152 protein-coding genes, 1 tRNA gene, 1 pseudogene and 1 riboswitch (1 of these 155 only partly in view) are annotated in these 167,059 nt (G+C 40.5%); of the genes and pseudogenes, 83 read left to right on the top strand and 71 right to left on the bottom strand.

Features of this window, described 5'->3' with window-relative positions; genetic code table 11:
- Together ACXAH9_RS07320 and ACXAH9_RS07315 are read right to left on the bottom strand one after the other, a co-directional pair.
- Positions 1 to 945: hypothetical protein (locus ACXAH9_RS07320; protein ID WP_474894200.1), on the bottom strand; the 945-nt coding region annotated here is incomplete at its 3' end.
- A gap of 206 nt (positions 946 to 1,151) precedes the next feature.
- On the bottom strand, positions 1,152 to 2,726 hold the full coding sequence (locus tag ACXAH9_RS07315; RefSeq protein ID WP_474894199.1) for an NAD(P)/FAD-dependent oxidoreductase: 1,575 nt from the start codon (positions 2,724 to 2,726) through the stop codon (positions 1,152 to 1,154).
- A 55-nt stretch (positions 2,727 to 2,781) separates the two neighbouring features.
- On the opposite strand from ACXAH9_RS07315, the gene ACXAH9_RS07310 reads away from it, so the two are divergent.
- The 3 genes from ACXAH9_RS07310 to ACXAH9_RS07300 all read left to right on the top strand — a co-directional run bounded on the left by ACXAH9_RS07310 (position 2,782) and on the right by ACXAH9_RS07300 (position 4,331).
- Positions 2,782 to 3,141, top strand: a complete 360-nt coding sequence (locus ACXAH9_RS07310) for a cupin domain-containing protein (protein ID WP_474894198.1) — start codon at positions 2,782 to 2,784, stop codon at positions 3,139 to 3,141.
- 118 nt (positions 3,142 to 3,259) lie between these two features.
- Positions 3,260 to 3,769, top strand: coding sequence for an RNA polymerase sigma factor (locus ACXAH9_RS07305; protein WP_474894197.1), 510 nt, complete (start codon positions 3,260 to 3,262; stop codon positions 3,767 to 3,769).
- Complete coding sequence (locus ACXAH9_RS07300; protein WP_474894196.1) at positions 3,759 to 4,331, top strand: hypothetical protein; 573 nt, start codon at positions 3,759 to 3,761, stop codon at positions 4,329 to 4,331. Before ACXAH9_RS07305 ends, ACXAH9_RS07300 begins: the two co-directional genes overlap by 11 nt.
- 79 nt (positions 4,332 to 4,410) lie before the next feature.
- On the opposite strand, the gene sppA is transcribed toward ACXAH9_RS07300, so the two are convergent.
- Positions 4,411 to 6,144, bottom strand: a complete 1,734-nt coding sequence (gene sppA, locus ACXAH9_RS07295; protein WP_474894195.1) for a signal peptide peptidase SppA — start codon at positions 6,142 to 6,144, stop codon at positions 4,411 to 4,413.
- Positions 6,145 to 6,261: 117 nt separating this feature from the next.
- Between sppA and folK the strand changes: the two genes are divergently transcribed.
- From folK to ACXAH9_RS07270, 5 genes are read left to right on the top strand one after another with little or no spacing between them, the layout of a single operon-like run.
- The gene (gene folK, locus ACXAH9_RS07290) at positions 6,262 to 6,753 is read left to right on the top strand and encodes a 2-amino-4-hydroxy-6-hydroxymethyldihydropteridine diphosphokinase (protein ID WP_474894194.1); all 492 of its coding nucleotides are present in this window, start codon (positions 6,262 to 6,264) and stop codon (positions 6,751 to 6,753) included.
- Positions 6,754 to 7,500: a sulfite exporter TauE/SafE family protein gene (locus ACXAH9_RS07285; RefSeq protein WP_474894193.1), complete on the top strand. Its 747-nt coding sequence runs from the start codon at positions 6,754 to 6,756 to the stop codon at positions 7,498 to 7,500.
- Between the two features lie 9 nt (positions 7,501 to 7,509).
- Complete coding sequence (locus ACXAH9_RS07280) at positions 7,510 to 9,003, top strand: lipopolysaccharide biosynthesis protein (protein WP_474894192.1); 1,494 nt, start codon at positions 7,510 to 7,512, stop codon at positions 9,001 to 9,003.
- A complete protein-coding gene (locus ACXAH9_RS07275; protein WP_474894191.1) occupies positions 9,000 to 11,429 on the top strand; it encodes a YfhO family protein in 2,430 nt (809 codons plus the stop codon). The genes ACXAH9_RS07280 and ACXAH9_RS07275 overlap by 4 nt, the downstream gene beginning before the upstream one ends.
- Positions 11,430 to 11,435: 6 nt before the next feature.
- Positions 11,436 to 12,923, top strand: a complete 1,488-nt coding sequence (locus ACXAH9_RS07270) for a lipopolysaccharide biosynthesis protein (protein ID WP_474894190.1) — start codon at positions 11,436 to 11,438, stop codon at positions 12,921 to 12,923.
- On the opposite strand, the gene ACXAH9_RS07265 is transcribed toward ACXAH9_RS07270, so the two are convergent.
- A complete protein-coding gene (locus tag ACXAH9_RS07265) occupies positions 12,918 to 14,111 on the bottom strand; it encodes a glycosyltransferase family 4 protein (protein ID WP_474894189.1) in 1,194 nt (397 codons plus the stop codon). The two genes, ACXAH9_RS07270 and ACXAH9_RS07265, sit on opposite strands and share 6 nt — an antisense overlap.
- Before the next feature lie 84 nt (positions 14,112 to 14,195).
- Between ACXAH9_RS07265 and ACXAH9_RS07260 the strand changes: the two genes are divergently transcribed.
- Genes ACXAH9_RS07260 through ACXAH9_RS07230 form a run of 7 tightly spaced genes read left to right on the top strand, consistent with a single transcriptional unit; the run spans position 14,196 to position 20,725 of the window.
- Positions 14,196 to 15,557, top strand: coding sequence for a polysaccharide deacetylase family protein (locus tag ACXAH9_RS07260; RefSeq protein ID WP_474894188.1), 1,362 nt, complete (start codon positions 14,196 to 14,198; stop codon positions 15,555 to 15,557).
- Positions 15,554 to 16,411 (top strand): sulfotransferase, encoded by an 858-nt coding sequence (locus ACXAH9_RS07255; RefSeq protein ID WP_474894187.1) that lies wholly within the window; start codon positions 15,554 to 15,556, stop codon positions 16,409 to 16,411. Before ACXAH9_RS07260 ends, ACXAH9_RS07255 begins: the two co-directional genes overlap by 4 nt.
- Entirely contained in the window at positions 16,408 to 17,583 is a 1,176-nt protein-coding gene (locus ACXAH9_RS07250) for a glycoside hydrolase family protein (RefSeq protein ID WP_474894186.1), read from the top strand. The genes ACXAH9_RS07255 and ACXAH9_RS07250 overlap by 4 nt, the downstream gene beginning before the upstream one ends.
- A 5-nt stretch (positions 17,584 to 17,588) precedes the next feature.
- On the top strand, positions 17,589 to 18,434 hold the full coding sequence (locus ACXAH9_RS07245) for an FkbM family methyltransferase (RefSeq protein WP_474894185.1): 846 nt from the start codon (positions 17,589 to 17,591) through the stop codon (positions 18,432 to 18,434).
- Positions 18,435 to 18,440: 6 nt separating this feature from the next.
- Positions 18,441 to 19,133, top strand: coding sequence for an SGNH/GDSL hydrolase family protein (locus ACXAH9_RS07240; RefSeq protein WP_474894184.1), 693 nt, complete (start codon positions 18,441 to 18,443; stop codon positions 19,131 to 19,133).
- A gap of 42 nt (positions 19,134 to 19,175) precedes the next feature.
- On the top strand, positions 19,176 to 19,751 hold the full coding sequence (locus ACXAH9_RS07235) for an acyltransferase (protein ID WP_474894183.1): 576 nt from the start codon (positions 19,176 to 19,178) through the stop codon (positions 19,749 to 19,751).
- Positions 19,748 to 20,725 carry a Gfo/Idh/MocA family oxidoreductase gene (locus ACXAH9_RS07230; protein WP_474894182.1) on the top strand — a complete coding sequence of 326 codons (978 nt, stop codon included), beginning with the start codon at positions 19,748 to 19,750 and terminating at the stop codon, positions 20,723 to 20,725. Before ACXAH9_RS07235 ends, ACXAH9_RS07230 begins: the two co-directional genes overlap by 4 nt.
- Here the strand turns inward: ACXAH9_RS07230 and ACXAH9_RS07225 are convergent.
- From ACXAH9_RS07225 to ACXAH9_RS07180, 10 genes and pseudogenes are all read right to left on the bottom strand, one after another.
- Positions 20,712 to 21,800, bottom strand: a complete 1,089-nt coding sequence (locus tag ACXAH9_RS07225; protein WP_474894181.1) for a DegT/DnrJ/EryC1/StrS family aminotransferase — start codon at positions 21,798 to 21,800, stop codon at positions 20,712 to 20,714. The two genes, ACXAH9_RS07230 and ACXAH9_RS07225, sit on opposite strands and share 14 nt — an antisense overlap.
- Positions 21,801 to 21,804: 4 nt before the next feature.
- Positions 21,805 to 22,698 carry a sulfotransferase family protein gene (locus ACXAH9_RS07220; RefSeq protein ID WP_474894180.1) on the bottom strand — a complete coding sequence of 298 codons (894 nt, stop codon included), beginning with the start codon at positions 22,696 to 22,698 and terminating at the stop codon, positions 21,805 to 21,807.
- Between the two features lie 110 nt (positions 22,699 to 22,808).
- On the bottom strand, positions 22,809 to 24,242 hold the full coding sequence (locus tag ACXAH9_RS07215) for a LamG domain-containing protein (protein WP_474894179.1): 1,434 nt from the start codon (positions 24,240 to 24,242) through the stop codon (positions 22,809 to 22,811).
- A 200-nt stretch (positions 24,243 to 24,442) separates the two neighbouring features.
- Positions 24,443 to 25,174, bottom strand: coding sequence for a LytR/AlgR family response regulator transcription factor (locus ACXAH9_RS07210; RefSeq protein WP_474894178.1), 732 nt, complete (start codon positions 25,172 to 25,174; stop codon positions 24,443 to 24,445).
- The gene (locus tag ACXAH9_RS07205; RefSeq protein WP_474894205.1) at positions 25,171 to 27,726 is read right to left on the bottom strand and encodes a sensor histidine kinase; all 2,556 of its coding nucleotides are present in this window, start codon (positions 27,724 to 27,726) and stop codon (positions 25,171 to 25,173) included. Before ACXAH9_RS07205 ends, ACXAH9_RS07210 begins: the two co-directional genes overlap by 4 nt.
- 138 nt (positions 27,727 to 27,864) lie before the next feature.
- Positions 27,865 to 28,023: pseudogene (locus tag ACXAH9_RS07200) on the bottom strand (two-component regulator propeller domain-containing protein); the annotation flags it as partial.
- Between the two features lie 17 nt (positions 28,024 to 28,040).
- Positions 28,041 to 28,499, bottom strand: coding sequence for an acyltransferase (locus tag ACXAH9_RS07195; RefSeq protein ID WP_474894177.1), 459 nt, complete (start codon positions 28,497 to 28,499; stop codon positions 28,041 to 28,043).
- Positions 28,496 to 28,720, bottom strand: a complete 225-nt coding sequence (locus ACXAH9_RS07190) for a cytochrome b5 domain-containing protein (protein WP_474894176.1) — start codon at positions 28,718 to 28,720, stop codon at positions 28,496 to 28,498. Before ACXAH9_RS07190 ends, ACXAH9_RS07195 begins: the two co-directional genes overlap by 4 nt.
- Entirely contained in the window at positions 28,720 to 31,080 is a 2,361-nt protein-coding gene (locus tag ACXAH9_RS07185) for an endonuclease MutS2 (protein WP_474894175.1), read from the bottom strand. The genes ACXAH9_RS07190 and ACXAH9_RS07185 overlap by 1 nt, the downstream gene beginning before the upstream one ends.
- A complete protein-coding gene (locus tag ACXAH9_RS07180; protein ID WP_474894174.1) occupies positions 31,080 to 31,412 on the bottom strand; it encodes a DUF4296 domain-containing protein in 333 nt (110 codons plus the stop codon). Before ACXAH9_RS07180 ends, ACXAH9_RS07185 begins: the two co-directional genes overlap by 1 nt.
- A gap of 133 nt (positions 31,413 to 31,545) precedes the next feature.
- On the opposite strand from ACXAH9_RS07180, the gene ACXAH9_RS07175 reads away from it, so the two are divergent.
- The 13 genes from ACXAH9_RS07175 (at position 31,546) to ACXAH9_RS07115 (ending at position 39,530) form a co-directional block, all read left to right on the top strand.
- On the top strand, positions 31,546 to 32,433 hold the full coding sequence (locus ACXAH9_RS07175; RefSeq protein ID WP_474894173.1) for a DUF58 domain-containing protein: 888 nt from the start codon (positions 31,546 to 31,548) through the stop codon (positions 32,431 to 32,433).
- Complete coding sequence (locus tag ACXAH9_RS07170) at positions 32,414 to 33,316, top strand: hypothetical protein (RefSeq protein ID WP_474894172.1); 903 nt, start codon at positions 32,414 to 32,416, stop codon at positions 33,314 to 33,316. The genes ACXAH9_RS07175 and ACXAH9_RS07170 overlap by 20 nt, the downstream gene beginning before the upstream one ends.
- Complete coding sequence (locus tag ACXAH9_RS07165; RefSeq protein WP_474894171.1) at positions 33,306 to 34,349, top strand: VWA domain-containing protein; 1,044 nt, start codon at positions 33,306 to 33,308, stop codon at positions 34,347 to 34,349. The genes ACXAH9_RS07170 and ACXAH9_RS07165 overlap by 11 nt, the downstream gene beginning before the upstream one ends.
- Before the next feature lie 41 nt (positions 34,350 to 34,390).
- The gene (locus ACXAH9_RS07160) at positions 34,391 to 34,537 is read left to right on the top strand and encodes a hypothetical protein (RefSeq protein WP_474894170.1); all 147 of its coding nucleotides are present in this window, start codon (positions 34,391 to 34,393) and stop codon (positions 34,535 to 34,537) included.
- Positions 34,538 to 34,564: 27 nt separating this feature from the next.
- Complete coding sequence (locus tag ACXAH9_RS07155; RefSeq protein ID WP_474894169.1) at positions 34,565 to 34,855, top strand: hypothetical protein; 291 nt, start codon at positions 34,565 to 34,567, stop codon at positions 34,853 to 34,855.
- Positions 34,836 to 35,246 (top strand): type II toxin-antitoxin system VapC family toxin, encoded by a 411-nt coding sequence (locus tag ACXAH9_RS07150; RefSeq protein WP_474894168.1) that lies wholly within the window; start codon positions 34,836 to 34,838, stop codon positions 35,244 to 35,246. The genes ACXAH9_RS07155 and ACXAH9_RS07150 overlap by 20 nt, the downstream gene beginning before the upstream one ends.
- 60 nt (positions 35,247 to 35,306) lie before the next feature.
- Entirely contained in the window at positions 35,307 to 35,816 is a 510-nt protein-coding gene (locus ACXAH9_RS07145) for an RNA polymerase sigma factor (RefSeq protein ID WP_474894167.1), read from the top strand.
- A complete protein-coding gene (locus ACXAH9_RS07140) occupies positions 35,800 to 36,216 on the top strand; it encodes a hypothetical protein (protein WP_474894166.1) in 417 nt (138 codons plus the stop codon). Before ACXAH9_RS07145 ends, ACXAH9_RS07140 begins: the two co-directional genes overlap by 17 nt.
- 63 nt (positions 36,217 to 36,279) lie before the next feature.
- The gene (locus ACXAH9_RS07135; RefSeq protein ID WP_474894165.1) at positions 36,280 to 36,801 is read left to right on the top strand and encodes a DUF4252 domain-containing protein; all 522 of its coding nucleotides are present in this window, start codon (positions 36,280 to 36,282) and stop codon (positions 36,799 to 36,801) included.
- Between the two features lie 62 nt (positions 36,802 to 36,863).
- A complete protein-coding gene (locus tag ACXAH9_RS07130) occupies positions 36,864 to 37,352 on the top strand; it encodes a hypothetical protein (protein WP_474894164.1) in 489 nt (162 codons plus the stop codon).
- Positions 37,349 to 38,242, top strand: coding sequence for an ABC transporter ATP-binding protein (locus tag ACXAH9_RS07125; protein ID WP_474894163.1), 894 nt, complete (start codon positions 37,349 to 37,351; stop codon positions 38,240 to 38,242). The genes ACXAH9_RS07130 and ACXAH9_RS07125 overlap by 4 nt, the downstream gene beginning before the upstream one ends.
- Positions 38,235 to 39,074 (top strand): ABC transporter permease, encoded by an 840-nt coding sequence (locus tag ACXAH9_RS07120; RefSeq protein ID WP_474894162.1) that lies wholly within the window; start codon positions 38,235 to 38,237, stop codon positions 39,072 to 39,074. Before ACXAH9_RS07125 ends, ACXAH9_RS07120 begins: the two co-directional genes overlap by 8 nt.
- A 114-nt stretch (positions 39,075 to 39,188) precedes the next feature.
- Positions 39,189 to 39,530: a hypothetical protein gene (locus ACXAH9_RS07115; RefSeq protein ID WP_474894161.1), complete on the top strand. Its 342-nt coding sequence runs from the start codon at positions 39,189 to 39,191 to the stop codon at positions 39,528 to 39,530.
- A 54-nt stretch (positions 39,531 to 39,584) separates the two neighbouring features.
- Here ACXAH9_RS07115 and ACXAH9_RS07110 read toward each other — a convergent pair whose 3' ends face one another.
- Together ACXAH9_RS07110 and ACXAH9_RS07105 are read right to left on the bottom strand one after the other, a co-directional pair.
- Positions 39,585 to 40,202, bottom strand: coding sequence for a LysE family translocator (locus tag ACXAH9_RS07110; protein ID WP_474894160.1), 618 nt, complete (start codon positions 40,200 to 40,202; stop codon positions 39,585 to 39,587).
- The gene (locus ACXAH9_RS07105) at positions 40,203 to 41,756 is read right to left on the bottom strand and encodes a GH3 family acyl-acid amido synthetase (RefSeq protein ID WP_474894159.1); all 1,554 of its coding nucleotides are present in this window, start codon (positions 41,754 to 41,756) and stop codon (positions 40,203 to 40,205) included.
- A gap of 60 nt (positions 41,757 to 41,816) precedes the next feature.
- On the opposite strand from ACXAH9_RS07105, the gene ACXAH9_RS07100 reads away from it, so the two are divergent.
- Positions 41,817 to 42,482: a YggS family pyridoxal phosphate-dependent enzyme gene (locus ACXAH9_RS07100; RefSeq protein ID WP_474894158.1), complete on the top strand. Its 666-nt coding sequence runs from the start codon at positions 41,817 to 41,819 to the stop codon at positions 42,480 to 42,482.
- A 1-nt stretch (position 42,483) separates the two neighbouring features.
- Here ACXAH9_RS07100 and ACXAH9_RS07095 read toward each other — a convergent pair whose 3' ends face one another.
- A complete protein-coding gene (locus ACXAH9_RS07095; RefSeq protein ID WP_474894157.1) occupies positions 42,484 to 42,885 on the bottom strand; it encodes a DUF1573 domain-containing protein in 402 nt (133 codons plus the stop codon).
- A 53-nt stretch (positions 42,886 to 42,938) separates the two neighbouring features.
- Here ACXAH9_RS07095 and ACXAH9_RS07090 point away from each other — a divergent pair, with 53 nt between their 5' ends.
- The 4 genes from ACXAH9_RS07090 (at position 42,939) to coaD (ending at position 45,505) form a co-directional block, all read left to right on the top strand.
- Positions 42,939 to 43,430, top strand: a complete 492-nt coding sequence (locus ACXAH9_RS07090) for an NUDIX domain-containing protein (protein ID WP_474894156.1) — start codon at positions 42,939 to 42,941, stop codon at positions 43,428 to 43,430.
- Between the two features lie 74 nt (positions 43,431 to 43,504).
- Positions 43,505 to 44,098, top strand: coding sequence for a hypothetical protein (locus ACXAH9_RS07085; protein WP_474894155.1), 594 nt, complete (start codon positions 43,505 to 43,507; stop codon positions 44,096 to 44,098).
- 6 nt (positions 44,099 to 44,104) lie between these two features.
- Positions 44,105 to 44,995, top strand: a complete 891-nt coding sequence (locus ACXAH9_RS07080; protein ID WP_474894154.1) for a DUF3822 family protein — start codon at positions 44,105 to 44,107, stop codon at positions 44,993 to 44,995.
- Positions 44,996 to 45,049: 54 nt separating this feature from the next.
- On the top strand, positions 45,050 to 45,505 hold the full coding sequence (coaD, locus tag ACXAH9_RS07075; protein ID WP_349564163.1) for a pantetheine-phosphate adenylyltransferase: 456 nt from the start codon (positions 45,050 to 45,052) through the stop codon (positions 45,503 to 45,505).
- Positions 45,506 to 45,528: 23 nt separating this feature from the next.
- Here coaD and ACXAH9_RS07070 read toward each other — a convergent pair whose 3' ends face one another.
- Positions 45,529 to 46,203 carry an NUDIX hydrolase gene (locus tag ACXAH9_RS07070; protein WP_474894153.1) on the bottom strand — a complete coding sequence of 225 codons (675 nt, stop codon included), beginning with the start codon at positions 46,201 to 46,203 and terminating at the stop codon, positions 45,529 to 45,531.
- Between the two features lie 104 nt (positions 46,204 to 46,307).
- Between ACXAH9_RS07070 and pyrE the strand changes: the two genes are divergently transcribed.
- Together pyrE and ACXAH9_RS07060 are read left to right on the top strand one after the other, a co-directional pair.
- On the top strand, positions 46,308 to 46,949 hold the full coding sequence (pyrE, locus tag ACXAH9_RS07065; RefSeq protein ID WP_474894204.1) for an orotate phosphoribosyltransferase: 642 nt from the start codon (positions 46,308 to 46,310) through the stop codon (positions 46,947 to 46,949).
- A gap of 42 nt (positions 46,950 to 46,991) precedes the next feature.
- Positions 46,992 to 47,564, top strand: a complete 573-nt coding sequence (locus tag ACXAH9_RS07060; protein ID WP_474894152.1) for a hypothetical protein — start codon at positions 46,992 to 46,994, stop codon at positions 47,562 to 47,564.
- Positions 47,565 to 47,683: 119 nt separating this feature from the next.
- On the opposite strand, the gene ACXAH9_RS07055 is transcribed toward ACXAH9_RS07060, so the two are convergent.
- The 3 genes from ACXAH9_RS07055 to ACXAH9_RS07045 are packed head-to-tail and all read right to left on the bottom strand — an operon-like array spanning position 47,684 to position 50,074.
- Positions 47,684 to 48,454, bottom strand: coding sequence for a TIGR02757 family protein (locus ACXAH9_RS07055; protein WP_474894151.1), 771 nt, complete (start codon positions 48,452 to 48,454; stop codon positions 47,684 to 47,686).
- The gene (locus ACXAH9_RS07050) at positions 48,451 to 49,491 is read right to left on the bottom strand and encodes a LysM peptidoglycan-binding domain-containing protein (protein WP_474894150.1); all 1,041 of its coding nucleotides are present in this window, start codon (positions 49,489 to 49,491) and stop codon (positions 48,451 to 48,453) included. Before ACXAH9_RS07050 ends, ACXAH9_RS07055 begins: the two co-directional genes overlap by 4 nt.
- Positions 49,466 to 50,074 carry a DUF4905 domain-containing protein gene (locus tag ACXAH9_RS07045; protein ID WP_474894149.1) on the bottom strand — a complete coding sequence of 203 codons (609 nt, stop codon included), beginning with the start codon at positions 50,072 to 50,074 and terminating at the stop codon, positions 49,466 to 49,468. Before ACXAH9_RS07045 ends, ACXAH9_RS07050 begins: the two co-directional genes overlap by 26 nt.
- A 126-nt stretch (positions 50,075 to 50,200) precedes the next feature.
- Between ACXAH9_RS07045 and ACXAH9_RS07040 the strand changes: the two genes are divergently transcribed.
- Positions 50,201 to 51,541 carry an NfeD family protein gene (locus ACXAH9_RS07040; protein WP_474894148.1) on the top strand — a complete coding sequence of 447 codons (1,341 nt, stop codon included), beginning with the start codon at positions 50,201 to 50,203 and terminating at the stop codon, positions 51,539 to 51,541.
- Positions 51,542 to 51,812: 271 nt separating this feature from the next.
- On the top strand, positions 51,813 to 52,784 hold the full coding sequence (locus tag ACXAH9_RS07035) for a DUF3667 domain-containing protein (protein WP_474894147.1): 972 nt from the start codon (positions 51,813 to 51,815) through the stop codon (positions 52,782 to 52,784).
- Here ACXAH9_RS07035 and hemL read toward each other — a convergent pair.
- From hemL to guaA, 3 genes are read right to left on the bottom strand one after another with little or no spacing between them, the layout of a single operon-like run.
- A complete protein-coding gene (gene hemL / locus ACXAH9_RS07030) occupies positions 52,764 to 54,056 on the bottom strand; it encodes a glutamate-1-semialdehyde 2,1-aminomutase (protein ID WP_474894146.1) in 1,293 nt (430 codons plus the stop codon). The genes ACXAH9_RS07035 and hemL overlap by 21 nt on opposite strands.
- On the bottom strand, positions 54,037 to 55,881 hold the full coding sequence (locus ACXAH9_RS07025) for a hypothetical protein (protein ID WP_474894145.1): 1,845 nt from the start codon (positions 55,879 to 55,881) through the stop codon (positions 54,037 to 54,039). Before ACXAH9_RS07025 ends, hemL begins: the two co-directional genes overlap by 20 nt.
- A 28-nt stretch (positions 55,882 to 55,909) precedes the next feature.
- Complete coding sequence (gene guaA, locus ACXAH9_RS07020) at positions 55,910 to 57,433, bottom strand: glutamine-hydrolyzing GMP synthase (protein WP_474894144.1); 1,524 nt, start codon at positions 57,431 to 57,433, stop codon at positions 55,910 to 55,912.
- A gap of 134 nt (positions 57,434 to 57,567) precedes the next feature.
- Between guaA and pafA the strand changes: the two genes are divergently transcribed.
- Complete coding sequence (pafA, locus tag ACXAH9_RS07015; protein ID WP_474894143.1) at positions 57,568 to 59,178, top strand: alkaline phosphatase PafA; 1,611 nt, start codon at positions 57,568 to 57,570, stop codon at positions 59,176 to 59,178.
- Between the two features lie 33 nt (positions 59,179 to 59,211).
- Complete coding sequence (locus tag ACXAH9_RS07010; RefSeq protein WP_474894142.1) at positions 59,212 to 59,862, top strand: DUF4159 domain-containing protein; 651 nt, start codon at positions 59,212 to 59,214, stop codon at positions 59,860 to 59,862.
- A 68-nt stretch (positions 59,863 to 59,930) separates the two neighbouring features.
- On the opposite strand, the gene ACXAH9_RS07005 is transcribed toward ACXAH9_RS07010, so the two are convergent.
- Positions 59,931 to 60,767 carry a hypothetical protein gene (locus ACXAH9_RS07005; RefSeq protein WP_474894141.1) on the bottom strand — a complete coding sequence of 279 codons (837 nt, stop codon included), beginning with the start codon at positions 60,765 to 60,767 and terminating at the stop codon, positions 59,931 to 59,933.
- A 207-nt stretch (positions 60,768 to 60,974) separates the two neighbouring features.
- Here ACXAH9_RS07005 and ACXAH9_RS07000 point away from each other — a divergent pair, with 207 nt between their 5' ends.
- The 4 genes from ACXAH9_RS07000 to ACXAH9_RS06985 all read left to right on the top strand — a co-directional run bounded on the left by ACXAH9_RS07000 (position 60,975) and on the right by ACXAH9_RS06985 (position 65,486).
- Positions 60,975 to 61,925 carry a hypothetical protein gene (locus ACXAH9_RS07000; RefSeq protein WP_474894140.1) on the top strand — a complete coding sequence of 317 codons (951 nt, stop codon included), beginning with the start codon at positions 60,975 to 60,977 and terminating at the stop codon, positions 61,923 to 61,925.
- A gap of 4 nt (positions 61,926 to 61,929) precedes the next feature.
- On the top strand, positions 61,930 to 64,608 hold the full coding sequence (locus tag ACXAH9_RS06995) for a CHAT domain-containing tetratricopeptide repeat protein (RefSeq protein ID WP_474894139.1): 2,679 nt from the start codon (positions 61,930 to 61,932) through the stop codon (positions 64,606 to 64,608).
- A 30-nt stretch (positions 64,609 to 64,638) separates the two neighbouring features.
- A complete protein-coding gene (locus tag ACXAH9_RS06990) occupies positions 64,639 to 65,217 on the top strand; it encodes a hypothetical protein (RefSeq protein ID WP_474894138.1) in 579 nt (192 codons plus the stop codon).
- A gap of 86 nt (positions 65,218 to 65,303) precedes the next feature.
- Complete coding sequence (locus ACXAH9_RS06985) at positions 65,304 to 65,486, top strand: hypothetical protein (protein ID WP_474894137.1); 183 nt, start codon at positions 65,304 to 65,306, stop codon at positions 65,484 to 65,486.
- An 18-nt stretch (positions 65,487 to 65,504) separates the two neighbouring features.
- Here the strand turns inward: ACXAH9_RS06985 and ACXAH9_RS06980 are convergent, their stop codons facing one another.
- The gene (locus ACXAH9_RS06980) at positions 65,505 to 66,707 is read right to left on the bottom strand and encodes a TlpA disulfide reductase family protein (RefSeq protein ID WP_474894136.1); all 1,203 of its coding nucleotides are present in this window, start codon (positions 66,705 to 66,707) and stop codon (positions 65,505 to 65,507) included.
- A 73-nt stretch (positions 66,708 to 66,780) separates the two neighbouring features.
- Here ACXAH9_RS06980 and ACXAH9_RS06975 point away from each other — a divergent pair, with 73 nt between their 5' ends.
- The gene (locus ACXAH9_RS06975) at positions 66,781 to 67,215 is read left to right on the top strand and encodes a hypothetical protein (protein ID WP_474894135.1); all 435 of its coding nucleotides are present in this window, start codon (positions 66,781 to 66,783) and stop codon (positions 67,213 to 67,215) included.
- 95 nt (positions 67,216 to 67,310) lie between these two features.
- On the top strand, positions 67,311 to 68,441 hold the full coding sequence (locus ACXAH9_RS06970; RefSeq protein WP_474894134.1) for a DEAD/DEAH box helicase: 1,131 nt from the start codon (positions 67,311 to 67,313) through the stop codon (positions 68,439 to 68,441).
- Positions 68,442 to 68,530: 89 nt separating this feature from the next.
- Here ACXAH9_RS06970 and ACXAH9_RS06965 read toward each other — a convergent pair whose 3' ends face one another.
- The 3 genes from ACXAH9_RS06965 to ACXAH9_RS06955 all read right to left on the bottom strand — a co-directional run bounded on the left by ACXAH9_RS06965 (position 68,531) and on the right by ACXAH9_RS06955 (position 73,083).
- Positions 68,531 to 69,574 (bottom strand): PKD domain-containing protein, encoded by a 1,044-nt coding sequence (locus ACXAH9_RS06965; protein WP_474894133.1) that lies wholly within the window; start codon positions 69,572 to 69,574, stop codon positions 68,531 to 68,533.
- 227 nt (positions 69,575 to 69,801) lie between these two features.
- The gene (locus ACXAH9_RS06960) at positions 69,802 to 72,357 is read right to left on the bottom strand and encodes an ABC transporter permease (RefSeq protein ID WP_474894132.1); all 2,556 of its coding nucleotides are present in this window, start codon (positions 72,355 to 72,357) and stop codon (positions 69,802 to 69,804) included.
- A gap of 3 nt (positions 72,358 to 72,360) precedes the next feature.
- A complete protein-coding gene (locus tag ACXAH9_RS06955; protein ID WP_474894131.1) occupies positions 72,361 to 73,083 on the bottom strand; it encodes an ABC transporter ATP-binding protein in 723 nt (240 codons plus the stop codon).
- Between the two features lie 100 nt (positions 73,084 to 73,183).
- Here ACXAH9_RS06955 and ACXAH9_RS06950 point away from each other — a divergent pair, with 100 nt between their 5' ends.
- Complete coding sequence (locus tag ACXAH9_RS06950; RefSeq protein ID WP_474894130.1) at positions 73,184 to 73,864, top strand: arylesterase; 681 nt, start codon at positions 73,184 to 73,186, stop codon at positions 73,862 to 73,864.
- Here ACXAH9_RS06950 and ACXAH9_RS06945 read toward each other — a convergent pair whose 3' ends face one another.
- Complete coding sequence (locus ACXAH9_RS06945; protein ID WP_474894129.1) at positions 73,865 to 74,626, bottom strand: helix-turn-helix transcriptional regulator; 762 nt, start codon at positions 74,624 to 74,626, stop codon at positions 73,865 to 73,867.
- Positions 74,627 to 74,775: 149 nt separating this feature from the next.
- Between ACXAH9_RS06945 and mtaB the strand changes: the two genes are divergently transcribed.
- The 4 genes from mtaB (at position 74,776) to bcp (ending at position 79,069) form a co-directional block, all read left to right on the top strand.
- Complete coding sequence (gene mtaB / locus ACXAH9_RS06940) at positions 74,776 to 76,083, top strand: tRNA (N(6)-L-threonylcarbamoyladenosine(37)-C(2))-methylthiotransferase MtaB (RefSeq protein ID WP_474894128.1); 1,308 nt, start codon at positions 74,776 to 74,778, stop codon at positions 76,081 to 76,083.
- A gap of 99 nt (positions 76,084 to 76,182) precedes the next feature.
- Positions 76,183 to 76,791, top strand: coding sequence for a fumarylacetoacetate hydrolase family protein (locus ACXAH9_RS06935; protein ID WP_474894127.1), 609 nt, complete (start codon positions 76,183 to 76,185; stop codon positions 76,789 to 76,791).
- Positions 76,788 to 78,620, top strand: a complete 1,833-nt coding sequence (locus ACXAH9_RS06930) for a M23 family metallopeptidase (RefSeq protein ID WP_474894126.1) — start codon at positions 76,788 to 76,790, stop codon at positions 78,618 to 78,620. Before ACXAH9_RS06935 ends, ACXAH9_RS06930 begins: the two co-directional genes overlap by 4 nt.
- A complete protein-coding gene (gene bcp, locus ACXAH9_RS06925) occupies positions 78,617 to 79,069 on the top strand; it encodes a thioredoxin-dependent thiol peroxidase (RefSeq protein ID WP_474894125.1) in 453 nt (150 codons plus the stop codon). The genes ACXAH9_RS06930 and bcp overlap by 4 nt, the downstream gene beginning before the upstream one ends.
- A gap of 45 nt (positions 79,070 to 79,114) precedes the next feature.
- Here bcp and ACXAH9_RS06920 read toward each other — a convergent pair whose 3' ends face one another.
- The 5 genes from ACXAH9_RS06920 to ACXAH9_RS06900 form a co-directional block, all read right to left on the bottom strand.
- Entirely contained in the window at positions 79,115 to 80,443 is a 1,329-nt protein-coding gene (locus tag ACXAH9_RS06920) for a M28 family peptidase (protein ID WP_474894124.1), read from the bottom strand.
- A gap of 11 nt (positions 80,444 to 80,454) precedes the next feature.
- A complete protein-coding gene (locus ACXAH9_RS06915; protein ID WP_474894123.1) occupies positions 80,455 to 83,769 on the bottom strand; it encodes a VCBS repeat-containing protein in 3,315 nt (1,104 codons plus the stop codon).
- 110 nt (positions 83,770 to 83,879) lie between these two features.
- Positions 83,880 to 85,037, bottom strand: a complete 1,158-nt coding sequence (locus tag ACXAH9_RS06910) for a hypothetical protein (protein ID WP_474894122.1) — start codon at positions 85,035 to 85,037, stop codon at positions 83,880 to 83,882.
- Between the two features lie 27 nt (positions 85,038 to 85,064).
- A complete protein-coding gene (locus ACXAH9_RS06905) occupies positions 85,065 to 86,351 on the bottom strand; it encodes a SusD/RagB family nutrient-binding outer membrane lipoprotein (RefSeq protein WP_474894121.1) in 1,287 nt (428 codons plus the stop codon).
- A gap of 18 nt (positions 86,352 to 86,369) precedes the next feature.
- Entirely contained in the window at positions 86,370 to 89,597 is a 3,228-nt protein-coding gene (locus ACXAH9_RS06900; RefSeq protein ID WP_474894120.1) for a SusC/RagA family TonB-linked outer membrane protein, read from the bottom strand.
- 249 nt (positions 89,598 to 89,846) lie between these two features.
- On the opposite strand from ACXAH9_RS06900, the gene ACXAH9_RS06895 reads away from it, so the two are divergent.
- Positions 89,847 to 90,698 (top strand): transketolase, encoded by an 852-nt coding sequence (locus tag ACXAH9_RS06895; protein WP_474894119.1) that lies wholly within the window; start codon positions 89,847 to 89,849, stop codon positions 90,696 to 90,698.
- A gap of 16 nt (positions 90,699 to 90,714) precedes the next feature.
- Positions 90,715 to 91,671 (top strand): transketolase family protein, encoded by a 957-nt coding sequence (locus tag ACXAH9_RS06890; RefSeq protein ID WP_474894118.1) that lies wholly within the window; start codon positions 90,715 to 90,717, stop codon positions 91,669 to 91,671.
- Here ACXAH9_RS06890 and ACXAH9_RS06885 read toward each other — a convergent pair whose 3' ends face one another.
- Positions 91,672 to 95,994 carry a PDC sensor domain-containing protein gene (locus ACXAH9_RS06885; protein WP_474894117.1) on the bottom strand — a complete coding sequence of 1,441 codons (4,323 nt, stop codon included), beginning with the start codon at positions 95,992 to 95,994 and terminating at the stop codon, positions 91,672 to 91,674. It abuts the gene before it with no gap.
- A 133-nt stretch (positions 95,995 to 96,127) separates the two neighbouring features.
- Here ACXAH9_RS06885 and ACXAH9_RS06880 point away from each other — a divergent pair, with 133 nt between their 5' ends.
- Positions 96,128 to 97,321 (top strand): aspartate aminotransferase family protein, encoded by a 1,194-nt coding sequence (locus ACXAH9_RS06880; protein ID WP_474894116.1) that lies wholly within the window; start codon positions 96,128 to 96,130, stop codon positions 97,319 to 97,321.
- On the opposite strand, the gene ACXAH9_RS06875 is transcribed toward ACXAH9_RS06880, so the two are convergent.
- A complete protein-coding gene (locus ACXAH9_RS06875; protein WP_474894115.1) occupies positions 97,318 to 98,496 on the bottom strand; it encodes a retropepsin-like aspartic protease in 1,179 nt (392 codons plus the stop codon). The two genes, ACXAH9_RS06880 and ACXAH9_RS06875, sit on opposite strands and share 4 nt — an antisense overlap.
- Before the next feature lie 81 nt (positions 98,497 to 98,577).
- On the opposite strand from ACXAH9_RS06875, the gene ACXAH9_RS06870 reads away from it, so the two are divergent.
- Complete coding sequence (locus ACXAH9_RS06870; protein ID WP_474894114.1) at positions 98,578 to 99,396, top strand: purine-nucleoside phosphorylase; 819 nt, start codon at positions 98,578 to 98,580, stop codon at positions 99,394 to 99,396.
- Positions 99,397 to 99,402: 6 nt separating this feature from the next.
- On the opposite strand, the gene ACXAH9_RS06865 is transcribed toward ACXAH9_RS06870, so the two are convergent.
- Complete coding sequence (locus ACXAH9_RS06865; RefSeq protein ID WP_474894113.1) at positions 99,403 to 99,624, bottom strand: hypothetical protein; 222 nt, start codon at positions 99,622 to 99,624, stop codon at positions 99,403 to 99,405.
- Positions 99,625 to 100,025: 401 nt separating this feature from the next.
- Between ACXAH9_RS06865 and ACXAH9_RS06860 the strand changes: the two genes are divergently transcribed.
- Positions 100,026 to 100,478, top strand: coding sequence for a DUF2214 family protein (locus ACXAH9_RS06860; RefSeq protein WP_474894112.1), 453 nt, complete (start codon positions 100,026 to 100,028; stop codon positions 100,476 to 100,478).
- 251 nt (positions 100,479 to 100,729) lie between these two features.
- A complete protein-coding gene (locus ACXAH9_RS06855) occupies positions 100,730 to 100,966 on the top strand; it encodes a hypothetical protein (RefSeq protein WP_474894111.1) in 237 nt (78 codons plus the stop codon).
- Between the two features lie 73 nt (positions 100,967 to 101,039).
- Here the strand turns inward: ACXAH9_RS06855 and ACXAH9_RS06850 are convergent, their stop codons facing one another.
- Positions 101,040 to 102,236, bottom strand: coding sequence for an acyl-CoA dehydrogenase family protein (locus tag ACXAH9_RS06850; RefSeq protein WP_474894110.1), 1,197 nt, complete (start codon positions 102,234 to 102,236; stop codon positions 101,040 to 101,042).
- 77 nt (positions 102,237 to 102,313) lie between these two features.
- Between ACXAH9_RS06850 and ACXAH9_RS06845 the strand changes: the two genes are divergently transcribed.
- Genes ACXAH9_RS06845 through ACXAH9_RS06835 form a run of 3 tightly spaced genes read left to right on the top strand, consistent with a single transcriptional unit; the run spans position 102,314 to position 105,475 of the window.
- Positions 102,314 to 103,273, top strand: a complete 960-nt coding sequence (locus ACXAH9_RS06845; protein WP_474894109.1) for a tryptophan 2,3-dioxygenase family protein — start codon at positions 102,314 to 102,316, stop codon at positions 103,271 to 103,273.
- Positions 103,266 to 105,110 (top strand): toxin-antitoxin system YwqK family antitoxin, encoded by a 1,845-nt coding sequence (locus ACXAH9_RS06840; RefSeq protein WP_474894108.1) that lies wholly within the window; start codon positions 103,266 to 103,268, stop codon positions 105,108 to 105,110. The genes ACXAH9_RS06845 and ACXAH9_RS06840 overlap by 8 nt, the downstream gene beginning before the upstream one ends.
- The gene (locus tag ACXAH9_RS06835) at positions 105,107 to 105,475 is read left to right on the top strand and encodes a CoA-binding protein (protein ID WP_474894107.1); all 369 of its coding nucleotides are present in this window, start codon (positions 105,107 to 105,109) and stop codon (positions 105,473 to 105,475) included. The genes ACXAH9_RS06840 and ACXAH9_RS06835 overlap by 4 nt, the downstream gene beginning before the upstream one ends.
- Here ACXAH9_RS06835 and ACXAH9_RS06830 read toward each other — a convergent pair.
- Complete coding sequence (locus ACXAH9_RS06830) at positions 105,472 to 106,260, bottom strand: DUF2490 domain-containing protein (protein WP_474894106.1); 789 nt, start codon at positions 106,258 to 106,260, stop codon at positions 105,472 to 105,474. The two genes, ACXAH9_RS06835 and ACXAH9_RS06830, sit on opposite strands and share 4 nt — an antisense overlap.
- 72 nt (positions 106,261 to 106,332) lie before the next feature.
- On the bottom strand, positions 106,333 to 107,751 hold the full coding sequence (locus ACXAH9_RS06825; protein WP_474894105.1) for a leucine-rich repeat domain-containing protein: 1,419 nt from the start codon (positions 107,749 to 107,751) through the stop codon (positions 106,333 to 106,335).
- A 186-nt stretch (positions 107,752 to 107,937) separates the two neighbouring features.
- On the opposite strand from ACXAH9_RS06825, the gene gyrB reads away from it, so the two are divergent.
- Both gyrB and ACXAH9_RS06815 read left to right on the top strand, forming a co-directional pair.
- The gene (gene gyrB, locus ACXAH9_RS06820) at positions 107,938 to 109,896 is read left to right on the top strand and encodes a DNA topoisomerase (ATP-hydrolyzing) subunit B (RefSeq protein WP_474894104.1); all 1,959 of its coding nucleotides are present in this window, start codon (positions 107,938 to 107,940) and stop codon (positions 109,894 to 109,896) included.
- A 203-nt stretch (positions 109,897 to 110,099) separates the two neighbouring features.
- The gene (locus tag ACXAH9_RS06815; RefSeq protein ID WP_474894103.1) at positions 110,100 to 111,932 is read left to right on the top strand and encodes a M1 family metallopeptidase; all 1,833 of its coding nucleotides are present in this window, start codon (positions 110,100 to 110,102) and stop codon (positions 111,930 to 111,932) included.
- 7 nt (positions 111,933 to 111,939) lie between these two features.
- Here the strand turns inward: ACXAH9_RS06815 and ACXAH9_RS06810 are convergent, their stop codons facing one another.
- The gene (locus ACXAH9_RS06810; protein WP_474894102.1) at positions 111,940 to 113,007 is read right to left on the bottom strand and encodes a DUF1573 domain-containing protein; all 1,068 of its coding nucleotides are present in this window, start codon (positions 113,005 to 113,007) and stop codon (positions 111,940 to 111,942) included.
- Positions 113,008 to 113,084: 77 nt separating this feature from the next.
- Here ACXAH9_RS06810 and trpS point away from each other — a divergent pair, with 77 nt between their 5' ends.
- The 4 genes from trpS (at position 113,085) to pgi (ending at position 118,500) form a co-directional block, all read left to right on the top strand.
- Positions 113,085 to 114,056 carry a tryptophan--tRNA ligase gene (gene trpS, locus ACXAH9_RS06805; protein ID WP_474894101.1) on the top strand — a complete coding sequence of 324 codons (972 nt, stop codon included), beginning with the start codon at positions 113,085 to 113,087 and terminating at the stop codon, positions 114,054 to 114,056.
- Positions 114,049 to 115,773 carry a phospho-sugar mutase gene (locus tag ACXAH9_RS06800; protein WP_474894100.1) on the top strand — a complete coding sequence of 575 codons (1,725 nt, stop codon included), beginning with the start codon at positions 114,049 to 114,051 and terminating at the stop codon, positions 115,771 to 115,773. The genes trpS and ACXAH9_RS06800 overlap by 8 nt, the downstream gene beginning before the upstream one ends.
- A gap of 114 nt (positions 115,774 to 115,887) precedes the next feature.
- A complete protein-coding gene (locus ACXAH9_RS06795; protein WP_474894099.1) occupies positions 115,888 to 116,898 on the top strand; it encodes a calcium/sodium antiporter in 1,011 nt (336 codons plus the stop codon).
- A gap of 12 nt (positions 116,899 to 116,910) precedes the next feature.
- The gene (gene pgi / locus ACXAH9_RS06790) at positions 116,911 to 118,500 is read left to right on the top strand and encodes a glucose-6-phosphate isomerase (RefSeq protein ID WP_474894098.1); all 1,590 of its coding nucleotides are present in this window, start codon (positions 116,911 to 116,913) and stop codon (positions 118,498 to 118,500) included.
- Here the strand turns inward: pgi and ACXAH9_RS06785 are convergent.
- Complete coding sequence (locus ACXAH9_RS06785) at positions 118,479 to 119,213, bottom strand: TrmH family RNA methyltransferase (RefSeq protein ID WP_474894097.1); 735 nt, start codon at positions 119,211 to 119,213, stop codon at positions 118,479 to 118,481. The genes pgi and ACXAH9_RS06785 overlap by 22 nt on opposite strands.
- 5 nt (positions 119,214 to 119,218) lie before the next feature.
- Between ACXAH9_RS06785 and tamL the strand changes: the two genes are divergently transcribed.
- Together tamL and hemF are read left to right on the top strand one after the other, a co-directional pair.
- A complete protein-coding gene (gene tamL / locus ACXAH9_RS06780) occupies positions 119,219 to 121,741 on the top strand; it encodes a translocation and assembly module lipoprotein TamL (protein WP_474894096.1) in 2,523 nt (840 codons plus the stop codon).
- Positions 121,742 to 122,638, top strand: a complete 897-nt coding sequence (gene hemF, locus ACXAH9_RS06775; RefSeq protein ID WP_474894095.1) for an oxygen-dependent coproporphyrinogen oxidase — start codon at positions 121,742 to 121,744, stop codon at positions 122,636 to 122,638. It begins immediately after the preceding gene.
- 8 nt (positions 122,639 to 122,646) lie between these two features.
- Here the strand turns inward: hemF and ACXAH9_RS06770 are convergent, their stop codons facing one another.
- The gene (locus ACXAH9_RS06770) at positions 122,647 to 123,351 is read right to left on the bottom strand and encodes a LytR/AlgR family response regulator transcription factor (protein WP_349563290.1); all 705 of its coding nucleotides are present in this window, start codon (positions 123,349 to 123,351) and stop codon (positions 122,647 to 122,649) included.
- Complete coding sequence (locus ACXAH9_RS06765) at positions 123,352 to 123,933, bottom strand: riboflavin synthase (protein ID WP_474894094.1); 582 nt, start codon at positions 123,931 to 123,933, stop codon at positions 123,352 to 123,354.
- A 23-nt stretch (positions 123,934 to 123,956) separates the two neighbouring features.
- On the opposite strand from ACXAH9_RS06765, the gene ACXAH9_RS06760 reads away from it, so the two are divergent.
- The 3 genes from ACXAH9_RS06760 (at position 123,957) to ACXAH9_RS06750 (ending at position 125,858) form a co-directional block, all read left to right on the top strand.
- The gene (locus tag ACXAH9_RS06760; protein ID WP_474894203.1) at positions 123,957 to 124,622 is read left to right on the top strand and encodes a protein-L-isoaspartate(D-aspartate) O-methyltransferase; all 666 of its coding nucleotides are present in this window, start codon (positions 123,957 to 123,959) and stop codon (positions 124,620 to 124,622) included.
- A gap of 12 nt (positions 124,623 to 124,634) precedes the next feature.
- Positions 124,635 to 125,156, top strand: coding sequence for an acyl-CoA thioesterase (locus ACXAH9_RS06755; RefSeq protein ID WP_474894093.1), 522 nt, complete (start codon positions 124,635 to 124,637; stop codon positions 125,154 to 125,156).
- A 135-nt stretch (positions 125,157 to 125,291) separates the two neighbouring features.
- Positions 125,292 to 125,858 carry a hypothetical protein gene (locus ACXAH9_RS06750; protein WP_474894092.1) on the top strand — a complete coding sequence of 189 codons (567 nt, stop codon included), beginning with the start codon at positions 125,292 to 125,294 and terminating at the stop codon, positions 125,856 to 125,858.
- 184 nt (positions 125,859 to 126,042) lie between these two features.
- Here ACXAH9_RS06750 and ACXAH9_RS06745 read toward each other — a convergent pair whose 3' ends face one another.
- The 3 genes from ACXAH9_RS06745 to alaS are packed head-to-tail and all read right to left on the bottom strand — an operon-like array spanning position 126,043 to position 131,228.
- Positions 126,043 to 127,149 carry a TlpA family protein disulfide reductase gene (locus ACXAH9_RS06745; RefSeq protein WP_474894091.1) on the bottom strand — a complete coding sequence of 369 codons (1,107 nt, stop codon included), beginning with the start codon at positions 127,147 to 127,149 and terminating at the stop codon, positions 126,043 to 126,045.
- Positions 127,150 to 127,158: 9 nt separating this feature from the next.
- Entirely contained in the window at positions 127,159 to 128,613 is a 1,455-nt protein-coding gene (gene gatB, locus ACXAH9_RS06740) for an Asp-tRNA(Asn)/Glu-tRNA(Gln) amidotransferase subunit GatB (RefSeq protein ID WP_474894090.1), read from the bottom strand.
- Positions 128,613 to 131,228: an alanine--tRNA ligase gene (alaS, locus tag ACXAH9_RS06735; RefSeq protein WP_474894089.1), complete on the bottom strand. Its 2,616-nt coding sequence runs from the start codon at positions 131,226 to 131,228 to the stop codon at positions 128,613 to 128,615. Before alaS ends, gatB begins: the two co-directional genes overlap by 1 nt.
- A gap of 139 nt (positions 131,229 to 131,367) precedes the next feature.
- Here alaS and ACXAH9_RS06730 point away from each other — a divergent pair, with 139 nt between their 5' ends.
- The 4 genes from ACXAH9_RS06730 (at position 131,368) to dprA (ending at position 135,052) form a co-directional block, all read left to right on the top strand.
- Positions 131,368 to 132,351 (top strand): M23 family metallopeptidase, encoded by a 984-nt coding sequence (locus tag ACXAH9_RS06730; protein ID WP_349563301.1) that lies wholly within the window; start codon positions 131,368 to 131,370, stop codon positions 132,349 to 132,351.
- Between the two features lie 65 nt (positions 132,352 to 132,416).
- Positions 132,417 to 133,601: a CapA family protein gene (locus ACXAH9_RS06725; protein WP_474894088.1), complete on the top strand. Its 1,185-nt coding sequence runs from the start codon at positions 132,417 to 132,419 to the stop codon at positions 133,599 to 133,601.
- Positions 133,602 to 133,618: 17 nt separating this feature from the next.
- Positions 133,619 to 133,954 (top strand): MerR family transcriptional regulator, encoded by a 336-nt coding sequence (locus ACXAH9_RS06720; RefSeq protein ID WP_474894087.1) that lies wholly within the window; start codon positions 133,619 to 133,621, stop codon positions 133,952 to 133,954.
- Positions 133,955 to 133,957: 3 nt separating this feature from the next.
- On the top strand, positions 133,958 to 135,052 hold the full coding sequence (dprA, locus tag ACXAH9_RS06715) for a DNA-processing protein DprA (protein ID WP_474894086.1): 1,095 nt from the start codon (positions 133,958 to 133,960) through the stop codon (positions 135,050 to 135,052).
- Here dprA and ACXAH9_RS06710 read toward each other — a convergent pair.
- From ACXAH9_RS06710 to ACXAH9_RS06695, 4 genes are read right to left on the bottom strand one after another with little or no spacing between them, the layout of a single operon-like run.
- Positions 135,049 to 135,894, bottom strand: a complete 846-nt coding sequence (locus ACXAH9_RS06710; protein WP_474894085.1) for a hydroxymethylglutaryl-CoA lyase — start codon at positions 135,892 to 135,894, stop codon at positions 135,049 to 135,051. The two genes, dprA and ACXAH9_RS06710, sit on opposite strands and share 4 nt — an antisense overlap.
- A 35-nt stretch (positions 135,895 to 135,929) precedes the next feature.
- Positions 135,930 to 136,883 carry a methylenetetrahydrofolate reductase [NAD(P)H] gene (gene metF, locus ACXAH9_RS06705; protein WP_474894084.1) on the bottom strand — a complete coding sequence of 318 codons (954 nt, stop codon included), beginning with the start codon at positions 136,881 to 136,883 and terminating at the stop codon, positions 135,930 to 135,932.
- Positions 136,884 to 139,520 carry a methionine synthase gene (gene metH, locus ACXAH9_RS06700; RefSeq protein WP_474894083.1) on the bottom strand — a complete coding sequence of 879 codons (2,637 nt, stop codon included), beginning with the start codon at positions 139,518 to 139,520 and terminating at the stop codon, positions 136,884 to 136,886.
- Positions 139,517 to 140,518 (bottom strand): homocysteine S-methyltransferase family protein, encoded by a 1,002-nt coding sequence (locus ACXAH9_RS06695; protein WP_474894082.1) that lies wholly within the window; start codon positions 140,516 to 140,518, stop codon positions 139,517 to 139,519. Before ACXAH9_RS06695 ends, metH begins: the two co-directional genes overlap by 4 nt.
- 45 nt (positions 140,519 to 140,563) lie before the next feature.
- A riboswitch (SAM riboswitch) is annotated at positions 140,564 to 140,676 on the bottom strand.
- 59 nt (positions 140,677 to 140,735) lie between these two features.
- Here ACXAH9_RS06695 and ACXAH9_RS06690 point away from each other — a divergent pair.
- Positions 140,736 to 141,641, top strand: a complete 906-nt coding sequence (locus ACXAH9_RS06690) for a Ppx/GppA phosphatase family protein (protein WP_474894081.1) — start codon at positions 140,736 to 140,738, stop codon at positions 141,639 to 141,641.
- A gap of 219 nt (positions 141,642 to 141,860) precedes the next feature.
- On the opposite strand, the gene ACXAH9_RS06685 is transcribed toward ACXAH9_RS06690, so the two are convergent.
- The 6 genes from ACXAH9_RS06685 to ACXAH9_RS06660 form a co-directional block, all read right to left on the bottom strand.
- Complete coding sequence (locus tag ACXAH9_RS06685; protein WP_474894080.1) at positions 141,861 to 142,592, bottom strand: hypothetical protein; 732 nt, start codon at positions 142,590 to 142,592, stop codon at positions 141,861 to 141,863.
- Between the two features lie 150 nt (positions 142,593 to 142,742).
- Positions 142,743 to 142,967 carry a hypothetical protein gene (locus tag ACXAH9_RS06680; protein ID WP_474894079.1) on the bottom strand — a complete coding sequence of 75 codons (225 nt, stop codon included), beginning with the start codon at positions 142,965 to 142,967 and terminating at the stop codon, positions 142,743 to 142,745.
- Positions 142,964 to 143,674 carry an N-formylglutamate amidohydrolase gene (locus tag ACXAH9_RS06675; RefSeq protein ID WP_474894078.1) on the bottom strand — a complete coding sequence of 237 codons (711 nt, stop codon included), beginning with the start codon at positions 143,672 to 143,674 and terminating at the stop codon, positions 142,964 to 142,966. Before ACXAH9_RS06675 ends, ACXAH9_RS06680 begins: the two co-directional genes overlap by 4 nt.
- Positions 143,650 to 144,909, bottom strand: coding sequence for a carboxylate-amine ligase (locus tag ACXAH9_RS06670; RefSeq protein WP_474894077.1), 1,260 nt, complete (start codon positions 144,907 to 144,909; stop codon positions 143,650 to 143,652). Before ACXAH9_RS06670 ends, ACXAH9_RS06675 begins: the two co-directional genes overlap by 25 nt.
- A 3-nt stretch (positions 144,910 to 144,912) precedes the next feature.
- Positions 144,913 to 146,358 carry a RimK family protein gene (locus ACXAH9_RS06665; RefSeq protein ID WP_474894076.1) on the bottom strand — a complete coding sequence of 482 codons (1,446 nt, stop codon included), beginning with the start codon at positions 146,356 to 146,358 and terminating at the stop codon, positions 144,913 to 144,915.
- Positions 146,336 to 147,067: a C39 family peptidase gene (locus ACXAH9_RS06660; protein ID WP_474894075.1), complete on the bottom strand. Its 732-nt coding sequence runs from the start codon at positions 147,065 to 147,067 to the stop codon at positions 146,336 to 146,338. The genes ACXAH9_RS06665 and ACXAH9_RS06660 overlap by 23 nt, the downstream gene beginning before the upstream one ends.
- 56 nt (positions 147,068 to 147,123) lie before the next feature.
- Here ACXAH9_RS06660 and ACXAH9_RS06655 point away from each other — a divergent pair, with 56 nt between their 5' ends.
- Both ACXAH9_RS06655 and ACXAH9_RS06650 read left to right on the top strand, forming a co-directional pair.
- Entirely contained in the window at positions 147,124 to 147,693 is a 570-nt protein-coding gene (locus tag ACXAH9_RS06655) for an RNA polymerase sigma factor (protein WP_474894074.1), read from the top strand.
- A gap of 53 nt (positions 147,694 to 147,746) precedes the next feature.
- Positions 147,747 to 147,953 carry a hypothetical protein gene (locus ACXAH9_RS06650; RefSeq protein ID WP_474894073.1) on the top strand — a complete coding sequence of 69 codons (207 nt, stop codon included), beginning with the start codon at positions 147,747 to 147,749 and terminating at the stop codon, positions 147,951 to 147,953.
- Positions 147,954 to 148,055: 102 nt separating this feature from the next.
- On the opposite strand, the gene ACXAH9_RS06645 is transcribed toward ACXAH9_RS06650, so the two are convergent.
- From ACXAH9_RS06645 to ACXAH9_RS06615, 7 genes are all read right to left on the bottom strand, one after another.
- On the bottom strand, positions 148,056 to 148,850 hold the full coding sequence (locus ACXAH9_RS06645) for an RMD1 family protein (RefSeq protein ID WP_474894072.1): 795 nt from the start codon (positions 148,848 to 148,850) through the stop codon (positions 148,056 to 148,058).
- Positions 148,851 to 148,939: 89 nt separating this feature from the next.
- Positions 148,940 to 149,293: a SiaC family regulatory phosphoprotein gene (locus tag ACXAH9_RS06640; protein WP_474894071.1), complete on the bottom strand. Its 354-nt coding sequence runs from the start codon at positions 149,291 to 149,293 to the stop codon at positions 148,940 to 148,942.
- A 257-nt stretch (positions 149,294 to 149,550) separates the two neighbouring features.
- The gene (locus ACXAH9_RS06635; protein ID WP_474894070.1) at positions 149,551 to 149,904 is read right to left on the bottom strand and encodes a hypothetical protein; all 354 of its coding nucleotides are present in this window, start codon (positions 149,902 to 149,904) and stop codon (positions 149,551 to 149,553) included.
- A gap of 283 nt (positions 149,905 to 150,187) precedes the next feature.
- Positions 150,188 to 152,656, bottom strand: a complete 2,469-nt coding sequence (locus ACXAH9_RS06630; protein ID WP_474894069.1) for a YbcC family protein — start codon at positions 152,654 to 152,656, stop codon at positions 150,188 to 150,190.
- 4 nt (positions 152,657 to 152,660) lie between these two features.
- A complete protein-coding gene (locus ACXAH9_RS06625; RefSeq protein ID WP_474894068.1) occupies positions 152,661 to 154,334 on the bottom strand; it encodes a proton-conducting transporter transmembrane domain-containing protein in 1,674 nt (557 codons plus the stop codon).
- A gap of 30 nt (positions 154,335 to 154,364) precedes the next feature.
- Entirely contained in the window at positions 154,365 to 154,613 is a 249-nt protein-coding gene (locus tag ACXAH9_RS06620; protein ID WP_474894067.1) for a hypothetical protein, read from the bottom strand.
- Positions 154,614 to 154,633: 20 nt separating this feature from the next.
- Positions 154,634 to 155,008, bottom strand: a complete 375-nt coding sequence (locus ACXAH9_RS06615; protein ID WP_474894066.1) for a hypothetical protein — start codon at positions 155,006 to 155,008, stop codon at positions 154,634 to 154,636.
- 100 nt (positions 155,009 to 155,108) lie between these two features.
- On the opposite strand from ACXAH9_RS06615, the gene ACXAH9_RS06610 reads away from it, so the two are divergent.
- Positions 155,109 to 156,020, top strand: a complete 912-nt coding sequence (locus ACXAH9_RS06610; protein ID WP_474894065.1) for a LysR family transcriptional regulator — start codon at positions 155,109 to 155,111, stop codon at positions 156,018 to 156,020.
- 8 nt (positions 156,021 to 156,028) lie between these two features.
- On the opposite strand, the gene ACXAH9_RS06605 is transcribed toward ACXAH9_RS06610, so the two are convergent.
- The 3 genes from ACXAH9_RS06605 to ACXAH9_RS06595 all read right to left on the bottom strand — a co-directional run bounded on the left by ACXAH9_RS06605 (position 156,029) and on the right by ACXAH9_RS06595 (position 157,281).
- Positions 156,029 to 156,556, bottom strand: coding sequence for a CIA30 family protein (locus ACXAH9_RS06605; protein WP_474894064.1), 528 nt, complete (start codon positions 156,554 to 156,556; stop codon positions 156,029 to 156,031).
- A gap of 162 nt (positions 156,557 to 156,718) precedes the next feature.
- Positions 156,719 to 156,791, bottom strand: a tRNA-Met gene (locus tag ACXAH9_RS06600).
- Between the two features lie 46 nt (positions 156,792 to 156,837).
- Positions 156,838 to 157,281 carry a YybH family protein gene (locus ACXAH9_RS06595; protein ID WP_474894063.1) on the bottom strand — a complete coding sequence of 148 codons (444 nt, stop codon included), beginning with the start codon at positions 157,279 to 157,281 and terminating at the stop codon, positions 156,838 to 156,840.
- A gap of 53 nt (positions 157,282 to 157,334) precedes the next feature.
- Between ACXAH9_RS06595 and era the strand changes: the two genes are divergently transcribed.
- The 5 genes from era (at position 157,335) to ACXAH9_RS06570 (ending at position 163,019) form a co-directional block, all read left to right on the top strand.
- Positions 157,335 to 158,219 (top strand): GTPase Era, encoded by an 885-nt coding sequence (era, locus tag ACXAH9_RS06590; RefSeq protein ID WP_474894062.1) that lies wholly within the window; start codon positions 157,335 to 157,337, stop codon positions 158,217 to 158,219.
- 16 nt (positions 158,220 to 158,235) lie between these two features.
- Positions 158,236 to 160,092: a S41 family peptidase gene (locus tag ACXAH9_RS06585; RefSeq protein WP_474894061.1), complete on the top strand. Its 1,857-nt coding sequence runs from the start codon at positions 158,236 to 158,238 to the stop codon at positions 160,090 to 160,092.
- A gap of 111 nt (positions 160,093 to 160,203) precedes the next feature.
- The gene (der, locus tag ACXAH9_RS06580; RefSeq protein ID WP_474894060.1) at positions 160,204 to 161,508 is read left to right on the top strand and encodes a ribosome biogenesis GTPase Der; all 1,305 of its coding nucleotides are present in this window, start codon (positions 160,204 to 160,206) and stop codon (positions 161,506 to 161,508) included.
- The gene (locus tag ACXAH9_RS06575; protein WP_474894059.1) at positions 161,505 to 162,113 is read left to right on the top strand and encodes a SprT-like domain-containing protein; all 609 of its coding nucleotides are present in this window, start codon (positions 161,505 to 161,507) and stop codon (positions 162,111 to 162,113) included. The genes der and ACXAH9_RS06575 overlap by 4 nt, the downstream gene beginning before the upstream one ends.
- Before the next feature lie 93 nt (positions 162,114 to 162,206).
- Complete coding sequence (locus tag ACXAH9_RS06570) at positions 162,207 to 163,019, top strand: ParA family protein (protein ID WP_474894058.1); 813 nt, start codon at positions 162,207 to 162,209, stop codon at positions 163,017 to 163,019.
- Here the strand turns inward: ACXAH9_RS06570 and ACXAH9_RS06565 are convergent.
- From ACXAH9_RS06565 to murQ, 3 genes are all read right to left on the bottom strand, one after another.
- Complete coding sequence (locus ACXAH9_RS06565) at positions 163,012 to 163,581, bottom strand: hypothetical protein (protein ID WP_474894057.1); 570 nt, start codon at positions 163,579 to 163,581, stop codon at positions 163,012 to 163,014. The genes ACXAH9_RS06570 and ACXAH9_RS06565 overlap by 8 nt on opposite strands.
- Before the next feature lie 84 nt (positions 163,582 to 163,665).
- On the bottom strand, positions 163,666 to 166,455 hold the full coding sequence (locus ACXAH9_RS06560) for a TonB-dependent receptor (protein ID WP_474894056.1): 2,790 nt from the start codon (positions 166,453 to 166,455) through the stop codon (positions 163,666 to 163,668).
- Between the two features lie 187 nt (positions 166,456 to 166,642).
- On the bottom strand, positions 166,643 to 167,059 hold the 3' portion of the coding sequence (gene murQ / locus ACXAH9_RS06555) for an N-acetylmuramic acid 6-phosphate etherase (protein ID WP_474894055.1). 396 nt of this gene lie beyond the right edge of the window; 417 of the gene's 813 nt are visible here — the last part of the coding sequence; the start codon falls outside the window, past its right edge; it ends in the stop codon at positions 166,643 to 166,645.

Here is a 167,059-nt window from a genome sequence, read left to right as displayed (position 1 = left end):
TACATTATCGGTGATCGTTGTGCCTGTAAATGTTCCAAGATCCGTCGTTCCTGCAGCAACACCCGATAAAGTTTGAAGTGCATCCTGATTCGTGCCATCTACTCCCACATCCCTGCCATCTACAGTACCTGTAGCGATAATGTTAGCGCCAGATATATTTCCTGTAGTTGTAATAGCCTGTGCTCCAAAATTTGGATTGATCTTCGTTCCGGCTATCGCTGCTGCAGCGCTGACATCTACATTTGTAATTGTTCCATCTGTAATATTAGCACTGGTCACTGTTGTTAGCCCTACATCATCCGTCCCATCTGCAAAGCCCGCAGGAACTCCAGTAAGCTTAGTCCATGCCACATCATTAATTTTCGCATTGGTAACAGCTAGATTCGCGATATCGACAGTAGCTATTGTTCCATCGGTAATATCGGCACTCGTTACTACAGTCAAACCATTGTCAACACCATCTGCGAAACCTGCTGGTACAGCTGTCAATTTCGCCCAGGCTAAGTCACTGATATCAATATCTGATACCGATCCATCAGTGATCTCTGCTCCTGTCACTATTGTCAAACCATCATCCGTACCATCAGCGAATCCGGCTGGGATTCCAGTTAGTTCTGTCCAATCGATACCGTCTGCAATATTGGCAGGAACGTTCAAAGCCACCCAGGCTGCACCATCCCAGAAATAAAAAACATCATCGTCTGAATCAAATACCAATAACCCCTTATCAGCCACTGCCAAGCCCATGGCACCTCTTTGGGCATTGCTTAGTGCGGGTATCATCAATCCCTGGTCTCCATTGGGTGATACCAGATGTAGAACCGCATTGGGGTTAGGGGTTTCCGTGTTGATTCCTGCTGTGAACTCCTGTGCACTGAGCGAACAGATCGATAAGAGAAATACTAATAAGGAAGTAACTAGGTAAGGTCTCTTTAATGGTTTCATGACAAAGGTCTTTTACTAAATGGATTACCTCCAAAAATACACTATTCGATAAATGAAAATCTGATCTGAAAAATCAATTCGATGTAGTGATGATTTTATAGGATAGGTACCCTGTTATCCATGAACAAACTCAAGTAAGAAAATGACAAAATCGATTAAAAACAGTCTTTAAAAGAAGATAGCATTGTACTTTACAAGCAACGAGACTACTGTTCAGAAAACTGATTTTTATACAGTAGTAATACTCCCTCCATACATCGCTCACCATCCATAGCAGCAGAAACGATTCCTCCGGCATAGCCTGCACCCTCAGCACAAGGGAATAGTCTTTTTATCTCTATATGCTCACAACTTTCTCTATTTCGAGGAATCCTAACAGGAGACGAGGTTCGACTTTCTACACCTATTATTTGTGCTTCATTCGTGAGGTAGCCATGCATTTTTTTCCCAAAATATTGAAAGCCTTGACGTAAACGCCTGGCAATAAATGATGGTAAGACCTCTGTCATGTCAACCGATTGAAGTCCCGGCTGATAGGATGTCTCCAATAATGATTCAGAAACTTTCCCATTGACAAAATCCACCATCTTTTGTGCAGGAGCTACCTGGGTTTGCCCGCCCATTTTCCACGCTTGTTTTTCTACAGAAGCCTGAAACTCCATGGCTGCAAGTGCTCCATGATTTTGGTATGATGGGATATCTTCCAGCTCCACTGCCACGACCATTCCTGAGTTGGCGTATTTGCTGTCCCTTCTCGATGGACTCATACCATTAACAACCAGCTCACCTGGCGCTGTGGCTGCAGGTACGATAAACCCTCCCGGGCACATACAAAAAGAAAAAACACCACGTTCTTTACTTTTTAAAGTGGTTTGAGAAACCAAAGAATAAGCCGAAGCAGGGAGATAGTCTCCCCGATCTTCACATTTGTATTGGATTCGATCAATCAGTTGTTGTGGATGCTCAATTCTGACTCCCAAAGCAAATGGCTTGGCTTCAATTTTTACTTTCCAGGATTGACAAAGGTGGAAAATATCCCGTGCAGAATGACCGGTAGCAAGTACCACTCCAAGGCCTTTTACTACTCCCTGCTCTGTAACCACGCCCTTCATTTCCCCATTTTCGATAATGAAGTTTGTGACCTTGGTATTGAAGTGCACCTCCCCTCCAGCGGCTTCAATGGTTTCGCGTAGGGCAGTTACCAACTTTGGAAGCTTGTTTGTTCCAATATGTGGATGTGCTTCGAATAGAATTTCAGGTGTGGCTCCATGAGCTACCAATATTTCAAACACCCGACGGATGCTTCCTCGTTTCTTGGAACGAGTGTATAGCTTACCATCTGAGTATGTACCTGCCCCTCCTTCTCCGAAACAGTAATTGCTTTCAGGGTTGACGATATGTTCTTTGTTAATAGCTGCCAGGTCTCTTCGTCGGGACCTTACATCCTTACCACGTTCCAGTATTATGGGTTTAAGACCACCTTCAATCGCTTTGATTGCAGCAAATAGTCCGGCCGGTCCGGCTCCTACAATGATGACAGGGTCAGCATTGCGAACATTATGTTCCTTTTTGAAATATTCAACGTATTTAACCTCAGGCGGAGTGTCTCTTACTTCAACCCGGAGATTGATTTTGATTTGTTTTTGTCTGGCATCTACTGACCGACGAAGGATATCTACATACTTACCATTATCCAGGTGACCAAGCTGCTTCAGGTGTACTTCAAGATTGGCAGAATCAAATCCTATTTCAGGTGTAACAATCAGGTCATGTATCGGCATGATGCAAAAGTAGTCTTCGACAAGCTCAGACTGACATTCGCTGTATATTTATACTATGAATATTGAAGATTATTTATCCAAAGTATCCGGATACTTTTCCCCAAAAGTGATTGGTGAGGTAAATGACGTTTACGTGAAAGTAGCAAAGATCAAAGGTGAGGATATTCCCTGGCACAATCATAAATACGAAGATGAGGCCTTTTTCATCCTGAAAGGAGAACTGTTGTTTGAAGAAGAGGGTAAGGACTCCTTTAAAATGAGTGAAGGTGATTTTTACGTGGTGAAGAGAGGTGTTAATCATCGTGTTTCATCAAAGGATGAATGCCAGATCATGCTGATTGAAAATAAAACCACTGCTCATACCGGAGACGTAAAGTCTTCTGTTACCAAAAGTATTGAGGAGCAGCTGGGCTAACATCCCCCTGCTCCAACACATAGCCAACACACCCCCCTTCAAAGGGGGAATTAATAAAAATTAAAATTCTTTGTAATAAATCTCCTTATCCTCGGACTAGTGTAGTAACGATTCGGAAATGAAAGAAAGCGAACAACGACAAATCTTTACTGAATGGCTTGGGGGATACCGGGCACTATTATTCAAAGTGATACGTGCCTATGCGTTTAATTCAGATGATCAAAACGATCTGTTTCAGGATGTGTGCCTGCAAATGTATCGTTCGGTCCCCAACTTCAAAGGGACATCTGCTGTTTCTACCTGGCTCTATCGTATCGCACTGAATACAGCGATTAAATGGAGCACCAAGGAAAAAAAGCATCTGGATGGACATCAAGAAGTAGACAAAGTAGGTCATATTCTTGAAGCTAAAGAAGAACCTGTGGACGAACGAATTGGCTGGCTTTATGATCAAATCAAGCAATTCAATGAGATCGATCGATCGCTTACGCTTTTACTCCTGGATGGCTATAGCTACAAAGAGATGTCTCATATGATGGGGATCTCCGAGAGCAACATCGGAGTGAAAATTCACCGGATCAAAAAACAATTGGTAAACAACTCTAAACAATACGAATATGGAGTTTGAGGAAATGCAAAAAATCTGGAACGAACAAAAAGGAGAAACCATGTATGCGATCAACGAAAGCGCCTTACATAAAAGCATAAGCCGAAAGAAGGCGGCAGCAAGTAAACGAATCAACCTGGTGGAAATCATGCTAATGATCATCAACAGTACAGTCTCAATTATCTTATTTGCTGATGCGATACTAGACAAGGAAGGTCCATGGGATTACGCGGGAGCAACGATCATGGCCCTGACCGTGGTTTTTCTAATCTATTTTCGAAACAAAAGAAAGGCTAAAGAAAATACATTTGACCGTACGATGATGGGTGAGTTGGATCATGCGATAGCCAACAGTGATTCGATGGTCCAAATAGCTACAATTATGATCTATTACTACCTGGTTCCTGTAGGGATATATACACTAAGCAAAATGCTTTACTTCGGTGCGGACATTGAAAAATGGTTACTCATCATCGGGATGTTTGCCCTGGCATTCTTCCTAGTACGCTGGGAAAAGAAAGCCATGCACATTCCTCGCAGGAGAAATTTAATGGCATTGAAAAAGCGGTTGATGGAGGAGTGAAAAGGTTGAGGTTCATAAGTAGTTATGAACCTCAGCTTAGATACTATTATAAAAGAATGAAAAATCAGTGAAAAGAATCCTATCTCACCTCCAGATCACCTGGCACTCTCGCCTGTAGCCCTTTATGCTGATTTAGCTCTTTCACCGCTTTTGATACCGGATCGGCATCCAGACCAAACAAGGTAAATTGAATTTTTGCATTCATTTTTTCTAATACCTCCTCAATGAAAGGCTTTTGCTTGGGATAATGAGATACGGAGTAGTCATCTTCGATTCCTGCTAGTTTTGCAGCTAATTCAATGGCATCTTTATAGCTTCCCAGCTGATCAACTAATCCATTTTCAAGTGCCTGCTCACCACTCCACACACGGCCACTGGCAATTTTCTTTACATCATCTTGTATCATGCCCCGGGCATCAGCTACTTTCTGCGTAAAAACTTCATATCCCTCATTTACTCCTCTCTGGATGATTGCACGCTCTGAATCCCTCAGTGGTCGAGTCACTGTATAGATATCGGAATATTCTCCTGTTTTCACCACATCATGCGTGATACCAATCTTATTTTCGAGGAACTCCCCGAAATTGAACCACATACCAAAAATCCCAATTGAGCCTGTAATGGTATTAGGTTGGGCAATAATTGTATCTGCTGGCATAGCAATATAGTATCCACCAGAAGCAGCTGCTCCTCCCATGGATGCAATGATCGGTTTCTTTCCTTTCGTCAGCATCAGCTCTCTCCAGATCATATCGGAAGCAGTCATACTTCCTCCTCCGGAATTAACTCGCATAACGATAGCCTTGACTCGGTCATTGTTTCGTGCTTTTCTAATCTCCTCAGCGTATGTCTCACCAACAATCCCTTCGTCACCTCCCATCATGATATCACCCTCAGCCACGATCACAGCAATTCTGTTGCTGGAGTAATTGTCCATCGCCTCGGTAGCCTGTATGTATTTGTTCATCTTCATGGTTCGAAGCTTCTTGTCTTCAGCCAATCCAAGTTTTTCCTTCATCACGCTTTTCAACTCATCCTCATATCCCAGCTTGTGAATCAACCCAACATCCACTGCATCCTGAGGAAGGTTTACCTTCATCTGATCAGATATCTCTTGGAGTTTCTCAACAGGAATACGAACCGAATTGGAAACATTGGTTAGATAGGTTTTATACATGGATGAAAGTAATTCACTATACTGAAGCCTGTTTTCAGGACTTAAATCTTTTCGGATGTAGGGTTCCACATAGCTTTTAAATTCACCTACTCTGAAAACCTCCGGCTGAATGTCCAGTTTATCGAACATTCCTTTCCAGAAAGTAATATTCACATCCAGGCCATTAAATTCAATTGCTCCGGTAGGATTTAAAAACAAACTATCGGCCACTGAGGCAACATAATAGTCCGACTCACTAATATACTCTCCGTATGCATAGACAAACTTCCCAGACTCTTTGAAATCCAGCAACGCATCTCTTATTTCTTTTAGCCCTGCGTAGCTACCACCTAAGTACATCGGTTCGATATAAATCCCTTTGATTCGGTCATCTGTCTTCGCACGATCTATAGCAGTGATAATATCCAGAAGGCTTAGAACCGGCGGGGCATCAGCAAATACAGTGAGAAAAGGATCATCTACCGCTTTTTCCTGCAAAATACCGGTCATTGGAAAGTACAACACCGAATTGGTTTTTACAGATGGTACCTCGTCAGCTGAAGCTGAGGCCACAATACCGACTAAAAGGAAGAAGCCAAGAATCGAAAAAATTATAAGGCCGACGATGGTAGCAAGAAGATTTCTTAAAAATGCCATGTATATGTATTTGGTATGTTTAGTTTATCTCTAAATCAAGAGACAAAGCTTATTTTGTCATTGTTGATAATTCGCAAAAGTAAGACGAGGTTTGCAAACAATAGATCAAGAAACTAGATGAACGGAATTTACCTGCTACTGGGCAGTAATATGGGCAACCGGTTGGAATACCTGAAAGAGGCTGAGAAGCTTCTTATTGCAGAGAGTATTCAGGTGATTGATGAATCCTCTATCTACGAAACTGAGCCGTGGGGGAAGGAAAATCAAGATTGGTTTTTGAATGTAGTGCTCCAGATTGAAACTTCAAAAGACCCCAGTGAGCTTCTGGAAACAATCCTAGCTATTGAAAAATCTCTGGGAAGAATCCGCAAAGAAAAATTCGGTGAACGTTGTATAGATATAGACATACTCTATTATCACAACAAAATGGTGAACCTGGAAAATTTATCGATCCCCCACCCTGGAATTCCTGACAGGCGGTTTACCCTTGTGCCATTAGCTGAGATGTGTCCCCTGGAAGTTCATCCATCATTATCAAAAAATCACATGGAATTACTCGCTGATTGTCAGGATGAATTAGATTGTAAACTCACAGATTATAAGCTTTAAATGTCTTTAGTTGAAGGAATTCTCTTGGTTCTGGCAGGAGCTTTTGCCGGATTTGTAAATAGCATTGCCGGTGGAGGATCATTGCTTATCATGCCGCTTCTTATTTTCATGGGCTTGCCTTCTGCAGAGGCCAACGGCACCAATAGAGTAGCTATTTTCATTCAAAATATCTTTTCAGTGGCTGGTTACCGCAGCAAGGGAGTTTACGTTTTCCCATTCGCCATTTATGTGGCGATTCCGGCCATTATCGGAGCTATTATTGGATCGAACATTGCTGTTGATATTGGTGATAAAGTTTTCAATCGGATTCTAGCGGTAGTTATGCTGGTGGTGATGGCCATTTCAATTTTCAGACCTTCTATTAACATTGACCCAAGTGAAATAATCAATAAGAAGAAAACGTGGATGAGTGTGATTGTTTTTTTCTTTTTAGGCATTTATGGAGGCTTCATTCAGGCAGGTATTGGCTTTTTGATTATCGCTACTCTCACCAGCATACATGGTTTCAATATGGCCAAGACGAATAGCATCAAAGTGTTCGTTATTCTTTGCTATACAATCGCTGCTGTTATCGTTTTTTATTTGGAGGATAAAATCCGATGGGAATATGGACTTACACTGGCAGCTGGCAATTCAGTCGGAGCATGGATTGGTAGCAGATGGTCAGTTGGCAAAAGCGATCGACTGATACGGATGATACTGCTAGTGATGGTCATAGCCCTTTCCATTAAATTGTGGTTTTTCTAAGTCTAGCACGTGGGAGTAGTCATCAAACAAAGTTTTTGGAGCACAACAATTGCCTATTTAGGGGTAACCATTGGCTATGTGAATGCACTCTATGTTCGTGCTGAGTATTTGGATTTATCTCAAATTGGTCTTTTTACACTTATCACAGCAAATGCCATGATAGTGTCACCTATTTCATCATTTGGAATGGGTAGCTCCTACCTTAAATACTTCCCAAACTTTGATGAGGCAAATAAAAACAGATTCTTTTCATACCTTTTTTTAATAACGATTTTGGGTAATGTGCTCATATTATTTGTGGGATTTCTCATGAAAGATGTCATCGCTGAGAGATACATTGACACGGCACCTACTTACATCAACTACCTTTCAATTACGGCGATCATTATCGTTTCCAATAGCCTGTTTGACTTGTTTTTTAGCTACAGCAGAACAGTAATGAAAGTTTTGTTTCCCTCATTTTTGAGGGATATCTATTTAAGGGTAGCATCGTTATTTCTTGTGTTTGGCTATGCTATTAGTTGGTGGGATTTTGATGCTGCGGTTTTAGGGCTTGGCATTGTATACGCTGGTGCTTTTATGCTACTCTTTATACAGCTGGTACTGGAGCATGGCTTTCGATTTGATTTTAGCTTTGGAATAATCACCAGTAAATGGAAATGGAGACTTCTAAAATTTGGTACCTACAGTATGCTCCTTGCCGGAAGTTTCGCATTAATCAATAACGTTACTTATGACCAGGTCACTACAATCCTGGGCCCAGAAATGAATGGCATTTTTACAACTTGTTTTTTTATAGCCCTAATCGTGGAAATGCCTCGTAGAAATATGCTGAAAGTATTAGGTCCAATCATTTCCGCTGAAATGGAAAGAAAAAATATGGTCGAGGTTGACAAGCTTTATAAAAGAAGCTCCATTACAATGTCAGTCATCGGTATGTTGCTATTCATAGGAATTGTAACCAACCTGCAGGATCTTTTTGATTTTATCCCAAAAGGAGACGCATTTCAGATGGGCTTTTGGGTAGTTGTTGGAGTATGCATCGCAAAGCTATTTTTAATGACCTCAAGTTTCGCAGGAGAGATTATAAACTTCTCACATCTGTACAGATACAACTTGATTTTCCAACTGATTGCTGCCTTTACTCTTATTATACTGAATCACTTTTTCATCAACAGCTGGGGTTTAAACGGGGCAGTGTTTAGTTACTTGACTGCCATCACCTTACATATCTTTCTGAAAGTAATCTTTGTCAAACATCATTTTGGCATTGTGCCTTTTGTGAATGCCCATCTACCTTTGTTTCTAATAGGGTTGATTATAATTATATCAGCTTATTTTTTTCAAACTGGACTTCACCCAGTTATAAATATTATCATTCGGTCAATTGTAACAAGCATTGCATTTATATTTTTGATTTATAGGTTCCGAATATCCAAAGACATCAATACAATCATTCATTCTACCTTTGAGAGATTTCTAAAAATTAACCTTCCAAAATGAACGCTGACCTTAAGAAAAACATACTTACACATGGCCTAATTATCCTTGGGTTTCTTTTTGTTACCATTCTGGTCCACTACCCTTCCATTTTGGGTGATAAGCAGATAGACCAGCATGACATATTACAAGGTCAGGGGGGGAATAATCAACTAAAAATGCATCGGGATGGAACCGGTGAGGAAGCACTCTGGAATCCATATATGTTTAGTGGAATGCCTGCGTACTTAACCGGAGTTCAATACTCAGGCGATATACTCAAACATGTTTATAAAGTCTATCTTTTAGGATTAGGTCATCCGGAGGGTATACTCTTCGCCAGCTTTGTGAGTTTCTACATCCTTTTGCTGTGTTTTAAAGTGAGACCATTGATTGCGGCGGCAGGAGCACTTGCTTTTGGCCTAAATGGCTTCAACATGATTGGTATCATGGCAGGACACAATGCTAAAATTGCTGCAGTGGCTTTAATGCCACTGGTTCTAGCGGGTATCCATTTAACTTTCACTGGTAAAAGGTGGCTTGGTTTTGGATTAACAGCGTTGGCACTCGGGCTACAAATCAGAACGAACCACCCTCAAATCACATACTACCTTGCCATAATTGTGGCAGCTTATGGAATCAATGTGCTGATTAATGCAATTAGAGAAAAAGATTTTAAACCATTTGGCATTAATGCCTCATTGATGATTTTGGCGGCAATTCTTGCTGTTGGAGCGAATTATGGACGCCTTGCAACAACCCTGGAGTATAGTAAATATACTATCCGTGGAAAATCAGAATTACAAAACGATCAGAAGAACTCTTCTGGTCTGGATAAAGAGTACGCGTTTCGCTATAGCAATGGAATAGCAGAGCCATTATTTCTCTTCGTTCCAAACATTTTTGGTGGTTCTTCTCAGCAAGAGCTTACCACCAAATCGGCAGTTGCTGATGCACTAAGGAATGCGGGCTACAATCGGTCTCAAATTGCACAACAGGTTCAGGCTATTCCTACCTACTGGGGTGAACAACCATTAACTGCTCCTTACTATGCGGGGACTTTTACCGTACTGCTCTTCATTCTTGGAATTCTGATTTTACCTAAAAAACAAAAGGTATGGTTGATTTCGCTTGCAGTGCTTGGAATCATGATGAGTTGGGGTAAAAATTTTGAAGGCTTCAATAATTTCCTTTTTGACTACCTGCCGGGGTACAATAAATTCCGATCAGTGACCTTCACCATCATCATTACCATTTTCGCAATGAACTTACTGGGTTTTACCGCCCTTGAAAAGCTGGTGAGCGCTGAGTGGACGCCCGAGTTAAAGAAAAAAATCTTTATGCTTTTTGGTATTGGCGGTGGCTTTCTAGTAGCGCTACTATTATTCTCCGGCGCTCTAGGTTACCGAGGAGCCATAGATTCCCAATTACCTGACTGGTTTCTCAACGCAATCAGGGAGGATCGTCAGTCACTACTCGTAAAGGATACCTTAAGAGCACTGATGTTCGTGGTATCATTGGCAGTACTTATTTGGGCCTTGATTAAAAAGAAAGTAAAAGTTAAGCAGGTGATGCTTGGCTTACTGGTTATTGTTTTTGTGGATAGCTTTTCATTAACCAAGCGCTTCCTTGGGGAGGAAAAATTTGTAAAAGACCCTTCACGAGAATTCTTTGCTATGACGGAAGCTGATAAGGCCATTGCATCCCAGGCAAGCTATGGTGAGCGGGTTTTAAACTTACAAAACCCATTCAATGAAAACAGAACCTCCTTCTACCACGAATCCATCGGGGGATACCATGGAGCCAAGGTCAGGCGATATCAGGATCTGATCGATTATTGTCTCCAGTCTGAATTACAAAGTGCTTATCAGTCACTGCAAAATCAGTCATTGGACTTTTCTGGCCTGCAGGCATTAAACATGCTTAACACCAGATTTTTGTATGCAGGAACCCAGCAAAATGCAGTGTTTCCAAACCGATATGCAAATGGCAATGCATGGACAGTAAATGAAGTTATCCCTGTCAGTTCTCCGGATGAAGAAATTGCCAGGGTTTGTTCAATCAATACGAAAAGTCAGGCTTTGATAGATCAAAGCAAATTTGATATTCCACAGATTTCTGGCTCTGGAACGATTATTTTGACTAATAAAACTCCCAATAAAATCACCTATCAGGCGGATATTTCAAATGGGGCAGCCCTGGGTGTTTTCTCTGAGATCTACTACCCTGAAGGATGGGAGGCGACCATTAATGGTGAGAATGCTGAGATTATGCGAGCAAATTACGTTTTAAGAGCCCTTGAAATCCCACAAGGAAGTCATGAGATTATCTTTGAATTCAAACCTAAAACTTACTTTACTGGTAATACTGTCACTTTGATTTCGAGTGTGCTTGTTTTGCTTGTTTTTCTAGTGGTAGTAGGAGTTGAATCTAAAAAAAGCATTAGCTAAAAGCTGGTGGGGGTTGTTATCCGTCAAAGCTTTTGGTCTTCTGTTGCCGGATACTTAGGAGTGGGCATTGGCTACCTTAATGTGGTAGTCTTGATGCCAAAATTTTTGAGCCCTGAGGAAATTGGGTTGTATCGAACCATCTTGAGTTCGGCTGCTCTTTTTGCTCCTATTCCATTGTTTGGACTAAGGAGTGCCTTTATTCGCTTTTTTCCTCGCAACGATAATAGGCAGAATGCTACGCTTGCAATGCTTGGCCTGATAGTTTTCCTGGCTCTTTTTACCTTATTTGCCATCACCACCTACCTACTGAAGCCAGGCCTAATACCATTCTTCGCAGAGAAAGCAAATGCAATAAATGATTACCTCTGGTTGATTTTGATTTTAATTGGTTTGATGGGCTTCTATGGTTTTTTCGAATCAATTCTTAAAGCACAAAAAGACATTGCAACACCAAGTTTTGTTAGAGAAACATTGTACAAATTCCTACAGTCGATTGCTGTCATATTGGTTGGCTATGCTGTCATATCTGTACCGCAATTTCTGCATCTCCAGTATCTCATATATGTTACAATTAGCTTCATAATTCTTTTCATTGTAGTTAAAAAATTTTCGTTTAAGACCTCCCTTTCAAGAGTTGCTATTCAGGAAGCTGATAGCAAAAATTTCTTTACATATGCTCGATATGCACTTTTAAGTGGCTTAGGGACTGTTGCCGTGCTGCAAATTGATCAGATCATGGTTTCTAAATACATTGGCTTGGAGGCCAATGCCATTTATACTACGGCCATATTTATGGCGGTAGTGATTGAAATGCCTAGAAAATTCATAGCGCAAATATCACAACCTATTGTAACAGAAGATTTGCAAGCAGGGCGTATGGATAAAATCCATAAATATTATAAAGCCGCATCAATCAATCAATTATTAATTGGCGCATATATTTTTCTTGGGATCGTCATAAACTTACCTAATATCTATGCTTTGATGCCTAGCGGTCAGGTTTACAGTGAAGGGCTTTCTATTGTATATATCATAGGATTTGCGAAGCTGGTAAATATGGTCTTTAGCATAAATGGAGAAATCATTGTGATGTCTAAGCATTACCGCATCAACATTCTGTTGGTTGCACTTTTAGGAATCATGACGGTATGCCTTAATCTTTTGCTGATTCCAATTTACGGCATAGAAGGGGCGGCTTACGCCTCTTTGCTCACCTTCTTTTTATTCAATCTGATAAAGTTCATTTATATCAAGGTAAAGTTTGATTTTTCTCCCTTCTCTAAGTGGACCCTACCATCCATATTGCTCATCCCTTTGTTTCTTTATTTGAATAACTTGGCGGGTTATTCGGATTCGATCTTTCTTGATATAGTTCTAAGAAGCATTCTTCTTTCCATTGGATTTATAAGCTATGTATTGTTTTTAAAGCCATCAGTGGAACTATTAAATATCTGGAAATTAGTGCTTGTAAAGGTAGGAATAAGAAATTCATGAAGATAGGCCTTCATAAAGTGATTTGAGAGAAGCTTGAAAAGCATTCTGATGGAAATGTTTTATTAAGGTTTCATGAGCTCGTTCCCCCATTTCATTACACAGTTGCACATTATCAACTAATTCACTTAGGATTGAAGTAAGCTCTTTATCAGTCGTAAATACTTTTCCAATATGGTATTTTTCAATTAGTTCCCGTTGAGGTTTGCAATTGGAAGCAACTATTGGAAGCTTGCCGTACATGTATTGAAAAATCTTATTAGCAATTCCTGATTCATGTTGTGGATTCTTATCAAAAGGTGCAAGTGCAATGTCACATGCATGCAGGTATGATGGTAACTCATTCAGATCAATCCATGGAATATAGATTATGTGATTTTGGAAAATGGGTTTTTCGAGTTCGGCAAAAAAGGCATCCTTGTCTCCCCCATCAACCGGTCCAATAATTACCAGGCTAAACTTTTTACCTTGATTGATAAGTTCTTCACATGATCGAAGTGCTCTGAAAATACCTCTTCTCTCGGCAACAATACCAAAATATAGCAATCGTGGTGTCCCGGGCAATTTGTCATCAACAGGTTTTATTTCATACTCATCAAACTCCTCCGTATCAACAACATTTGGAAAAACAGTAATATGATTACTGGTAAGAAAGTCATACTTATCTAACAGTGATTGTTTGAAATCTTCACTCAGAACAACCAATCGATCAGCATAGCGAAGGTATTTGCCCTCCTTTCTCATCCAGAGCTTCGGCCTTACCAAAATCGATCTAAGCACACCCTGCGTCCATTTGTAGCTTTGAATGGCATGAGAATAGTTTTCATGTAGATCCAGGATTATGGGTATCTCTTTCTTTGAAGCGTCAACTCCATTCCTCACACATTTGGCCATATACAAGTCGTGAGTATGAACGACATCAAGCTTAAAATCATCCACAAACCTCTTGATTTTTTTCTTCCACCACCATTCATAAAGAGGGACGGTATTCATAAAAAAGTAGAGCGAATCCTTGATTTTTCTTGGCAAATAGTGTGCACGGATGGTGGAGTCACTATCAAGGTCAATTTGCCTGGCAAAAGAAAGACACAGCACAAACACTTCATACCCAAAATTCTCAAGTAGACGAACTTCCCGTTTTACTCTTACATCTGATTGATATTCGTTATCGACGATGACACCTACTCTCATATGATACGCTTGGCTATTTTTGTGCTGCTGCAAGTTTCACATTTTTTTCCATTGATTTCAAAGGCAGGTTACGAATACCGCATAATGAAAAGGCCCCTTACTGAACATGAACTATCCTATATTCTTTATCATCTTAACCTGGTGATAGATATTAGCGATCTGAAAGATCATATTCAATACACGGAATCTATAACTGGAGAAAATGGAATAATATTTATTGCTCATTCGGGATCTTTATCAGTTAAATCAATAGCAGAACTTCCAATTCTATTCGCGTCTAATCAGAATTCTTTTTACTCGATTGATTCCAATGGAAATCTGGTTTTCCATCATGACTTATTGAAATCAGCTTTTTATCTTCTGAGTGGATATGATGAACTATTTGTAAACACGCGAAGGGACCATTGGGGGCGAGTACCTTATGAAGGATCCATTCAGCAACGGTTAAATATCATTGATCGGCCGTTGGTTAATGAATATTTCGATATCATAACTGAGGGACTCAATGAATATATATCCTATCACGGTAAGAATCCTCTCTCAAAAAGAAAGCTATTTGACTCATTTGGCTTTCTGCTTTCGCATGATATTGACATCATTGATAAGTATGGCTGGCCGCATTTAGGATTTAAGCTAAAAGAACTGGCTGGTATTGTCAAAACGGAGCATTCCAAAAAGCAAATACTAAACGCAACATTCCAGTCTACACTTCAATTCATTAATCCATGGCGATCAAATCCATACTGGAATTTTGAATATCTATTGGAAACGGAGAAAAAACATGGTTTTAAAGCTGCATATTATTTTCTGGATAAAGATCTTGATGGAGGCTCAAGGTATGAATTTTCTAATTCCAGATTACGAAATTTGTTCAACCAGCTCGCCGAACTAGGTCATGAAATTGGCCTTCATGGCACAGCAAAAACAATTGATAATGAGCAGGCTTTACATGGCCAGAAAGAAAAACTAGAAAATGCCGCCAATTGTAAGGTATACGGAGGTCGCCAGCATCGATTGTTACTGGATATTCCCAGAACATATCGTAATCATGAATCTGTAGGTTTACAGTATGATTCAACCTTTGGTTTTGCAGCGCATGAAGGATTTAGAACTTCCTTTTGCCTCCCTTTCAAACCCTATGATTTCGAGAATGAAAAAGCCATTGAAGTATGGCAATTTCCATTGATGGCAATGGATGTGACCTTATTCAGCTATCGAAAGCTATCAAACCCGATGATACTGGAAACCATTGATCAGTTGGTGAAACAGGCAGCCAAACACCACGGTATTTTTACGCTCTTGTGGCACAATTCATTTTTTGACGAAACACTGTATCCTGGTGTAACTAAAACCTATGAAAGTATCTTAGATTTAATTTCCGCTCTTCGAGCAGAAGGAGTAACCGGCATGGAATTGGTAAATAAACTGGAAGGGATGAAGCTATGAAAGTATCTGAATTAATCAATCATTTATATTGGATCTACCTGTTTGGCAGACCTAAAAGAAAGATCACCTCAGAATTACTATTTGCTCACCCGGAAAGCATAGAAAATCCAATTTTCTTTCTTTCTACCGGAAGATGTGGAACAGAGTGGTTTACTCATGTAATCAAGAAGCACAAGAGCACTATAGTTTTACATGATCCAAAACCGAATTTATCTGTTCAGAATAAATTCATCCACAACCTTATTCAAAAGGATATAGATAAGGAGCTACGCAATGAGGTTAGTAAACAAATACTCTTTGCAGCCAGAGAACAACATTTTCGATATGCTTTCAAAGCGGATAAAAGATATGTTGAGACAAACAATCATATCACTTTTTTCGCAGACACTCTAGCCACTATTTTTCCTTCTGCTAAATTCATACATCTATACCGTCACCCTGGGGGGTTTGTGACATCAGGTTTAAATCGTGGTTGGTTTGATGAAAATTCGTCGGCTACTGAAAAATTGATTACTCCACTGGATCAAAATACATGGAATGGGTTCAGTAAAGTTGAAAAAATCAGCTGGGTTTGGAACGAAACCAATGTGTTTATAGAAGCTATTAAGAATAAGTATCCAGACAGGGTATACTCTTACGATTTTAGCAAAAGAAATGTGGATTTATTGATGGGATTGTTTCAATTTCTCGGTATAGCGACTAACAAAGCGTACCTGGACAAATCCCTTAATATCCGAAGAAACGTACAGCAAAAAACACACTTCCCTTCATATGAAAATTGGAACGAGGAAGACAAGAAATCTCTTAAAAAAATCTGTGGTGACTTATGCAAGAAATATAACTATGAGTTATGAATGAATCATTCAAAAAAATTCTTGAAGAGCAGCTTGTCCACTTCAAAAAGAACGATTTCAAAAGTTTTGATTTGTGTGATATAACATCCCAGCCCTACTTTCTCAAAATGAATCAATGGTGTCATGGAAAGCGGCTGGGTAAATACATTAAATATCCTCACAATATTTTATTAGATCACTTCACGCCCCTCCTAAGAAAGACATATAAGGTAAAAAAAAATGACTTTGCCCAATCGAATGCATTTATAGTTCGGGGATTGGTAAATGCTTATTCTTCCACTGGTGATGAGGGCTTATTACAGGAAGCCGAACAGCTTATCAATCGAGTGCTAGAACAACAGAGCAAAGGATTCAAACATGCCTGCTGGGGGCAGCCATATGACTGGTTCTCCAAACAAATTATACCTGCCTACACCCCTAGAACTACAGTAACATCTCAGGTAGGCCGGATGTTTCTGGATGCTTTTTTGGCAACCAAAAATTCGGATTACTTGGATTGTGCGAAGGATATTGGAGACTTTTTTCTAGAAGAAATGCCTCTCTCATTCAATCAGGAGGATAAAACCTGCTTTTCCTACACGTCAATTGACCAACATCAAGTACATAATCCAAATATGATGGCGGCAGGGTTTTTATCAATGCTTGGGTATTTAACGAAGGAGCCAAAATACAATTATCGAGCGATAACAGCAGCAAACTTCACCTTCTCATCCATTCGTGATGATGGTTCCTGGTATTATGCCAAATTATCAAACGATAAGCCAAGCAAAATCGATAATTACCATACCGGATACAATATCGAAGGAGGGATATTATTGAGTAAATATCTTGGCGATCAATTCATCCATGATGAAGCTTTAGATAAGAGCATTGAATACTATCTCAAGCATCTTTTTAGTCCGAAAGGAATTCCATACTTAACTAACAAAAAAAAGTATCCGATCGATATTCAATGTTGTGCTCAAAGCATCATAACACTATGCTACTTAAGCGAAATAAGCAAGAAATATAAAGATCAAGCAAAAGAACTCTTTAAATGGACTGTTGATAACATGTATGAGGATGGATCTTATTATTATCGCATTTTTAAAAATGGATCAATAGACAAAACGGATTATATCAGATGGGGAGATGCCTGGATGTTTTATGCATGCTCACTCTTCCTTGATTAAGCATCATGATTAAACTACTTCGATACCTATATCAGAAAATTATTGTCACTGCTAAAATCAATAAACTTCCAATAGCAAATACTGGAGTTGATGATGAGGGACATGCATTTATTACTCTGATAGATGGGCTTACATTTTATGGTCCCAAACCCCAGAAAAAGGAACTTAAATTCTACAAATTTCTACTTGGCAGAAAAATCAAAAAAAATCTGCCTTTCGAATGCTATCAGGTAGCAATTGATATTATTATTAGGTACATGGAAGGCAATTTAAAGTGGGGCGGGCCAGCTAAAGAAGCTTTTTATAAAACGAAAAATGGAGATTTTATAGCAGAAATGGGTGCCTTTAGAGGTTATTACACAATGTACCTCTCACAAAAAATAGGTCCAAAAGGTAAAATCATTGCTATAGAGCCAATACCATCCAACGTTACATATCTCAGAAAAAACATTGAATCTAACAAATTGCATAACGTGGTAATTGTGCCAAAAGGGGTGTGGAATGCTAATGATAATAAAGTTTTCCAACGTAAACCGACGGACTATCAATCCGGAAGTATTGATATTGCCTACCAGGATCAAGAGTCTTTGGCAATTGAAGTGAATACGCTAGATAAAATTTTAGCAGATAATCAACTGGATTCTATTGATTTCATGCTTATTCAATTAAATGGTGCCGAGTATGAAGCACTGGAGGGTCTGACAATGGTTAATCCCAAAAACCTATCAATAGCAGCAAGATATAATAAAGGCGCGCGTAACATTGCCAGAGAAATTATAGAATCTTTAAAGAAGAGGGGCTATTCAGTGAAGACATTAAAAGAAAAATTTATCTACGCTCATCTAAATTGATTACTTATGAAGGTAACGATCATTGGTAATTCAGTTGCTCTTCGGGTCAGACCTCCACTTCCGCACCCCAACAATATGAACTATACCTACCAGTTGAGAAGTTTGTTGAAGAAGGACGATGAGGTGGAGAATATTGCCATTGGAGCTACCACTATAAACAACTGGATTAAAATGACAGATTCAGTAATTAATCGATTTGCCAATATCTATATCATCCACATAGGTGTAGTTGACGCAACTATAAGAGAGGTTCCTCTTTGGTTTTACCGACTTGCTACAAAAAAGAATGAAAACTTTATTACCCGACTTATTAGAGCCATCTATCGAGGACCAATCGCCAAAGCCCGTCCATTTTTAAGCAAAATTCGAGGGGTTCGTTCTTGGGTATCTGAAAAGCAATTTGAAAAAAAATACGAAAAGATCGTCTCGACCATTTTGAAAGATACCAACGCCAAGGTTATTGCTATTCCAATTAACCCTGCAGATGATCGAATTGAAAAACAACTGCCTGGCTCTCATAAGAATCACAAAAAATACAATCAGCTAATCAAGAAGGTAATAGAAAAATATGATCAGGTTTTGGTGGATATTAACGATCTGAAAAGTAAGGATCACTATCCTGATGGAGTACATTATAATTCGGAAGGACATAGGATCATTGCCAAAAGGTTGGCCGAAAGTATCAATAAAATAATGTGACGCTTTTAAGAAAATGCACCACATTTGAAATTTGATAGCATTATGAACGAAAACATATTTGTGCATCCATCGGCTGTGTTGGATGAAGGTTGTAAAATAGGTGATGGAACCAAAATCTGGCATTTTTCCCACATTATGCCCAATACCGAAATTGGAGAAAATTGCAATCTCGGACAGAATGTGTTTATTATGTCTGGTGTTAAGATAGGAAATGGAGTCAAGATCCAGAATAATGTTTCTATCTATGATGGTGTGGTTTGTGAAGACGATGTTTTCATAGGCCCATCAGCTGTATTTACCAACGTAAATAATCCACGAAGCTCAGTAAACAGAAAGAACGAATTTCTTAAAACCATAATTCGAAAAGGTGCTTCTATTGGAGCAAATGCAACAATCATCTGTGGAAATGAAATCGGTTCATACGCTTTTATTGGAGCGGGAACTGTAATTACGAAAGCAGTAAAACCGTATGCTTTGGTGATAGGAAATCCGGGTCGTCAGGTTGGATGGATGAGCGAAACCGGACTCAAGCTGGAATTCAGCAAAGATGATACGTATTTTTGCCAAGAGGAAGATGCAACATATCAACTAAAAGAGGGTCAGGTAATAAAATTATGAACAAACGATTTGCATTAGTAGGAGCAGCTGGATACATCGCTCCGAGACATATGAAAGCAATCAAGGACACCAATAATGACCTGGTAGCGGCTCTGGATCCTAATGATAGTGTAGGCATAATAGACAGTTACTTTCCTCAAGCTGATTTTTTTACCGAATTTGAACGCTTTGATAGACATCTTGATAAACTGAGAAGGAAGGGGAAAGGGGCTGATTATGTAAGTATTTGCTCACCTAACTATCTGCATGATGCCCATATGCGATTCGCACTTCGAAGTGGAGCTCATGCCATCTGTGAAAAACCACTTGTTCTTAACCCCTGGAATGTTGATTCTTTGTTAGAGATCGAGAAAGAAGCCGGAAAAAATATTTATACTATTCTGCAGCTGAGATTACACCCTGCTGTCATTGCTCTCAAGAAAAAAATCAAATCTAATCCGGAAAAAGTTTGGGACATTGACTTAACCTACCTGACCAGTAGAGGGCATTGGTATTTTACAAGCTGGAAAGGTGACAATAGTAAAAGTGGTGGTATTAGCACTAACATTGGAATTCATTTTTTTGATATGCTTACCTGGATTTTTGGTGAGGTTAAAAGCAATACCATTCACCTAAACTCACATGATCGATCTTCGGGGTACCTTGAGCTGGAACGTGCAAATGTCAGATGGTTTCTGAGTATAAATTCAGAACTATTACCTGATAAAATCAAAAATGAGGGTAAAACCACCTATCGATCCCTTCAAATTGGAGGTGAGGAATTTGAATTTAGCGGTGGCTTCACAGACTTACATACTTTAAGTTATCAGCAAATTCTCGATGGAAATGGCTTCTGTATTAATGAGGCCAAAACGGCAATAGAAATTGTTCATCAAATCAGAAATCAGAAACCGATTGGGTGTAAGGGAATCTATCATCCGCTGGCAAAAGAACCTCAAAGTCCGCACCCTTTCCAGGGCTCTATAATGAATTGATCACCATGGCAACTTCTTCCACTTGCTCATTGGTCATCTCTGCAAACATCGGGATACTCAGTATTTCTTGACATAGCTTTTCCGCAACAGGAAAATCGCCTGTTTTGTGACCTTTGTAAGCATATGAAGGTACAAGAGGGAGAGGGTTAGGATAATGAACGGTGTTCCCAATTTCAGCATTATCTAATGCTATTTTCAACCGATCCCTGTTCTCTGACTGAATCGCGAACACATGAAATACATGTTTATAGTTTTCAGGTGTTATTGGAGTCTTTACGCTTTTTAGTAAAGAATTATATCGATGTGCTATTGATATTCTTTTTTCAGTCCATTCAGACAAATAAGGTAGCTTGACTTTCAGAATAGCAGCCTGAATGGTGTCCAGACGACTGTTTCTTCCTATGATCCAATGCTCATGCTTTACCATTTGACCATGATTTGTGATCATTTTGCATGTTTTAGCCAGTTCCTCATCATTCGTGGTGATTCCTCCAGCATCTCCGTATGCACCCAGATTTTTTCCTGGATAAAAACTATAAGTAGCGACATGACCGAAAGAACCTATTTTCTTTCCTCCGATCTCAGCACCATGAGCTTGAGCGCTATCTTCGATTACTTTCAAACTATGCCTTTCGGCGATGCTCATTATCTCGTTCATTCTTGCTGGCATGCCATATAAATGAACGGGGATGATTGCTTTCGTTCTGCTGGTGATTTTAGTCTCAATTAGACTGGGATCAATCGTACGTTCTTCCTCAAGCACATCAACGAAGACAGGCTCAGCACCAATATTATTTACCGCACCAGCAGTACTTATCCATGTGAGTGCGGGTACCAGCACCTCATCGCCTGGTCCAATACCAAGAGCTTTAAGGGCAATTTCAATGGCATCTGTTCCATTGGCGCATCCTACACAATAATGGGCTCCAGTAAAATTGGCAAAAGCGTCTTCAAACTCTTTTATAACAGTTCCACCAATGAAAGCTGTCTTGTTAATACAATCCGTTATTGCATTATCGATTTCTGATTTTACGGAAAGATATTGAGCTTTTAAATCTGCGTATGGTACACTCATATAGTTAGTTTTCTGTTATAGCGACACCCCACTTATCCTTTAGCCGATCGTTTGATTCAGCATAAAAATCAGACAGGGATTGAACAAGTTGATATTTCTCCACATATGATCTCTTTTTAGAAAGGAATCGAAACAAATATGGATCCAAAATGACTACAAATATCTTCCATATTGGTCGATTAGAAATTTTTTTGGAGATTAAATGAAAGGGCCGGATACTACTAAAAGTAAAATGATTGATGAAACGTAAAAGCGTTATGGAAACATTAGAAAGTGACTCATTAGCTCGCCTATTAGCGGTGGACTTTTCAAGAGTTGAATGCGTAAAGGAGGCAATCTTTCTGATGAACATTTCGGGATCACTTTTCAAACCCTCTTGTGATAGAACCAATAGATTTTCCTTTCCAAATACCTCTTCGTAAACACTGATTAGCTTATCGTACTTCAAATAGCCCATTCGAAAGTACTTCTGAGGTATGGGTCTCTTATCTTCTAGATCGAGCCAATTGCGAAAACTCAAAGTTCCTCCCTGCACCACATACTGCCGATAGTAGGAGTCAATGGCTTTTGCTTGGGCTCTAATGGTAATTATTACTTTATTAAAACCAAGTTGTTTCAACGCTATTGGGATGTTTGATCTTCCTATTCCTTTATAGTAAAATGGTGAACCGGCCAATGATTCAAATGAGTATAGGGTCGATTCCTTTGCTATAATGAATTGTTCTCTATTTTGTTCTATGGAATAATCTAGCGGATCCGAATAAACAATCGGCTGAAATAATTGACGACAAGACTGATAATCAACATAGCGAATGCCTTTTAAATGCGGAAATACATTCCATTGCAAAAAAGTTGTTGCAGTCTTCGGAAATCCCACATGAATAATCTGGTTAGGCATCAGTACTAATTCTTCTTAGTTTAATTGTTTCAAGGCTTTGATAGAAAATGAAACAAAAAAGACCTTCAAAACTAATTGAAGGTCTTTAGTCTTAGCTATTAAATTTGATATTATTCAAATAGCAGTTGAATTTCATTTTCATTTAAAACACGATCATAAATTCGAATGTCATCAATTAATCCTTCGAAATTTAAGTTCTCTGAAATTCCATTTCTATGCGTTGCTCCAATTTCGAAATCCACACCTGACTCACCAGAATGTATTGGAAAAGTCGTATTTAAAGAATCCACCATCACTCCATTAACTCTTAGCTCTAAGATATTAGCTGAATAAGTGACCAATAAATGACTCCAACCGGTAGGCATATCTGTAGATACGCGATTGAAATCACTCAATGTCCCAGCTTCATAGGTTGTAAAACCTACTTTATCACTTGGTATATAACTCATTGAAAAACTTCTTCGGTCTTGAAAGGAGTCATATTTACCCAATATTGTCTCCCCAACACTAATGGTGTCTTGATGAGCATTAATCCACACCGAAATAGTGAATTCATCATAAAAGCCTAAGTCTAATACAGAAGATGTACCAAGATTGATATAATCATCTGTTCCATCAAATTCATAGGCCGAATTTGCGTTTCCGAATCTATCAGTAGTCAAAACAGGCCCAACAACTATACCATTATTATTATTTAGACTCTCATCATTGGCATTTCCATTAAATGGATAATATGCAATTAAACCTGCAGATATATCTATTTTCTGTTCCAGAATAATTTCTAGTGGACCATATGGATTCGTACCATCGTGTTGCATTAAGGAGTCGATGGTAAAAGTATTTTCAAATGCATTATAGCCTGCCTTATCAACTATCAGCTTTAAGTTTTCGTATCGTTTAGAAAGAACAACTTTATTAGTTACATCAAACAATTCACTTCTTAGTACCGTGTCCTCTTCATTCGTAATCGTCAGATTTGCTTCTGTAAGCTCGTAATGTTTGGAGGTATAATCATAAACTAATACACCAATCAATAAATCAAATGTCTCTACAACATTGAAGTTGAAGGTAGTGTATCCAAAATCCACACTAGATCCTTCATCTGTACTAATTACTTCAGGCTCAATATGAGTCACATCATCTCTATTTACAACAAAGTGTATTGGAAGTGGATGATTGACCAAATGAGCTAGTTCGGAACCTTCAACTGGAGTGGCGTAACGAACAATACTATCTGAATCCAAGACAAAAAAGGCTGTAAGTCGGTAAGATCCCAGGTTTAGAGAGATGGGGTCACTTTCATATGCCTCGTCAAATTGGTTCAAAATTATTTTATCATTATAAACGATTTCACCAATTTCGTTCTCTATTGTTACATGTAATTGAGTCAATTCAAATTCTTCAGTTATTCTTCCAGAGATTGATGAGTTTGAAAAACCAAAAATGACTTTATTGGAAGGTATTGCACCCCTATCATCATCCTTACAAGAGATAAGTGAAATAGTGATGAGTACATACAGCGTAAGGCTAAATTTTTTATACATCTTGTTACTAATTGAGCATAAATAATATGACTAATAGGAGACTGAATTTTAATACAAACTTCAAACGGCTATCAATCTTAACTGATTTTTTCATTGGTCTAAGCTAGATAAAATGACACTCAGTTACGTCAACTTCAATACTCAATGAACAAACGGTTAATCTGGAAGTATAAAGTGTAGCTTTTATTGAACGAATGGAACTATAAGTTCTGCAGCTTTTCAATTAAGTAATCCTTTTTCGTTCTAGAGACTTCTACATTGTCACCATTTTCAAGTATTACTCTCCCATGCTTTTTATCAAACTCAATCACTTTCTCCAGATTTACAAGGTGGGATCTGTGTACGCGTATAAATTTATTCTTGTCAAATAATTTCTCATATTCACCAAGAGGCTTAGACGCTATCATAATTGAATCCTCTAAATGAAACTTTGTATAGTTTTTTTCAGAGGATAAAAAATTGACATCTGCAAACTTTATTATGTGAATCCCATCTATGGTACTTATTGAAAATCTCTCAGACTTTTTCTGATTCAAAATTTCCGAAAGAATGTCAACCTGATCTTGTATTTGCGAGACATTTTTGAATCTCTCCACCGCTTCAACCAGTTCATCCTTATCTACAGGCTTTAGTAGATAATCTATTGCGGACAGTCGAATGGCTGTTATGGCAAATTCATCATATGCTGTAGTAAATATGACTTTGGTCTGGTTTGTTTTATTAATTCTTCTGAGCAATTCTATACCAGAACCATTAGGCATATTGATATCAAGAAAAATTAAGTCTGGCTTTTCTTTAGTAATTAGTTTATGGCCTTCATTAATATTATTGGCAGAGCCTATCAATAATATCTCAGGACAATTTTTCTCAATTAAAAGTTGAAGCCCACGAACGGCCCTCGGCTCATCATCTACAATTAACGATCTAATCATATTTCTAAGCTTGAATATGCTGGATAGCTAAAGATAACCTTTGTTCCCGAAGCATTTGAACTTATCTCAAACTTCGACTCGACATTTTGAAGCTTATTGATCAAGTTGATTCTTTCTCTTATTAATTGAATGCCATGAGGATTATTATTATTCTGACTTTCCCCATTGATAAGCCCTACACCATTATCTTCTACAATTACTTGTATCTGCATAGACTTCATTATAAATTTCAAATGAATTCGACCATCCATATTATTCGGCTGAATACCATGCCAAATGGAATTTTCAATAACAGGCTGGATGATCATTGAGGGTATCTTTTCAGTATAAATGTCAATATCATCATCAATTGAAATCTTAAATTCCAAAGGCTTGGAAAGCCTTAACTTTTCCAATTCGACATACAGTTCCATTGCCTCAACCTCCTCATATATCGGTACTGTTAGAGAGTCAGAGTGGTTAAGAATTGTACGAATAAGCTTAGCATATTTGATAAGGTAGGTTTCGGCTACTTCATTATCTCCTTCTAAAAAAATTGACTGAATTGAATTGATTGAATTGAACAGAAAATGAGGATTTATTTGAGCTTTGAGAGCTTTCAGATCTGATTCGATCTTTTCTCGCAAAAGCATTTGCCTGTTTCTTTTCGATCTTGAGATTGACACATAAATAAAATAAATGGCTGCTAATAATAAGCCTGAAACAATTGTGATAAACCACATTGATCGCCAAAAAACGTTTTCTATCTGAAAAGTGAGAGTTTTAGGAGTAGACCATTCACTGTTGATTGATCTTACCCTCACCTGAAAGGTGTAAATGCCCGGAGATAACTTAGAAAATATAAACGTGTTATTTGGACTTGCAGTCCATGATGGATCAGCTTCTCCTTTCTCGAATAACCTGAATTGATACGAAAGGTTCTCATGATCTTTGAAGTAAATTGTTTTCGTATTCAACTGGATAGGCCCAATATCATATGGAAATGAGAGGGCATTGTCTGACTTTGAATATACCGCATCACCTGCAATCACCTCATCGATAATGACAGTAAAGTCTATGTATTCTTCAAAGTTTCTACTATGATCAAAGCTAAATAATCCATTATCCTGTGCAATGTATATTCTACCATGAAAGAATTGTAGGTCATTTATACGTGAAGGGTGAAGCCCATTAGACTCTGTAATATGAGAAACCTGTACAATACCTGAGGAATTAAAATAGAGTTTTCCAATCCCTTTTGGGCATGAGGCATAAAGAATTGAGTCAACTAGCAACGTTTTTCCATATACATCTGAGTATTCAGAAACCCTATAGTTTTCTAATTGGTCACTCTTCAACTCATTAATTATATCAGCTTTTATCCTCAATAAACTATATCCATTTGTTGCAAACCAGATATACCCATATTTATCTAGCGACATACCTGTTATCTGTAGCCTACTAAAGGAATCATAACTGGAAACAACTCTTTTGTCTAAATCAATTAAGAAAAGGCCTCTTGCACTGGCAACAAGGATTATATTTTCATCCAGAAACACAAAGTCCCATATCTTACCAAAATTTTGATAAGGTAAATCCACTTCATTATCTTCAAATAAATCCACATACTTGAGCATTCCCGGAATCTGGTAAATAAGTGAATTTCTCTTTAAGTAACTCGTATTTGTCGCCCTATAATTCTTATCGGAAAAAGCATCATTCTTAATTAAACCCGTGGAAGTCAAAGCCCACACATTTCTAAATGTGTCAACGTACATTGTCTTTAAAGAAAATTGTGGGAGGTCAAAAAGATTTATAAACTCATCCTGAGCAAAATATCCAAACTTATAATCGGAATGAACCAAGTAAAGAACCGAATCCCGTGAAGACAGGCTATTAACACTTACATCTTTGAAATGTAGGATAACTTCGTTTTTAGGAAAGAAAAAAACTCCGTTATCCAAGGTAGTCACCCATCGATTTCCTTCGCTATCCAAGATGGAATAAGTTGTTTCTTTAATGTTTATATAATCAGTGGCTTGTAAATTTTTCTCGTCTAACTTCTTTACCCCATCATCTGTAAAAAGAAATACCACTCCATCAACTTCGTCAAGATTATATACCTTATAATCTAATGATTGCCTCTTTATGAGATTCTTTGCTGGGTTAATCCTATAAAGATGACTATTTAAAGAATATGAAGATGTATAGATATTACTGTCTAAAGACACTGCGTAGGAGAATAAAACCCCTCCCTGTATAAGTTCTTTAGGAAGTTCTTGACCAATCAAGTCATCAACTTTTAAACAAGAAAATTGTAATTCATTATAATCATCTATTGTGACCCAGTAGCAATAATTATTTAATTCAATAAGATAATATTTGAGTCCATCGCCCCTTAAGGATTCTACATTTCCAGAGTCATTTATTACTTTGATTCCATCTTGAAGTGATGAAATATAGATTCTGTTGTTACTTTCAACAATGCTAATGATGCGAGAATTGAAATTAGCGTTTTTTAGGATTGGGCTGTTGCTTGAATTGTAGATTTTTCCATTTTTCAAAAATCCCACTCTACCGTTAAAAGTATAAAACCAAATACGCTCTTGAGAATCTGTGTAAAAGTTGAGAATATCCATGTCTGGCAATCCTTCCTGCAATCCATAATTCTTAAACTCAACTCCATCAAAACGACTTAGCCCTGCCTCGGTACCAAACCAAACAAACCCTTGATCATCCTGAACTACACAGTATATAGTATTTGATGGGAGTCCATCCTTGATGGTATATCTAATTGAATTAGACTGTTGTGAAAACGCTGACCAGGCTAAAAATGCAAGTAATATTTGTGTGAAAAAATTTGGTGGCACTTTTTGAAGTTACATCATTACAAAAAATCTCTCAATTTCTTTGCGGGATTACCTGCATAAATTCCCGACTCAATAATATTTTTCGTTACTACCGATCCCGCACCAATAACCACGTTATCACAAATTTCCACAGGCATAATGGTGGCGTTTGACCCGATGGAAACCTTGTTCCCAATAGTGGTTGACTTCCATTTTGTCGCATCTCCGCCTGCTGGACCTCCAGCAGAAAAAACATCGTTGATAAACATCACTCCATGTCCGATGAAGCAGTCCTCTCCTATTGTGACAAGCTCACAAACAAATGCGTGGGATTGTACCTTCGTTCGAGCGCCAATTTTCACATTTTTCTGAATCTCTACAAATGGACCAACAAAGACGTCTTCAGCAAGCTCACAACCATATAGGTTGCTTGGCATCACCACTTTTACGCTTTCATGCGCATTTACATCCTTGATTCCTGATTCGATTATCTTCATACGAGTCTACCTACTACCTGTAATTTCTCAAAAACTTTTGTATCGTGCGGGGCATCCTGCAATTCATCTGTAAGATCCTGCCCAGCCCAGTGCTCATAATGTTTTCCATTTCGCCAAAGCTTAGAATGAGTCACATCATAAATCACTCCTTTATAGGCAATCCAGATTTCCTCTTTCTCGTTTCCGTTTCGTAGAGCGAGCTGATGCCTGTTAAATTCCATCACTGTAACTTAATTACCGAAATTCCTGCTCCTCCTCGATCCGCATGTTCATCTTCTACGCTGGCAATGCTGGGATGTCCCTTGGTTACATTTCTCACGATTTCTCTCAGCACACCATGTCCTTTTCCATGAACTATTCTTACTTCATCTGCTCCTACCAGCAGCGCCTCATCAATAAATGACTCCACCGTATTCATTGCTTCATCTGCACGCATTCCACGGATACTGATCTCATGATTAAAATTGGCCATCTTACTACTGAGATCGATACCCATTTTCTTAACCTTCTTCTGATAACTAACCTGAGGAGAGTTATTTGCTTTTTGGAGCTTGTCCACAGAGACGATCGACTTCAAAGAACCAAAAAGTACTTCTGCCTGCTTACCTTTTAGTTTTTGGATTGTACCTGTAGTATCCTGACCGATCATTTTTACCACATCTCCAGCCTTCAAGTCAGCGCTCTTTTTCTTCGATTTATCCTCAAAACGTTCCTTTTTCTGCTCCAGCTTTTCGCGAGCAGCTTTCGTTCGCTCCTTAGAAGCTTTGCTTTCCTTTATTTCACGAATTGTACGCTCCACATCTTTATTGGCATTCTCCAGAATCTGTTTTGCTTCAAGTTTAGCAGCTTTGATGATCCGCTTCTTATCCTCTTCCAACATAGACCGTAAGTCCTCATAGTCTTTACGGACCTTATTAATATCTGCCTGATCCTTTTCCAGCTTCTTCGTCAACTTCTCAAATCGGGCTTTTTCTTTTTCCAGCTGATTCAATAACTGATCATAGGCTACATGCGAGCTTCCAATATTCTTTCGTGCTTTTTCGATAATGTCTTGAGGTAACCCAATCTTTCCAGCAATTTCGAATGCAAACGAACTACCCGGTTTACCAACCTCCAACTCAAAAAGTGGCTCCAATGCATCCAAATCATATTTCATTGCCCCATTGACCAACCCCGGCGTTTCGTCACCGATCTTTTTCAGATTTTGGTAATGAGTAGTAACAATTCCGTGAGCACGCTTTTTATTGAGCTCATGTAGCACAGACTCAGCAATGGCTCCACCAAATTGCGGTTCGGTTCCTTTACCAAACTCATCAATCAGAAACATGGATTTTTTATCTGTCTGCTCCAGGAAAAACTTCATCGAGGTAAGATGAGAGCTATATGTACTCAAATCATCCTCTATGGATTGTGTATCACCAATATCAATGAAAATAGACGAAAATACCCCTATTTTACTTTCCTCATTAATAGATACAGGCAGTCCCGTTTGAAGCATGTATTGAAGCAATCCGACTGTTTTTAGTGCAACGGATTTACCACCTGCATTTGGCCCGGATATAATTAGAATTCGTTTCTCATGATCCAGAGATAAATTGAGTGGGATAACAGGCTTGCCACTTTCTTTGTGAGATAAAAAAAGTAATGGATGAATCGCATTGATCAATGAAAATTGAGTGGTCTTTTCTGTAGACGGAATTACTCCTTGGATAAGATCAGCAAGCAGGGCTTTAGCGTGTATAAAGTCTAATTTTTCCAGTAATGATGCGCCGTTCTTCAGGTCTTTCAGATTGGCCCGGACATGATCAGAAAGTGCAACCAGAATTCGTATAACCTCGCGCTTTTCGGCATATTTTAGCTCTCTTACCTGATTATTCAAATCCAGTACTTCTCCAGGCTCCAGATAAACTGTTTGCCCCGTTGCTGATTCATCATGCACAAACCCCTGAATACGTTTTTTATGTTCCGCTTTCACAGGAATCACTAACCTCCCGTCACGAACGGTCAGCGTGCTATCCTCCTCTGTAAACTCATCTTCTTTGGCTTTTTTTAGCACTTTTTGAATGGCCGACCTGACAGCACGTTCAGACTTTGCGATTTTTGATCGTATCTCTGAAAGCTCTCTGGATGCAGAATCTTTCACCTCCCCCCTATCATCAATGGTTTTATCAATGTGAATCGAAAGATTCGGATCTATCTCAATATGACTAGATAGTGCCAACAATTCCGGATATTCACTCCCCTTCTTTTGAAAGAACTGAACCCAGGAGGTTAGTGTATTCACCCCCCTTTTCAGTTCATGAAAGTCTTCCGGATCAAGGAAAGATCCCGGTACTTTTACTTTGGTCAGATAATCATCAATATCAGGAAATTCAAAGGAAACTTTATCTTCCGAACTACCCTTCAGTCGAATCATTTCCTTGGCCTGATTCAGCCATTTGACCAGCACCTCATATTTATCTGTAGGTTTTGCTTTTCGGGCAAGCTCTTCTCCACGATTACTTTGACAAAAGCGAATGAGGTGATCTCTAATCTGATCAAAGCCCAACTTCTCTTCTATATCCTGCGGATAAACCTTCACTACTTATATCGTTTCTCTCTTTCCATCAAAGAATCTACAACTGCACTGTAGATTTTTTCAAATTCATTGGGATTGTCTACATAATGGTTGAAGCTGCGTTCATACTGATCCTGAGTGATGCCCAAATCTTTAAACAACAACTTCTCATAATGATCGTAAACAGCCTGTGTGCTATCATATGGATCAATGGGCACATTATTAATCTTGGCCTCAAGCAGATGAACTTCCATCATTACCTTGACCATTTTTTCTTTACCAATCAGGTCTTCAGGCACTTCCGGACCCGAACAGTAGCAAAGTATTACAAGAGCGGTTAAAAAAATGTTTCTCAAATCGGTCTAAGAATTCGTGAAAATATAATTTTGAAGGTCAAAGAATTGTTTGATCAAATACAAAGATCATACAATGCGTTGCAATTATCAATGATGCCATATTAATGCCAAACTTGATGAAGCAAATAACTCAATGAATAGGGACATCCTCAAACGGCTCAGAAGATACGAAATTCGCATTCGCAAAGCGATCAATTCGCAAATGCAGGGAGATTTTCATTCTATTTTTAAAGGCTCAGGTCTTGAGTTCGACGATGTGCGCCCATACCAATGGGGAGATGATGTAAGAAACATCGACTGGCGTGTGACCGCCAAAGGACATGGCACCTTCATGAAAACCTTCATTGAGGAAAAAGAACAGACTGTTTTCTTTCTTCTTGATGTATCTGCCTCACAAGAGATTGGTAAAGACAAACGTCAAAAAATCGATCTGGCTAAAGAAATGGCTGGTTTGCTCGCTCTCTCAGCCATTCGGGAAGGAAGCAAAGTCGGCTTGCTTGCCTATTCAGATCAGGTTGAAGACTATGTAAAGCCAAGCAAAACCATGAAGCATGCATATGAAATAATCAACCGCATGTTCTCACTCAAACCTAAATCAAGAAAAACCGATCTGGATGGAGGAATTAAATACACGCTAAACCTACTCAACAAAAAAGCTATCGTATTTATCATTTCAGATTTCATAGATGAAAACTTCACCCACTCTATGCGTGGACTTGCAAGAAAGCATGATTTAGTTGTGGTACATATTTCTGACAAAAGAGAGTCGGCTATTCCACACCTGGGTATTGTACCACTATATGAAAAGGAATCCGGTAAGACCGTATGGCTAAATACTTCGTCAAGTGAATTCAAGAATGCGGTGGAAAAGACGCATGGAAAGAATAAAGAATCTTTGGCAGACTTCTGTCGTAGAAATGATGTAAACTACATTTCCATTGGTACAGAAGATGACTATGTACCAAAGCTCATTAAACTTTTCAGACACAGAAATCGAAGCAATGCGAGACGGACAAGGTAAACGTTGGTTATTGATCATTGCCTTTTTGTGCACCATAAACTTAAGTGCACAGGAAATCACCGTTAAGGGAGGTTTTGTTGAGGATAGCCTGCTCATTGGTCAGGATGTAAATTTCTGGATGGCTGCTACCTATCCTCCTGAATTAGAAATGGTTTTTCCCGATAGTCTTTACACGTTCACTCCGTTTGAGTTCAGCGACAAAACTTACTTTCCCACTCGCGTTGTTGATGGGCTTGCATACGACACCACTGTTTATACCATCCAGTCATTTGAGATTGATAAAGTTCAATACCTCAAACTACCTGCAGTGATACTGAACGGGCCAGACTCCACCGTTATTGAAACACCACTGGATTCCATTTTCCTAACAGAACTGGCACCTGTAGTTTCAGATTCTACTAAACTGAAAACCAACCTTGACTACCAGGCAGTCGATCGCCAGTTTAATTTTCCATTGATGTATTACATCATTGGTGGATTTATTATTCTGATTGTTATCCTACTTTTAATTTTCGGTAAACGAATAATGAGGTGGATGAAGTTGAGAAGGTTGCGAACACAATACGAGCAGTTTTCTGAGGTTTTCAATGAGTATATAAAGAAACTGAAAGTAGATCCTGAACCTGAACAGGCCGAAAAAGCATTGATCTTTTGGAAAAACTACCAACAGCGACTGGACAAAGTGCCATTTTCTGTCATGACCACCAAAGAGATTCTGAATCAGGATTTTGCTACTGAACTAAAAGAACCACTTAAATCAATTGATCGTGTAGTGTATGGTAAAAGATTCCAGGAGAATATTTTTCAGGATTTTCAACAGATAGAGGACTTTACTCAGGATAGATATTCAAAAAAAGTAGCAGAGATCAGAGATGGAAAGTAAGGTAGCACATTGGTTTTCTCTCGAATGGTTTACCCCCGAGAAACTTCAGAGTTTCGATTGGGCCAATCCGCTTTGGTTTTATGCCATATTTGCCATCCCTTTCATATTTATTCTTAGATGGTTGATCATTAATCGATTCGGTCAACACCTTCCTGTGGCATTAACCAAGAAAGATTTAAAAAGTGATCCAATCACTTATTTGCGATTTATTCCACCCGTTTTCTTTATCATCAGTCTTTTACTGATTATGACTAGTTTGGCTCGTCCGCAAACGACCAACGAACAGGTAGAACAATGGAGTGAAGGAATTGATATCGTCCTGAATATTGACATTTCCGAATCCATGCAAATCATGGATTTTCTTCCCAACCGATTAGAGGCGGCTAAGGAAGTAGCGAGAAACTTCGTTGCGGGAAGATTTCAGGACAGAATTGGATTGGTAATCTTTTCTGGAGATGCACTGCCCTCCTGTCCATTAACCACTGATTATGGTCTTCTTTATGAATTGATAGAGGATATTGACTTTGATAAAATTGAAAGTAGAGGTACTGCTATCGGCAATGCCATTACCTCAGGAATCAACTTTTTAAGAGAATCAGCTTCCGAATCGAAAGTGATGATCCTATTGAGCGATGGTGACAATACCGCCGGAAATGTGGATCCAATCACAGCCGCCAATCTGGCCAACGCATACAACATTAAGATGTACGTCATTGCTATTGGCCGTGAAGGAAAAGTACCTTTTGGTACCGACTTCTTTGGGCGGCCAAGAATGGTAGAAAATACCTTTGATGAATCTACCCTTCGTGAAATAGCCAAGATCGGAAATGGAAAATTCTATCGTGTTTCAGATAAAGAAGCACTTGTACAAGTGTTTGATGAAATTGATCGATTGGAAAAGGCCGAGATCAAAGAAACGCGATACAAAGACACGACAGATTTCTATTATGTCTACCTGAAGTGGGCTGCTGTTTTTCTTCTATTATGGCTTCTCACCAAGTCAACCTTTATCACAAATGTCTTGACAGACTAGCTCCATTTGGCTTAAATACACCTAATGCATAACTTGGTGTAATGATTAAGATTCAACTCATACTTATTGCACTTTTGTTTGATCCGGAACCGCTAGAGTATCAATTCAACTGGAAAGGCTGGTACCTAATTCCAATTTTAATTGTTCTTCTCCTGATTGGGTATTGGGTAAGAAAAAAAAGAGGTTGAAATAAGCGCATTTTGATTTTGACCAAAATGTATTACATTTGTAATACAATGGATGGTAAGAAAGAAAATATGCTGAATGTTCGGTTGGATAATGACACCAATCAAAAGCTGGCTGAGTACAGCGAGCAGCATGGTTCTTCCAAATCCGCTATTGTAAAAGAAGCACTAGCCATGTATTTCAATAAAGAACAATCAAAGCAACTTCCTTTTGCTCTAGGCAGTGATCTATTCGGCACAGCCAAAAGTGGAAAAGCAGACCTCTCTGCTACCTATAAAAGCAAATTAAAATCCAAGCTTGGTGAGAAACACACTCATTGATGCAGGCCCGATCATTGCACTCTTTGATCGATCGGATCAATATCACTTAAAGGCCGTTCGTTTTCTGGAAAACTACCAGGGGTATTTGTGGACTACCTGGCCTGTCATTACGGAAGCCTCTCACATGTTGGACTTTAGCATTAAAGCTCAATCTGCGTTGTTGGAATGGATCGATCGAGGTGGGCTAAGAATTTTTGACTTAAAAGACGCACATATAGGACGCATCAACCAACTTACTGATAAATTCAGTGATGTTCCGATGGACCTGGCTGATGCATCATTAGTTGTGGTTTCTGAACTTTCGGGATATAATGAAATCATCTCGATAGATTCAGATTTCTACATTTATCGAGACGTTAGAAATAAGTACCTGACCAACATTTTTAAGTAATCAAATTTTTATTTCATTTCTTCTGTAACTTTTCATTCGGCTTCCACATCATCTTGCTGAATGTCACACAATCTATACCATAATGAAATCCTACCCGCCAGTGACGGCATGTACAGATACGCGTTATCAATTGTACGTGAACCGGAAACGGCGAAGGATATCGTGCAAGACTGCCTCACGAAAATCTGGAGTATTCGCAAGGATCTGGACAAAGTAGAAAAAGTCAACGCGTGGGCTTTTCGTATCGTCCGAAATCGATGCATCGAGATCATGCGAAGAAACCGATATGCAGACCTGGATGAGAAAGTGGTGAATATGAGACATTCTGATCCGGTAGAAAATCAGGCCATCACCAACGACTTCATGTCGCTGATGAAGCAGGTTTTAAAAGAGCTACCGGTAAAGCAGCAGGAGGTTTTCCACCTTCGTGAAGTGGAAGACATGAGCTATCAGGATATAGCTGAAACGTGTGGGCTGACTGAGAGTGATGTAAAAGTCAACATTCACAGAGCTCGAAAGAAAGTGAAAGAAGCAATGCAAAAAATAGATGCTTATGGGATCGCAAATTGATAAACTACTGGAAAAGTACTGGAATGGAGAGACCAGTCTGGATGAAGAGAAGGTGATTAAAGCTCACTTCAAATCCAATCCGGCCCTCACCAATGAAAGTCACTATTTCCGATACCTGGCCACAGAAAAGCAAATGAAATACGGTGGCTCCAGGGGAGTCAATAAAAAGCGAACTTGGTTGTCTGCTGCAGCGACAATTACTGTTGGGCTTATCACGGCAGTGTTGGTTTTCAATGATGCCAATAAAGACCCGTTTGCTATAGAAGACCCTGAAAAAGCTTTTGAAGCAACTAAAAATGCATTGATGATGATAAGTGGGGAGCTTAAAGAGGGAAAAAATCATACCCTGGAGCTTTCCAAATTCAATAAGGCACAAGAAGAACTTCAGGAGGATTCCTGATTGAACTTTTAAAAAAACTGGAAACCCAAAACCTTCGATTTAAGACCATAAAAAATAATAACCATGAAAAAGTTTGTATTAACAATAATGATTTTATCCGTCACCAGCGTGGCATTTAGCCAGCAGGTAGTAAGCAAGTACATGGATAAGTATGAAAATGACGAGACTTTTACCAAGGTGTCTGTCAGCAGTAAAATGTTCTCACTATTTTCCGAAATGGAGGGAAGCGAGGAAGATGAGCAGCTTTTCTACGATATTACCAGCAAGCTGAAAGGCATGAAAGTGATCGCAAGTGAAAAGGTGTCAAGTCCGAAAGCCATGTATGATGGGGCGGTTGCAGATGTCGAAAAGGCTGGTTTCGAAGAACTGATGACAGTAAAAGATGCCGAGGAAAATGTAAAGATTTCCATCCGTGAAAAAGGAGGCATTATCGAAGAGCTGATCCTTGTAGCTGGAGGCAAAGAGAAGTTTGCTATGGTAAGTATCTATGGAGAAATAGACCTGAAACAAATCTCGAAGCTCGCAAGTCTGATGCGAGTAAATCAGCTCAAGTATTTAGAAAATATCGATAAGGCAATCGATTAAAAACAGTTAGTTGACAAGGTGGGTGTAGGGAATTCCTCACCCGCCTTTTATTTTACACCTACATGAAAAAACCATTAATACTACTTATCCTTCTAGCCTCGCTAAACATCAAAGGTTTTTCTCAGGAATCGATTATAAAAGAATTTGCTGAACCACGGAGATCCACCCGTTGGATGAACCCATTGTGCTTCTACCCAAGTACTTTGCGGATGATTAATATCTCTCAAGATCCGAAATTTAACGAGCTGGTCAACGACATTGAAAAAGTGTTAATCTACACGCTAGATTCTGCTACTATTGCTTCAAAGTCATATGGCGATTTTTTGAGCGATTATGAAAATAAGGGGTATGAAGAATACATCAGCTTATATGGAAAGCAAAAAGTTAAAGTCATTGGAAAAGAAGATGAATATGTAGGGGTGATAGCAGCTGAAGACAATGCAATGTGCTTCTACCTGCGTGGTTCGATTCCGTTCGCCAAAATTCCGGAACTGATGCAAAGCTTCCAAAGCGATAATTTGTTACCCATGATAACTGACCAATTCAAATGAGCGTCTTAAAAATCAATAAACTCACCAAGAAATTTGGCAGGCTTACAGCTGTAGATCAGCTTGATCTCACAATTAAAGAGGGACAGGTATACGGTATACTCGGTCCAAATGGCAGTGGTAAAACAACCACACTAGGAATGATCCTTGAAGTGGTGGCGCCAACCAGCGGTAGCTTTGAATGGTTTGGTGGAATGAACAATGTAGAAGCTCGTCAGAAGATAGGATCTATCCTGGAGACGCCTTGTTTTTACAGTTACTTATCTGCAGTCCAGAATCTTCGAATAGTCGCTCATATCAAAAAATGTGGTATAGATCGGATTGATGATATACTCAAGCAAGTGAATCTCTATGATCGGAGAAATGATAAATTCAAAGAATATAGCCTGGGCATGAAACAACGACTTTCTCTGGCTGCCGCTCTCCTATCAGATCCTCCTGTACTTATGTTAGATGAGCCAACAAATGGTTTGGACCCGGAAGGTATTGCCGAGGTTCGTCAACTCATACGTGACATAGCTGCTCAGGGCAAAACCATCATCATGGCCAGCCATTTGCTGGATGAGGTTCAGAAAGTATGTACAGATTTCTGTATCCTAAGGAAAGGTGTAAAACTCTATGAAGGATCGGTTCATGAAATATTAGGTGAGACCAATGTAGTAGAAATTTCTGCCTCTGACCTTGATGCACTTTCAGCTACTGTTGAAAAGTTTGAGGGCATTGAAAAACTTGAAAAAGAAAATGGTTCCCTTTTGGCTTTTTTGAAAGAAGGACAATCTTCAGATCACCTAAACAGATTCTGTTTTGATCAGGGCATAGCTTTGAAAAAACTCATCCCTCAGTCTAAATCACTGGAGCAGGAATTTTTAAAAATATTGAAAGAAAATGATTAGAGCATTTACACTTGAATGGCTAAAACTGAAGCACTACAGGGTATTCTGGATCCTGTTTGGTCTTTACCTCCTTGCCCAATTGATTATCACTAATGGGGGAATTTTCTTCCTGGAATGGCTTGAAAGCAAGGGAGCAGATATTGAAGGAATCAAACCTTCCATTTTACCAATTTATGACTTTCCGGATATCTGGCACAATGCTACCTGGTTGGGATCTTACGTTAAGATACTCATCTCATTTATCATTATCGTTTCGGTAAACAATGAGCTTTCCTATAACACATTACGTCAAAATATTATTGATGGAATCAGTAAACGGGAGTTTTTACTTTCCAAACTTTCACTGATAATTTTCCTGGCTGCAGTATGTACCATCGTTCTTTTCATATCGGGTTTAATTGCCGGTCTTCAGTACTCCCATGTACTGGATTTAAAGTATATATTTTCAGATCTGGAACATCTGGCAGCATACTTTCTACAGCTTGTCATATTTGGTCTTTTTGCATTTAGTGTGGCCATGGTGATTAAGAAAGCTGGGTTCGCGATTGTGCTAATTTTCCTCTATAGTATTGTCTTCGAACCGATCATTGCAGGCATACTGGAGTTTGCACCATTCACGAAAGATTACACGGCAGGAATTGTGAAGTTCTTCCCTATTTACTCCATCGAAAAGCTTTGTGGTAAATTTTATGAAAGTCCTTTTGCCAGGTATATTTTCCAGGAAATCAAGGAAGGACCACTGTGGTTTGAGTGGATTATTCCGATTATTTGGGGTTTCATTTACATGACTTTTATCACCTGGATTCTCAATAAAAGAGACTTAAAAGCCTAAACGATTTATTCGCACAGTTCACCTAAGATTTTTATTATCTTAACTAAAACCCTCATAATTAGTGAGGGTTTTTTGCGTTGTTTGTGTTAGAATAATGAATAAGGAAAGCAGGTTATGATAAAATTTGTATCAATTCTCGTTTCGGTGGTCTCCTTCAACTTTGTTGTATCATACAGTACCACCAAGGCTGAAACTCTACCTCAGGAAGTAGGTATCGAATTCAGCGATTCTGCCATCGCAATTGAAAGCGGGCAACCCGTTTTCAGTAAAGGAACCAAAATTTGGTTATCTAATCCCCTAAAAGAAAATATCAAGCTTTACCTGAACGAAGAAGAAAAAGAAATTAACTCAGAAAAAATTGAATTATCTGAGATAGCAAATTTGAAAGAAGGTACTTACACGTTGGTATTGAACACCACATCCGACGAAAAAGTATTTGGGTTCACGATTCAGTAAAAAGTTAGTTAGGTTGTTAAAAGGTTAGCGCATTCCTCTTAGGGTGCGCTTTTTTTATACATAATTAGTTAGCAGGAAATAGACGATCTGAAGTGAAAATAAGATCAATATCACAGCGACTGTTCGATTCATGTTCCTTACGAATTTGACAGTGATTAAATGCTTCAGTCTATGAGCAATAAAGGCTTTTCCTAAATCCATGCTAAAGATCATGATGAGCATACCAGAAAAAAATTGGACTTGCTCATTAAATCCATATTCAAAGTTGATCACACTCACACTCACCCAGGTGGCCCAGGTAACGATAATAAAAGGATTCAGTCCATTCAACAACAGTCCCTTCGCAAACTGCTTGGCAACATTGGAATCACTGGCAATGTTTTCTCGTTGAATTTTTGGCGTTTTGAACCACGAATAAACACCGTAAGCACTCAACATCACTACACCGAAAATGCCTATCCAAAATTTGAAATTGTCTGTCTCCAGGGCTTTGGTCATACCAAATAACACAATTAGCACATAAAAAACATCACTAATAGAGATTCCGATGGCAAGAAAGATCGCCTTTTTAAATCCTTGCTGAATACTGGTCTGAATGAGCGCAAAGAAGGCTGGCCCCAGCGCAAAAATGAAAATGAGACCAAAAATCAGTCCGTTTATAATAGGTGGCATTTAGCTGGCTTGGAAATTTTGTTCTGCGAGAAAATTTTTCCAAAGTTGGGCCTTTTCTTTCTTAAGTACACGCGGAAATTTGTTTTGACTGCCAACTTTGCCTTGAGCTTCCATCCACTGATAGAAAACACTTGTAGGAAAAACGCTGATTCTCAGCTCCTTGAGTGCCGAACTTCTCTCCACTTTATAATCATCATTTAAAGACATTAGGTAATGATCAATGCGTTCTTTCAACCGCTCCTGATCTAGCTCATCGTCTGTTCCTATATACCAATGATGCGCAAATAAGCTATCGGCTCGTTCGCCCAACAACGTAAACTCTCTTATATCTATTTTCATCTCATCTTCTACCAACTCTATGGCTTTATTCATATTATCCAGGCTAAGATGCTCCCCACAAAGACTCATAAAGAGCTTGGTCCTTCCAGTAATTACAATTTCGGTTTCTTCTATGGACGTGAACTTGATCACATCTCCAATCATGTACCTCCAGGCACCCGCATTTGTAGTAATAAGCAAAGCATATTCTTTATTTTCCTCTACCTCATCTATCTTCAGCGTTTCCGCTTCTGGTTTTATTTTCCCGTCTTCGTCAAAGTTTCGCTCAGTAAAAGGCACAAATTCGTAAAATATCCCATTATTCAGCACCAGTCGCATGGATTTACGATTAGGATATGCCTGAAAGGCAATGAATCCCTCCGAAGCAAGGTACGTCTCCATGTAGTAGAGCGGCTTAGCCAACAGCTTCTCAAACCCTCGTTTGTAAGGCTCAAAAGAAACACCTCCATGAACAAATATTTTAAGGTTAGGCCAAATATCATGGATGGTCTGGAGGTTGTTCTTTTCAATTATTTTTTCCATCATGATCTGGAGCCATGCCGGAACGCCAACAATAACACCAATATCCCAGTCGGGTGCTTTCTTTACGATCTCTTCCAACTTGTCATGCCAGTCCTTGGTTTTGGCAATCTTTTTTCCGGGCTTGTAAAAATGCTGAAACCAAAAAGGGATTTGAGCCGCAGTGATACCCGAAAGATCACCTTCAAAATAATGACTGCTTTTTTTCAAATCTGTGCTCCCTCCAAGCATTAATATTCCTTTAGAAAAAAGTGATGCAGGTAGATCGTATTTGCTCATGGTTAGTATCTGCCGCATAGAAGTTTTGCGGATAGATTTTACCATATCGCGTGTAATCGGAATATATTTTGATGGTGCTCCGGACGTACCAGAACTCAAAGCAAAGTATTTGATTTTACCAGGCCAACACACGTCTTTTTGTCCTTCCTTCGCCAGGCGCCACCACTCCTCGAATATTTTATCATAATCAAATACCGGAACGTGGGACTTAAAGGTCTGATAAAATTGATCTTTGTCTTCCTTAAATGATCTCAGGAGTTCATCGAAGGAGTGAGCCTGCCCAAACTTCGTAGATTGGCAGTGAATGAGTAAGTTTCTTAGCTCTTGCTTCTGTAAATCAAGTGGGGAAGTGTACAACTGCTCCAAACTTTCCCTCAACATGATTCCCTTCTTGAGTAATGTCCCTAAAATTGCCATTCAATACGATTGAAACTTATTCTTGAGATTTCAAATTTAAGGGATGTAAAAGAGATAAAAATGAGCGAAATATCAAGCCATCTAAAAGATTTAAAAGAAAGCTTACCTCAAAATTGCACCCTGGTGGCCGTAAGTAAGACCAAGCCAGCAGCAGATGTGATGGAGGCTTATGAAGCCGGTCATCGGGATTTTGGTGAAAACAAGGTACAAGAGCTCACACAAAAGGCCGAAGAACTACCTAAAGACATTCGCTGGCACATGATCGGTCACCTGCAGAGAAACAAAGTGAAGTACATTGTGGATTTTATCCACCTCATTCATGGTGTAGATTCATTGAAGCTACTAAAAGAAATCAATAAACAAGGTGAAAAAGTAGATCGAGTGATTGATTGTCTGCTTCAGATGCACATCGCGGAAGAAGACACCAAGTATGGGTTGGATCTGGACGAGCTAAATGAAATTCTTAATGGCGAACAACTCAAAGAAATGACTCATGTGAGAATAGTTGGACTGATGGGGATGGCTACCTTCACTGAGGATCAGGAACAGGTAAAAAGAGAATTTAGAAGTCTAAAATCGATATTCGATGAAATAAAAGATTCTGACCATACCCATGTTCAGATGAACATTCTATCCATTGGGATGAGTGGAGATTACACCATCGCCCTGGAAGAGGGAAGCAATATGGTCAGAATCGGTAGCGCGATTTTTGGCGCAAGAAAATAATTTAGTTATTCGGATCCGGAGGCATCACATTGGTTACAATCTTCACGCGCTCAGGATTGTTTACCGCGTTGGACATCACCGTAATCACCTTGTTTTGCATACCCATTTTTCCTGCACTGTTAAAGACAACCTTGATTTTTGCGGTTTTCCCGGGTGCAATGGGCTCTCTTGGCCACTCCGGTGCGGTGCAGCCGCAAGTCGTTCGCACATCTGAAAGAATCAATGGCTCATTACCCACATTCTCAAACTCGAATATGTGTTCTACTTTTTCGCCCTGCGTTATTTCTCCAAAATCATGTGATTTCTCAGTAAATGAAATCTTTGGGCCAGTCATTGGCTCTTCTTCCTGTGCTGTCGCAAACAATGCAAATCCTACCAACAGCAATGACGCTAAATATTTCATAGTATTTTTAATTATGTAATTATTCAATCAAAATTAACGAAGATCTTTTTTATATGTTAGAGCAAAAGCAGATAGGGAACCCATTCGAAGGAAAAGTGAGGGTTCGCGTTTGTGGTCTTTTGATTGAAAATAATAAGGTACTGTTACTCAAACATGATAATATTGGTCCGGGAGGGCACTTATGGTCTCCACCGGGCGGTGGCGTTGAGTTTGGTGAAAGCATGGAAGAAACATTGAAAAAAGAGTTTAATGAAGAAACAAATCTTAAAATTGAGGTGGGAGACTATCTCTTTACCAATGAATTCATCAGTAACAAGTATCACGCAATTGAGTTATTCTTTAAAGTCCGCCGTATCAGCGGCCAGTTAAAACTGGGTAGTGACCCAGAATTAAGCCCTAAGGAACAAATTTTATCTGATTTGCGGTTTTTCTCATGGGAGGCACTGCAAGAGCTGCCGGCAGTCACCATTCATAATGCGTTTAGTGCCGCTGGTGCAAGAGATAAAATTGCCGAACTTAGGGGTTTGATTACTTTTAAGCATTAATAGTATTCTGGTGCTTCAAGAATCACCATTAAATATTTATAATTGCAAAAACCTAGCGAAAAAGAAATTTAGCAATGAGTAAAACAAAGATTGTTTCTGTGGTCATGCTCGTAGTATGGGTGTCATTGGCCGTATTTTTAGTATACAGTATCAAATCATCCATCGATGAAGCCGAGCGAATCGAGAAAGCAGAGGCTCGAATCATAGAACAACTGAAAATGATCCGGGAGGCTGAGATTGCCTATATGCAGGTAAATGGACAATATACCAGCGATTGGGACAAGCTTTTAGCATTTATAGACACAGGGAATTTTTACCTGACTGAGAAAACGGAGACTATCATTCCTCAGCCATATGGTAAAGACAGTATCTATGTAGAAATTGATACCCTTGGTACCAAACCTGTGATGGACTCCCTTTTCAGCAAAGAAAGGTGGCCTAAATTTGATTTAGCCAATTTGCCTTACGTGCCAGGTTCTAATCCACCTGTAAAATTTGACATTTGGGCAGACAAGATTCTGAAGGCAGGGCTTTACGTAAATGCCATTGAGGTGAAAAACCCTAGACCTGTTGATCCAACAAGAGACGAAGAAAGTGAATACAATACCCGGAAGCCACTACGGTTTGGTTCGCGCACGAGTGTGACCACTGCTGGTAACTGGGAGTAATATATTTTGATCGCACAAGAAACATCGACATATAAGCTTGTTAAGCGAGTAAAGGATACCAAGTTCACCATCGACGAACTTGACCACTACTCGCTTATCATGCAGGTCGGGATCAACGACCTGCAATTTGCTGTTGTTGACTCTCAAGACAATGTGGTGATGGGATTGGAGGATTACCGCCTCCAGGGAATCAGGACGGTAAATGGTCGCCTGAGACTGATCAAGGAGATCCTAGATAATCACGAATATCTAACTGCGGGTTTCTGGAAGGATGTGAAGCTGTGCCTAAAATCACACAAGTTTTCACTTGTTCCAGCCAATATGTTTGTGCAAGAGGCAGCAGCTGACTACCTGGCTCTGAATAGTGAGATAAAAACTGCTTTCGAGGAGGTAAACTACTACAAGCAATTAGCTGTAGACACGGTGAATGTCTTTGCCGCAGAAACAAAATTGTGCCGATGGATTGAATCCATTTACAAACGAAAGAAAGTACACGTCATCCATCAGGGTAGCGCCCTTATAGAAGGGGTTTTTAAGCATGCAGACCATATTGAGGAGAAAAGCATGTATGCCTATGTGGATCGTGGCATCCTACACCTCATTGTTACAGAGGGACAAAAGCTACTTTACTACAACCAATTTGCCGCTCGCAAAAAAGAAGACTACCTCAAGTACATAATGCTGGTATTCAATGAACTGGGCATGAGTGGCAAAGAAAGCCATGTATTTATATGGGGCTTTATAAAGCCAAGCTCTGAAGAGATGGGGTTGCTTAAGCGCTACATCCGTAATATCTCCTTTGGCTCCAAGCCATCTTTCCTTCGATTTAGCTACCTCTATGATGAAGTGGAAGATCACCAGTACTTTGACGTGCTGAGTGGGTATCTTTGTGTGTAAGCTTTAGCCTGCCTTTGTCAGCAGAAAGAGTCAAACCCAATTATCGATAAACCAATTATGAAAACAGCCATTTTCCCCGGATCTTTTGACCCCTTCACCAAAGGCCATTTTGATATTGTGATGAGAAGCCTGGATTTATTTGACCGGGTGATCATAGCGATTGGTCACAATACTAAAAAGAATAAACGCTACTTTGAGCTGGAATGGATGGTAGATAAGATCAATGAGGCATTTGCTAATGAAAGCCGTGTGGAGGTGGAAGTGTATGATGAACTTACGGCCTCTCTGGCAAAAAAATACGATGCAAACTTCATGGTGCGTGGATTGCGAAATACCACCGATTTTGAATATGAGAACAGTATCTCTCAAATCAACAGGTACCTAAATGAAGACTTGGAAACCATCTTTTTGATTACCTCTCCGGAGCTGGCTCCTATCAGCTCGAGTATCATCAGGGAAGTACACCGTTATGGCGGGGACGTAAATCCATTTTTGCCTTATGAGGTTTAAACTCGCTCACTGAGGTAGTCTGGCTAAACCTCCTTTATCATCTTGGTGTATTCCTGCATCACATACCGGATGGATCGATATGAATCATGCAATGCTCTTCTGACCTCTTCCAATGTCATCCATTCCACCTGTTTGATCCCCTCTCCTGTCTGAGGAGCCATATTGGTATCATCAATGCAATGCATAGCAAACCAGTGAGTTTTCTTTAGCACATATTTTTTCTTGGTAACATAGGTATGCCATACTGCATCGATCTTCTTATCGATTGCTACTTTCACTCCTGTCTCCTCTTCTACCTCTCTCACTGCACAATCCTCTATTGTTTCTCCTTTGTCTAGCTTTCCTTTGGGTATGTCCCATACCTTTCTACGGAAGATCATAAGGAGCTTCCCCTCTTTTTCCACGATTCCTCCGCCTGCCTCTATCACTTTGAATTTACTTTTCAAGTAGTCAATCAGCTCTCTTTTTTTTCTGGAGGAAATGAAAATGGAATGCACTTTTTTGAGCTTTTTATCTGTCATGAGCTTTAGTAGCCCGTCTACCTGATCAAAAGACGCATTCATGATCAGTACATCATCCACCAGTACTTCCGGTACGATATCCTCAAACTCCCGAATTACCAACCCGTATGCACGCTTCATGTTGATTTTCTTCTCAGAGAGGATATAGACCGGAATGTCGTTAATAAAAATCTTCATTAAATGAATTTGAAGCAGCAATTAAATGATAAAATAAAAATCAAACAAGCAGATGATATTATGGATCGGTAATTCCGGCGTTTTATTTTTGCAGCCTCATGAGCATCAAAATCTACAACCCTAAGCTGGCCGCAGAAGTAGCCGCAGACTTATTAAAAATTGGAGCCATCAAACTCAGTCCTGAAAAACCATTCACCTGGGCCTCCGGATGGAAATCTCCGATCTACTGTGACAATCGATTGAGCCTTTCTTACCCTGATGTTCGCTCCAAGATCAAAACAGCATTGTCTCTCGCGATTTCTAACTCTTTTGATGGGATAGATGTGATTGCAGGGGTGGCAACAGCGGGTATCCCCCAAGGAGCACTGGTAGCAGAAGAGCTGGGGCTTCCTTTCATTTACGTTCGGTCCAAATCAAAAGGACATGGACTGCAAAACATGATCGAAGGTAAAATCGAGGAAGGTCAGAAGGTACTCTTGGTAGAGGACCTGATTTCTACAGGGGGTAGCTCACTGGCTGCAGCTGATGCACTGAGAGAAGCAGGTGCAGAGGTGGTGGGAATGGTGGCCATCTTCACGTACGGCTTCCAGGTATCTGTTGATAACTTCAATAAAAAGGGGGTAAACCTGATCGTGCTCAGTGATTACCACCATTTGCTGGATCATGCGCAGGATGAGCGTATGTTTGAAAACGAGGTATTGAAGACACTAAAAGAATGGCGTGAGAATCCCGGGAATTGGGGGTAATTACGTCAACTTGAAATTGATTTTCATCAATTAACAGTCAAAATGAAAGAGGGCCTAATAAAGGATGCATACGAAATAATTATTAAGGAAATACAAACAGTAATAACTGCTTCGTACCTAATCGCTGTGGGAATAGGTATGCTTTTTAACTTCCAGAAATACTCTGAATTTGGAATAAATATATTCGATTATTCAGATGTCTTTGACTTTCTGATCGCACCTTTTTCTGACTTTCATATCCTAATATTTGCTACGGCTTCTATTTTAATTGTTTCCTTTTTAATCAAACTGGACACTATATGGAAAACCAAATGGCCAAAATCATACTCAAAAGCGAACTTTGGTCGTGATAAAAAAACATGGTTCAAGACCTATAGAAACGTCCTGTTCATAATAAGCTTTCTTCTTTACTTGTATCTGTCCGCAGATCTTTATGGAGAATACGCAAAGGACAAAATCATCAACCAAAATGACATTTCTATAAAATTGGCCGACAATGAAGTAAGATCAGGAAAGCTAATAGGCAAGACAAAAGACGTGATTTTCTTGCAGGATAAACAAGGGGTTTATGCAATTCCTATTTCATCTTTAGTGAAGGAAATCAGAATTAAATAAGGATTCTGCGACAATCAAAAACTCATTGATTCTATCCCTGCTCATCTGCCGCAAAGAAATATTCGTGCCGTACCATCCCTCAGTTTGTGGCTAGGGTTAGCACCACCCATTTCAAGAAACTAATACTTCTCTTCCACGCCCAATCCAAACAATGCAAAATCATATTTCACCGGATCAGTGGGGTCAAGTTGTTTGAGATTTTCAGTGAGATCAACAGCTGTTTGCCAGTTTGTTTGTTTTCTTTTTATAAGACCAAGTTTCCGTACCACTCTATCTACATGCAAGTCACATGGGCATATTAATTCATTCGGCTTGATTGACTGCCAAATGCCAAAATCGACCCCCTTATCATCCTGCCGAACCATCCATCTTAAGAACATATTAATTCTCTTACATGCTGATTTTCTAGCCGGATTAGGGATGTGCTTGTATGTCCGAATCGGGTGGTCAGGAAGCGAGAAAAATAACTCAAAAAAATGAGTGAGTCTCTCCTCCATCGATGAGGATTCTTCCGAATTACCAATGAAGGCCTCCTCCAATGACTCATGGCGCTCATAAAACCATCTAAAGAAGTGCAGAAAGTACAAAGCATCGGTGCTATTGAATGTCCGATGCTTAAAGTCAAGAAACGGTTTTAAATCATCCTCCTTATACTGAAGTACAAACTGATGTGGTTCATTGCCCATCAATCGCAAAAACTCATGGCTTTTATTGATGATGGTTTTACGCTGACCCCAGGCAAACACAGCCGCAATAAAGCCAGCTATCTCAATATCTTGCTTTTTGGCATACTCATGCGGAATACATACAGGATCATTGGGGATAAACCCAGGCTGATTGTATGCTTCAACCTTAGCGTCTAAAAAAGCCTTTAGCTCCTGTTTGTTCACTGCTTGTTGTATGAAACCTCCACCCGTGATTTGGAGTCGAGAATGCCCAATTGATCATAAGCGGGCTGAGATAGACGCAAAAGCAGGTTTTTATTAAGCCCTGTATTCGGCAGCTTACCTACCACCTTCACATACACCACCTGATTATTCATCAGATTCCGTACCTCAAGATTCGTACCTATAGGTAATGACCGATGCAACGCTAAAAAACGGCTCGTATTCATCGATTGGATTACTGAGGCCACACCCTCTTCATAGATTCGCTCAAAGCCTCTATCATCAATTTGTGTTCTGGTTTTCTTTGTTGGCTCATTGATTCCGGACTCAGATGCATCTTCTTTTTGCTTAAAAAACAGCTTCTGTCCTATTTTTAGATAATCACCATTAAGGCCATTCCAGACCTTTAAACTGTCGATGCTTACACCTATTTTTCGGGCAATGGTTGATAGCGTTTCACCTGTTTGAACCAGGTATTTTTCAAAATCAGCAAACGGATCTGTCGCCTCTTCTGCCACACTATCATCCTCCCGAATCCCCTGTATTACAGAGGTATCGGATGCATCCACACTATCAGGTTGCGCTTCCGCTTTTGGGATTTCCGCATCACTACTCAATTTCAATTGCATCCCCGGAGAAATATTATTATCTGGCAGGTTATTCCATCTTCTCAGCTCTTTTAATTTCACGTCATACTTCCTTGAAATACTATAAAGCGTTTCCCCCAATTGCACCACGTGAATATCATCAGCCACTGGACTTTCGCTCACCACTACCACTTTTACCGGCTTTTCTTCTTCCACCAACACATAGATAATCTGTCCGATTTCAATTCTATTGTCAACGATCTGATTGTGCTTGATGATACCAATTACCGATCCTCCATAGCGTTTAGCAATGGAGTAAATGGTTTCTTCCTCCTCTACCTCATGTACAATAAAAAGTCCTTCAGCCCTGCGTTCTGCACGTATGCTATCAAGGGGGTTTGCCAAAGACCCCATCGTTATCAACAGACTAACCAGTGTAAACACAAACTTCATTTCGGTCTTTTATGAAAATTAATTGGTTGTCAAACACAAAAAATGCGCCAGAAGAGAAGCCCCTCATCTCCTCATCCTGTTTCACCTTCCATTTCTTCTCTCCGTTTTCCAGGAGAAGCAAATATCGATCAAATCCGTTAGCAGAACGAAGATAGTAGCTGATTATGATTTTATTCTGCCACTCTAAATATTCACAGGAAACCGGAAGCTCCAATGATAAAAATTTAGAAACGGTATCAAAGTAGTCCGATCCATGCTCATAAACCTCGGGATGCCTGGCAGGTGAGGAGAATTCAGGTAAATGCTCCCATTCAACCTTCAAGCCACTTTCAAAATCTAAACTGAAAAATGATTGCTGTGTTGGATCACTTTGATCCAAATATTTTACAAAATACAGTTGATTTGATTTCACTCCCACCAATTTATCCCACCATGAAATATCCGCTTTTCGACTTTCCATGTCAAGGTTATTAAGATTCAGCCTGACAATAAAAATAATCTGATCTTCCTCATTTCTAGACTCTATGTATAAGCATTCATGTTCCTCATCCAGAGCAGTGCCCCACGCTGATCCCTTTAGCAAAATTTGTTTAATTGATTTTGGAAACATGATAAGAGTAGCGCTATGTTCTAGATTAAATTAGGATAACTTTATGCACGGATCAACAGTTTCAAAGTTGGAGCTTTGTTGTGATTTTAGCATCCGATTATGAGAAAACTATTTGCAATACTTTCTGTCTTTTTGGTCTTTATATCCTTGGCTCAGGAAAAGGAGAAGCCATTGGTTTTACATCTCACTATCGATGATGTGATAGATCCAAGAACTAACCGATACTCTGAACTTGGTTTGGAAAAAGCTGATGAGATTGATGCTGACTATGTGATACTGGAGCTGGACACCTATGGCGGTGCGCTAAATGATGCGGATGATATCCGCACCCGGATTCTGAATTTTGATCGACCCATTTACACATTTATCAATAAGGATGCGGCTTCTGCAGGCGCCTTGATCTCTATCGCATGTGACAGTATCTACATGGCAAAAGGTTCCAGCATTGGAGCTGCCACAGTAGTAACTCAGGATGGTGCAGCAGCACCGGATAAGTATCAGTCCTACATGCGATCCATCATGCGATCTACTGCTGAGGCAAAAGGAAGAAATCCCAGAATGGCTGAGGCAATGGTAGATGAGGACATTGATCTGGACAGCATCGCCACAGAGGGTAAAATTCTGACGCTCTCTACTTCTGAAGCAATCAAATATGGATTTTGTGAAGCGGAAGTCAGCAACATAGATGAAATCATGAAGCGTTCCGGAGTGGAAGATTATGAGCTACAGGAATTTAAGCTTGGTACGACAGAGAAAATCATTTCTTTATTCCTGAATCCATTTGTTAGTGGAATTCTAATCCTCATCATCATTGGAGGGATCTATTTCGAACTGCAAACACCGGGAGTAGGTTTCCCTATCCTAGCATCCATTGTGGCTATCATCTTGTACTTCGTTCCCAACTATCTCAACGGGCTGGCTGCAAACTGGGAGATAGTTATGTTTATTGTGGGAATCATTCTTATCGCAGTAGAGGTTTTTGTTATTCCGGGGTTTGGGGTAGCAGGAGTGCTGGGACTTATCTGTACCGTCGGCGCACTGATTCTTGTGATGCTCAATAACGACATGTTTGACTTTTCTTTTGTAGGTGCAGATGAAATTTTCATTTCAGTCGCCACAGTCCTTGCAGGGATGCTGGGAGCCATAGTCATCATGTTTTTCGGGGGAGCCCGGCTGCTGAACAGCAACGTATTCAAGCGCATTGCTTTGCAAGAGGTGCAGGAAGGCTCACAGGGTTATACTTCTACCTTTTACAAGGAGAAATCACTTGTGGGTAAAAAAGGTAAAACCTATACTCGCCTGCGTCCAAGCGGACGCATTGAGATCGACGGAGAAATCTATGATGCTTTCACACGGGGCAATTTCATTGATGAAGGCGTAGAAGTCGTGGTGATTTCGGATGAAGGCACCAGCCTTAAGGTGAAAGAAACTAAAGGGTAAAACTCAATAGACAAATACCAAATACTCGTCAGGCAACTAGCCCGATATTATAAGTATTAGCCTACATGATTTGAATTTTATTTGTGATTTGTGATTTGATACTTGTTATTTGAGCAAATGAAATTATACCCCACACTCATATGGACATTTACGATCTTGGCATTTGTCTTTCTTTTCTTTTCACTGAGGACGGAAACCAACCAATTAATTTATAGTTTAGTAGCGCTAGGAATGTGGGGGGTGGCCTTTTTGCTCAATAAGTTCAAACCAGGTGAAAAAGAGAAGGAAACATAAGGCCTGCCTCAATTGTGGCGAGCTACTCCAACAAAAACATAATTATTGTCCTAATTGCGGGCAGGAAAACACAGACAACCAGGTAAGCATTGGGCTACTCTTACGAGAGTTTCTATCCAACTTTTTCTCGCTGGATTCACGCTTCGGACGATCTTTCAAGCCCTTTTTATTCAGTCCAGGAAAGCTGACAGTTGCGTTTAATGAAGGGAGAAGAGTACTGTATGCCAACCCAATTCGCTGGTATCTTGTAATCAGTATTTTTCATTTTTTCTTCCTGGCCAAAATGTTTGAGCCAACTGTGAAGGACAAAAAGCTTAGAGGTTTTTTGGATAAAATGGAAACCTTAACCCCTGCTGAGTATGATAGCATTTCCCAACGAGCAGATACCGCGAAAAGAGTGGACTGGCCTATTTCCAATAATCACATGAAATTGGTGAGGCATCTCAACGAAGCTGCTGTACTGACCCCAGAAGAAATCATGGACACCCTTAAGCTTAATGATCAACCCTTTTTTCAAAGACTGGCATCCAGGCAAATAATTAAGATTAATCAGGAAACAACCGCCTCTCTCAATATTTATATCATGCGGCAAATCCCGATCATTATCTTTTTCATCTTGCCGATTTATGCGTTTCTCTTAAAAGCTTTCTTTTGGCGAAAAGGATTGTATATCAAACATTTGATCCACTCCATCCACATCCATTCGTTCTTTTTCTTTCTACTTGGATGGGTTTGGGTATTTGCTTTAATGTTTGAGAATTTTGAGGATTTTGGTATTGGATTCACGTTGCTATTGACATGTGTTTACATTGTCATTAGCTTTCATCGAGTCTATGGTGTGAAATACATTTGGAGCTCTTTCAGACTGCTAGTCATAGGCTTCATTTACTCCATAGTACTAATCTTTAGTTTGGTAGTAGGAGTAATTCTATCCCTGGCGTTCCTTTAAAAAATCTTCAAATACCTGAATGATCTTCTTCACTTCCTCATCACCGATGCTGTAAGAAATAAACCAGGATTCAAATTGAGCCGGAGGCAAATAAACGCCGTGTTCCAGGTTGTATCGAAAATATTTACCAAATAGCTCGGTATCGCAGGTGTTAGCCGTTTCAAAATCAATGACTTTCTTATCCGTGAAAAACAGACTGATCATACTACCAATTTGATTCATGGTATAATTCAGTTTGTGCTTTTTCAACTCCTTTTGATATCCTGCCAATATCTTTTTCGTTGCTTTTTCGATTTGCTCGTAAACTTCAGGGTGCTCGTTAAGATAGCTAAGTTGTGCATAACCTGCAGCCATAGCCACCGGATTACCGGAAAGGGTTCCAGCCTGGTAAACAGGACCCTGGGGAGAAACAAAATCCATGATGTCCTTTCGTCCTCCGTAAGCTCCTACTGGCATGCCAGCACCTATAATCTTACCTAGCGTAGTTAAGTCGGGTTTGACACCAAACACTTCCTGTGCTCCGCCTTTAGAAAGTCTGAATCCGGTCATCACCTCATCAAAAATTAGTATGATATCTTCTTCATCGCAAAGGGTTCTGAGCCCTTCTAAAAACCCAGGTTCAGGCAGCACACAACCCATATTGCCGGCTACTGGCTCAATAATGATAGCTGCGACCTGATCTTTGTTCGCAGCTACTACCTCTTTTACTTTTTCCAGATCATTGAATGGAGCCAATAATGTGTCTTTAGCTGTTCCTTCTGTCACACCGGGGCTATTAGGTGTGCCCATGGTAGCAGCACCACTTCCAGCAGCGATCAGGAAAGAATCTCCATGACCGTGATAGCAGCCTTCAAATTTGATAACCTTGTCTTTTTTGGTAAATCCTCTTGCCAAACGGATGGCAGACATGGTGGCTTCCGTGCCTGAGTTGACCATTCGAACCTTCTCAATGGATGGCACCATTTCTGTAATCAGCTCCGCAAGTTCTACCTCCATTCTGCTAGGAGCTCCGAATGAAGGTGACCCAATGACTGCCTTGAAAATAGCTTCCTCGATCTTTTTATTCGCATGACCCAGAATCATCGGGCCCCAACTATTGATAAGATCGATGTACCGATTACCATCTTCATCGTACATGTAAGCTCCTTCAGCTTTAGCAAAAAAAATGGGGTCGCCCCCCACTGCTTTAAAAGCTCTGACGGGTGAGTTTACCCCACCCGGAATATAGTCTTGTGCTCGCTCAAAAAGTTCTTTACTCGTCGTTATATTCATTTGATCCTTCAACTTTCTGTTCTGCGTTTCTGTTTTGTAATTCCAGCCCTTTCAACGTGGTAATTGGAACAACCTGATTGTCTTTGAATGGGCCGTATTTTAGCCCCTCCATAATATAGCCTGGATAGAAATCGCCATTTACTAACCCTCGCTGAAAATACTTTCCATGCTCTTTCATTAAATAACCCAAATGCTTAATAAGTTCGTATCCGTAGAGGTGGTATTCACTAGGCATTTGACCGATTTTTTCAATGAATTTATTTCTTAGACGCTCATACTCCAAACTTTCATCATCGTAGTAGGAAGGACTCAAAAAATCCACCTGCAGACGTTCTAATTGCGAATAAGATACCAGTGAAAAATCTAACCAGTCCTCATACCCAATGATGCCTATGCTGTCACTCCGTACTTCAACCATACTAATGAAGTTATTCGCTAATACATTGCTGGAAGTAGCCGCAAAAATATGTCCAATACTATCCGGCTGAATCGTGAACTTCACTTCATACGATTCTATAACATCATTTCCCTCTCTGTCGCGAATAATACGTCCGGTCCGTTCATTTCTTAGGCTTCTTGTGCGTACAATTCTGCCTGGCAGCAACGCAATAGAGTCAATTTCCGATTGCGAGTACATGGTATCCAACCGAACCTCGTATTGCTCTGTAAAGTCTTTCTGGATCTGCTGAGCATCTTCATTGGAAAGCCGTGCAAACTGAACCACGAAAAAACTATCCTTTTCTATCGTCTCGCGATACGCATTTGCAACAATGCTGTCTCGTTCGGTCTCATAAAAGATAAAGAGCTTTTTATTGTTAGTAAACTTCTTAGCAGCGTATTTAGCCGCCTCTCTCCCTTGGGTACTATACGCTGGCTTAAAAAGGTATGAGTAAGGATTGTTTCCGACTATTGCCTCATTGGATGAAACAGGGTTAACCATCGTAATCTTATTTTCTTTCGAAAACTGACTGATAAAGTTTGATGGTCCGGAGTAAAGCGGCCCGATGATTACGTCTGCATTATCGAGCTTTTTGTCTTCAATCAAATCATAGGTTACAGAGCCTTTCTTCTGCGTGTCGAACGGAAATAAGTTGAGTTTGATATCTTCTTTTTCCAGCTCAGCTTGAGCAAGCTCCATTCCCTGATATAAATCAAAAATGATGGAGTTTCGAATGACTGTTTGTGGGCTTTTCAGTGATTCGTACATGAATGGAAGCACTACTGCTACGGCATACTCATCTTTTTTGACCAGTGGTAAACTTTCGTCTGATCCCAGCTCCACATCAAACTTTTCTGCCAGTTCCTGCAGCATAAACTGATCTCGATCTTCGTACGGCTGGGCTTTGATTGCTCTGGCATAGTATTCACCAATGTATTTATTCTTTGGATTAAGTGCGTAGGCTGAATCCAGGCTTTCGATTGACATTTTGCTTAGGAATGCGTCAATCAGATTGTTTCTCCAAACATCTGGGAGCTGCTCAGCTTTTCGAAATGCCTCCCACATCTTACCCTGATCAAAAGCTACGTAAGCCAACCAAAAATCTACCTCTTGCTGCTTGTCCCAGTCCGGATACCTGACCTGGATTTGCTTCCACATATCTTCTGCTACTTTCGGCTGATTGGACTTCAATGCAGATAATGCATAGTAGAATGAAGCATACTCACCGAAAGTTGCATCATTTGTCAATGACTGAAATGCCTGCATAGCAACCTGATAGTTGCCCAGAGAAAACTGACGCTTGGCTTCCAGATATTCTCCCTGATTGGATTGAGTGAATCCAACAAGAAACGATGTGATGAGTAAGCTGAAAATGGTTATCCTCACTGGTCTTTTTTTATTTCAAAGCTAATGATTATTCCCACTCGATGGTTGCAGGTGGCTTAGAGCTGATATCGTAAACGACCCTGTTCACCCCTTTCACCTGATTAATGATCTTATTAGATATCCTACCTAGAAAATCGTACGGTAATTGCACCCAATCTGCAGTCATCCCATCGAGGCTAGTCACCGCTCTGAGCGCAACCACGCTTTCATACGTTCGCTCGTCACCCATTACTCCTACTGACTGAACAGGTAGTAACATCGCTCCAGCTTGCCATACTTCATCGTATAAGCCCTCCTCTTTCAGCCCATTGATGAATATTGCATCAACCTCTTGCAAGATGCGTACCTTCTCTGCGGTAATGTCTCCCAATATTCTGATGCCAAGCCCCGGTCCCGGGAACGGATGGCGACCTAAAATGAAATCGGGTATCTCTAGTGTTTTTCCCACATTCCGTACCTCATCTTTAAAAAGGGTGTTGAGCGGTTCAACCACTTTTAAGTTCATTTTTGCGGGTAGTCCACCCACATTGTGGTGAGATTTGATGGTAACCGAAGGTCCGTTTACTGATACCGATTCGATCACATCCGGGTAAATGGTGCCCTGTCCCAGCCATTTCACATCCTTTATGCTTTTCGCCTCCTGATCAAATACTTCGATAAACACACGGCCAATGATCTTTCGTTTTTTCTCCGGATCGGTTTCGTTTTTTAGTTCATCATAAAACCTGGACTTAGCATCCACACCTTTAACATTTAGTCCCAGGCCCTCATATGATTTCAGCACTCCTTCAAATTCATTTTTTCGCAAGAGTCCATTATCCACGAAAATGCAATACAGATTTTTACCTATTGCCTGGTGGATAAGCATTGCTGCTACCGAAGAATCAACACCTCCTGATAATCCAAGCACCACTTTATCATTTCCTAGTTGCTTTTTCAGCGATGCAACCGTTTCCTCAACAAATATATCTGGTGTCCAATCCTGAGATGCACCACAAATGTGAACTACAAAGTTTCTAAGAACTACTTTTCCCTGGGTGCTGTGGGTTACTTCGGGGTGGAATTGAATACCATAGACTTGCTTGTCCTTGATTTTGTAGGCAGCTACAGGGATTGACTCTGTGGCTGAAATTTTTTGAAAGTTGTCTGGTAAATCGGTGATTGTATCTCCATGAGACATCCATACCTGACTGCCAATCTCAACCTCTTTCAGCAAATCAAAATGTGAATCAACCGTTTTGAGATTTGCTCTTCCGTATTCTCGATGATCTGATTTTGCAACCTTTCCTCCATTTTTTTGAACCAAAAGCTGAGCACCGTAACATATTCCTAAGACCGGTAAATCACCCAAATCATCCATATTCATATCCGGAGAACCAGGATCCAGTACAGAACATGGACCTCCTGACAATATCACACCTTTTATATCCGGAGTGATCTCAAATTTGCTAAATGGATGAATTTCACAATAAACATTTAGCTCACGTACTCTTCTTGCAATTAGCTGTGTGTATTGTGAACCAAAATCGAGGATCAGGATTTTATCTTGCATGGCCGCAAAATTACAGGCTTAATACCATACAATTAGCCCTTCTCTTTATCGAAAATTCATATAATCGATCTAACAATTTAACTCTGGAATAATTTTGGTTTAATACCTTCACATTTTGTTTGAATCTATTGTATATGAGAAAAGTATTTTCCACGCTTCTAATCTTGGTATTGATCAGTTCTGCAGCCCAGGACAAGCCTCGTCTGATTGTTGGGATTGTAGTAGATCAAATGAGGTATGATTATATCTCTCGATTTTACAATGACTTTGAGAATGGTGGATTTAAGCGACTGATCGATGATGGATTTCTTTTCCGCAACGCTCATTATGATTACATGCCTACCAAAACCGGTCCCGGACATGCCTCTATCTACACTGGAACTACACCCGCCAGGCATGGAATCATTGGGAATGATTGGTATGCCACTTCCATCGATAAAAAAATCAATTGTGTTTATGATAGCACAGCATCCGTAGTGGGAGGAGTTTCTAACGGTGAAGTCTCTCCTCGAAATGTAAAAACAACCACCATTACGGATGAATTAAGACTGTTTTACAATTTCAATTCAAAAGTGGTGGGCGTTTCACTAAAAGATAGAGGTGCAGCAATTCCTGCTGGTCACAATCCTTCCGGTGCTTATTGGTACGATTTGGAAAGTGGAAACATGATTACCAGTACCTATTACCGAAATGACCTTCCATCATGGATTAAAAAATACAATGAACGTAACCGACCGAGTGAATTCCTTTCAGGAAAATGGGAGCCTTTGAAAGCGATAGAAACCTATAATGAGAGTATTGAAGATGAAAATCCTTATGAGCAAGAATTGAGAAAGGGTATGGGAGTTTCCTTCCCTCATGATTTGTCAAAGCACAAAAAAGACATGTCATTACTTAAATACACGCCGTTTACGAACACTTTGATAAAGGAAGTTTCAATGGAAGCGGTCATTGGAGAAAGTCTTGGCATGGATTCAATTCCTGATTTTTTGACGATGAGTTTTTCTGCCACAGATGATGTTGGTCATCGGTTTGGCCCACGTTCGAAAGAAATCCAGGACACATACCTGAGACTGGATCGTGAAATCAGTGAATTTCTAAGCTTCCTTGACGATAAGATTGGAGAAGGGAATTACCTGGTTTTCCTCTCTGCCGATCATGGTGCCACGGATGTACCCGCCTATTTATATAAAAATAAAATGCCGGCAGGGTATCACAACAATGGATTCATTAGGTCTTTGATTAATGATAAGTTAAATGAACGATTTGGAGAAGGGAAATGGGTCAGCTACATCATAAACGAGCAAGTCTATTTAAACAAAGATCTTGTCGCTGATAAGCAATTGGATCTGAGAGAAGTCAAAGAAGAGGTGATCAAGACACTGATGGCTGAAGACTACATTGTAGATGCATTAGATGCTGATTTGGTAGCCATGCGAATGTTTACAGACCCCATGCTGATACGCTTACAAAATGGTTATGACAACAAGAGATCAGGGGATATTCTCTACATCCTGAAGCCCAGCACACTAAACGATGCGTGGGGAAGGAAAGGAACGGACCACCGAACACCATATACTTACGATACTCATATTCCAATCATCTTTTATGGAAAAGGCGTCAGGAAAGGCAACAGTGTGAGACAGGTGGCTATAACAGACATTGCGCCGACCCTATCAATGCTTTTGAATATTTCTTTGCCAAGCGGAGCTGATGGGGAACCATTAAAAGAACTGTTTGAATAAAACTATTTGAGCCAAGACGAGTATAACTGACCTATGAGAAATCTTTGGATTTTGCTTTCCTTCATCAACATGATGGCACTGGCCCAACCGGTAAAAATTGCAAAACTAAAGTATGATGGTGGCGGTGACTGGTATGCGAACAAAACAGCCCTGCCAAACCTGATTGAGTTTTGCAATGATCAAATAAATACCAATCTGGCACTATCAGAAGATGTAGTAGAGGTAGGGAGTCCTGATCTTTTTCTTTATCCATACGTCTACATGACCGGCCATGGTAATGTGGTTTTCAATGATGCCCAGGCAGAAAATCTAAGAAACTACCTAACTTCAGGAGGTTTCCTGCATATTGATGATAACTATGGGTTGGATCAGTTTGTGCAAATTGAAATGAAGAAGATTTTTCCAGAGCTTGAGTTTGTGGAGATACCTTTTGATCATCCAATCTATCATCAAAAGTTTGACTTTGATGATGGCCTACCCAAGATTCACCAGCACGATGGAAAACCACCAAAAGGATATGGAATCATCTATCAAGGGCGATTGGTTTGCTTCTACTCCTATGAATCAGATCTAGGCAATGGGTGGGAAGATCAATCGGTATACAATGACCCCCAAGAGGTGAGACTAGAGGCGCTGAAAATGGGAGCAAACATTATTTCTTATGTTTTTACCTCTGCGCTTTAAACAAGGAAAACCCCACTCTTCCGAAGAATCATGGGGCCGTTCCTACCTGAAAACTTACCAACCTTAGACTATCTTAATCTTCTTCTTGGTCTTAATGTGATTTCGAATGGTTCTCCATCATTGACAGTGACGGTAGCGAGGTAATCACACTCTCCATCTCCGTAATCTACAATTGCAACATTATCACCAGAAGTAAACTGTTTCACGCCTGATACCGGAACATATACCCCGCGTGCCCAGCAAGCTCTTTTGTATATCAATCGTTCAATGATTTCCATGGAATAAGTAACTCCATCTCTTCTGGATCCACTGGCATTTCCTTCCACTTGTGCTTCATCGTCAATCGGATTATTGGCCCTGATCCATGTACGAGTCCTTGCAGCTTCTCTGGTCACCGTTGTTTCATCTTCGAACGTCAGTTTGCCACCTGTAAGTGTAATACTAAAAGTAGGATGATCATCAGTGCCCTCAGAAATATTCTCAACCCTTCGTGTACCTTCTACAAGCACCCCGTCAATGCTAAAATCCACGAATGTAGCTTCTCTAAACGCACCGGGAACCAACCTGTGATCATTATAAGTAATCAGAATTTTACCGGCTCTAATGCGTCCACCTGGTCCCTCACACCCTTCACCATAGTCAATGGTAACTGTATTGTTTTCTCTGTCATGGGTCACAGTAGCACAATCTAGAATATCATCTTGTTCAATTCGACCGCCGGTATCAACGGTTTCCATACTTGCCTCTACGATTAAGTCTACATCTTCATAACTAGACTCAAGTGCAGCTTCAGACTCGATATCCATTGACTCAACGATATCTTGTGAACTCACTTCATTATCATCACTACACGATGTAAAGAATGACACTGCTGCAATTGCGGTAATAAATAATAGCTTTTTCATGATTTTCATATTTCGGTTTTGTTTTAATCAATTTTGGTGCTTGGACACTATACCTGAATAGAGGTTTAATTGACTATTAAAAAAAATTGAAAAAAGAAGCTATTCCAGTAAGCAATTGGTAGACAACCGATGAAATAATGTCCGAAATGGGATGTTAAGGAAAGCAAATCATTAATATTGTAAGTGGCGTAATCCAACAAATTCATTATGCGGTACCTAATCACACTCACGATACTCACTACACTTTGCTACTCATCCTATTCGCAGGGCTGTAGTGATGCTGGCTTTTGCACAATGGGAGCTATGAAGCCAGATCAGAACTATAGCAAAAGAATTGCTATCAAACTCCGATCAATTGAATTCAATTATTATGAAGGTACCAGCCTTCTTACTCCCATTATTCGTGCTACAACGATTGATTTCACTTTAGGAATTAATGATTTCAGTTCTTTTCAAATCAAATTACCCTATCAATGGATCAAGGGAAGCCTGGGCGAAAATGCAGGACTTGGTGACATATCACTTTGTTACACCCGTTTATTAAAAGCGACGAATAATTGGAACATCAATGGCACACTAGGAGCAAAAATTCCTACGAATGATTCCAACGCCAAAGTGAATAATGAAAATACAGGTGGAATGGACTCCCCTCTACACATGTATTATCAGACCAGTTTGGGCTCTTATGATGCCATAGCAGGTATCTCTTTGATTAGTAACGAGTGGCTTTTTGCTACCGGCATTCAAATAGCATTAACAGAAAACAACAATCAATTTACCTGGGGTGGTTTTCCTACTTATCCCAGCCCAGAATACGTAGAAGACTATAATCGAGGAATAGAACTTAAAAGGGGAATAGATGTGATGCTAAGAGTTGAGCGAAATTGGAGATTTACCAATTTCAATTTTTCACTTGGCGCACTACCTATTTGGCGAATCACTAAAGATGAAGCTATCATTCCTGGTACCAATGAACGGGGAAAATTAGACGGAACAACGGGGATGGCCCTTTCCATGCTTGCTAGCTTTGGATACAACTTCGACGTAAATAATAGTGTAAAAATCATTAAAGGATACAAGCTCACAGATAGAGATTTTAATCCGGACGGCCTAACCCGAAATGAAGTGTTGAGTATAAGCTACATATATAAATTCTAGCCTAATGAAGCGACTTTTTATACTTCTGTTCTTTTCACAATATGTCTTTGGCCAAGACATTCAGTTAAAGCAGGCAGAATCTTTTTATGCTAAAGGGAACTATGAGACTGCCTATGCTCAGTTTAAAGAAGCAGGTGACATCTATTTCGCTAATGCAGCATTTACAGAATATGCAAGCACTCACCTTAGAATGGTTGATTGTCAAATCCAAGCTGGTAATCCCTTTCATGCCAAAAGCCTTGCAGAAAACACGCTGACATTCATTGAAAATGAAACACCAAACGAAAATATATTAAAAGCCAGGGCACTCACATTGTTAGGACTCAGTCATCTCAATCTGGGTCGCAATGAGGAAGCTCTGGAGGTTTTGCTAGAAGCAGAACAACTATTTGGTGAAGAAGACACAGAAGCAAAGGCAAATTGTCTGGATGCTTTAGGCCTTGTTTACACCACCAATGAGAATAATCAGCTTGCAACACAGTATCATGAGCAAGCTTTTGTGATTAGAAGAAAGCTTTTCGGTCCACAATCAATCGAAGCTGCAAACTCTTACAATAATCTGGGGCGTGTGTTTCTTACCAGTGATCCACTTCAAGCACTGATTTATTTCAACCGTGCCAAAGGCATCTATGAGGAAAAATTGGGTAACAGCAGTCGAAGAGCACTTAGAGCTAGCTTAAATATTGCCTTTGCTAACATGGAGCAGGAGAATTATGATGATGCGTTGGCCCAGCTCAATGAGGTAAAACTCATCTATGATGCTTCTTACGATGAGGAGCATCCGAACAAGGCATATATCCAATCAATAATTGGTAGGGTACACCTCGAAAAAGAAGAATACGAAAAAGCCCTGCTCAATCAAAAAGAAGCATTGCAGATGTATATCAGTCTTTTCGGAGAGAAGCACCCGGACGTAGCGAACACCTATTACCTCATTGGCGAAATCCATAAGGCTAAATCTGAATTTAAGACTTCTGTAGAATTCTATCAACGTGCTATTTATGCGAACCTTCCCGATCAGTCTTATTCCAGCCTTTATGACCTTCCTGAACTCAGCAATTATTTTAATGCAGATATTCTTCTCAGAACTATGCAAGCAAAAGCTATTGCACTTGAAGCCTTGCACTTTGAAAAATCACTAAATGTAAGAGATATTGTTGGAGCCATTAAAGCATATCAAAAGTGTGACGACCTCATCACTATCATTAGAAGAAAGCGATTGAATGAGCAAGACAAACTGCGTCTCGGTCAAATTGCGAAAGAGGTCTATGAAAACGGTATTCAGCTTTCTCTCATCCTGAGTGAGCAAAGCTTTAATCGCAAAAAACACCTTCAAACGGCTTTTGATTTTTGCGAGCGAAGTAAATCATCCGTACTGCTTGAGGCCATCACCGAATCAAAAGCAAAGAAATTTGCAGGTATTCCTGACGAGCAGATTCTTTTGGAAGACAGCCTGAGGGATGAAATCTCTTACCTGGAGCAACAGCTTGCACAACAGGAAAATGCAGACAATCAGGAAATGAAAGACCTGCTCTTTAGTTATCAAAATGCCTATCGCACGTTCATTTCTAATTTAGAAAATCAGTATCCGGAGTACTATAAACTCAAATACGATCACTCAATAGCCACAATTGCTTCCGTCCAGAAACACTTGCATGAAAATGCAGCGCTTTTATCCTATTTCCTTGGTGAAGAAGACATCTACATCTTTATTATCACACAGAAGAAGGTTGAAGCCATTAGAAAACAGAAAGGAGACGATTTCAATAAATACACCACTGGGTTGAGGAACGCAATCAAATACAATAGTAAAAGCACCTTTTTTAAAGCTGCCAAAAATCTGCATGCAATCCTGATCCCTAAATTGAAATCAGATATTCGTGAATTGGTAATTCTTCCTGACGGAATACTTGGCACTCTGCCATTCGAGGCTTTTGTTAATCCTGATAATGAAACGGAGACTTTTAGTGATGCCAGCTTTTTGATTCGCGATTATCACATTTCCTACGATTACTCTGCGACGCTCTTCAATGAGAGAAAAGCAGACGATGAGCAGGTTGATCCTGAGATTTTACTCATCGCGCCGGTAAACTTCGATGAAAATGAAGTACGAATGTCAGCACTCCCCGGGTCGGAAAAGGAGATCGATGAAATTCGCTACCTATTCATGGGTAGCAATTGTGAAACAAAGGTTTGCATTGGTACGGAGGCTAGCGAATCCAATTTTAAGAAAGAAGACCTTGGGAAATTTCGCTACTTACACTTTGCCACTCATGGAATTGTGAATGAATCAGAACCTGCGCTTTCAAGAATATTCCTAAAACCCGGAAATGAAGAAGACGGCAGTCTTTATACAGGGGAAATTTATAACCTGAACATTGATGCAGATTTAGTTACACTATCTGCCTGCGAAACAGGCCTGGGGAAAGTAGCTAAAGGAGAAGGCATTGTAGGTTTAAGCAGGGCCTTGCAATATGCCGGAGCAAACAACATCATTGTATCGCTTTGGCAAGTAGCCGACGCTTCAACAGCTCAGATGATGATTGAGTTTTACAGATATAATCTACACAATGAGCACCATGGTTATAATGCTGCATTAAGACAAGCCAAACTTTCATTGCTTGAATCTGAGCAATTCTCCAGACCGTACTATTGGGCTCCTTTTATTCTGGTAGGAATGTAGGTGTTTGCCGCTTTTAGTTGTTTATACACTATGAAAAAGGTAACCTACCTGCTCACTCTTTTATTCTCCATGTGCCTTTTCGCGCAATACGACTATGCGTCATCCGCTGAAAATCCCTTTGGGAAATTAAACCCTGAAGCTCCCAAACAAACCGCAGATTTTGCACCGTTAATCGGGACGTGTGTGTGCAAGTCCGTCAGACGGATAAATCAAAACACCTGGGCGGATACTGTCATGATGAATTGGATCTTTAAATACATTATGAATGGCATGGCCGTCCAAGATGAAACATTGAAAGAGGATGGAGTACATTCCGGTAGTATCCGCCAATACAATGCAGACAGTGCAAAATGGTACGTTCACTATTATTCTTCTTCCAGTGCTACTCCGATACTATCCAGCTGGGAAGGAAACAAAACAGAAAATGGCAACATCGTACTCTACAGAGATCAGCCAGCACCCAATGGAATGCCCGGATTTTACCGACTCACTTTCTCAAACATATCGAAAAGTGGTTTTGACTGGGCTGGTGAATGGGTGAATAAGACAGAGACATTTACCTATCCAACCTGGAGAATTTTCTGTCGAAAAAAGAGTATTAAATCATAATTCTTAACAAGTAATCTTGCTTTCCTCAGAAATCTCTCAGAATTATTTATCACCTTACTAGTCCTAATATCCTGTAATCGATAAGTATGAAGAGAGCAAAAATCGGTGACATGGTGGAAAGTGATTATGGCAAAGGACGTATACTAGCAGAGACGAAGGAGTGGATTATCCACGACAATTCAGCCAATGACAGTGACACAGAATTTGCCATTTTGAAGTCTGACGATTATTACAAAATAGTAAATGAATTGGAGCTTCAAACTTCCTAAATGTCCAAGAAACTAAGTCTATTCAACGAGTAGTAAATCGATGATTTCTTTGAATCGTTCATCAAAAGTCCGATAGTATTCACCTGTTGCCGGACCATTGAAATAGCTGTGTACATACCTTACATATCCTGATTTATCCAGGATGACTAAGGTAGGAAAGGCTTCTATGCGTTCCATGAATGGAAAAGGCATAGCTGCTCCAGTTTTACTCAATCGTCCCCCCAGCACCATGTCGTATGGAATATTGTTCACTTCCCGGTATTTCTCAAGACGTTCCAAACCGTATTCTTGTGAATAATTAGCTTCAAATGATGCCGCTAGTATTTCCACATCCTTTTCCTGATTCTCCTTATACCATTCAACCAGGTATTTTGTCTGATCGTGACTATTGGGGCACCAGGTGCCAAATAATTGAATGATTAGCACCTTCCCTTCATACTTTGAGGGGTCAATGGCGTCACGCCCCTCTCCTGCGCCGAGAAGGTCATAATATGGTTTTTGAGATCCTGGCTCCACATCCACTATTTCGAATGGGTTCGTTAACTCAGCTTCTGAATCATATACTGCCTCCCACGGTTCACTGTACCCGTCATCATAAATCATCTCACCACTCCATCCTTCTGCTGATTTCTTGCCAAGAAAAGCAAACGCATGCGCTCCATCAAAACAGGATAGCTTGATAGAATCACCATCTAAAATACCTTCAAAGTAGCGGTAATCGCTCACCTTGGTCATGATCGTACCTGTGACAATATGACCTCTTTGGGTGAAGAGCCCTACACCTTTAGACAAGCTGGATGTTTCCGGAGAAAAGGTGATATCCCAGCGCTTTTCGATCGGTGGTGACGAGCGTACGCTGTTTTTCATCATTCTTGGTTTCCCAAATTCAGCAGAAAATGGAATAGTGAGGTCACGATAGTACTTTTTATAAACGCCTGTGATACTCATCGCTGAAAATCGTGCTCTGATCTCCACATCGAAAGGATCCAGCGGAATGAAAATGCTGTCACCATCTAGGATCGCATTCCTCACTGTTCTTCGTTCGCTTCCATTGATGAAAGTGATTTCAGGTACTTCTCCATTGAGATATCCGATCTCAAAAGTAAGAGGTATATCTACTTCAGCGTAGTGGATATCACCACGCCACTGGCCGGGTTTGATAATCTGTGACAGTACATTTATTGAATAAAAAACAAGAGCAAAGGCAAGTATTCGTTTCATAAATGGAAGATAGAAACTATTGGTCTTGAAATGAAATCAGTATATTTAAATGATTAACCAACCTAATTTAACTATGACAAACGAATCTGTAAAGCCGCCTACCTGGTTTTGGGTGGTAGCTGCTATCGCTCTGCTTTGGAACTTGGCAGGAGTTGTGGCTTATCTTGGACAAGCGTTTATGACAGATGCAATGCGTGAGGCCATGCCCGCAGATCAGCTGCAGGCGATAGATGGAAGACCTGTTTGGGCAACAGCTGCTTTCGCCATTGCTACCTGGGGTGGACTTTTGGGTAGCATCCTATTGCTTGCTAGAAAAGGTCTTGCCTATATAATTTTCATTATCTCATTAGCTGGGGTGATTGTACAAATGATTTACGAAGTATTTATGATCGAAACACCTGTTAGCTATGGTCCAGCAGAAATAGTTATGTCGCTACTAATTCCAATCTTTGGAATTGCATTGATACTCATCTCCAAGAAAGGAAAAGCAGCAGGATGGCTTAAATAGGGTCATTCGTTAATAAGCGAATCAAAGCATCACCTAACTGCGTGGTGCTTTTTTAGTTTATCATTTTTGCCCCGATTAATGCATCTTTGCCGCACATGACATTTAATGAATTTAACCTTGACGATCAGCTTACGGAAGCAATCGATCACATGGGCTTCTCGGAGGCCACTCCCATTCAGGAAGAAGCCATCCCAGCCATACTAGAAGGAAAAGACCTGATCGCCTGTGCGCAGACAGGAACTGGAAAAACAGCCGCATTTGTAATTCCTACATTGAACTATCTGGCACAGAACCCCAGTGATGACGTGAAGGTCCTGGTGGTGGTACCAACCCGAGAACTGGCTATTCAGATCGATCAACAATTTGAGGGTTTTTCCTATTACCTACCTGTTCATTCCATTGCCATTTATGGTGGTGGAGATGGCTCTGATTTTGCCCAGCAGAAAAAAGCTTTAACACAGGGTAGTAATATTGTGGTGGCCACACCGGGGAAGCTGATCTCCCATCTTAATCTAGGATATGTAAAATTTGATCAGGTCACTCATTTGATTCTGGACGAAGCAGACCGCATGCTCGACATGAACTTCTATGATGACATTAAGAAGATCATCACCTACCTGCCAAACCTCAAGCAAACTTCTATGTTCAGCGCTACTATGGCGCCTAAAATTGAAAAACTGGCCAGGGAAATTTTAAAAGAGCCAAAAAAGATTGAGCTAGAGTTGGCCAAACCTGCCGAAAATATCAGCCAGGAAGTGTACCGGGTAGAAGAAGGCTACAAAACGGAGCTTATCAGCAAACTCATTGGCCGATACGATGCTTTTGAGAGTATTTTGATCTTTAGTTCCACAAAGAAGAAGGTTTCAGAGATTGTACAGAGCCTGAAAAAAGCGGGACTGGAAGCAAAGGGTATCTCTTCCATGCTAGAGCAGGATGAGCGGGAACGAATCCTATTGAAATTCAGAGCTAAGAAGTTGCGCATCCTGGTAGCTACAGATGTCTTATCCCGAGGTATCGATATCAAAGACATTAATCTGGTGGTAAACTACGATGTACCAAATGATGCGGCAGATTACGTACACCGAATCGGACGGACAGCCCGAGCCAAAACCAGTGGTGTAGCAATCACGCTTGTCAGCAAGGATGATAACTACAAAATGAAGCGCATCGAAAAACTGATCGAAAGACAGCTTGAAAAAGTGGATTATCCGATGCGGAGGAGGTGATTAGTTCCTGACCATTCAAAAAACAAAAGCCTGCTAAACGCAGGCTTTATTTTTGTCCCTCTTTAAGAGTTTGATTATAACCAATAATTTTATTCGCATGACTGATCAAAAGTCAAGAGTATCGTTTCTTCAATTCCGCTTTGTGAAAAAGTATGCTCTACAGAAGTAATCTCATCCCCTGACTTGCTGACTTCAAAAGTCCCTGAGAAATCCACTGAACTGCCCCCATCGTAAGAGACCGAAATGGATGTAGGAATCATTTTGTTGAAAAGTACAGGGGGCTCATCCTGATCAAATAAGATGGCCATATCTACTCTCCATTCATCCGTTCCATAGGTAACAGTGCCTCTTTCCTCCTCCACAACATTTTGTTGGTCATCCGTTCGGTACTCAGTAAATGCGGTAACGTTCCCATTAATGACGGTGTATTCTATAAATGATCCTGTTGCCTCAAATTCACCAGAAGCAGATTTTTCAAACTCGTGAGAAGTTACAATAGTCTCTCCACCTGCTCCCTCTTCGTAACTAAGTTCATACTTACGAAAGCGGTCTGGTTGATCAATCTCCACGCGTATCACTTGTCCATCATTGTCATAAAAGAAAGTTCTTTCCTTTGAAATATTGTCTCCTTCAAAAAAATCAATTCCAGTCATGTGACCTGCTTCATCGTAACTAATCTCCGCTCGAATAGCAGTGAAATCCAACAGCACTATTCTTCCTTGATCATCATATCCGTAAACTCCATTTCTTTCTTCTCCCCCTTCAGTTTTGGTAAAGGTATCTTCACATACAGAGATGTAGTTCTCAATGATTAGGGTGTCTTTTTCTGCTCCTTTTTCGACAATTAATGTTACACTATAAGATCCTTTTTCACTATACTCGATCACAGGGTTTTGTTCGGTAGAAGTAGATGGTGTCCCTCCTGCAAAAATCCAATTCCATGCATCTGGTGTCCCCTCAGAGTTGTCTGTAAAAGATACTTCTCCCCCAACAAGCACCTGTTCTTTATCTGATGTGAAGCTTGCCTTGATAAGTGCTTCCTCCGAGCTAAGTCCATCGTCCTGAGAACAGGATAATGCAGTTATTAATAATACTACTAATGCAGCACACGATTTGAAAGATTTAAAATTCATATTTATTATTCGTATTTCGGGTAAACATAACTGATGTCAAAGAACACTTGACAATCATTCGATCGACTTTAGTGAATGGTCGATTTACCTAAAAAATTCATGGAGAAAGTTTTTTATAAGATGTTCGAATAACCAATTAGAAGATTCCAGCACAAGGTCAGAATGACGTTTCAAATGTTAATTTCTAAAGCGAAAAAATCTTCAAATCAAGAAATCTTCAAATCGAATCATCCCTCCCTCCTCAGCACCTCCATCGGTGACTCTCGCACCACACTACGACTGTTGAGTAAGCCAATGAGAATGCTCATGCCTGTTACAAGTATGAATACAATTCCGATCTGAACAACATTCGGGACGAAGGTGAACTCAAAAACAAACTGTCCCAACAACGTAGTGAAAAGACCTGCCAGCAATATCCCGCTAAGCGCCCCAAGCGCACCTAAAAAGAAATACTCAGCAATCGTAATCGTCCAGAGTTGCTTTTTGGAAGCCCCCAATGTTCGTAATAATACGTTCTCTTGCACCCTTTGAAACTTGCTGAGTATGATCGAACTGATCATCACAATGATACCGGTCCCTATACTAAAGAAGGCCATGAACTGGATCACAAAAGCTACTTTCCCCAGCACATCTTCTAATGTCTTTAGGATCAGCTCCAGGTCAATGATCGATACATTAGGAAACTTACTCACCACCTCCTGCTGATACCGAACCGACTTCATCATGTCATCTACACGGGTCACTAGCACATGAAATTGTGGGGCTCGCTCCAATGCACCTTTTGGAAACAATACGAGAAAGTTGGTTTGCACCCTTCGCCAGTCAATCTCTCGGAAGCTACCTACATACGTCTTCAGGATCGCCCCTTGTACATTGAAGACCAACTCATCTCCCAGCTCAATATCTAGGTTGTCTTTAAATCCTTCAGAGATACTTATATAAATACTGTCATTTCGTACCTCTCCGATCCACTCACCCTCCACAATTTTCTCCGAATCAATCAATGAATCCCTGTAGGTCACGCGATACTCCCGGCTATAGGCCCAGTCAGAGATCGAAACCGTGGTATCATTAAACGCCTCATCTTTCGTATATCCCTTCACTTCCAGCAATCGCATAGTGACCACTGGAACATCTTGAGAGATGGGCAAGTCATATGCTCGAGTCAATTCTTTGATCAGTTCATGTTGCTCAGACTGAATATCAAACAAGACCGTATTCGGGCGGTCATTCGCTGCTGACAAAGACACCCGCTGCACCAACAAATCCTGCATAAAATAAAGGGTCGCTAAAAAAGCTGTACCCAACCCCAGAGCAGTGATCAAAATAACTGTTTGATTGTTTGGACGATAGAGGTTGGAAAATCCCTGTCGCCAGACATATTTCATGGATTGTGGCACCAGTTTTCGTGTAAGCCAACTCACGCCTTTTCCAATACCGCCCAACAAAGCAATCGCTCCAATTAAAATACCTGAAAATGTAAGCGACTCTCCGAGCTCCTGTATCTGCCAAAAGACCGACAAAAAGATAAAAAGAATGATCGCTCCCACGATTGGAATCAATGCTTTATCCAAATGAAATTTGCTTTCATCAAATCCAAGTCGGATAGCAGACAGTGGGCTGATCTTTCGAAGACCTATTAAAGACAAAAGTCCAAACAAAAGAGATATAACTATTCCTATCAGCACTCCAACAACCAGTGCGGGCCAATAGGGTTGCGGTACCAGGTCAATCGGAAGAAAATCTTGCACAACTACCGGCAAATACAGATGTATGGCCAATCCGAGTAAGCTGCCTATAATCGATCCAATAAACCCAAACAAGGTGACCTGAATCAAGTAAACCCTGACTGCTTGCTTCGCCTTCATTCCCAGGCACCTGAGCACAGCCACCGCTTGTACTTTACTTTTGGCATACACATAAATAGCACTGGCTACACCCAAACATCCCAGCAATAATGCCGTAAAAGCAACCAATTCCAGGAAGTTGGATAAATTTTCAAAGTCCTCACCGGTTTCACGCTTTTCTTCCTCCACCGTTTCTACATCATACCCTTTACTTTCGGTTTGGGAAGCCAATTTCTTCCAGCGTCTGATAGTATCAATCTCTTCAGAAAATTGAAAATAATGCACATAGTTAATCCTGCTCCCCTTTTGAATCAGGCCAGTCGACTCAAGGTATCGGTATGGAATGTAAACAACAGGTGAAACTGAGGATGAAACATCCGTCTGACCGGGAATCTGTGTGATTGCCCCTATGATCTCAAAAGTGAGTGCACCCACATTCAGGCTATCTCCAACCTGCGCATCATACTGGATCATCATCTTCTCGTCGACCAAAGCAAACCGACCATCTCTGAATTTTTGTGAGGCTTTTTCCGGTTTTGTCTCAATTGCACCATAGTATGGATAATCACCCTCCAATGCCCGAACCTGCACCAGACGAGTGCCTTTGGACTCGGTGAACATCACCATGGATGCGAAGTAGCTTTCTTTTGAATGATCGACGGTAAGCGATTTGAATTGCTGTAGCAAACTATCCGGCAAATCCCTTCTTCCTTGTACGCGAACATCCGAACCGACCAGTCCTTTCGCTTGATTGTCTATTTCCTGCAAAAGATTTTCCCGGAAAGAGGTAATTCCGACCATGGCCGCAATTCCTAACGAAATGGAAGCAATGAACAGCAGAAGCTTTCCCCGACTTTTGCGACTGTCCCTCCAGGCCATTTTCCATGGCCAGGATTTGCTGTACTTAGCAGGTTCTATGGTTATTTTTCTGTCCATTAATTAAGAAGCGGTGGATCTAAGGCGTGAGGTATTTGTTCCCTTTCGCTGATCGACAATGTGACCCCCCTTCAACTGAATGATCTTTTCTGTTTTTTCTGCCAATTCCAGATCATGAGTCACGAGAATGAGAGTAGTTCCTAATTCCTGATTGATTTCAAAAAGCAATTCCTCTACAGATTGCCCGGTTTCTTCATCCAAATTCCCGGTAGGCTCATCTGCAAATAATACTTTAGGCTCGTTTGAAAACGCACGCGCTATTGCTACTCGCTGTTGCTCTCCTCCAGAAAGCTGCGAAGGGTAATGATGCATACGCTCACCCAACCCCACTCTTTCAAGCAATTCAGATGAACGCTTACTCGCATTTTTCACGCCCCGAAGCTCCAGTGGAATCATCACGTTCTCCAACGCAGTAAGCGTTTGTATCAATTGAAAATTCTGAAAAACAAATCCTACATACTGATTACGAAGCTGAGCCATCTCATCTTCACTCAATCGGTCTAATAAAATATGATTGAGGGTGATGGAGCCTTCAGTGGGACGATCCAGCCCGGCACAAAGTCCCAAGAGGGTAGTCTTGCCACTTCCGGAAGGACCTACTACTGCTACAGATGCCCCCTCCTCAACCGAGAAGTTGATATCTTCCAGCACATGTACTTCCCTGGAGCCGGATCGGAAGGTTTTTGAAAGGTTTGAAACCTCTAAAATGGATGATTCGTTGGCCATGTAGAATTATTAAAAAGTAAACGTTAAGTGAGCTCAGATGTTAACTTAGCTTATGATCTGAATTCGTTAGACCATTTCACTCACGATAATACAACTATCAATGTTTCCCAGAGTTCAAATTATATTATTATCTGCACTTCTCTTTAGCTGCAGTACCTCCAAAAATTCAGAAAGTGGACAAACCTCAAAAAAGGAGCCGTCTGCTTTTGAAACGTCCGATCCTAAAGAGGAAGAAAAAATCATACTATTCTTTGGAAACAGTATTACTGCAGGATACCAATTGGATATGGATCAGGCATTTCCAGCCTTGATTCAGGAAAAAATTGACTCCTTGGACTTAAACTATAAGGCCATCAATGCAGGGCTCAGTGGGGAAACTTCTGCCGGAGGAAAAAGCCGGATCGAGTGGGTACTGAAAACTACTCCTGACATATTCTTTTTGGAGTTGGGAGCTAATGATGGATTGCGTGGATTGCCACTTGATGAAACCTATAAAAACCTTCAGGATATTATTGATGCAGTAAAAAAGGAAAATCCGGAAGTGAAAATTATCATTGCTGGTATGATGGTCCCTCCTAACCTGGGAGATGACTATACCACTGAATTTAAAGACCTCTTTCCAACACTAGCCGAAAAAAATGATGCGATCTATATTCCATTCCTATTGGAAGGAGTGGCGGGAAACCCAGATTTAAACCTTCGGGATGGTATTCATCCCACTCCTGAGGGACATGAAATTGTAGCTGAAACTGTATGGAAGTATATCAAGCCTATGCTATAATCATTCAAAGTATAACTGGAATGCATCCACATATTTTTTGGCTTCCATCACGGAGGTGATTTCTAATTTTTGATTTATTGCTTTTCTGTGTGTCCTCACTGTGTGAACCGACAAGAACAAAATTGAAGCAATCTCTTTTGAGGTCAGGCCTCTTGCCATCATTATCAAAACCTGTTTCTCTCTTGGTGTAAGTAATAAGTATTGCTTCATGTGACGTTTGACAAATTCACCTTCTTCCGATAAGTATTTGAATGACTTTAAGGCACTTATTACACTATCTGAAGGAGTCTTTACAATGAAAACAGAGTCTCCGGATTCATCCTCACCCTTGAAGGTAATCTTTGTCTTTCCTTGGGCATTGATCTCCTGACGATCCAGATCAAGCCACCTACGTGCACGCTTTTCTGAGGCAAAATGGCGCACCTCACTTTCAATAGGGTTATCATCAAAATGATCCATGACCATAAGATGAACCATTGCATCCTCTCCTACCACAAAAGCCACCTTTACCGCACTCTTCGAGCAAGGCTCATTGACATGTTGCTGAACCCATCCTAACTGCTGATCAGTCAATGGCAAATTGTAATTCTTATGAAGCCACAAAGCTTGTTCAATTCTATTCTCAACAAAGAGCTTAGCATATGTTTGCATTTCACATTTAAACTCCTCAAAAGAAATTGGTGGATGATGCCAAAACATGACATAGCGGTGAGCTTCCTTTTCGTGCGTTATGGTAAGATGGTCTCCTTTGTGAATGATCATTTGATATACTCAATTCACAATTATAAACAGATAGTATCGATCAGTTTAACAATTCACAAGAAGTTGACAAACTCGTAAGGGGATAAATCTCTAGAAAGAAAGATAACATTCTCAATTCCAACATATTGTATCTAACTTTGCGGTTTGCTATGAAGAAGGTCGCATTTTATACGCTCGGCTGTAAGCTGAACTACTCCGAGACATCCTCCATTTCGAGGATGTTTGAGGATAAGGGCTATGTGAAGGTTGACTTCACAGACCAGCCGGATATTTTCATCATTAACACCTGCTCAGTAACGGAAAATGCGGATAAGAAATGCAAAAAGATCGTAAAAGAGGCTAAGAAAATCTCCCCTGATAGCTTCGTAACGATAATTGGCTGCTATGCGCAGCTTAAACCAAAAGAGATTTCTGAAATTCCAGGAGTAGATGCTGTATTGGGAGCCGCTGAAAAATTCAGATTGTTCGATTACCTGGACGATTTCACCAAAGGTGGTGTGTACGCATCAGAAATTAAAGAAGCAAAAGCATATAATGCCTCCTACTCCATTGCTGATCGAACTCGAACGTTCCTGAAAGTCCAAGATGGATGTAACTATGGTTGTGCCTTCTGTACCATCCCGCTAGCTCGAGGAAAAAGTCGAAGTGATACCATCGAAAACATTGTGGATCAGGCTAAAGAAATTGCCCAAACGGATGTGAAAGAAGTTGTTCTGACAGGTGTAAATATTGGAGATTTTGGCATTCAGCATGGTCGAAGAAAAGAAAAATTCAGTGACCTGATCAAAGCGCTTGATCAAATCGAGGGAATTGATCGGTTTCGTATCTCCTCAATCGAGCCAAACCTGCTTTCAAATGAGGTGATTGAGTTTGTCGCACAGTCTGAACGATTTGTGCCTCATTTTCACATCCCGCTTCAGTCGGGTAGTGATGCGATTCTAAAGAAAATGAACCGACGCTACCTAAGCGACTTGTATCAAAGCAGGGTTGAAAAGATCAAGTCTCTGATGCCAGATTGTTGTATTGGTGTTGACGTCATTGTTGGATTCCCGGGTGAGACCGAGGAGAAGTTTTTGACTACTTATAATTTCCTGAATGAGTTAGACATTTCTTACCTCCACGTTTTCACTTACTCCGAAAGACCTAATACCAAGGCAGTTGAAATGGATGGAGTAGTTGATCAGAGCGAGCGGAACAGGAGATCCAAAATGCTGAGAGGTTTATCTGAAAAGAAAAGAAGATACTTTTACGAGCAGCAGCTTGGCAAAACCTTTGAGGTGCTTTTTGAAGAGGATATTCAGGATGGCATCATGCACGGATTTACTGAAAATTATGTGCGTATAGCTGCCAAGTACGATCCTATTCTGATCAATGAAGTGAAGCAAGTGACCCTGAAATCCATCAATGCCGATGGTCATGTAGAAGTGGAAGAGCCGGAAGAAACACTTGTTCATTAGTACCTTCAATCAAACCAACATTTCCCCTTCCATAAAAGATTCTGAAACTAGTTCAGAATGACCCTGAATCATTTATATTTTTGAATCAATAAATTGACTATGAAGATCATTTGCATCGGTAGAAACTACGCCGAACATATAGAAGAATTAGGGAATGAACGACCTGAGCACCCAATCATCTTCATGAAGCCTGATACGGCTCTTTTGAAGAAAAACGCTCCATTTTATTACCCGGATTTTTCGAAGGATATTCACCATGAGGTTGAGGTCTTGGTTAAAATCAAAAAAGAAGGAAAGTCTATCAAAAAAGAATTTGCTCATCAATATTATGATGAAATCGGTCTGGGTATAGACTTTACGGCAAGAGATTGGCAAACGAAAGTGAAGGAAAAAGGACACCCGTGGGAGATTGCAAAAGCATTTAATGGTTCGGCACCAGTTTCAGATTTCATACCCAAAGGAGATCAGGACATGACTGATGTTAACTTCAGACTTGAGATCAATGGAGATGAAGTCCAGAACGGAAACACAAAACTGATGCTTTGGCCAATTGATGAAATCATTGCTTATGTATCTCAGTTTGTTCTACTAAAAACCGGAGATATCCTATTCACGGGAACACCAAAAGGAGTAGGACCAGTAAAAATCGGTGATCGATTGGTAGGGTTTTTGGAAGATCAGCAGATGTTTGATTTCGAGGTTAAATGATGAAATATATTTCAATAGTTTTTCTCTTATTCTACTTACAGGGCTTTGCTCAGGACTTTGGGGCTATTGACTATCAATTTCCTATTAACCCGGGCCAACAAAACTACCTGGCAGGAACAGTCGGTGAAATCCGAAGCTCTCATTTTCATACCGGCATAGATGTAAAAACAGGCGGAAGAACCGGCCTTCCAATTTATGCAGTGGCTGATGGACATATTGCCAGAATCAAAGTCTCAGCCTCTGGATATGGTTATGCGATATATATGAAGCATCCTAACGGAACTTTCTCCGTCTATGCGCATCTGGAAGCATTTGATTCCAGGATTGCCGCATGGGCGCTAAAAGAGCAGTATCGGAAAGAGTCTTTTGAAGTAGATCTTTTTCCTGAAGCCGGCCAGTTCCCTTTCAAAAAAGGGGATATTATTGGATACTCCGGAAATACTGGTTCATCCAGCGGTCCACATCTGCACTTTGAAATTAGAGACGCCAATCATAGACCCATCGATGTATTATCCTTAGGCTTTAAGGAAATCAGAGATAACATCCCTCCTGTTGTTCAAAAAGTTGCTTTTGTAACCATGGGGAAAGATGCAAGAGTAAACGGTTTCTTCGGGAGATATGAATTTGATCTGATCAAAACAAAAAATGGCTATCAAACCAATGAACCAATCAACTTGGTAGGTAAGATCGGTGTGGAGATCTATTCTTACGATCCTATGGATGGAATACCTAACCGGAACGGGATCGTTAAAACCACTTTCCAATTGGATGGAGATACCTTATTTTTTGAATATAAAGAAGCATTCAGCTTCGGCAAACAGCGGAATGTGCTTGTTCACTACAACTACCCTGCTTACAAAAAAGGGAGTAGAAGGTTTAATAAACTATATCTGGCCGATGGCAATGAGCACAACATATACAATGTGGTCAATCGCGGAGTTGATTTTGTTGATCAGGAAGAAATATTAATCAACACTGAGGACAGCTACAAAAACACATCTACGACCAGAATCTTACTAAGTGACGAAGAAATACTAATCACTCCCAAACTTTACAGGCCGGAACAAATCGGTAACTACCTTCATTTCAAGTCTAAGCAGCAAGGGTCCGTATTGTTGGATGAGTGGGTTCCACTGAAGCCTTATACAGAATCAGGTGAAGAACACTATTATATCTGGGATCTAAGAGGTGGCACCCCAAAGAGTTTGTTTATTGACGGTGAAACTGTTAAAACAGACTTGGTAGGCTTGCTTCCGTCAAATCAGGAGATCAGCTATGTACAAAAAGAGTTTACATTGAATCTGAAGCGAAGGTCGCTTTTTGATACCCTTTATCTGGCTTTTGAAAAGGAATTTGATTCTTTGGAGAATCGTGAGCTTTATCATTTTAAGAATCAAACTCAACCCATCAGATCGAACATGGAGATCGTACTTAACCCGGAGAAGAGATACAACCAGGAAAAAGCGATGGTATATTCTGTCTTCGGCAAGCGCTACAATTTCATGGGAGGTGAATGGGAAAATGGCCAGATCAAATTCTCCACAAGAGATTTGGTTACATATACCATTTTGGAAGACACGATCCCTCCTTCCATTGAATTGAAAATGGCAAATGCAGATTACCTGAAATTCCGGATTGATGATGAGTTATCTGGAATAAAGAGTTTCAAAGCAACTATCAATGGGGAGTTTGTGTTAATGCACTATGAGCCAAAAAGAAAGCTTATTTGGTCGCAAAAATTGAATGAAAACATTCCTTTTAAAGGAAAGTTTATGTTGGAAGTAATAGATAATTCGAACAACGGAACCATTTACACTAAAGAACTATGATCACACTGAAACCAGGCGATAAAGCACCAGATTTTGAAAGCAAAGATCAAGATGGAAACCCTATCAAACTATCCGATTACAAAGGAAAAAAGGTAGTGCTCTATTTCTACCCAAAAGATAACACCCCAGGCTGCACTGCAGAATCATGTAATTTGAGGGATAATTATGAAGAACTTCAAAAACAAGGATATGAAGTCCTGGGAGTTAGCACAGATGGTGAAAAGTCACACCAAAAGTTCATCACAAAGCATGGGTTGCCATTCAAGCTGATAGCAGACGAAGATAAGTCCGTGCATCAAGCCTACGGCACATGGGACTTGAAGAAATTTATGGGCAGAGAATACATAGGTACAGTAAGGACAACCTTTGTAATTGATGAGGAAGGAAAAATAGAAGAAGTGATCGAAAAGGTGAAAACCAAGGATCACACTGCGCAGATATTGAAGTGATAAAACCCCGGAGGTTTTGCCAAACCTCCGGGGTTTTCTTATCAGCTATCTTCTCACCTCACCCGGAAATACCACCAAACTCTCATTTCCATCTTTACCTACTGCCGATACACCAAAGAAGTAATTGTCAATTACGATTCCTTTCAGAGTAAACTCCGTTTTATTTTTTTCCACATCGAAGTACATATCCCAGGTGGGTGAAGTAGTGTCTCTAAAATACACTCGATACCCAGCCAAGTTCGCGTTATCTACTGCATCCCAATAGAGTGTGGTTGATGGCTGAACCGCTCCACTTATAGCTACATTGTTCGGGGCTGGTGGTGCAGACGCCAATGCTGCTAGGGTAATCGCATTCACAGCAGTAAGCTTTGCTGCATACTCAAAATTAACATGCTCAATGACGTCTCCATATTTGATTCCATCTTCTTCACGAATGTCTTGATGTTGCTGAGTGTAGTTTTCATGAGCTTCCATGATCCGAACTCCTGCAAAACCCGCATCATTAAATGGCCGGTGGTGCCCTCCCCTACCAAACCGATCCAATCGATAGATCATCATGGGATTCATCTCAGGCATATACGTTTTGGTCATTTTATATACATAGCGAGCTAATTGCCTGGAAATACCATCCACTTCTCCACCATAATACCTTCTCATTCTCTGCTGAAAATCGGTATCTGTTGGATTTGTTGGCTCGGAAAAAATTCTAAACGTACGATTATCAATGACACCATCTACCCCTTTGATGTTTCCAATCATATCATTGTTCAATACACCAACGATATCCCATCCTTCTTCTACCGCTTTGGCAGCTAAGTGTTTACCTCCATACAGCCCTTGCTCTTCTCCAGAAAGCCCCACCAATAATATAGAGCTCTCAAAATCATATTTTGAAAGAACTCTGGCAGCCTCTATTACACCAGCCATACCCGATGCATTATCATTAGCACCCGGAGAATCGTCCGTGTAGTTCAATGGATCTGATATACGACTATCTATATCTCCGGACATGACAATATATCGATTCGGATAAGTCTTGCCTCTTTTGATAGCCAATACATTTACAATCTCAGTGTCTTTGGTAATTCGAGTTTTAGCGTTTCCTTTTTCTAGCGTTCGCTGCATCGACACTTCATAGCATCCTCCACATGATTCGGATATTTTCTCAAATTCAGCCTTGATCCATCTTCTCGCAGCACCAATCCCCCTGGTATCAGATTCTGTTTCCGACATAGTATGTCTTGTGCCAAAAGATACCAGCTTTTGAATGTCTTTTTCTATTCGGTCGGATGAGACACTTTCAATGATGTCGTAGGGAGTTTGGGCATTAGCAAATTGAATAGATACGAACAGTAATATGAATAATCTAACCATCATTTTAAATTTTACAGGTTCTTCTGAGCAAAATACTCATTAAGTTGGAACATTCGAATCCTGTCATTGTTGGAGGCTGCAATCAAATATATCTTTCCCTCTGACTCAACCAATTTCAAGTCTCGAATATTATTATTGAGGTATAGATTGGTTTTTTGAGGAGATAAATATTCGAAATTAAAATTGCCTTTATTGAGCAAGACTCCTCCCATCCCAGCGTCAGCACGAGGAGTTTCCACCTCTGCGCTATAAAGGTTGCCTGCATAGATAATATCCATTAGGCCGTCTTTATTAATGTCGTAACATACTGATGATCTAAGAGGAGCAATTTGTGCCTCTATCGGCAGCTCTCTCATTTTCAAAGTTCCATTATAGTTCTCTAAAAAAATGTTTGAAAAGGTTGTGGCTCTGAAAGATTTCGCCTCTTTCAAGGCACTCTCACCATAGACCTGATCTACCGTCAATGATGCGAATTGATTGTAGCTTTTGATCTTCTTTTTTAAATCTGGAATTTGTTGACTGCTGCATGACTTTCCTCGCAAAGGGACTTCCTTCCCATCATCGTAGTAGGAAAGCACAATATCCAGCTGCCCGTTTTTATCAAAATCATCGCTGTAAAGGGTAAATGGTGTTTCTTCACTCGCCTTGTACTTATAATTAAGCCCTAAATTCCCCACCAGGTAATCCTGATCACCATCATTATCTATGTCCATTGCATTAATATGAAACCACCATCCAGATAGATTTGGAAGTCGAAGCGTATCCGTAACACTCTTAAACATTCCATCGACGTTTTCCAACAATTGGATGGAAGTCCATTCTCCTACTAAAAAGAGATCCAAATCCTCATCATTGTCGTAATCAGACCAGATGGCATCATTGATCATCCCTGTATTTAAAAGATCTGGTGCATTTTCTGAAGTGATATCTTTAAATGAAACCTTACCGGTTTCAGAGAATGTATTTTCAAGTAATCGGCTTCCTGGTGCCAATGGATATTTACCTGGAATTAGTCTTCCAGATACCATTAGGTCAACATCATTATCTCCATCAAAATCACCTGGGATTACTGCTAACGTACTTTCCTTAAATTCAGGCAGTACATTTTCTCTGAGAATGAACTTACCATTGTCATTTACGAAGAATTTATCTTGATAGCCTTTATCGTTTATTGGCAACTCATTACCTCCCATAATCACATACAGATCATCATCACCATCCATATCTGCATCAAAAAATACTGAGCCAGTTTCTTCATAATCAGCATTGATGGAGAGATTGGCCAGAAGTTTTTGCTCCTTAAGCGAATAAACACCTCCTGTGCTACCAGAACCACCGGGTATATATACCCTAGGCTTAGTGTTATTGGTTGTTGAGATGGCTATTTGGGGACCATAATCAGATAATTTATGTGGTAATAAAACCTCTCTCATAAAATCATCAAAATCTTCCTCCGTATGTTTTAAATTGGATTGCACCTCTTCAAATAAATAGTTCTTCCTCTCAGCATTATTCGGTTGTTTGGCGTTTGAAGGATCTACCTTTACTAATTGATTAGCATCAATTTCAAACAAGCTGGAAACTTTTCCATTCGGCCAGGTTATTTCAGCTAATTCTACATTATCAGCGTTTCCCAGCCCAAAGTGAACCACATCATCTGATGATGAATAAAACCCTCTGCTAAGGGTTACTTCAGCATATTGATCTACCGATTCCTCACCATCTGTATATCTTATATGGATTTTGCTTCCTATGTGATTGAGTTTCGGATTTGACAGGTCAAATTGAATATAGTTTCCTCCAATGAGGTCGCTTGCATTATTTTCATAAACTTCTGAGGTGTCATTTAAATGATTTAGCACCAAATCCAAATCACCATCCCGATCGAGATCGCCATAAGCAGCTCCTGTGGTCCACCTTCCTTCAGCAAGCCCCCAGTCATCATGCCGCTTCACAAATTCAATCCCATTGACATTTTTAAATGTATAATTCGGAACTTTTCTTTGAGGATATTCTTCTAAAAGTTCAGGTAGGTATTTTTCAAGAATTTCAGATCTTGATACCCCACTACCCATTAGAGCACCGATTTTTTCGTTTAATGCCTTTATCGCATCTGTATTCCTCAGTTCACGATAAATACCATTAGAGATATACAAATCCTTGTATCCATCATTATCGAAATCTGCGAATATTGGACTCCAACTCCAGTCTGAAAAAGCCACATCGTTCAGAAGTGCGATATCACTAAAAACATTAATCTCACTAGAATTAGTACCCTGATTTAATTGGAGTGTATTCATCATATATTGATAGTGACCTCCCTGATTCACGGTATTCCAAAACGCTTCTGGGTTCATACCGCTCATATTCGACTTCAATCCGAAATTATCTTCAGCAACCATATCTACAATCACCAGATCAGACCAGCCATCGTTATTAATATCTGCTGCATCTACTCCCATACTGAAATATGAAATATGCCCCATACTTTCATGAATGGTATTCTTAAAAGTCCCATCGCCCTGATTGATATAGAGGAAGTCAGGATTGTTATAATCACTTGTCACATACAGATCCATCCATGAGTCATTATTAATATCAGTGGCAATGGCACTTAATCCATAACCAGTGTCATTGATGCCTGCGTCCTGGGTAACTTCATTAAAAAAGCCGTCATCATTCCGCATTAATCTCCAACTTAAAAAAGGGAGTCTCCAGTCTTTTCCTTTAAGCTCAGATAGAACACCCGGATTCGGAGGCTGATTAACAAGTAAGACATCCAGATCATTGTCTTTGTCATAGTCAAAGAATACCGCCTGTTGACTTCTCCATGGATCATTTAGCCCATAGTCAGCTGCGGATTCTGTAAAAGTCAGGTCACCGTTATTAATGTAGAGTTCATTGACTCGTAATTCTGGTTTGTCATCATATAGTGTTTTACAGACATAAATATCCTTCCACCCATCATTGTTGATGTCCACGATGGTCACTCCACTTGTCCATCCACCCTTATCTAGAATTTTGGAAGACTTGGTTATGTCTTCAAACTTAAGTTCTCCTTTATTCAGGTACAGGCGATCTGCAACCTGGTTACCCCCAAAATATATATCAGGCAATCCATCGTTGTTCAAATCACCAACCGCAACACCACCGCCGCTGTAGATATTATCATATATGAATGGATTTACTTCAGCATCTTCTTCGAGATTATTGACGAAATCAATGGTTCCAGACGATAGCTTTTCAAATAATGGACCTTCTTCATTTTCAAGGTTTTGATCGCAGCTGGAAACGATTGCAATTGATACTAAGAAAACTACTTGCAACCTTTTTAAGATAATATTGGCGTTAGGGTTCATCTATCCATTCATTAATTAATCAAAAATAAAAAAAGCCATCCGACTGGATGGCTTTTATATTTACTTTCTGACGCTTACTATGGTGTGAGAACTGTAGTTCCCAATGACACCTCATTGCCAGCCTTATCCTTAATGGTTAATGTAAGCGTTACCTCTCCATCAGCGGAACCAGTCCACTCATACAGGTACTCAAAAACATTTTCCTCTGCGCTTGCTGAAACAGCAACAGCATCACCATCGGCATCCGCACCATCAATATCACCGTCATCATCATCATCAACGCCTGTAAAGTCCTCTGTTAAAGACAACATTCCAAGATCCTCGCTGAAAACGATATCAAACTGATAACCCAAAGTATCCAGGTCACCATTCACAACTAAACGTGAATTATTCACTTCTACCGCTGGATCAACATTATCAATGATATAAGCCATTTTAAATGTATCTGCAGTCATGACATACCCAGTTGAGAAAGCAGAAGCTCCAGTAATTTCAAAACTAATTGTATCAGATGCTTCTGTACTAGCAGTGTAAGTAAACCAGTAAACAGAGTCAGCACCATCTTGATCCTGCAATGTTTGAATAGCTCCAATTGCATCTCCACCATTCGAGTTAAGAATAGTAATAGTTGGATTAACAGCTAATTCAGTAGTGAAGTCATTCGCAAACTCAAGGAAGACAGTATCAACAGAACCATCTTTTAAGTAAGCACTATCTACACTCATACTAGCTACACTTACTGTCTCAGTAGCAACTGTCAATGAAAATGGATTAGCAGGATCATATCCAGAAGATGCACCTGCATTTGCCTGACCCCAAACATTTCCATCATTGTCAGTCACAGATACGGTGAAATCGAAATCATCACCTTCTCCAATGGTACCTACGGCAACACCTAGAGCGCCGGCAATATCATTCAAATCAAATGAACCGGACGCACCCTGATTGCCATTAGTGTTTTCAGTGAAACTGGTAATAGCAGCAAAGTTTCCACTATTCGCTCCATCGCTCACGCCAATAGTAACAGATGCTACATTATTGCCATTATTGCCATCGATCAATTCAAACTCCCAGGAAATAGCAGAAGAAGGATCTGATGTCAGTAAATCCCCAGAAGGAGCTGATACCCAGCTAGCAAAAGCTGCATCCTGTCCTCCTAAATCCTCAAGAGGGTTTTCGTTATCACATGCTACAATAAGTAGGCATATGCTTAAAATATATGTTATTTTTTTCATGTCTATTTTCATTTAGATAACTAACTATTAGTCGTCCCATCCAACTTTCTCCGTGAATATATCCACATTACCAACATTTGAATTGAAGGTAACTTCATCTTCACCGTAAGGGAATCTTACCGGAACAGCTGTTCCTGAAGTAGGAGTCAAGGCCGGAATATCTGTTCTTCTCCAGTCATTGTATGCTTCAGGCTGCAAGAACATCGCAATGTACTTCTCAGTCATGATATCATTCAATGTTGGAACTCCTGCATAGTTACTAGCTATGTAAGTAGAAGCACCACTAACCCCTAAATGACCAAAATGAGCAGAGATTCCAGCTTGGAACGCTGCAGTTGGATCACCTGTTGTTCTCGCGATACACTCAGCCTCAATGAACTTAATCTCTCTGTAGGTAATGAGTTCCTGATTCCAGGCTGCTACCAAATATGGATGAGAAGTGATAAAAGTATTATCAAATACAGGCTCTCTCCATACATCTCCCAAGCCTTCCATGATCCCTTCCATGGTAGGATGGAATTCAATATCACCCGTTCTATCTCTGTTGAATCGATACCACTGACCTGCACCAGCATCACCGCCTGGATACTGGTAAGCTAGATTATCAGCAGAACTTGTAAATGAATTCTGAGCTGCTGTCAATGCATCTGAGTATTCACCAAGATGTAGTCTAGCACGAGCTTCAAGCGCATTAGCAGCTTTGATCCAGTTTGCAGTATTACCACCGTACATTACATCATCACTACCTAGTGCCAGCCCACCATTGGATCCACCAAGGAGCGTTTTACCGTCAGACAATAGAGTGAAAATCTCCGTATAAATCTCATCTTGAGTATCAAGGCCTGGCTGAAGAACTGTAGTTCCCTGAAGTGCTTCTGAGTAAGGGATATCATCCCAAACGTCTGTTGCCATCATCAAGCAATATGCTATCATAATATTAGCAACACCTTCATAATGAGCATAGCCTTTATCAACGGCCTTATTCTTAACAGTTACGAATTCAATTAATGTATTCTCATACATGTTGTTCCATCCTGTATTGGTATACGCTGGGTTGAAACTGGAGTAATTATTAATCGAAGACCACTGTCGGGCCACTCCCTCTGTCTGCTGAGTAAGCACTGAAGTACTTCTAGAGAAAAAACCTCCAGTTAAGTCCGCAGCATTTACTAAACCAGCCGGTAATACTACCGATACAGGTGCATCTGTCGGAGAGTTAGGGTTTTCATTGATCCCGTCTCCCAGAAAACTTTCACATGCTGACATCATCAAGACGCCAAATGCGAGCGTTATTGTTTTAAATATATTTTTCATGTTTCGTCTTCTTTTTGATTAAAAGTTAAGGTTCAATCTTAGGATATAAGATCTACTGCTCGCCTGGTTGAAATAATCCAAACCTTGAGCATTACCTGTACCTACCAAACTAGTCTCTGGATCCACTCCATCATATGGAGTATCATACCATAGGTTTCTTCCGTAGAATCCTAAAGAAGCTGAATCGAAGAATCCACCAATAAGATTTGAGGTATCAAATCGATAAGAAAGAGATACCTCTCTTAGTCTGATCCATGAAGTAGACTGAACGAATTGCTCATCCACACTACCAAATCCTCCCAATGAACTTGTCCAGTAATTTTGACCTCTCACGATTGGAATATCGTTAGGTTGTCCGTCTGACTGCTTAACTCCAGGAATAACAAATGGAGCTTCCTCTCTTGTATCTGCAGTAAGTTGTGATCTTCCGAAGAATGTCAAAGCCCAGTTTGTACCATTCCACATGTCACCACCTTGCTTCCAGTCTAGTAGGAATGAGAAATTCCATCGCTTATAATCTAAGCTGTTGTTAAATCCAATTTGGAAATCAGGGTTACTGTTACCAATTGCACGTAGTGATGGATCAGGAATCTGGAAACCATATTCCGAGCTGTTAGGATCATCGTTGATTACGATTTCTCCCGGAGGAATATTCAGTCCATCATCGTTTGGTCCACCAGCGCCTTCTCTCAGGTAAGCACCACCAAAGATTGCTCCATACTGGTTACCTGCGATAAGGAAGACTCCTGTTCCGGTAAATCCACCAATCTGGAATCTTTCAAGTCCTGGTGCCAGCTGATCTACCACAGTTTTAAACTTAGTAAAGTTGATGCTTGTATTCCAAGTGAAATCGCCTGCTCGAAGAATGTCTCCATCCAAAGTCAATTCAATTCCATCTGAAGTCAATTGTCCAGAGTTCAACCATACACTAGTGTATCCTGTTGATCTTGGCAATGAAGCTTGAAGAATTGCGTCTTCTGTTTTTCTATTGAAGTAAGCAACATCGAATCCAACTCTTCCATCAAGGAAACGAGCATCTAATCCAACCTCAACAGATGTGGTTGTCTCTGGCTGCAAGCTTGGGTTACCTAAAGTACCAGATAATTCAAATCCGGAAACTCCACCCAGTGGGAATGGAATATTATCACCCCATCCGTCACCAACACCCGCAGAAACAAATACTGATGAAGTAGAGTATGGGCTTGGAGGCCCTGCACCCACTTGAGCCCATGAAGCTCTAACCTTACCAAACGTAAGGAAATCAACATCTATCAATTCAGAGAATACGAATGATGTACTAATTGAGGGATAGAAGAATGCAATGTCACCAGCGTTGAAATCACTTGCCGGATCTCCCAATCGAGAGTCATAATCCTGACGTGCAGTCAAAGTCAAGAAGAATGTATTCGCATAGTTACCTTCCAACTGAGCGAAAATACCCATCTGACGGTATCTGTTTATTGTTTGCACATTAGTCACATCAGAAGCATTTGCCATGTTGACAAACCCTTGAGATGCAAGAGAGTTACCTGTAGTAAATGAATTATCAAATCGATAACTAAACATGTTTATACCAGCAGTATAGTTAAAACCAATTTGATCAAACTGGCCACCACCTGCAATTTGTAAAATCGCATCTGTCTGGTTAATGGTGTAATTGTCATGAATTACACGTCCACCCGGAGCTGTTCTTGAGTTGATCTCAAACTCCTGCTTTCTCTCGTCACTGGTAAAGTCAGTACCAACGTTCAATGAAACTTTCGCCCACTGATTAAAATTGTAATTCACACGGAAATTACCAAACGTTCTATCTACGTTCTCTAATCTTTGAGCAAGGTTTACTACCCAGAATGGGTTGTCATAACCTCCTCCACCACGGTAGTTTCGTTGAGATCCATCTTCAAAAATATACGCTGAAGGCTGATCTACAGCATCTGATCCAAAACCGCCTGAGTTATCAAAAGTTGTTGGCGTTCTGAATAGACCAAGGTTAATACCTGAAGTATTCGATCCTTGCTGAATTCTAATATGATCAGATCGCGTATAGTTAATTGATCCTGAGAAGCTCAATTTATCTGTTGCTTGCAAATCTGCAGCCAACTTGATTGTATTTCTATCATACTGGTTGTTTGGAATAATACCTTCCTGTGTATGGTTTGAAAAAGAAAGTCTGAAAGCTGCTTTTTCACTACCACCAGAGATACCTACTGAGTTTGTGAAGGCTTTACCCATTTGGAAAAAGTCTCCCAAATTATCGTACCGATTTACTGGCTGACCAGTCGCACTTGGATCACTTGCACTTACAATTCGTCCATTTCTATCATATGGATAAGACGTATCTCCATCATAGCTCAACGTAGAAACGTGTGGACCCCATGATGTTGATGATCCGGTTTCAGGTGCATCATAAGCGCCTGACCATCCTTGTGCATAAGTGTCTTGCAAATCAGGCAGAGTAGAAACTCGGTCGATTTGATAACTAGAAGTGAAGCTTACATCCAAGTCCTGGCCTTTTTTCCCTTTTTTGGTAGTGATTACAATCACACCCGTAGATCCTGCCGTTCCGTAAAGTGCGGTTGCCGCAGCACCCTTCAATACGTTCATTGAAGCAATATCATCCGGGTTCAAGTCCATCAATCTGTTGGATTGTGAAGTACCTGCAGTTTGTGCTTCAGAGGAGAATGTTTCGTTGTTGACACGAACTCCGTCAATTACAATAAGTGGTTGGTTATCACCAATCATTGAAGTAATACCTCGAATGGTTACTCGAGTACCACCACCAGCTGTACCAGATGAACGAATGACTTGTACACCAGCAGCTTTACCACTTAGTGCGTCTACAGCGTTTTGAGCGGCGGCTTTATTAATTGCATCACCGTCAACTTGCTGAACACTGTATCCAAGTGCCTTTTTTTCCCTTTCAACACCAAATGCAGTCACAACTACTTCTTGTAGCTCTGTGGCACCTGCCATAGAAAGATCAATTGTCGTTCTTGAACCCACTCTTATTTCCTGTGTGTTAAATCCTACATAGGAAAAAACGAGTGTCGCTCCGTCTTCAACGGAAATTCGGTAATTACCATCTAAATCGGTGGTAACACCTGTTGTTGTGCCTTTAATCACAACGTTTACTCCAGGTAGTGGCTCACCGGAATCATCCGTGACCTTACCTGAAACTGTTCTCTGTGCTATCAAACATGAGATAGCCATAAAGAACAAAGTAGTAAGTAGTAAAATCCTCTTCATACTTTACTTTGTTTGGTTAAAAATTAATTATCAATACCCCTAAAGAAAGCTATTTCTTTGAAATATCTCAAATATGTGACCACTTATCTAACGATTTAGTTGTTTCATCAAATAAATATTCACTTCATCAAAAAAATCTTAGCACTCAAAAAAAGTTTTATGTGGCAAATGATATCGTACCATGTTAAAGAAATTAAGGTCACTTATAATCTGTATTATTACATTTGCCCCCTTGAAAATATAAGCCCAATGTCAAACCCTCCTAACCTGGAAAATCTCCAAAAAATTTGTTCTCAAGTGCGGCGTGATATCGTCAGAATGGTACATGCTGTGAATTCCGGTCACCCAGGTGGCTCTCTTGGATGCACTGAATACTTCGTGTCTCTATATAATCATATCATGAAATATGATCCTTCCTTCAATATGGAAGGAAAAAATGAAGATGTCTTCTTCCTTTCCAATGGTCACATTTCTCCAGTCTTCTACAGCACTTTAGCAAGAGCAGGTTTTTTTGATGTTTCTGAACTAACAACATTCAGGAAGTTAGATTCCAGACTGCAAGGTCACCCTGCCACCGAGGAAGGATTACCTGGAGTAAGGATTGCTTCGGGATCACTTGGTCAAGGGCTTTCTGCTGCTATTGGTGTTGCCCTTGCTAAAAAACTTAATGAAGATGATCGAAATGTTTTCGTACTGATGGGTGATGGTGAGCAGCAGGAAGGACAGGTATGGGAGGCTGCCATGTTTGCAGCGCATAATAAGGTTGACAACTTAATTGCCACCATAGATTATAATGGTCAGCAGATTGACGGGCCGCTGGAAGAGGTGAACAGCCTGGGTAATTTGAAAGCAAAGTATGAATCGTTTGGATGGGAAGTGATGGAGTGCAATGGCAATGAGTTGAAGGAATTAATTGAAACATTAGAAGCTGCAAGGTCCAAATCCAGAAATGGAAAGCCGATCATGATATTGATGACCACAGAAATGGGCAAAGGAGTAGACTTTATGGAGGGAACTCATAAATGGCATGGAGTAGCACCAAATGATGAGCAGTTGGCAGATGCACTGAGCCAATTAGAAGAAACATTAGGAGACTATTAAAAATCACCAAATTCGAATGAAAACAAAACTTACCTACACTGACAAGAAAGATACACGTTCCGGTTTTGGTGATGGACTCCTGGAGGCTGCAAAAAATAATCCTGACGTTGTTGGGCTTTGCGCCGATTTAACAGGTTCATTAAAAATGAATGCCTTCCAGAAAGAGTTTCCAGAGCGATTTTTTCAGGTTGGAATTGCAGAAGCAAATATGATGGGAATAGCAGCTGGACTGGCAACTGCCGGCAAAATTCCATTTACTGGAACCTTTGCCAACTTCTCCACAAGCAGGGTGTATGATCAATTAAGACAATCCATCGCCTATTCTGAAAAGAATGTTAAGGTTTGTGCATCCCATGCTGGCCTGACCCTTGGAGAAGATGGTGCAACACATCAGGTACTTGAGGATATTGGCATGACCAAAATGCTTCCAAATTTCACTGTCATCAATCCGTGTGACTATCACCAAACGAAAGCAGCTACGCTAGCTATTGCTGATCATCACGGTCCGGTATATCTCCGATTTGGACGACCCGGATGGCCCATGTTTATGGAAGGTCAGCCTTTTGAAATCGGTAAAGCGATCACTTTAATTGAGGGTACTGATGTTTCAATTTTTGCTACCGGACATATGGTTTGGCGAGCAATCGAAGCAGAGGCAATACTGGCTGAGGAAGGTATCTCTGCTGAGATAATCAACATTCATACGATTAAGCCATTGGATGTAGAGACTATCCTTAAGTCACTGTCTAAAACAAGGTGTGCGGTTTCTGCTGAGGAGCATCAAATTGCAGGAGGCTTAGGTGAGAGCATAGCTCAAACAATCGTAAGAAACGATTTAGTACCTCAGGAATTTGTAGCTGTAAACGATCAATTTGGAGAAAGTGGAAAGCCAGCAGACTTATTGGATAAGTATGGACTTGGCGTAAACGATATTGTGGATAAAGCGAAGAAAGCGATACAGCGCAAGGGCTAATCAACTATTGCCATTTTGAGCAATGGATTTTCCACTGACGAAAACCGATCCAAATCGAGTCAACAGTCCAACAATGCCGACCAGTACACTCATAAGTGCATTCAGATTGTGAAAGAAATCTGGATTTGCAAGGAATAAGAAAGCTAGCACACCTAATAAGACTAAGATCAAAACGGTACTGATTGTACTCCAGGTGCCTTTTTCTCTAACCTCTTTTTCCATTTTCAATGCTTCACTTTTATTAATTACCATTAGCACAAAGTTGGTGAAGCTTTCATTCATGATTTTTAATTCCTGATCGTAGACAAGTAATCCTTTTTCTAACAGATTACGTATTCCGGTTGTATTATTGGCGTTGACAAACCTGTCAGCAGCCAAATCATAAATCACATACTTTTCCTCTTTTGATAGTGTATTCCACAAGCCCTGGTAATAGCTTTCAGCTAAAAGCTGAATTCTGAGAATAATGTCTTCTTTATCTACCAGCTGCTCGTCACCAATATTTTCCTTCATTTTAACGAAGTAGTCCTTTACAGCTGGCAAAAGTGTGGGTAAAAAAGTACCCTTGTTCAGCTCTTGCTTAAACAGGTTTTTATATTCATCTGTCTCCACCCACTCATTCAGTTCAGGGTCAATCGTATCTATTTGTTTAATAGGGTTATGAACCACAATAAAACCACCAAGCAATTGTCTCCAAACCTCAATTTCCAAAGTATAACTGGAGGTATCATCTTTTCCTTTTTTTGCCACCTCAGCCTCGTAGAATTCGATTACTGCTCTTGGATGAACATTTGTAGAGATCACCAGTTGGGATACCTCTTCGATGATGAGCTTCTCCAATAATTTCCTTCGCTTTTTATTCAGTTCATGAGAAGAGATACCGTATTCAAAATTCTCCAAAATGACTCCTTTACCCTTTTTATATGAGGCCGTCATGATCTTTTCCCAGTCTTCCTCATGGTTCATATCGATAAGATCAATCACCTTGTTGGCAGAGTCCAAAGACTGCAATAGCTTGCTTTTATTAGATTTTGGTAGACCCAGTAAAATGATGTGAGGATGTAATCGATCAGCCAACTTCTCATTTGCTTTATCGCTGGCCACTTGCTTAAAGTTTTCTATTTCAAGCGGGAGATGATTTTTGAAAGTTGCATATTGAAGTGCGTATATCTTGTTTGCACAATATTCAATCAACACATATATGAATACAAGAACCACCAAAATGATCACTGCAAAAGTGGCTCCAGAGAAGGTGCCAAAAGTGTCCATCTCTAGCTGATCTAATTTGCTTTTCACAATTGTGCGACCACTTTCCCTCCTTGCTAAAGGATCATGGCTCCCTCGGTAATGCAGAACCAGAAAATCAACATTGGAAAAGTCTAATTTGGAAGAGTCAGACTCTGTAGTTCTTCTCTGCTCTGTGGTATACCTCCAATGGTAGTTGCAATCATGAGAGCCATCATAAACAAACCCTTTACTTTTCACAATAAGCTCATTGTAATGGGGGCGAATAGAAGCAAATATTTGATCTGCAACAGATTTGCCAAATGTACACTTAAGTGTGTCATCTCTACGTTCTATTGTCTCGATGTTGGCATATTTAGCTGATGTCAACCTGGAATTGAAATAATCATTCCTAAGAGAATCATCTTGAATGGCCTGCACCCAGTTATCGAGAATTCTTATTTTTTGATGATAACTCTCGGCTATAGCGAGTTGATCATATTTTTGCCAGATTTTGGTCTCTTCATTATAGCTAACACGAAAAATGTACAACACCGGAAGTACACTGCTAACGAATAGCCAAATGAATAAATAGAACGAATATCCATGCTTTTCAAAAATGATTGTATCAAGTGATAGGCGCTCGTTTATGAAATCCAAGAATTGATGATACCTATTACTTATCAGCACAATTGTGATGAGGATAATCTGATAGAGTGATACCCACCAATTCTGAATTAGCACCTCAAGCCCTCCATCTTTCACCGAATAAAAGAAAATAAGGTTGGCTATAACAAGGAAAAAAATGAAAGAGCCAAAGAAGCGATTTCTTTCCCGATTATGAAGCCGCTTGTCTTTTTTTCCATCAGAGAGCCATGAATAGGCAACCATAAATAGGTAAGCGTTGGTGATGACGAAGAGGAATAAAATATCATACTCCCTGATACCCCATGACTCCTGGAAAAGGATGAGAATACTCATCAAAATAGTAACAATGATGAAAAGCACAGCCAAAGACAAATACTCTGCTGACTTTTCCTTACATGGTTTGATCCAATGAAATAAGAAACTTTTGATTTTAAGCTTGGATCGTTTTTGTTGTAAAATGTATAAAATCAGCATCATCAAACTAGCCATTCCGAAACTGACCAGCAGTAGGATGATCGATATACTTATGACTCCCTGAATCTTGGCGTTCCTGTATTCTTTATTATAGAACACCACCAGATAAAGAGGCAGGGAATTAATAGGTTTGATATAAGCCTGGTGATTTACATTTCGATATCTTATGTGAGCGAAATCATCCACACGGGAGTGAATAGCCGCAATTAAACGGGCCGGCTCATTAGATTCTTCCAGGAAATTTTCTTGTAATATCCGGTCTTTCTCACTGTGATATTGCACTTCGCCTGACGGGTTTATAACTGCAAAGCCATATCCCGGGGGAAGGATTGGATGCATTACACTTCCCATTTGACTGGTAATAGCAGCTATAGGATAGCCTTTGCTTTCTAGGCGAGAAGGTATTGAAATGGCAGTTTCCTTGCTAAAATCGCTCCAGGAAATAATCGATTCTAAAAAGCAGTCATAAGCGATAGTGTCATAACGAAAGGTCCATAGGGAATCTTTAAGCACCTTTTTTATATAGGTTCGCTCCCTTAATGAAATATTACTCGAAGAGAAAGAAAGAGTGGTTTTTACCAACTCAGGCCTACCATTTCTCTTTACCCAAAAAGCATGATTATAATATCTGTAAGTGCTATCAGCCAGGGTGTCCACTGCTTTGGGCAAATCCAACTTTGTAGTATCAAGTCGAGCGTCCATTTGGTTTAAAGTGTAGAGCATGTCTCCCACTTCTTTCTCAAAGGATCCTGAGATCTGATTAGAAATCTGTATAAGCTCGTTATTCATTTTCTCACCATCTCTCCAAACGAATGTATAAATCACGAAGATTATCAATAGGATTATCGGAACACCGATAATTATCGAAACACCCGTCATCACTACATTCTTGATGTAAAGACGCTCTATTGAACTCATGAAAATGAGCTTAAGTAGTGGCATTGAAATAATTAGCAGTAGTACAGTGAGAATGGCTAGTACCAGCACAAAAATTTCTACCTTCTGAGCCTCTTTCTTAAACTTTTCCGATTCCAAAAAACCACCCAGGTAATATTTCTTCCCTTTAATATTGAACTGATGGAAAACAAGTAAATAGTCGGTATTATAAAGGCTTACTTTGACTGGCTGGACTAGCTTGGGATCATTAACGTTGCTTACGGAATCCTGATTTGATCCAAAAACGACTGAAGCATCCTCTATCGCTTTTAAAGATTTGAGATCTATTGGGTTTTTGAAGGTCTGAAATGCTACAGCATATTTATTTTCATTTTCTCCATAATAGTTATTGAAATCCTTTAACAAAATGAATTCCTGATAAAACTTATTCCTTAAAATATCTCGCAGAAATGATCCCGAAGACTCACTGAATTGAACCCAGGAATTCAAGCCGTCTTTTTCATCGTTTTTTTCAATAAACCATGTGAAAGTATTCTTATCCAGATAGTAATTCTTTCGTTCATAGTAGACCTCACCTTCCTGAAAAAAATCAACATGAACATTTTCTGGTGCTGCTGATTCTAATATCGACTTGATATTATCACTAACATCCAATTCGAGCTCTCGATATAGATTATCTAATCGCCTATATGCCCGATCAATATTTTCCCTTAATCTTCTTTTTGCCTGATCAGTTTTGCGTGTGGTATCCTGATTGTAGTCATATTCTTCCAACTGTGAATAGTACCTTTCTGTCAGGGCATTTAATTGCTTTATTTCATCGTTTTTGTTTTTGAAAATCTTTTTTAAGTCTGGACTTACTTCATCATATACGGTCCCCAAATACTTTTCATAGCCCTTACTCTTATTCTGAATATTTAGTGCTTTCCTATGCAGAACCCGATAAGCTCTTTCTGTGATTTCTTTTTCATTCCCTTGTACATAGACAAGGAAATAGTAAGCAAACACACCAATGATAATTAGAAACGTAGTGAGAATAACCGTATTCTTACGGCTCACTTTAGGGAGTGAGAGTGACATAGTGGTTAGGTGATTAGTGAGTATCTCTAGTAAGATACTAATGATCAAACATAACTAAAAGACTGATCCTGATTTTCCTTCAATAATCACACTTTAAAATCAAATAGTTAAAATCACATTGCATCTTTGCGCTATGCTTTCAAACAGACAGCTTTTTCTCAACCATTTAGCTCAAACATCTGATGCTCCACTTATGTTGGAAATGGTTTCTGCCGAAGGTGTTTACATGACGGACATTGATGGTAAAAAATACATTGACCTTATTTCAGGCATTGGGGTGTCCAACGTAGGCCATAGGCACCCTAGCGTAGTAGATGCCATAAAAGATCAGGTAGATAAGCACCTCCATGTAATGGTTTACGGGGAATTCGTGCAGAGCCCACAAGTGAGATTGGCAGAAGCTCTCACAAACACGCTCCCTCACAAGATGGATTCGGTTTACCTGGTCAACTCAGGCAGTGAAGCTATTGAGGGGGCAATGAAACTTGCCAAAAGATATACAGGCAGAGCTAACATCATCGCTTGCCGAGATGCTTACCACGGTTCTTCACATGGAGCTTTGTCGCTCACTGGCAGTGAAGATTTCAAACAAAATTATCGTCCTTTATTACCAGGTGTTTCGCACATGGATTTTGGGGATACTGAATCTCTTGACTTGATAGATGAGGATACTGCTGCGGTGGTTATAGAAACCGTCCAGGGGGAAGCAGGTGTGCGATACGCAGATAGCAAGTATTGGAAAGCAGTTGAAAAAAAATGCAAGGAAAAAGGAGCTCTGCTGGTATTGGATGAAATTCAGTGTGGATTTGGCAGGACGGGTAAATTATGGGCTTTTGAGCATTATGATATAGCTCCGGATGTATTAGTAAGTGCCAAAGGAATGGGTGGTGGCATGCCAATTGGATGCTTTATCTCTTCAAAAGAAATCATGGGGGTTTTCACCAACAATCCTGTGCTCGGCCACATTTCCACGTTTGGTGGCCACCCGGTATCCAGTGCAGCATCATTAGCAACCTTGCAGGCTATACTGGAAGAAAATTTATTAGATGGAATAGTGCAGAAAGAGCAGTTGTTTCATGACTTGCTCAAACACCCGATGATTAAAGAAGTACGAAGCAAAGGACTTATGATGGCGGTGGAGTTTGAATCTTATGATATTTTAAAACCAATCATTGATCGTGCGATTGAAATGGGAGTAGTTACTGATTGGTTTCTGTTTAATGACCGATCGATGCGGATTGCCCCACCTTTAATCATTACGGAAGAGGAAATAAAAAAAGCCTGCAAGATCATCCTACAGGCTATTAATGACGTTGTTGAAAGTTAGATCAGCTGATTTAGATCAAGTGTGAAGGTTTGCTCCTGTCCCATTTGCCACACAGTGAGCTCAACATCTTTATTCACCTCCTCCAGAATTGCACGCAACTGAGGCAATGTGTATTCACTCACATCTTTTCCATTCACTTTTAATATCTCTGCATCTGTTTTAATTCCAGCTACTTTCGCCGGACTCGTTTCATACACCCGATGAACAAGCACTTTGCTCATGTCTTCACTTAGCTGAAGGTATATGCCGCTCGCGTTTACAGTGAATGATTCATTAAAGTTTTTATTCTTTAAGAAGTAAATCTGCTCTCTGGAATAGTCAAATGTTATGTTGAATCGCTTCAGCAACTTATTCCCCATTATTCCAGCTACTTTTTTATTGTTCTGAATGCCATGCTTAGCCGTACTGATTCCAATAGGCATTTTCGAAAAGTCAAAGGTGCCAAAACCAAAATTCCTTACCCTCCCCTCGTAGTGCATCGTTTCCTTATCACTCAAGCCAGCAACAGGATAGGAAAAATGCTCGCCTGTTCTATCTACAATATCATTTTTCTCGGCGAATTTGGTATTGAAATCCATGGTAGTACCCGCACCTGTATTGATAAAAAAATCACCACTTAGAACTTCACCATCATTCAAGGTTACTTCACCTTCTATATGAGGAATGTAGTTGTCAAGCTTAAACTCAAAACTCTCACCAAAACCGTCATGGTTGTAAGTCTCTTGATCATACAGTTCGAACACCCCCTTGTTATAATCCAATCTCACCACATAATGATGAAGTAAATCGTATCCGATGATTCCATCTATATTTCTACCAATACTCATTTCCAGGTGCCTCAGGCTTGTAGCATAAAGCTGGATGTCTTTTTCCAACTGTATCCCGTTAAGCTCAATTGTGTTGTGATCTATCAAGGCTCCTTTGACGGCACCCTGGGCACTGGTTTTTGAAGCTCTATGATCCAGATCCAGACCTAGCTCATTTGCCACATCTAAATCAATAACCGGCAATCCATCGCCAGTATCAAAAATAAAATCAAGTGGCTCAGATCCATCAACGCTGAGTTGGATAAACAAGTGATCCCCAAACAGCTGCATCTCTGTAGATGTAATAGGTGTTTGAGCGCGGAGTAAGGAAGATACTAGAACGAGTAAGGCAATAAGAAATTTTTTCATTGTGATTGGAGTCTAATTAATTTCAAGTCAATTTAGAGATTATTCAAAATACAACCATAAAAATAGATATACGCTATGCAAATGATTGAAAAAGTTAGTGCTGCGGTCAAGTTTCTCATGGAGAAAGGCTTTGAAAATCCTGAGGTCGGCATCATACTGGGAACCGGTCTGGGTGCCTTGACCGATGAAATTGAGGTTGAAAAGGAATTTGTATATGCCAATATCCCCTACTTCCCTATTGCAACTGTGGAGTTCCACAAAGGCAAGCTGATCTACGGCAAGCTGGAAGGGAAAACGGTTGTGGCCATGCAGGGACGTTTTCATTACTATGAAGGTCATAGCATGGGACAGGTTGTTTTTCCTGTACGTGTTATGCAGATGTTGGGAATCAAAAAATTGATAATCTCGAACGCCGGGGGTTGCATGAATCTGGATTGGAAAAAAGGCGAATTGATGTTGATCGATGATCATATCAATCTTCAACCCGACAATCCTTTAAGGGGGTATGAAGCAACTGCATTCGGGCAAATTTTCACAGATATGAGTCAACCCTATGACCCGGAAATGAATGATAGACTTCTATCAATTGCTACAGAAAAAGGCATCAAACTGAATAAAGGTGTTTATGTATCCGTAGTGGGTCCCAGCCTGGAAACAAGGGCCGAATATCGCTTTTTAAAAATGATTGGAGCAGATGTGGTAGGGATGAGCACAGTTCCTGAGGTAATCGCTGCAAATCAAATGGGACTACCTGTTTCTGCAATCTCTGTTTTAACCGATGAGTGTGACCCGGATAACCTGGAGCCCATCAATATTGAAGACATCATAGCCACCGCAAAAAGTACCGAGAAAGATTTGGTGATCCTTTTAAAAGAACTGATTAAAGCGATTCAGCTTTAAGAGATGTTAGCTATTGATAAATGCTTTATGCTTCGCTATTTCAATTAAGTATGGATCCGCTCTTTTAATGGTTTCTTTAAATGGCCAGTATTCATTAAGGTTGATCTTATTCACTTCATTCGTATGTTGGGTTTTGACCCTTAAGAAATCATTCTGCGCTGAACTTCTGGGCGTATACCGTGAACCAAATAGTAGTAAAAGTGCTGCGAAACACACTGAAATTTTCATGGTGATAAACATTGGTGATAAGTGAAGCTAAGGTAGAGGAGTTACTACCCAATGTAAATCCCCAAAAAGTGGTATTTTTTGATTCGTCTTTTTCACAGGTTGGCCACTTAATCTATATCAGTACATGAGAATTATTATTATCAATTGATAAAATATTGCCAATAACGCTACCCTATTTAGGGTATTTTTCAAAAATTGTCTTCTTATCGTTATTTAAATATCAAGTAAAGTGATTAATCTCGAAACCTAATTGGTTAAAAAATGAAGAGGAGCTTACGGTTGCAATAGCTCCATTTTCAAAGAGCTATCTAAGGATAGTTGGTTGGGTTCGGCTACACTTTATACAGTGAAAGTCGAACCTTTTTTATGAAACCTACTAATAATCATTGCGTTATTTCTGCATGCTCCACCTAGCACTAAACACATACATCCACCTGATTTTCATTATCACTATTTTTTGCAGCCTGGTTGCTGAACTTATTCTCATTCAACAAAATATTTCATGGAAAACTCTGAAAAAGCTCAGCGCTATTGATGGAATTTATGGATTATCAGCATTGATGGTAGTAGGGACAGGTTTGCTTAACTGGATGGTTTTTGGAAAAGGAGGCCCGTATTACACCAGCAATACCATATTTCTTGTAAAAATATCACTTTTCATTGTCGTGGGATTGCTTTCCATTTATCCTACCGTGATGATTGCTCGCGCAAAAAAGCAGAACAAAAAGAATCCACCTCAAATGATTATGTTGCCAAACACGACAAGAATGAAACGATACATTCTGGGAGAATTAATCATTATGGCATGTATCCCATTATTGGCAGAATTAATGGCAAATGGGATTGATATTTGAGAACTTTGGCTAAATCTTTTTGAAGCCATTGGGCATTCATACCCTGAAAGCCACATGGAGAGAAATCAAGTATTCAGTGGCTTTCACGATTTACTTCAAAAAATATTTTTCTCCTCACATAAAACGAAAAATCACCCTTGACGAAGCTCTCGATAGCTTTATACAGGAAATATCTAAATAAAATTAGTCTCCAGAAAAAAATCAGCTAACAATTCACACGTCGGTGGGTTTTAATTGAAACTTCATTCGGCATGAAAGAATACACAATCATTTATAGAAACAGACCATCCGAAGAGGTGGTTGCTCATGGCAAGTCTGATCTTATCAAGCATCACTTTAATGGTGATGAAAATAAATTTAAAAATGAAGTAGAAAAGCTTGTGTGGAGTGAGTTGAGCATGCATTGTGTACTTGATGTTTCAAACGACAAGGTCCAATCCCAGCTATTCACAGCAGACGTAAATCCTTATGGATGGCGAAATGCGTGATTGAAATAAAAATTTTTGAGTAGTAGAGTAGGTTGATAGAGCGCCCCAATCCCAAATGAGGCGCTCTTCTTTTTTACTTAAAGGCAGGAATGCCAGTAATATCTGCTCCCAGAATAAGTAGATGAATATCATGCGTTCCTTCGTATGTCACCACCGACTCCAGGTTCATCATATGCCTCATCATAGGATACTCCCCAGTGATACCCATTCCCCCATGAATTTGTCGGGCCTCCCGGGCAATGTTCAACGCCATTTCTACACTATTTCTTTTGGCCATGGATATCTGAGCTGTCGTGGCTTTTCCCTCATCCATCATTTTACCCAATTTCCAGTTCAGCAATTGTGCTTTTGTGATCTCAGTTAGCATCTCTGCTAATTTCTTTTGTACCAGCTGGAATGCTCCAATAGGTTTGCCAAACTGCTCTCTTTCCAGCGAGTATCTTCTGGCAGAGTCGTAGCAGTCCATCGCAGCTCCTATTGCTCCCCAGGCGATTCCATACCGTGCTTTATCAAGACATCCCATTGGGGCGCCAAGCCCGTTTTTACCCGGTAATAAATTTTCTTTAGGAATCTTTACGTCGCTAAATACAAGCTCTCCGGTGCAGGAAGCTCTCAAAGACCATTTACCATGTGTTTCAGGCGTACTGAAGCCTTCCATTCCTCGCTCCACTATCAATCCGTGAATTCTGCCTTCTTCATTTTTCGCCCACACCACTGCAATGTCAGCTTTAGGTGAATTTGAAATCCACATTTTGGCACCATTTAGCAGGTAGTGATCTCCCATATCTTTGAAATGGGTCTCCATACCACTAGGATTTGATCCATGGTTTGGTTCTGTTAGCCCGAAGCATCCAAGCATGTCACCAGAAGCCAGCCTGGGCAGATATTTCTTCTTTTGTTCCTCCGATCCGTAGGCATAGATTGGATACATCACAAGTGAGCCCTGAACAGAAGCAGTTGATCGCATCCCAGAGTCACCACGCTCTATCTCCTGCATGATCAAACCGTAGGAGATATAATCAAGACCTCCACCTCCATACTCTGTCGGAACAGTAGGTCCAAAAGCCCCTACTTCACCAAATTTTTTTACAATTTCTTCCGGGAAGTGATTCTTCTCTGCCCAACCTTCGATGTATGGTGTAATTTCCTTTTTTACAAAGTCCCGAACGGATGAACGGATCAATTTATGCTCTTCAGTTAGCAAATCATCCAGGGCGTAAAAATCCGGTGATTCAAATTCATCTACAAAGTTTCGCTTTTCTGCACTCATCAGAGGATAGGGTTTATGTCTGTTGTTAAAATTTTGGGCCAAATTTACAACCATAAAACGCAACTAAGACAACTACTATGGGGGAAAAGAAGATCGATGAAAATATTATACAACAACTCACCAAACTTGAAGAAAAGTATGAGGCCATGGGACAGGATCTTTCCAGCTATCTGGATGGATTATTGTATTCAGACTACCTAACGTACTGGGATTATATTCACCTCGACACACTTTTGAGTTTACAGAGTCCCCGCACTGCAATTCCTGATGAAAAAATCTTCATCTTGTACCATCAGGTTACGGAGTTATACTTTAGAATGATCTTGAATGAAATGGAGCAAGCTGCTTATACTGATCCAGTTGGAGAGCAGACATTTCTTAAGCGCCTAAGAAGAATCAACCGATACCTGGATCACCTTATTGACTCTTTTGATGTAATGACAGATGGCATGGATCAGGATCAGTTTCTTGCCTTCCGTATGGCTCTCCTTCCTGCGAGTGGCTTTCAGTCTGCCCAGTATCGAAAAATCGAAATTCATTCTACAGATTTCAAAAACCTTGTAAACCTAAACATGCGAGGAGAATTGCAAGGAGAAAACGACATTAGCAAGCTGTATGAACATCTGTATTGGAAGGCAGGAGCTACCGAGTTGGCAACTGGCAAGAAAACACTTACACTCAAGCAATTTGAGACCAAATATGGGAAGGAGTTTATTGAGATGGGACAAAACCTCTCTGACTGCAACCTGCTGAGGAAATACCATGATCATTACGAGGGGAATGAGGAGGTTATTGATCAACTAAAAATGTTGGATCAGAAGGCCAACGTTGACTGGCCGCTTCAGCATTTGAAATCAGCTACCAGGTATTTGCAGAGAGATCCTGAAGTGATTAAGGCATCTGGAGGTACCAACTGGCAAAAGTATCTCCCTCCTCGAAGACAGAGAATTATTTTTTATCCGGAGCTGTGGACTGAAGAGGAGACTAAAGAATGGGGCCAAAAGTTCAAAAAAGCCTTATCCAGTACTCATGCTTAGAACTGGTGGATATATCACCTTTCTATTTTTTGTTGCTTTTACACATGGACAGATAAAGCAAGGCAAAAACTATTTCGGCTCTGATAGTGCTCGGGTTAGTGAAGTGTATCATTATTCTGTTCAGGACTCCATGCTTCATGGGACATATGAATCCTTCTACCTTAATGGCTCACTAAAAACTTATGGCTGGTATAAGAAAAATCAACCTGACAGTATCTGGCGATACTATTATGAAAATGGACGTAAGAAAGCCGAGGGTAGGTTTAAAGATGGAATGCCATCCGGACATTGGAAATACTATTTTGAAAATGGAAATCTAAAATCCGAGGGGACGCTTAATGGAAACTCCAAAGAAGGTCATTGGAAATTCTATTATGAAAATGATGGTGAAAAAAGCAATGGCACCTATGTAAACAACTCTAAGGACGGCATCTGGAATTATTTCTATGAAGATGGCTCTCTAAAGGCTCAGTCTATCATAACTGACGGAGTAGGTCAATACACTGAGTTTTACCCTTCAGGAGCAAGAAAAATGGAGGGGACAAATAAAAATGACAAGAGTGCAGGTGAATGGACGTATTACTATGAAACAGGTGAAATAGAGGCTATCGGGGAATTTCAAAATGGACTTAAAACGGGTACTTGGAGCTATTATCACAAAAATGGAGAACGAGCTGCCACCGGGAATTACACTAAAGGTCTAAGAAATGGAGAATGGCAGTACTATCATGAAAATGGGGCTGTAAGTCAGGCAGGAAAAGTGATCAATGATCATAAAGATGGGTATTGGAAACTTTTTTATCCTACAGGAGAAGTTTTGGGAGAAGCTATATATAATGAGGGTGATGGGATATTTAATGAGTACTATCCAAGCGGAAATCAAAAGTCGAAAGGTGAAATACTTGATGGCGAAAAGACCGGGAAATGGTATTACTACAGTGAAAAAGGGCAACTCGAAGGCGAAGCTGACTTGGAGCATGGGGAAGGTGAATACATAGGCTACTACCCAGATGGAAGTATAAAAATGAAGGGGCGGATAAAGAATGATAAACGTATAGGAGAATGGACTCTGTATAATCCAGATGGTACTACAGCCGGAACCTATCGTCCAATTTACGAAAATGCTCAGCCTATTTTTAAAACACGGATCACTAGTGACTTTGAAGATAAAGACTCCCAGGACAAGCCAAATTATCATCCCGAAAAAAGAGGCCTGAGGTATTTCCTACCCAGGGTAAATGAATATAAAGGAATCATCGTTGGATCCAATCCTATTTGGTTAGCAGATGACCAGCTCCCAATCGCTATAGAATATTATATTCAGGAACGACTGGGTTATGAACTACAGTTAGATCTTATCCGTTCCCCATTTTTTACTCCTGAAATTGCGGATTATAAAGTATACAGAAGAGGAATTAAGATTCATTTTAGACAAAAATTTTATCATGCAGACTCTAAGCTGGGGATGTTTTATTTCGGACATGAAGTCAATTTCAAATATGTTAACAATCAGGTAAATCATTTAGACACCCTACGAAACCCTCCTCCACAGCTAAACGGAAATTTGATTGAAACCAGCTACGGGTATGGCTTGTTAATAGGTAACAGATGGATGAAGGATGTTGGATCATCAGGATTAACCATAGATGCTTTTATAGGTCTGGGGATTGCCAACAGGTCCTACAAAAAGGATTACAAACCGAGCCAACTGACCCTTCTTAATGACCGCCTTGATCCATACTTTAATAAAAAGATCAAGTCCTCAGTTCACTTTCCAATTATTTTTGGATTGAACATTGGATTTGCAGTAACTAAAAGCAAGAGCAAAACCCAATGAGTAAAATGACCGCCATCCTTGGTGCCACTCCAAACCCGGCAAGATACGCCTATTTGGCAGCTGAGAGACTTAAATCCAATAACCATAAAATCGTTCCAATTGGTATCAAGAAAGGAGAAGTATTTGGCTCTGAAATACTGGATTTAAGAGAAAAACCTCATGTTGATGGGGTTGATACAGTGACCGTGTACATAGGCCCTCAAAATCAGAGCGAATGGGAAGACTACATCCTCTCCCTGAAGCCAAAGAGGATCATATTTAATCCAGGCGCAGAAAATCCAACGCTTGCAAAAAAAGCAAAGGAACACGGCATAGAAACTCTTAATGCCTGTACACTTGTAATGCTGGCTAGTGGTCAATATTAGTGAATAGGAATTGGTCGCTCTTCCCTATGCCTGCTGAGGTGTAAATCCATGTGGTGAATCAGGCTAAGTCTAATGATGTGCCTTTTCTCATAATGGTAGGGAGACCCGTTGTGTCTATAGGAAAACATGTAGCCACCCTGAACCTGAAACTGCTCACTTAGATTATAACCCATCCCAATAAAAGCCCTGTTGTCCTCAAGGTGGTTGTAAACAATTGATTTCCCTGCCTGAATGAATACTTCATTGTAGGTAGCCACAAACAGTGTATGATTTTCGAATGCAGGCTTATTTAACGGAATATATACCGTAAGCTTATATCTAAATCTGTAAGTCAGTTCAAATGGTGATTCCTTGGCATATCCTCTACGCCATCGCTGCTCTGTCCTTAACGTATGAAATACTTTGATGTGCTCGAAAGGTGTAGCCAAAACGGCCTGCTGCCATAAACGATATTGAGGAATAATGTCATCAACGTTCGGATCTTCCGGATTGGGAGCCCAATAAAAGGGTAAAACTATCCCTGCCGTAAAATCAAGGTATTCTTTAATGGTGTAGGTTGCCCCAAAGCGTAGATACACCTGAGCCATGTCCTGAAAACCATTCCTTTTTCTTACATGGTACTCACCATAATAAGCCCACTTATCATTGAAATGATACTTGGTATAGAAACCTAACCAGACCCCATCCGAATTTGAGATTTGTTTTTCAGAAGGAATCGTCGGTTGCGTTTGTGCCGTCGAGCTACAGGCACATAAACACAACAAAGCAAATACAAACTGTCTCAATTTTCCATAGCAATTAAGCGATGCAAAATAGAACTATTTATAGCTAAAAAATAATCATTAGAAGATTTAAAATTACTCTGATTCGTTTACCATATCAAATACCTTCGGGTTCATCACCATGTCTCGATCCATCATTCTAATTATCATGGCTCGTTCAGCTTCATGTTCCGCACTGTTGAGATTGATATCGAGATCGCGCCAAAAAAAAGTCTTCAAATTCATTTCTTCTATTTCAAGAGGCAGGCTGGTGATGTCGGTTTCTGATATGTCCAGATCCTCAACCGAATCCATTGAAAGGATGAAACGAGGAAATTGAGGAATGTAATTGTTTTGAAAATGTAGCACTCTTAAATGATCAAGATTGATAATACTTTCTGGCAATTCACTTAAACGATTGTGATGAACATATAGCTCTCTTAACTGTTTGAGCGTTCCAATCTCCTCAGGTAAGTCATATATTTCATTGAAGGATAAGTATAGAATTTTTAAATTTTCCAACCCGGTAATTTCAGACGGAACAACCTCTAACTTGTTGTAATAAAGATCAATGATCTCAAGGTTTTTTAGATCTAACAAGTCTTTAGGCAAACTGTGAATATTGTTTTTGTAGAATGAAAGTTTTGTCAAATGCTCAAGCCTGGATATTCCTCTGGGAATGGTAGTCAATTTATTTACCTGAAGTTGTAACTCCTCTAGCCCTTTCATCTTGTACAAAGAAGGATGAATGGTTGCAAGATTTGATTTATTAACCTTTAGGATTTTCAAGTTTTTTAATAACCAATACCATCTTCGATCCAGCTTTATCGGATTTTGACTGATCTCTAGTTCCTCCAAATCTTTTAGCCTCCACACGCTCCATATTGGAATTTTGCTGAAGCTGTTTTTCTCAAGCACTAATTCTTTGATCCCTTTTATCCGATGAACTTTGGGTAACTTTTCTAGATTATTTCCAGATAAATCAAGCTTTTCTATACCCTCTAACCGTGGAATTTTTACGCGAGTATCAAGATCATTATTTCTCCAATAGATCCTGTTTAATTTATCTAACTGAGCAAGTTCTGTTGGCAACTCATTAAACCTGTTACCATCTAAAATCAATACCTCCACACTTTCCGCTTTAAAGACAAACTTTGGAAAATCAGACAATTGCGCATTGGACAGATCAATTTCTTTTAAGTATGCCAGTTCAGAATTAGACTTGTAATCTTCAATTCGCTGCAGTGCTTCCACTCGCAGCTTTTCATTGCGAATCGAATTCAGTGAATCCATAAAACGTTTTGGATCTTTAGCCATCCCTTTTCTAAAGGCCTCAGCTTGTTTAAGCTGCTCCTCATAGGCTTTCTGTTTAGCCAAAGTAGCACTATCCTTTTCGGTATTTTTATTTGCATCCAGGGTTACTCCCAGCACTTCTTCTACTTCATCATCCTGGCAAAAAACAGTGAAAGAAATTGTAAGGAAAAACAATGCGAAAACGGCATGAATCTTGGTCATAAATGGTCAGGTTATATAGGTGAAAACATTAACAATATTTAGCTAAGCAAAAACAGGACCAATAGGGATATTTTTAGTACATTTGAGGGTTGAAAAATGACTGCATTTCTAACGCGATCGAGCCAATTGTTCAAATTCAAAAATCTTTGATTTTAGCTCTCAAATAGCGTTTTTTAATCATTTCACATGGAAGAAAATAAGCAAAACAAAAAAGGGGATTATTCGGCCAGTAATATTCAGGTACTAGAAGGCCTGGAAGCCGTAAGAAAAAGACCTGCAATGTACATCGGTGACATTGGAGTAAAAGGACTTCACCACATGGTATGGGAGGTGGTCGATAACTCTATCGATGAAGCACTCGCCGGGCATTGCGATACGATCACTGTAGAGATCAATGAAGACAATTCCATCACGGTAGTCGACAATGGTCGTGGTATCCCTGTAGATATTCATAAAAAAGAAAATCGAAGTGCCCTGGAAGTCGTGATGACCGTGCTTCATGCCGGAGGTAAATTCGATAAAGACACATATAAAGTTTCCGGTGGACTGCACGGAGTTGGTGTTTCGTGTGTAAACGCACTATCATCAAGCTTAAAAGCGACGGTGCATCGAGATGGCAAAATCTGGGAACAAGAGTATAATAGAGGAGTACCTAAAGCACCAGTAAAAGAAATTGGTAAGACAGATATCAAAGGAACGCGAATTCATTTTCAGCCGGATGATGAAATATTTACTGTTCTGAAATATAATTCAGAAACAATAGCCTCCAGGCTTAGGGAGCTTTCCTTCCTAAATGCAGGAATCAAGATTAAAATGATCGATCACCGAAACCTGGATGAGGACGGAAATTCAATGGTTGAAGAATTCTTCTCAGAAGGTGGTCTGTCTGAATTTGTTGAATACTTAGACAACACGCGAGAAAGTCTGATACCTACGCCTATATACATTGAGGGTGATAAAGGTGGGGTGCCGGTGCAGGTAGCATTGAGCTACAATACTTCATTTACAGAAAATGTAGTTTCCTATGTGAATAACATCAATACCATCGAGGGAGGTACTCATGTTTCTGGCTTTAGAAGAGCATTGACTCGTACATTGAAGGGATATGCAGACAAATCCGGCTTGCTGGATAAAGTGAAAGTAGAGATCAGCGGTGACGACTTTAGAGAAGGTTTAACGGCAGTTATTTCTGTAAAAATTGCAGAACCCCAGTTTGAAGGACAAACCAAAACAAAACTGGGTAACTCTGACGCCATGGGAGCAGTAGATACCTGCGTGAGTGAAATTCTACTCGAATACCTTGAAGAAAATCCAAAAGAAGCCAAGCAGATTGTTTCTAAAGTAATTGTCGCAGCTCAGGCAAGACACGCAGCTAGAAAGGCACGTGAAATGGTTCAAAGAAAGAATGTACTTTCTGGCACAGGACTTCCAGGTAAACTATCTGACTGTTCCGACAAAGACCCTTCTGTTTGTGAGCTTTACCTTGTAGAGGGAGACTCTGCAGGTGGATCCGCCAAGCAAGGTAGAGATCGTCGATTCCAGGCAATCTTACCATTGAGAGGTAAAATCCTTAATGTAGAAAAAGCGCAGGAGCACAAAATCTACGATAATGACGAGATCAAAAATATGATCACGGCACTTGGAGTCTCATTTGGAACTGAAGAAGATGAAAAGGCCCTCAATATGGAAAAGCTGAGGTATCACAAGGTCATTATCATGACGGATGCTGATATTGATGGTAGTCATATTCGAACGTTAATCTTAACATTCTTTTTCCGATATATGAGGTCATTGATAGAAAAAGGATATCTGTATATAGCATTACCACCATTGTATCTTATCAAAAAGGGCAAAACTGAACGATACGCATGGTCAGAAGAAGATCGTTTGAAAGTGGTAAAAGAAGTAGCCCCAAATGGTAAAGAAGATTCGGTGAGTGTACAGCGATACAAAGGTCTGGGAGAAATGAATCCTGATCAGTTATGGACAACCACCATGGATCCGGAGCATAGAAGTCTCAAACAGGTAACAATTGAGTCAGCTGCCGAAGCGGATCATTTATTCTCAATGCTAATGGGAGACGAAGTAGCGCCACGCCGTGAGTTCATTGAGAAAAATGCCAAATACGCCAATGTTGACGTATAACTTACTTAGATAAAATAATCTGATACATTGCCTGGATAAATTTCCAAATTACAGCAAACGTAAAGAGGATTGCCGATCCAAAGGCGAAAATGATCAGAAGAATAAAGTCTAAAATTTTCTCCATACTCTTCAGGTTAATCGTTTTTTGAATATACACTTTTATTAACCATGAAGACGATAAAATGTTAAACTATTTATCGATTATGAAATATAATTTTATTAAGAAAGCCATTTCCCTTCTTTTATTTGTCAACCTTGCGTCATTTTCCGTCGCGCAGACCTATTGGCAACAAAGAGTGGAATACAAAATGGATATTGATTTCAATGTAGATAGCCACCAGTTTTCGGGCACTCAAACATTGAAATATTTCAATAATAGCCCTGACACCTTAGATAAGGTTTTTTATCACCTTTATTTCAATGCTTTTCAGCCCGGAAGCATGATGGATACAAGAAGCAGAACGATTGAAGACCCGGATGGCAGAGTTCGGGATCGAATTTCAAAATTGAACGATTCTGAGATTGGCTATCATAAAATCCAATCGTTAACTCAAGATGGCAAAAACGTTATATTCAATATAGAAGGAACTGTATTGGAGGTAAAGCTAGCAGAACCGGTCCTTCCGGGTTCCGCAACCGTTTTAAATATGAATTTTCAAAGCCAGGTGCCTATTCAAATTAGAAGAAGTGGACGGGATAACGCAGAGGGCATTGACTACAGTATGGCCCAGTGGTATCCAAAGATGGCTGAGTATGACGAGCGAGGTTGGCACACCCATCCATATGTAGGCCGAGAGTTCTATGCACCTTTTGGTGCATTTGAAGTTAACATTACAATCGATAATAATTATGTGGTAGCTGCTACAGGTACCCTTCAAAACCCAAACGAAATCGGATACGGTTACGAAGATGAAGGCGTGAATGTAAAACGAAAAGGAAAAACGTTAACCTGGAAATTCAAGGCAGAAAAAGTGCATGATTTTGTTTGGGCTGCCGATCCTGATTACACTCACAAGACAGCTATGGTTGATGGTGGGCCTGAACTTCATTTCTTTTATCAGGAAGGAGCTAAAACAAAAGCATGGGATAAATTACCTGAAGCCACCGTTAAAGCATTCGAGTTCATTGAAGCAAATTATGGTGAGTACCCCTATCCTCATTACTCCATTATCCAAGGCGGTGATGGTGGAATGGAATATCCGATGGCCACCCTTATAACGGGGGAACGGAGCTTCGGAAGCTTACTTGGCGTAACCGTTCACGAAGCACTTCACTCATGGTATCAAGGCGTGTTAGGATTCAACGAAAGCTACTATTCATGGATGGATGAAGGCTTTACCACCTACGTACAAGATGAAACACTTGCCTATCTCAAAGGAGAGCAAGGCAACCCTCAGATGGGTAATTATTTCAGTTATTTTAGGCTGACTCAGTCAGGTAAAGAGGAGCCAATGAGCACTCATTCTGATTTCTTTAAAACAAATTATGCCTATGGTAGATCTGCCTACACTAAAGGAGCAATAACGCTTGCTCAAATGAATTACCTAGTCGGCAAGGAGACTACTCTACGAGCACAAAAGAAATTCTACAATCAATGGAAGTTCAAGCATCCTGATGCGAATGATTGGATCAGAGTATTTGAAAAAGAGTCTGGTTTGGAGTTGGATTGGTATCTGGATTTTTGGACGAATAACATACACACAATTGATTACGCAGTGGAATCTGTATCTGAAACCGATGGCAATACTACCGTAACATTGGAAAGAAAGGGCAATATGCCCATGCCTATGGATGTTTACGTAACCTTCGCTGATGGATCAAAGAAAATCTATTACGCTCCACTTGTTGTGATGAGAGGAGAGAAAAAGAACGAAACTAATTTGGAAAGAGTTGAACTTCCAGACTGGCCATGGACACACCCTGCCTATCAATTCACTATTGATTCGCCAATCAGCGAGATCAGCTCAATAGTGATTGATGAGAGTGGATATATGGCAGACGTAAATCGAGAAAATAATACCTGGGAGAAGAAATAATCTTCTCCTAGTCAGCTTTCTCCACCTTGCCTTTTATAGTGATTATTTGTGTGGGAGCCACAGGATCATTGGAATAGATCGTAATGGACTTGTATTGATTACCACGCATTTCCGAGGTATCAAAAAAGACTTTAAGCGTTTGGCTTTTACCTTTTTTGATACCTTTCTTTTTTATGTCATAAGTAATACATCCACAGTTTGATTTTACAGCCCTCAGTTCTAATTTTTCTTTGCCAACATTAGATAACTCAAACTCTTTTTCCAGTATTGCACTAGCCGTTACCCGTCCAAAATCATAAGAACGTTCTAAAATTTCCAGCTTTGGCGCATTATCCAATTCTTCAGCAGTCATCTCAGGAAAATATTCTTCGATTACGGCAATCACGGAGAGGTTTTCCTCTGAGTTTTCACTAAGCTGGACGTTATCACTCACAAACCCATAATCTGCTTTCTTGATGGGATCATATGTTATTTTTATCTGTCCTACTTCTCTGGGGTTTAGAAATTCCTGTACGAGCTCTACCTTAATGTGATCCGGTAGTGTCATTTCATCCGGATTCAACATAGTAACTGTATCTGAATAGTTATATACATCAAACGTTTTCTCAACTGGCTTTTCAGTGGTGATCTTACCCATGTTCATTCCCTTGTATTTCAAACGAAGATTTCCGGCTAATACTGGAAACTCTTGCTCAGGAGTTTTGGGTTTAGGCTTCACAAAACCCGAAATGTAAAGGGTCATATTGGAAGATGGGTCCGTGGTAGTAAGTCTGAGCGACTTTCTAAATCGGCCCGGTCGATTACGTGGATTATATTTTGCTTTAACATATCCAGAGTCTCCGGGCATCACCTCCTCTTTCGTCCAGCCTGGAGTTGTGCATCCACATGAAGCCTTCACTCTTGTGATTTTAATTGGCTCATCCCCAGTATTCACAAACTTAAACGTGTACTCAGCAGGCCCGCTCTCCTCACGGATTTCTCCAAAATTGTGATCTGTTTTCTCAAAATCAAGTTTTGACTGCCCATAAGCAGTAAGAAAAAAAACAAGGGTTAAAGTGGAAAAAATCGCTCTCATCTCTAATTTCATTTTCAGTTGTAAAGGCTCGATATTCAAAGCCTCAAATTATATAGGTTTGCACAAATTTTTAACGAATGGCACGAATACTCACAGGTATACAAAGCTCTGGAAAACCACACTTAGGCAACCTTTTGGGTGCAATTATACCAGCTATTGAACTATCAAAAAACAAGGATAACGAATCCTTTTTCTTTATTGCGGATCTTCACTCGCTTACCACCATTAAAGATCCGCAAGTTCGCACAGAAAATGTAAACGCAGTAGCAGCGGCATGGTTGGCCTGTGGATTTGATACATCATCCAATACATTTTACCGTCAATCGCGAGTACCAGCTTGCTGTGAACTTACCTGGTACCTCAACTGCTTCACCCCTTACCCGATGCTGGCCAATGCGCATTCGTTTAAGGATAAATCCGATCGATTGGCTGACGTGAATGCAGGATTGTTTGATTACCCGGTACTGATGGCCTCTGACATATTATTATATGATGCAGATTATGTGCCTGTAGGAAAAGACCAAAAGCAACACCTGGAAATGACTCGGGATATTGCATCGACATTCAATCATCAATTTGGTGAAACATTTGTGCTGCCTGAGGCTTTAATCGATGACAATGTGATGACTATTCCGGGTATAGATGGTCAAAAAATGAGCAAAAGCTACGGAAACATCATTGATATCTTTCAGCCTGAGAAAAAACTCAGGAAGAATATCATGCAAATTGTGACCGATAGTACACCGATGGAGGATCCGAAGGATCCGGATGTTTGTAATGTTTTCTCTATTTACAAACTACTGGCCACCGAGGATGAGGTAACGCAAATGCGTAAAAACTATGAGGGAGGCAACTATGGTTATGGACATGCTAAGCAAGAGCTTTTCGAGCTTATTCGGGATAAATTTCAGGATGAAAGAGAGAAGTTTGATTATTATATTTCCAATCTGCCGGAATTGGAAGAAGAACTTCAAAAAGGTGAAGCAAAAGCAGCTGATATTGCAAATGATGTATTACTAAGAGTGAAGAAGAAACTAGGCTATGCCTGATACTGAATTAATGGAAGCAAGAAATAAAGCAACACAATGGCTGAATGCCGCCAACATGGATGTTTCATCCAAGCAAGAAATCGAATCCTTGATGCAAAATCAGGAGGAGCTGGATGAAGCTTTTCTAAAAGAACTTGAGTTTGGAACGGGTGGATTGAGAGGCATCATGGGTATCGGGACCAACCGAATGAATAAGTATACTGTGGGAATGGCGACTCAAGGTTTCGCTAACTATCTTAAAAAGCAATTTCAGGATGAGATAAAGGTTGCGATAGCCCACGACAGTCGAAACAACAGTCGGGTATTTGCTGAAACAACCGCCGATGTATTTTCCGCGAATGGCATCCATGTTTATCTCTTCGAAGATCTACGCCCTACACCCGAGTTATCTTTTGCAATCAGGAATCTTGGTTGTCAGGGAGGCGTAGTTATTACTGCCTCTCACAACCCGAAAGAATACAATGGCTACAAAGCATACTGGAACGACGGTGGACAACTAGTGCCTCCGCATGATAAGAATGTTATCGAAGAAGTAAAAAAGATCAACTCAATAGATGAGATCAACTTTGAATCTAACCCGTCTTTGATTCAGGAAATTGGTGAAGAAATGGACCGGTCTTACCTTGAGATGATCAAGAACCTTTCGCTATCACCTGATGAAACCTCATCGAATAGTGATATGAAGATCGTGTTCTCTTCCATTCATGGGACTGGAATCACGATGGTGCCTCGAGCTCTAGAGGAACTAGGATTCAAAAATGTACATATCGTCGAAGAGCAGAAAACACCTGATGGTAATTTTCCTACAGTGGTTTATCCGAACCCGGAAGAAACCGAGGCGATGACCCTGGCCTTAAAAAAGGCTAAAAAAATCGATGCTGACATTGTAATGGCAACTGACCCTGATGCCGATCGGGTTGGTATAGCTGTGAAAAATTTGGATGGAGACTTTCAGTTATTAAATGGCAATCAAACGGGTTCCCTATTGGTATTTTATTTGATGAAGAAATGGAGTGAAAAGGGACTAAAAGGAAATGAGTACATTGGGAAAACCATTGTTACAACTGAACTAATTCGTGACATTGCCAATAGCTTTCACACAAAGTGTTATGACACACTCACTGGATTTAAGTGGATTGCAGACATGATCCGTAAGAAAGAAGGGCAAGAGTTATTTATAGGTGGTGGAGAAGAAAGCTACGGATACATGATTGGCGAATTGGTTCGTGACAAAGACGCAGTTGCCAGCAGTGTCATAATTGCAGAAATGGCTGCCTGGGCAAAAGATCAGGGGTTAAGTGTTTTTGAACTTCTGCTGGAAATCTACAAAACCTACGGCTTTTATTATGAGGAGCTTAAATCTATCACGAAGAAAGGATTACAAGGTGCCGAGGAAATCAAACAAATGATGGAAGGATTCCGGTCATCCCCACCTCAAAAACTGGCTGGCTCAGCGGTGACACATGTGATTGATTATTTGGAAGGAGTTCTAATTCATTCGGATGGAAAAAAAGAGCCTGTCAATTTTCCAAAATCGAATGTACTTCAATACCTTACTGAAGATGGAACAAAAGTAAGTGTGAGGCCTTCTGGCACGGAACCGAAAATTAAATTCTATTTTTCGGTTAGAGGCGATTTAGAAGGTTCGAGCTACTTGGAAACAGAAAAAAAATTAAAGAACAAAATCCATAACTTACTGAATGACTTGAATTTGTGATCGATACGCTAATAATTGGATTAAATAGATCAAAAGTGTTAATTTGCGAAGATTAGATAGATTAATTATTCAAGTCATCTAAACAGTGAGTCACCAATCTAACCGAAAACTAAATTGAGTAGCATAGCATTAAATTTTTTGCTTGTAGTCGTAGGGTTTGTTCTCCTTATAAAAGGAGCGGATTACCTGGTAAATGGAGCCTCATCCTTAGCTAAACGTTTCAATGTTTCTGATATAGCTATTGGTCTAACTGTGGTTGCTATGGGTACCTCAGCTCCAGAGCTAGTGGTAAACATTATTTCCGGCTCAGTTACTGACGTAGATAGTGGTGCAAACGAAGTGGTCTTTGGCAACATTATCGGATCTAATATTTTCAACATCTTCCTCATCCTGGGGATTTCTGCTGTTATATATCCACTCACTGTAGAAAGGAATGCCCTGTGGAAAGAAGTACCGTATTCATTGCTTGCTACCTTCATTTTCTTCATCCTGGTCAATGACGTTCTTTTCTTTGATGCGGACAAAAACAGTCTGGACGTAAAAGATGGAATTATTTTGTTGATCATGTTTGTCCTCTTCCTGGTTTACATTTTTATGAACTTAAGCAGGAATCCCGAGGCAGAGATCGCAGAAGATATTGAGATACACGGAAGCTTAAAAACGACCGTGATGATTGTATTGGGTATTGTGGGGTTGGTATTTGGTGGCAATCTGATTGTTGAAAATGCAGTTACAATCGCCAAATTTTTTAAAGTAAGTGATAAAATGATCGGTCTAACGATTCTTGCGGCTGGCACCTCGCTCCCTGAGCTAGCTACTTCAGCCGTAGCTGCATTCCATAAAAAATCAGACCTTGCTGTTGGTAATATTGTTGGATCCAATATTTTCAACCTGTTGCTTGTATTAGGCGCTACATCTGTAGTGCATGCACCTCTCGTATACACAGCTTCACTCAATACGGATCTTTACATCGTAATGCTTGGCACGTTTATGTTATTCATATTCATGTTTACACTAAACAAGTTCAAGCTGGATCGTGCAGAGGGGATGGTGTATCTGATTGGCTTCATAGCTTATTCATATTACCTTTTTGTCAGAGAAAATATCCTTCCGGGGTTATTCTAAAAACCAAATATCATGCTACCAAAAATTGACCCAACGACTACCAAGTCATGGGCGAAACTTAGTGAATATGCTAATCAAAAAATCAGCATAAATGAGCTGGTTGATAATCCTTCGCATCTGGATAAATTCACCTTCAAATTCAATGATTTCTATTTCGATTTCTCGAAAAACGAAGTTTCAGAGAGTACAATGAGTGAACTGTTTACTCTTGCAAGGGAATGTAACCTTACAGATGCCATCCAAGCTATGTTTGATGGTAAGGAGATCAATGAGACTGAGGGTAGATCTGTTCACCATGTAGCACTTAGAGAACAGAGTAAACCTGAAGTTGTTAAAGAGCTGGAAAAGGTCAGGTTATTTACTCAAAAACTTCATAATGGTGAGTGGAAAGGATTTTCAGACAAACCCATAACCGATGTGGTGAACATTGGTATCGGTGGCTCTGACCTGGGGCCCAAGATGGTTTCCTATGCATTAAGACCATACTGGAAAAAGATTACTCCTCACTTCATCTCCAATGTAGATGCAGCACAAATGGTTGAGACATTGGGAAATCTAAATCCGGAAACCACGCTTTTTATAATCGCCTCAAAAACATTCACAACACAAGAGACCATCACCAATGCACTTTCAGCTAAAAGTTGGTTTTTAGAAAATGGTGGCGGCTCAGACAACATCAGCAAGCATTTTGTAGCAGTGAGTACGAATGAATCTGCTGTAAACGAATTTGGAATTGACAGTCAAAACATGTTTGAGTTTTGGGATTGGGTCGGTGGCAGATACTCACTATGGTCTGTTATCGGGCTTTCGATAGCCTGCACTGTTGGTTACGATCATTTTGAAGAGCTGCTTCAAGGTGCTCATGAAATGGATCTGCATTTCAAAAACACTAAACTTGATGAAAATCTACCTGTCATCTCTGCGCTTCTTGGTATTTGGTACAATAACTTTCGAGGATATGATTCTTTGGCTATCCTCCCATACGATCATCGATTGAGGTATCTGCCTTCCTACCTACAACAAGTGGATATGGAGAGTAATGGTAAATACATCAATCGATCAGGTAAAAATGTAAATTATCAGACCGGACCCATTATATGGGGAGAGCCGGGCACTAATGGCCAACATGCTTTTTACCAACTTATCCATCAGGGCACTAAGATTATTCCTTGTGAATTCATAGGTATAGCGAAACCTGCACATGCGCATACCGACCATCACGAGAAATTGCTTGCTAACTTCTTTGCTCAATCGGAAGCTCTTTTAACAGGCAAATCAAAAGATCAGGTAATAGATGAAGCAGGCAAAGATGCCAGCGATATCTTGGTCAACTCTAAAATTTTCGAAGGCAACAGACCTTCTACGAGCATCCTTATCAAAGAATTAACACCGAAGAATCTTGGATCCTTGATAGCTTACTACGAGCATCGCGTTTTTGTTCAGGGTGTGATCTGGAATATTTTCAGTTTTGATCAATGGGGTGTTGAGCTTGGTAAGCAGCTTTCCAAACCAATACTGAGGGAGATCAAGGAAGGAAAAGAAGGGAATCACGATCCTTCCACAAATGCATTGATGAAAAACTATCTGGACATGCGCAAGTGACCAGCTATGATCCCGGTCGCAATGCCAACATTCAATGACTCTGCTACCCCAAAACGTGGAACGGTTATGCGTGCTTCCATATTTTGGAGCGTAATCGGGCTCACTCCATGAGACTCACTCCCCATGACAATAACTAAAGGTTCTTTCTGATTTATCTGGTCAAGTGGATTTCCATCCATATCTGCCGCAAAGACGCGTAGCTTATTCTTTTGAAAGAAATCTTCCAGTTCACATGATACCACTTTAATGCGTGTAAAAGATCCCATTGTGCTATTTATCACCTTAGGATGATAGAACTCTGCACAATCCGAAGAACAGACCAACTGATCAAAACCAAACCAATCCAGTGTTCGTATGATCGTTCCGACATTGCCTGGATCACCTACCCCATCAAGAACGAAAATGTGATCATTAAAAGAAAGGGTATCTAAATCGTATGATTTGGTTCTGGCAACCGCAAGCGCATCTTCATTTGTTTTAAACGTACCCAGCTGCTGCAGTATTTCTGCTGTCACGATTTCATTTCGATGATCTCCGGATTTTAGATTTAACGAAAAAAAATCCTCAGTTCCGAGAATCATTTCGATATCAAAATCAGATTTGAGCAACTCTTGCACATTTTTTGCACCTTCAATCAAAAAGCATTTCTCACGCATGCGGTACTTCTTAACTTTGAGCGATTTTATAAATTTCTGTTCCTTCCTAGAGAGCATTTGATTTGAAGCGACTTTTTAGACTAAGCCAAATATCAGTATTCGCAGGCATTTTTCTTACATCATGCCTGGGTTCAAAGTTTTTAAAGGACGATCAACATCTTCTCGCTAAGCAAAAAATAGATGGATTGTCCGGAGCGCTGGAGGATGATGTCAAAGGGTTATATGAACAAGAAGCTAATAGCCGCATCCTTTTTGGGTATTATCCTTTCACTCACCTTGCTCACTTATACAAGCTTGGAGAAAATGGCTGGATCTTTCCAGGGTACAGCCAACAAAAGGCTATTGCAAAAAGAGATTCCCTGGAGGCTAAGTATGATCGAAAAATTGCTGCAGCTACCTCAGATAAGAGAAGGCAAAAGCTGAGAAATAAGAAAGCAAAAAAATACGATAAGAAGAATAGAAAAGTGAAGCAAGGCAACCAGCTGATGAGATGGGGTGAGCCTTTAGCCATCTATAATCATGTGAGCACCAACTTAACGGCAGAGAAAATCGATCAGTATCTGGATTCTAAAGGATACTTTGATGCCACGATTAAGATCGACACAGCTACCTATGATAGTTTAGGGATGATTGGTAAAGCGGGTAGGGATATTAGAAACTGGGTTAGTGGTTGGTTTGGAGAAAAGGATCGGTACATCAATCTGGAGTATGAAATAGAATTAAATGATCGCTATGTAATTGATTCCATTCAATATAACATCAAAGACACAGTACTTCAGGCCCTGATATTTGAAAACATCGAAGACTCGCCTTTGAAAAAGGGCTATTATGATCAGGACGTTTTGAGTCAGGAACGGGACTTCATATATGACCTGGCTGTAAACAACGGGTACTATGAATTCTCAAAACAATATGTAGGTTTTCAGATAGACTCTATGCAGTTAGGAAAAGACACTTTGATTGTTAGAGAAGTGATCAAAAATCCACCCGGAGAAAATAAGCACAAGATATTCTACTTAGACTCCATTGTTTTTGTAACTGACGCAAGTGTGAGCGAATCTTTTGATCGAACTCAGGAAAAGTATCGAGACATTACATTCAGCTTTGCCCGAAACAGGTATTCCAAGAAAGTGCTTGAATGGCGAGTGCCATTAGAGCAGGATGATCCTTACAGCCGAGACCTGACGATTGAAACACAAAGACAGCTTTCTTATCTGGATAATTTCAAGTTTATCAATATCAATTATGATACAACGGGCAATTACTTTGTAGCAAACATCTTCACCTCACCATTTGATAAATATCAGACTTCCAGTGAGTTCGGTTTCTCAAGGACGCAAGGCAGACCCGGCCCATTTGTTAACATCAACCTAAAAAACAGAAACACTTTCCGCACCTTAGAAATACTGAGCTTTGATGCAAATGCTAAGCTAGAAGACTTAAGATCAGTCCGTCAAGAGTCTGAGTTTGACGGCAATTACACCTCTCGTCAATTTGGTGCTGAAGCAGCGATTACATTCCCACAATTTCTATTCCCACTCGGGTCTTATTACAAAAACAAAATCGGTCGATTTAATCCCAAAACCAGACTTTCATTAGGTTTTTCATTTGAAGATCGAGTAACAGAGTATAGAAGAGCAACTTACAGAGGAACATGGACATACAGCTGGCAAGTTCGTGATCAGATCCGGTATCGATTAACTCCCATTGAACTTAGTCTAACAAATACGACGATTACTGGTGATGAATTTGAAGAGTTTCTGGACAGTCTACGACTTGAAAACAATCCATATGCATTAGCTTTTGAATCTGCTGTGGTTACAAGTACCGCATTCCAGCTAGATTTAAGCCTTGGAAATTATGCTTTAAATCAAGACGGAGCATTTGTTCGTCTTAATGCCGAGCTTGGAGGCAATCTGGTGAATGTAGTAGGTAAATCCTTCTTTGGGGACAGTCTGGAGACTTATCAATACGCAAAAACACAGATCGATCTGAGAAAGATTGAACGTCTAACAAGAAACACCAACCTGGCCGCCCGACTAAACGTGGGTCTTGCCTATCCATATGGAGACAATAAATCCATGCCTTATGAAAAATATTTCTTTGCGGGGGGTAGTAGTAGTATTCGGGCATGGAAACCACGAAGACTTGGTCCGGGGGCTTATGGAGTCTTTGAAGAAGATGGGGATGGCAACCCAACGGACGTTGTTGATTACTCAAATGAGCAGCGGGGGGAGTTGATCATCGAATCAAGTGTAGAGTTGCGACAGGATTTGGTTGGCTTTCTGGAAGGGGCGGTATTCATTGATGCAGGAAACATTTGGCAGGTGAGAAACTCACTGGTGGGTGAAGATGCGGAAGGAGATGACGGAGTTTTCCACTTTGATAACTTCATAAGTGAAATGGCAGTAGGAACCGGAGTTGGGTTGCGCTTTGACCTCCAGTTTCTTGTATTTCGAGTAGATCTGGGAATGAAACTTATAGATCCTGCTCAAAAACGCGGAGAGCGATTTGTTGGCAATGAAATCTTTTCCAACTTCGGAAGAAACACAGAAATTAATATTGGTATAGGATATCCTTTCTAAATGGAGATAACAAAAGAAGAAATAGCGGAGTGGTTTCAGGAATTACAAGATTCAATTTGCAATTCGCTTGAACTGCTTGATGGTAAATCAACGTTTCAGGAAGATCAGTGGAGCAGACCGGAAGGTGGTGGAGGAAGATCGCGAGTAATAAAGAATGGAGACCTCATTGAAAAAGGTGGAGTAAATTTCTCAGCAGTTGCCGGCCCTACGCCTGATAAAATCCTGAAAGCTTTGAACCTACCAGAAGCTGAGTTTTTCGCCACAGGTGTTTCCATTGTTTTGCACCCGCAAAATCCGTGGGTTCCAATCATCCACATGAACGTGCGCTACTTCGAAATGAGTAATGGGGTCTGGTGGTTTGGAGGCGGTATTGACCTTACACCTCATTATGTGATTCCCGAAAAAGCAAAAAACTTCCATAATCTCCTGAAAGACACGTGTGATCAATACGATAAAGACTTTTATCCAAAATTTAAGCAATGGGCTGATGATTACTTCTTTGTGAAACACCGAGACGAAACCCGGGGGATTGGCGGTATTTTCTTTGACCGACTAGCTGATAAAGAGGGCCGATCGAAAGAACAGCAGTGGAACTTTGTGAAAGATGTTGGTGAAACCTTTATCCCTGCCTACACTGATGCAGTGAAAGATCTAAGAGATAAACAATGGTCGGAATCAGAGAAAATCTGGCAGAAAATCAGACGTGGCAGGTACGTAGAGTTCAATCTGGTGCATGACAAAGGGACCAAATTCGGACTTGACACTAATGGTAGAACAGAATCCATTCTGATGAGTCTGCCTCCTGAAGCCAACTGGGAGTACGATCATCAGCCATCTTCGAACCTAGAAAAAGAAACCCTTTCACTCCTTAAAAAAGGAATTGACTGGGTTTCGTAAAGTTTTTATTACAGTAAGTTGAATTTATCCATCAAAGACTCCTTGTAAGAGGCACCAATGGAAAAGGTCTTCTCTCCAATGTGCACTTGCAAGTCTTCGATTTTATCAATCTTGTTTCTATTGATGATGTAGCTTCTGTGTACACGACTGAAGATACTTTCAGGCAAGCGCTTCTCGATACCCTTCATGGTATGGTGCACGATGTGTTTCTTACCAGCAGCGGTATTGAAGATCACATAATCTGCCAATGCTTCAACAAATAGAATATTATCATAGCTGAGTCTGAATAGTTTACCATCACTTTTAACATAGATATGATCCTCTTGCTCTGCGATTGCCTTCTCCTTCTCAAGGTTTTCTTTTACCTTGTTCACCGCCTTCATGAAGCGTTCATACTCCACAGGCTTCACAAGGTAGTCGGCTACTGAATCCTCAAATGCCTCAATGGCATACTCTTTTTTGGATGTAACCAAAATCACATTGTACGCATGCTGTAGATCTTTTACCAACTCCAGGCCACTCATTCCAGGCATTTCTATGTCCAGGAATACGATATCTACATCGTTGGCACTTTCACCCAAGAGTATGTCATGCGCCTCCTGGGTGTTGTCCAGATCGTGCGTCATCACAAGGGTGTCAGTTTTGTCTATAAATTTTTTGATTACCAGACGCGACATCTTGTCGTCATCCACTACCATGCAATTGAGAGCCATTTAATTTTTATTTAACATTAGGTGAATATACTTTCCGATAATATCAAATTCAATATTTACCGTGCTACCAACTGCCAGCTGATTGAAGTTGGTATGTTCAAATGTATATGGAATTATTGCTACAGAAAAGATTTTTTTTTCAACGTTAAAGCAAGTTAGGCTGGTACCGTTGATACAAATGCTTCCTTTTTCTACTACCAGCCCCTCTTTTTCCAGCTCAAAAGTAAATACCCAGCTACCTGCTTCGTCCGCAATTTTCTTCACAATAGCTGTTGTATCCACATGCCCCTGCACGATATGACCATCAAACCGTCCATCAGCTTTCATACACCTTTCCAGGTTCACTTGTGAATCTACCTCCAAAGCTCCGAGATTTGATTTTTTTATTGTTTCGTCAATGGCCGTCACCCAGTGCTTCCCTCCTTCTACTTTGGTGACTGTTAAGCAAACACCGTTGTGAGACACGCTCTGATCAATTTTTAGCTCATCAGAAACTGTAGATGAGATGGCGAAATGCACATTCGTCCCCTCCTTAGAGATTTCTTCTACTTTCCCTACTGTTTCAACTATTCCTGTAAACACGCTGATTAAATTTAAGGCTCAAAATAAGTGAATTGGAAGATACCTACAAGCATAAGGGATTGCGGAAGCAATTGGTTCTGGGAATTGCCAAAAAAGGAATCAAAGACAAGAGAGTCTTGCATGCCATAAACAAGATTCCACGCCACTTTTTCTTTGATAAAATATTTGATGTTCATGCATACGAGGATAAAGCCTTTCCAATCGATGCAGGTCAAACCATCAGTCAGCCCTACACAGTTGCATTTCAAACACAGCTACTTCAGATAAAACCGGGTGACAAAATTCTGGAAATAGGAACTGGCTCAGGATACCAGGCTTGTGTATTGGTGGAAATGGGAGCAAAAGTGTACACCATTGAATACCAGAAAAAACTCTATCAAAAGGCTATTCGGTTTTTACCTAAGATAGGTTACCAACCCCATATGTACCAGGGAGATGGGTCCAAGGGGTTGCCTCGCTTCGCGCCCTATGATGGGATCATTGTCACGGCAGGTGCTCCCACTGTACCTGAGGAGCTAATCCAGCAACTAAAGATTGGAGGAAGATTAGTTATTCCTGTCGGGAACAATGACATACAATCTATGGTTTTGATCCAGAAAGTGGACGAAAACAAAATAAAAAAGAAACAATTCGACCATTTTAGCTTCGTACCTTTGCGTGGAGAAAGAGGGTGGAGAGATAAAAAGTAAAGCAAGAACTCAATGAAAAAAGTAAAAAACTGCAAGGACTCCTACGTAACCATGACTGAGCTGGTCCTTCCTAATGACACCAATGGGCTGAACAACCTCATGGGAGGCCGCCTGATGCACTGGATGGACATAGCTGCAGCAATAGCCGCACAGAAGCATTCCAATCGAATTGTAGTAACTGCCTCGGTCGATAATATTTCGTTTTCTGAACCCATCCGTATTGGGAACACGGTCACCATAACCGCTTTCGTTACCCGGGCGTTTAGCTCATCCATGGAAGTGTACCTGGAAGTAACTGCTGAGGACATTCCGGCAGACAAAAAAGTGCATACAAATAGAGCATTCTTCACATTCGTAGCGGTGGACCAATCGGGTAAGCCAATCGATATTCCACAATTGGAGCCTGAGACAGAGTTTGAAAAAGAATTGTACGATGGTGCTCTGCGGAGAAGACAGTTAAGGCTCGTTCTTGGAAAACGTATGAAACCAAGCGAAGCCAAGGAGTTAAAGTCTATCTTTGATATGGAAGACTGATACGCTCAAAATTGATTTGTCATTTCGACGATCCTGCCAAGGGTAGGTTAGGAGAAATCTTTAAATTGAGCTTCAGTGCTCATTTGGAAAAGATATCTCACTGCGTTCGATATGACATCTAATTTTATATAGTTGATGGAAAAAGAACATCTGCACTTATTAATTCACGAAGAAATCTTCCGACTGCCCGAAGATGAGGTAATTGCTGATAAGGTAGAGTTGGAAGAAACAGCAAGTACCGATGTAGCAGAAGAGGTGCAGGAGTCGAACCAGGTAGCTGAGCCAGTATCAAAGCTAGAAGAAACCGAGACCAAACAAACAAATCCAGAAACTCAAGAAAAGCCAAAAGAGGGACACCATCAGGAGTCCCCTCACATTCCGCATCACGATCTGCCGGACTCCAAACCTTTACCGTTTGCTGTATTCCATACTAGTCATGATCCTGGAGAGAATGAGCTACTTCACAAGATCATAGATGCATGTAAGATTCCGAAAAGTGACTACAAGATTTTCAGCAATGGATTTGATCAATCAGTAAAGTTCAAAAAAGCGCTGGTCTTTGTTCCGGAAGCCAAAGCCTTCTACACCCCTATTCCATACAAAGGCAGTGAATTTCTTTGCTCTAAGCCCTTATCCGTTCTAGCCGCAGACGTAAATGAAAAAGCTAAGCTCTGGGGAGCACTTCAAAAGTTTGTGATATAAAAACGGCAAATAGAAAATAAGCAGAGTCATGGATACTTTGAAAATCTCCTTGTTATCTCTAGAGTTGAAACAGACAGGAGTTTAGTGGTGATAGGTTTCATACCTATTTGTCAAACAATGGTTTAACAACCCCAAAATCCCTCCTGCTTAACAACAGATTGATCTCGCCTGGTAAATGATTGAGTTACCCAAAAATCTCCTTAAGCTTAGCCTCTAAGCTCGCACCTCTTAGGTTTTTAGCGATGATCTTTCCTTCTGGATCAATCAGGAAGGTGGCAGGAATAGCATTCACCTGGTAGTCGATTGCTGCCTGACTTCTCCAGTACTTTAAGTCTGAAACATGTAACCATGGAAGTCCATCCTGTTCAATAGCTCCTAACCATTTTTCTCTGGTTCGGTCTAGCGATACCCCAAGGATTTCAAAATTTTCAGCGGAGTATTCATTGTACACACGAACCACATTTGGATTTTCCGCCCTACATGGTCGACACCAGGCTGCCCAAAAATCGATCAAGACATATTTTCCACGCAGAGAACTAAGTTTAATTATTTCACCCTCTGGATTTTCAAGTGCAATTTCCGGTGCTTCTTTACCTATGGCCAGACTTTTCTTAGTTGCCACTTGTGACAAAAGGCTTTCCACATGAAAGTTTTCAGGCATCTCAGCCTGAAGTTCCGTGGCTATAGAATCAATGAACTCAAAATTTTGCGTCGCATCAATCATTTGCAAACCGTAAAATGCTGCTAACGAAGGACTCGCCTCACGAATTAGTGCTTTTAGCTCTGCTTCGGTTTTCTTTGCGACATCCATCATTTGGAATTGTGCCGTCTGAAAGGCTTGTGCATCGTTATTAGCTCTGGCCTGACGCTGAGCCTGCTGCATACCCTGTACCTTTACACGATACTCCTGCATCATGGCATCAATCTGATTTTTATATTCTGTGTCATAAGATCCCGACACTTCTGAAAAACCTCTCGGATCATTGCCCTGAGCATTCAAAACGACTTCATCCTCCTCACCTGTCAGGATTAAGGAAATGATCTGCTTGCCATTGAAATTTACCCGGAAAAAAGCCGGCTTTTCAATTTTCATGTATTCTGAGAAATCTCCATTAGAATCTACATTTAAGGTGTCGAATGGTTCAATACCATTTTCGCCCACACGTTCGACATAAGCAAATCCTCCTGCAGGAAACTGTTCAACATTTCCGGTTAGTTTGACTCCCTCCTGTGCCTGATCACTACAACCAAACAACCCAACAATAAATCCTAAAATCAATATATGCTTCATGATCACTTTTTAGTTCTGTTCCTCCAACGCTTGTCGTAAAAGTTCGTTCGTTTTTTTTGGATCTGCTGACCCCTGTGTTTGTTTCATTACCTCACCCATGAACATCCCGATCAAGTTTTTCTTCCCACTCTGGTAGGCCTTTACCTTTTCCGGATGCTGTCCCAACACCTCCAAAATTACATCGGAAATATCGTCCTGGCTGACCTGTTCTAAACCAAGTTCCGTAATCGCATCAGCCACCAGCTTATTCGAATGTTCAATTAAAAACGGAAATACCTGCTTGTTAGCCATCGATGGATTGATTTTTCCATCTTCAATTGCATTTACCAAATCCGCAAGCTGCACAGCTGACAAAGGCATTTCCATATCTTCCGTTTCCTGTTCATTCAAGATGGATTTAACAGGCCCCATCAACCAATTGGCAACTTGTTTATAATGGCCGGTCTTTTGGCATACTTCCACAAAGAAGTCGACAACTCGCTTTTCCTGACAAAGGACATTCGCATCATAATCGGGAAGCCCAAACACATTGGTCAATGTCTCTCTCATCACTTGGGGAGTAGGTGGCATTTCTTCTCGAATCTGTGCCAACCATTCATCCGAAACTGTGAACGGACTCAAATCAGGCTCTGGGAAGTATCGGTAGTCATTTAGCTCTTCCTTGGTTCTCATACCGGATGTTAATCCCGAGTTAGCGTCAAAAAGTCGGGTCTCTGAAATGATTTCTTCACCGGCATCCAGCAAGCTTACCTGTCGTTCAAACTCATGTTTAATGGCTCTGCCCACATTTCTGATAGAATTCATATTCTTAACCTCTACCTTCTTCCCTAGGTCACTTTCTCCATTTTTTTTAACAGAAATGTTGGCATCACACCGTAATGAACCTTGCTCCATGTTACCGTCACAGATTTCCAGGTAGCGAACCATACTTCTAATTTCAGTTAGAAAAGTCATGGCCTGTTCAGCCGATCCAATACAAGGCTCGGTCACCAATTCAATCAAGGGGACTCCAGCCCGATTCAAATCGATCAATGAATCTTCATCATCCTGATCATGCATGGATTTTCCAGCGTCTTCCTCCAGGTGAATGCGGTTGAGCTGAATGTCAACATTTTTTCCATCTTTTAGTGTGATTGGCACAGTACCACCAACACAAATAGGTGTACGATCCTGTGTGGTCTGAAATCCTTTTGGCAGGTCTGGATAGAAATAGTTTTTACGATCAAAAATGCAGTGCCGGGTAATTTTCGATTGACAAGCTAAACCCATGCGAATAGCATACTCCACCGCTTTCTTATTGAGCAAAGGCATGGTGCCTGGGTGAGCCAGTGTAATCACACTCACGTTCCTGTTCGGTTCCTCTCCAAAAGCTGTAGAATCTGCTGCAAATAACTTGCTTTCAGTTAAAAGCTGAATATGTACTTCCAGCCCGACAACTACCTGATATGTATCCTGGTTATTCATTAAGAAGCCTCAACCAACTCTTTCCCAATCTTCAATGCCTCATCCAGACCGGAAAGATCTTTACCTCCAGCAGTGGCATAGAATGGCTGTCCACCACCTCCTCCTTTGATGGCAGCTGCCATCTTTCGAATGATTTCGTTAGCGTTCATACCGTTTTTCACCAGGTCATCTGCAAGCATCACGGTGAGCATGGGTTTGTCGTTGATATTGGCGGCTATTAATAGCACAAGATTACTCACTTCTCTTTTTAGATCAAATGCCACCTGCTTCATACTATCTGCAGATGGAAAATCGCCTTTATAAGTGATGAGCTTCTTACCATTGATTTCTTTCGCATCATTTTTCAGCGTATTCTTGATCTGCCCGGCCTGCTGCTGATTCATCTCGTCGATCTTCTTCTGGTTTGCCAGATTTTCCTTGACGAGGTTCTCAACTGTTTTCTTCAGATCTTTCGGGTTCTTCAGCATTTCCTCCAGCTCAGAGATTAGCTGTAATTTTTTTTGATAGTACTTTTCTGCTTCCACAGAAGTCACCGCCTCTACACGTCTCACACCTGCTGCACTCGACCCCTCACTTACAATCTTGAATAGGCCTATGTTTCCCGTTCGAGTCACGTGCGTTCCTCCACAGAGCTCCACTGAATACTCGGGATCGAATGTAATCACACGCACAAAGTCCCCGTATTTCTCACCAAAAAGTGCCATCGCACCCATCTCCTGTGCTTCGCTTATTGGGATGTTCTTTTTTTCATCCAGTTGAATATTTTCACGAATCTTTCGATTGACAATCTGCTCCACCTCAGCAATTTCCTCATCAGTCATCTTTGCAAAGTGGGAGAAGTCAAATCGAAGAATTGTATCATTCACCAATGAACCCTTTTGCTGTACATGATCTCCCAATACTTGTCGTAAAGCAGCATGCAGCAAATGAGTGGCAGAGTGATTATTCTCTGTCAATCGACGCTTGCTTTCATTTACCACAGCTTTCACTTCCCCCTCCAATGAAGCCGGTAGTTTCTTGGTGAAATGAACAATGAGATCATTCTCCTTTTTCGTATCAACCACTTCGATCTTCTCTTCACCAAATTGCACGTATCCGGTATCTCCAACCTGGCCTCCACTTTCGGCATAGAATGGAGTAGTTTCCAATACAATTTGATACTGCGTCTTGTTTTTTTGCTTTACCTCACGGTAACGAAGTACTTTGGTCGTCGACTGAGTTTCGGTGTAACCAACAAATGTGACGTCATCACCTTCATTGACTACTGACCAATCTCCGGTTGTCTGTTTTCCTGCGCTCTTGGATCGGTTCTTCTGAACTTCCATTTCTTTTTGAAAGCCAGCCTCATCCACCTCCATATCATTCTCCCTGGCAATCAGTGCCGTTAAATCCAGAGGGAATCCATACGTATCATACAGTTCAAAGGCAGTAGAACCTTCGATTACTTTTGAGTCGCCTGAAGTGATCGTATCAAGCTTTTTCAGTCCATTATCTAGTGTTCGAAGGAATGACAACTCCTCTTCTTTGATCACTTTCGCTATGAAATCTTTCTGTTCGGTCAATTCAGGGAATACTCCGTCAAACTGATTCACCAGGATTTCCAGAAGTTCATGTAGGAATGGCTCCTTGAACCCAAGAAATGTATATCCATATCGTACTGCACGTCGCAAAATTCTTCGGATCACATAACCAGCTTTGTTATTACTTGGGAGCTGACCGTCTGCGATGGTGAACGCAATCGCTCTAATATGATCAGAGATTACCCGAATAGCAATATCCGTCTTTTCATCTGATCCATACTTCACTCCTGCTTTTTTTGCTACCCATTGAATAAGTGGCTGAAAAACATCCGTATCATAGTTGGATTGCTTGCCTTGTATCGCCATGGCCAGTCGCTCAAAGCCCATGCCTGTATCTACGTGTTTCTCAGGCAGGTTTTCCAAAGATCCATTCGCTAGTCTGTTGTATTGAATAAATACCAGGTTCCAGATTTCCACCACCTGAGGATGATCCTGATTTACCAGATCTTTTCCCGGTACTTTATCCACCTCGCTTTGCGGTCTCAAATCAATATGAAGCTCGGAGCACGGTCCACACGGTCCGGTATCACCCATTTCCCAGAAGTTGTCCTTTTTGCTCCCATTAAGTACTCTATCCTCCGGAAGGTGTTTCATCCAAAATTTCTTTGCCTCACTATCCTGATCCAGATTTTCTGAAGAATCACCTTCAAAAATGGTCGCATAGAATCGTTCCTTTGGTAATTTGAATTTATCTGTAAGTAATTCCCATGCCCAGTCTATGGCCTCTTCCTTGAAATAATCACCAAATGACCAGTTTCCCAGCATTTCAAACATGGTATGGTGATAGGTATCAATGCCTACTTCCTCCAGATCATTGTGTTTTCCGGAGACTCGAAGACATTTTTGAGTATCTGCCACTCGTTTATTTTCGGCAACCTTATTGCCCAAAAAGAAGTCTTTAAACTGGTTCATGCCCGCATTTGTGAACATGAGCGTAGGATCATTTTGTACCACTATTGGCGCAGAAGGCACTATTTTGTGTTTTTTACTTTCGAAAAATTCAAGGAAAGTGCTCCGTATTGATTTGGAATCCATTTAGGATAAAAAAATTAGAATGTTACTGTAAAATCTTGCAATTATGAAAAAATATCAATTATCCGTAAATTGCAGCGGTAATTTGTAAACCACCGAATAAACTGATTTTACAAAATTACGACAATTACCCTATCAACCCATGGCTAAAATTAAGTACTACTATGACACAGAATCTTGCCGGTACGAGCGGATAAAAGTCTCTTCCTGGGACATTGTGCTCAACCTGCTTGGTTTCCTTGTAGTTTCTTCAATTATTGGATTAGGAATCTTTTTTGTGACAGATCACTACTTTGAATCACCAGCAAAGGCGTCACTGCGAAAAGAGAATGAAGAACTAAAACTTTACTACGAACTTCTTGAAAAAGATTTGGAAGAAGCAAACGAAATGCTTGCTGTACTGGAAGAGCGTGATGATGATATCTACCGTGTGGTATTTGGTGTAGAACCAATTCCAGATGAAATCAGATCAGCGGGTGTTGGTGGATCCAACAGATATCGTGAATTATTGGAAAAAGGATTGAAACGTGAGGAGCTGATTTTATCCAATATGCAGCGTATCGACAAGCTGAAAAAGCAGATGTACATTCAGACCAAATCGTATGACGATATTGTAGAAATGGCTAAGAATAAGGAAGCCCTGCTTGCCAGCATGCCAGCTATTCAGCCTGTTTCTAACAAAGAATTGAAACGTCTGGCTTCTGGGTTTGGCTATCGAATGCACCCCATCTACAAAGTAAGAAAGATGCATACAGGAACTGATTTCTCCTTACCAACAGGCACACCGGTTTATGCAACTGGAGATGGAACGATCGCTTATACTAAGACAAGATTTGGTGGATACGGAAAACATATCAAAATCAATCATGGATTTGGATATCAAACATTGTATGCTCACCTGAGCGAATTCCTGGTTAAGCCTGGACAAAAAGTGAAAAGAGGTCAGGTGATCGGATATTCCGGAAATACCGGAGGGTCCACTGCACCACACCTTCACTATGAGGTAATCAAAGACAATAAGAAAGTGAACCCGGTTAATTTCTTCTATCAGGATTTAAGTGATGAAGAATATGCTGAGATTTTGAGACTATCATCTCTTGAGAATCAATCAATGGGTAATTACTAGTTTTTTTGAAAAGATTTTAGAAGCGGTTGGTCAAATCTGGCTAACCGCTTTTTTATTTGTACTCAATGAAAGCACAACACCTTGTTCTAATCTTCATTTCCGTTTGGGCCTGTAAGTCAATCAAAAAAGCGCCATCATCGCCGGTAGCAATTCCTGTAGACACTATTGCAAAGGATGTAGAAATTGATACCATCTACCTGATCACTCAAAAAGGCGATACGCTATCTGGTCTGGAAGAAGAAATACCCATCCCTATGGAAAGACTGCTACCCGATACCGTTACTATTGCGGCCGTTGGTGACATCATGGGGGGCACAAACTTTCCTGACCGCTCCTATTTACCCGGAGGAAATGGAGCCTACCTCTGGGATGAGGTAAGGCCTATTCTAAAGCAGGCAGATATAACATTTGGCAACCTAGAAGGGACCATTCTAAATGATGGCGGGGAACAAAAAGAGTGCAATAACCCTAAGCTCTGTTATCTCTTTCGGTCGCCAGAATACATTGCTCAAAATTTTGTGGAAAGTGGGTTCGACCTGATGAGTGTGGCTAATAACCATGCAAATGACTTTGGTGAAACAGGAAGAAAGAATACTCAGCGAGTGCTGGATTCGTTAGGTATTACTCATGCCGGATCAGAAGATCAACCATACACCATTGCAAAAATTGGTCATCTCAAGATTGGTTTTTGCGCTTTCGCTCCAAACAGAGGGACGGTTAGCATCCATCAGTATGAAAATGTCAAAGCCACCATCCAGCACCTGGATACAATAACAGACATTGTTATTGCTTCCTTTCATGCCGGAGCAGAAGGATCAAAACATCAACATGTTACAAGAGAACGGGAATATTACTACGGAGAAGATCGTGGAAATGTGTATGAGCTGGCCCACTTGATGATTGACAATGGAGCCGATGTGATATTGGGTCATGGGCCACACATTGTTCGGGCTATTGAAGTGTACAAAGAGCGCATCATAGCTTATAGCCTTGGTAATTTTCTTACTTACGGGAGATTTAATTTGAGAGGTCTGGCGGGTGAAGCTCCTATACTTGAAATAAATACGGATGCATCAGGTAGGTTTTTGAACGGAAAAATTCACGCCTTTCGACAAAGTTATTCGCATGGACCAAGAAATGATTTGAATCTTTCTTCTATAAAAACAATCCAACGATTATCTTTGGATGACTTCCCTGAAAATCCCGTGACCATCGATGATAAAGGGAACATAGTTTATCTTGGTAATTAAAAGCCTATTCACCTACAGTGCCCTACAAGGAAAAGGAAATTGAAAAGAAGTACTACACCATCGGTGAGGTAGCCGATGAATTGGGTGTAGCCACTTCACTTATCCGTTTTTGGGAAGGTGAGTTTGACAACATCAAACCCAAGAAAAACCGAAAAGGAAACAGACAGTTTACCAAGGAAGATCTTCAAAACGTCAAACTGATCTATCATTTAGTAAAAGAAAAAGGATACACCCTACAGGGCGCCCGTGACTTTATTGCTAATGGTGGTGACACAGCTTCTGATAAAATGGAGATGATCGAGTCGCTCAAGAAAATTCGAAAATTTCTAACTGACCTTAAGCAAGAATTATAGTCCATGTCCGAGGAGTTGGTTTTCCAGATTGCGCTGGAGCTGATTCCAGGTGTTGGTAACAAAGGAACGAAGCAGCTAATGAGCTACTGCGGTTCGGCGACTGAAGTCTTTCGTGCTTCAAAAAGTAAGTTGCTTAAGATTCCCGGCGTAGGTGAGAAAATGGCTGACCTTATTAAGCAGTCGAGTCCTTTCAAAGAAGCTGAAGCTATTTTTAATTCTGCGGAAAAAATTGGAGCTGAAGTGCTCCACTATACTCACTCCTCTTTCCCAAACAGACTCAAACAAGCTCCCGATGCTCCTAACATCATTTATAAGAAGGGAGCTGGAGACCTCAATCCTAAAAAATCAATTGCCGTAGTAGGCACAAGAAAGGCTACCGAATACGGCAAAAGCATCACAGATAAAATCGTGGCGGATCTTGCCAGTCTCAATGTGACCGTAATTAGTGGGTTGGCTTACGGGATTGATATTCAGGCGCATAAGGCAAGCCTGAATGCAAGCACTCCAACATTGGCCATCCTCGCCGGAGGGCTGGATCGAATCTACCCATCTGTTCATAAAAAATATGCTGAACAGTTGCAGGAAACCGGAGCTATTATTTCAGAGAGCGTCCCAGGAACCAAGCCTGATCCTCACCTATTCCCGGCCCGAAATCGGATCATAGCCGGCATGGCCGATGCAACTATTGTGGTAGAAGCGGCAGCAAAAGGAGGAGCATTAATTACAGCTAATATTGCCGACTCATACAATCGGTTGGTTTTCGCTGTTCCCGGGGATGTCGGGCATACCTTCTCTGAAGGCACTAACAAACTAATCGCAACTCAAAGGGCACTTATTTATACAGGAGTTGAAGACCTGATCTATCACTTAAACTGGGACATCACCCAGGAAGACAGTAAACCGAAAGTGATGCCGGAACTAACACAGGAAGAGCAATCTATTTACGAGCTACTCAATGAGAATCGGTCTCCTCTTGAAATTGATTTGATTGCCATGAAAACGCAGATACCGATTAATCAGGTCGCCTCTCACCTGCTCAGCCTGGAATTCAAAAACCTGGTGAAAAGCATGCCGGGCAAGAAATTTGGACTGACTTAACCAAATACTGAAGGGGCTACAGCTAGAGCCTCTTCAAATTTTTTCTGATTTAAGCCTGTTTCGACATTATTTTCATTGAGCCATGAAAGCATTACTTCAGTAGCCATATTCCCGGTTAGATCATCCTTGGCCATCGGGCAGCCTCCGAACCCTTTGATTGCTCCGTCCATTCGTCGGCACCCAGCCTCATAAGCAGCTTTCACTTTTTCTTTGATGGTATCAGGTGTAGAATGTAAATGAGCTCCAAATTCAATGTGGGGAAACTTTGGAATCAGTGTTTCAAAGAGAGTGGAGATATTTTGCGGCTCTGACACACCTATGGTATCTGCCAACGAAATGATTTGCACTTCCATTTTATCCAACCGATCCACGAACTCACCCACATAATCCATCTCGTAAGGATCACCATAGGGATTTCCAAAACCCATGGATAAGTATACGACCAATACTTTTTCATGATCCTCAGAAATTTCCTGCATTTCAGCTAAATCATTAAAAGCGTCATTTATAGATCTATTGGTATTTCGTTGCTGGAAAGTTTCAGAAAGCGAAAGTGGGTACCCCAGATACCTGATCTCATCAAACTGGCAGGCATCCTTAGCTCCCCGGATGTTAGCTACTATGGCTAGTAATTTTGATTTGGTTTCTGCCAGATTCAAACCCGTTAATACCTCTGCGGTATCTCTCATTTGAGGAATAGCTTTGGGTGAAACAAAGCTTCCAAAATCGATGGTATCAAAACCAACTTGAAGTAGCAGATTGATGTAATCAACCTTGGTTTCTGTAGGAATGAAGTCATGCAGTCCTTGCATGGCATCTCTGGGGCATTCAATGATTTTCATCAAGTATTCGGTACTGTTTTTATTGGAACGCTAAACTAAAAAAACTCCTTTGCTATTCTTTGAATGGCATCTGATTTTCCCATGCTATAAAAATGGATGACCGGAGCTCCGTATTCAATTAGTTCACGACATTGCTGAATGCCCCATTCTATTCCTAATTCCTTCACTTGGGAATTGTCTTTACACCTGGTTATTTCCTGCTCCAATTCATCCGGTAGATCTATTTTAAAGATGTTAGGGAGTATCGTTAAATGTCTTTTCACAGCCACAGGCTTAATTCCCGGAATAATGGGAACGTTGATTCCCATAGCACGGCAATCCTCTACAAACTTGAAGTAAAACTTGTTGTCAAAGAACATCTGCGTCACAATGTACTCCGCTCCTAAATCAACTTTCTTCTTTAGCCATTTCAAGTCAAAGTTCATATTTGGAGCTTCGAAGTGCTTCTCCGGATAACCGGCCACCCCAATACAGAAATTGGAAGGAATGGCATTTTGCAGCTCTTCATCCAGGTATTCACCTTTATTCATCGCAGCGATTTGCTCTACCAGGTCAGAGGCATAAGCGTTTCCGTCAGGTTCGGGCTTGAATTCTCGTTCTGATTTGATGTTATCTCCTCTAAGTGCCAGTACATTATCAATCCCCAGGAAATTAAGGTCAATTAGCGCATTCTCTGTTTCTTCTTTTGAAAAGCCTCCGCAAATGATGTGGGGGATTGCATCGATTTGATAATGGTTTTGTAAAGCAGCACAAATACCCACCGTTCCCGGCCGCTTCTTGATGCTTCGCTTCTCTAGCAATCCATTTTCTCGTTCTTTGTACACATACTCCTCCCGGTGGTAGGTCACGTCTATGAAAGGTGGGTTGAACTCCATCAAAGGATCGATCTGATCAAAAAGGTTTTTGATACTGTCTCCCTTTTTGGGTGGAATGATCTCCAGTGAAAAAAGTGTTTTATCTGCGTTTGCTATATGTTCGGTTACTTTCATTTATTTATAATTCAAATTCGGCGCTAGCCATTTTTCAACCTCCTCTACTTTCATTTGTTTGCGATTGGCATAATCCTCCACTTGATCCTTCCCAATCTTTCCGAGCCCAAAATATTTCGAGTCCGGATGTGAAAAATAAAATCCACTAACTGCAGCTGCAGGATACATCGCATAGGATTCTGTAAGTGTGATGCCTGTATTTTTCTCTACTTCCAGCAGATGAAACAGCGTTTGTTTTTCTGTATGATCCGGGCAGGCTGGATAGCCGGGTGCCGGACGAATGCCCTGATATTTTTCTTTAATCAAATCATCATTTGACCACTTCTCATCATTCGCATATCCCCAAAGCTCTTTTCTTACCTTTTCATGTATCAACTCCGCAAAAGCTTCAGCCAATCGATCAGCCAGGGCTTTGGCCATGATCTCCTTATAGTCGTCATGCTCAGCTTTGTATTTTGCAATCAGTTTCTCCAGACCGATTCCTGCTGTTACAGCAAATCCACCCATAAAATCGGTTCCTTTAGGATTAAGAAAATCAGCTAGTGAAAGGTTAGGGATATTCGGTGCTTTTTTCCCTTGCTGTCTTACGAAATGAAAAGATTGATCACTTCCGACAACTTTCACGTCATCTCCCTCTCTTGCTACTTCAAATAATCCGACCACAGCATTGGCCTGAAGTGTTTTATTCAAAATGATCTCGTCAAGCATTTCTTCAGCATCTTTTAGTAGCTTCTTTGCCTCGCCTCCTACCGTAGGATTTTCCAAAATGGCCGGATATTTCCCTTTAAGCATCCAGGTAGAAAAGAAAGGCGTCCAGTCGATATACTTTCGGATTTCTGACAGATCATAATCTTCGAAGATGGTGATTCCTGATTTATTTGGTTTAGCCAGAGCGTGATCATCCCAATCAACTGCTAGGCCATTATTCTTAGCTTCCTTATAAGAAATGTAATTCTTAGCCTCCGTTCGGGTGGCATGATCGGAAGCCAGATCCTTATACTCTGATTTTATAAGCCTGCTGTATTCATCAGATTTATCACTTAATAAATTGGTCGAAACACCAACACTTTTTGAGGCGTCCAACACGTGCACAACCGTTTGATCATACTTTGGGGCAATTTTTACTGCAGTATGAATTCTGGAGGTTGTGGCACCACCTATTAGCAGTGGCGTTTTCATCTTACGCCGATTCATCTCTTCAGCCACATATACCATTTCATCCAATGATGGTGTAATCAGTCCACTCAAACCAATGATATCTGCACCAATTTCCTCTGCACGATCCAAAATTTTATCTGCGGGTACCATCACTCCCATATCTTCAATATCGAAGTTGTTGCATGCCATCACAACCCCAACTATGTTTTTTCCAATGTCATGCACATCTCCCTTAACAGTAGCTAATAGAATTTTCCCTTTGGTGTTTCCAGACGCCTTCTCTTTTTCTAAAAACGGTGTAAGGTATGCGACTGATTTCTTCATTACCCTGGCACTTTTTACCACCTGGGGCAAGAACATTTTCCCGCTTCCGAATAAATCCCCCACGATATTCATCCCATCCATTAGCGGACCTTCAATCACTTTCAAGGGGCTTTGATATTTCAGACGAGCCTCCTCTGTATCTTCCTCAACAAAATCAATGATTCCCTTAACCAGGGCATGTGACAAACGATCTTCCACAGATGCCTCTCTCCAGCTTAGGTCTTCTACTTTCTTTTTGCCTTCTCCTTTTACATTCTCTGCAAATGCAAGCAACCTTTCTGTAGCATCTTCTCTCCGATTCAACAAAACATCTTCTACATGCTCAAGCAAGTCTTTAGGTATTTCATCGTATACTTCAATCATTCCGGCATTGACAATACCCATATCCATGCCTGCCTTTATCCCATGATACAGAAAAGCAGAATGCATCGCTTCACGCACGATATTATTGCCTCTGAATGAAAACGAAACATTACTAACTCCCCCACTCACTTTTGCTCCGGGGAGGTTTTCTTTGATCCATTTGGTGGCCCTGAAAAAGTCGACTGCATTATTATTATGTTCGGCTATTCCGGTTGCTACAGGGAAAATATTAGGATCGAAAATGATATCCTGAGGAGGGAAATGCACATGGTCTACAAGGATGCGATAGCTTCTTTCACAAATCTCAATACGTCGTTCATAGCTGTCGGCTTGCCCTTGTTCATCGAACGCCATCACTACTACGGCCGCACCATATCGTTTGACTTTTTTTGCCTGCTCGATAAATTCAGCTTCTCCACCTTTCATACTGATGGAATTGACAACTCCCTTACCTTGAATACATTGTAGCCCTGCTTCGATGATCTCCCATTTAGAAGAATCAATCATGATTGGAATGCGTGCGATCTCTGGTTCGGAAGCGATGAGATTTAAAAACCTGATCATCGCCTTCTTCCCATCAAGCATCCCTTCATCCATATTCACGTCCAGGATTTGGGCACCTCCACGCACCTGATCGAGTGCTACGTCCAACGCCTCATCGTACTTGTCTTCGGAAATGAGCCTGGCAAATCGTTTCGATCCGGTCACATTGGTACGCTCACCGACGTTGACAAAGTTGGTGTGTTCGGTGACAATCAATGGTTCTAGACCTGAGAGGATCAATGGTCTCATACAAGTACCTCCTTCCTTCTTGGTTCATAATTTGCAGCCAAATCAGCAATCGCAGCTATATGTTCCGGTGTAGTTCCACAGCACCCGCCTATAATATTTACAAGACCTTCTTCTAGAAATTCTTTGATTTGATTGGCCATCATCTCCGGTGTTTCATCATATTGGCCAAATTCGTTTGGCAAGCCAGCATTTGGGTGCGCGCTTACAAAAAAATCAGCTTTATCAGCTAAAACCTTCAAGTATGGGCGTAATTGAGCTGCTCCCAATGCACAATTCAATCCGACACTTAACAAATCCATGTGTTGGATAGAAATAAGAAATGCTTCAGTTGTTTGACCTGAAAGCGTTCGCCCGGATGCGTCCGTTATCGTGCCGGAGACCATCACCGGAATGTCAATTTTCCGCTCTTCCTTGATTTCATCGATGGCATAAAGAGCTGCCTTAGCATTGAGGGTATCAAAGACAGTCTCCACTAAAAGCATATCCACTCCCCCGGCTATCAATGCTTCTGCTTGTTGCTTATATGCAATTCGCAGCTCTTCAAACGTGATCGCTCGAAATCCGGGATCATTTACGTCAGGAGAAAGTGAAGCTGTCCGATTGGTTGGCCCCATCGCTCCTGCTACAAAACGAGGCTTGTCGGGTTCCCTTTCAGTGAATTCATCCGCTGCTTCGCGGGCGATTTTCGCCGATTGATAATTCAATTCATATACCAAATCTTCCAACCCATAATCAGCCTGAGCGATGGTAGTCCCGGAAAAGGTGTTGGTTTCAGCGATATCAGCGCCCGCATTAAAATATGCTGAGTGAATATCTTTTATTATTTCTGGTCGAGTAATGGAAAGAAGGTCATTGTTGCCCTTCAGCGATTTGGAATGATCCTTTAGTGCGTCGTTTCTAAAGTCTTCTTCTTCCAGCTTGTGACGCTGAATCATGGTACCCATGGCTCCATCTAGCACCAGGATTTTCTGATATAAAAGTTCTAATAGTTTATTCATTCTCCGGTTTAAAGTTTACTTACCAGAGAAAGTTCCGATCGGATTCGCTCATCTGCTCCCGTGCATTAGGGATGGGAAGTAGCACCGAAAACCACATACTGATAGTCAGGTTGCTAAGACGTCAACGGGCCCAGTCCCTCGGTCTTTCTTGATAAGTAGTGCAAATATATTAGAATATAATTCCTCGCAAACATTCACGTATTACCTTTAGGCAAACATGAAGTTAGCAGCGATAGATATCGGTTCGAATGCGGTAAGGTTACAAATTACCAAGGTGATTGAGTATGAAACGGTGATCACGTTCAAGAAGCTGGAGTATGTGCGATTCCCTCTTCGATTAGGCCATGATGTATTCTCCGAGGGTCGAATCAGTGAATACAATGAGGAGCGCTTTTTTAAGCTGATGAACGCATACAAAAACCTGATTGACCTGTATGAGATAGATGGATATTTCGGATGTGCTACCTCTGCAATGAGGGAGTCAGAGAACGGGAAAGAAATCGTCGATAAAGTCAAAGAGAAGCTAGATTTGGATATTGAGATCATCTCGGGAGAGCAAGAAGCAGAGATGATTAACAAAGTCATCCTGCAAGGGCTGGACGATGGTCACTACATTCATATTGACGTAGGGGGTGGTAGTACTGAGCTCAACATCTATGAAAAGCATGAGAAAGTATTTGCTCACTCCTTTAAGATTGGTTCAGTACGAACGCTGGAAGGAAGAGATACACCGGAGGCTTGGGAAGAAATGCGAAAATGGGTGGCTCAGCACGCCTTTAAGAAAGGAGAAAAAATAACCGCGGTTGGTACTGGTGGTAACATAAATAAGCTATTTGAACTTTCTAATCTTGAGAAAAAGACACGTAAAATGTCACTTAATACACTGATGAGAACTCAGGATGTGTTAAAAAATTTATCGTTGGATGATCGCCTCAATAAACTACAACTGAATCCTGATCGGGCCGATGTAATCATTCCTGCTTCAGATATCTACATAGCCGTGATGAAGGCAGCAAAAGCAAAGAGCATCATAGTGCCAGATGTAGGGTTGAAAGATGGTATCAACTACCATCTTTACCAAACCCACCATCCTGAAAGCGATAAGGTTTTTGTTAGGAATTGACCTAGCATACTTCATCACTTTCTTCTGATTCATCCTGCCTGTTTTTTTCACTATGAATCAAAAATCCGAAAAACACCAGGGAAAATATGGCAGCCAGTACAAGTATTACTCTTGGCATAATGTTATTTTACTATTAGACGTGCTACCTTTAAAAGGTCACAAAAAAAGGAGGCTTTAATACCTCCTCTTTTTCCACTCATCGTCCAACTTCAATCGGTGTTATTTCAAGAGTTTTTGAACGTTCTCCGCTCTGGTTTTGGCGGGCACATGCCCAAGCTCTATCGCTTTTTTGTAATAAGCCAAAGACTGCTCAAGCGTTTGTTTTCTCTTCTTTGGAGCAAACTCAATTTTTTCTGCCATAAGTTCAAGGCCTTCTCCCTTGGCATACATTGTCTCAGCTTCCGACAAGCTTAATTTCTCAGCCATTTGAGATACACGCTCCTCTGAGTCAATCAGTGAGTTTTCATTAAACTCCAGTGCTACTTGTGTTTCAATTAATTGCTCTTTCGTAAGCGTCAGATCATCAGCCAACTGTGCATTTTTAGTTTTAAACTCCTCTACACTTATTTGTAAAACCGCGATCTGGTTTTCCTGATCACTGATTTGCTTTTTCAGTCTTTTTACTTGAGAAGCATACGCACTCCTGGTTTTTTCCAGCTCGGCAATCGTCCACTCTGCTTTTCTGGTGTATTCATCCAGGCTTTTCATCCGCTGGATATAATCCTGTTCATCCAGACCAGTTTCCAAATCCAACGTGATCATTTTTCTGTTTGCATCAATCGAATCCAGGTATAGTCCCACCTGATTCAACAAAGCCACCGCGTATTGGTGTTCGTCCACTACCTGCTGTAGGGAATCAATCTTACTAAACTCCTCCGTTTGAGTAGTCTCCTTTTCTTTGCTACACCCAGCTATCACCAGCAAGGAAATAGCCATCAGTTTTAATTTCATTGTATGTCTATTCTTTTTGAAACTGATAGGAAGAAGTAACCGGCAACACACGAGGAATTTCTTTCGAAGCTGCCGGTATTTTTCACCTACCTAATCACAGATATATGACGCAAATCCAATAAAAGGTCACATACTATTTCAAGGAAAATTTTAAGACTCATCAGCGATCAACTCACTAATTGCTTTTAGCAATACACTCGACCTGTCCTTGGCAGAATTTCTATCGGGCTCTTCCTTTATATCGTTCAATAATGCGTGGATTCGTTGATACCAGTGCAGATCGGATTCGTCATCTTTTTGCTCACAGTGCTGGTTCTTGTGTAGTGCAATTAGTTCAAGGCATTCATCAATTAATATCGTTTTATCTATTTTCATTGGATCGTTTCCAATTGATTTTCCAACGTCTTTTCTAGGGTAGACTGTAATACAGAAACGAATTTTTTACCTTGTTGGGTATCTGCCCATTTTTGGTTGATTTCTATTTCTACTCCTATATAGCCTTGTGATGGGAATTTTTCACGCAAATAGGTAGTGAATCCATCGTCCGACCCTTTATAAGGCACATTCGTAAACACATCAAAATCCACCAATTCTTCTTGTATTCTATCATACCAACTCATACATAAATCATTCTCAAGCTTCCGATTCTCATCAAATAAAAGAGAAACGTCAATGTTTCTTTCTACTCCCTCCCAGACAGGCGTGAAGGTATGCATGGAAATATGAATTACCGGCTTCTTAATCAGCTGCTGACGAATGTAGCTCTCAACCGAATTCCTATATCGGTAATAGTACTTCTGCAGGATGACGTTTTTCTCCTCAGATCTTAGGGGTTTTACAAACTCTGAAAATATCTGCGGGTTATGGACACTTCGATTGCAGTCTACGAGCAGTCGGCTGATGCGAGTTTCAAATAATTTAACTCTTAAACCATCAGATAATTGCTGAGCAAACGCTACTGCGCCCAAATCGACACCTCTGTGGGTTGATATTACATGCCTATCATGGAAAAGGTATTCGTAAGGCTTAGGGATTTGATTTCCCGCATGCTCACAGGTTACAAGGATATGGACGTGTCGCATGGTTCAAAAATTTTATTCTCCTCCAGGTTCTGGCTCAGCTCCTGGTAGATCAGCTTTAAATTCTCCTTTGTGTATTGACCATTGGTCACATCCAGTATCCGTTTGGCTAATGATCCATGTTCAAAAATTTGATTCAAAGGATCTATCCAGTGTGTCATTTTCTCCGGATAATGCTTCGTGCTCAAATCAAGGAAGTGTTTCCATATATCAATAACAGAAACTTTTTCCTGATCCATACCCAATGCTTTCAGATAGCTTTTATCATCAATGATTGTATCACTGCTCTTCTTGATACATTTTTTTAGCAAAACGTAAAGTGGCTCAACTTCCACTTCATGCTGCGTATGATAGTCAGTCAACTTACCTTCCACAAATAATTTTATGGTATGGATAATCAGCGCCAAAATGGCTAGATCAGCTTTGGGGCTTTCCTGTATATCAACAATTCTGATTTCAATCGAACCTCTATCAAACCTGGCAATAATACCTCTGGAATTTACCCAGACAGGATCCAGTATATTTTCAGGATCGTGTGATTTAATCTGTTTTACTATACGATCATAAATTTGTTTTTGATATTGATGACGAGAGGTTACTCCCTCAGGAATAACCTTTCCGGTAATACTATCAAATCGTCTTTGATTGTTTTTGTAATATACCATTCTCCGATCGTGGTAGTCAGTGTATACACCACCAAGAATTGGAGAGCTGGCAGTAAGACCGGGTATAATCGGAAGAATTAACCTAGCAGCAGTATGCAGCTTGGCAAACTCTTCATCGTCATAGAAGGGCAAATTCAAGTGTGTACTTTGCAGATTGGACCATCCATGTCCCTGGCAATCAAATAGCTCGTTGTATTTTTCATATATCTCTGAATTTCCATGCGGCCACAGGAAAGTCTCTTTTTTAGGATCCATCCATGGGTGAGCGGCTGTAGGCATGAGTCGAGCATTGAATTTTTTTAGGCGTTCGTTTACCTCAATAATATTTTGATGCAGATCATGCTCCAGTTGAATCAGATCAGCAGTTGGAGAGCTACATTTGAGCTCCAAAACATGAAGAACCAATTCATTGGACCAGCTAACTGCACCATTATTGAATTCTTCGCCATATTTTCCAAGTGCCTCTTTCAAGAGCTCATCAGCTATTGGTTTTACATCTAGCGTGTCTCTATCTATTATCATGTATTCCAGCTCAATACCATATCCCTGGAATAGGTGTAATCGCTTGCTCATAGTTTAATTGGATTGAACAATTTTCATTAGATGGTTCATTATTTTAACATACAAATCCATCTTATCCACTTCATCTTCTATTCCTGATTCAATGCTTGGATTATCATTAATCTCAACGATGTAGAACTTTCCGTCTACTTCTTTTACATCCACTCCATACAATCCATTCCCTATAAGTTTTGTTGCTTTGAGCGTAATCGAAATCAGGTTCTTTGGCGCCATATGTACATGGATTGTCTCACTATCACCCAGCCGATCTTTGTTCGTGGATTTCCAATCGATGATCTGCCAGTGATTTTTTGCCATATAATATTTACACACATAGATCACCTCCCCACCCAGTACACCCACTCTCCAATCGAAGGTGGTTGGCATGAATTCCTGAGCTATCATTAAGTCTGTTTGCTGAAAATATTCCTTTAACAGCAAAGTTTGCTCAGCCTTATCCTTGACTTTTTTCACTCCTTTTGAAAACGCTCCATCAGGCTGCTTAAGCACGTAAGGAAACTCCATTTTGATTGCATCATGGTTATTCTTCTGAATAATCACAGATTTTGGTGTGGGGATATTATTTGCTGCCAAAAGCTCATTGAGATATACCTTATTGGTGCATTTCAAAATAGAATTAGGGTCGTCAATGACGGCCAAACCTTCATACTCTGCTCTTCGGGCAAACCGAAAGGTGTGATGGTTTACATTTGTGGTCTCACGAATAAATAGCGCATCAAACTGAGTGAGCTTACCATAGTCTGCTCGCGTAATAAACTCTGTACTGAAACCCACTTTATCAGCTGCCTTTACAAATTTTTGTAATGCCTTAGGGTCTGATGGAGGATTAGGATCATCAGGGTTTAGCAGAATGGCCAGGTCGTACTTTTTACGCTGATAATTTTTCCGAACAATTTTTTTTCCTTTTAGAAAAAGCGTGAGGGCGTTAGTCAGCTCCTCTTTTTCATGATCTTCTAAATCCTTCGGATTGATTGGCTTGAGAGACTGCAACTGCCATTTATCTTTTTTCATGAAAATGGCCTTTAGTATCGGCATTTGAAACAGGTTGAAAAGCAACTGGCTCACTTTAGTCAGTGATGGGTTAGAGCTTGAACCAAAGTAGATATTAAATTCAAGTTTATTTTCAGCTTTCAAATCTTCCAGTTCATCTTGTATCAGGTGATCAAAATCCTGGGCATCTTCACGTGCCAGATTGGGCAGCTTAAAATCCATTAAGGTTGACGTTACGGGTAAAGACTTGTGACCCCTTGCCTCTGCTAATAATGAAATATAGTAGCCTTCAGACTGGTACTGGTAGCTCTTACAGAGATTTATGACTTTTATACTTTTCTGTCGAGCATATTCTTCACTGTTGATGTAAGCAGAGGGAGATACTAGTTGTACACCCGCTACATTAATCTTCCAATTTTCCGGATTCTCAGTTATGATTAATCGCTGCATCTGTTGGCTCAATAATTAAAAGGTTTGCATCATATGTTACAATACCAAGCAAAATTGCGTTTACCACTCGCTGGGTATCAACGGCGTAATATTGATTGGTGTCACTGATCGGGTTGGGATCCAATGGATCAGCGATCAGAACTTTATCGTTGGCTTCATCATAGTCACACAAAACCACAAAGTGACCACTTGGCTCTCCTTTGGTATCGTGATACACATTGAGCTCGCCAATTTCTCGTGCGCTTTGATACAAATAGGTTGCACTTAATCCTGTGAGAACAGGCATTCGTTTTTGCAAAAATCTTTTTAATAAATCAGGAGTCAACTCTTCAAAAAACAGCTTTCCGCCAGATTGCAGGTATCTCAAATATGCGTTTGTTGCCTGCTTCAGCTTGTTCGACTTTTTGTGTCGGGATTGTTCTTTCAGCTTTTCAACGATATCTACCTCCAGCTGAAACCAGGTCGGATCAAATACATGTAGATTATAAGTATATATCTGCGTTTTATATCCACGAGCCAATGCATGGTTGGCTAGCATTACCGCAAGGGTTCCCCCACCATTAACTTGTGTGACTTCATCGATCACCCTATTAAGATCTAATTGGTCTCCATAATAGTTGTACACTGCATGTAAGCAGGTGGGCCCGCAACTCACATCTGTTGGCTGAGGTAAAATTTTGATGTATTTTCTTTCTTCTTGCAAAAGCATCCGTGGTATTCTTTTCTATCTTGGACGCTGCATTTACAATAAGTCACATATTTTTTATGAGTAATCAGGCTGAGAAATTAAGTGATGAAGCACTTGTCCTTCGAATGAAAAGTGGTGATCATCGTTATTTTTCTGTCTTTGTAGAACGATATGAAAAATACATTTACAATAAATGCCAATCGTATGTAAAAGACAAGGATGCAGCGTCAGACCTGACCCAGGAAGTATTAATTAAAGTTTTTACTCAGCTAGCCAAATTTAGGGAAGAGGCGAAACTGTCTACATGGCTCTACAGTATCATTTATCATACCTGCATTGATTTCCTGAGATCCAAAAAGAAAAGCACCCATGAGGTAATCACTGAGAAGCTGGCCGATGAGGTATTTGATATAGTGGATCATGACGAGGAAATTCCAGAGGAAAAGACCATTGAAATACTGGAGAGCTTGTTGGACCAAATGACTCCAGAAGGAAAAATGATTTTACTTCTCAAATACAAGGAAAAGCATTCCATTCAGGATATACAGCAATCACTTGGTCTTTCGGAGAGTGCTGTTAAAATGCGTCTAAAGCGAGCTAAAGAAACCATAAATAAGCTATATGGAGAGCAGCTCAAATTGAAATAATGCCGGTGTGACTTTTTTACTATTTCTCGTCAGATCGATAAGGAATAGATAAAATGAAATCGAAGACCCCATATTATGATCAAATCCAATTGCTCATTAATGAGATGGATATTGTATTGGCCAATCTTCAGTCAGAGAGCGTTAGAAACAACCCTAAACTGAGAGATGAGTCAATGAAGCGCATCAATGAAATACAAAAGCAAATCCATGAATTAAAAATCAAGCGGATTGCTTCGGATATGAATTTAGGAGTGATATAATGATACATGCCGCTTATGTGCCTCATTGTCAGATTCTTGAATCGATGGATGTCATCTTTCAAAGAGATTGACATCTAAAACACATAATGGTCGGTATTTAACCTAAATAACTTTGGAGAGAAGTGTATCGATCACTTCTATCACAATCAAAATAATGATGATCCATTCCAGCCTACTGCTTTCCCTGTGGTTGTTGTATGAAAGGTATACATCCAGGTTGTCTCCAACTATCTGCAAGGTAGTCTCCAGCGATTTGTATCGGGAGGCTAGCTCGAAATGCTTCACCAGTTGTTTGTGTAGCTGATCCAAAAATTCATCTTCCCAAGCCACATCGGGACTATCCAAAATGTAAAGATGTTGTGCGATGGTGTTTTTAGTGGAAAGGGTGGTGCCGATAAACTGTAGTGCTTTGCGTTTACTCAGAAGAATTCGGCCCTTTTTACGCATCAGATCCGTGTGATTATTGATGCTACTTAGTATTTGCTCACCCAGGATCGAATAATGATCAATGGTCACTGTTTGTGCGAGGTTCATCATCACCATCTTGTTTACCTTATGATCAAACCTACCGATCGTTAACTCATTAAATCCGATTTGTATCTGCTTTTCGCTTGTGTATTCCACTTTCAGATCATCCTCAACAGGATTAAGTTTGAGGTTGCATCCATAGGTGGTAATACGGTTGATCTCCCATTGCATGTCTCCTTGTTTCATGTTAGAAAAGACCACCACTCCATAATTCAAAATGAACATGTATTGGTGTTCTGCCAATTGATAGTACAATTCTGAGGAACTTCCGGAAATCAATTTGTTTGAGTATTCTTTCCGATAAGATGCTAAGTCAATTTTATCCGCCACCAAATAGGCCGAATAGATATAGGTCCTTTTTCCCGTCATAAACGTCTGATATAGACGTTGGACGAAGCATAAGGAAAAAGTCACTTAATAAGAGGGTGATGTTTTACCTATATAATTTAGGTGGTGTTTTACTCTTCAAAGATTTCAAAAGGAAAATCATGGAGCTCTTCAAAATCTTCACCAGATAGCTTCATTAGGCTGGAAGACATCCGCCAACTCCACTTGATAGTTATTTTCTTACCGGCGTGATGATATCTATTTAAAACCTTAAAGATTTTAAATAAATATCTGAGGGATTCCTTATCAAAAAAATCGAGGCTGAAATAAGCTGTTAGTCGTTCATTTTCTTTTAGGTGCGTCTCTATAAACGTTAAAATTTCATCGTAGTGCGAACTACACTCGTTTCCGACGGACCAGCCTTTCAGCATGCAAATCCCAAGTCGCTCATTTATCTCGAGATCCAGTGATCTGTCGATGTTCATAAATTCATTTTTTCTACTCGCTTAATCGGCTGTAAATCTAACTTTATCAAATGATAATATTTAATCTCATAGGCAAAACGTCAATTTTAAAAGGTGAAATACATTTCAATGTTAAAACACATTAAAAGTGGATGAAATTACGCCTATTTTTAACAGTGATCATTGATTGGGTTAACAAAATGCATTAGAAAAATTTACTTGGCAGAACTATCTAATCCACACAACAGCCCCACTAAAACATTCTTGAATTCTGAGAATTAAGCTGCCTCCTGCCAAACAACACTTCTGAAATTACACTCCTGATTTGCCAGCTCGATACGTAAAGGGTATGGTTTGATGAATACACTCAGCTCATTTAATCCTAGCTCGTCTCCGTGTACTTTAACACCATTTAGCGAGAAGTACTGATCCAATGGTTTCATCTCGTCATCTTCAAAATAATCGTCATATATTTCGAATAAGTGGTCTTCAAGATACGCTCCGAATTGTTGCTTTACTACTTCAATTGAATTAGAGAGATTATCATTAACAAGGTGTTCGCTCTCTCTTTGATTATCATGATTTAGAAGAATTATCTTATTAATAAGTTCTTCCAGCTTTTTTAAGTCCATGTTCTCCATCGTTTATTCAAAAATTCAGGATACTAATATTTCCCCTGATTCAATCAATAAAATTGATCAGGAAACCTCGTTTTCAGGAGAGTGAATTTCTGAAAGTAAGGGTTTAAGTTAAGTACGTAATGAGCAAACGTAAATCACTTAGTCATTTTGAAAGACTCACCCAAAGAAACTCATAATGGCAATACACAAATTAAGACTTCAAACAAAAAACCCTCCGGTCTTTCATCCAGAGGGCACAACTCCAAATTAATGGACTCACTACACTACCTATGTGCTACTCAACTATATCCCATTCTAAACCTCCAACGTACTTGTACTTCACTTTACCTTCGTCATTAATTACGAAAAGGAAAATCCATTCATTATCACACAAGTGACGTATGGAGTCATGTTTTTTCAGAATCTTACTGATCTCATCCACAGGTGCTTCAATGATTACATTCAGGCGCTGAGGCTCATGCTGATAATTATTCCCATCATGCACTGACTGCCAGGGTAGCCCTACCCGTAAGTCTCCGGCAAAGCCCTCCAGCACACCTATTCCACCCACTACATTATGTAGAGTTTTATTGCCAGACCCAAATCGCTTGTTATCCACTGTTGATGCATAATACTGCAGATTGATCCAGCTTGTAACAACCATCGGTGCAGTCATGATTGTCTCCAATACTTCGAACCCCTTATCCTTTTGCCAGCTGTAATTATGCATGAACGCTTTGGCTCCAAAGTCTGCCTGCGAGGTTCTTTCCCTAGGAGCCACTATAAATGAGGAGCATCCTGCCAGCCCCCACTCCGGACGTACTTGTGACCAGTCTTTACTTCGCTGAATAACCTGATCAGAGACATCCCCATTCGTAATATTCATACGATTGGCTCGCTCTTTCCTCGCTTCTTCGCCAGCCAGATTTAGCGAATTTCTAAGTTCGCCTACCAGATCTGAGTGCCATGAAGACAGCTTGACCGAACGATCATAAATCGTAACCTCATCGGTAGTGGTATTGTGCAGCGCTGGTATAAAAACCGTCGATTTTGGAATTTCAATTCCCTCCTTTACCAGCCTTTTTCGAACTTCCGGATCATTTAATACCGTAGCGGCTACTTTCGCATTGGCTTCACCGGAATGCCCTCCGCAAGCGCCACAGTCAAGTCCGGTTGCATGCGGGTTGTTCACCGTAGAGGATCCATGTCCTGTGATCAAAACCACCGGCGCAAAATTATCTGTTAGCGACATAGCTTTCAACGCAGAAGTTGCCATGCTTACTCGGTCGCTCAGGGGAATTCCCATGGATTCACCAATTCCAAGTGCCTCAACTTCTACTTGTTTGTTTGCTATTTGCTTTTTGGTTAATCCCACCTGGTCCGGGTGCGTTACGGGCCTTGTTATTCCCAAAGAATCAGCTATGAGCTTTGGAAGGAAAAACATCCCCAGCGGACTTACAAAACCGAAGCAACTGATCGCTCCTGATCGAAAAGACTTCCATGCCTTCTTGATGTGAAATTGAAACTTCCTTCGATCAATGGCCTCTCTGTTCTCATCCAAATCATTGATTCGTTCTTTAATGGTATAAGAAGGTGCTAACAATACCGGACACTGGTCCTCTCCCTGATCATAAGCGAGTGAGCGATGCTTAATTGGGAAGCCGAAAAAACCAGCAAATCCTAGAGTTTCAATATCCGGGTGGGTAGCTTCAAGCTTTCTCCTGAACAACTCAGACCTCACATCAATACAGAATATAGCCTGAGCCATTGGTATGGATGCTTCTTTAGGACTCGACTTTTGATTATTGATCTTTTCAATGATCATTCGTTGGTTGGCCATGTCAAATGCCTCTTGTAAAATCAGCCTCTGAGCCAGATCTCTGCTTATCTCCTGGTTAAAAATGATGGCACTACTTTCCAGCTTGGCTTGTCTCCACGCTTGATCAAGCTTTTTGTACGGTAGAAGCTTCAGCAAGGTAAGTTCCCATACCAGCATGATGGCCAGGAATTCTTCTAACACCTGGCTTTTTCTACCCTTGAGACCAGCATCCCAATCGATTCGGGCGGCAAACCCAGCCCAACCATTCATTTTCATCAAGAGACTGTTGAGGTAGCTATACAGCATATTCTCTGGCAAATCCAACATCTTCAAAGCGATTGCAGAAGCCTTCAGGTGATCGTCGGGAAGCTGCTTGATAAACTTCCTAAATCCTTTCAACCCCATGGCAGAAGAAGCAAAATCTACTTCAGCCTCGCGCTTCCAAGCTTTAAAGATCGACTTACGTGCCTTAGCGGTATTCCAAATGGCTTGCTTGGTGTCAAAATAGGCAGAGGCCCAAAAGGAAATCCGATCTACCATGAATCTTTGCCATTTCTTACCGTTGATTTCGCTAGCCACATCCACTAGCGTTTTCACGTGTAAATCTCCAGATGCTTCCTCCACTTCATAAATCTCGTGAAGAAAGGTGTCTGCATCATCCTTTTCATAGTCTTCCGAAGCTTTATCCAGTGCTTTCTGTATATCTGTTCGCACTATTCGTCCCTGCCGAATCGCTTCCAGATAAAATGACTTGGGTAAGGTTCCCTCTATTTTACCGGTTTTATGGAGGAAATCAATAGCATCAGCAAATTGGGTATCTGCCATCCCGAGATATGGATTTACTGCCACAAAGTTTTCAAGCGACCACAGTGGTGCAATCCTTTTGGAACCTTTTTGAAGGATTTCTTTTATTTCAGCTTGATTAGCAATTTGATCAGTTTTCATTTTCTTATTGGTTACTTAGAAGTAATTCCTGGCTGGGCAATCTCATCTGGTCTGATTTTTCAGCTTCTTTAGATGACTCAATCTCTTCGTTTACTGAGAGGTTGGCCCATTTAAATTTCTCATGCTTCAAAGAGCCGATTATGCGATCAAAAATCACATTGGCGTATAGGCCATTTCTCAAGTGAACACCCACTCTATATGCTAAATCGGATTTACTCCATTTGAAAGCTATTAATTGGATTAGAAGAATGGTCATGTAAATAGAAACCAAAATCAACGCACTCACTTGAATTGCCAACACGGGCATTTGTACATTAGGCAATTCAGATCCTAGCATAGCTCTTGCTCCATGCTCCAGGGTGAAGAAACTAAGAATGACCCCTATTGTAACCCCGATCGATATGATCATTGCTTTTGGTCTACCGTTGGTATCCACGGTTGCAGCCATCATTTGGCCTAAGCCAAGAACGATAATTGCACCAATAACTATCAAGCTAAAATCAGCCTGGAAATTGAAACCCCAGAAGTAACAGAAGCATGTATATACCACAAGAGGAAACAGAACACTCACACCGACTCGCCAGGCACTACCCAATCTTTTAGGCAGCCGAATCTTTTGAGCTCTAATCTGCTCTACTGCACTTCCAGATGACAAGAATGCATGAGCTTTGTAAAAGGAGTGAGCTACCACATGCAAAATTGCCGCAGAATAAATACCTAATCCACAGAGTAGCAGGGAAAACCCCATATGAGCCACGCTCGAGTAGCCAAGCGATACTTTAACTGATGGCTGTGTGAGATAGACTACAGAAGCAAACATGGCTGTAAACCCACCGATCGCGATGAGCATCACAGAAGCGGTTGTGGATTCAATCATCAGGTATCCGAGCCTTACCATCAAAAATGGACCTGCATTTAACAAGCCAGCATGAAGTAAAGCAGATACAGGAGTTGGCGTTTCAACCACTTCTATCAACCATCCATGTGTTGGAAATTGAGCAGACTTAAGGACTGCCGTTAGTACCAGCAATACGGTCGCCAGGGTAAACTGCGGTGTTAAAACCACTCCTTCCTGAATTTTTGAAAAGATTTCATTTAAATCCCCGGTACTGAATGAAAGGTAGATTAAACCGACTGCTACAAGAAGGCTTATATCTCCAAGTCTAGCTACGATAAACTTCTTTCGTGCTGCAGCTATGGCTTGTGGTCTGCTTCGATAAAAAATCAACAAATAGTGAAGACAAACACTCGTGATTACCCACAAAGCCAGAATCTGAAACAAGTTACCTGATAGGATAAGTAGCTCTACAGAAGCAATGGTGGTAGCTAACCTGCAGAAAAAGACATCCTTTCTTGGGTCACCATCCAGATAATTGGCACTGAACCTCAGTATTACAAATGCCAGGATCGAAATCATTGTGAGCATGGTTACACTCAAAGCATCCAAACGAATGGATAATCCCAATCCTTTGAGCCCGATCAATCCGGATTGAACCGCACCCTGATCGATGACAATGTAGGCACTTATCAATGATATGATTATTCCAATCACACCGACAATCTGAATATGCCTGTTAGTTAGCACTCTTGCTTTTGTCAAATTAAGCAAACACAAACTGGCGAAAACAAACAGCATCAGAGGTGCTAAAACCGGGATGATTGTATATAAATTTTGCATGATTTATTGTTTAGTTATTCAGCTGATGGCTTACCCATTCGTCGCTACACGCCATTTTTCTGACTTATTGCTCGTATTTAATTGAATACTCGCAACCGCGTAGGCAATCATGAAAATGACTGCCGCAGACGAGCCTATTATGGTCCCATAGTTGAATCCTGCTTCCATTAAATTGGATGAAGCAGGCATTTCCAACAGTCTTTCGAGATACGCGCCGACCTTCGCACCAAACGCTCCACCCAGGACAAACCCAATAAGTATGTTCCTTAACTTTTTCATCGATAGCTTTTCTTATTGGATTAATCAGTAATTTCTACTTTCAAAGTGCGCGTATAGGTAATATTTTTACCCAATTTTTCTGCTTCCAGCAAAAAGCTGTGTAGGGTCATCTGAGAGACGCCATCGAGTTCAATTTCATTACCAGAAATACTGATCATTTCCATTTTTTCCTCTTCGCCCTTTTCGTTGACTACTTCCAGAAGAAGATCCTTTAGGCCCGGAGACTGTGCTTGCATTTCTTGCTTAAGCTCGTCTTTCATAGAACTCACTTGTTGATTAGATACATGCATGGAAATTGTCAATTTATCATTGATCGCATTTGAACTTGCAGATCTGTTCTCTGCAGATTTTTTTACTGACTCTGCAACGGGCATTGATTTCATTAAAAGTGACATGTTTAATATTTTTTTTATTTGGTTAAACAACTGCGAATGTAGGAGGTATAATTCATTAATTTTTATTTAATTTTATTATGTATTACATAAACTATAATAAATGAATTACACGCTTCACCAGTTGAGGATCTTTCTTAAAGTATCTGATTTACAGAGCATTACTAAGGCAGCCGAAGAATTACATTTAACACAACCTGCGATCTCAATTCAGCTAAAAAAATTGCAGGAGCAATTTGAATTACCGTTGACAGAAGTCATTGGAAGGCAGCTATATGTCACGGATTTTGGAAAAGAAATTGTAATCAGAAGCCGGAGAATCCTTGAAGAAGCCGATGGAATTAAATATACGATTGATCAATATAAAGGCTTGATGACAGGCAAAATCAAAATTTCTGTAGTTTCAACGGGTAAATATGTAATTCCTTACTTCTTAAAGGAATTTATGGACACTTACCCTGGAGTAGAAATATCAATTGATGTGTCAAATAAGAATAAAGTAATTGAGGGGTTGCATAAAAATGATAGTGACTTTTCGCTGGTATCTGTAGTGCCCGATGAGCTTCATGTGCATGCAGTTGAGCTCATGGATAATCAACTGAATCTTGTAGGTAACCTGGAATACAGAGACAAAATCAAGAGACCGAAAGACCTGGAAAAAGTCACCCTGTTGTTTCGTGAAAAAGGATCTGCCACACGCAATGCAATGGAGCACTATCTGGAGAGCAAGAAAATTAAGGTGAACAAATCAATGGAACTGGTATCCAATGAAGCAGTGAAGCAGGCAATTTTTGCCGGTCTTGGTGTATCTATTGTTCCACTGATCGGGTTAAGAACGGCGCTTGCCAGAGAGCATATCACTTTAATACCACTCCAGGGTCTCCCAGTTATTACACGCTGGAATTTGATTTATAACAAAGGAAAAGTGTTAACCCCTGCCCAAAGCGAGCTGATTGAATTCATGGAGGAAAATAAACAGCGGTTGGTAGATAAGCATTTTAGCTGGGCAAAATAAGTTGACAGCTATTTGAACTCAACGTAATCCACTTCAAAGCTAAAATCACCCGCTCTTTTTTCATTTGTAATAAATCCGATACGAATGATCTCACTTTTGTTATCGTCAGTCATGGATCTTCCCGTAGCATTTCCCATTCGATACTGATCCACCTGTCTCAGGGGAAAGGATAAGGTTTCCCATCCATCTGTATTAGGTAAATTGATTTTGAAGTTTGGATAGTAAAAGCGTTTATCCACCTCCATTTGGAGCGCTATGCGAATTCCAGTGCTTTGATAACGAATGGTTACTTTGGAGTAATTAGAAAGCTCATATTCCTTAAATGGTCCACGAAAAGAAGTAAATCCGCCATTATTCTCTAATGACACTTTACCGTAAAATAATGTCCCATCTTCTGTAAACACACTTTTACCTTTTGACAGACCACCCATAACTCCATCATTCACAATGTACCAGGAATTTAATTCTTCCTTATCAAAATCTATTTTTAAGGTATCACCGAGCAGCACTGCAAAAACCAAAATCACGTATTTCATTATTCAAATTTGAATTTCAACAGTGAACACTATAGATATGTTTGATGAAAAAAGCCAAGGGTTTAATTTTATTGGCAGGAGAGGACCCAAAATGAACAACGAATAAACGACCTTCAATCCCAATAAAAAAAGCCTCAAATTTCTCTGAGGCTTCTTTCTTAGTAGCGGGAGCAGGACTCGAACCTGCGACCTTCGGGTTATGAGCCCGACGAGCTACCAACTGCTCCATCCCGCGATGTGAGCTGCAAAATTAGACAGAATAATCAGAACACCAAAAGAATTTATCCATCCAATTTTATTCTGTTCCAAATATCTAAATATATCTTCCATTCTCCCTCCTCCTTGCGCCAGATCACAACGTACTTTCCACGCCAGTCTGACGTTTGCTCACCGTTAGAAGAAGTTCCCTCATAGTAGCCATAGTCGTATGCTTCATCTCCCCATACTTTAATTTCGACAGGTGTTAATTTGTGATAGGTCGTTTTCCACGATTGCTCAACAGCAGGGTTCCAGTAATTCTTAAGTTCCTCCCCTTCTAAGATGTTTAAATCGGTTGGGAAGATTTTGGCATCTTTCGTGTACATCGAGATCACCTTAGAGCGATCTCCGGCCATCAGGTATTTTGAAAACTGAACAGCCTGTGTTTCGATGGCCTGCACTTCCTTATTTTGAGCCCCAGCACTCGTAAAAATAACCAGAGCTAGTATGGTTGGTATTATACGCATAGTTTTGCTTTTATAAAGATGAAACGAGCTTAGGGCTCATTAATTATCCCACTATGAGCGATGCGACCAATTTTAAATCCGGCTTTGTAAATATCATCGGCCGACCCAATGTAGGTAAGTCCACCCTCCTAAACGCACTAATGAACGAAAAGCTGGCCATCACCAGCAGCAAAGCCCAGACTACCCGCCACCGCATGTTTGGAATCCTCACCAAGGACAACTACCAGATCGTCTTTTCTGATACGCCTGGGGCAATCGATCCGGCATACAAACTGCAAGAAAAAATGATGGGATACGTTCGGCAAGCACTAGAGGATGCAGATGTGATACTCTTCATGGTGGCGCTGGAAGATAAAAACGAATATCCACAGCTCATTGAGATGGCACAGCAGGCTCAGGCTCCCATGATCTTTCTTATTAACAAGACGGATCAAAATAAAGGCTCACAGACGTACGATAAAACCGCCTACTGGAAAGAGTTGTATCCAGATCTGGAGATCATGACCATCTCGGCGCTGGAACAAAAAGGGACAGATGAATTACTGAACAGAATCCTCGAGCTACTTCCTCAGCACCCGGCGTATTTCTCTGAAGATGAGATGACCGACAAGAGCGAGCGATTTATCTGTGCTGAGATCATCCGCGAAAAGATATTCATAAACTACCAGCAAGAGATTCCCTACAGCTCAGAGGTGGTGGTTACCAGCTTCAAAGAAGAAGACAGTATCATCCGCATCGAGGCAGAAATCTATGTAGAGCGCGATAGTCAGAAAGGAATTCTTATTGGGAAGAAGGCAGAGTCTATCAAAAAGGTGGGAACGCAGGCCCGCAAGGACATGGAAGCATTCTTCGGTAAGAAGATCCACCTTCAAACATTTGTAAAAGTTGAAAAGGACTGGCGAAAAGATGACCGAAAATTGAGTAGGTTTGGTTACTAAACAATGTAATCTACTCATGCGACCTTTCGTTCTGCTCCTACTGGCACTTTGCTTTTCAGTTCATACTTCTTTTGCTCCAAAAGCAACACATCATGTTGAGAATCAGCTGACTGAAGTTGATCGACTTTTCTATGTTGGCAAAATATGGGGTTTTCTAAAGTACTACCATCCACTGGTAGCCAAAGGGTCCTACAACTGGGATGAAAAATTGCAAAGCATCATTGAGAAAACTGCCAAATACCAAACCTACACAGAGTTTTCCGACTACATATCCAAATGGATCTACTACATGGGCCAGGTTCCTCCATGTAGCAGTTGTAATAATGTCAACCAGGAAAACCATTTCCTTGAAAATTTTGACCTTTCGTGGACTCAGGATCGCCGCTTTACTGATGAGTTTAGAAAGACCTTTAAAAACATTGAAAGAAATAGATTCCAGGGTAATCATTTTTATCTAACTGAAGGAAAAGCCGAGCAATTTGAACCTAAAAATGAAGGTCCGGATTATAACTTTTTGTGGAAAGAACCCAATCAGCGACTGCTTCCCCTATTTCGATATTGGAATTATATTGAATATTTCTACCCTCATAAGCACCTGACCGATCAGGACTGGGATGATGTGCTCAAAGAAATGATTCCCAAATTTCAGCAGGCAGACACCAAGCTAGCATTTCACCTCGCTATGTTGGAATTGATTGTAAAGGCAGATGACAGTCATGCTGGATTAGTAACACCTGAGCTGGATGAAATGCCATATTATAACTATCTACCTGCCAAGTTCGACTTGATTGAAGGTGAAGTAATCATTACTGAGATCATAGATCGATCAAAGGCGCAGGCAAGCGACTTGCAGGTAGGTGATATACTAAAAACCATCAACGGCCGGTCTGCTGTGGCTATGCATGAGACAAACAGAAAATATATTTGGGGATCGAATGATGCGGTAAAAGATCGAAGCATTTACCACACCCTTTTTATGGGCATAAAAGAGGCCCCACAGGTCACAATTGATCGAAATGGAACGACACGAACAGCAACTCCGACACTATACAAATACGCTGACCTTAGCTATGATGGTGATAATTCAGGAGAAAAATGGACAATCGTAGAAGACTCAGTCGGGTATGTTGACATGGGCAAACTAACAGCGGGCGATGTTGATGCCATGATGAGTGAGCTTATGGAGCAACAATTCATCATTTTTGATTTGAGGAAAAGCCCAAGAGGCACTTATCGGGCTATCTCCAAATATTTAAATCCATCGGACACTGTCTTTGCAAGGTTCGCAAAACCAGATTTAAGCTACCCAGGCAAATTTATCTGGGAAGGTGAGCAAAGATGCGGTTCCCAAAATGCAGATTATTTCAAGGGCAATGTGATATTACTTGTTAATGATGAGACACAAAACAACACAGAATTTGCGGCGATGTGCCTGCAAACAGCTCCCAACGTAACAGTTGTTGGCAACCAAACCGCAGGCACCCTTGGCAATGTTTCCAAATTTGCCATCCTGGGACGATTGTATACTTCTATGACAGCAATTGGTGTGTATTATCCGGATGGAAGTAATGTGCAGCGGGTAGGGATTGTGCCAGATGTGGAAGTGACACCAACAGTGAAGGGTATCCGTGCCGGAAAAGATGAGGTTTTGGATAAAGCCATCGAGATTGCACGTGAAGAGATCGAAAGACTGAAAGAGATAGCTCGACTGGAGGAGCTTGCAAGACAGGCACGTGAGGATTCAATACGAAGAGCCGACTCTCTCAGAATGCAACTACTTCAGATGGATTCATTACAATCTGATTCTTTGCGTCTGGATTCGTTACAAATGAATGGCTTGCCACTTGACTCTCTTGATAGAGATGACTACTGATAGTATCGAAAAAATAGCCGCACTTTCGTTAACAGATTAAATCCTGAATGACAAACTAGGGGTTTGGTGACTGTTTGCCTTAATTTCGCACATTAATTAAAAAATGCGCTGATGGCCAATGTTTTAGCAATTGTAGGCAGACCTAATGTAGGTAAATCCACCCTTTTCAATCGACTGATCGAAAAGAAGCAGGCCATCATGGATAATGAGTCGGGTGTCACCCGAGACCGGCATTATGGCTATGGGGAATGGAATGGTAAAAAATTTACCGTTATTGATACCGGAGGGTATGTGGAGGGATCAGATGACATATTCGAAGGTGCGATTCGAACGCAAGTAAAAGAAGCATTGGAAGAAGCCACAGCCATCCTGTTTATGGTGGACTGTGATACCGGCATGCATGGGCTGGATCAGGATTTTGCCAATGTCATTCGTGAGATTGAAAAGCCCATATACCTGGTAGCCAATAAGGCTGATAACCAGGAAAAACTATTAGCTTCCAATGAGTTTTACTCACTGGGGTTGGATGCACCTCTTTTTGCCATTGCGGCTGCCAGCGGAGCTGGTACCGGAGATTTGTTAGATGAGGTCGTCAAGGGTTTTGATGAGGAAGAAATTGAGAAAGATGATGTTCCTCGTATAGCAATCGTGGGTCGTCCAAATGTCGGAAAGTCTTCGTTTATTAACGCGCTGGTGGGCAAAGAGCGCAGCATTGTGACGGATATAGCTGGCACAACCCGTGATGCAGTAAATACCAGATACAATCTTTTTGGCAAAGACTTTATTCTTACTGATACTGCAGGAATTAGAAAGAAATCTCGGGTTAAAGAAAATATTGAGTTCTATTCCGTATTGAGGGCTGTTCAGGCAATTCAAGACTCAGACGTGTGTATCGTCATGATTGATGCGGAAACTGGCCTGGAATCACAGGATATGAATATCATCGGTCTGGCTCATAAATATAAAAAGGGAATTGTGCTGATGGTGAATAAGTGGGACTTGCAGGATAAAGACTCTAAGACCGCTGACACTTACAGAAAATTTCTCGAAGAAAAACTGGGACCATTGAATTACATACCGGTAATTTTCACTTCCGTGCTAAACAAGCAGCGAATCATGCAAACGCTGGAGCTAGCTCTGCAGGTTTATGAGAACAGATCAAGAAGGATTCCAACATCCAAGCTGAATGAGGTGATGGGAAAAGAGATCGAGAACTATCCTCCTCCTGCTGTCAGGGGTCATTATATCAAGATCAAATACATCACCCAACTACCCACGCATACACCAACGTTTGCCTATTTCTGTAATTTCCCTCAATACATCAAAGAACCTTATCAGCGCTACCTGACCAACAGAATGCGCGAACATTTTGATTTTAGGGGTGTACCAATAAAAATGGTTTTTAGAAAAAAATGACTTCCGAAGAGGTCTTTAGAAAATTTGTTCCCGAAAGTGCAGTCGTTTACTGTGTCAAACTCTATGAAAAGCTTGGCTTTGAGTTTAAAATAAAAAAGGCCAGGCAGACAAAACTGGGGGATTATCGATATAATCCTAAGGCTGAGAGACATACCATCACTGTCAACAATGACCTGAATCCATTTGCCTTTCTGGTAACATATCTCCACGAGGTTGCCCACCTCATCGCTTTTAAGCAATATGGCCGACGGATTCAACCTCACGGTAAAGAGTGGAAAGAGTGCTTTAAGCAGGTATCCATCCCAATGCTCAATGCCGACGTTTTTCACCCAAATGTTTTAAACGCATTAAATAAATACTTTAAAAATCCGAAAGCATCTAGCTGCTCAGATCCTGTGCTTTATCAAATCCTAAAGCAATTTGATGAACCGAACGGTAAAATACTGTTAAAAGATGTTCAGGTAGGAGTTCCCTTTTTCTTTAACAACAAGTCGTTTGTTAAACTAGAAAAGAAAAGAACACGATCCGTTTGTCAGGAGATTGAGACCAAGAAAAAATACCTGATTTCTGAAGTCGCAGAAGTAAAAATGATGGACTCCAAATAAAATCAATAAGTAGCATCATTTTAAGAATAAATTTTACTATTTTAACATTCCTAAAAATCACCGCTGCTGGATGGAATTTGACTTAAGAATAGTATGTCCCAAACAATAGCGGTATATAACTTTAAAGGTGGGGTTGGTAAGACCAGCACAGCACTCAGCCTTGCACACTCCTGGTCACGGGCATTTAAAGTTTTAGTAATCGATTGTGACCCTCAATCCAATCTGACGCAAGTGCTAAGCACTGAACCTACTTCAAGCGCCACTCTTTTTACCCTAGCAAAAAAGATACTTCACAATGAGCAACCCCGAATAGAGCCAATTGTCGTTCATCCATATCTGCATCTCATTCCCGGCGATTATTGCATGGCTGAAATGGAATCAAATACACAGTTCATTTCATTTGGACAAATCATTTTTTATAAGTTACTATCAGCCATCAGACACCAATACGACATTATTTTATTGGATTTCCCTACCCATTTTGGAGTTACTGTGAAATCCTTCATTGCTAACATCGATGGCATTCTGATTCCCGCAACACCGGGCTCATTTTCAGTTTCAGGATTCAAAAAACTACTCGGGTACTTAAATGAGGTTGAAAAAGAAAAGCCACTTAATATCCTTGGGATTTTCTTCAACCTCTACCGGAAACATACGCTGTTTCATCAGAAGATTGTACGTGAAGCTGAGCAAGAACTTGGAAGCCTTATTTTGGATCAACGAATTAGGGAGTCAATTCGTGTGAGCGAAGCAAACGAGCAATGTCAATCATTATACTCTTTCACCGAGCAAAGTGATGTGGCCGAGGATTTTTTGAAATTGAGCGAAGAGGTCATTGCACGAATGAATCGAATGGATCTACCTACAGCACTGGCACAGCTAGAAAAACAGACAGTAACTAAATAGCCAGCCTTCTGGATATCAGCCCATTTACCAGCTCGAAGAACCGAAGCGGGGGTAACGTTCGCCATTTTTCTATCTGAAGACTGCCAGACATATTGATGTAATTGTCAATGTTATACATCTTCATTTCATCAACAATAAAGTCCCGGAAGTTGATACCGGCAATCCACCCGTCTTCCACGTCTTCAAACCATTCTTCATAATAGCAGTCATCACTGCCATGAAAATTCATAATGTTTTCACCTACTAGGGCAAATTTGTTAATGCCGAAAGAAATCATATGCTCGATGATGTTCCTTTTCAGCTGCATGATATCATTATTGAGTGCATCATTCCACTCTCCTATCATTTCAATGACCGCAAATCCCAGCTTGTAGTCCGCGAAAATGATTTTGATATAAAGTGTTTCTGAGCCGAAAAAATCCCAGGCTGGATCAATGTAGTAACCATAGATATTCTCAGAGTAGAGATCATAATTATACTCCTTACCAGCAAAAGGTGAACGATCGTCGTAGCTGGAATTGTAATATTGATTCCAGCGCTCGTATGGAGTAATGGTATGCATTGCTGCAAAGGTAGATGCCGGCCATAGAAACAAAAAACCTCTGACGATATCGTCAGAGGTTTAAATGATTAAGTTAGATGTTTCTTAGAAGTTGATCTGAATACCTGCGTTGAAGTTTCTTGGAAGACCAAGGAAAACTTCTGCATCATCAGCATCATGATCTCCATCGTACGAGTTGAATCGGCTGTTATCGCCAGCATCCTGAATATATAATTCATCAAATGCATTGAAAACGTGCGCAAATACTTGCATTGTAAATCCGGTACCTTTCGTAGGAATGGTATAGAAAGCATGTAAATCAACAACACCATAAGATGGAACTTTCCATGCTTGTGGTCTTTCATTTGCATTTCCATCACCATCTGCATCTTCTAATGCAGTTCTTCCGATTGGATTGAAGTCAGAGTAGAAATCAGCGTAGAATCTGTAATCCGCTTTGAAAGTAAGATTTGGAGTTGGAGTGAATGTACCAGAAAGGTAGAATTGCGTCTGTGGAGCATCTCCTACTTTCAAATCTTTGATGTAAAGTGTCTCAGTAAATCTGTTTAACACATTACCTTCCGCGTCATTTTCGGTAATAGTCACTTCTGTATCATCAGTAAATGTCCAGTTACCAAAAGAAGCAGCTCCATCGATTCTAATGATCTGATTTGGCTTCCATGATGCTTCAATTTCAACCCCAGTATTTCTTTGCTCAATACCCGTTATTAATGCGAAAATATCGTTTCCATCCGGATCTTCTATTTCCTCCTTTTGAGTTCTATTAGACCACAATGTGTTATAGTAATTAGCATTAATTACTATATCTGAACCTAAACGATATGTTAATCCAGCTTCAAATGAGCTGAAATCTTGATTTTCCGGATCGTCGAAAAGGATGAAACTCTCATCATCAATTACTCTATCAAAGTTTGGATTTTGAGAGATGAATCCTGCATTAGCATAGGTGTTCAAGTTGTCATTCACCTTGTACGAAACTCCACCTTTTACCTGATACCCAGTGAATGCGTTAGGATTAATAGTAAGCTTGTTACCGTTCGCAGTACCATCGTCAGACAAGAAGTGATTCTCGTGGCTGTATTTCGTGCTTGTAAATCCAGTTGTCAAAGAAACTGTCAAAGCATCAGTAGTATACGTTCCTTGTGCAAAGGTGCCTATCCAGTCTACAGTATTGGTGTAGTCGTAATCGACTTTATCACCTAATCTTTTTCTGTACTGCCATTCTTGTGTTTCGAATACATTACCTGTGTACCTAAAATAGCTTCCTCCAAGAAGATCTCTTACCTCTCTGAAGTGATCTATAGTAGCCGTTCTCCAATCAACACCAAGTTGTAAGGAGATATTCTCATTCACATCCCAGAATAGCTTTGAAATAGCACCAATCGTATATTGATTGTTTCTACTACTTCTCAAAATACCAATGGATTCTCCATCCTGCTTGGTACCTGAATCAAAATCATTAACCCATGCTTGAGCTGGTCCTTCGTTGATAGCGATTGTTGCATTCCAGTCCCACTCCCATGGAGATGGTCCGAAAAAGAATGGCTGTTGTGTGCCATTTACACCATACGCGTCTTTTCTAATAACTTCACCGAAAGTTCCGGCTCCACCACCGTGACCACCAGACCAATATGCAACAGTTGATAACTGCATATTGTCATTGAATGAGTGATACCAGTTTAAGTTAAATTGTGGCTTGTGGAAAAAGTTTTCTCGCTCAAGGATATAATTCGAGCTTTTTCTGCTTCTGCTACGGGTATTATACATACCCCAGTATTGCTTTCCATTGTATGAAGCATCTACTCCACCGTAGTTTTGGTTGAAACTTCTACCTTGCTCTAAGAAATCATCTGTAGCAGCAACTTCATATCCATCAAGACCAAGCGCGTAATTTCTGTCATAGGTTGCAATATTTTGTCTGTATAGGTTCTGCCCGTGAGACTGTGGTGCCCCCACCAGAAAAGCTTCGAATTTGTTGTTATCATTCAACTGATAAGAAGCACCTAAATAATATGCCCAGGCATCAGTGTAAAGGCCATCGTAAAAACCATCGCCTGTTTTTCTGACAATCGTTCCAGAAATCGCCCACTTATCATCAATGAGACCAGAGTTGAATGTCGCTGTTGTTTTTCTGAAGTTCCAGCTACCCACCTCTTGCTTTATCATGGTTCCTTTACCTCTTGACGCAGGGTCAGTAATGATATTAAGAGTACCACCAATAGAAGGCACTGCTAAGTTTACTGGGCTCATTCCTCTTTGCAACTGAATAGATTGAGCAGCATCACCTAATCCATCCCAGTTTGACCAGTACACCCATCCGTTTTCCATGTCATTAACAGGCACACCATTGATCATGATTGCAACATTTCGTTGGTTGAATCCTCGTACGTTCAATCTTGCATCTCCAGCACCACCACCCTGATTGGTTGAGTAAAATGAAGGAGCAGCATTTAGCACCAAAGGAAGGTCCCTTGAACCAAGGTTTTGCTGAATATCCTTTTTCTCAAGGTCAGTAAAAGTATAAGGTGTTTCTTGTGTTGATCTAGACGCTATAATCTCAAGCGTAGATAATTCAGTAACTCCAGACTCGAGGTTGATCGTTCCCAGATCGGATTGACCATCCTGTAGTCTTAAAACTGAATCCTTGAAACCAACATAACTTACTACTATTACAGAACCACTGGAAGGAACATTTAAACTAAATTCCCCATTGATGTTCGTGATAGTACCAAGTGTAGTACCTTCAATTAAAACAGTAGCTCCTGGTAGACCTTCTCCGGTCTCCGAATCTACCACTTTACCGGTTACGACCCCTTGCGCCATCATTACAAACGCAGTGAGCACAAGCGTCACAGTTAGTAAAATTTTCTTCATGCTTTTAAGTTTTTCAATTTTGGTTTAATAAAGCCTCACAAAAGTAGAATCTATCGTGTTAATAGATGTTTTTTTACGTTTAAATTTTCCCTGAGAATATTTAATAGTTTCTTAACAAAGAAAATTTTGCGTTTTACGAAAAGCCCGAAACCAAATTAATAAAATAAAAATGCAACTAAAAGAAAGACTAGCTTTGATATGCATGAATGGCTGCTCTGACAGACCCATGATCTAACAGGAGGTTTTTAGCTTCTTCGGTAGACACGTTTAGCTTCTCTACAAGTATCTGTATACCTCGCTCCACCAGCTTCTCATTACTGAGCTGCATATCCACCATTTTATTGCCTGAAACATGCCCTAGCTGGACCATAACCGTTGTTGAAATCATGTTTAAAATAAGCTTTTGAGCGGTTCCTGCTTTCATACGCGTGCTTCCGGTGACAAACTCCGGCCCAACCAATGCTTCAATGGGGTGTTCTGAAACACTGGCCAACTCTGTGTCTGAATTGCAGGTAATACATCCGGTCAAACAGCCAAACTCTCGGGCTGATTTTATAGCTCCAATCACATAAGGCGTACGTCCTGAGGCTGCAATTCCTATTAC

Source organism: Ekhidna sp. ABH4_415, assembly GCF_056161305.1.
Note: the sequence above shows the minus strand (reverse complement) of the source record. Positions and strands in the feature narration are given on the sequence as shown.

What these genes read in the sequence shown, in the direction of transcription:
- ACXAH9_RS07300 (WP_474894196.1), top strand. Translation starts at nt 3,759, where the DNA reads ATGGAGTTTGAGGAAATGCAAAAAATCTGGAACGAACAAAAAGGAGAA.
- ACXAH9_RS07220 (WP_474894180.1), bottom strand. Translation starts at nt 22,698, where the DNA reads ATGCCTAACCAGATTATTCATGTGGGATTTCCGAAGACTGCAACAACT.
- ACXAH9_RS07230 (WP_474894182.1), top strand. Translation starts at nt 19,748, where the DNA reads ATGAACAAACGATTTGCATTAGTAGGAGCAGCTGGATACATCGCTCCG.
- ACXAH9_RS06730 (WP_349563301.1), top strand. Translation starts at nt 131,368, where the DNA reads ATGGCTAAAATTAAGTACTACTATGACACAGAATCTTGCCGGTACGAG.
- ACXAH9_RS06965 (WP_474894133.1), bottom strand. Translation starts at nt 69,574, where the DNA reads ATGAATTTTAAATCTTTCAAATCGTGTGCTGCATTAGTAGTATTATTA.
- sppA (WP_474894195.1), bottom strand. Translation starts at nt 6,144, where the DNA reads ATGGCATTTTTAAGAAATCTTCTTGCTACCATCGTCGGCCTTATAATT.
- ACXAH9_RS06585 (WP_474894061.1), top strand. Translation starts at nt 158,236, where the DNA reads ATGCGACCTTTCGTTCTGCTCCTACTGGCACTTTGCTTTTCAGTTCAT.
- ACXAH9_RS07100 (WP_474894158.1), top strand. Translation starts at nt 41,817, where the DNA reads ATGAGCGAAATATCAAGCCATCTAAAAGATTTAAAAGAAAGCTTACCT.
- hemF (WP_474894095.1), top strand. Translation starts at nt 121,742, where the DNA reads ATGGAGATAACAAAAGAAGAAATAGCGGAGTGGTTTCAGGAATTACAA.
- ACXAH9_RS06755 (WP_474894093.1), top strand. Translation starts at nt 124,635, where the DNA reads ATGAAAAAAGTAAAAAACTGCAAGGACTCCTACGTAACCATGACTGAG.
- ACXAH9_RS07060 (WP_474894152.1), top strand. Translation starts at nt 46,992, where the DNA reads ATGAAAGAGGGCCTAATAAAGGATGCATACGAAATAATTATTAAGGAA.
- ACXAH9_RS06855 (WP_474894111.1), top strand. Translation starts at nt 100,730, where the DNA reads ATGAAAGAATACACAATCATTTATAGAAACAGACCATCCGAAGAGGTG.
- ACXAH9_RS06660 (WP_474894075.1), bottom strand. Translation starts at nt 147,067, where the DNA reads ATGCTTTTGCAAGAAGAAAGAAAATACATCAAAATTTTACCTCAGCCA.
- ACXAH9_RS07245 (WP_474894185.1), top strand. Translation starts at nt 17,589, where the DNA reads ATGATTAAACTACTTCGATACCTATATCAGAAAATTATTGTCACTGCT.
- ACXAH9_RS06575 (WP_474894059.1), top strand. Translation starts at nt 161,505, where the DNA reads ATGACTTCCGAAGAGGTCTTTAGAAAATTTGTTCCCGAAAGTGCAGTC.
- ACXAH9_RS07210 (WP_474894178.1), bottom strand. Translation starts at nt 25,174, where the DNA reads ATGATTAGATCGTTAATTGTAGATGATGAGCCGAGGGCCGTTCGTGGG.
- ACXAH9_RS06665 (WP_474894076.1), bottom strand. Translation starts at nt 146,358, where the DNA reads ATGCAGCGATTAATCATAACTGAGAATCCGGAAAATTGGAAGATTAAT.
- ACXAH9_RS07120 (WP_474894162.1), top strand. Translation starts at nt 38,235, where the DNA reads ATGATTAGAGCATTTACACTTGAATGGCTAAAACTGAAGCACTACAGG.
- ACXAH9_RS07265 (WP_474894189.1), bottom strand. Translation starts at nt 14,111, where the DNA reads ATGAGAGTAGGTGTCATCGTCGATAACGAATATCAATCAGATGTAAGA.
- ACXAH9_RS07225 (WP_474894181.1), bottom strand. Translation starts at nt 21,800, where the DNA reads ATGAGTGTACCATACGCAGATTTAAAAGCTCAATATCTTTCCGTAAAA.
- pafA (WP_474894143.1), top strand. Translation starts at nt 57,568, where the DNA reads ATGAGAAAAGTATTTTCCACGCTTCTAATCTTGGTATTGATCAGTTCT.
- trpS (WP_474894101.1), top strand. Translation starts at nt 113,085, where the DNA reads ATGGCACGAATACTCACAGGTATACAAAGCTCTGGAAAACCACACTTA.
- ACXAH9_RS06875 (WP_474894115.1), bottom strand. Translation starts at nt 98,496, where the DNA reads ATGAAAAAATTTCTTATTGCCTTACTCGTTCTAGTATCTTCCTTACTC.
- ACXAH9_RS07105 (WP_474894159.1), bottom strand. Translation starts at nt 41,756, where the DNA reads ATGGCAATTTTAGGGACATTACTCAAGAAGGGAATCATGTTGAGGGAA.
- ACXAH9_RS06960 (WP_474894132.1), bottom strand. Translation starts at nt 72,357, where the DNA reads ATGGACAGAAAAATAACCATAGAACCTGCTAAGTACAGCAAATCCTGG.
- ACXAH9_RS07010 (WP_474894142.1), top strand. Translation starts at nt 59,212, where the DNA reads ATGAGAAATCTTTGGATTTTGCTTTCCTTCATCAACATGATGGCACTG.
- ACXAH9_RS06565 (WP_474894057.1), bottom strand. Translation starts at nt 163,581, where the DNA reads ATGCATACCATTACTCCATACGAGCGCTGGAATCAATATTACAATTCC.
- metF (WP_474894084.1), bottom strand. Translation starts at nt 136,883, where the DNA reads ATGAAAGTAACCGAACATATAGCAAACGCAGATAAAACACTTTTTTCA.
- ACXAH9_RS06955 (WP_474894131.1), bottom strand. Translation starts at nt 73,083, where the DNA reads ATGGCCAACGAATCATCCATTTTAGAGGTTTCAAACCTTTCAAAAACC.
- ACXAH9_RS07275 (WP_474894191.1), top strand. Translation starts at nt 9,000, where the DNA reads ATGAACGCTGACCTTAAGAAAAACATACTTACACATGGCCTAATTATC.
- ACXAH9_RS06945 (WP_474894129.1), bottom strand. Translation starts at nt 74,626, where the DNA reads ATGATCATTCACAAAGGAGACCATCTTACCATAACGCACGAAAAGGAA.
- ACXAH9_RS06680 (WP_474894079.1), bottom strand. Translation starts at nt 142,967, where the DNA reads ATGAAAATAGATAAAACGATATTAATTGATGAATGCCTTGAACTAATT.
- ACXAH9_RS07070 (WP_474894153.1), bottom strand. Translation starts at nt 46,203, where the DNA reads ATGAAGATTTTTATTAACGACATTCCGGTCTATATCCTCTCTGAGAAG.
- ACXAH9_RS06770 (WP_349563290.1), bottom strand. Translation starts at nt 123,351, where the DNA reads ATGGCTCTCAATTGCATGGTAGTGGATGACGACAAGATGTCGCGTCTG.
- ACXAH9_RS06690 (WP_474894081.1), top strand. Translation starts at nt 140,736, where the DNA reads ATGAAGTTAGCAGCGATAGATATCGGTTCGAATGCGGTAAGGTTACAA.
- ACXAH9_RS07195 (WP_474894177.1), bottom strand. Translation starts at nt 28,499, where the DNA reads ATGAAGATAATCGAATCAGGAATCAAGGATGTAAATGCGCATGAAAGC.
- ACXAH9_RS06905 (WP_474894121.1), bottom strand. Translation starts at nt 86,351, where the DNA reads ATGAAAAATATATTTAAAACAATAACGCTCGCATTTGGCGTCTTGATG.
- ACXAH9_RS06810 (WP_474894102.1), bottom strand. Translation starts at nt 113,007, where the DNA reads ATGAGAGCGATTTTTTCCACTTTAACCCTTGTTTTTTTTCTTACTGCT.
- ACXAH9_RS06750 (WP_474894092.1), top strand. Translation starts at nt 125,292, where the DNA reads ATGGAAAAAGAACATCTGCACTTATTAATTCACGAAGAAATCTTCCGA.
- ACXAH9_RS07005 (WP_474894141.1), bottom strand. Translation starts at nt 60,767, where the DNA reads ATGAAAAAGCTATTATTTATTACCGCAATTGCAGCAGTGTCATTCTTT.
- der (WP_474894060.1), top strand. Translation starts at nt 160,204, where the DNA reads ATGGCCAATGTTTTAGCAATTGTAGGCAGACCTAATGTAGGTAAATCC.
- ACXAH9_RS06935 (WP_474894127.1), top strand. Translation starts at nt 76,183, where the DNA reads ATGAAGATCATTTGCATCGGTAGAAACTACGCCGAACATATAGAAGAA.
- ACXAH9_RS06930 (WP_474894126.1), top strand. Translation starts at nt 76,788, where the DNA reads ATGATGAAATATATTTCAATAGTTTTTCTCTTATTCTACTTACAGGGC.
- ACXAH9_RS07255 (WP_474894187.1), top strand. Translation starts at nt 15,554, where the DNA reads ATGAAAGTATCTGAATTAATCAATCATTTATATTGGATCTACCTGTTT.
- ACXAH9_RS06725 (WP_474894088.1), top strand. Translation starts at nt 132,417, where the DNA reads ATGAAAGCACAACACCTTGTTCTAATCTTCATTTCCGTTTGGGCCTGT.
- ACXAH9_RS06845 (WP_474894109.1), top strand. Translation starts at nt 102,314, where the DNA reads ATGGGGGAAAAGAAGATCGATGAAAATATTATACAACAACTCACCAAA.
- ACXAH9_RS06980 (WP_474894136.1), bottom strand. Translation starts at nt 66,707, where the DNA reads ATGAAACGAATACTTGCCTTTGCTCTTGTTTTTTATTCAATAAATGTA.
- ACXAH9_RS06880 (WP_474894116.1), top strand. Translation starts at nt 96,128, where the DNA reads ATGCTTTCAAACAGACAGCTTTTTCTCAACCATTTAGCTCAAACATCT.
- ACXAH9_RS06990 (WP_474894138.1), top strand. Translation starts at nt 64,639, where the DNA reads ATGAAAAAGGTAACCTACCTGCTCACTCTTTTATTCTCCATGTGCCTT.
- ACXAH9_RS06870 (WP_474894114.1), top strand. Translation starts at nt 98,578, where the DNA reads ATGATTGAAAAAGTTAGTGCTGCGGTCAAGTTTCTCATGGAGAAAGGC.
- bcp (WP_474894125.1), top strand. Translation starts at nt 78,617, where the DNA reads ATGATCACACTGAAACCAGGCGATAAAGCACCAGATTTTGAAAGCAAA.
- ACXAH9_RS07050 (WP_474894150.1), bottom strand. Translation starts at nt 49,491, where the DNA reads ATGAAGTTTGTGTTTACACTGGTTAGTCTGTTGATAACGATGGGGTCT.
- ACXAH9_RS07130 (WP_474894164.1), top strand. Translation starts at nt 36,864, where the DNA reads ATGAAAAAACCATTAATACTACTTATCCTTCTAGCCTCGCTAAACATC.
- ACXAH9_RS06640 (WP_474894071.1), bottom strand. Translation starts at nt 149,293, where the DNA reads ATGAACATCGACAGATCACTGGATCTCGAGATAAATGAGCGACTTGGG.
- ACXAH9_RS06815 (WP_474894103.1), top strand. Translation starts at nt 110,100, where the DNA reads ATGAAATATAATTTTATTAAGAAAGCCATTTCCCTTCTTTTATTTGTC.
- mtaB (WP_474894128.1), top strand. Translation starts at nt 74,776, where the DNA reads ATGAAGAAGGTCGCATTTTATACGCTCGGCTGTAAGCTGAACTACTCC.
- ACXAH9_RS06900 (WP_474894120.1), bottom strand. Translation starts at nt 89,597, where the DNA reads ATGAAGAGGATTTTACTACTTACTACTTTGTTCTTTATGGCTATCTCA.
- ACXAH9_RS07155 (WP_474894169.1), top strand. Translation starts at nt 34,565, where the DNA reads ATGTATTACATTTGTAATACAATGGATGGTAAGAAAGAAAATATGCTG.
- ACXAH9_RS07190 (WP_474894176.1), bottom strand. Translation starts at nt 28,720, where the DNA reads ATGGAATTTAACAGGCATCAGCTCGCTCTACGAAACGGAAACGAGAAA.
- ACXAH9_RS07125 (WP_474894163.1), top strand. Translation starts at nt 37,349, where the DNA reads ATGAGCGTCTTAAAAATCAATAAACTCACCAAGAAATTTGGCAGGCTT.
- ACXAH9_RS06885 (WP_474894117.1), bottom strand. Translation starts at nt 95,994, where the DNA reads ATGTCACTCTCACTCCCTAAAGTGAGCCGTAAGAATACGGTTATTCTC.
- ACXAH9_RS06920 (WP_474894124.1), bottom strand. Translation starts at nt 80,443, where the DNA reads ATGGTTAGATTATTCATATTACTGTTCGTATCTATTCAATTTGCTAAT.
- ACXAH9_RS06840 (WP_474894108.1), top strand. Translation starts at nt 103,266, where the DNA reads ATGCTTAGAACTGGTGGATATATCACCTTTCTATTTTTTGTTGCTTTT.
- ACXAH9_RS06560 (WP_474894056.1), bottom strand. Translation starts at nt 166,455, where the DNA reads ATGAAGAAAATTTTACTAACTGTGACGCTTGTGCTCACTGCGTTTGTA.
- ACXAH9_RS06785 (WP_474894097.1), bottom strand. Translation starts at nt 119,213, where the DNA reads ATGCTCTCTAGGAAGGAACAGAAATTTATAAAATCGCTCAAAGTTAAG.
- ACXAH9_RS06610 (WP_474894065.1), top strand. Translation starts at nt 155,109, where the DNA reads ATGAATTACACGCTTCACCAGTTGAGGATCTTTCTTAAAGTATCTGAT.
- ACXAH9_RS06710 (WP_474894085.1), bottom strand. Translation starts at nt 135,894, where the DNA reads ATGAAAATCATTGAATGCCCCAGAGATGCCATGCAAGGACTGCATGAC.
- folK (WP_474894194.1), top strand. Translation starts at nt 6,262, where the DNA reads ATGAACGGAATTTACCTGCTACTGGGCAGTAATATGGGCAACCGGTTG.
- ACXAH9_RS07215 (WP_474894179.1), bottom strand. Translation starts at nt 24,242, where the DNA reads ATGTATAAAAAATTTAGCCTTACGCTGTATGTACTCATCACTATTTCA.
- ACXAH9_RS06745 (WP_474894091.1), bottom strand. Translation starts at nt 127,149, where the DNA reads ATGAAGCATATATTGATTTTAGGATTTATTGTTGGGTTGTTTGGTTGT.
- ACXAH9_RS06685 (WP_474894080.1), bottom strand. Translation starts at nt 142,592, where the DNA reads ATGAAATTAAAACTGATGGCTATTTCCTTGCTGGTGATAGCTGGGTGT.
- ACXAH9_RS07115 (WP_474894161.1), top strand. Translation starts at nt 39,189, where the DNA reads ATGATAAAATTTGTATCAATTCTCGTTTCGGTGGTCTCCTTCAACTTT.
- gyrB (WP_474894104.1), top strand. Translation starts at nt 107,938, where the DNA reads ATGGAAGAAAATAAGCAAAACAAAAAAGGGGATTATTCGGCCAGTAAT.
- ACXAH9_RS06850 (WP_474894110.1), bottom strand. Translation starts at nt 102,236, where the DNA reads ATGAGTGCAGAAAAGCGAAACTTTGTAGATGAATTTGAATCACCGGAT.
- ACXAH9_RS06655 (WP_474894074.1), top strand. Translation starts at nt 147,124, where the DNA reads ATGAGTAATCAGGCTGAGAAATTAAGTGATGAAGCACTTGTCCTTCGA.
- gatB (WP_474894090.1), bottom strand. Translation starts at nt 128,613, where the DNA reads ATGAATAACCAGGATACATATCAGGTAGTTGTCGGGCTGGAAGTACAT.
- ACXAH9_RS06670 (WP_474894077.1), bottom strand. Translation starts at nt 144,909, where the DNA reads ATGAGCAAGCGATTACACCTATTCCAGGGATATGGTATTGAGCTGGAA.
- ACXAH9_RS07135 (WP_474894165.1), top strand. Translation starts at nt 36,280, where the DNA reads ATGAAAAAGTTTGTATTAACAATAATGATTTTATCCGTCACCAGCGTG.
- ACXAH9_RS06620 (WP_474894067.1), bottom strand. Translation starts at nt 154,613, where the DNA reads ATGAAAAAGTTAAGGAACATACTTATTGGGTTTGTCCTGGGTGGAGCG.
- ACXAH9_RS06570 (WP_474894058.1), top strand. Translation starts at nt 162,207, where the DNA reads ATGTCCCAAACAATAGCGGTATATAACTTTAAAGGTGGGGTTGGTAAG.
- ACXAH9_RS06605 (WP_474894064.1), bottom strand. Translation starts at nt 156,556, where the DNA reads ATGAAATACGTGATTTTGGTTTTTGCAGTGCTGCTCGGTGATACCTTA.
- ACXAH9_RS07145 (WP_474894167.1), top strand. Translation starts at nt 35,307, where the DNA reads ATGTCACACAATCTATACCATAATGAAATCCTACCCGCCAGTGACGGC.
- ACXAH9_RS06695 (WP_474894082.1), bottom strand. Translation starts at nt 140,518, where the DNA reads ATGAATAAACTATTAGAACTTTTATATCAGAAAATCCTGGTGCTAGAT.
- pgi (WP_474894098.1), top strand. Translation starts at nt 116,911, where the DNA reads ATGCTACCAAAAATTGACCCAACGACTACCAAGTCATGGGCGAAACTT.
- ACXAH9_RS06890 (WP_474894118.1), top strand. Translation starts at nt 90,715, where the DNA reads ATGAAAACAAAACTTACCTACACTGACAAGAAAGATACACGTTCCGGT.
- metH (WP_474894083.1), bottom strand. Translation starts at nt 139,520, where the DNA reads ATGAGACCATTGATCCTCTCAGGTCTAGAACCATTGATTGTCACCGAA.
- ACXAH9_RS06910 (WP_474894122.1), bottom strand. Translation starts at nt 85,037, where the DNA reads ATGAAAAAAATAACATATATTTTAAGCATATGCCTACTTATTGTAGCA.
- dprA (WP_474894086.1), top strand. Translation starts at nt 133,958, where the DNA reads ATGTCCGAGGAGTTGGTTTTCCAGATTGCGCTGGAGCTGATTCCAGGT.
- ACXAH9_RS06860 (WP_474894112.1), top strand. Translation starts at nt 100,026, where the DNA reads ATGCTCCACCTAGCACTAAACACATACATCCACCTGATTTTCATTATC.
- ACXAH9_RS06865 (WP_474894113.1), bottom strand. Translation starts at nt 99,624, where the DNA reads ATGAAAATTTCAGTGTGTTTCGCAGCACTTTTACTACTATTTGGTTCA.
- ACXAH9_RS07140 (WP_474894166.1), top strand. Translation starts at nt 35,800, where the DNA reads ATGGGATCGCAAATTGATAAACTACTGGAAAAGTACTGGAATGGAGAG.
- ACXAH9_RS06995 (WP_474894139.1), top strand. Translation starts at nt 61,930, where the DNA reads ATGAAGCGACTTTTTATACTTCTGTTCTTTTCACAATATGTCTTTGGC.
- alaS (WP_474894089.1), bottom strand. Translation starts at nt 131,228, where the DNA reads ATGGATTCCAAATCAATACGGAGCACTTTCCTTGAATTTTTCGAAAGT.
- ACXAH9_RS07235 (WP_474894183.1), top strand. Translation starts at nt 19,176, where the DNA reads ATGAACGAAAACATATTTGTGCATCCATCGGCTGTGTTGGATGAAGGT.
- ACXAH9_RS07240 (WP_474894184.1), top strand. Translation starts at nt 18,441, where the DNA reads ATGAAGGTAACGATCATTGGTAATTCAGTTGCTCTTCGGGTCAGACCT.
- ACXAH9_RS06595 (WP_474894063.1), bottom strand. Translation starts at nt 157,281, where the DNA reads ATGCGTATAATACCAACCATACTAGCTCTGGTTATTTTTACGAGTGCT.
- ACXAH9_RS06630 (WP_474894069.1), bottom strand. Translation starts at nt 152,656, where the DNA reads ATGAAAACTGATCAAATTGCTAATCAAGCTGAAATAAAAGAAATCCTT.
- ACXAH9_RS07095 (WP_474894157.1), bottom strand. Translation starts at nt 42,885, where the DNA reads ATGAAATATTTAGCGTCATTGCTGTTGGTAGGATTTGCATTGTTTGCG.
- ACXAH9_RS07040 (WP_474894148.1), top strand. Translation starts at nt 50,201, where the DNA reads ATGAGAAAACTATTTGCAATACTTTCTGTCTTTTTGGTCTTTATATCC.
- ACXAH9_RS07085 (WP_474894155.1), top strand. Translation starts at nt 43,505, where the DNA reads ATGAGTAAAACAAAGATTGTTTCTGTGGTCATGCTCGTAGTATGGGTG.
- guaA (WP_474894144.1), bottom strand. Translation starts at nt 57,433, where the DNA reads ATGCAAGATAAAATCCTGATCCTCGATTTTGGTTCACAATACACACAG.
- ACXAH9_RS07175 (WP_474894173.1), top strand. Translation starts at nt 31,546, where the DNA reads ATGAATAGGGACATCCTCAAACGGCTCAGAAGATACGAAATTCGCATT.
- ACXAH9_RS06645 (WP_474894072.1), bottom strand. Translation starts at nt 148,850, where the DNA reads ATGACGGGAAAAAGGACCTATATCTATTCGGCCTATTTGGTGGCGGAT.
- ACXAH9_RS07160 (WP_474894170.1), top strand. Translation starts at nt 34,391, where the DNA reads ATGATTAAGATTCAACTCATACTTATTGCACTTTTGTTTGATCCGGAA.
- ACXAH9_RS06950 (WP_474894130.1), top strand. Translation starts at nt 73,184, where the DNA reads ATGTTTCCCAGAGTTCAAATTATATTATTATCTGCACTTCTCTTTAGC.
- ACXAH9_RS06835 (WP_474894107.1), top strand. Translation starts at nt 105,107, where the DNA reads ATGAGTAAAATGACCGCCATCCTTGGTGCCACTCCAAACCCGGCAAGA.
- hemL (WP_474894146.1), bottom strand. Translation starts at nt 54,056, where the DNA reads ATGAATATAACGACGAGTAAAGAACTTTTTGAGCGAGCACAAGACTAT.
- ACXAH9_RS06635 (WP_474894070.1), bottom strand. Translation starts at nt 149,904, where the DNA reads ATGGACTTAAAAAAGCTGGAAGAACTTATTAATAAGATAATTCTTCTA.
- ACXAH9_RS06800 (WP_474894100.1), top strand. Translation starts at nt 114,049, where the DNA reads ATGCCTGATACTGAATTAATGGAAGCAAGAAATAAAGCAACACAATGG.
- ACXAH9_RS06825 (WP_474894105.1), bottom strand. Translation starts at nt 107,751, where the DNA reads ATGACCAAGATTCATGCCGTTTTCGCATTGTTTTTCCTTACAATTTCT.
- ACXAH9_RS06970 (WP_474894134.1), top strand. Translation starts at nt 67,311, where the DNA reads ATGACATTTAATGAATTTAACCTTGACGATCAGCTTACGGAAGCAATC.
- ACXAH9_RS07315 (WP_474894199.1), bottom strand. Translation starts at nt 2,726, where the DNA reads ATGCCGATACATGACCTGATTGTTACACCTGAAATAGGATTTGATTCT.
- ACXAH9_RS07090 (WP_474894156.1), top strand. Translation starts at nt 42,939, where the DNA reads ATGTTAGAGCAAAAGCAGATAGGGAACCCATTCGAAGGAAAAGTGAGG.
- era (WP_474894062.1), top strand. Translation starts at nt 157,335, where the DNA reads ATGAGCGATGCGACCAATTTTAAATCCGGCTTTGTAAATATCATCGGC.
- ACXAH9_RS06675 (WP_474894078.1), bottom strand. Translation starts at nt 143,674, where the DNA reads ATGCGACACGTCCATATCCTTGTAACCTGTGAGCATGCGGGAAATCAA.
- ACXAH9_RS06975 (WP_474894135.1), top strand. Translation starts at nt 66,781, where the DNA reads ATGACAAACGAATCTGTAAAGCCGCCTACCTGGTTTTGGGTGGTAGCT.
- ACXAH9_RS07260 (WP_474894188.1), top strand. Translation starts at nt 14,196, where the DNA reads ATGAAAAGGCCCCTTACTGAACATGAACTATCCTATATTCTTTATCAT.
- ACXAH9_RS07170 (WP_474894172.1), top strand. Translation starts at nt 32,414, where the DNA reads ATGCGAGACGGACAAGGTAAACGTTGGTTATTGATCATTGCCTTTTTG.
- ACXAH9_RS06615 (WP_474894066.1), bottom strand. Translation starts at nt 155,008, where the DNA reads ATGTCACTTTTAATGAAATCAATGCCCGTTGCAGAGTCAGTAAAAAAA.
- ACXAH9_RS07250 (WP_474894186.1), top strand. Translation starts at nt 16,408, where the DNA reads ATGAATGAATCATTCAAAAAAATTCTTGAAGAGCAGCTTGTCCACTTC.
- ACXAH9_RS07000 (WP_474894140.1), top strand. Translation starts at nt 60,975, where the DNA reads ATGCGGTACCTAATCACACTCACGATACTCACTACACTTTGCTACTCA.
- ACXAH9_RS06650 (WP_474894073.1), top strand. Translation starts at nt 147,747, where the DNA reads ATGAAATCGAAGACCCCATATTATGATCAAATCCAATTGCTCATTAAT.
- ACXAH9_RS06985 (WP_474894137.1), top strand. Translation starts at nt 65,304, where the DNA reads ATGAAGAGAGCAAAAATCGGTGACATGGTGGAAAGTGATTATGGCAAA.
- ACXAH9_RS07305 (WP_474894197.1), top strand. Translation starts at nt 3,260, where the DNA reads ATGAAAGAAAGCGAACAACGACAAATCTTTACTGAATGGCTTGGGGGA.
- ACXAH9_RS07165 (WP_474894171.1), top strand. Translation starts at nt 33,306, where the DNA reads ATGGAAAGTAAGGTAGCACATTGGTTTTCTCTCGAATGGTTTACCCCC.
- ACXAH9_RS07310 (WP_474894198.1), top strand. Translation starts at nt 2,782, where the DNA reads ATGAATATTGAAGATTATTTATCCAAAGTATCCGGATACTTTTCCCCA.
- ACXAH9_RS07110 (WP_474894160.1), bottom strand. Translation starts at nt 40,202, where the DNA reads ATGCCACCTATTATAAACGGACTGATTTTTGGTCTCATTTTCATTTTT.
- ACXAH9_RS06895 (WP_474894119.1), top strand. Translation starts at nt 89,847, where the DNA reads ATGTCAAACCCTCCTAACCTGGAAAATCTCCAAAAAATTTGTTCTCAA.
- ACXAH9_RS06625 (WP_474894068.1), bottom strand. Translation starts at nt 154,334, where the DNA reads ATGCAAAATTTATATACAATCATCCCGGTTTTAGCACCTCTGATGCTG.
- ACXAH9_RS07285 (WP_474894193.1), top strand. Translation starts at nt 6,754, where the DNA reads ATGTCTTTAGTTGAAGGAATTCTCTTGGTTCTGGCAGGAGCTTTTGCC.